Below are 224,619 nucleotides of genomic sequence, written 5' to 3'. Positions count from 1 at the left end.
CTAAGTCCGCCATGTCCCGAAAAGCCATGGCATACCTGGAGCTCCAAGTAGCCGAATCGTGATCAGATGCCGTGCTGAGCCCGGTAAACCATCGCGGCCCCCTGGGCGTCGGGGGCTGCGACGGGCGGCTAGCAGTGTGCGGGCTTCAGCCACGAGCACTCGAGGTCGCCTGCCGGGGCGTCACCCGCCGAGCGCAGCTGGGCCGTGGCGTTGACCGGGTTGGCGCGGGAGAACTGGGCGAGCCGGATCGCGATCTTGTCCTCGATGTCCTTCGGCGAGCCCGACAGGTACTGGTTCAGCATGATCGAGAAGATCAGCGGCTCGCCGTCGGCGCTCGTGACGTACCCGGACAACGACGTCACCCCGGTCAGCGAGCCGGTTTTGGCGTGGACGTTGTTCGCGGCCGGCGTGTTACGCATCCGGCTGCGCAGCGTGCCGCCCACGAAGCGGTCGGCGTTGCCGGCGATGGGGAGCGACTCGTACCAGGTGGGGAACCACGGCTTGCCGCGTACGGCGGTCAGCAGCTGCGCGATCGAGCCGGGCGAGAACCCATCGCGGCGCGACAATCCGGAGCCGTCCCGCATGTTGATCACCTGGACGCCGTTCGCCTTGGCGAAGTCGGTGCTGACCTTGAGCCCGGCCGACCACGTGCCCTGGCCGGCGACCTTGCGGCCCATGGCCTTGGTGAGGATCTCGGCGTGGATGTTGTTGCTGAGCTTCATGAACGGCACCAGCAGCTCGCCCAGCGTCATCGACTCGTGCGCGGCCAGCTCCGTCGCCCCTTGCGGGGTCGCCGCGGCCACGGTCGGGCCGAGGACCTTGACGCCGTGCTTGGCCAGCGACTTGCGGAACAGAGAGGAGACGTACGCGGTGGGGTCGTCCACGGCCACCCACTCCTGGTACGGGGTCGCCACCGTGCCGGTGATCACGACCGTCCGGGTGCCGTGCTGCCGCTCGATGAGCACGTCGGTCCGCGTGCCCACGGTGGCCTTGTTGACGATCTTCAGATAGTCGGTCTCCGGCGTCGTGGTCACCTTGACCTGGTCGCCGTCGGCGGCCACGGCCACGACCACCGAGCCCGCGTCGTAGTCCCGGTCCGGTGAGGCGGTCAGTGCGGAGATGGGCGCCGCGTAGTAGGCGGTCTCGTCGTCCCACGACCAGTCGTTGCCGAGCCGCTGGGAGTCGAACCACGTGTCGTCGGCCACCAGCTTGCCGGTGACGACCTTGATGCCCTCCGCCGCGACCTTCGCGGCCAGCGCGTCGTAGTCCTCGGCCAGCATCGTCGGGTCACCGGTGCCGCGCAGCACCAGGTCGCCGGTCAGGAGCGAGCCGGCTCTGCGGCCGGTGTTCAGCACGGAGGTGGAGAAGCGGTAATCGAGACCGAGCGTCTCCGCCGCCGCGGCCGCGGTGAAGAGCTTGGTGTTGGACGCGGGGATGAGCAGCTTGCCGGCGTCGGTGGAGTAGAGCTCCTCGCCGGTCGCGGCGCTCTTGACCACGACGCCCGCTCTGGCGATCGTGAGCCGGGAGTCGCTGAGGATCTGGTTGATGTCCTGGGCCAGGTCGGCCACTCCGGCCGAGGGGTCGACGGCGACGGCGGGTGAGGTGGGGCTGGACGCCCACGCGAGGGCGGCGACGAGCGCGCCCGCGACGAGGGATGCTGAGGTGCGCCGCATGGGGTCTCCAAAGGGCTGAGGGATCGCTCAGATCATGAACCAGCCCCGCCATCCTGCAATCCGCAAATATCCGTATTTCCGCCCCAGTCGCCGTCCCTCAGGCGGATGGCTGTCCGGAGGTCAGGAGGAATCCGCAGTCGCCGAAGGAGATCTCATCGCCGGACCTGACCCGGGCAGGCCCCACGAGCCGCCACCCGTTCAGCCGCGTGCCGTTGAGCGATCCCAGGTCGACGAGCATCCACCCGCCATCGTCATCCCGCCGCAGCTCGGCGTGGACCCGGGACACCGTCAGGTCGGACAACACGAGATCGCACGCCGACCCCCGCCCCACCACATAACGCAGCCGGTCGTCGTCGGGCAGTGCCAGCCGGGGCAGGCGCGGCCGTCGCCAGGCGGACTGCAGCTTGGTGGTGAACTCGGAAACAGAGGCCACCGCGTCGGTCAGCCGCTGCCTGATCGTCGGGCGCTTCGGTAAGTCGGCGACCAGCTCGTCGAGCTCCCACCTGTTGCGGGCCCGCAGCACTTGGTCCACGCGCCCCACGAAGGTGTCATGGGAGATCCGGCCCTCTACGGCGCGGTGCTTGAGCTCGTCGATCGCACGGTCACGTTCCCCGTCGGATGCGCGAAAGGGCGGATGGGTCGAGCTCATGTAGCGAGTATCGGCCCGAACCTCGCCCCCTGTCCAGAAAACACGGATCAGTTGCGAAGGGCATACTCGGTATGCATACTCAGTATCCATGTCGATCAGACACGGACTGCTCGCGTTGCTGAGCAGGGGACCGCGTTACGGCTACCAGTTGCGCGTGGAATTCGAGGCGTCGACGGGGGCGACCTGGCCGCTCAACATCGGCCAGGTCTATACGACGCTCTCGCGGCTGGAGCGCGACGGCCTGGTCGCGCCGGGCGGCGCGGACGAGCAGGGCCGGGCGGTCTACACGATCACCGAGGCCGGTCGTACGGAGCTGGAGCGATGGTTCAGCACCCCCGTCGCCCAGGACGACCGGCCTCGGGACGAACTAGCCATCAAGATCGCGATGGCCGTGGCCGGCGCGGACGTCGACGTGGCCGAGGTCATCCTCACCCAGCGCATGGCCACCATGCGCGCCTTGCAGGACCTCACCCAGGCCAAGCGGGCCGCCACCGGAGGCCTGGCACAGCGGCTGGTCCTCGATTCGCTGATTTTCAAGGCCGAGGCGGAGCAGCGCTGGCTGGACCACTGCGAGGCCGTTTCCAAGGAGAAGAAGCATGACCGTGGTGAGTAGTTTGCACGATGTGACCCGCGAGCACGGCTCGGTGCGCGCGCTGCGGGGCGTGAGCCTGGAGGTGTCGAGCGGCGAGCTGGTAGCGGTCATGGGCCCGTCGGGCTCGGGCAAGTCGACCCTGCTCAACCTGGCCGGCGGCCTCGACCGGCCCACCTCCGGCAGCGTGACGATCGAGGGCCGCGACCTCGCCGCCGTGAAGGACCTGGCGGCGCTCAGGCGCCGCAGCGTCGGGTACGTCTTCCAGGATCTCAACCTGATCCCGTCCCTGACGGCCGCCGAGAACGTGATGCTGCCCAGGGAATTGGACGGCGTCCGGTCGGGCCGGGCCCGCGCCGAGGCACTGGCCGCGCTGGCCGACGTGGGAGCCGAGGAGGTCGCCGACCGTTTCCCCGAGGAACTGTCCGGCGGGCAGCGCCAGCGCGTGGCCATCGCCAGGGCGCTGACGGGCCAGCGGCGGTTGCTGCTGGCCGACGAGCCGACCGGCGCGCTTGACACCGCGACCGGCGACGAGATCCTGCAACTGCTGCGTTCCCGCTGCGACGAGGGCGTGGCGGTGCTGCTCGTCACCCACGAGCCGCGCTACGCGGCCTGGGCCGACCGCGTGGTCTACCTGCGTGACGGCCTGATCGCCGAGGCGAACGCCGTGCGCCTGGAGAGCGCCCGATGAGCGCGTTCCGCGCCGCGCTGCGGATCTCGCGCAGGGACGCGCTGCGCTTCAAAGGCCGCACCGCGCTGATCATGGTGATGATCGGCCTGCCCGTGCTGGTCATCACGGCGGTGCTCACCAGCTCCGCCACCACGGACATCACGCCGCGCGACAAATTGGACTCGATGCTGGGGACGGCCGACGCGCGCGTCATCACACTCCCGTTCCGCACTCCGGTGAGGCAGGACCGCGCCGGCCAGAGCCCGAACCAGCGCAAAGCGCAGCGCTCTGACCGGGCCTGGACACCGGCGGAGATCAACACGCTGCTCCAGGGCCGCCTGCTCCGCTACCAGAGCAACGTCGTGGAAGCCCGCCTGGCGGACGGCTACGACCGTGTGGACGTGTTCGAGGTCGACCTGCGTGACCCGATGGCCGGCGGGATGCGCCGTCTCGTCGAGGGCAGGCTCCCCGCCGCGCCCGGCGAGGTCGCGGTGTCTCCCGAGATGATCGGCCGAGGCGTCCACCTCGGCGACACGATCAAGGTGTGGCGGCCGGACCGGACCGTGCGCGTGGTCGGCGTCGTCGAGCACCCGAACCGTCCCGGGCTGCGCGAGATGGTCGCCCTGCCGGAGGGGCTGCTCCCGCACCAGAACGACGGCAACAGCAGCGGCTGGCTGGCCGACACCTCCGCTCCCGTGCAGTGGGCCGATGTCCGGCGGCTGAACAAGGCGGGGCTGGGCGTCATCTCCCGTGCCGTGATCGAGAACCCGACGGCCGCCCAGCTCAGGCAAGAGAACTTCCACCCGGACGGCCCCGTACGCACTCTGGCCGCGCTCGGCATCGCGGTCGTGCTCATCGTCACGGAGACCGTGCTGCTGGCCGGGCCGTCGTTCGCGGTCGGGCTGCGGCGCAGGCGCAGGGAGCTGGCGGTGATCGCGGCTCAGGGCGCCTCCGGCTCGCAACTCCGGACGATCGTGCTGGCCGACGGGCTCGTGCTGGGCGGCGCCGCCGCGCTCCTCGGCGCCGTGCTCGGCATCGGGGCGGGCGCGCTGGCGGAATCGATCGCGGCCCGCGCGCTGGACTGGACGCACGGTCCGGTGGACGTCCCGTGGTGGCAGGTGCTCGGTGTGGCCTCGCTCGGCGTGGTGAGCGGGGTGACCGCGGCGCTGGTGCCGGCGGTGCAGGCGAGCCGGCAGAGTCCGGTGCACGTCCTGGCGGGGCGCGCCGCCGTGGACACCCACGCGCGGGCGGGCCGTCCCATGCTCGCAGCGGTGCTGGTGGCGCTGGGGATCGGCGGGAGTTTCCTCGCCGCCCGCCATGGCGTGCTGTCCGTCGCGGCTTCCGGGGCGGTCCTCGTGCTCGGCCTCGTCGCGCTGATGCCGTGGCTGGTGCGGATCACGGGACGGCTCGCGGCGCGGCTGCCGCTCCCGTTACGGCTGTCCGTACGCGACGGCTCCCGCCATCGCGTCCGCACAGCCTCCGCCGCCGCGGCGGTCATGGCGGCCACCATGGTCGCGGTCACCCTCGGCATCGGTCTCAGCAGCTCTTACGCCGAGCGCGAGGCGAACAGGAACACCGTGTTGCCCGCGGGAACCCTCACCATCGGCAGGTACGACGTGGACGATCAAGCGTGGTCCGTGATCCGGGCGGCGGCCGAGCAGGCGCTGCCCGGCGTGGATCTGGTCTCCGGGCTGAGGGCGAAGGATGGGCAAGGGGAGGACGTGAGCCTGACGGTCGCATGGGATTCCGGGGCGTGCGGGGAGAAAAGACCCTGCGTCCCGCCCGACAGCCACCGCCTGTCCCTGCCGATCGGCGACGAGCGCTTGCTCGCGCTCCTCCAAGGACGCCACGACCCGCAGGCCGCCGCGGCGTTGCGCGCGGGCAAGGCTGTGGCGTTCGACACAGGGCTGGTGCGGGGCGGCGTGATCGAGCTGATGAGCGAGTCATGGGGCCCGGACGGCAGCACGAAGCCCAAGAGGTTCACGGTGCCGGCCGTGGTGGCGAGCGCGGCCGAGCACGCGCAGACCGGTGCTCTGATCCCGGCCTCGGCCGTGACGGCCGCCGGCTTCAAGCCGGCCGAGCGCGTGGTCTACGCCGCCCAGGTGCCCGCCGACGTGGAGCGTCTGGAGCGCGATCTCGGGGTCGTGGGCGGCGGCGCCTTCGTCGACGTGGAGCAGCGCGCCGACGAGTCCGTCGCGGGCATGCTGCTGATGCTGCTCGGCGCGGCGGTCGTCCTGGTGCTCGGCGGCACGTTCGCGGCCACCGGCCTGGCGGCGGCGGACATGCGGAAGGATCTCGACACCATGTCGGCGGTCGGCGGGGCGCCGCTGGTCCGCAGGCTTGTGGTGGCGGCCCAGGCGGCGTACGTCTCGGGGCTCGGCACCCTGGCGGGGCTGGCCGGCGGCGTGGTCAGCGGCATCGCGCTCACCTGGCCGATGACCCGGATGGGTGACCGGGCGCCGGGGGCGGCCTTCTTCGACCCCGGCACCACCACGATCGACATTCCCTGGGTGTTCCTGGCCGGCCTCGTGATCGGGCTGCCGCTGCTGGCGGCGCTCGTGACCGGTGCGTTCACGCGGACGCGTCTGGCACTGGCACGACGGGTGGCGTGAGGCGGTACTTCAGCACCATCAGCACCGACGCGAAGATGATCAGCGCGGGGACCGCGGTCAGCCCTATGAGCACCGCGGTCACCGCGCTGTCCGGTTGCTGGACCGGCCTGCTCGGCTCGGACTCGATGAAGCCGCCGATCGAGAGGATCACCCCGAAGATCAGCGCGCCGGACGAGCTGACCGCGCTCTCGATGGCCGTCCAGAGCCCGGTCAGCACACCTGCCCGGCGCTTGCCCGTCCGCGCCGCGTCCGCCGCGATCACATCCGCCAGCATGGAGAACTGCAGCAGTTGCAGCCCCGCGTACCCGACGCCCACGAGCGCGACCGTCACATGCGCCCACACCGCGCCGAACAGCGGCGTCGCCATGGTGGCCGTCGTGCCGCACCCGAACAGCAGCGTGCCCATGAGCATCGCGCCGCGTTTGCCGAACCGCCTGGACAGCCGCACCCACAGCGGCATCGTCAGCAGCATCGGGCCCACCAGCGCGGCGAAGAGCGTCTGTGTGGCCTTGGAGGAGCCGATCGTGTAGGTCGCGAAGTACGGCGCCCCGGCCAGCATCATGCTCACGGCCAGCATCTGCGTGCAGGACAGCACGGTCAGCCACAGGAACGCCGAGTTGCCCTTGATCGCCGCGAACTGCTCGCGCCATCCGCCGTGATCCGCCTCGGGGGCGCCGGTCATGGGGGCGCGGGCGGTGCCGAAGAAGGAGCCCAGCATGGCGGCGAGCATGATGATCGCGATCGTGGCCGCCATCAACCGGTAGCTGCCCAGCGTGCCGTCCTCGCCCTCGCTGGTGGCGATGGCCGGCGCGAGCACGCCGCTGACCGCGGTCGCCGCTGCGATGAACACCATCCGCCACTGCAGCAGCGACGTGCGCTCGTGGTAGTCGTGCGTCATCTCGCCGGGCATCGCCTTGTACGGGACCTCGAACAACGCGTACGCCGTCGCCGTCGCCAGGAAGCACACGCCCACGTACGCGGCGGCCGGAACCCCGGTCAGCGGCGGCCCCGCGAACACCAGGAAGAACGCGGCCGGCAGCGTGCACGCCCCGGCCAGCAGCCACGGCCGCCGCGGACCCCACCGCGAGACGGTGCGGTCCGACCAGCGCCCCACCATCGGATTGACGACCAGGTCCCAGACCTTGGGCGCGGTGACCACGACGCCGGCCAGCCACGCGGGCACGGCGAGGAAATTGGTCATGTAGTAGAGCAGCAGCAGCCCGGGCACGGCGTTGACCGTGGCCGTGCAGAAGGAACCCACGCCATAGCCGAGGCGCACGCCCCTGGAAACCGCGGGCGTGCTCCCCGCCGGTGCGTTCATGAACGCGGTTCGTCAGTCGCGCACATCGGCGCACACCACGTGAGCGCCGATCTCGATCATCCGGCGCTCGCTGCGCGCGTCCGCCACCCTGGCCATGAGGATGGGCGCGCCACTGGCCGCGAACTGCGGCAGCCGCGCGCGCACCAGGCGGTGCAGGTCGCGTACGACGTCCTCGGCGGCCGACATGTGCGTCTTCACATGCAGCATGATCCCCGGCACTCCGGACGCGGTGCGGGCCTCGGAGATCCAGACGTGGTGCACCAGCGGGAAGTCCATGAGCAGCTGTCCGATCGCCTTGCGCAGGGCGGGCAGGATCGGGTGCGTGCACCGCCGGTAGCCCGGATCCACCTGCTGCATCGGCCCCGACAGGTGCGGCCGCGGCGCGGGCACCCACGGGATCGCCGGCGCCTGCGGAGCCGGAGGGGCCACCTGGGCCAGCGTGGCACCGCGCGACACGGTGGCCATCGCGCCCGTCGCGTAGGCGGCGGGCACCGCCCCCGACAGGACGGGCGTGGGCCCCGTGCGCGTCGTGGTGAGGAAGCGCTGGAGATCCTCGATGGGCACGGCCGCGGCGGCTGGTCCGGCCGCGTCGATCACGATCTCCCGCACGCCCGTGACGCGCTGGATGTCCAGGATGGTGTCGGCGTCGCAGGCCGACAGGGAATGACTGCCACGGTGCCTGGCGTAGGTAGCCGGGCTGGTGTAGCCCAGCAACACGCGGTCACCGGCTTGGGTCGTCCCAAGGACGACCGAACGATCTGGTCGCACTGCCACCAGGACACCGCCATCGGCGAGAGCGCTCAGCAGACGGTGGGGAGTGCCATGCTGAGCGAGCACGTCGGCAAGCGCAGGATTCCCGATGCTCATATGACGAACCATAGGTAGTTGGCCACGGCTTATCAGGCTAATGGGCAAGAAATCTTCCGATCAAGACAAAGATGGGCGCGATGTGGATGAGTTTCCGACCCGGTGGGTACGGGCTGGGCTGTCTCACATCGTGGGTCCCTCGTGAACACGTTCACAAGCGGCGGATAGACTCGGTGGGACAGCCGGGGGACCCATGGACGTGTTCCCCGAAGACCCGTCGCAGAGCCCCTAAGGATCCACACCCGTGAACAAGCCCGTCGTTCTGGTCGCAGAGGAACTGTCCGAGGCTGGCCTCGCCGTGCTCGGTGCTGATTTCGAGGTCCGCCACACCGACGGCGCCGACCGTTCCCAGCTGCTGCCCGCTCTCGCCGAGGTGGACGCGCTGATCGTCCGCTCCGCCACGCAGGTCGACGCCGAGGCCATCGCCGCGGCGCCCAAGCTGCGGGTGGTCGCCCGCGCCGGCGTCGGACTCGACAACGTCGACGTCGAGGCCGCCACGAAGGCGGGCGTGATGGTGGTCAACGCGCCGACCTCCAACATCACCAGCGCCGCCGAGCAGACCGTCGCCCTCATTCTGGCCAGCGCGCGCAACACGGCTCAGGCCCACGCCGCGCTGAAGAACGGGGAGTGGAAGCGTTCCAAGTACACCGGGGTCGAGCTCGACGAGAAGGTCATCGGCATCCTCGGCCTGGGCAAGATCGGGCAGCTGGTGGCGCAGCGGCTGCAGCCGTTCGGTGTCGAGCTGATCGCCTACGACCCCTACCTGCCGCCGGCCCGCGCCGCGCAGATGGGCGTCAAGCTGCTCAGCCTCGACGAGGTGCTCAAGCAGGCCGACTTCATCACCGTGCACCTGCCCAAGTCCAAGGAGACGCTCGGGCTGATCGGTGACGCGGAGCTCCACAAGGTCAAGCCGAACGTCCGCATCATCAACGTCGCCCGCGGCGGCATCGTGGACGAGGCCGCGCTCTACTCGGCCATCAAGGAGGGCCGCGTCGCGGGCGCGGGCCTCGACGTGTTCTCCAAGGAGCCGTGCGTCGACAGCCCGCTGTTCGAGCTCGACCAGGTCGTCGTCACGCCGCACCTGGGCGCCTCCACGCACGAGGCGCAGGAGAAGGCCGGCACCCAGGTCGCGCGGAGTGTGAAGCTGGCGCTGGCCGGCGAGTTCGTGCCGGACGCGGTCAACGTCCAGGGCGGCGCGGTGGCCGAGGAGGTCAAGCCGGGCCTGCCGCTGGCGGAGAAGCTGGGCCGGGTGTTCACCGCGCTGGCCGGCGAGGTCGCCACCAAGCTCGACATCGAGGTGCGCGGCGAGATCGCCTCGCAGGACGTGCGGGTGATCGAGCTGGCCGCGCTCAAGGGCGTGTTCGCCGACGTGATCGAGGAGCAGGTCACCTACGTCAACGCGCCGCTGCTGGCCAAGGACCGGGGCATCGCCGTCGAGCTGGTGACCAGCTCGGAGAGCCCTGACTGGCGCAACGTGGTGACCGTGCGCGGCGTGCTCGCCGACGGACGCCAGGTCTCGGTCTCCGGCACGCTGTCCGGCCCTCGCCAGATCACGAAGATCGTCGAGGTCAACGGCTACGAGATGGAGATCGAGCCGACGGCCCACCTGGCGTTCTTCACCTACACCGACCGGCCCGGCATCGTCGGCGTGGTCGGCCGTCTGCTCGGCGAGCACAACATCAACATCGCCTCGATGCAGGTGGCCCGTTCCACCAAGGGCGGCAAGGCGCTCATCGCGCTGACCGTCGACTCGGCCATCCCGGCTGACGTGGCCGAGCAGATCATGTCCGAGATCGGCGCGGAGAGCGGCCGCTCGGTGGACCTGGAGGACTGACCCGCCCGTCTCGCGGAAGGCCGCCGCCTTCAGGGGTGGCGGCCTTTTGTTGTCTCAGCATGTGAGATACTAGGACATCCAACGAGATGCCTCAGGTATCGTAACGACAAATGCGCCAGGTGCTCGTACTCATTACCTGCCGCGGCGAGGCCTGTTAGGGCAGGTCGACGACTCGCCGCGGTGAGCGGCGTGCGTCGGCCGATAAGTCCCTTCCTCCGGTCCGTGACCCGGACCGACGAGATCAGGCCCGGTCGGGTTCGCGACCGGAATCCGAGGTCCCTTTTGGAACGCGCCCGCGAAACGAGATGAGAGACATGTACGAGATGGATGCCTGGAACCGTGCCGAGGAATACGCCGACGAGGCCGCGGAGGCCGTGCAGACCGCCCTGGACCGCAGGGACAACGGCGGCGCGCCTCAGAATTCCAGCCGGTAGAACACCGCTGTCCGCTTCATCCCCGGCACGAGCTCGACGATCCGGGTCACGAGGCGATGCGGCGTCGACAGACGGTCGAACCCGTCGATGTCGAAGGCGCTCGTCGCGTCCAGACAGCGCAGCTTCGGGTGGATCGCTGCCAGGTCGGCCGGGCCCTCGATGCTCCAGTGGAGCGTGGCCCCGGCCTTCTGGACGGGCCTGTTGAGCTTCTGCAGGCGCAGGCCCAGGCGGTTCAAGGCGTCGAAGACGAACTGGCCGCTCGGGAAGCGCTCCACGATCGCCCGCAGCAGCGCCCGGCCCTCGCCGGGATCGAGATAGTAGAACAGGCCCTCGGCGACGACCAGCACAGGCCGGTCGGCGGGGACCTGGTCGAGCCAGGTCAGCTCGGTGACCGATGAGCCGATCATGGTGTAGCCCGGCGGCGGCTCGGGGAACAGCCGCCGGCGCAGCTCGACGACCTCCGGGTAGTCGACGTCGTACCAGCGCACGGTCGGCGCCGGGGTCAGCCGGTGGAAGCGGGTGTCGAGCCCGCAGCCCAGGTGCAGCACCGTGGCGCCGGGACGCGCGGCCAGGAACTCGGCGGCCCACCGGTCCATGAAGCGGGCCCTGAGCGCCACGGCCGGCGCAGTGCGGGCGGTGATGCCGGTCTTGCGGAAATCGTGGTCGATCCGCCCGATCACGTCGGCGGCGAGCTCGTCGCCGAGTATCGGGCTCGGCGACCTGGCGTCGAGCGCCCTGCCGTACAGCGTGGCGAGGAGAGTGGCCTTCTCCTCGGTGAGGTGCACCTTCTCGGGCATGCACCCACGGTACGCCACGAAAGCGTGTCCGAAGAGTGAGATGATGTGTTCGTCAGTCGAGACGAGCCGGTAAGGTAACCGCCATGGAGTCGCGTAATATCCGCTTGGCCGTCATCCCCGGGGATGGCATCGGCACCGAGGTCGTGGCCGAAGGACTCAAAGTCCTGGAGGCCGTCGGCACGAAGATCGAGCCCACCCACTACGACCTGGGGGCAGCACGCTACCACCGCACCGGTGAGACACTGCCGGACTCGGTGCTCGAGGAGCTGCGCGGTTACGACGCGATCCTGCTCGGCGCCGTGGGCGACCCCAGCGTGCCGCCGGGCATCCTCGAGCGCGACCTGCTGCTGCGCCTGCGGTTCGCGTTCGACCACTACGTCAACCTGCGGCCGGTCAAGCTGTTCCCCGGCGTCCGGACCCCGCTGGCCGACACGGCTGCCGAGGACATCGACATGATCGTCGTCCGGGAGGGCACCGAGGGCCTCTACGCGGGCACCGGCGGCGCCATGCGGCGCGGCACGCCCCATGAGATCGCCACCCAGGAGTCGCTCAACACCGCCTACGGCGTCGAGCGCGTGGTGCGTTACGCGTTCGAGAAGGCCAAGACGCGGCCCCGCAAGAAGCTCACGCTCGTCCACAAGACCAACGTCCTCACCTACGCGGGCGACCTGTGGCAGCGCACGGTCAACCGGCTGGCGGAGGAATACTCCGAGGTCACGACCGACTACTGCCACATCGACGCGGCCTCGATGTTCTTCGTGAGCCAGCCGGAGCGGTTCGACGTGGTCGTCACCGACAACCTGTTCGGCGACATCATCACCGACCTCGGCGCGGCCATCGCCGGCGGCATCGGCCTGGCCGCCAGCGGCAACATCAACCCCGAGCGCACCGCGCCCAGCATGTTCGAGCCGGTGCACGGCAGCGCGCCCGACATCGCCGGGCAGGGCAAGGCCGACCCGACCGCGACCATCCTGTCGGTCGCCATGCTCCTCGACCACCTCGGCCTGCACAACGAGGCGGCGAAGGTCGAGCAGGCGGTGGCCGACGACATCGTGGAGCGGCCGGCCGGCTGGGCGGGCCGCAGCACGCAGGAGATCGGCGACGCCATCACCGCGCGAGTATCCGGCTAGGGCCGCCTAGTTCGAACGCGCCTGGCGGTCCGAGAAGGGCTGCCAGGCGCTTTTTCATGTCCAAACGGTTGAAACCATCCCATCAGCCGCTTGCCATCCCATATGGCGAGACAATAGGAAGTACGAGCTGCCCTCGGGCAGTGCTGCCATCGCCCTCGCGGATCCGTAGGTCCGCAGGATTCGGTAGATTTCGCAGATTCGCAGAGAGAAGGACCGTCGTCATGACCATCGCTCAGAAGCTCAGCTTCGACGTGCAGCTATCCGACCACGCTCGCACCGCGGCAGAGCGCGAGCAGGTGCTGGCGGACCCGGGATTCGGGCAGACCTTCACCGATCACATGGTCTCGATCGACTACACCGAGGGCCAGGGCTGGCACGACGCCAGGCTCATGCCGTACGGACCGCTCTCTCTCGACCCGGCCACCTCGGTCTTCCACTACGCGCAGGAGCTGTTCGAGGGGCTGAAGGCCTATCGCCAGGTCACCGGCTCGATCGTGATGTTCCGCCCATACGCGAACGCCTCCAGGTTCAACCGCTCGGCCGCCCGCATGGCCATGCCCGCGCTGCCCGAGGAGACGTTCGTCGAGTCGCTCGAGCTGCTCGTCGAGACCGACAAGGAGTGGGTGCCCACCACCGAGGGGCACAGCCTCTACCTGCGGCCCTTCATGATCGCCACGCAGGCGGGACTCGGGGTCAACTATCCGTCGAAGACGTACAAGTACATGGCGATCGCCTCGCCGGCGGCCTCCTACTTCACGGGCGGCATCAAGCCCGTCTCGGTCTGGCTGTCCACCGAATACACCCGCGCGGCGCCCGGCGGCACCGGTTTCGCCAAGTGCGGCGGCAACTACGCGGCGGCGTTCGTCGCCCAGCGGCAGGCGGTGGCGAACGGCTGCGACCAGGTGGTGTGGCTGGACGCCGGCGCGCACCAGTACGTCGAGGAAATGGGCGGCATGAACCTGTTCTTCGTCTTCGGCAACAAGCTCGTCACCCCCGCGCTGACCGGCACCCTGCTGCCCGGCATCACCAGGGACTCCATCCTGGAACTGGCCGGTGACCTCGGCCTGGAGACCGAGGAGCGGCTCATCTCGGTCGAGGAATGGCAGTCCGGCTGCGCGTCCGGCGAGCTGACGGAGGTCTTCGCCTGCGGGACGGCGGCCGTGGTCACCCCCGTGGGCTCGGTGAAGGGCGCCGACCGCGCCTGGACCGTCGCCGACGGCACCCCCGGGCCGGTGACGATGCGGGTGCGCGAGGAGCTGGTCGGCATCCAGTACGGCGCCCGCCCCGACGCCCACAACTGGGTCCACAAGATCGGTTAGTACGTCACTTCTTTCTGATCAGCGTCATCCCGTCCGCGACCGGCAGCACGAGCACGGTGACCCGGGGGTCCTCGATCACCAGGTCGTTGAACTCCCGGATCTCCACGGTCGTGACCTCGTCGTGGGCGGGATCGGCCACGTGCCCGCCGCGCAGCGTGTTGTCCGCGATCAGCAGCCCGCCGGGCCGCATGCGCTCGATCAGCAACTCGTAGTAGCCGGGGTAGTTGCCCTTGTCGGCGTCCAGGAAGGCGAGGTCGACGGTCTGGTCGAAGGCGGCCAGCGTCTCCATGGCCGGCCCCAGTGTGAGCGTCACCCGGTCGGCCACGCCGCCCTCCGCCCAGTAGCGGCGCGCGATCGACGTCCACTTCTCGCTCACGTCGAAGCAGTGCAGCCGGCCGCCCGACAGCCCACGGGCGATGCACAGGGACGAATAGCCGGTGAACGTCCCCACCTCCACGGCCACGTCAGGAGCCATCAGCTGGGTGATCATCGTGAGGAAAAGGCCCTGGTCAGGGGAGATCTGCATGACCGCGGAGCCGCCCGTGACCTCGATGGTCTCCTTGGCCAGCTCCTCCAGCAGGGGATCGGGCTTGGTGGAGTGCTCAAGGACATACCGTGCGACGGCGGGAGTGATGAGGTCTGCCTTCATAAGGCCACGATAGGGTCTCGCAAGTGATGAAGCGGTTTGCGGCGGTCGTGCTGGCCTGCGTGGTTCTGTCCGTGTTGTGGTTCGCTCAGCCGGGCACGTCGTCCGATGGCGTACAGCTGAGCAGGCAGGCGGACGGCTCCATGGTGCTGGCGGACAGGTCGAGCGACGCCCCTGTGCTGGACGTGTACGAGGACTACGACTGCCCGGTGTGCAAGGACATGCATGCCAAGGTCGACGCCACGATCCAGCGGCTGGCGCGCGAGGGCAAAGTCAAGGTCGTCTTCCACCCGGTGACGATCTTCCAGGACGAGCCCATGCGCTCCAACTCCGTCCGCGCCGCCGCGGCCGCCCGCTGCGTTCCCGAGGCGAACTGGCTGGCCTTCCGCGACGAGCTGTACGCCATCCAGCCCGCGCCGCACGGCGAGGCGTCAGGGTTCACCGTCGAGGAGCTGGTCAAGGCGGCCAGGAAGGCAGGCGCGGCGGTCGACGAGTGCGTGACGTCGCAGTCGTACGCGAAGGCGCACCTGGAGCAGACCGCCACGATCCGGCTGGAGGGCACGCCGACCCTGGTCCTGGACGGGCAGCTGCTGGGCAACGAGGCGTTCGACGCCACCGCGCTCGAAAAGGCCATCACCGGGGGCATGGGCGTAGAGGTGTGACTCGGAGATCCCACAAGGTGAGACCGGTGTGCCAAGTGGTGAATCGCTATGGCACACTGGGTGACACCATGTTCTACGGTCTGCTCATTATTGACAGGCGCGCTGGCTGACACAGGGACAACGCCAGCGCGCAGACCTCTCACGTCCGTGAGGGGTCTTTTTGTTTTCACGAAAAGAGAGGCTCATGGCCGACGACCGCTTCCACGTATACGACACGACCCTGCGAGACGGCGCGCAGCAGGAGGGGCTCAACCTGACCGTCGCCGACAAGCTCGCCGTCGCGCGTCACCTGGACGGGCTGGGCGTCGGCTTCATTGAGGGGGGCTGGCCCGGCGCCAACCCCAAGGACACCGAGTTCTTCAGGCGCGCTCAAACAGAGCTCGACCTGAAGCATGCGCAACTCGCCGCGTTCGGCGCGACCCGCCGGGCCGGTGTGAAGGCAGCCGACGACCCTTTGGTGGCCGCTTTGCGCGAATCCGGCGCGCCGGTCGTGACCCTTGTCGCCAAGAGTCACGACCGGCACGTGGAGCTGGCCCTCCGCACGACTCTCCAGGAGAACCTCGCGATGATCCGCGACACGGTCTCTCACCTTCGTGCGGGGGGACAGCGGGTCTTCCTCGACGCCGAGCACTTCTTCGACGGCTACAAGTCCAATCCAGCCTACGCGCTGGAGGTCCTCAGGACCGCCGCCGAGGCCGGAGCCGACGTCATCGCCCTGTGTGACACCAATGGCGGCATGCTCCCCGACGAGCTGGCCGACATCGTCAACGAGGCCGTTCAGGCCGGCGCCCGCGTCGGCATCCACTGCCACGACGACACCGGCTGCGCGGTCGCCAACACGCTGGCCGCCGTCAAGGCGGGCGCCACCCACGTCCAGGGCTGCGCCAACGGCTACGGCGAGCGCTCCGGCAACGCCAACCTCTTCACCGTCGTCGCCAACCTGCAGCTCAAGAGGGGATTCGACCTGGTGCCGGCGGCCGCGCTGGCCGACATGACCCGCATCGCGCACGCCATCACCGAGGTCACCAACGTCACCCCCAACTCCCACGCGCCCTACGTCGGCATGTCCGCCTTCGCCCACAAGGCCGGCCTGCACGCCAGCGCGATCAAGGTCGACCCCAACCTCTACCAGCACATCGACCCGGCCGCCGTCGGCAACGACATGCGCATGCTGGTCTCCGACATGGCAGGCCGCGCCTCGGTCGAGCTCAAGGGCCGTGAGCTGGGCTACGAGCTGACGCCCGAGCACACCAAGACGCTGGTCGAGCGGGTCAAGGACCTGGAGTCCAAGGGCTTCACGTTCGAGGCCGCGGACGCCTCCTTCGAGCTGCTGCTGCGTGACACCGTGGCCGGGGAGCGCAAGCGCCACTTCGACGTGGAGTCCTGGCGGGTCATCGTCGAGCGGACCAAGGGCGGCGAGCTGGTCAGTGAGGCCACCGTCAAGGTGCACGCCAAGGGCGAGCGCATCGTGGCCACCGGCGAGGGCAACGGCCCCGTCAACGCCCTGGACAAGGCCGTCCGCCTGGCGCTGGAGCAGCTCTACCCCGAGCTGGCCAAGCTGGAGCTGGTCGACTTCAAGGTCCGCATACTGGAGGACACGCACGGCACCGACGCCATCACCCGCGTCCTGATCACCTCCAGCGACGACACGGGCGAATGGGCCACCGTCGGCGTCGCCGAGAACATCATCGACGCCTCCTGGCAAGCACTGGAGCAGGCGGTCACGTACGGCCTGCTGCGTGCCGGCCGCGACTGCTGAGAGCCCTGCAGGCGGCCGGCGTGCCGGCCGCCGCTAGAACAGGTCGGCAGGGAATGACACGCCGTCGACCGTGACCTTCCCGCCCGAGCACGACACCTTGGGCGACTCGGCGCCGGGCACGATCACCGTCAGCAGGGACTCGGCCGCCGGGGACACGACCACGTTGGTCGGCTTCTTCGACAGGTAGGTCGGCGACACCCAGCCGAGCCTGCCGCCGCGCTCCACCTTCTGCCCGCCGACCCGGTCGCAGGAGGCGGAGAACTGCAGCAGCGTGACCTTGAACTTGCCGTCCTCCAGCACCACCTTGCCGCCGCCGTTGGAGACCACCTTCAGCGAGGGGTCGAAGCGCCACACGTTTCTGACCTTCTTGCCGCCGGAGGCCGTGTCCAGCACGGCCATCACGTCCTCGCCGTGGTTCACCAGCACGGAGCGGGTCCGGCTCACCCCGTAAGCCTGGTCGGTCAGCCGGAAGGACTGCCGGTCCGAGCCGTACTTCGACTCCGTGAGCTTGGAGGACGTGCGCGGCCTGAAGCGGGCTCCGACCACGGTGGGGACGTTGTGCGCCTCGGGCGACATCGTCCAGTAGCGGTAGGAGCTCTTCTCGTAGGAGTGGAAGCCGCCGTCGACGAGGATGTCGCGGCCCTGCGCGTAGTACGTGACGCCCAGGTGATCCTCGTGCCCGTGGAACTTCAGGCCGGGCCCGAACCTGATCGAGTAGTACGCGGAGTCGGGCTTGCCCCAGGCGGTCCGGCCGAACACGTAACCCGCCCGGTACGCCTTGACCTCCTGCTTCGGCGTGCCGGTCTCCATCTTCGGCTCGGTCTCGGCGCTGCCGTCCCCGAGGGGCGCCATGTAGCCGTTCGGCATGGTCGCGTGGGCGATGAAGTCCTTCAGCGCCTCGGTCCGCGAGGCGATCGTGCCGGGCACCTTGCGGTCGCAGGACTTCATGACGGTCATCGCGAACTGGAGCCGGCTGTAGACGTAGACCGCGTACCGCGGCGCCTGCTCCATCAGCGCGCCCTGCGCGTCCACGTCGATCGCCACCGTGCCCGTCAGGCGCCTGGAGGCCAGGTCCGCCCAGTCCTTGCGGCCGTATCTGCAGCCGATGCCCATGAGCGCGATGTCCTGGTCGATGCCGTGGTTATGGCCCTTCTTGTACAGGCGCGAGTCCGACAGGAGCTTGGCGTGCATGGCCAGGCTGTCCTTCAGCCAGCCCTCCTTGACGTGCATGCTCAGGCACAGCAGCGGCTGGGTGCGCAGGGAGACCGGGTGGTCTTTCCACACGTACGGCTGGGTGCCGCGGGCGCCGTACTTGTTGTTGGCCACCCAGTCCTTGGCGATCTCCTCGGCGCGGTCGAGGTAACCGCGCTCGCCGGTGTTCTCGTACTCGACGACCAGCGTGCCCATCCAGCGCAGCGACTGGAAGACGAACTCCCAGGAGCGGTTCCTGTACGGGCTCGCGTCCCAGTTGATCTTCTTGCCGAGCTTGTAGGCGGGCAGGCCCACGAGCGAGAGCTCGCCCCGCATGACGTCGTCGGCCGTCGGCGTGCCGGGTAACCAGTCGCCCTGGCACTGCGCGGTACGCGTCACCTTGTCGTCGGCTTGTGCAGGGCTCACGAGCCCGCCGAGGGCGAGCATGAGGGCAAGAGGTATCGCGAGCCGGCGCACGCCAGTTCCTTTCGGGACAAAAAGATGGATAAGGGAGCGGAGCTCCCGAGTAAATAAGGACGGCGGAACATGCTGTCCGGATTACGATCAACTGGTCAAGCTACGTGCCCGATTCGTTAACCGCGCGATGCCTCACTGGCATGCTTGTTTCCGTGAGATTCGACGACCTTGTGATTCCCGACACGCCCGCCTGCCGCGGCGCGCTCGAACTGGCCGGCCGCTACCATTCGCCGTCGCTGCTCAACCACTCGATCCGCGCCTACCTGTGGGCGGCCGCGTACGCGCAGGACAACGGCATCGCGTTCGACGCCGAGTTGCTCTACGTGTCGGCCATGCTGCACGACCTCGGACTGGTCGCCGAGTTCGACAGCCACACGGTGCCCTTTGAGGAGGCGGGCGGGCACGTGGCCTGGGCCTTCGCCGCCGGAGCCGGCTGGTCGCCCGAGCGCAGATCACGCGCGGCCGAGGTGATCATCCGGCACATGTGGGACGAAGTGCCGGTGGCGGAGGATCCCGAGGGGCACCTGCTGGAGCTGTCCACCGGCATGGACATCTCCGGCCGCCGTACCGACGAGATCCCCGCCGAAGTGCGGCGGGAGGTGCTGGAGCGTTATCCGCGGCTGGAGATCGCCAAGGAGTTCGCCGTGTGCATCTCCGAGCAGGGCGCGCGCAAGCCCGAGAGCATCGCCGGCCGGTTCGTGGCAGGCGGCGTCCTCGACCGCATCGCGCGCAACCCGCTGGACGCCTAGAGCGCTAGGCCTTGGGGCTCGCGGTCTCGGCGACTTCGAAGGTCCACACCTCGGAGCCCGTGGCCGCGGGGCCCTGACCGTGGCCGTGACCCTGGGCGGCGGAGGCGGCGGCCTGGGCATGCCCGCGGGCGAACGCCTGGCTCGACTGCCACTTCTGGAAGTCCTCCTCGCTGCGCCAGCGCGTGTAGACGAGATACTGCTCAGTGCCCTCCACGGGCCTGAGCAGCTCGAACCACTCGAACCCGTCGGCCGACTCCACCATCCCGGCCCGCTTGGAGAAGCGCTTTTCGAGCTCTTCCCGCATGTCGGCGGGCACGGTCAGCACGTTGATCTTCACGACGGACAAGGGGAACCCCTCCCATACGGCGCAGCTGAGGGCTCCAGGCTAACGCGGATCATTTGCGCCTCAGGGACAGGCCCAACACGTTCACCTCGCCCGTCGCGGCGACCCGCCCGGCCACGAAGCCGATCGAGCCGAGCCCGAGCACGAGCAGGAACGCGCCGAGGCCGCCGAAGGCGCCGACCACCCCGAGAACGATGCCGATGGCCATGCCGATCAGCGGCGTCCACTGGACGTTGTTCATGCCCTGACAGCTAACCGCAGCTATCCGGGTGATGCTCTGCACGACGGACTCCAGCCGCATAAATGGACGGCTCATGACTCGTCGGGTGTCGAGTGGGCGGACCCCTGTGGCAGCGGCGATAGCCTTGTCGGGTGCGTATAGCGAGGTTCTCCACAGGCGAAGGCGTGTCGTTCGGCGTGGTCGAAGGCGGTCCGGGCGAGGAGATCGTGTCCACGGTCGCCGGCCATCCGTTCGGTCAGGTGCAGTTCACCGGCGATCGGTTCCCGCTCAGCCAGGTGAAGCTGCTGGCTCCGATGCTGCCGAGCAAGGTGATCGCCATCGGCAGAAACTACGCCGAGCACGCGCGCGAGATGGGCAACGAGGTGCCCGAGGAGCCGCTCATCTTCATGAAGCCGTCCACCTCGGTGATCGGTCACGGCGAGAACATCGCCTATCCCACGTCGATGTCCGACCGCGTCGACTACGAAGGCGAGCTGGCCGTGGTGATCGGCAGGCTCTGCCGCGAGGTCCCGGTCGAGCGGGTCAAGGACGTCATTTTCGGCTACACCTGTGCCAACGACGTCACCGCCCGCGATCTGCAGAAGAAGGACGTGCAGTTCACCCGGGCCAAGGGGTTCGACACGTTCTGCCCGCTCGGGCCGTGGATCCAGACCGACCTGGACGCGAGCGACCTGGCGCTGACGACCACGGTCAACGGCGAGGTGCGCCAGAGCGGCCGCACCAGCCAGCTCATCCACGACATCCCCGCGCTGGTGGCCTACGTCAGCGCGGTCATGACGCTGATCCCCGGCGACGTCATCCTGACCGGCACCCCGGCAGGTGTCGGCCCGCTCCAGATCGACGACGAGGTCAGCGTCGGCATCGAAGGCATCGGCACACTCACGAACAAGGTGGTCTCCCGTGACTGATCTACGGGTGCGTTTCGCCCCGTCCCCAACCGGCATGTTCCACGTCGGCGGCGCCCGCACGGCGCTGTTCAACTGGGCGCTGGCCGAGCAGTCCGGCGGCCGCTTCGTGCTGCGCATCGAGGACACCGACGCGTCCCGCAACCGTCCGGAGTGGACTGAGGGCATCATCTCCGCGCTGGACTGGATCGGCATCAACGGCTCCAATCCGGTGTTCGAGGGCCCCTACTTCCAGTCGGCCTACGAGCCGCAGCACCGCGAGGCGGTGGCGAAGCTGCTGGCCGACGGCAGGGCCTACTACTGCGACTGCACGCGCGACACGCTCGTCGCCCGCACCGGCTCCGAGCACAAGGGCTACGACGGCTACTGCCGCGACCGCGGCCTGACCGAGGGCGCGGTGCGCTTCCGCACTCCCGACGAGGGCGTGACGGTGGTGGCGGACCTCGTCCGCGGCAACGTGGAGTTCCCCAACGAGGCGCAGGAGGACTTCGTCATCGCCCGCAGCGACGGCTCGCCGCTCTACGTGCTGGCCAACGCGGTCGACGACATCACCCAGAACATCACCCACGTCGTCCGCGGCGAGGAGCACCTGGGCAACGCGGCCAAGCAGATGCTGCTGTGGCCCGCGCTGGGCGCGACGCCGCCGGTCTGGGCGCACCTGCCGGTGATCGTCAACGAGCAGCGCAAAAAGTTGTCCAAGCGCCGCGACAAGGTGGCGCTGGAGGACTACCGCGCGGAGGGCTACCTGGCCGAGGCCATGGTCAACTACCTGATGCTGCTCGGCTGGGGCCCCGGCGAGGACCGCGAGATCATGCCGTGGTCGGAGATGGTGCCGCTGTTCCGGCTGGAGGACGTCAACTCCGCCAGCGCGTTCTTCGACGAGAAGAAGCTGCGCGCGTTCAACGGCGAATACATCCGGGCGCTCCCGCTGGAGACGTTCGAGGAGCGCTGCGCGTCCTACCTCGACCCGTCCTGGGACCGCGAGCTGTTCAGCAAGGTCGCGGTCCTGGCCCAGACCCGCCTCGCGGTGTTGTCGGAGATCCGGCAGAACATCGACTTCCTCTTCCTCGAGGAGCCGGTCTTCGAGCAGGCGTCCTGGGACAAGGCGATGAAAAACTCCCCGGTGGAGATCATCACCGGCTACCTCGAGCGGCTGGAGAGCGTGAGCTGGGACCCGGAGTCGCTCAAGGAGGCCCTGGAGGAGGTCGGCGGCGCCCACGGGCTCAAGCTCGGCAAGGCCCAGGCCCCGGTGCGCGTGGCGGTCACCGGCCGCACGGTGGGTCTGCCGCTGTTCGAGTCGATCGAGGTGCTCGGCCGCGAGCGGACCGTGGACCGGCTGCGCGCCGCCCTGACGCGGCTCCATTCAGGCACGTAGTCTGCCGCGACGGTTTCTACCGTCTCCGGCATGACCTATTTGGTGACCGGAGCGACGGGCTCCGTGGGCAGGCATGTCGTCGACCATCTCGTACGCGCGGGGCAGCGGGTGAGGGCGCTCACCCGCGACCCGGGCCGAGCACGATTGCCCGAGCAGGTGGAGGTCGTCCAGGGCGACCTCAGCCGCGCCGAGACGCTCGTCCCCGCGCTCCAGGGCGTCGAGGGCGTGCACCTCATCGACGTCGGCGGGTCCGGCTACGCGCCGCTCCCCAACGGCAAGGAGATCGTCCAGCTGATCGCCGAGGCCGGCGTGCGCCGGGTGACGCTGCTCAGCGGCTGGTCGCAGGGAACGCTGGAGCCCGCCGTGACCGCGAGCGATCTGTCATGGACCTACGTCCAGCCGACCGAGTTCATGGCGAACGCCCTCGTGTGGGCGGAGTCCGTCCGGACGAGGGGCGTGATCGAGGAGCCCTTCGGCGCGACGAAGACCGCGATGGTGCACGAGGCCGACATCGGCGCCGTGATCGCCACCGTGCTGGCGGAGGACGGGCACGCGGGCCACTCCTACGGCCTCACCGGCCCTGAGCTGCTCGACATGCCGGCCAAGGTGGCGACCCTGTCGAAGGCGATCGGCAAGGAGATCGCCTTCGTCGAGCTCACGGTGGACGAGATGCGCGAGCGTTACCGGGCCGAGGGCGTCCCCGAGGAGATGATCGAGTTCCAGATCGAGGTCTTCGGCAACGTGCCCGAGGACGCCTACCAGATCACGCCCACCGTCGAGCAGGTCACGGGGCGCCCACCGCGCACGTTCGCGCAGTGGGCCGCCGAACATGCCGCGGTTTTCAGTCCAGGCCGCGGCGCTTGAGCAGCGGATCGATGCTCGGCTCCCGCCCCCGGAAGTTGCGGAAGGCGGTCAGCGGATCGAGGCTTCCGCCGCGAGAGAGCAGCTCACGGCGGAAGTGATCGCCGTTCGCCCTGGTCAGGCCGCCGTTGTCCTTGAACCACTCCACGCTCTCCGCATCCAGCACCTCGCTCCAGATGTAGGAGTAGTAGCCGGCGCTGTAGCCGCCGGAGAAGATGTGCGCGAAGTAGTTGGTCCGGTAGCGAGGCCTGACCTGTGGCACGGCGATCTGGGCCGTCTCCAGCGCCGCCGCCTCGAACGCCTCCGCGTCGGCCACCGTCTCGCCGGGGGCCAGCTTGTGCCAGGCCCAGTCGAGCAGCGTGGCGGCCAGGTATTCGACGGTCTTGAAACCCTGGTTGAACTTCTCGGCCGCCTGCAGCTTCTCCACCAGCTCGGCCGGCATCGGCTCGCCCGTCTCGTGGTGCTTGGCGTAGTTGGCCAGGACCTCCGGCCAGGTCACCCACATCTCGTTGACCTGTGAGGGGTATTCGACGAAGTCCCGCGGCACGCTGGTGCCGGACACGCGCGGGAAGCGCACGTGGGAGAACAATCCGTGCAGCGCGTGCCCGAACTCGTGGAAGGCCGTGTTCACCTCGTCGTACGTCAGCAGCGTCGGCCCCGAGGCCGGCTTGGTGACGTTGAGGTTGTTCATCACCACGGGCCGCAGCCCGAACAGGAGAGACTGGTCGACCAGGTTGTTCATCCACGCCCCGCCGCGCTTGGTCGACCTGGCGTACGGGTCGAGCACGAACAGCCCCAGCCGGCTCCCGTCCTCCTCGAACACCTCGAACACCGTCACGTCAGGGTGATATCCACCCAGGTCGGGCCGCTCGGTGAAGGTGACCCCATACAGCTTGCCGGCCGCGAAGAAGACCCCGTCCCGGTAGACGCGGTTGAGCTCGAAGTAGGGCCGCATCGTGTCGGCGTCGAAGTCGTAGCGCGCCTCGCGCACCTTCTCCGAGTAGTAGGGCCAGTCCCACGGCTCGATCTCGAACCCGGCCTGTTCGGTCAGCTCCTCGGCCTCCCGCTTGGCGTTGCGCACGGCCGGCCCGACGAGCTGGCCGAGCATCTCCTCGACCGCCTCGACGGTCTTGGCCGTCTGGTCGGCCACCGAGTACGCGGCATGGCTGGGGAACCCGAGCAGCGCCGCCCGCTCGGCCCGCAATGTCGCCATCGTGGCGGCCACCTCGAAGTTGCCCTGTGCCCTGCCGACGCTCAGCTCGTAGAGCCTGCGGCGCACGTCGCGGTTCGTCAGCTGGGCCAAACCCGGCTGGGCGGTGAAGTTGAGCAGCGGCAGGACGTAGGTGCCGTCGTCCTTGCGCAGCGACTCGATCCTGGCCTCGTCGAACCCGTCGAGCTCCTTGGGGTCCTCGACCACCAGCGCCGACTCCGTCGAGGCCTTCAGCAGGCTCTGCGCGAAGGTGGTGGAGAGCTTCGACAGCTCCTCGTTGAGCCCGCGCAGCCGGTCCTGCTCTGACTCCGACAGGTCGGCGCCGGCCCTGATGAAGTCGTCGCGGTATTTCTCCAGCAGCCAGGCCTCCTCCGGGTCCTCCGTGGCGACCTGCTTGATGCGGGCCCACAGCGCCCGGTTGAGGTGGATCGCGTCGGCGTGCCTGGTCAGCTCCGGCGAGATCTCCTTCTCGATCTCCATGATGCCGTCGCTGGTGTTGGACGCGGCGATGCTGAAGAAGACCGTGGCCGTGCGGTCGAGGATCCGCCCCGACCGCTCGAGCGCGGCGATCGTGTTGTCGAAGGTCGGTTGCTCTGTGCTGCCCGCGATCGCCTCGACCTCGGCCAGCTGCTCGGCCATGCCGCGCCGGAAGGCAGGCAGGTAGTGCTCCTCACGGATGTCGGCGAAGGGCGGCAGCTCATACGGCAGGGTGCTTGGGGCGAAGAACGGATTCTCGGCCAACGCTCGGGCTCCTCCACGTGGTGTTTTGTCCCCCTCAGCTTGGCACGTCACGGCCGCTTCCGTGCGCGGCTCAAGGTCCGTCCGCGAATCGTTTTGGTCTTACCCCCCGAGCTGGGCTATTCTTTCGGACGTCGCCCAAGCGCACCTCTAGGGGTTCGCAGCGGTGGGGTATGGTGTAATTGGCAGCACGACTGATTCTGGTTCAGTTAGTCTAGGTTCGAGTCCTGGTACCCCAGCAGTGAACGGATGTCTCCCAAGGAGACGTCCGTTTTTTCATTTCGCCCTCGCGAACGTCGCCAAGTACGCCAGAGCCTCCGGAACGGCCCTCACGCTCTCGTACACCGACGAACCCTTCCTTCTCGACATCCGCCATGACGGAGCCGCTTTCGCCCGGCAGACGCCCACTGACGGCTGCCCGCCATCACCAGCCGGATCCGCCGCCACAGACCGGATCTGATGGCCGGATAAGCGGTTTGGTTGTGGTCTGCGGGGTGCGGTAGAGTTACCTGCGTCGCCGGGGGAGTCCCCGGCACACGAGCTTGTGGACAGGGTCCCGTCGTCTAGTGGCCCAGGACGCCGCCCTCTCAAGGCGGTAGCGCCGGTTCGAATCCGGTCGGGACTACCACTTTTCACAAGCCCGCGAAGGTCCCGTCGTCTAGTGGCCCAGGACGCCGCCCTCTCAAGGCGGTAGCGCCGGTTCGAATCCGGTCGGGACTACGTCTGCTTCTCCGCTCCGGTGCCCATGGCCCCGGAGCGTTTTGCTTTTCCCGCCAGGTGACGATTCTCACGCAAAACCGAAAGCCCCCGCCGCGAACGGCGGGGGCCTCAGAATCCGGCAGCGGCGCTGAACAGCGCCGCGCTCACGCGGAGCGAGCCTTGTAGAGGGCGCGTCTGGCCGCCTTGGCGACCTGCTTGTCCGGATGCACCTGGGCGATCAGATCCAGCAGCTCCTCCACATGCGCGTGCGGAATCTTCCAGATCACCTCGAGCAGGTCGTTGAGCATGTCCGGCCCGATGTCCTGCAGGCTGCTCACGAACTCCGACCGCCCGAGCCCGGCCGAGATCGTCCACATGTCCAGGATCAGCCAGTGCGTGTCATCCTGCGTCGGCTCCGGCGCCCCCTCGATCTCCAGCTGGCTCAAATGGGTCGCCGCATAGGGCCGCAGCGAGGGCTGCTTGAGCGCCGCCTGCCAGGCCGGGATCGCATCCTGCCCCAGGGTGCCGACCACACTGGCCGCCTGCACCCTGATCAGCGCGTCGCTCTCGTCCTCTGCCGCCGCCTCCAGCAGCTCCTCGGCCGCCCTGCCCGGCTCGCGCAGCCGCATCCAGGCCGCGAACTCCGCGTCGGCCTCGTCCTCGGGCAGCTCCGCGCTGAGCGCGAGCAGCTCGTGGGCGCTCATGGACTCGATCGCGGGCCGCGCGTCCAGCTCGATGTCGGAGTCGTCCACCAGGTGGACGACGCCTTCGGTGCCGAGGGGCGTGAGGCTGAGCGTCCGGCCCTGGACCTCGACCATGCCGTAGCCCACGAGCCAGTCGATCGGGGGCGCCAGCGGGTCGTCCGCCGCCTCCCACGCATCGGCGCCCAGCTCCTCGTCGAGCTCGGCGGCGGCCTCGGACAGCTCCTGCGCCAGCTCGTCGAGGTCGCGCGAGCCGCCCGCCAGCAGCAGCCTGACCAGCACGCCGCGAGTCAGGCCCGCCAGGGCCATGGTGAGATCCTCGTCCTCGAGCTCCGGGTCGCCGTAGTCGATCGAGTGCAGCCCGAGCATCCACGCGTCGAGGACGTCCTCGTCGTCGTCGAACGGCCACTCCGAGGTGTCGTCCTGCACACCCACCGTGTTGCCGTCGCCCGGCTCCAGGAACTCCAGGTCGACGGCCAGGTTCCAGATGTTCCACAGCTGCGGGACGGCCTCGGAGATCGGGCCGTCGGTCTCCGGCCTGGGCAACCCGACGACCCTCAGAGCCTCCTCCACCTCGGCGTCGCTCAGGAGCGTGTCCTGGCCCACCCGGCGCCCCGACCCGACCCACACGGCCAGGTCGCGGGCCTTGGCGATCAGCGGCGCCTGGCGGGCGGCCGCGGCCAGCTCCGAGTCGGGACGCAGCCTGATCGTGTCGAGATCGGAGAGCTCGTCGGCGAACGGCTCGAAGTCGCCGAGGTCACCGCTCTCGTCTTCCTCGTCGTCGCCCTCGGCGTCCTCCAGCAGCTCCTCCATGAGGTCGACGAACTCGTCCTCGACGTCATCGAGCTCGGCCTGCAGATCGGCGAGGGAGTCCGAGCCCTTGGTCAGCCTGCCGGTCTGCGAGAGGAACGTCAGGTACGCGTCCACGGCCGGGAGCATCCCGTCGGCGGCGGCGTCGGGATCCTCCACGACCTTGGGTATGCGGTCGAGCAGCAGGATGCGCAGGTCGGCCCGCTTCCAGGTGCCGAGATCCTGCGAGAAGGCGAGACGGTGCCACAGTGCGGCAGGGCCCACGAGCTCGGGATCGCTGTCGGGCGCGTTGGCACGCGCCCACATGATGAACTCTTCGAGCAGGGGTCGCAGCTCAGTGGCGGCTACCTCGATGCGATCGGTCACGCACTCAGGCTAGTGCGCTCCCGAGGCACTCGGCTCCCCAAATACGTGCTTTTGCTGATCATGACGTGCGGCGCATGGCCTCCGTGATGCGTTCGGCGGCGGCCATGACGGGCACCGCGTGCAGCCGTCCAGGTGCCCGCGTCAGCCTTTCTATGGGGCCGGAGACGGAGACCGCGGCGATCACCTTCCCGCCGCTGCCCCTGATCGGGGCGGAAACACTGGCCACACCCTGCTCGCGCTCGCCGACGCTGTGGGCCCACCCGCGGCGGCGTACGGAGGCCAGCGTGGCGGCGGTGAACTTGGCGCCGCGCAGGCCGCGGTGCAGCCGGTCGGGCTCTTCCCACGCCAGCAGTATCTGGGCCGCGGAGCCGGCGGTCATGGGCAGCGCCGAGCCCACGGGAACCGTGTCACGCAGGCCGCTGGCCCGCTCGGCGGCCGCCACGCAGACCCGCTCATCGCCCTGGCGGCGGTAAAGTTGCGCACTCTCCCCGGTCAGATCCCTCAGCTGCATCAGCACGGGTGCGGCCACCGCCAGCAGCCGGTCCTCGCCGGCCGCTGTGGACAACTCCGACAGCCGCGGGCCGAGCACGAATCGGCCCTGTGTGTCACGGCTCACAATGCGGTGGTGCTCAAGTGCGACGGCCAACCGGTGGGCGGTGGGGCGGGCCAGGCCGGTGGCCTGGACGAGCTGCGCCAGTGAAGCGGGCCCCGCTTCGAGGGCATTGAGTACAAGAACCGCCTTGTCGAGTACTCCGACTCCGCTAGAGTTGTCCATACACCGATACTGCAGTCTCGACATATGAGAAAGCAAGTCGGAGGGAAGTTCTCAAGGAGGAGAGATCATGGGCCGCACACTGGCCGAGAAGGTCTGGGAGCAACACGTCGTCAGGCGTGCCGAGGGCGAACCTGACCTGCTCTACATCGACCTGCACCTCATCCACGAGGTGACCAGTCCGCAGGCGTTCGACGGGCTCCGTCTCGCCGGCCGGAAGGTGCGACGACCTGATCTCACGATCGCCACCGAGGACCACAACGTGCCGACCGTGCTCGGCCCGATCTCCGACCCGGTGTCCAAGACCCAGGTCGAGACCCTGCGCAAGAACGCCGCCGAGTTCGGCATCAGGCTCCATCCGATGGGCGACGCCGGGCAGGGCGTGGTGCACATCATCGGCCCGCAGTTCGGCCTGACCCAGCCGGGCATGACCATCGTGTGTGGCGACTCTCACACCTCGACGCACGGCGCGTTCGGCGGCATCGCGTTCGGCATCGGGACCTCCGAGGTCGAGCACGTGCTGGCCACGCAGACGCTGCCGGCCTACCGGCCCAAGACGATGGCCATCGAGGTCTCCGGCGAGCTGCCCGTCGGCGTCACCGCCAAGGACCTGATCCTGGCCATCATCGCCCAGATCGGCACCGGCGGCGGGCAGGGCTACATCGTCGAATACCGCGGTGAGGCCGTGCGCAAGCTCTCCATGGAGGGCCGCATGACGGTCTGCAACATGTCGATCGAGGCCGGCGCCCGGGCCGGCATGATCGCGCCGGACGAGACCACGTTCGCCTACCTCAAGGGTCGCCCGCACGCGCCCGAGGGCGAGGCGTGGGACCAGGCTGTCGAATACTGGAAGACGCTGCGCACCGACGCCGACGCCGTGTTCGACAAGGTTGTGGAGATCGACGCCTCGACGCTGACGCCTTTCGTCACGTGGGGCACCAACCCCGGCCAGGGCCTGCCGCTGGGCGCGTCCGTTCCGTCGCCGGAGAGCTTCTCCGACCCCGTCGAGCGCTCGGCCGCCGAGCGGGCCCTGGAGTACATGGGCCTGACCGCCGGCACGCCGCTGCGCCAGATCGAGGTCGACACGGTGTTCGTCGGCTCGTGCACCAACGGCCGCATCGAGGACCTGCGCTCGGCCGCCGAGATCCTGCGCGGCCGTCAGGTGAAGACCCGCACGCTGATCGTGCCCGGCTCGATGCTGGTCAAGCTGCAGGCCGAGCAGGAGGGCCTGCACGAGGTATTCAAGGCCGCGGGCGCCGAGTGGCGCGAGGCCGGCTGCTCCATGTGCCTGGGCATGAACCCCGACACCCTCCAGCCGGGCGAGCGCAGCGCCTCGACCTCCAACCGCAACTTCGAGGGCCGCCAGGGCAAGGGTGGCCGTACCCACCTGGTGTCGCCGCAGGTCGCCGCCGCGACCGCCGTCACCGGCCGCCTGACCGCTCCCGCCGACCTGTAAGGAACAGACAGATGGACGCTTTCACCACCCACACCGGTACGGCGGTGCCGCTGCGCCGCAGCAACGTCGACACCGACCAGATCATCCCGGCCGTCTGGCTCAAGCAGGTCAGCCGCACCGGCTTCGAGAAGGGCCTGTTCGCCGCCTGGCGCGAGGACCCGACGTTCGTCCTGAACGACCCCGCCTACGAGGGCGGCACGATCCTCGTCTCCGGCCCCGACTTCGGCACCGGCTCCTCCCGCGAGCACGCCGTCTGGGCGCTGCAGCAGTACGGTTTCCGGGTCGTCATCGCTGCCCGCTTCGGCGACATCTTCCGCAATAACTCCACCAAGATGGGCCTGCTGCCGGTCATCCTGCCCGGCGACAAGGTCGAGGCCCTGCAGTCGGCCGTCGAGGCGGACCCCAAGCTGGAGATCACGGTTGACCTGGCCGAACGCCAGGTGCGCTGGGCGGACGAGGCCGTGTCTTTCGAGATCGACGACTACACGCGCTGGCGGCTCATGGAAGGCCTCGATGACATCGGGCTGACCCTGCGTCATGCCGAGGATGTCGCGGGGTACGAGAATGGTCGGCAGCCATGGCTGCCGAGGACCGTCTAGAAGACGACGAACTGGCGCGGCGGTTGCGCGAGGCGCACCGCCGCGTCCGCATGCTGCCCGCCAGCGAGAAGGAGCGGCTGGCCCGCCGCTATCTCGCCATCTGTGACCTGGCCAAGCGTGACCCGGAAAGGGCGTCCGTCCGGCTCGAGGCCTTCTTGAGCGCACTCGACACGCCACGCAATGACGAAAACACGCTCGGTGATTGAGTTCCTTCGCGATCCCGCCTACTTTCAAGCGCGTAAGGGGTTTCTACGTTGAACTCGTGAGCTGGAACCCCGAGCCATAACTGGGGGAGCAGGACTTTCATGAACAAGCGAGAACTCGTCGAGGCCATCGCGGATCGGGTGGGGGACAGGAAGACGGCCACCGAGGCCGTGAACGCGGTCATCGACGCCGTCCAGAAGGCCGTGGCGAGCGGCGACAAGGTCTCGATCACGGGCTTCGGCGCGTTCGAGATGGTGCACAAGCCCGCCCGCACGGCGAGGAACCCGTCGACCGGCGCGGAAATCAACGTTCCGGAGAGCTGGGGGCCGAAGTTCCGGCCCGGCTCTGATTTCAAGGAGCTGGTGAACGCGGGCGGGCGGAAAGTCGGCAAGAAGAAGTAAATCCAGCGGACCAGCACGCCCGGACCCCGCGGTCCGGGCGTCCGCATTTCCGGGACCGGCTACGGCCGGGGACCTACGGGTTGGGGACCGGGAAGGTCGAGAGCGTGATGTAGGTGATCTCGTCGCCCGACATCGCCAGGTTCACCCGCTGCCCTGAGCGCAGCAGCCGCAGCGGACCCGCGTCGAAGGCCGACGTGCCGAACTCCAGCACGGTCCCGTCGTCCAGGAAGACCGTGCCCGACCGCGTGGCCTCGTCAAAGGTGCGTACCGTCGCCTGCACGCAGACCAGCCTAAAGCGTTTGCCCCGGCCCGGCGAGCACGCGAGGATCGCCGAGTATGCGGGGCGACTTCCGGCGGTTCACCTGGGCCAACGGCGTCACCCAACTGGGCACGCAGGTCACGGTCGTCGCACTGCCTCTGACCGCCCTGCTCGCGCTGGACGCCGGAGGCTTCGAGCTGGGCCTGCTGTCGGCCGCCCAGATGGTGGCGTTCCTGGTGATCGGGCTGCCGGCCGGCGTCTGGGTGGACCGGGCACGCCGCCGTCCGATCCTCGTCTGGGCCGACCTGGCCAGAGGCGTCGCGCTGCTGACCGTCCCCGCCGCCGCCTGGTTGGGCGTGCTCACGTTGCCGCACCTGTATGCCGTCGCGCTGGTGCTGGGCGTGGGCACGGTGTTCTTCGATGTGGCGCAGATGAGCTTCCTCCCGGCGATCGTTCCCAAGGAGAGGCTCGAACGCGCCAACGGCCGGTTGGAGGTCACCAGGCAGATGTCCGTGCTGGCGGGGCCTGGGCTGGGCGGCTGGCTGGTCACCGCGCTGACGGCCCCGTTCGCCCTGCTCGCCGACGCGCTCGGCTACGTCGTGTCGGGGTTCCTGCTCGCCGGGGTGCGGGCCGAGGAGAGGCGGGGACCGGCAGAGGAGCGCGGCCGGGGGTGGCGATCGGAGGTCGCCGAGGGGATCGCCTTCGTCGTCCGGGACCCCGTGCTGCGCCGGATCGCCATCGGTGGGGCGCTCACCAGGCTTGCGCTCGGCGCCGGCGCGGTCGGCTCTCCGCTGTATCTGGTTGCGGAGCTGGGCGTCGGCTCTACCGCCTACGGCCTCCTGCTGTCGGCCTCCGCCGTCGGCGCCCTGGCCGGTGCGCCGCTGGCAGCCCGGCTGGCGGCCAGGTGGGGAGTCGGCCCGACCCTCTATGGTTCCGCCCTGGCGACGATGGTGCTCTACCTGCCCGCCCTGGCCACCGGACCGGGATGGCGACTGCTGACCTTCCCCGTCTTCTCGGCCCTGGCCGGCGCCGCCGCCGTGGTGTTCAACATCGCCCAGCTCAGCCACCGCCAGCGCATCACCCCCGAACGCCTGCTCGGCCGGGTCAACGCCAGCATGCGCTTCCTCATGTGGGGCGCGATGCCCCTGGGCGGGCTCGCCGGCGGCGCGCTGGGGGAGTGGCTCGGCGGGTACGCGGCCTTCGCCGCGGGCATCGCCGGGGTCGCCCTGTCGTATCTCGCCGTCGTCCTGGCTCCGGGGATCACCCGCGCGGCCGCTCGGTGACGGCCTCAGGCTCAGGGCGACTCGGGCCACAGCCGGGCGACCACGGCGGCCGTGTGCGGCCCCAGCCCGAGCGCGACGGCCGCGCGCAGGTCGTCGGGCGTGTCCACGTCGCGCCTGACCGAGTCGATGCCCGGCACGGACAGTTCCTTCGCCCCACCGGCCAGGTGCTTGGCCCGCGACTCCCCGCCGAACCGCGGCGAGAAGACCACACCGGGACGTACCCCGTAGAAGGTCGTGCCGACGTCGAGCGCGTCCGGCACGAAGGACTGGTCGAACTCGGCCGCCGCCGCCAGCGCCACCTCCAGCTCGGCCGGCCGCAGGGCGGGCAGGTCCGCCTGGAGCGCGCCCACCGCGTCGGCGGACGCCACGCGTGCGGCGTGGGCGGCGCCCGTACGCAGCGCGGTGTTCAGGCCCCGGTCGGGGTCGGGCACCACGTCGGCGCCCAGCGCCGCCAGCGGTCCTGCGGCGGCCGGGTCGGCCGTCACCACGATCACCCGTGCCACCGGCGGGCAGGCGAGCGCCGCCGCGACGGTGTCACTGGCCACGGCCACGGCGAACTCGGTGCGATGCTGGCCCGTCGCCGCCGCCAGCCGAGTCTTCGCCACGACCAGCGTCTTCACCGGGATCACCAGCGACCATCGGATGTTCATAGGGTGGAACCGTTTCTCATAGTCGCTACGAAATCTTAGGCTCTGCCACGATCTCTTCGTGGCTCTGTTGGTTCAACAAACTGACCACGCTGTCTGCGCGGGTGTTGCGGCGATTACGCTAACGCGGGATCGGCCGAGGGGCTGATGGACACGCCTGTGGGAGGCCGCCCCGCCACGGTCCCGCCCGCCCGATTTGCCGGAAATACTTAGGTGGGCACACAGGTTCGCAGCGCTTGAGCATCGCGCCCCCCGCGGCCAACCGGGAGACTTGGGGCGCAGACCGGAGGAGGAAACCATGAGCCGCCCCACGCGACCATCGCGTTTCTGGGAAACCCTGGCAGTGATCATCGTGAAACCGCTGTCCCGGCTCCTGGTCAAGCGGGATTGGCGGCACGGCGAGCGCATCCCCCGCACCGGTGGCGTGATCATCGCGACGAACCACCTCTCCTGGACGGACCCGGTCCTGCTGTCCCACTTCCTCTACAACAACGGGCGCTGGCCGGTCATCCTCGCCAAGTCGGCCTTGTTCAAAGTGCCCTTCCTGGGCAAGGCGGTGACGGGCCTGCTGGCCATCCCGGTCGATCGCGGCAGCAGCGAGGCCGCCAGGTCACTGCGCGCCTCGGCCCAGCGGCTCGACGACGGGTGCGCGATCCTGTTCTACCCCGAGGGCACCTGCACCCGTGATCCCAACCTGTGGCCCATGGTGGGCAAGACGGGCGCGGCCCGGCTGGCGCTGGAGAGCGGCGCCCCGGTCATCCCGGTGGCCCATTGGGGGGCGCAGGAGCTGCTGCCGTACGGGGAGAAGAAGCCGAGGTTGTTCCCGCGCAAGACGTTCCGCGTGACGGTGGGCCCGCCGGTGGATCTGTCGAAGTACGCGGGCCAGTCGCTGGAGGCCGCCGTGCTGCGCGAGGCGACGGCCGACATCATGGCGGCGATCACCGAGCAGCTGGCCGAGCTGCGTGGCGAGAAGGGCCCCGAGACGCCGTATGATCCGGCTGGGCGGTGATGGCATGACAAAGGTGGCCGTGTTCGGCACGGGCTCGTGGGGGACCACTTTCGCCATGATCCTGGCGGAGGCGGGCAACGAGGTCACGCTGTGGGGCCGCAGGCGGGAGCTGACCGAGGCGATCGACCGTACCCACACGAATCCGGACTACCTGCCCGGCATCCCCCTCCCCGAGTCGCTGCGGGCCACCACCGACCCGGCGCGGGCGCTGGACGGGGCGGAGTTCGTGGTGCTGGCCGTGCCGTCACAGCAGCTCCGGCCCAACCTGGCCCGCTGGCGCGAGCACCTCCCTCCGGGCGCGGTCCTGGTCAGCCTGATGAAGGGCATCGAGCTCGGCACGACCAAGCGCATGAGCGAGGTGATCCGCGAGGTCGCCGAGGTGCCGGAGGAGCGGGTCGCGGTGATCTCGGGTCCCAACCTCGCTCTGGAGATCGCCCAGCGCCAGCCCGCCGCGACGGTCGCCGCCTGCACGGACCTGTCCGTGGCCGAACGGCTGCAGGCGATCTGCCACCTGCCGCCGTGGTTTCGCCCCTACACCAACCCCGACGTGGTCGGCGTCGAGCTCGGCGGCGCGGTGAAGAACGTCATCGCGCTGGCCGTGGGTGTCTCCGCGGGCATGGGCATGGGCGACAACGTCAGCGCCATGCTCATCACCAGAGGGCTGGCCGAGATCTCCCGCCTGGGCGCCGCGCTGGGGGCCGACCCGCACACGTTCTCGGGGCTCGCCGGGATGGGTGACCTGGTCGCCACCTGCACTTCTCCGCTGTCGCGCAACCGCACGTTCGGCGAAAACCTGGGCCGGGGCATGACGCTGGCGGAGGTGATCGCCGCCACCAAGCAGACCGCCGAGGGCGTCAAGTCGTGCGAGTCGGTGCTGGCGCTGGCCAGGAAACACGACGTGGAGATGCCGATCACCGAGGTCGTCGTCGGCGTCGTGCACGACGGCATGTCCCCTGCAGAGGCGGGGATGCTGCTCATGTCGCGATCGCCCAAGCCGGAGCGATATGGCCTCTGATCTGTGCTCGCGGCGTGCTTGGCTCGCTGTCCTGCGGACACCCCGGTAGATTCGGACACCATGAGCAAGCCACGCGTCGCCGTCGTTTTCGGAGGTCGCAATTCCGAGCATGCCGTGTCCCTGATGGGCGCGGGCAGCGTGCTGGATGTGATCGACAGGAGCAAATATGAGGTGATCCCGATCGGGATCGCCCAGGACGGCAGGTGGGTGCTGGCCGCCTCCGACCAGCGCTTCGCCATCGAGGGCGGCGAGCTGCCGGTCGTCGACAGCTCGGGCGCGGCGCTGGCGCTGCCGTCCGGCGGCCCCTCGCTGGTGGCGTACGACCCGGGCAGCATCCCCGTGGAGCTCGGCTCGGTCGACGTGGTGTTCCCCGTGATGCACGGGCCGTTCGCCGAGGACGGGACGATCCAGGGGCTGCTGGAGATGGCCGGGGTGCGATACGTCGGCTCCGGCGTGCTGGCCAGCGCGGTCGGCATGGACAAGGCCCACATGAAGACCGTGATGGCCGCGGCAGGGCTGCCGACCGGCCCTTACGTGGTCGTGCGTGACCGCGACTGGCGGACCAACCGCGAGCTCGTGCTGAAAGAGGCGGAGGAGCTCGGCTGGCCGGTGTTCGTCAAGCCCGCCAGGGCCGGCTCCTCGCAGGGCATCTCCAAGGCGCACGACCGGGAGCAGCTGGCGGAGGCCGTCGAGTTCGCCAGGCAGCACGACCCCAAGGTACTCATCGAGGCCGCGATCGAGGGGCGTGAGATCGAGTGCGCGGTGCTGGAGTCGTTCGGTGACGAGCCCGCGGCCGCGTCGCTGCCCGGCGAGGTGAAGGTCGAGGGCGGGCAGGAGTTCTTCGACTTCGAGGCGAAATATTACCCCGACCAGATGTCGCTGACCGTGCCCGCCGACCTCCCGGCGGAGACGGCCGAGGAGCTGCGGGCCATGGCCGTGCGGGCGTTCGAGGCGCTCGACTGTGAAGGGCTCGCCCGGGTGGACTTCTTCTACACGCCTGACGGCAAGCTGGTCTTCAACGAGATCAACACGATGCCGGGATTCACGTCGCTGTCGGTGGCGCCTCAGCTCTGGGCCGCGACGGGGATGCCCTACCCGGCGCTGGTGGATCGGCTCATCCAGCTCGCGCTGTCCCGGTCAGCGGGTCTGCGGTGAGATCTGGCCGACCGGCTTCGACAGGTCAGCGAGCACCTCGGCCGCGGTGTGCTCGCCGCCGACCGTGACCTCCACATACGCGGAGTCGGTCACGGCGGTGAACAACGCGGGCTTTTCCGGATCGGGGAACCAGCCGACGCCGTCGATCTCCTGCAGCTGGTCGGTGGGCGCCATCCTGGCCGGCCGGGGCACGCCGCAACGCAACGCGATGACGCCGTCGCCCCAGACGGCCACGTACGGCGACTCCGGCGTGGACGTGCTGCGCGGCGCCCCATCGAGCGTCTGGGGCAGGAGGGTCGCCAGCTTGTCGCAGGCGGCTGCCGCCTGGCCCTGCGGCGCGGGCGGCTCAACCTGTACGGTGCCGCCGCAACCGGCGAGTGCTAGGAGAACGAGCAGGACGGCGGCGGCACGCATGCGACGACTACTACCCTCAGATGTGAACGATCGGACACGTAAGAGTACGCGTGATCCCGTCCACCGCCTGAATCTGCGCCACGACGAGTTTGCCCAGTTCGTCGACGTTGCGGGCCTCCGCGCGGACGATCACGTCGTAGGGACCCGTCACGTCTTCAGCCTGAGTGACCCCGGGAATCCCGGAAATCTCATGAGCGACCGCAGCGGCCTTGCCGACCTCGGTCTGAATAAGGATGTAGGCCTGCACCATTACGTCCTCCCAGGCGATTGGATCACGCCGAAGGGCCACCGTACCCTGTGTGCGTCAGGAGGTGCGTCATCACAGTCGGAGATCTCGGCGAATTCGGAGCGATAAATCGTATTACCGGACGTCTGCCCCAGGGCGCGGCAGTGATGCTGGGCCCGGGTGATGACGCCGCGGTGATCGGTGCGCCTGACGGGCGCGTGGCGGTGTCCACGGATCTGCTGATCGAGGGTAGGCACTTTCGCCGGGACTGGTCCAGTGGTTATGACGTGGGTCGCAAGGCCGCCGCGCAGAACCTCGCGGACGTGGCCGCCATGGGGGCGACGCCCACGTGCATCGTGGTCGGGCTCGGGATGCCGGCGGACCTGCCGGTGGCGTGGCTGGACGCGCTGACCGATGGGATCCGCGATGAGTGCGCCGTGGTCGGCGCGAGCGTGGCCGGCGGCGACATCACCCGCTGTGACCTGGTGGTCCTCGGGGTGACCGCGCTGGGGGACCTGGGTGGGCGGCCGCCCATCACCCGTGCCGGTGCGGCACCGGGGCAGATTGTGGCGGTCTCGGGACGGCTAGGGTACGCCGCCGCCGGGTGGGCGCTGCTCGACGCAGGTGCGCCGGTGGACTCCGCCGCGCTCCAGGAGGTCGTGGCCGCGCATCGGCGGCCGTGTCCCCCGTACGCGGAGGGTCCGCGGGCGGCGGAGCTGGGCGCGACCGCGATGCTCGACGTCAGCGACGGGCTGCTGCAGGACCTCGGCCACGTCGCCAAGGCCAGCGGGGTGCGGGTGGAGCTGGATCCGCAGGCGTTCGCCATCGGGGAGCCGGTGGCCGCGGCGGCCAAGGAACTCGGGGTCGATCCGCTGGAGTGGGTGCTCACGGGGGGCGAGGATCACGCGCTTGCGGCCGTGTTCCCCCAAGGGGTACGGCTGCCGGCGTCGTGGCATGTCGTGGGCCGGGTGGTCGAGGGTGACGGCGTCCTGGTCAATGGGCGTGAGATAGGACACGGCGGGTGGGATCACTTTCGGTAACGATCTGTCCCGATTTGAGTGATAATTGCCCGATTTGTGGTATGACTAGTGGGATTGCTGTGACAACGGCGTATCAAAGGTGTTATGAAGATTGGCGGCCACTGTAACCGGCAGAAAGGGCAGCCATGGGCCGCCACGGCACAGGTGGATCCGACGACGGGGATGAATGGGGGAGCGGCAGCGCATTCTGGGGTCCTGACGAGCAGGACGAGCCGCCTGGTTGGCCGTCGCTGCCGGACCGGCCCGAGGTGACGGGGCAGTGGGCCCCGATGCCGCGGAGAGAAGGCGAGCCGCCGACGCGCGGGGCGCAGCCTGAGCCGTTCGAGACCACCGGCGCCTTCGCGCAGCCGCCGAGCCCGTATGACGAGCAGGCCGGGCCTTTCGAGACGACGGGCGCGTTCACCCGCCCGCCGGAGTGGGACTCGCCTCCCGACCGCCGCGGCCCAGGCGCCCCGAACGAGTCGAGCTTCCCGGGTGGTCCCAGCCCTTCAAACGTTCCAGGCCCTTTCCCCAGTCCAGGGCTGGCAGGCTCTTTCGGCACTCCAGGGCCGGCAGGGTCTTTCGGCACTCCAGGGCCGGCAGGGTCTTTCGGCACTCCAGGGCCGGCGGGCGGCGCCGGTGGCGCGGGGCCGGTCGGCGGTTTCAACGCCCCCCACGGCCCTGACGTCTTCGACGGTCCCGCTACCGGAGCCTTCGACCGCCCGGGCGCCGTCGATCGCCCCGGCGGGCCCCACGGGCCCAGGCCAGGCGATGGCCCTGGCGGCTTCGGCGCGCCGGGCCCCGGACGTCCAGGGGCCTTCGACGGCCCGGCGGATCGACCGGGCGCTTTCAACACGCCCGGGGGCGGGACCGGCCCCTTCGGCGGCCAGGGACCCTTCGGCAGCCCAGGTCCCTTCGACGGCCCGGACCGCCGCAACGATTTCTTCGACGGCCCACGTGGCCATAGTGGTCACAATGGCCCCTTTGACGGCAGGGACGGTGGCAACAACGGTCCCTTCGGCGGCAGCGATGGTGGCATCGGTCCTTTCGGCGGGCCGGATAGCGGCGACCGTCCCTTCGGCGGGCCGGATGGTGGCAACGGTCCCTTCGGCGGGCCGGATGGTGGCGACGGCGTGTTCGATGGACCTGACGGCCGCAATGGCGCCTTTGGCGGGCCCGCGGATCGTACGGCCAGGTTCGATCAGACTCCGGGCTTCGGGGCCGTGGTCGGCGATCCGCCCGAGCCGGGCGACATCAAGGTGGCCGGCGAGCCGACGGCCGTGCAGGCCCCGGCCTGGGCGGAGACCGAGACCGGGTTCCTGGGCTCCGGCTGGTCGGCTGACTCCGGCCCGTACGAGCCGGACGAGCACAAGGGCCGCCGCGGCCGCCGCAAGGGCGGTCGTGGTGGTGGCCGTGGCGACGACGAGGTGCTCGCCCCCGCCTCCGGACCCGGCAAGGGCCGGGTGGCGCTGCTGTCGGTGGCGGCCGTGGCCGTCGTGCTCGGCGGCACCGTGGCCGGCGTCAAGCTCATGAGCTCCTCCGGCGCCCCCGCCAAGTGCGAGGGCGCCACATGTGCGGCCGCACAGACCACGAGCGGCCAACCGGGCCCCGCGGTCTCCGACCCCGCCCCGGAGGAGACCGAGACCGAGCCCGAGGAGGAGCCGGTCGAGGAGGAGACCGCGCCCTCCGAGACCCCGACGCCGACGGCCTCGTACGCCCCCCGCACGCCGCGGCGCACCACCTCGGCCAAGCCGACGCCGACCAAGACCAGGGTGAAGAAAACCACCACACCCACGCCCACGCCGACACAGTCGTCGGAGGCGCCCGCTGAGGGCGGCGTGACCGTTTCGCCTAGTGAGGACCCGTCGGCGCTGGACGAGGGCGGCACGGCGACCGTCAGCGCCACGCCGCAGCCCACTGCCGATGCGGGGACGCTCAACTCCGGCGGAAGCGCAGGCGCGCTGAACGTCAAGCAGACGATCAGCCAGCGCCTGACCACCTACAGAGCCGACATGACGCTCTCGAACACCTCACAGGAGAAGCTGGACAACCCCACGGTCTCCGTGCCCGTCGAGGGCCAGGTGCTGAGCGTGAGCGGCGCCGAGTGGACGCAGGACGGCGACCTGCTGATCCTGGACCTGTCGGGGTCGCTGGCGGTGGGTGACTCGGCCAAGGTCTCGTTCACCGCCACAGGGCGCGGCCAGGAGGCCCAGGCCTGCGGCATGGTGGGCGGGGAGTGCGCGGTCAGCTGAATGGTTGGATGGGGGACATGACCCCTCCACGCGTGCTGACCGTCGCCGGCTCCGACTCAGGGGGCGGCGCGGGCATCCAGGCCGATCTGAAGACCATGCTGGCCATGGGCGTCCACGGCATGAGCGTCATCGCGGCCGTGACCGCGCAGAACTCGCTCGGTGTCCAGGGCTACTGGGAGCTGCCGCCCGAAGCCGTGCGGGCGCAGCTCGACTCGGTGCTCGGCGACATCGGCGCCCAGGCGGTCAAGACCGGCATGCTGGCCTCTCCGGCGCTGGTCGAGCTCGTGGCGGACGTGCTGGGCGGCTATGCCGCGCCGGTGGTGGTCGATCCCGTCGGGGTGTCGAAGCACGGCGACCCCCTGCTGGCGCCCGAGGCCGTCGAGACGGTGCGGACCCGGCTGCTGCCTGTGGCCACCGTGGCCACGCCGAACCTGTGGGAGGTGGAGCAGCTCACCTCGGTCAAGGTCGAGGACGAGGACGGGCTCCGGCGGGCGGCGGACGCCGTACTGGAGCTAGGGCCCACGTGGGCGCTGATCAAGGGCGGCCACCTGCCCGGCGCGCCCGTGGACCTGCTCACGGACGGCACGAGCGAATACCGCTTCGCCGCCGAGCGCCTCGACAACCGCCACACCCATGGCACGGGCTGCACGCTGGCCTCGGCCATCGCCTCCCGGCTCGCGCTGGGCGACGACGTGCCCGCGGCGGTGGGGAAGGCGAAGGAGTATGTGACCGGTGCGATCGCCCACGGATTCCCCCTGGGCGCCGGCATCGGCCCGGTGGACCACGCCTGGCACTGGCGCTGACCCGCATGGGGCGCCCCCGGGTGAGGGCGCCTCTGGGCTGAGCATGACCGGGCTGTGGGCGTCCGGGCTGAGGACGAAAACGCGCAAGCCCGCAACTCCCTCAGGAGCGACGGGCTTGCGCGAAAGTGTGGACTAGCGGGTGACCTTGCCCGCCTTGATGCACGAGGTGCACACGTTCAGCTTCTTCGGCGTGCCGCCGATGACCGCGCGAACCGTCTGGATGTTGGGGTTCCAACGACGACGGGTGCGGCGGTGCGAGTGGGACACGTTGTTGCCGAAGGTCGGGCCCTTGCGGCAGACATCGCAGACGGAAGCCACGGTATCGCTCCTTAAAACAGTCGATATAGCCCTGTCCGCTGATGCTTTCCGGGCGGAGGGCATGCCGGGACAACCGGCTAGCCAGACGAGAATATCCGATCCATACCGTTGGGCGCGAACCGGAGCGCTGGACCGAGTGCTGACGCACGCTCCACTTGGTCCCTGCGCAGAGATATTCTCCTCCAACAACAGTAGCGCATTCTGGCCGGCCGGCCAGCCGGGATGCGGTCGGCCGGGGACATAGTCGGAGGACGCAGATGAAGATCCTCGACCCGCCCGCGGTGCGCCGCTGGGCCCGCCTGGCGGCCGACGCCCTGGGCCGGGCCAGGACGGAGATCGACGCCCTCAACGTGTTCCCGGTCGCCGACGGCGACACCGGCACCAACCTGCACCTGACTCTGTTGTCCGCGGCCGAGGCCGTCGAGTCGCTGCCCGATGACGTGGACGCGGCAGTGGTGTGGCAGACGCTCTCGTACGGCGCCTTGGTCGGGGCCCGGGGCAACTCCGGCGTGATCGTCAGCCAGGCGCTGCGCGGTCTCGCCGAGGTGCTGAAGGACGGCCACGACCTGCGAGCCGGGCTGCTCAGGGCCTCCGTGCTGGCCAGGGAGGCGGTGGCCAGGCCGGTCGAGGGCACGGTGCTGAGCGTGCTGGAGTCCGCCGCGCGGGCCGTACAGGATGTGGACGGGGACCTGCACGAGGTGGCGCGGCAGGCGGCGGGCGAGGCGCGGGCGGCGCTCGGACGTACTCCGGATCAGCTCGACGTGCTGGCCCGCAGCGGTGTCGTGGACGCGGGCGGCGCAGGCGCGGCGATCGTGCTGGAGACCCTGGCCGCAGTGATCACCGACTCGTACGCCGACCACTACGACGTGCCCCCGCCCACCACGCGGGTGGCGCCGATGACCGAGGTCGGGGCGGGCTATGAGGTGATGTACCTGCTGGACGCCGACGACAGGGCGGTGGCCCGGCTGCGCGAAGAACTCGACGCCATGGGCGACTCGCTCGTCGTGATAGGCGGCGAAGGGCTGTGGAACGTGCACGTCCACGTGGCCGAGGCGGGTCCCGCCGTCGAGGCCGGGCTGCGGGCGGGACGGCCGCACCGGATCAAGATCACATACCTGGCCGAGCGCACTCATCGCGGCAGCGCCGGCAGGGGTGTGGTGGCGGTGGCCGCCGGAGACGGGATCGCGGCGTTGTTCGAGGAGTGCGGGGCCGTCGTGGTACGCCGCGCGCCCGGCGCCCGGCCCGCGCTCCCCGCCCTGCTGGCCGCCATCAGGCAGGCCGGCAGCGAGGTCGCGGTCCTGCCGAACGACGACGGCGTCGGCTCCGTCGCCGCCGCGGCGGCCGAGATCGCCCGCGAGGACGGCGTCACCGTCAGCGTGCTGCCCACCAAGGCGACCGTGCAGGGGCTGGCCGCGCTGGCCGTGCACGATCCGCTGCGCCGCTTCGACGACGACGTGGTGGCGATGACCGACGCGGCGAGCCAGACCAGGTACGGGCACGTGACGGTGGCCGACAGGGAGGCCTTCACGAGCGCCGGGGTGTGCCGTCCCGGCGACGTGCTGGGCATGATCGAGGGCGACGTGGCGCTGATCGGCGGCACGCTGGAGCGGGTGGCCACGATGATCGTGGACAGGATGGTGGCCGGCGGTGGCGAGCTGGTGACGCTGGTGACGGGTGCCGAGGTGCCCGCGGGCCTGGCCGCCGGCGTCGAGGAGCACCTGCGACGTACCCGACCGGACGTGGACTTAGTGGTCTACGACGGCGAGCAGGGCGGCTACCCGCTGTTGATCGGTGTGGAGTAAACCGCGTGAACGGGATTCCTGTCGGCCGCAGGCGGTAGAACTTAATGCCGTGAGCCGTTTCGACGAGCCTCTGACGAAGGCGCTCGACCCGAAGACCGCCAAGCTGCTGCACAGCGTGCTCGGCCTGGAGACGGTCGGTGACCTGCTGCGCCACTATCCGCGCCGCTACGCCGAGCGCGGCGAGCTGACCGCGCTGGACGCGCTCGCGGTGGACGAGCACGTGACCGTGGTCGGCGAGGTGACCAGGCTCATGCGCAAGCCCATGCGCAACCGCGGCGGCACCTGGCTGGAGGTCGAGGTCGTCGACGGCGACGGCAACAAGATCTACCTGGCGTTCTTCGGCAAGGGCTCTCATGTGGCCGAGTCACGGCTGAAGCCGGGGCGGCGCGGCATGTTCGCGGGCAAGGTGGGGCTGTTCGGGGCGCGGGGCAGGCCCCGCTGGCAGCTCGCGCACCCGGAGTTCGAGCTGTTCGAGGAGAGCGAGGAGAGCGCGGAGGAGTTCGCGGCGGCGCCGGTGCCGATCTACCCGGCCGGCAAGGACCTGACGCCGTGGGCGATCAGGCGCGCGATCGGCATCGTGCTCGACACGCTCGGCCCGCTGGACGACCCGCTGCCCGCCGAGCTGCGGGTGCGCCAAAGCCTGCAGCCGCTGGCCGACGCGCTGGTGGCCATCCACCGGCCGAAAGACTTCGCCGAGGTGGGGCGGGCACGCAAACGGCTGAAGTTCGACGAGGCGTTCGTCTTGCAGGCCGTGCTGCTGCAACGCCGCCAGGCGGCCACCGCGTGGCCCGCCAAGCCGCGGCCCAGGCGGGGCGACGGGCTGCTGGCGGCGTTCGACGAGCGGCTGCCGTTCTCGCTGACGGAGGGGCAGGCGCAGGTGGGCGAGGAGATCGCCGACGACCTCGCGCGCGACCACCCGATGCACCGGCTGCTGCAGGGCGAGGTCGGCGCGGGCAAGACGGTGGTGGCGCTGCGCGCGATGTTGCAGGTGGTCGACGCGGGCGGGCAGGCCGCGCTCCTGGCCCCCACGGAGGTGCTCGCCCAGCAGCACCACCGCTCGATCAGGACCATGCTGGGCGACCTGGCGCAGGGCGGCATGTTCGGCGGCACGGCGGTCACGCTGCTGACCGGCTCCATGGGCGCGGCCGCCCGGCGCTCCGCCCTGCTCGACGCCGCCTCGGGCACCGCCGGGATCGTCGTCGGCACGCACGCGCTGCTGCAGGAGCACGTGCAGTTCGCCGACCTTGGGCTGGTCGTGGTCGACGAGCAGCACCGCTTCGGGGTCGAGCAGCGCGACGCGTTGCGCGAGAAGGCGGGGGACGGCCGCCCGCATGTCCTGGTCATGACCGCCACCCCGATCCCCCGCACGGTCGCCATGACCGTCTTCGGCGACCTGGAGGTCTCGACGCTGTCCCAGCTCCCGTCGGGCCGCGCCCCCATCACCACGCACGTCGTGCCGGCCGCGGAGAAGCCGCACTACCTGGAGCGCACCTGGGAGCGGGTCCGTGAAGAGGTGGCGCTGGGGCGGCAGGCCTACATCGTGTGCCCGCGCATCGGCGACCTGGAGGGCGACGAGGGCGACATGGGAGTCGTCGCGTCAGGAGGCGCTTCGGGGGAGGACGAGCGCCGCCCGCCGCTGGCCGTCCTGGACGTGGCCGAGCTGCTCACCCAGGGCCCTTTCCACGACCTGCGCGTCGGCACCCTGCACGGCAAGCTGCCGCCGGAGGAGAAGGACGCGATCATGCGCTCCTTCACCCGCGGCGAGCTCGATGTCCTGGTCGCCACGACGGTCATCGAGGTGGGCGTCGACGTGCCCAACTCCTCCGTCATGATCATCATGGACGCCGACCGCTTCGGCGTCTCCCAGCTCCACCAGCTGCGCGGCCGAGTGGGCCGCGGCGGCCTGCCCGGCCTGTGCCTCCTGGTCTCCGACTTCCCCGAGGGCACCCCGGCCCGCCTCCGCCTGGACGCGGTGGCCGCCACCCTGGACGGCTTCGAGTTGTCCCGAGTGGACCTGGAACAACGACGTGAGGGCGACGTCCTGGGCGCGGCTCAGTCGGGCAAGCGCTCGTCACTGAAGCTGTTGCAGCTCCTGCGCGACGAGGACGTCATCGCCACGGCCCGCGAGGAGGCCGCCGCCCTTCTGGCCACGGACCCGGACCTGACGACCCACGAGGGGCTGAGGGCGGAGATCGACCGGCTGCTGGAGGACGAACGAGCGGAGTACCTGGAGAAGACCTGACCCTCGTGCACGGCGCAGGATTGGGCGGCGGCGAGGGCAGGACCGGGCGCGTGGGGCCCGGGGGACGGGCCCAGCGGGGGCGCGGGTCTTTGGGCGCCGTCGCGGCGAGGAAGGGTGCGGCGGGGTCCGGCGCAGCGTGTACGGCGCTGTGATGGGAACCACGGAGCCCGGTCAAGATGGGCTCGCGTAACGGCGGGCCACCGGTGAAGGGATCAGAGGCCGTTTCCTGGAGGGCCATCAGCCGAAGTAAGGCGAGTGGCGAACCACGACACCGCGTAAAAGAAGAAAGAAAAAGCGCCCCAGCCGCGGGGACGGCCTCCCCCCGAATGCCGTCCCCGGCTGGGCCCACCCTCGGGTCAGGTGCCGAGGGAACCGGCGTGCGGAAGGGCTCACGATCACGCCGGTCGACCTTCATGTGGGTCACCTTGAAGGCCGCAGACTCATCATGCGGGCCCGCCGCACCAATGTGAATCACCCTTGCGCACTTGAGGCAGACACTTGTCCACTCTTGACCTGCGTGAACATGCGAAAGAATGGGGCACATGACTCGGATCATCGCGGGGAGCGCGGGTGGGCGGCGGTTGACCGTCCCGCCGGGGCGCGGGACGAGACCGACCAGCGACAGGGCGCGAGAAGGGATCTTTTTGACGCTCGATTCACTGTACGGACTCCACGACGCCCGGGTCATGGACCTCTACGCCGGCTCGGGCGCGATCGGCCTGGAGGCGCTGTCACGCGGAGCCGCTAAGGCCGTGATGGTCGAGTCCGACCCCAGGGCCATAAGGACGATCAAGGCAAACGTCCAGTCCCTGGGCCTCGATGGCGCCCACGTGGTGGCCGACAAGGTGGTGCGGGTTCTGGCCAAGACTCCGGACGCCCCGTACGACATCGTCTTCGCCGACCCGCCCTACGCCGTCTCCGACGCCGAGGTGCTCGCGGTCCTGGAGCTGTTGCGTGACAACGGCTGGCTGGTCGAGGAGGGGTTGGTGGCGTTCGAGAGGGAAAGCAGGGGAAAGGTCCTGGTGTGGCCCGAAGGGTACGTTGAGGAGAGGGTCCGTCGCTATGGCGAAGCGTCTGTTTGGTACGGTCGCGCCGCCGGGAACCCGTAGACCTGGGAGGCGTCTTGCGCCGCGTAGTCTGCCCGGGGTCGTTCGACCCCATCACCAATGGCCACCTCGACATCATCGGCCGTTCGGCCCGCCTGTATGACGAGGTGACCGTGGCCGTGCTCATCAACGTCGAGAAGAGCAGCCTGTTCACGGTCGATGAACGCATCGAGATCCTGCAGACCGTGACCAAGGAATTCGACAACGTCAAGGTTCGGAAGTTCCACGGTCTGCTGGTGGACTTCTGCAAGCAGAACGGCATCCCCGCCATCGTCAAGGGCATCAGGGTGGTCAGCGACTTCGACTACGAGCTGCAGATGGCCCAGCTCAACTACCGTCTGTCAGGGGTGGAGACGCTGTTCATGCCCACGAACCCCGAATACTCGTTCCTGTCCTCCAGCCGGGTGAAGGAGATCGCCCGGTATGGCGGGGACGTCTCGGGCCTGGTCCCGGATCTCGTTCACAAGCTGCTCATCGAGCGGCTCAGGGGCTGACTTCGACCTGCTATCCTTTCATTTCGGCCTTGTACGACGGCGATTCTTTTCGCCACGCCTAGCGAGAGCAGGATGACTCAGCACCTCGACCCCCGCTCCCCGTGGGTGATCTCCACTCATGACCTGGGAAAGCGGCCGGGCACGATGCGGCAGATGACTCTGACCCTCCCGGCACCGGCGGATCTCGGCGTCGACATGATCGGTGTCCCCAAGGACGCCGAAGTCGAGCTGGATCTCCGGCTCGAAGCAGTGATGGAAGGCGTGCTCGTGTCCGGCACGGCGCAGGCCCCGCTCGCCGGGGAGTGCGCGCGCTGCCTGGATCCGGTCTCCTCGGACATCGAGGTGGACCTGCAGGAGCTGTTCTTCTACTCCGACGAGGACGCCTCGGAGGAGGACTCGCTGCTCGACGGTGAGCTGCTCGACCTCGAGCCGACGTTCCGCGACGCGGTGGTGCTCGCACTGCCGCTGAGCCCGGTGTGCCGCGAGGACTGCGAGGGGCTCTGCGTGGAGTGTGGGATCAAGCTGGCCGAGGCCGGCGACGATCACCGGCACGAGAAGATCGACGCCCGCTGGGCGTCGTTGCAAGGTCTGGTTACCGACAAAGATAACGATCAGGAGAAGTGACGTGGCCGTCCCGAAGCGAAAGATGTCGCGGAGCAACACCCGCGCCCGTCGCTCCCAGTGGAAGACGACTGCCGTCGCCCTGGTGAGCTGCCCGCAGTGCCGTTCGCCGAAGCAGCCGCACATCGCGTGCCCCACCTGCGGCACCTACAACCGTCGTCAGGTCATCGAGCCGTCTGCCTGATCCGCAACAGTTGACGTGATGCCGACCGGGTGCCATTGTGCCTCGGTCGGCGTTACCGTCTCAGATGCGTACGGCGGCGGCTCGCCCGCGGCCGTGGTGGACGCCGGGGCTACGCGTTACCCCGACGCCCACCACGTTTTCGGGCATCTTCCGCAGTCGTCGCGCCATGTGAAGATGTCCGAGGAGGAAGCACGTGGGCGCAGGTCCTAAGCCGGTGGCCGTGGAGGTCGCCAGAGACGAGCTGGAGCGGGTTCTGTCGGTCGCTCTCGACCACGACATTCTCGAGCGGGCGCTGACGCACCGCTCCTACGCGTACGAGAACGGCGGTCTGCCCACCAACGAGCGCCTGGAGTTCCTGGGCGACTCGGTGCTGGGCCTGGTCGTCACCGACACCCTCTACCGCAACCATCCCGACCTGCCCGAGGGCCAGCTGGCGAAGCTGCGGGCGGCGGTGGTCAACATGCGCGCTCTCGCGGATGTGGCCCGCAACCTGGGCCTGGGCAAGTTCCTCCGGCTCGGCAGGGGCGAGGAGGGCACGGGCGGCCGCGACAAGTCGTCGATCCTGGCCGACACGCTGGAGGCCCTGATCGGCGCGATCTACGTCGACAAGGGGCTGGCCGAGGCGTTCCGGGTCGTGCACGTGCTGTTCGATCCGCTGATCGTGCGCTCGGCCTCGCTCGGCGCCGGGCTCGACTGGAAGACCTCGCTGCAGGAGCTGACCGCCTCCGAGGCGCTCGGCGTGCCCGAATACCACGTCGAGGAGAGCGGCCCCGATCACGCCAAGTCGTTCACGGCCATGGTGCGGGTCGGCGGCGAGTCCTACGGCTCGGGCACCGGGCGTAGCAAGAAGGAGGCCGAGCAGCAGGCGGCCGAGGCGGCGTGGACCCGGATCAGGGCCCGGCGCGAGCAGCGGGAGAGCCAGCCGGCCGGCTGAGCCGATCAGCCGTCACACGGCCCGGCGGCGGGTGCGCGACGTCCCTCAGGACCCTCGAGGGTCCTGATCGGTTCGGGGCATCAGAGAGGCGAGGTGCGGGTTGCCGGAGTTGCCGGAGGTCGAGGTCGTCAGGCGCGGTCTCGCGCAGTGGGTCGCCGGCCGCGAGATCGCGGCGGCGGAGGTGTTCCACCCTCGCGCCATCAGGCGTCACGTGCCCGGGGCCGATGAGTTCGCCGCGCGGCTCAAGGGCCGCGCGGCGGTGTCCGCCGAGCGCCGAGGCAAATACCTGTGGTTGCCGCTGTCCGGGGAGGAGGAGGCCCTCATGGCCCACCTGGGGATGAGCGGCCAGCTGCTCGTCGTGGACCAGGACGCGCCGCCGGAGAAGCACCTGAGGGTACGCCTCCGCTTCGAGGACGGCGGCCCTGACCTGCGTTTCGTCGACCAGCGGACGTTCGGCCACGTCATGATCACCTCCCTGGTGGGCGGCGTGCCCGAGCCGATCTCGCACATCGCCCCCGACCCGTTCGAGCCGGCGTTCGACGAGGCCGAGTTCACCCGCAGGCTCAGGGCCAAGCACACCGAGATCAAACGGGCGCTGCTCGACCAGTCGCTGATCAGCGGCGTCGGCAACATCTACGCCGACGAGGCACTGTGGATCGCCAAGCTGCACTGGGCCCGCCCCACGCACACGCTCACCCGCCCCAAGATCCACGAGCTGCTCGCCGCCGTCCGCACGGTCATGGCCGCCGCCCTGCACCAGGGCGGCACGTCGTTCGACAGCCTGTACGTCAACGTCAACGGCGAGAGCGGCTACTTCGACCGCTCCTTGGAGGTCTACGGCCGCCGCGACCTGCCGTGCTCCCGCTGCGGCACCCCGATCAGGCGGGAGGCGTTCATGAACCGGTCGTCCTACTCCTGCCCCACCTGCCAGCGACGGCCGCGGCCAGCACGCTGAGCGCGGCTGCCACTCCCATCACCGCGGAGATCGACACACCGTCCACGATCCGGCCGCCGGCGAACGAGCCGAGCGCGATGGAGGCGTTGAAAGCGGCGACGAACAGCGCCGTGCCCAGCTCGCCGCCGCCCTCCCGCATGATCCACAGCTGCAGGGTGACGCCCACGCCGCCGTAGCCGAGCCCCCACACCACGAGCGCGGGCAGCGGCAGGCCGATCAGCGGCAGCGCCGCCGTGGCCAGGGCCATGAGGGCGGCCAGCGTGATCAGGACCGGCTGGGGGTTCCTGGCCGCCCGGGCACCGGCGGCGAAGTTGCCGAGCACGCCCGCGGCCCCGTACACCAGCAACGCCGTGCTCACGAGCGCGGGACCGGCGTACGCCACCTCCTCCAGGAACGGACGGACATAGGTGTAGGCCGCGAAGTGGCCGGACACGATCAGGACCGTCAGGACCAGGGCGACCTTCAGCGGCCCGGAGACCCGCCCGGCCCGGGCGCCGCGTGCCTCGCCCGGCAACGGCGGCACCGTCGCGGCCAGCAGCGCGAGCAGGGCCAGGGCGAGCACGCCCATCGCCGCGAACGCCGTGCGCCAGCCCGCGAACGACGAGACGAACGTCGCCGCAGGCACTCCCAGCACCGACGCCACAGACACCCCGGACAGGATGATCGACGTGGCCCGCCCGACGTGCCGCTCCGGCGCCAGCCGCGTCCCGAGCCCGGCCGCGAACGCCCAGAAGCCGCCGATGCTCACCCCGGTGATCACCCGGGCCGCCAGCATGAGCGGATAGCTCGGCGCCAGCGCGCCCGCCAGGTTGGCCACCGCCAGCAGCGCCATCAGTCCGAGCAGCACGGTACGGCGGTCCAACCGGCGGGTGGCGACCGCCAGCACGGGGGCGGAGACCGCGGCGACCAGCCCGGGCGCCGACATCGTGAGCCCGGCCGTGCCGGCGGACACGCCGAGGTCGGCGGCGATCGAGGTCAACAGGCCGACAGGCAGCATCTCGCTGGTCACGAGCGTGAAGGTGCCCAGCGCCAGCGAGGACACGGCGAGCCAGCGCGCCCGCACAGGGGCGGAGACAAGGGTTGTCGTCATGCGCCCCAGCCTTCTGCCGTGCCCCGACGGGAACAATGACGAAGGCCGAAGGCTTGGTTTAGGCAGGCTAAGTGATCGTCCGGAGGTGAAGATGGACTTCAGGGAGCTGGAGTGCTTCGTGGTGCTCAGCGAGGAGCTGCACTTCGCGCGTACGGCTGAACGCCTCTACCTGTCGCCGGGCCGGGTGAGCCAGCTCGTGCGCTCCTTGGAGACCAGGATCGGCGGCAGGCTCTTCGACCGGACCAGCCGGCGTGTCCACCTGACACCCCTCGGTGAGCGTTTCCTGGCCGATCTGAGGCCCTCCTACGACGGTCTGGCGAACGCCCTGAGCCGTGCCAAGGCGGCCGCCCGCGAGGTGACGGGCGTGCTGCGGGTCGGCTTCCTGGCCACGCCCACGGACGCCGTCACGGGCAGCGTACGGGCCTTCGAGGGCCGCCACCCGGAGTGCGAGGCGGAGCTGGTCGAGATCCCGCTCTCCGACCCCTTCAGTAAGTTGCGCGCCGGGCAGGTCGACGTCGCGTTCACGCTACTGCCGGTGGACGAGCCCGACCTGGCCACGGGCGCGGTGCTGAACCGGGTCTCCTACCGGCTCGGCCTCTCCACCCGCCATCCGCTGGCAGCCCGCGCGCGCATCGACGCCGAGGACCTGGCTTGCGTGCCGTTGATCGGTGTGGAGGGACCGGCCCCGCGCTGGTGGCGCGAGCGGGTCGCGCCCTCCGTGACCCCTTCCGGACGTCCGATTCCCCGCGCCGGCGCGGTCGCCACCACCCAGGAGGGCCTCACCCAGGTGGCGCTGGACCGGGGCGGCATGCTCTTCTGCACGCCCACCGCGGCCCACCACGAGCGTCCCGACATAAGCTTCGTCCCCGTCACCGGACTGCCCCCGTCGATCTTGGGGCTGGCTTGGGTGAAGGCGGCGGAGACGGCCGCGGTCAGGGCGTTCGACGAGGCGGCGGCGGGGCACGCGCTCGGGGTGGAGGCTCTGGTGGCCTGAGACCTCAGGGGAGGAAAAATGCAGGAAAATTCGGAAAACATCAGGCTGACGGCGTGGGTACGGGGGAGAGTCCAGGGTGTGGGGTTCCGCTGGTGGACCCGGGCCAAGGCCTTGGAGCTAGGTCTGGCGGGCTGGGCGCGTAACACCGAGGACGGCCGGGTGGAGGTCGTCGCGGAGGGGCCGCGTGAGAGCTGCGTCAAGCTGCTGGAGCTGCTCAGAGGTTGCGACACGCCGGGCAGGGTCGATGGAGTAGTAGAACGCTGGAGCGAACCCCGAGGTAGTTTGGGCGGTTTTGTGGAGCGGTAGCGGCTTCCGATAAACCGGCCAAATAGGGTATAGTTGTATGTCGGGAGTGCCCATCAGTAGGGCGCAGCGGTTTGTTCGACTTGACCGCCCACACTGCCGGTGCGACTCTTGTTAGGTACCACGCGCACCCCTCCCGCGGAATAAGAAGTGCGCGAACCAGTCTGGTCACTCAGCGTGGAGGACCCTTTACCATGGCGAAGGCTCTACTCGGCCACGTCGGCGGTCCTGACCCTCGGATGGTCTCGGAGATGCGCCGCCTACAGCAGCGTATCCGTGACCTGGAGGCAGAACTCATCCGACTTCAGGCCACGAATGACGCTCTTGCAGCGCAAACTCGCGACGAGGCGCTAAGCCGCATGCAAGAGCGCGAGCCGGCACTCACCTGAGAGTGATCGGAGCGCAAGACCCAGGGACGTCTCGGAGAGGCGTCCCTTGTTATTTGCCCTGAATTGAAAAGCCCTGGTCAAGGCCGTCCCGGACTGTACATGCCCACGTGGGGCAGTCAGGACCAGTAGTCTTTTCCGAAGTCCGTTCAGGGAGAAGGGGGTCGCGCTTGTATTTGAAGACCCTCACCCTGCGCGGCTTCAAGTCCTTCGCCTCCGCGACCGCCCTGCGGTTCGAGCCGGGCATCACCTGCGTGGTCGGCCCCAACGGCTCCGGCAAGTCCAACGTCGTCGACGCCCTGGCCTGGGTCATGGGGGAGCACAGCGCCAAGTCGCTGCGTGGCGGGAAGATGGAGGACGTGATCTTCGCCGGCACCTCCTCCCGGCCCCCGCTGGGACGTGCCGAGGTGACGCTGACCATCGACAACTCCGACGGCGCGCTGCCGATCGACTACACCGAGGTCACGATCAGCCGGCTGATGTTCCGGTCGGGGCAGAGCGAATACGCGATCAACGGCGACACGTGCCGCCTGCTGGACATCCAGGAGCTGCTGTCCGACTCGGGCATCGGCCGCGAGATGCACGTGATCGTCGGGCAGGGCCAGCTCGACGCCGTCCTGCACGCGGGACCTGAGGACCGGCGGGCGTTCATCGAAGAGGCCGCCGGCGTGCTCAAGCACCGCAAGCGCAAGGAAAAGGCGCTGCGCAAGCTGGACGCCATGCAGGCCAACATGACCCGCGTCCAGGACCTCGCCACCGAGCTGCGCCGCCAGCTCAAGCCGCTGGGCCGGCAGGCGGAGATCGCCCGCAAGGCCGCCGTCATCCAGGCCGACCTGCGGGACGCCAGGCTGCGGCTGCTGGCCGACGACCTGGGCATCCTGCGGGCGACGCTGGAGCGCGAGGCCGCCGACGAGGCCGCGATCATGGCCAGGCGCAACCAGGTGGAGGCCGAGCTGGCCGAGACCCAGCAGCGCGAGGCGGCGCTGGAGAGCGCCGAGGCCGAGGCCCAGCCCCGGCTGGCGGCGGCTCAGGAGACGTACTTCAGGCTCTCGTCGCTGCGCGAGCGCATCACCGGCCTGGAGCAGCTCGCCGCCGAGCGCCACCGGCACGCGCTGGACGCCGCCGCCATTGAGCGCCGCGGCAGGGACCCGGAGGATCTCGAACGGGAGGCGGCCGAGGTGCGCGAGCAGGAGCTCGTGCTCAAGGCCGAATTGGAGCACGCCCAGGAGCTGCTGGAGGAGGCCGTCCAGCGGCGGTCCGACTCCGAGGCCGAGCTGAGCGCCGAGGAGCAGCGGCTGGCGCTGGCCGCCAGGGCCGCCGCCGACCGCCGCGAGGGGCTGGCCAAGCTGCGCGGCCAGGTCGATTCCGTACGGAGCCGGGCCAGGGCCGCCGAGGAGGAGATCGGCCGGCTCCAGCAGGCCGTGGCCGACGCGGCCGATCGCGAGCGGCAGGCCAGGGAGGACCTCGAAACGCAGCGGCAGGAGGAGCCCGCGGTCGACCCCGCCCTCGCCGAGGAGCTGGCCACGGCGCAGGCCGTGGTCGAGGAGGCCAAGGCCGTGGCCGACGAGGCCAGACTCGCGGCGGAGGAGGCCAAGTCCGCGCTGGACGTGCCGCGTGCCGCGCTCCAGGCCGCCAAGTCGGGGGTCGGGACCGCCCGCTCCGCCGACCAGGAGGCCCAGCGGTCGGTGGCCGCCCTGGTCGCTCGCCGGGACGCGCTGGAGCTGGGGCTGGCCAAGGGCGACGGCGGCGCGGCCCTGCTGGATGCGGACCTGGCCGGGGTGCTCGGCCCGCTGGCCGCCTCGATGCAGGTCACGCCGGGGGCCGAGCTGGCGGTGGCGGCCATCCTGGGACAGGTCACCGAGGCCATCGTCGTCAAGAGCTTGGACACGGCCGTCGAGGCGCTGGAGTTGCTGCGCACGGGAGGCGCCGGCCAGGCGACTCTCCTGGTGGCGTTGGACGGTGGCGCACAGGACGAGCACACGGCGGCTCTCGGCACCGGCCCGGATGGCGACGACGCCCTCACCGCTGCGGCCGGCGGCCCGTCGGGGCGGCGCGCCGGCGAGGCGTACGGCGCGGTCCGACGGTCGCGTGCGGCGGCGCCAGAGGGCGGCGAGTGGGTGGCCGACCTGGTCACTGTGCCCGGCCACCTGCGCCCCGCCCTAGACCACGTGCTTGAGGGCGTCGTGGTCGTGGCGGGCCTGGACGCCGCCCGCGATCTGGTCGACCGGCACCCCCACCTGAAGGCCGTCACCAGGGCGGGTGACGTGGTCGGGGCACATCTGGCCAGCGGCGGGTCCGAGGGCGGCACCTCCGTGCTGCAGGTGCGGGCCGCGCTCGATGAGGCCGTCAGGGACCTGGAGCGGGCCGAGGCCAGGGCCGAGGAGACCGCCGCGGGCCTGGACGAGGCGATCGGCCTGGAGCAGCGCGCCCAGGCGGCGCTGGAGGCCGCCCAGGCGCAGGTGAGCGAGGCCCAGACCGCTGTCACCACCGCCCAGGCCGGCGTCAGCGCCGCCCAGGGCACGCTGGACCAGGTCAGGGCCCGCCAGCGGGAGGCCGACCAGCGCACCGCCGCCGCCGCCAAGCGCCTGGCCCAGCTCGAGGCGGCCGCCAACGCCGCCCGCGCCGAGGCCGAGCGGCTGGCAGGCAGCGTCACGAAGGCGGAGGAGGCCCGCGCCGAGGGCCAGGAGGAGCTGACCGAGCTGGAGATCCGCCTGGCCGAGGCCGAATACGCCCGAGAGCTGGAGTCCGAGCCCACCACGGACCTGCGCGACGAGCTGGCCGGCGCCTGCGAGGTGGCAAGGCAGCGGGAGATGGACACGCGGCTCCAGGTGCGCACCGCGGAAGAACGCGTCAAGGGCATCGAGGGCCGCGCCGACGGCCTGGTGAGGGCCGCGCAGCGCGAACGCCACGAACGCGCCCAGGCGGCCGCCCAGCGCGCCAGGCGCAGGCGGCAGGCGGCGGTGGCCGAGTCGGTCAGCAAGGGCGCCAAGCAGGTGCTCAGGGCCCTGGCCGAGTCCGTCCGGCTCGCCGCCAGGGAGCGCGACGAGGCCGACCTGGCCAGGGTTGCCGTGGACGCGGAGCTCAAGCAGGTGCGCCTGCGGGTCCGCGAGCTCGGCCAGGAGCTGGACAAGCTGGTCAACCGCGTGCACGGCAGCGAGGTGGCCCGCACCGAGCAGCGCCTGCGGCTGGAGCAGCTGGAGCAGCGGGCGATGGACGAGTTCGGGGTCGAGGTCGAGTCGCTGATCTCCGAGTACGGCCCCGAGGTCCCGATCCCCGGCGACCCGCCCATCCCCTACGTGCGCGAGGAGCAGGAAAAGCGGGCCAGGGCCGCCGAACGGCAGATGAACCAGCTGGGCAAGGTCAACCCGCTCGCGCTGGAGGAGTTCGCGGCGCTGGAGGAGCGGCACGCCTTCCTCACCTCGCAGCTGGAGGACCTCAAGAAGACCAGGCGTGACCTGCTGACCGTGGTCAAGGAGGTCGACGACCGCGTCGAGCAGATGTTCGCCGCCGCGTACGAGGACGTGGCCCGCGAGTTCGAGCAGATCTTCACCAGGGTGTTCCCCGGAGGCGACGGCCGCCTGGTGCTGACCGATCCCAACGACATGCTGACCACCGGCATCGAGGTCGAGGCCAGGCCGCCGGGCAAGAAGGTCAAGCGGCTGTCGCTGCTGTCGGGCGGGGAGCGGTCGCTCACGGCGGTCGCGTTCCTGATCTCCATCTTCAAGGCGCGGCCGTCGCCGTTCTACGTGATGGACGAGGTCGAGGCCGCGCTCGACGACACGAACACGCAACGGCTGCTGACCCTGTTCGAGGAGTTGCGGCAGAGCTCGCAGCTGATCGTCATCACCCACAACAAGCGCACGATGGAGATCGCCGACGCGCTCTACGGCGTGTCGATGCGCGGCGACGGCGTGACGCAGGTCGTCAGCCAGCGGCTTCGGGAGCGCGAGTCCGCCTGATCGGTGTGGTCGTGTGCGTGACCCTGCTGGTCCAACTGGGCCGGACGATCTGGAAAACTGACATCTTGTGGATGGTTACCTCGGCGTCATCGTGATCGTGGCCGTCGTCGCCCTGCTGGCGGCGGGCGGCCTGTTCCTGCTCTTCAGGCCGGGCCGCAAGGCGGCCCCGCCCGTCAAGCCGCCTGAGACCCTCCCGATACCGGAGGAGAAGGAGCAGCGGCCCGCCGGCGTGGGCGAGGAGGGTGAGGGCGCGACCACCACGCTGCCGCCTCCGGCGAAACCGGCCGAGCCGGCCGTCGTCAAGCCCGAGATCGAGGTGCCGCCGCCGTCCGCGGGCCGGATGGTGCGGCTGCGCTCGCGCCTGGCGCGTTCGCAGAGCACGCTCGGGCGCGGCCTGCTGGAGCTGCTGTCCCGCGACCGGCTCGACGACGAGGTCTGGGACGAGATCGAGGAGCGCCTGATCACGGCCGACGTGGGCGTCGCGCCGACCCGCGCCATCGTGGAGGAGCTGCGCACCAAGGTCAAGGTGCTGGGCAGCCGCACGCCCGAGGAGGTGCGCGGCCTGCTGCGCGAGCAGCTGCTCATCCAGATCAACCCCGACCTGGACCGCACGCTGCACATTCAGAAGCACGGCGAGCGGCCCGCCGTGGCGCTCATCGTGGGCGTCAACGGCACCGGCAAGACCACCACCACCGGCAAGCTCGCCCGGTTCCTCGTCGGCGACGGCAAGAAGGTCGTGCTCGGCGCGGCGGACACCTTCCGCGCCGCGGCCGCCGACCAGCTGCAGACCTGGGGCGAGCGGGTCGGCGCTGACACGGTGCGCGGCCCCGAGGCTGGCGACCCGGCCTCCGTGGCCTTCGACGCCGTGGCCAAGGGCATCGAGGAGAAGGTCGACGTGGTCATCGTCGACACCGCCGGCCGCCTGCACACCAAGACCGGGCTCATGGACGAGCTGGGCAAGGTCAAGCGGGTCATCGAGAAGAAGGCCACGGTGGACGAGGTGCTGCTCGTCCTCGACGCCACCACGGGCCAGAACGGCATGCGCCAGGCCCAGGTGTTCGCCGAGGTGGTCAACATCACCGGCATCGCGCTGACCAAGCTCGACGGCACCGCCAAGGGCGGCATCGTGATCTCGGTGCAGCGAGAGCTGGGCGTTCCCGTCAAGGTCGTGGGGCTCGGCGAGGGGCCGGACGATTTGGCGCCGTTCGATCCCGAGGTGTTCGTGGACGCGATCCTCGGCGAATGATCGATTTCCGGTCATACGGTAATTAGTCCGGTAATGGCCCTTACCGGATAAATGGTGATCGGTCACATATGTCTGTGTTGAGATGTACCGGTCATCAATGATCGCATTCAGGTGAAAGGGCGCCCATGAAGAAGATCGTCGTCCACAGGCCCGGGACCGTGAAGCCGACGGCTGCGGCCGCGCCAAGACACTGCTCCTGACAACCGCCGGCCCGGCGTCTCGTCCGGGGCGCCGGCGCCAAGGAGGTTCGTGTGGACACGATCCTGCTAGACGCCGACCGCCGTGTCGGCGGCCCGTACACGCTGGCCGCGGCGCTCCTCGACCGCCTCGTCCCGCAGGCGCTGGAGCGCCGGCCCGGCCTGGTCGCCGACCACGACATCGAGATCCGCGCGGCGGCGCCCCACCTGCGCGGCGCCGTGCCCGCGCGGCGGCGGTCGCTGGCCGATGATCTGCCCAGGGCGCAGCGTGTTCTGGTGCCTGGCGCCCGGCGCAGCCTCAGGATCGCCAATGGGCTGGCCGAGTTCGTCCGCGACCACTTGCGCCGGACCGGGGCGCTGGCCCTGACCGTGACGAACCTGGGCGAGGCCGACTACACCGACGCCGAGCTCGTCGCCGTGCTACGGCGCAGGCTGGACCCCGGCCTCCTCAGGATCGACGAGGGTCCCTCCGCGCCGGGCACCGGGCCCCTGCCCGCCGACTTCGACCGCTACCGCGACGAGGGTTTCCACCACGCCATGGCGGAGTCGGGCCTGGAGGCGTTGCACGGTGTGGAGGACGTGCCGCTCCTGCTGCGCGTCGCCGCCGCCCTGGAGGCCATCGAACGCGAGGACGAGGCCCGCGAGCTCTACGACCGGGCCCGGCGCGAGAGCACGGACCCTAAGCAGCGCGCCACCGCCGCCTATGCCACCGCCATGATCCTCGTACGCCACCACGACCACGACCGGCGCGACCCCGAGCACGCCCTGGCCTGGATCAACGAGGCGATCACGATCACGTCCCTCCTTCCCGACCCGCGCGAGCGGGCCTTCCACCTCGGCTTCGACCTCAACGGCAAGGCCCTGGTCGAGGTACGCAGGGGACGCCGCGAGGCCGCCATGGAGCTCGTGCAGCGGGCCCTGGACCTGGCCGATGCGGACCTGCCGGGCGAGCACCCGATCCACCGGCTCGTCCTGCACGCCAACCGGGCCCAGCTCCTGGCCATGGCCGGCCGCGAGGAGGAGGCGCTGGCCGGCTACACGCGGGCCGTCGAGGCCGACCCCGGCTACCCCGACTACTACCTCGACCGGGGCAACCTGCTGCACAGGCTCGGCAGGACCGAGGAAGCGCTGGCCGACTACGAGGCCGTCATGCGGCTGAGCCCGCCGTTCCCCGAGGCCTACTACAACCGGTCCGAGCTGCGCTTCGCCGCCGGTGATCTGGCCGGCGCCCTGGCCGACCTGGACCACACGCTGGAGCTGGACCCGGCCTTCGCGCCCGCCTACGTCAACCGTGCCGGACTTCGGGTGGCGGCCGGGGATCACGCCCAGGCCAGGGACGACGTCGAGCACGGACTGGAGATCGCGCCGCGCGACCCCCACCTGCTGTGCGTGCTCGGGCAGGTGGAGCTGGCCGAGGGCCACCTGCCGGAAGCGCGCATCGCGTTCGACCAGGCGCTGGAGCTCGATCCGGGCCTGGTGGCGGGCTGGGCCAACCGGGCCGAGCTGGCCTTCGAGCGTGGCGACCACGAAGCGGCGCTGGCCGATCTGGCGCGGGCGCTGGAGCTGGAGGAGACCGCCGAGTTGCTGTTCAACAGGTCGGTGGTGCATCGGGCCGCGGGCCGGCCGGACCAGGCCAGGAAGGACCTGCTCAGGGCCGCCGAGCTGGCCCCTGGCGACGAGGACGTGAAGCGGGCGCTGGCCGAGGTCTGACGATTCGACGGCGAGACGCAGCCCGCGGGCGGCAAGCCGGGAGCGTCGCCTGAGCGGCACCAGGGTCAGGAACGCGGCCTGATCGGCACCACCAGCGGCGTCCCGGCCACGGGGTCCTCGATGACCTTCGCGTCCAGCTCGAACACCTCGCCCAGCAGCTCCTCCGTGAGCACCTCGTGCGGGGAGCCCGCCGCGATCACCCGGCCGGCCCGCATGGCCACCAGCCGGTCGGCGTAGCGGGCGGCCAGGTTGAGGTCGTGCAGGACCATGACGACCGTGCGGCCGGCCTCTCGGTGCAGGTGCCGGACGAGCTCCAGCACCTCCACCTGATGCGCCAGGTCCAGGAACGTCGTGGGCTCGTCGAGCAGCAGCAGATCCGTGCCCTGGGCCAGCGCCATGGAGATCCACGCCCGCTGCCGCTGCCCGCCCGACAGCTCGTCCAGCGGCCGCTCGGCGAGGTCCGCCAGGCCCGTCATGTCCAGCGCCGCCGCGACCGCGTCCTCGTCGTCGGAGGACCACTGCCGGTACCAGGTCTGGTGCGGATGCCGGCCCCTGGCCACCAGGTCGGCCACGGTCAGCCCTTCGGGAGCGGTGGGCGCCTGCGGGAGCACGCCGAGGACCTTGGCCACCTCGCGGGTGGGGATCCTGTCGATGCGCTTGCCGTCCAGCAGCACCTCGCCGCCCTGCGGCTTGAGCAGGCGGCCGAGCGCGCGCAGCAGCGTGGACTTGCCGCAGCCGTTCGGGCCGATGATCGTGGTCACCGTGCCCGCCTCGATGCCCAGGTCGAGCCCGTCGACGACGATGCGGTCGCCGTATCCGAGCGTGACGCCGGCGGCCTGCAGTCTCACTTGCGAGCCCTCCAGATCAGATGGATCAAGTATGGGGCGCCCAGCACGGCGGTGACGATGCCGACGGGCAGCTCGATCGGCGAGAACGCGGTCCTGGCGATCAGGTCGGCGGCCGTGGTGAGCACGCCGCCGATGACCGCCGAGCACAACAGCGGCGGCTGCCCCGAGCGGGCCAGCCGGAGCGCGATCTGCGGCGAGGCGAGCGCCACGAACGCGATCGGCCCGGCCGAGGCCGTGGCCACGGCGGCCAGTAGTACGGCGGCCAGGATCATCAGGGCGCGGGCCAGGTTCATGCGCACGCCCAGGGAGGCGACCGTGTCGTCGCTGAAGCGCAGCGCGTCGAGCGAGCGCGTGCCGAGCAGGGTCAGCGGCACCAGCACGGCCAGGGCGAGGGCCGTGGGCGCCACGTGCTCCCAGCCGCGGCCGTTGAGCGAGCCGCTGATCCAGACCATGGCGCGGGCGGTGTCGTTGACGTCGCCCACGGTCAGGAGCCAGAACTTGACGTTGGTGAAGACGGCGGCCACGCCGATGCCGACCAGGACCAGGCGGTAGCCGTCCAGGCCGCGCCGCCACGCCAGCCCGTACACGACGGCCGCGCCGATCAGGCCGCCGAGCAGGGCGAGCGCGGGGATGCCGAGGGTGGCGAGCAAGCCGCTGGTGCCGCCGTACACGCTGCCGCTGGCCACCACGCCGGCCACGACCGTGACGGAGGCGCCGGTGGTGACGCCGAGGATCTCGGGGCTGGCCAGCGGGTTGCGGGCGATGGACTGAATGATGGCGCCGGACAGCGCGAGCGCCGCGCCGACCAGAGCGCCGGTGAGCGCGCGCGGCAGGCGCAGCTCCATGATGACGAAGTGGGCCGCGCTGCTCGAGTCAAAGGTGCCGGCGATCACCTCGGAAACGGTCATCTCGATGTCGCCGATGCGCATGTTCAAGGCCATGAGCAGGGCGAGGAGGACCAGGCCGAACAGGGTGATCGCGACGCCGCGCAGGCGTACCCGCCAGGACAGGGCGCCGACGCGCAGGGAGAGAGCGGTCACAGTCGCACCGGCTTCCTGCGGCGGACCAGGGCCACGAAAAAGGGGGCGCCGATCAGCGCGAGCACCACGCCGACCTCCAGCTCGCCCGGCGGGGCGACTACGCGGCCGATCACGTCCGCGAGCAGCAGCAGCGCCGCGCCGATCAGCCCCGAGTACGGCAGCAGCCACCGGTGGTCGGTGCCCGACAGAGGGCGGGCCAGGTGGGGCACGATCAGGCCGACGAACGACAGCGAGCCGCAGGCGGCGACCGCCGCGCCCGACAACAAGGTGACGGCGGCGACGCCGATGGTGCGGGTCATGGCGATGTTCTGGCCGAGGCTCCTGGCCACGTCCTCGCCGAGCGAGAGCGCGTTCAAGCCGGGCGCGTTGACCGTCGCCAGGAGCAGGCCCACCAGGATGAACGGCAGCACCTGCCAGACCACGTCGGCGCCCCTGGCCGCGATCGAGCCGGCCTGCCAGAAGCGGAACACGTCCATGGCCTGCTCGTCCAGCAGCACGATGGCCGAGGTGAGCGCGTACAACATGGCGCTGACGGCGGTGCCGGCCAGCGCCAGCGTGACGGGCGTGGGCCCGCCCCTGCCGCCTGCCATGCCGAGCGCGAACACCGCCACACTGGCGATCAACGCCCCCGCCAGCCCGAACCAGATGTAGACGAGCAGGCTGGAGGCGCCCAGCAGGATGATCGAGGCCACCATCGCGAACGCCGCCCCCTGCGTGACCCCGAGCAGGCCGGGGTCCGCGAGCGGGTTGCGGGTGTGGCCCTGCATCAGCGCGCCGGCCACGCCGAGCGCGAGGCCGGCGAGCACCCCTAAGACGGTCCGCGGAACGCGAAGCGAGCGGATGATGATGTCGTTCTCGCTGCCGGTGGGCGCGGTGAGCGCGGCCCAGGCGTCGGCGAGCGGCACGGACTTGGAGCCGATCGTGACGCTGAGCACCACGGCCACCGCCACGGCGGCGAGAAGCGCGAGCAGGACGGTGAGCCGGCGGTGACGGATGCCGTGGAGGCGCGGCGCGGCCACGGTTGCGCTCACCCTGTTCCTCCTCGGCATTTGCTCGATCCTGGTGAAGTATGCCAGCTTAGGCAGGGCTAACCTAATTTAGGTTTGCCTTACTTTTCAGGGAAGGAACTTTGACCATGAGACCGTTGCGTGCGCTGGTCGGCGCTCTTCTTGTGGCGGGACTCGCCGCCTGCGGTTCGACGGAGCCCGCCGCCACCACCACTGCCGGCGCCACGGCGGCCGCGCCGTTCAAGACCGTCAAGCACGCGATGGGTGAGACGAAGATCCCCGTTCAGCCGAAGCGGGTCGTGGCGCTCGACCAGAGCTTCGTCGACGCCGTCCTCACGCTGGAGACGCCCGTGGTGGGCTACACGACGTATCGCTCGCTTGACGACAAGCTGCCCGACTATCTGGGGACCGTCGCCGAGCAGTATGGCAAGGAGGCGACCCCGGTCGGCACGCTGGAAGAGCCCAGCCTGGAGAAGATCATCGCGCTCAAGCCCGATCTGATCGTCTCCGCCAAGGTCCGGCACGAGGCCCTGTACGACAAGCTCTCCAAGATCGCGCCGACCGTCTTCAGTGAGACCACCGGGGCCATCTGGAAGGAGAACATCCGGCTCATGGGGCAGGCCCTGGGCAAGGAGCAGCTCGCCGACACCAAGATCAAGGAGTACGAGGACCGGGCCGCCAAGATCGGCACGTCGATCAAGGAGAAGGAAGGCGGCGAGCTGCCCACGATCTCCATCGTGCGGTTCGCCGGTGAGCCCACGGTCCGCCTGTATGTGGAGAAGTCCTACTCCGGCATCGTGATGAAGGACGTCGGCTTCCCGCGCCCCGACGGCCAGCCGACCGTGGAGGACACGATCGTGGTGGACGTGAGCCAGGAGAAGATCGCGGACCTGGACGCCGACCACATCTTCGTCTCCACTTACGAGGACCCGACGGTGGCCGAGACCAAGGACAAGTTCCTGAACAACCCGCTGTGGGGCAAGCTCAAGGGCGAGAAGCACGACGTCGCCGACCTGACCTGGATGACCGCGGTGGGCATCCAGGGTGCGCACTCGATCCTGGACGACGTTGCCAAGTTCTTCAGCGTGGACCCGGCCAGGGCCGCCTAACGAGGCAGCCAGGCGCGTAGCTCCGTCAGGTGTGGCTCGACGTCCAGACGCTGGCCGGCGAGCCACTCCGGATTGCCGTACGTGCCCTTGTAGCGATCGCCGCTGTCGCAGATCAGCGTGACGACGCTGCCCCGCTCGCCCTTTCGCCGCATCTCGTCGATCAGCTCCACGCAGGCCGCCATGTTGGTGCCCGTGGAGCCGCCGACGTTCAGGCCGGTGACCTCGCGGGTCCAGTGCATGGCGGCGATCGAGCGGGCGTCGGGCACCGCGATCATGCGGTCGATGACGGACGGCTGGAACGAAGGCTCGACGCGGGGGCGGCCGATCCCCTCGATGCGCGAGCCCCGGGCAGTGACGGAGGCGTCGCCGGAAATCCAGGCGGGGTAGAAGGCCGAGCCCTCGGGGTCGACGACGGCCAGCCGGGTGGGGTGGCGGCGGTAGCGGATGTAGCGGCCGATGGTCGACGACGTGCCGCCGGTGCCGGCGCCGACCACGATCCAGGAGGGCTCGGGGTGGGGCTCCATGGACATCTGCGAATAGATCGATTCGGCGATGTTGTTGTTGCCGCGCCAGTCGGTGGCCCGCTCCGCGTAGGTGAACTGGTCCATGAAGTGCCCGCCGGCCTCGGCGGCGAGACGGTGAGATTCGTCATAGATCGCGCCGGCGTCCGCCACGAGGTGACATTTCCCACCGTAGAACTCGATGAGGTGGCACTTCTCCGGTGACGTGGAGGCGGGCATGACGGCGATGAAGGGCAGGCCGAGCAGCCGGGCGAAGTAGGCTTCGCTCACGGCCGTGGAGCCGCTGGACGCCTCGACGATCGTGGTCGTGGGTCCGATCCAGCCGTTCGCCAGGCCGTATAGGAATAGGGATCGGGCAAGTCGATGTTTCAGTGAACCGGTCGGGTGCACCGACTCGTCTTTCAAGTAGAGGTTTACACCCCAGTCCGAGGGCAGCGGAAAGACGTGCAGGTGTGTGTCACAACTGCGGTTGGCGTCGGCTTCGACCGTGCGGATGGCCTCCGCCACCCAGCGGCGCGTTCCCGTGTTGTGGCGGTCCACGAAATCCATGTCCTTACGCTATCCCATGTGACGTTGGCCACTAGAACTGCGAATTTGGGTGGTTAGTGTTATGCTATTGAGACTTGTCCGGCCGTGGACGTGACCACGCACGCCGCGAGCAGATGGACGGAAGCCCCCTCTGACCCAGGCGGATCCTCGTTAACGCGTCCCTTACCCGGGACTTGCCATGATGGGACCGCCGTCAGGCGGCCTGTGCCGAAACGGGGGATAGCGCAAGGGGGAATGAATTGATCACTATGACCGATGAGCAGCGTCAGGACTGGTTCGAGCGCGATGTCGTGCCGGTGACGTCGCAGCTGTTCGCCTCTGCCATGCGCCTCACCCGTAACGCCGCTGACGCGGAGGATCTGGTGCAGGAGACGGTGGCGAAGGCATATACGTCGTATCACCAGTTCCGGGAGGGCACCAACCTCAAGGCGTGGCTGCACCGGATCCTGACCAACAACTTCATCAACGACTACCGGAAGAAGCAGCGCTCGCCCAAGCTGTCCGCCGCCGAGGAGATCGAGGACTGGCAGCTGCACGCCGCCGAGTCGCACAGCTCCACGGGCCTGCGGTCGGCCGAGAGCGAGGCGCTCGACCGGCTTCCCGACAACGTCGTGATGAACGCCCTGCGGTCCCTGCCCGAGGACTTCCGCGTGGCCGTCTACCTGGCCGACGTCGAAGGGTTCGCGTACAAGGAGATCGCTGACCGCATGGGCACGCCCATCGGCACTGTCATGTCCCGTTTGCACCGGGGCCGCCGGCAGCTGCGTGGCATGCTGGAGGAGTACGCCCGCGAGGAGGGCGCTGTCCGCGTCCCGACCCAGCGTGCTGCCTAGGACTGCATAGACAGATGAAGGCGGACGCGTAACAGTCCGCCTTCCGTGCGCAGCTCCACGAGATCGCAGAGCTGACGACTGATCCAGAGCCCGTATCCCCTGGGGGACTCGGGCTCAGGTGGTATATAGCCGGGTAAGGGGTCGTCCAGCGAGCCGCCGGGGTCGGCGATCTCGCAGATGAGCTCCCCGTTGTTCTCCCACATCGTGATCGTGCCGTATCCGGCGCCGTGTTCGATGCTGTTCGCGGCGATCTCCGAGACGCTGATGACCAGCGACGTGATGAGGTTGCGGTCCATGCCCGCCGCGCGGGCGTACTCGCCGACGCTCTGGCGCAGCCGCCGCAGCTCACGTCCGGTGAACCGGATGGTCACCGCGCCGGGTCCCGGCTCGGGGAGCGGCGCGTGGTCGTCGTTGAGCACCAGTTGGTGGGGCGGGATGAAGCGGGTGCTGGTCGCCTCGCCGTCCACGCCGAGCAGGAGCGGGTGGTTCACCTCGTGGTAGTCGAGCGCGGCAGGCGGCACCTCGCGGAGGTCGTACATGCACAACATGACGGCCGAGGCCGCGCTGAGCGCGGCGTTGACGACGGACTCGTAGCGGATCAGCTCCGTGATCTCGCGCCGGCTCAGGCCCTCCCAGCTGGGCTCGGCGATCACGAGGGTACGGCGCCCGCGTGTGTAGTCGTGATAGGCGGCCAGCGTGCGGTACGGATGGCCGTACCAAGCGGAGGAGACCCGGGTGTCGACGTGTCCCGCGTCATCGCCCAGGGCGTCGGCCAGCAGGGCGAGCCTGGCCGCGCCGGTGATCACCAGCACTCGCCTGCTCTCGTCGAGTGCGGCCCGCACGCGCGGCACGGCGAGATCCAGAAAGGACTCATCGGAGTCGTAGGGCACGCCGACGTGCCGCAGACCCTCGCCATCGAAACGTGCCCGCTCAGGGCGCACGGGCGAAACGTAACAAGCGCCGCGTGGCTATGCAACGGCTATCAGGGCCACCGCGCCGAGCGCGCATGCCACACCGGTCACCTGGATCGTGTTCAGCCGCTCTCCGAGCACCTGCCTCGCCAGCAGCAGCGTGCTGGCGGGGTAGAGCGACACCAGCACGGCGACCAGGCTGAGCAGGCCCTGGCGCTGCGCTAGCAGAAAGAGGACGTTCGCCACCATGTCGAGCACGCCCGCGGCCACGATGATGCGCAGCGAGCCCGCCCGCGGCCGGAGCGAGCGCCGGGCGGCCAGGGCCACCAGCGCCACCACGCTCACCGATGACAGTCTGGCCCCGACCAGCGGCCACAGGCCTGCCTCGGCCGGTGCCATGGCGAGCAGGATGAAGAACCCGCCGAACCCGGCGCCCGCGGCCAGCGAGGTCACCAGCGCGCCGAGCGAGGCGCGCCCGCCCGGGGACCCGTCCTGGCTGACCAGCAGCACCGAGCCCAGGGCCAGCGCAACGCCGGTCAGCGCCCAGAAACCCGGCCGCTCGCCCGTGGCGAGCCCGAACACCACAGGCAGCGCCGCCGAGGTCACCGCGGTCGTCGGCGCGACCACCGACATGACGCCCGTGGCCAGCGCCCGGTAGAACAGCGCCAGCCCGGCGGCGCCCGACAGTCCTGCGGCCAGCCCCCACAGGATCGCCCGGTCGCTGAACGTGCCTGGGAGCACCGGCAGCAGGGCGAGGATCAGCGTCAGCCCCGCGAGTTGGGAGAGGATGACGACCGCCAGCACCTGGGTCCGTCGGGTGGCCAGGCCGCCGAAGAAGTCGGCCGTGCCGTAGACCACCGCGCAGGCGGTCGCCAAGATCACTGCGGTCACCCTTGTCCTCCTCGGGTCAGTTCAATGGGTTGCACTCCTAGTACAACACAATAGGTGCAACACAGTGCAAATCAAGTTCACTAGACTGCACTCCATGGAGGATCCCGAGCTGATCAATCAGGCCATCGCCAACAATGTGCGCTTTCAGCGCTCGCACCGAGGGCTGACCCTGGACCAGCTGGCCGCCAGGTCCGGTGTGAGCCGGGGCATGCTCGTCCAGGTCGAGCAGGGGCGGACGAACCCCAGCGTCTCCACCCTCACCAGGATCGCCTCCGCCCTGGGCGTCACCGTGGCCCGGCTGGTCGAGGTCGGGGACGTCCCCATGGTGCGGATCGTGGACAAGGCCGACGTGGTCACGTTCCGCCAGGGCGACGTGCAGGCGCGGCTGCTCGTCGGCGCGGACACGCCGATGATCCTGGAGCTGTGGGACTGGCGCCTGGCCCCGGGGGAGCACCACGACGGCGACCCTCACCCGCCCGGCACCCGCGAGATGCTCACTGTGCTGGAGGGTGAGCTGACGCTCAGCGTCTACGGCAGGAGCCACGTGATCGGCAAGGACGACGCCGTGCTCTTCACCGCCGACCGCCCCCATCGCTATGCCAACCAGGGCGAGGAGGAGCTCAGGCTCATCATGGTGGTCGCCGAACCACGCGAGGCACATGAGCAGTGACGGCGAGTATGTTCCTGATCGCCCTGCGGAGTTGACGACTACGGCATATCTTGGACCACTCGTGACCGTTGCTGGGTACATCCCTGGTAAACGGCGGTACCTCGGCAGGGGGTGGCGGGTGAGTGAGGCCCGAGCGGCGACGGAGAAGCTCCACACGGAGCTTCATGGTCTGGGCGTCACCAGCGCGTACGAGGTGGGCGACGACGCCACCATCGCGGTGTGGATAGGCCTTGTCGTGCGATATAGGGATGGTTTTTACCGCTGGCAGGAAGGACCTGCGAAACGTCGGCATTTGGGTACGGATCCGGTTGGATGTGCCATACGCGTGGCGCGCCGCTATAAGGAACTGCAGGCCGATATCCCACTCTGGTGGGACGACCTGGCCAGGGAACTGCGGGGAAAACCGGTCCAGGACTACCCATAGGCCCCCGCATGCGCGGTTTCGGGGGGAAGCATGCGCGTCTGGGCTCTGCCGCTGGCCTTGCTCGCCCTGGTGGCCTGTGTCACCTACTCGGTGGCGCACCGCCGATCTGCCGAAGAACCGCCGGTGATCGTGCCGCTGCGGCAGGTGAGCGTCGATCCCGCCCAGCTGGCCAAGCGGCTGGCGTCGATGCAGGCCGGCTGGCCGCGTAGCCGCAAGTTCGACTGCGCGCGGCTCAAGTGCGTGGCCCTGACCTTCGACGATGGTCCCGGCGAGCACACCGGCCGGCTCCTGGATCTGCTCAGCGCGCGTGATGTCCGGGCCACGTTCTTCGTCATCGGGCAGATGGTGGCCGCCGACAGGGGCGGGCTCCTCACGCGGCGCATCGTGGACGAGGGCCACGAGATCGGCAACCACTCCTGGAGCCATCCGCCGCTGGCCGCGCTGTCGCACGAGGCGGTCCATCGCGAGCTCAAGTACACCGACGACATCGTGGAGCACCTGACCGGGGTGCGGATGCGGGTCATGCGGCCGCCGTACGGGGCCACGGACGACGGCGTCGCCGCGGAGACCCGCCGTGAAGGGCTGGCGCAGATCCTGTGGAACGTGGACACCCTCGACTGGCGCGACCGGGCGGCCCCGACCGTGGCCAAGCGGGCTTGCGAGGCCAAACCCGGGTCGATCGTCCTGCTGCACGACATTCACCGCAGCACCGTGGACGCCATGCCGGCGGTGCTCGACACGCTGAGCAGGAAGGGGTTCACGTTCGTCACGGTCTCGGAGCTGTACGGCAAGACGCCGCTGCCGGGCAGGACGTACACCTCGCGGTGACCCGGGATGTCGGTGGGACGTGGCACCCTGACGGCATGGGTTTCACCGGCTTCCCCGACGAGGCGTTCATCTTCTATGAGGGCCTCGAGGCGGACAACAGCAAGACCTACTTCACCCGGCACAAGCAGCTCTACGAGGAGGCGGTGCGGGCGCCCATGGTCGCGCTCACCGACGAGCTTGCCGCCGAGTTCGGGCCCGCGCAGCTCTTCCGGCCCTATCGTGACGTGCGTTTCTCCAAGGACAAGTCGCCATATAAGACGCATCAGGGTGCATTTGTGGATCTGATGCCGGGGATCGGGCTTTATGTCGAGATCAGCGCGTCAGGGCTGTTCACGGCCGGGGGCTTCTACACGCAGGCGGCCGACCAGGTGGCTCGCTACCGCGCGGCAGTGGATGAGGATCTTTCGGGCAAGCCGTTGAGGGCGATCACCGACGCGCTGGCGGCGGCCGGTTACGAGGTGCAGGGCGAGCGGCTGAAGACCAAGCCGCGCGGCTTCACCGAGGATCACCCGCGCATCGACCTGCTGCGTCACAAGTCGTTGTACGCGGGGATGCGCTTCGAGCCGGAGCCCTGGGTGCACACGGCGGAGGCCCGCGCCCGTGTGGAGCAGACCTGGCGCGCCTTCGGGCCGCTGGTCGAATGGCTCTGCACCCACGTCAGGGGCAGCGAGCTCCCCCGCCGCTGACCACCCGATCCCGCCACCGACGGCCGACGCCCAGGCACCGCCACCGCGCCTGCGCGTCGGGGGCGGTGCCTGGGCGTCGGGATCACGCGCGCTTGGCGCGGGCGGCGGCGCGGCCCCGGGTGGCGCCGTCGAGCACGACCTTGCGGATGCGCACGGCGTCCGGGGTGACCTCCACGCACTCGTCCTCACGGATGAATTCGAGCGCCTGCTCCAGCGACAACACGCGCGGTGGGATCACCTTCTCCGTCTCCTCGGAGGTGGAGGAGCGCATGTTGGTTAGCTTCTTCTCCTTGGTGATGTTCACGTCCATGTCATCGGACCGCGAGTTCTCACCGATGATCATGCCCTCGTAGACCTCGGTGCCCGGAGAGATGAACAGGGTGCCGCGCTCCTGCAGGTTGAGCATGGCGAACGCGGTCACCGGACCGGAGCGGTCGGCCACCAGCGATCCGCTCGCGCGGGTGCGCAGCTCGCCGAACCACGGCTCGTACGAGTCGAACACGTGGTGCACGAGGCCGGTGCCGCGCGTCTCGGTCAGGAACTCGGTACGGAAGCCGATCAGGCCACGCGCCGGCACCACGAACTCCATCCGGATCCAGCCGGTGCCGTGGTTCGTCATATGCTCCATGCGGCCCTTGCGCACGGCCAGCAACTGCGTCACCGCGCCGAGGTATTCCTCGGGGCAGTCGACCGTGAGCCGCTCGACGGGCTCGTGCACCTTGCCGTCGATGTCCTTGGTGACCACCTGCGGCTTGCCGACGGTCAGCTCGTAGCCCTCGCGGCGCATCTGCTCGACGAGGATGGCCAGCGCCAGCTCGCCGCGGCCCTGCACCTCCCAGGCGTCGGGCCGCTCGGTCGGCAGCACGCGCAGCGACACGTTGCCGACCAGCTCCTTCTCCAGGCGGTCCTTGACCATGCGCGCGGTCACCTTGCCGCCCTTGACCTTGCCGACCAGCGGCGAGGTGTTGGTGCCGATGGTCATCGAGATGGCCGGCTCGTCCACGGTGATCAGCGGCAGCGGGCGCGGGTCCTCGGGGTCGGCCAGCGTCTCGCCGATCATGATGTCGGGGATGCCGGCGATGGCGATGATGTCGCCGGGGCCCGCCTCCTCGGCCGGCTTGCGCTCCAGCGCGTCGGTCATGAGGAGCTCGGTGATCTTGACGCGCTGGACCGTGCCGTCGGTGCGACACCAGGCCACCTGCTGGCCCTTGCGCATGACGCCCTGGTGGATGCGGCACAGCGCGATGCGGCCGAGGTAGGAAGAGGCGTCGAGGTTGGTCACGTGGGCCTGCAGCGGCGCGCTCGGGTCGTACGTCGGCGCCGGGATGGTCGACTTGATGATGTCGAACAGCGGCTCCAGGTCCTCCGAGTCGGGCATGCCGCCGTCGTCGGGGCGGTTCATCGAGGCCCGGCCGGCCTTCGCGGAGGCGTAGACGATCGGGAAGTCGATCTGCTCCTCGGTGGCGTCGAGGTCCATGAACAGCTCGTAGACCTCGTCGACGACCTCCTTGATGCGGGCGTCGGGACGGTCGACCTTGTTGATGCACAGGATGACGGGCATCTTGGCGGCGAAGGCCTTACGCAGCACGAAACGGGTCTGCGGCAGCGGCCCCTCCGAGGCGTCCACCAGCAGCACCACGCCGTCGACCATGGACAGCCCGCGCTCGACCTCGCCGCCGAAGTCGGCGTGGCCGGGTGTGTCGATGATGTTCAGGGTCATGCCGCCGTGCTTGACCGCGGTGTTCTTCGCGAGAATGGTGATGCCCTTCTCGCGCTCGAGGTCGTTGGAGTCCATGACGCGGTCGTCGACATCCTGGTTGGCGCGGAATGCCCCGGACTGCCAGAGCATGGCGTCGACCAGCGTGGTCTTGCCATGGTCGACGTGCGCGATGATCGCGATATTCCGCAGGTCGTCGCGGCTGTTCAAAGGCATGATGACGTCTCGCTCTGTGTCGTGGGGTCGGCCGCGCGAAGTCGCGACCACTTAAGTCTAGTTGATCCCCTCTCATGGCAAGAGCGGCACGAGATGACGGCGAGCGTAAGCGCGGGCGTCCTCGTCGTTGCCGGGCGGGGCCGAACCTCGGCTGCACCTGGGGCGCACCTCGGCTGCAGCTACATAGAGGGTTGCACATTTGTGCGCATGGCAATGGTCGGGCCGGTCCCTAGATTGTCGGCATGACGTGGACAGAGCTGGTTATGACGTCGGCGCCGACGAAAGGTGACCAGCGGGCGGTGAGCGACGTCAGGACCGGTGAGGTGTTGTCGTACGCCGCGTTCGTGCGCCGCGTCACGCGTGCCGCGGCGGGCCTGCGCCGCCACGGCCTCCAGCAAGGCGAGCACGTGATCGTCGACGTTCCGCTCGGTGTGGCGCTGCCCGTCGCGGTCCACTCCGTCGCCTGGGCCGGTGGGATCGCGGCACTCAGGTCCACCGGCAAGGCCCGCATGATGATCACCTTGCGCGACTACGATCCGGCGGCCGTAAAAGCCGATCGGGTCTTCGCCTTCCGGCCGGGGCCGGGTGTCAGGCCGTTCGGTGAGTTGCTGGTCAGCGGTGCCGTGGACTTCGGTCCGCTGGCGGGTCCCGCGCTCACGCTCGACGGCGTGCGCGTGTTCGACCACATCGAGCTGGCCGGCGACCTGCGCAGGGTGGCCGCGCGCCTGGTGATCGGCAAGGACGACGTGGTGATCAGCGCGGTCAGCGAGCCGTTCACGGGTCTGCGGGTGCTGGATCTGGCGATGATGGCCGGCGCCCACGTCGTGCTGGCGCACGACCCCAGCGTGGTCGGGTGCCGCGTGCTGGCCGAGGAACGCCGAGCCACCATGATCATCGCCCCTTACGACCTGGCCAGGCGGCTGCTCGGCGACCCCATCCTCGCGTTCGTGCGCGTCGTGGACGAAAGGGCGGTCGTCAGCTCACTCCGCCGGTGACCGCCCAGGGGCCCGCGGTGCGCGGCCCCTGAGGTCGTGGGCTGTGAAACACTGTGCGAAAAGGGTGATCCTTCAGCGACGCAGGGTGACCAGATGCCAGAGCCCCCCAGGCACAACCTTCCCGCAGAGCCCAACCGGTTCGTCGGCCGCGAACGCGATGTCGACGATCTCCGCAGGTTGTTCGCCGAGACGCGGGTCGTGACCTTGTGCGGGGTCGGCGGCATCGGCAAGACCCGGCTGGCCCTGCGGGTCGCCGCGGGGCTGCTGTCCCGCTATCCCGACGGGGTCTGGCTGGTCGAGCTGGCCAGGCTGCGCCGGGCCGAGCTGGTCGTGCCGGAGATCGCCCGTGTGCTGCGGGTGCACCAGGAGGTCGACCGGCCGCTGCTCGACACCGTGACGGCCAGGCTGCGCGACCTGTGCTGCCTGCTGCTGCTCGACAACTGCGAGCACCTGGTCGACACGTGCGCGGAGGTGACGGCCGGGCTGGTGGCCGCCTGTCCGCGGCTGAGCGTCCTGGCCACCAGCAGGGAGCCGCTGCACATCGCCAGCGAGCTGATCTGGCGGGTGCCGCCGCTCGACCTGCCCGACGCGGAGAGCGCCGACGCCGAGTCCGTGCAGTTGTTCCTGGACCGGGCGGCGGCCGCGGGCACCAGGCCGGCCCCCGGCGGCCTGACCGACGTCATACGCCTGTGCCGGGCACTGGACGGGCTGCCGCTGGCCCTGGAGCTCGCCGCGGCCCGTACGAGCCTGCTCAGCCCCGGGCAGATCGCCGACCGCATCGACGACCGCTTCTCGCTGCTCACCACGGGTGGCCGCACCGCCCCCGCCCGGCAGCGCACACTGGCGGCGGCCGTCGAGTGGAGCCACGACCTGCTGTCGGCCAAGGAGCAGGTGCTGCTGCGCCGGCTGTCGGTGTTCGCCGGGGCCTTCGACCTGGATCTGGCCGAGCAGGTCTGCGCGGAGCAACCCATCGCGCCCGCGGATTTCGTGGACCTGCTGGGCAGCCTGGTCGACAAGTCGCTCGTGTTGTGCGACGAGAGCCGCACGCGCTATTGGCTGCTGGAGACCATCAAGCGTTACGCGCTCGAACGACTCCAGCAGGCCGGCGAGCGCGATGCGCTGCGCGAGCGGCACCTCCACGTGCTCTGTGAGCTGCAGGCGCGCCACTTCGCGACGGAGATGGTCGGGCCCGGCGTGCCGTGGCGCGAACGCCTGCGGGCCCTCACCGCGAGCCGGAGCCTGCTCGACGATCAGCGGGTGGCGCTCGACTGGGCCGCCGAATCCGGGGACGTGTCACGGGGGCTGCACCTCTGCGCGACCAGCACCGGGCTGCTGCCGATCGGCGGCCTCACAGAGGTCGTCGCCTGGATCGAGCGCCTGCTCTCGCTCGACCTGTCCCGCGTGCCGGCCGAGCGGATCGCGCACGCCAAGGCGTATCTGGCCTATGGCCTGGAGGCGCGCGACGAGCTGAGCCGCTCGCTGGAGGTGGCCGAGGAGAGCCTGGCCGGGATGTCGCCGGTGGACGCGTTCTCCCGCAGCGCCATACTCAACACCATCGCGACGGTGCTGCTCCGCATGGGCCGGGCCGACGAGGCGCTGCGCTACGCGGAGGAGGGCCTGGCCGTCGCCGCCCGCTCCGGCGACCTATGGAACCAGGCGGCGGGGCTGGCCGGGCTGTCAGCGGTGGCCCTGACCCGCGGCCGGGTGCGCGAGGCCCAGCGGCATGCCGAGGAGGCGCTCGCCCGAGCCCGCGAGCACGGCCACCGCTGGATCATGGCCGGGGCCGCGGCCCAGCTCGGCGCGGTCGCCGAGGCGCGCGGCGACCTGGCGACGGCCGAGGCCCACTACGCGATGGCCGTCCCCTGGTTGCGGGAGCTGGGCAGCCACGCCGACCTGGCCCGCTGCCTGGCCAGGATCGGCCGGGTCGCGGCGATGTCGCACGAGTTCGGCCTCGCCAGGGAGCGGCTTGCCGCGAGCCTCGCGCTGAGCAGGGAGACCGGGCAACGCCGGGGGGTGGCCCGCTGTCTGGCGGGTTTGTCGGTGCTGGCGGAGCACGAAGGCGACCTGGAGGGCGCCGTGCTGGCCGCCGCGGCGGCGGCCGCGCTACGCGAGTCGATCGGGCAACATTCGCCCACGATCAGGATCGAGGAGCTGCTCGGCAGGGCCCGTACCAAACTGGGGGCGGGCCGCACCCTGTCGCTGTGGTCGCGTGGCCGGGCTATGAGCGCGGACGACGCCGCCCGCCACGTGCTGGAGGGCGAGCGCCCGGCGAGCGAGATTCCGGTGGCCGCCGAGCCCGTCAGGCACTCGCTCCTGACCGCCCGCGAGCACGAGATCGCCGGCCTGCTCACCCGCGGCCTGTCCAACCGGGCCATCGCGGAGGAGCTGGTGATCAGCCCGGCCACGGTCGCCCGGCATATCGCCAACATCATGGAAAAGCTCGGCTATACCTCCCGCGCGCAGATCGCGGTCTGGGCGGCCGAGCACTCTTCGAACCCGTCTGCATAGGCATCTGCATATTCCGCCCCATGTACGCATGAGACGCCCTCCCTACCGTGGGCGGCATGGATGAGCGCATCGTCATCGTGGACTCGGACACAGGACTGAGGCTCACCGAGGAGCAGCTGGACGAGAGGTCAGCTGCCGCGATCATCCAGTTGCGGCGCAGGGGCGTGCGGGTGGGCGACACCGTGCTCATCTGCCTGCCGGTCGGGCCCGACCTGCTGGTGGCGGCCGACGCGGTGATCGCCGTGGGCGGCGTGGCCTGGCCGGTGCCGGCCGACCTCGAGACGTGGGCGCTCCATGAACGCATTGAGGCCAGCGGGGCCCGCGTGCTGATCTCCGACCTCCCGCAGGCGCTGGAGGCGGCCGAGGAGTCCCGTGTGCGGATCGTCATGAGCGTCGCAGACCTCAGCGCCCTCCAGGCCGCCCGAGAGGCGGACGCCGAGCGAGCATAAGCTCGTATTCATGCCTTTCGCGCCCAACTTCCCCGTCATGCTCAGGACTGAGGACGGGGTTCGCATCGATGCCGCCCACACCCCGTCCGCGCGGACGGACCTCGGGATCGTGGTGGCGCACGGTTTCACCGGGTCGTGGCGGGAGCGTCCGGCGCGCCGCATCGTGCACGTGCTCAGCGGGTACGCCGGCGTGATCGCCTTCGACTTCCGCGGCCACGGGCGCTCCGGCGGCGAGACGACCGTGGGCGACCTGGAGGTGCTGGACGTGGAGGCGGCCGTCAGGCACGCGCGCGTGGTGGGCTACGAGAAGATCGCGGTGGTGGGGTTCTCCATGGGCGCGGCGGTGGCCGTACGGCACGCGGCGCTGCGTGGCGGGGTCGACGCGGTGGCGGCGGTGAGCGGCCCGGCCCGCTGGCACTACCGGGGCACCAAGCCGATGCGCCAGGTGCACTGGGCCATCGAGCAGCCGTTCGGGCGGTGGGCGGCCAGGGTGGCCAAGCGCACCAGGATCGCCCGCGGCCCGTGGGACCCGATCCCGATGCCGCCTTACGAGGCCGCCGCGCTCATCTCGCCGACCCCTCTGCTGATCGTCCACGGCGACGCCGACACGTTCTTCCCGCTGGAGCACGCGCACCAGTTGTACGCCGGCGCACGCGAGCCCAAAGAGCTCTGGATCGAGCCCGGGTACGGCCACGCCGAGGCCGCCGCAACCCCCGCACTCATCACCAGAATCGGCAAATGGATCTCCTCGAACTTTTTGTGAGTAAAACACGTCTACCTAGAGCGGATGGAAGGAAACCGCCGGGAGAAAGTCCCTGGGGAAGGAAACCGTCGATGCGGTGGACGTGGGACATACTTCAGTAGTCAGGCGGTCGCCCAGCGTCGCGGGGGCGCGCTGGGTGACATCCTGCCCATGCCCGCCGTGGGCCCCGCGAGAGACCGCGCGGGGCCCCGAGCAGGCCGCCTCACGGAGTGAGGCCAAATAAGCAGGCCTCAGCCGAGCCGGGCGATCGACTTGTACTCCAGGTAGCTCTGCAGGCCCTCGGGCCCCAGCTCGCGGCCGACGCCGCTGGCCTTGTAGCCGCCGAAGGGCGCGTTGGTCTCCAGCATGAAGCAGTTGACGCCGTAGGTGCCGGTGCGCACCTGACGGGCCACCTCCATGCCGCGCTCGGTGTCGCCCGTCCACACCGTGCCGGCCAGGCCGTAGTCGCTGTCGTTGGCGATCCTGACGGCGTCGGCCTCGTCCTCGTACGGGATCACGGCCAGGACCGGGCCGAAGATCTCCTCGCGGGCGATGCGCATGTCGTTGGTGACGCCGGCGAAGACGGTGGGGGAGACGTACCAGCCGCGGTCGTGGGGCCGGTCGAGGCCGCCGACGACGACCTTGGCGCCCTCGTCCATGCCGATCTTGATGTAGCCCTCCACCCGGTCCTGCTGCCGCTTGGCCACGAGCGGGCCGATGCCGGTCGCCGGGTCGGCGGGGTCGCCGACGGGCTGGGAGTTGACCATGTTCGCGATGGCCTCGACGACCTCGTCGTAGCGGTTGCGCGAGGCCAGGATGCGGGTCTGCGCCACGCACGCCTGCCCGTTGTTCATGAGGGAGGCCATCGACAAGAAGCCCATGCTGGCGGCCAGGTCGGCGTCGTCCAGGATGATCGCGGCCGACTTGCCGCCCAGCTCCAGGCTGACCCGCTTGAGCTGCTCGCCGCAGATGGCCGCGATGCGGCGGCCCGCCGCGGTGGAGCCGGTGAAGGCCACCTTGTCCACGCCCGGGTGGGAGATCAGGTGCTCGCCGACCTCGCGGCCGGCGGCGACGATGTTGAGAACCCCGGCGGGCACGCCTGCCTCGACCACCCACTCGGCCAGTAGGTACGCATCCAGCGGCGTCTCCGGCGCGGGCTTGAGCACGACCGTGCAGCCGGCCAGTAGCGCGGGCGCCAGCTTGGTCATCGTGACGAACTGCGGGACGTTCCACGGCACCACGGCCGCCACCACGCCCACGGGCTCACGCCGCACCGTGACCGGGCCGAACAGCCCGGGCCGCTGCTCCTCCTGCTCGTACGTCTTGCCCAGCTCCGCGTAGTACTGCAGCATACCGAGCGGCTGCGGCGCCTGCGCGAGGTTGGAGAAGGTGATCGGCGAGCCCATCTCCTCCGTGATGAGCTGGGCCATCTCGCCCTGCCGCTCGTTGTAGATCGCGGCCAGCCTGCCGATGACCTCGGCCCGCTCGGCGAACGTCATCCGCGGCCACGGCCCGTGGTCGAACGCCTCACGGGCGGCCGCCACCGCGCGTTCCATGTCCGCGGCCGTGCCCTCCGGCACCCGGCCGACGACCTCCTCGGTGTGGGGTGAGACGACGTCGATCGTTCCCGTGCCCGCCGGGGCCACCCATTCGCCCCCGATGAACAGCGTGTCGTGCTGGCGCATGTCGTGAGCCCTCCTGATGACCTAATGCTTGCTTGCTCGCGGGATGTCCCAAGCCGACCGAACCATGTTCTGTCCGCGCACGCAAGAGGGGCGCGGCACCAGCGTGCCGCGCCCCTCAAGACTGGCTTAGCGAGGATCGCCGAGCAGGTGCAGCATGGAGCGCTTGATCAGGTCCGTACGCGCCGCCTGGTCGGTGATGCTCTCAGCGCCGAATCCGAGGTAGACGGTGTCCTTGGTGACGATGCCGCCGCCTTCCTCGAACACCTGGTCGGTGCGGAACCAGTTGTTGACCGCTGAGGAGGAGCCCTCGGGGGCCGCCCCGATGGTCCAGCCGCCGAGGTCGGACTCGAACGAGGTCTCCTCCGCCGTCGCGCCGTCCAGCGTGACCTTGAAGTCGTCGAGGAAGACGCCCGCGCCCTGGGTGCCCCAGTCGCTGATGTAGGAGATGGACAGCTCGACCTGCTTGCCCGCATACGGGGTCAGGTCGATCTTCCACTGCTGCCAGCCGGCCGAATTGCCCGAGGCGGCGTGCCACGCGCCGGAGGTGCCGGTCGGCTCACAGTTCGGTCCCTGGTAGCGCTGCGTGAACGGATGGATGGTCCGCCAGCCGTCGCCGCCGCTCGGCGGGTCGCAGCTGCTGCCGGTGACCTGCGAGGTGTGGCCGTTGGCGTCGGGCAGAGTCGTCCAGTCGTCGCCGCCGGCCGTGCGGGCCTCCACGGTCAGGAAGTCCCACTCGCTCTCGGTGTCGTACGACGTCCAGAACGACAGGTCGCCGCTCGACTTGCCGGTCAGGTCGATGGTCTTGGTCAGCCGCTTCCACGAGACGTCGGCGATGCCGCTGTAGACGTCCCAGGCGCCGGTGTGCGGGTCGAAGGGGCCGCCCGGGCGTACCCACTTGACCTGCGCGGAGCTCTCGAACAGCGGGAACTGCTGCGCGGGCAGGATGGCCGAGGTGGCCACGAACGAGTTGGTGTGGCTCGGCTCCAGCGTGGCGTTGAAGCCGTCGAACCTCCCGCCGTTGCCGGTCAGCGGGTACGGCTGGCCGGTATCGTGATCGGTGCCCGCGTCGTCGAAGAAGACGTAGGCGCCCAGGTAGTACTGCTGGAAGTCGTTGAACACCGGGATGCACGGCGGGTCGTCGGCCACGGCGCACTCGGACTGCGCGGGCTGGTCCGGCTCGTAGTAGTAGGAGCCGTTGCTGTTGGCCGCGTACGACGCGTACTTGCCGGCGTGCAGCAGCTTGCCGCCCTCGTTGAGGTAGTCGCGCACGGCGAGTTCGGTGTCCACGCCGCCCTTGGACGTGGTGCCGGGCACCTGGCCGGTCGAGCGCGGGATGATGTCGTCGCCGGTCTCCCACACCACGGCCTTGTAATGGCTGAGCACGCCCAGCGGGTGCGGGGCCTTGCGGCCCATCTTGTCCATGTCGTACACGTCGGAGGTGTAGCCGGCCGCCGTCAGCGCTGCGGTGTACTCGTCAGCGTATTTGGCCTCGGCCACGCCCTGGACGGGGCTGATGCCGGTGACGTCCTCGGTGGCCAGCACCAGCACCTGTCCGCCGATGTCGGACGCGACGGTGTAGGTGAAGTCGGCGCTCTTCTTCCCGATCGAGGTGAACCAGACCTTCACCTGGTCACCGGGCTTGGCGCCGGTGATCTTGCCACGCATCCAGTGGTAGTAGCGGTTGTAGCCCTTGCCGTAGCGCTCGCCGCCCTTCCACTCGCCGGTCGGAACGACCTTCGTACGGCCGCCGTTGACCTGGTAGTTCAGGAAGACCGGGCCGAGCTTGCGCTTGGCGTTGACCTGGACGACCTGGTCCTTGCCGTGGCTGACCTCGAACGGGTCGAGCACGAAGTCGGGGGTCTTGTTGCCCAGGTGGCTCACCGGCTCGACGGGGTTGACCGCCGACTTGGCGACGTCGAGCGCGAACGGCACGTTCTTCTCGAACTCCGCCTGCACCAGGGTCTCGTCATCGGGGAAGACGAAGCCGCAGCCGTCGCAGCCCTCGTTCAGCTCCGGGGTCCACGACAGCGTGCCGTACTGGAAGTGGGCCTGGTCGTTGGTGTCGCCGTTCGTGGTGTAGAGCTCGGCGCCGAGGTCGGGGTCGAACCCTGGGACGGCGGGCTTGTCGTCGGTTCCGGTGAGCGCCTCGTAGATAGGGTTGTCAGCCGTCTCCGTGGCGATCTGCACACCCATCGGGTAGAGCAGCAGCGGGCCGTAGGAGTGGTAGTTGAGCTGCATCTCGAACCCGACGCGCTTGAGCAGGCCGTCCATGGCCTTGGTCTCCGGCTCGCTGGCCGGAGCCGGGCCGCGGTAGGTGTCGCTGCTCGTGACGCTGGAGGAGCCTTCTTCGTCGTAGTGGAAGTTCGTGGGGAAGTTGCGGTTCGGGTCGACGCCGTCGCCGACCGTGATCTTGCCGTCGCCGTTGTTGTCACGCAGGTTCTTGCGCCACAGGCGGTTGCCCTCGGTGAAGGTGAAGTCGTAACCGTCGGGGTTGGCCACCGGCACGAACCACAGCTCGGTCTTGTTGAGCAGGTCCTTGAGCGTGCTCTTGTTCGCGACCACGTACTTCAGCAGCCGCATGTCGATCTCGGTCGAGATCCACTCGCGGGCGTGCTGTGTGGCCGAGAAGAGGGTGGACGGCTTGAGTCCGTCGGGCAGCAGCCGCGCGCCGGTGCTCACCTTGGCGGCCAGGATGTCCTTGCCCTGCACGGACTTGCCGATGGACTGGAGCTTGACGATGTCCTTGTTGGCGTTCGCGATGGCTTTGAGCTGGTCGGCGATGCCGCCCGGCTCGGAGTAGGACTTCCAGACGGTGTAGCCGCCGGCCGCCTGTGCCTTGGCGGCCTGCAGTTGGGTCTGGCCCTGGGGGTTGCGTACGGGCTCCGGCTTGTAGCCGAGTTTCCTCAGCCCGGCCACGTCCGCCTGGGCGGCGGTCAGCTCCACGTGCTCCTTGTCGCCCTTGGTCTCGTGCTGGACGACGTCGAAGCCCTTCTCTCTGAGAGTCTGGGCGGTGCCTGGTGCGCTTTCGAGCTGGTAGAGCTCTATCTGGTCGCCGGGCGGCAGCGGGTCGGCGGACACGGAGGTGGGGGCGGCCACGAGTAAGGTGCCTAAGCCGAGGATCACGGCGGCGGCGAGGTTCGTTGATCGAGACAACAGTCTGCCCCTTCGCAGAGTCGATTCGATCGCCATCTCAAACCGTTGGAGCGATCTAGGCAAGACCTAATGTTTTAGATCCGCGTTAACTACGGCAAAGGGTGCCAAACCTCGCCAAAGGTGCGGCAGTTCGGTCGTTCGGATGACAGGAATCAAGATCATCTTCTATAGTTTCGGTCCGTCTATGAGGGGAGGGACGGGTGTGAGAATCTGGCGGTTCGCCGTTCTTGTCGCCGTCCTCTCCGGGCTGCTCGGGCTCCACTCGCCGCAGCCGGCGTCGGCCGATCCCAGCCCTGCTGAGCTGCGCAAACTCACCAAACAGGCGGCCCGGCTCAACGAGCTCTACCGTGGCCAGATCCAGAGCCTGGAGGAGATCAGGATCCAGGCCAAGCGGGCCACCGACACCTCGAGCGGTCTGCAGGCCAAGCTCGCGGCCGCGCAGGCGGACGTGGGGCGCATCGCCCAGACCGCCTACATGATCGGCCCCATCGACGGCATCCAGCTCTTCGGCATGACGGCCGAGCCGCATCAGGTCCTCGGCCAGGCGGCCAACATGACCTACATGGCCACCGAGCGGACCGAGCGCGTCAAGAGCATCCAGAAGCTGATCGAGGATTCCAAAGAGGCGAAGCTCAACGCCAATGACAAGATCGAGAAGCTGAAGAAGGAGATCAAGACCCTCCTGGGCAAGCGCGACGACATTCAGCGCCTGCTCAACAAATACGGCTTCCAGCAGCCCGGCGGTGCGGACGGCCTGACGCCGCGCATGGTCCAGGTGCGTGCCGAGATCATGCAGAACTTCCCGATGAAATACGGTGTGGGCTGCCTGCGCCCCGGCGACCCCGGCGAGCACGGCAAGGGCCGGGCCTGCGACTTCATGATGTCCCGAGGCGGCACCATGGCCGCCGGGGCCGACGGCGCCAACGGCGACGCCCTGGCCGACTGGCTCATCAAGAACGGCTCCAGGCTCGGCGTGATGTACATCATCTGGAAGCAGCGCTACTACGACATCCGCTCAGGGGGCGGCTGGGATCCGATGTCGGACCGCGGCGGGATCACGGCCAACCACTACGACCACGTTCACGTGTCGGTGTTCTGACCCCGCAGGAAGTCCCTCAGCCACGCGTAGGACGCCTTCGGGGTTCGGCGCTGGGTGGCGAAGTCCACGTGCACCAGGCCGAAGCGCTGGTGGTAGCCCTCGGCCCACTCGAAGTTGTCCAGGAGCGACCAGACGAAGTAGCCGCGGACGTCCACGCCCTCGGCCATGGCCTGCCGCATCGCGGCGATGTGGCCCTCCAGGAACGCGATGCGGGCCGCGTCGTCGAGCGTGCTCGTGTCGTCGTTGGAGCAGCCGTTCTCGGTGATGAGGATGGGCGGGAGCGCGGCGCCGTACCTGGTCTTGAGTCCGGTGAGGAGCTCGCGCAAGCCGTCGGGGACGATCGGCCAGCCGAACGCCGTCGTGGGGTAGCCGGTGATGCCGGCGTCGGTGAACGGCAGGCCTTCCGACGTCGGGGCGGCGATGCGGGTGGGGTTGTAGTAGTTGATGCCCAGCGCGTCCAAGGGTGTGGCGATGACGTCGAGGTCTCCGTCGCGGACGACGTCGAGGGCCGGGACGTAGGCCGACAGGTCGGGATATTTGCCGAGAAGGATGGGGTCGTTGAACAGGCGGTTGTGCAGAATGTCGTAGGCCTCGGCCGCCCTCAGGTCGGGCTCCTGCTGAGAGGCGGGCCAGACCGGGGTGCAGTTGTTCGTGACGGCCACCTGGCGCGCCCCCGCGGCTCGCAGCGCGCGCACCGCCAGCCCGTGGGCCAGGAACTGGTGGTGCGCGGCCGGCAGGGCGCCGGTCAGCAGGGCCTGGCCGGGGGCGTGCACGCCCATGGCGTAGCCGAAGGCCATGTGCACGAACGGCTCGTTCAGGGTGATCCACAGGGGGACGCGGTCGGCGAGGCGGGTGGCGACGGCGGCGGCGTACTCGGCGAACATTTCCGAAATTTCGCGATTCAGCCACCCGCCGCGGTCCTCCAGGGCCTGGGGCAGGTCCCAGTGGAACAACGTGGGCACCGGTTGGATGCCCGCCTCCAGCAGGGCGTCCACGAGCCGTTCGTAGAAATCGAGACCCTTGGCGTTGGCCGGGCCCGAGCCGAGGGGCTGGACGCGCGGCCACGCGATCGAGAACCGGTAGGCGTTCACGCCGAGACCGGACATCAGGGCGACGTCCTCGCGCCAGCGGTGGTAGTGGTCGCACGCCACGTCGCCGGTGTGGCCGTCCCTGGTGCGGCCGGGCTCGTGGCTGAAGGTGTCCCAGATGGAAGCGCCTCTGCCGTCCTCGGCGACGGCACCCTCGATCTGGTAGGCGGCGGTGGCCGTACCCCAAAGGAACATGACAGCCCTCCCGGTAGATGCGAGTATGGCTCATGTTATCTGAAGCCCAAGTGACTCCCTTTACCTCCTGGTAATACGCCAGGATGGGGGCATGACGAGTATCTTGCGCCGCCGTCCCGCCCAGCGCCGCAGCGTGGAGCGGGTGGAGCGGATGCTCGACGAGTGCGCGTTGCTGCTCGACGAGGTCGGATATGAGGGACTGACCACGAAGGAGGTCGCCCGCCGGGCCGAAGTGCCGATCGGCACGTTCTACCAGTTCTTCCACGACAAACAGGGGTTGGTGCGGGCGCTGGCGCTACGCAACCTCGACGCGTTCCTCGAGCGGATCACCGAGCGCATCGCCACGGCCGAGCTCGGCCACTGGACCGACCTGGTCGACCTCGCCATCGACGAGTTCGTCGACATGAAGCGCACCACGCCGGGGTTCGCGGTCATGGACTTCGGCGAGGTGCTGGTCGCGCCAGGGGGGCCCGCGGTCCCGGGGACCGATCGCACGCTCGACGGGGCGAGGGACAACAACGCGATCGTGGCCGACCGGCTGCGTGCCCTCACGATGGAGGTGCTGGACATGCCCGCGGGGCCGGGGCTCGACCGGGCGCTGGTGGTGGCGGTCGAGGCGACGGACGCGGTGCTCAAGCTCGCCTTCCGTGTCGACCCCCGAGGCGACGCGGCGCTGATCGCCGAGTGCAAACAACTGGTCCGCCGCTACCTCTCCGACCACCTCCCGTAACCACCACCGGCACCCGCCCGCCCGCCGCCCCCGCCACGGAGACCGGTCGCATGCGGGCTCCGCCACGGCGAGACCGGCCGCACGCGGGCCCCGCCACGGCGAGCGGACGCATGCGGCGGGCCGCCGCCCCGTAGCCTGGGGGCGGCGGCCCGGGGCCACACGGCTCAGGCCGGGGCGTCCAGGCGGGCGCGGAGATCCGGGTCCAGCTTCAGGTCTGCGGCGCCGATGGCCTCCTCCAACTGCGCCATCGTCGACACACCGACGATCGGGACGATGCCGTCGGCCATCAGCCAGGCCAGGACCACCTGGTTCGGGGTGGCGCCCAGCTCGTTCGCCACCTCCTGGAGGACGGCGAGGCGGGCGGTGGTGCCCGAGTGGTCGTAGATCTCGGAGATCGGCCGGTCGGGACGCGTGTACGCGCCGAACATCAGCGTGTTGTACGCCCACAACGTCATGTCCGGCTCGGCGGCCAGGTAGTCGAGCAACTCGTCCGTCACCAGCGTGTGCCCCGCCTCCGCGGGCTTGGTGAGCGGCCGGGGCCGCAGGTACGTGTGCCGCAGCTGCACGTACGTGTACGGCATCCACCCGCGCGCCGCCGAGACGTTCCTGGCCCGCTCCAGCCGCCAGGTCGCCACGTTGCTCGCGCCCAGGGCGCGCACCTTGCCCTGCACGGCGAGCTCGTTGAACGCCCCCAGGGTCTCCTCCAGCGGCACGGAGCGGTCCTCGATGTGCGCCCAGTACAGGTCGATGTAGTCCGTCCCCAGCCTCCGGAGGCTGCCTTCCGCGGCCCTGGCGATGACGGGCGCCGACAGGCCCTCGGCGGAGTCGAGGGTTTTGTCGCCGGGGACGGTGGGCCGCCCTCCGGCCTTCGTGCTGATGAAGATCTCGTCCCGGTTGCCGCGGGCGGCCAGCCAGGCACCGATGGCCTGCTCGCTCTCGTCGCCGGTGCAGCCCTCCACCCAGAACGGGTAGTTGTTGGCGGTGTCGAGCATGGTGCCGCCCGCCTCGTGGAACCGGTCCAGGATGGCGAAGGTGTCCCGCAGATCGACGCCGGTGCCGAAGTGAATCGTGCCGAGTGCGATGTTCATGGCCACGACTGTGGGAGCTGGAGTGCACTCCATGTCAATGCGGTTGACCTGGAGTGGACTCCAGGTGGGAAACTGGCAGCGTGAGCGAGCGTAGCGAGCGAACCAATGGACACAGCACGGTCACCGTCATGGGGCCACCCCCGGCGGGCGCCTGACGGTGTATACGCCTGCGGAGGCGGTCGAGGAGACCGGCTTCAGTCTCGACACCCTGCGTTACTACGAGAAGATCGGCTTGCTGGAGCGAGTCACCAGGAACGCCTCCGGCCAGCGCAGGTTCACTCAGGACGACATCGGTTGGCTCGGCATGCTGCGCTGCCTGCGTGACACGGGCATGCCCATCGCCACGATGTTGCGCTTCGCCGAGCTCGTCCGCGCGGGAGACCACACGATCCCGGATCGGATCAAGCTGCTGGAGGAGCACGACGGGCACGTCCAGGCGCAGATCGCGAACCTGGCCGAGCGCCAGCGCTACATCCACAACAAGATCTCCTACTACCGCAGCGTCATGTAGACCCGCCTTTGCCATCCGGCCGATAGACCAAGATCCATGGCCGGAGCGAGGGCCGGACGGATCAACGTGTCGCTGCGCCGCGTTGCCATGGTGGGCGCGGCGATGTTGTTCGTGCTGCTGGGCCACATCACGATCGTGCAGGCGTTCGGGTCCCAGGCGCTCAACGCCGACCGCAGGAACGAGCGGCCGCTGCTCGCCAGGTTCGGCCACCCGCGTGGCGACATCCTGACCTACGACGGCACGGCCATCGCCACGAGCCGCCCGGCCGGCGGCGGCCCGTACCTCTATCAGCGGGTCTACCGGCACGGCGAGGTCTACGCGCCGGTCACCGGGCACCTGTCGCTCTACCGCTCCTCCGGCATCGAGCAGGCGCAGGGCGCGGTGTTGTCGGGTGACGACGCCAAGGTCAAGGTCCGGTCGCTGGTGAAGGACGGCGGCGTCGAAGGGGCCGACGTGCGGCTGACGATCAGCGACCGGGCGCAGTGGGCTGCGTACCAGAGCCTCAAGGCGGTGGGCGTGCCCGGGGCGGTGGTGGCGATCAACCCGGCGACGGGCGCCATCCTGGCGCTGGCCTCGTACCCGTCGTACGACCCGAACGTCCTCACCACGTTCGACCGCTCCCGGCTGGCCGAGACGGCGCGGGGGTTGCGGCGAGCGCCCGGGCGGCCGCTGCTGAACCGGGCGCTGCGCCAGACGTATCCGCCGGGCTCGACGTTCAAGCTGGTGACCACGGCCGCGGCATTGGGCTCCGGCGAGTACAACCCGGCCGGCCTGGTCGACGCCCCGGCGCGGCTGCCGCTGCCGGGAACTTCCGCGTACGTCCGAAACGATCCCGGCTGCCGCGACACCCGCCCGACACTCCTGTACGCCTTCCAGGTCTCCTGCGATACGGCGTTCGCCACCATAGGGATGCAGCTCGGCCAGGACATCCTGCGGGACCAGGCGGAGGCGTTCGGGTTCAACGAGGAGAGTCTGGCGATTCCGGTGGCCACGACGCCGAGCAGGTTTCCTACCGCTCCGGCCATGACGCGGGCCCAGACGGCGCTGGCGGCCATCGGGCACCACGAGGACAGAGCCACGCCGCTGATGATCGCCATGTTGTCGGCGGCCGTGGCCAACGACGGGGTGCTGATGCGGCCGTACCTGGTGGAGGAGGTGCGCCTGGCGGACGGATCGGTCATCAACAGGGCCGGCCCCACGCCGTACCGCACGGCGGTGCCGGCCCCGCTGGCCAGACATCTGGCGGCGATGATGACCACGGTGACGCACGCGGGCGGCACAGGAACGGGCGCGGCCATCCCCGGCGTGGAGGTGGCCGCCGAGACCGCCATGTCACGGGCCGTCCCCGGCGCGGAGGACCACGCGCTGGTCACCGCCTTCGCACCTGCCGACAAACCGGAGGTGGCGGTGGGGGTGGTGCTGGAGCACCCGGGCGCCCGGGCCGCCAACGTGGCGCCGATCGCGCGGGCCGTGATCGAGGCCGTCTTGGCGTGAGCGCCCGCCGGCGGTAGACCTTGGCGTGAGCGTCGGTCAGCGGTAGGCCCTGGCCTGGAGGGAGTAGAGGTCGGCGTAGAGGCCGTCGAGGGCCATGAGCGTGTCGTGGTCGCCTTGCTCGGTGACCTTGCCGTGGTCGAGGACGTAGATGCGGTCGGCGTAGCGGACGCTGGCCAGGCGGTGGGTGATGAGCAGGACGGTGCGGCCGCCGGAGTGGGTGCGGATGCGCTCGAAGAGGGCGTGTTCGGCGCGGGCGTCGAGCGCGGCTGTGGGCTCGTCGCAGATTAGCAGGTCGGCGTCGCGGTGGAAGCCGCGGGCCACGGCGATGCGCTGCCATTGGCCGCCGGACAGCTCGTGGCCGTCTTTGAAGCGGCGGTCGAGGAGGGTGCGGTAGCCGTGGGGCAGATCGGCGATGACCTCATCGGCGCCCGCCACCGCCGCGGCCGCGTGTAAGGACTCGTCCCCTTTGTCGGTGCCCATCGTGATGTTGTAGCGGGCGGTGAGCGGCCAGCGGGTGTGGTCCTGGGCGATCACGGCCGTGCGGAGGCGCAGGTCTTCCGGGTTGACCTGTTTCAGGTCGGTGTCGTCCCACAGGACCACCCCGGAGTCCGGCTCGTAGAGGCCCGAGAGGATCTTGGCGAGGGTGGTCTTGCCTGAGCCGTTCTCGCCGACGAAGGCGATCACTTCACCCTGCTTGATCTCGATGGTCACCTCGCGCAGGGCCGGCGCTTGCGCGCCGGGGTAGGTGAACGTCACGCCGCTGGCGGTGATGCGCTGGAAGCCCGGCGGCATCGCGGCCGGTCGTCTCGCGGACACGCGGCGCTCGGCGTCGGCGCAGAACTCCAAGAAGTCGGTGAAGTAGAGGCCCTCCTCGTAGAGGCGGTTGGTGGCGTAGATCAGATTGCCGAGCGACTGCTGGGCGGACCTGATGGCCAGGACCGCCGTGCCGGCCACGGCCAGCGGGATCGCCCCGATCGCCAGGAGCACGCCCAGCGCGAGGTAGACCAGGCCGGTGCCGAGGCCGCCGAGCGCCTGGCCGGCGAGCCCGGCGAAGGTCTGCCGCCTGGCCAGCTTGAGCATCACGTCCTGCTCGGCCCGCGCCACAGCGTCGTACATGCGCAGCAGGAAGCCGCGCATCGTGAACGAGCGGACCTCCGCCGCCGGCTCGCGGTTGGCCAGCAATTCACCGATGATCCATTTGCGGCGGTTGGCGGGGATGAGGGCGTAGAGGGTGGCGTAGCGCATCCTGGCGCTGCGGACCATGGCCCAGGCGTCCGGCAGCACCGCCAGCAGGAGCAGCGGGAGCAGCACCGGGTGCAGGACGCCCAGCACGCCGGCCACGGCGGCGATGCCGACGGCGGCGCTCAGCACGTCGACGGCCGCGGACACGACCTGGTCCGCCATGGCCACGCCGCGCAGCCTGGCCCGCTGTAACGCGTCGTGGAACTCGGGGTCGTCGTAGGCGACCAGGTCGACGCGGCTGGTCAGGCCGTAGAGCCGCTCCTCGGTCAGACGGCTGACCTGCGGGTCCAAGCGCGCCTGCGCCCAGCCCGCGCCGGCCTGCACCGCCGTGCGCAGCGCCGCCGCGGCGGCCACCAGGGCCAGACTGGGCAGCGCGGCCACGACGCGGTCCGGGGTCGGGCCCTCGCTGAAGAGCGCGGTCAGCACGCCTGTCGTGGCCAGCAGCCCGAACGCGGTGAGCACGCCACCGAGCAGGTTGAGCGTGACCGTGGCCACGGTGTCGCGCGGGCTGGCCCGCCACGCCATGCGCATCGCCTGGGCCACCAGCGACGGCAGTCGCCTGGCGATGGTCAGGAAGCGCACGTCCGCCAACTTGTCCGTGTGGGCATGCCAGTCGGAGAAGGAGATCTCACCGAGCTCTAACGGCTCATCGGCCATGACTCGAGTGTGCCTACGGGCACCGACAGTTCACCACCGATTATCTAGAGTAGTTGCTCGAATACGGATAGTAATATCTGCCTCGTCTACATATTGCCTTCTGCATCGTCGTATGGCCATGTCAATGCATGTGCGGCCCCCTTGCGTAGCTCTACGGTTGGGGACGCCGCGCAGCCGAGGGGCCGGACATCTTCGGAGGGGTGGGTGTCCGGCTCCGGGCGCGCGGCAGCGGGCTCGAGCCGCGCAGGGCTCGGGCCCGCCCAAGGCACAGAGGGCTCCATAGATCGGTGGACGCTGCGCCGTCCGGGGCGGTCGTACGTTGGCGGATATGCAGCCCGACGCCTCGGCCACCGTGATCAGCGAGGTGTTCCACCGGGCCTACGAGCGCGGTGACCGGCCGGCGCTGGTCGACCTGCGCGGCGGCCACGTCTACGGCTATCGGCGGCTGGTGACCGACGTGACCAGGGCGGCGTCCGGGCTCGTGCGCGGGGGCGCCAGACGCGACCAGGTCGTGGCCGTGCACGTGTCGACGGCGGGGGCGCAGACGCTGGCCGTGCACACGGTGCTGGCTGCCGGAGGGGTGGCTGCGCCCATCGACCCCGCGCTCGGCGCCGAGGACATGGCCGCCTGGCTGCTGGCCTGCGACGCACGCACTTTGATCACCACACCCGACCTGGCCGAGACGGCGAGGCAGGCGGCGCGCGGATCCCGGGTGCGGCAGGTCGTCTCGCTCGGTGCGGCGCTCGAGGCGATCGACTTCCGCACCCTGCTCACGCTGGAGCCCATCGCGCTGCCCGCGCTCGACGCCGCGCACCAGGACGCGTTGCTGCTGGCCGACGGCCGCCGCATGTCGCACGCGGCGCTGCTGGCCAGGATGGCCGAGCTCGACCGGCCCGTACGCCTGGCCGAGTCCGACGTGGTGCTGACCACGTGGCGGCCCGACGGCGGCTGCGACCTGCTCGCCCTCGTCGGTCTCGGCATGTCGAAGGGCGCTCTGGTGGTGGCCGCAGGTGATGATCTACCCGGCGGTATCCACGATTTCGCCGTCACCGTGGTGGCGGGCACCGACGGCAGCCTGCAGCGCGTCCGCGGGAGCGCTCAAGGGGTCGCCCTTTAAGGAGTGGCAGGGTGGAGGAGCGGCTCGCCGCGCACGTAGCGGGCCACGTCCGCGGCCACGATCGCGGCCGCCTTCATCGCCGTCTCCTTGCTGGCCCCGGCCAGGTGCGGGCTCATGATCAGGTTCGGCGTCGTGAGTAGGCGTGAGCCCGGCGGGATCGGCTCCTCGGGGAAGACGTCCATCGCGGCGCCGAACAGGTGACCGGAATCCAGCGCGTCGCACATCGCGTCGTAGTCCAGCAGTGCGCCGCGGGCGCAGTTGACCAGGACCGAACCGCGCGGCATGGTGGCGAGCTCGGCCGCGCCGATCATGCCGGCGGTCTCCGGGGTGGCGCGGGCGTGCAGGGAGACGAAGCGGGAGCGGCGCAGCAGCTCGTCGAGCTCCACCCGGCCGGGCACGTCGACGTACGGGTCGTGGACGAGGACGCTCGCGCCGAAGCCCTCCAGCATGCGGGCCACGCGGCGGCCGATCGCGCCGTAGCCGACCAGGCCGACCGTGCTGCCGTCCAGCTCGGGGCCGACGTTGTCGTACATGTAGTAGTCGCCCCGCCACACGCCTGTGGCGAGATCGGCGTGGGTCTGGGGGATCCTGCGGGTGGCGGCCAGCAACATGGCGAGCGTGTGCTCGGCGGTGGCGACCGCGTTGCGGCCGGGCGCGTACGTCACCGCAACGCCGGCCTGCGCCGCAGCCTCCAGATTCGCGTTCACCGGGCCGCCCCGGCTGACGCAGAACAGTCGCAGGTCGGGAGAGGCGTCCAGGACCCGCTTGGTCAGGGGAGCCATCTGGGTCACGCAGACCTCGACGCCGCGGAGCGCCTCGATCAGCTCGTCCTCCACGTCCGAGGCCTCGTCCACCTCGCCGACCCGGCCGAACGGCTGCACAGGCCAGGGCAGCGTCAGCTCGCGGATGTCCACCTCGCCAGGGACCTCGCGCCTGAGCGCGTCGATGAGCAGGCGGTTCTGGACGAAGTGGTCGCCTGCGACAAGGACTCGGGTGGTCAACGAACGGCTCCAATCGGGGAGTTGTACTGCAGCAACGCGGCCCGCCCGCCCTCATCACGCAGACGCAGCTCGGTCAGCGCGCAGTTGTCCAGACGCGGGAACAACCGCCGGTACTCGCCGAGCGGCACGCCGATCAGCCGGCACAGGGTCAGCCTGATCGCGGTCGTGTGCGCGACCACCAGCACTCGGCCGCCCGGGTGGGCGGCGGCGATGTCGTGCAGGGCCGCGACGAAGCGGGCGGCGGCCCCGTGCGGGTCCTCGCCGCCGGGCAGCGGGTGCCCGGCGGGGTCGGCCTCGAAGGCGGCGCGTGCCCCGGGGAACCGTTCAGCCATCTCGGCCGAGGTCAGGCCCTCTCCCTCCCCGAAGTCCAGCTCGTGCAGCCGGGGGTCGGTCCGGAGTGCCACGCCGGCTTTGGCCGCGCTCGCCTCGGCGGTGATCCTGGCGCGGCTGAGCGTGGAGGACCATACCGCCGACAGGCCCGCTCGTGCCGCCCATTCGGCTAGCTGGGCGGCCTGGGCGTGGCCGCGCGGGGTGAGCTCGATGTCGCTGACGCCGGCGTAGCGGTTCTCGGCGTGCCAGACGGTCTCGCCGTGGCGGACGAGCACGAGGTCGGTCATCGGGCGGTCCTCTCGCGGGCGTGTCGCGCGGCCTGTTCCTGAAGCCAGCCGCGTCGTTCCAGCTCGGCGACGAAGCGCAGGTACGGCTCACGCAGGTCGGTGCGTGACGGTTCCACTGTCGCGCGGGTCCTGATCATCCGGCTGGGGTCGCCGCCGGCCAGGACGGCCATGCCCAGCGCGGGCTCGGCGTTCTCGCGCAGCGTCACGGGACGTCCCAGGACGTCCGCCCTCAGCTGGTTCCAGAAGGCGCTGCGCGTGGCGCCGCCGGTCAGGATCACCTCGCCGTCCACAGGAGCGCCGAGGAGGTCGAGATGGTCGAAGCAGAGGCGCTCGACGAAGGCCGCCCCGAGGAGGATGGCCGCATAACGTTCGACGTCGTCGGCCGGTTCACCGAGCGTGAAGGACTCGGCGTCGGGCGCGTCGAACGGGAAGCGCTCACCGCGCGACACGAGCGGGTAGGTCACGGGCACGAAGAGGGGCCCTTCGGACGTGACGCCAAAGCGCGCCGCGGCCTGCGTGCTCAGCGCGTCCAGATCGCGGCCGGGCAGGTCGCGGGTCAGGGCGCCCGCGCCTGTGCTCGAAGCGCCGCCGGGCAGCCAGGAGCCGTCGGGGGCGCGGTGCGAATACACCACGCCGAGCGGGTCGTGGAGCAGCTCCTTCGTCACGCCCTTGAGCACCAGCGTCGTGCCCAGCACCGAGTTCCAGCTGCCGGTCCGGGTGGCGCCCGCGCCGAGCTGGGCCGCGCAGCCGTCCGTCATCCCGGCGATCACCGGTGTGCCCGCCGGGAGGCCGGTCTCCTCGGCGGCCGCCGCGCAGACCACCCCCAACTGGGTGCCCGGACGTACGACCTCGGGGAGGATCTCCGGAGGCACCAGGTCCAGCACTTCGGCGGGCCAGCGCTCCTCGATCAGGTCCACACCGGTCTTGAGCGCGTTGCTCAGGTCCGTAGGCACCTCGTGCCCGACCAGCCGCCGGTTCACGAAGTCGTTCTGGTGCGCCGGCCGGGCCCCGGCCGGAGCGTCCCTGAGCAGCCACAGCAGCTTCGGCAGCGCCCAGTTGGGCTGCATCCGGCGGTACCCGAGCCGCTCCCACACGGGCGCGCCCACCTCGTTGACCCGTTCGGCGTCGGCTCGTCGGTCGTCGTACATGAGCGCCGGGGTCAGCGGCCGGCCGGCCGCGTCCGTGAGCAGGATCGTTCCAGAGGTGGCGGCCACGGCCACGCCCGCCACCAGAGAAGAGGGCACGTCGCGCAGCGCCTCGCGGGTGGCGGCGGCCAGCGCGCGCCACCACTCCTCGGGGTCCTGCTCGTGGCGGGGCCCGTCGCGGCGGCTGGTCAGCGGGCGACCGGCCGCGCCGAGCACCTCGCCGCCCTCGCCGACGGCCATCGCCCGCACGCTCTGCGTGCCGAGGTCGATGCCGATCCAGACGCTCATGAACGGTCCCTCAGCTCGCCCAGCAGCGGCCACGAACCGGCGTTGGCCTCGCGCAGGGTCAGGAAGTCGGCGAACATCCGCGCGTAGAAGTCCTGCCGCCCGGGGTCGGGCTCGACCGCGTCGCGCAGGCGTACGTGATCGGCCGCCGCCGCGGCCACCGACGGCGCGGCGCCCGTGGCGGCCAGGCCCACCAGGTACGCGCCCCGCGCCCCCACCTCGGCGTCGGCCGAGCGCCGCACCGGCAGCCCGGTGACGTCGGCGATCATCCCGAGCCAGGCGGCGTTGGCGGATCCGCCTCCGCACACGCGCAGCTCCGTGGGCGCGGCGCCGGTGGCCGCCAGGCAGTCCTTGATCACCATGGTGAGCCCTTCGAGTGCCGCCCGCGCGACGTGCTCACGGCCGTGTTCGAACGACATGCCGAGCATCGCGCCCCGGGCAAGGGGGTCGGTGAAGGGCGCCCGCTCGCCGGCCGGCGACAGGTAAGGCAGGAACGTCAGCCCGCCCGCTCCCGGCGCGCTCAGCCCGGCCAGCTCGCCCAGCTCCGCAGGCTCGCGCAACCCCAGCAGGCGGCACGTCCACTGCACCACCTCCGTGCCCGCGAACGTGGGGAACGCCCGCAGGTAGCCGCCGGGCAACGCGATCGTGATGCCGATCGGCTCGCCGTCCAGCTCGGGAGAGCCGACGACGACCTCTGTGCACAGCGTGGTCCCGAGGATGCCGCACGCCTGCCCGGGCGCGACCGCGCCCGCGCCCAGCGCCGTCGCGGCGATGTCGTACGGGGCCATGACGACCGGCGTCCCCGGGGTCAGCGCCAGCGCCCGCGCCGCATCCGGGGTGAGCTCGGCGACGGGGCAGGAGCGGACCGGTGGAAGGAGCCGCTCGGCCTGCTCCAGGCCGAACAGGGTGAGCAGGTCGGGGGAGTACGCCCGTGCCCGCAGGTCCATGAACGGAGCCGAGGCGTCCGACTCATCCGCCACCAGCTCCCCGGTCAGCTTCGCGAAGATCCAGCCGCCGCAGGTGAGCATGGCGGCCGACCGGTCCAGTCGCTGGGGGTCGTGGGCGCGCAGCCAGGTCAGGATCGCGTGCGGCAGCCCGGAGGCGGCCGAGGAGCCGTTGATCCGGAAGGCCGCCGCGGCCCGTCCCTCCCGCGTCCAGGAGTCCACGGTCGCCGCCGCGCGGGCGTCGTTCCACAGGATGGCCGGACCGGTGGGCTCGAGATCCGCGCCGACCAGCCAGCAGCCGTCGCCCTGGGCCGTCACGGCCAGGAAGTCGACGTTCCCGGTCGCGACCTCGCGGACCGTGGCCGCGACCGCGTCCCAGACCGCGCGCATGTCCTGCTCGGCGTGGCCGGGCGCGGGCCTGGACACCACGGTTTCGCGCCGGGCGACGGCCGACTCCGCGCCCGCGGCGTCGTACGCGACCGCCTTGATGACGGTGGTCCCCGCGTCCACGCAGATGATCGCCATCAGGCCCTGCCGTGCGAGGTCCTCGACCGGCGCGACACCGAGTCGACGATCACCGCGAGCAGCAGCACCGCGCCGGTGACCACGAACCGGATCGAGGAGTCGAGGTTGAGCAGCGTGAGGCCGCTGGAGATCGACTGGATCACGATGATCCCGAGCAGCGCGCCGAAGGCCGTGCCGCGCCCGCCGAACAGGCTCGTCCCGCCGATCACGGCCGCCGCGATCGCGTTGAGGTTGACGTCGCCCGCGCCGCTACTCTGGTTGGCCGCCGCCAGCCTGGCCGCGGCCAGGATGCCGCCGACCGCCGCGAACGTCGAGCACAACACGAACACCGAGGTGTAGATCGCCTTGACGTTGATGCCCGCCCGGCGCGCGGCCTCCACGTTGCCGCCCACGGCGTAGACCGCCCGGCCCCATTTCGTCCGCGACAGCAGGTAGTGCATGATCAGCACGAGCGCGACGAAGAAGACGAACATCCAGCCGACGCCGCGCGTCTGGCCGAGATACCAGACCACGAAGGCCAGCACCGCCAGCAGCGCCGCGCTCCTGAGCGCCAGCGTGGACACACTCTTGGCCGACAGCCCCGCCCGGCGCCGCTCCCGCGCGTGCAGGTAGCCGCTGGCGAACAGCCAGACCGCGGCGATCAGCGCGAACGTGTACGACAACCAGGCCGGCACGAAGTCCAGCTGCGCGAAGTTCACCAGTCCCGAGTCGAACGGCAGGTTGATCGACCCCTTCGTGCCCAGCACGTACAGCTGGAGCCCGAGGAAGGCCAGCAGCCCGGCCAGCGTGATCACGAAGCTGGGCACCCCGAACCTGTTGAACAGCTGCCCGTACAGCCATCCGATCACGGCGCCCATGATGACCGAGGCCGCGACGGCCAGCCAGACCGGCAGCCCCTCGCCCACGAACAGCACCGCGAGCACCGCGCCCGACAGCCCGCTCACCGAGCCGACCGACAGGTCGATCTGGCCCACGAGCAGCACACACACGATGCCGAGCGCGATGACGCCGACGGCGGCCGATTCGAGGGTGAGGTTCACCAGGTTCGCGCTGGACAGGAAGACCGGGTTGAGCACCTGCAGAACCGTCCAGATGACCACGAGCCCGACCACGACCGGGATGACGCCCAGGTCGCCGCCGCGGGCCCGCTCGACCACGTCGGCGAGCGCGCCGCGCAGCCCGTCGCGGTCTTGGAGCCGCTCGTCCTGCCGGTCGGTCGCCGTGCTCATGGGCTCACCCGGTGAGGCGGGCTCGGTCGCCGCATGCCGTCGCGTGCTCATGAGGGCTTCCTTTCCTGCGCCCGAGCCGCCCGCTGGGAGACCGCGTTGTCGCTGGCGCCGGTGATGGCGGCGATGATGTCCTCGGTGGAGACCTCGCCCACGTCGAACACGCCGTTGTTGCGGCCGAGCCGCAGCACCGCCACGGTGTCGGCGACGGCCTTCACGTCCGCCATGTTGTGGCTGATCATGATGACGCCCAGGCCGCTCTCCCGCAGCCGCTCGACCAGGTTAAGCACCTCGGCCGTCTGCGCGACGCCGAGCGCGGCGGTGGGCTCGTCGAGGATGATGACCTTCGGATCGCCGAGCAGCGACCTGGCGATGGCGACCGTCTGCCGCTGGCCGCCGGACAGCGCCGCGACCGGCACCCGCACGCTCGGGATCTTGGCTGAGAGCTGGCGGAGCAGCTCCCACGAGCGGGTCTCCATGGCCACGTCGTTCAGCCGCAGCGGGCGGACCTCCTGGCCGAGGAACAGGTTCTGGATGACGTTGAGGTTCTCGCACAGCGCCAGGTCCTGGAAGACCGTGGCGATGCCGAGCTTGTGCGCGGCGGCCGGCGTGGGGATGTCGACCTCGCGGCCCTCGAAGGTGATCGTGCCGGAGTCCTGCGGGTGCACCCCCGACAGGATCTTGACCAGCGTCGACTTGCCTGCGCCGTTGTCGCCGACGACCGCCACGACCTGACCGGCGGCCACGTCGAGGTCGACGCCGGTGAGCGCGGCCACCGCGCCGAAGGTCTTGCTGATTCCGCGGAGCGAAAGAACGTTCATCACTTGATTCCGAGCTCGGCACAGCCCTTGGCATACGCGCCGGTGCAGATCTCGGTGGCCTTCATGATGCCGCCGTCGAACAACACTTCCTTGATGTTCTCCTTGGTCACGACCGTGGGGGTGAACAGCTCGGACGGCGTGTTGTAAAGCGTGGTCTTGCCGGCGGGCTTCTTGCCCTGCATGAACTCCCAGGCCACGTTCGCCGACGCCTCAGCCACGATCTTGATGGGCTTGGAGATCGTGTTGTACTGGTCGCCGGCGATGATGCGCTGCGCGGCGGCCGGCTCGGCGTCGTTGCCGGTGATCGGCGGCACCTGCACACCCGCGGCCTTGAACGCGGCGATCGAGCCGCCGCCGGTGCCGTCGTTGGCCGCGACCACGCCGGCGATCTGGTCCTTGAACTGCGTGATCTGGCCGCTCACCCAGGTCTGCGCCTTCTCCGGCTGCCAGTCGGGGGTGTCGTACTCGGCCAGCAGCTTGAAGCCGCTCGGGTCGACCGCGCTGTGGATACCCTTCTTGATCAGCCCGGCCGCGGCGTCCGTCGGGGAGCCGTTGACCTGGAGGATCCCGCCCTCGGCGTTCTCCTTCTTCAGGTGGTCCACCAGGGACTGGGCGATCATCGCACCGATCTTCTCGTTGTCGAACGAGATGTAGTAGTCGGCCGGTGTGGCCGGGATCGGCCGGTCGTAAGCGATGACCGGCACCTGCTGCGACTGCGCCGACTTGACGATGGTGGCCGCGGCGGCGGAGTCGACGGGGTCGAGCACGATGGCCTTGACACCCTGAGCGAGCGCGGAGTTGGCCTGTTGCTGCTGCTTGGCGGCGTCGGAGTCGGCGTTCTGGTAGATGACCTCACAGGTCGGGCACAGCTGCTTCATCTTCGCTTCGAACAGCGGCTTGTCCTGCAGCTCGTACCTGGTCGACGCGAGGTCGGGCATGAGGAATGCGACCTTGGCGTTCTGCAGGTCGCCGCCGCCGGTGTTCCCGCCGCCAGTGTTACCGCCGGCTGAGCCGGAGCCTGAGCCGCACGCCGCCAGCGTCGAGGCCAGCACTGCCACTGCGGCGAACGCGGAGGTCCGCATCTGAGCTCTGTTCACGGATTCGTTCCTCACTCGCTATGTCCTCGCGGACGGATCCAAACGCTCGCTGCCCCCGAGCCACGGGCATGCCCTCACGTGGGGGAAATCCCGTGGTGCGGCACACGTTAGCGCGCGTTCAGAAACTTTGTCCAGCACAGATGTTCAGAGCTGGCGAGCGGCTGCCACCAGGCCTTCCGCGGTGGGCGTATCCGTGACGAGCTGCTTGAAGTAGCCGCCCCTGGCGCCGGCGACGATCGACAGGACCTTCTCCGCGCCCACGGCCACCGCGATCACGGCGGGGATGCGGCGCAGCTCCTCCAGGTTCGTGGCCACCAGCCGCTCGCCGCCCGGATAGGTGATCGGGGCGCCGTTGCGGTCGTAGACCCGCATGCACACGTCGCCCACGGCCTCGCGCAGGCTGTCGGCGTCGCGCGGCATGAGTGAGGGCACCATCTGCCGCATCAACGGCGGCGAGCCGACGCCGACGATCGCGCACTTGGCATGCGCCCACAGGTCCATGACGCGGCGTACAGACGGCTCGTGCTGCAGGGAGTAGAACAGCTCAGGGCCGGGCAGGGCGGGGGCGTAGAGGTAGGCGGGCACGCCGCCGACGCGTTCGGCCAGGATGCGGGTGGTCTCGTTGGTCTGGAACCAGGGCTGCGGCTCCTCCTGTCCGCCGACCGCGGGCGCGATCGTGACGCCGGGGAAGCGGCCGAGCCCCTCGCGGGCGCACTCGTAAACGGTGCTGCCGGAGGAGACGAGCACGACGTCGCCGGATGCCAGGCCCACGGCGGCCAGCGCGCGGGCCACGCCGGGCGCCAGCCAGGGGCCCAGCGCCGGGCCGCTGACCTTGGGTACCAGGAAGACGCGCTCCAGGCCGAGCGCCTGCGCGACCTCGTCGGCCAGCGGGCCCTCCGCCAGCGCGGCGGAACGGTGCACCTTGATCTCGACGATGCCCTGCTTGCGCGCCTCGGTGAGCAGCCTGCTCACCGTCGCCCTGGAGACGCCGAGCCGCTGGGCGATGTCACCCTGCGTGGCGTCCTCCATGTAATACTGCTGCGCCGCCGCGTACATCAGCTCATGCGGGAACCTGGCCTGCTGCGCGTCCGGGGCGACGTCGGCGGCATTCATGCACGCGCTCCTCGTGAACAAGCTTGCTGAACTGATGTGCAACGACTATACCCGTGTGCTCTCCGGAGAGAAGGCTAGTCGTTGATCATGATCAGCGGGCCGGGTGCGGCGCGGGTGACGGGCGCAGCACGCCGGCCAGGGCCAGCGCCACCAGGATGCCCCCGCCGCCCGCGACCGCGATCGCGGGGCCAGGCCCGATCGCCTCGCCCAGCACCCCGACCAGGGTCGCGCCGACCGCCTGGCCGGTCATCAGCCCGGCGGACTGCAGCCCGAACGCCTGCCCGCGCACCTCCTCGGGCACCGCGTCCACGAACCGCCGCTGCAACCCCAGCTGGTACGCCAGCCCGGCCGTCGCCACCCCCGCCAGCACGGAGGCCCACACGACCTCCGGCCCGAACGCGTAGCCGATCCAGGGGATCCCCAGGAGCAGTGCCAGGGGCAACGACAACCGCTCGCGCAATGTCGGCGCCGCGAAGCGGCCGACCGCGAACTCGCCGACCGCCATACCGGCCGCGGCCGCCGCCAGCACCACCCCGGCCTGTCCCTCCCCGCCCATGTACGGCACCACCATGGCCTCGGCCCCGGCCAGGCACACACACGGCACCCAGCCGGCCAGCAACAGCCCGCGAACCCGCCCGTCGGCCAGCAGTCGCCGGTTGACCCGCAGTGTCTCCCGTACCGCACCGCCCTTGGCCGCACCCCGCGCCGGCCCGTACGGCAGCCCTACCCGCAGCACCACGGCGGCCACGACCGACAGGCCCGCAGTGACCGCCAGCGCCCCGGAAGGCCCGGCGAAACCCAGGAACGCGCCCCCGACGGCCAGCCCAGCGATCTGCGCGCTCGCCGAGGCGACGTTGAGCACCGAACGCCCCAGCACGAACGCGTCACCCGGCAGCACCTCGGGCAGCATCGCCGCCCGCGCCGCGAAGAACACCGGCGAGAACAGCCCGGTAACCAGCACGAGCGCCAGCAGCCCCCACACCGGCAGCCCCGCGTACGCCAGCAGCAGGCACGTGACCGCCCTGACCAGCTCGCCGGCGATCATCAGCGCCCGTGGCGGCATCCGGTCGGCCAGCGACAACAGGAACAGCCCGCCCAGGATGAACGGCAACCATCCGGCCATGTACGCCGCGGCCGACAGCCCGGGCGAGCCGGTCCGCTCGTAGACCAGCACGGCCAGGGCCAGCATCTTGATCATGTCGCCGGCGATGAGCAGCACGAAGCTGCCGAACAGCACCCGGAACTCCCTGACGGCGAACACCTCGCCGAACGTCGCACCCTTCATGGGACCGATGCTGCGAGCGCCACAGCCATCGGGCGACTTTTTCGGATATAACCGAAAGGTGGTCGTGAGCATCGAGGTCACTCCGCAGGACCTGGTGGCCAGCAGGTTCGCCATCTCGCCGCTGATCGAGACCATGCACGCCCAGTGGGTGCTCGCCGGCAGGGCTGAGGCAGGTGTACACGGCCAGTGGGCCAGGCGGTGGCGGGAGAAGTACCGGGAGCTCGCGCGTGATCATCCCGCCCTCCGGGCGGCCGGGGCGATCAGCGGCAACACAGGCGCCGCCAACGTCGACTTCGTCGCCCCTCCGCCCACGGCCGTGGACGTGCCGTTCGAGGCTGAGCTGGCCTCCATGCGGGCCACGCCGCTGGAGCAGGCGCACGGCGAGATCACCAGGGTGCTGGCCGGGCGGCCGGTTCCCGGCTGGGTCCTTGACCTGCTGCTGGGGCCGCATGTGGTCGAGCGGCTCGCGGATGCGTACGAGGCGCTGTGGACGGAGATCGTCTCCCACGAGTGGCCTCGATTCCGGGCGATCCTCCAGCGCGACGTGGCCCAGCGGGCGGGACGGCTCGCCGCCTACGGCTGGCAGTCGGCGTTGGAGGACCTCAGCCCGCGCGTCCACTGGCGGCGCGGCGGGCGCATCGAGCTCGAGATGAGGTCGATCAGCGGGCCGCGCAGGCTCGGCGGCAAGGGGCTGCTGTTCCTTCCGTCGGCGTTCATGCGCACCATCGCCGTCTACCTGGAGGACGCCTGGCCATACGCGATGATCTACCCCGCCAGAGGAATCGCGGCCGCTCCCGCGGCGCCTGACGCGGACCTGTCGTCGCTGATCGGCCGCAGCCGCGCGCTCATCCTGGCCGAGCTCGCCGAGCCGGCCACGACCACGCAGCTCGCGGCCCTGCTCCGGCAGAGCGTGGGCACCACGGGCGAGCACGTCGCGGCGTTGCGCAGGACGGGCCTGATCACCGGCACCCGTACGGGCCGCAGCGTCCTCTACGCACGCACGCCGCTCGGCGACGCCTTGATCAAGGGAGCTCGCCCGAGCCGCGCGGAATGAGGCGCACGGGGAGCTGGATGTGCTCGGGCGGCCCCACGTCGCCGCGCAGCCGCCGGAACAGCAGCTCGGCCGCCACCCTCCCCATCCAGGACGGATCCTGCGCCACGACCGTCACCCCAGGTTGGAGCAGGTCGGACAGCTCGAAGTCGTCGAAGCCCACCACCGCGATCGGCCGGCCGGCCAGCGCCCGCAGCGTGGTCACGGTGTAGCGGCTGTTGCCGGTGAACAGCGCCGTCGGCGGCCTGTCCAGGGCGAACATCCTGTCCAGGTCCGCCCGCACCCCCTCCAACGTGGGCGGCCGCATGGAGACCAGCCGCGGGTCGTACAGGCCACCGAGGGCCTCCCGGTAGCCGCGGTGCCGCTCGGCGGCGGTGTAGATCGCCAGGTCGTCGCCGAGGAAGGCGATGCGATGATGCCCGTGCCCGAGCAGGTGGCGGATCGCCTGCTCGGCCCCGCCCGCGTTGTCGGCGAGCACGGTGTCCACGTCGAGCCCCGCCCCCGGCGGCCGGTCCGCGAACACCACCTTCGTCCCCGCCTCCAGCTCCGGTCGCAGGTATGTGTGGTCGTCCCCGGCCGGCACCACGATGAGGCCGTCCACCCGGCGGGTGAAGAACGTCTCGACCAGCTCCCGCTCCCTGACCGGCTCCTCCCCGGACGAGCCGGTCAGCAGCAGGCAGTCGTGACCGATCACCACGTCCTCCACGGCCCTGCTCAACCCCGAGTAGAACGGGTCGGCGACGTCCTCGATGACCAGCCCGACCGTGGCCGTCCTGCCTCGGCGCAGCACCCGCGCGCTCTCGTTGCGGCTGTAGCCCAGCCGGTCGATGGCCGCGCGCACCCGTTCGGCGGTGGCCGGGTGCACGCCCGGCTCGCCGTTCACGACGCGCGAGACGGTCTTGAGCGCCACGCCCGCCGCCGTGGCGACGTCCTTCATCGTCGGTCTCACGCCAGGATCATGTCTTACCAGGTAGGGGACAGACAACGTTGTCAAGGCGGCTGTGCGAGAGTGGTCCCCTATGTCGTTGAGATCCGCTGTGCTCGTGGCCGGATTCGTCCTGGCCGCGCTCAACCTGCGGCCCGCCATCGCGGGCGTCTCCCCGCTTCTCGACGAGATCATGAACGATGTCGGCCTCTCGCCCGCGGGCGGTGGCGCGATCACCACGGTCATGGTGATCTGTCTGGGCGTGTTCGGCCCGGTCGCGCCGCTGCTCGCGCGACGCGTCGGGCTCGACCGCATGCTGCTCGCCGGGCTGCTCGTCATCGCCGCCGGAGTCGTGCTCCGCGCTCTTGGCGGCGCGCCGATGCTCTACCTCGGCTCGGCCCTGGCCGCCACCGCGATCGCCGCCATGAACGTGGCCATGCCCGCCGTGGTCAAGCAGCACTTCCCGCTCCGGATCAACCTGATGACGGGCGTCTACGTCTCGGCAGTGGTGGCCGGCGCCGCCACCGCCTCCGCCGTGATGATCCCCCTCGAGCACGCCACCGGGTACGGCTGGCGCGGCGTCTCGGCGCTCCTGGCCGTGCCCGCCCTGCTCGCGGCGCTGCTCTGGCTGCCCCAGGCCCTCGCCAAGCAGGCCGGAGCGCAGAACGGGCCCAGGCCGATCGGCATGGTCCTGCGCAACCGCGTGACCTGGTACGTCACCGCCCTCATGGGCCTGCAGTCGCTCACCTTCTACGTCGTCCTGGCCTGGCTACCGACGATCTTCCTGGACCACGGCCTCCCCGCCGACCAGGCGGGCTACCTGCTCAGCCTCACGAACCTGGTCCAGGTCGCCACCGCGCTCGCGGTCCCGGTGCTGGCCGGTCGGCGGGCCTCGCAGGCGCCGTACGTGGTCGGGGCGGGCCTGCTGACCGTGGCCGGTTACCTCGGCGTGCTGCTGGCCCCGTTGTCCGCGCCGTGGCTGTGGATGATCGTGCTCGGTGTCGGTCAGGGCGCGTCCTTCGCGCTCGCGCTGCTCATCATCGCCCTGCGACCGGCCGACCCCGCCACGGTGACCGCGTTGTCGGCCGTGGCCCAGTCCGTCGGGTATGTGATCGCGGCGCTGGGGCCGATGGTGTTCGGGCTCCTGCGGGAGGTCTCCGGCGGCTGGTCGGTGCCCCTGATCGCGGTGCTGGGGGTGCTGGCGGTGCAGATCTTGGCTGGCTGGTTCGCCGGCCGCCCTGCTACTTTAGGTAAGGCTAACCTTTAGGGGAGGGTGTTCCAGCGTGCTGACCGAGGCGCTTCAGCGTTTGGCCGACGGGCGCGGCGGGGTGATCGGGGTCGAGCCAGGCCTCGTCGTCGAGCCGGACACGAGCTGGACGCCGGTCGCGGAGTTGCTGCGGGAGCCGTACACGCTGCTGGACGGGCTGATCGACGAGACGGCCGGGCGCTGGAACGCGCCACGCCACGTCGGCGCGGCGTTGTTCTGGAAGACCTTCGCCTACTGGCACACCTTGCCGATGGCGCTCGGCTGGGCGCTGGACCGGCGGGTGCCGATCATGCCGCTGCCGGAGACCTATTTCAAGCCGTCCGGCGCCGGGGTGACGATCGCCGCCACCCGCGTGACCTGGGACTCGGGCGCGGGAGCCATCCGTGAGGCGCTGGCGGAGTCGCAAGAACCCCTGGTCCAGGCCATCAGCGCGCGGGCCAAGGTCGGGGAGCGCACGTTGTGGGGCTCCACGGCGGAGGCGTTGGCCCACCCGCTGACGGCCGTCGTGCCCGGCGACTACATGACGTTGCTCAGGGAGATCGGCCGGCCGGTCGACGGGCTGGTGGAGCCCACGGACGACGGATACTTCCGCAGGACCTGCTGTCTGTGGATCACGCTTCCCGACGTCGAGCCCTGCGGAAGCTGCTGCGTCCTCAGGCCACGGCGTCGTCCAGCGGCCTGAGCTCGTCGGCGTAGCTGACGGAAACGCGGCGCATGACACCGGTGCCGTCGATCGAGTATTGCCCGAGCCGCCACAGCGGTGGCGAGTAGGCGTGGATGGACACGCTCTGGTCCACCGCGCCGGTCAGCCGGTGAATGTGGTCGGGCCCGAACGAGAACGACTGTCCCTCCGGCATCACCGTCTCCAGATGCTCGCCGCCGATCCGCGGGTTGCACTCCAGGAGCGCGCCCTTGACCACGTGCACGGCCCCGGAGGAGATGTCGTGGTCGTGCCAGCCTGTGTCGTCCTCGGGGCGCCAGCACAGCACCCAGACGTCCACGTACGCGTCGCGGTGCAGCGAGGCGAAGTGCCGGCCGCCGTCCTCGGGGAACGCCACCAGGTCGCGCCACTCCTCCGGGCGGGCAGCCAGCTGGTCCACCAGGTCGCGCAGCTCGCGCCGGTCGAGCGTGCGCTCCGGGAGCGCGGCACAGGTGCCCCCGTCCTGGATCTGTTTGGTGCTCACTTGCGAGGCTCCTTTCCGTTAAGAAGGCGACGGGGGTTGGTCACGCGGATGGCATGGGCGGCCGCGGCGCCCAGGCCGGGGTCGGGTGCGGTGGCGTAAGGGGCGTCCGAGCCGTTGACCACGACGTCGATGCCCAGCTCGCGGACGATCGCGTCGATCGCGCGCGGGCCGTAGGAGGACGTCTCCACGAAGACGTTTCTGTCGACCAGGCCGCGGACGGTCCCGCCCCTGTTGATCAGGCGTTCGGCGTGCAGCGGCGCCAGGCCGGCCAGCAGCGCGAAGCACACCCGCAGCCGCGGGTGCCTGGGCCTGACGACGGCGCGGAAGTAGTGCCACGCCTGGTGCATCTGCTGGACGTACGGCACGAGCGCCGGCCACCACGGCGGCAGGCCCTCGGCGACCTTCGCCGGACCCGGGTGCACGAGCAACGGCAGGTCGCGGTCGGTGAGCACCTCCAGCAGCCGGTCGTCGGGCACGGCGGTCGCGGGGATCTGCAACCCCGCGCAGCCCCGGTCGAGGTCTTTGGCCAGCCGGTCGGGGTCGGGCTCGCTGTGGCAGGTGGCCGCCCAGGCGCCGAACGGCTCGCCCAGTGCCAGCGCGCCGTCGTGATAGGCGTCCAGCACCGGCCAGCACTCCTCCGGCGGCAGGAACTCGATGCCCAGCGGGCTCGACAGCGACACCAGCGCCAGCTCCAGGCCGGTGGTGTCGCGATGCTCATGGTCGGCCGGATCCACCTCGTACGGAGGCTCGCCGTCGAGGATCAACGTCCACTCGTCGAGGTAGGGCGGGGAGGTGCGGGCCCGCAGCGCGTCGACGAACGACCCTGTCCACAGATGCTGATGCACATCGATGCTCACGCCCACACCTCCCTGTATTTCCTACAAGTATTGCAGGTAAACCTGGTCACCTGCGAATCGAGGCTTGTGAACCGCTTCAGTGATTCGTTTCAGTGAACCGCTTCACGTAGGATCTGTCAATGGGTCTCCCGGTGTGCGCGGCCTGTCCGAGCTGCCCGATTTCCTCGGGAAGCTACGGAGAATTCACGACCCTGGCCGGGTATGCCTACGGCGGGAAACCCGAATCTGTCGGTGCCACACAATAGGCTGGCTGAATGCCTCGCAAGAGAGCCACGATCCGTGAGGTGGCTCAGGCCACTGGCCTGTCACCGGCGGCTGTCTCCTACGCACTACGCGGCCTGCAAGTGTCCGAGGAGACGATGGAGCGGGTGCGCGCCGCGGCCGCCGAGCTCGGCTACGAGGCCGACCCCATCGCCAGGGCCCTGGCCAGCGGACGCACGGGCATGATCGGGCTGCTGTGCGGCTCGCTCGAGGACCTGTGGCAGCAGTCGCTGGCGGTCGGCATCAGCAGGGGGCTGCGCGAGAAGGACCGCTACGCCCTGATCCTCGACGCGGTCGGCGACCCCGCCAGAGAGCGAGCCCTGGCCCAGCAGCTCCGCGACCAGCGGGTGGACGGCATGATCGTCCAGCCGCTCGATCCTTCCGCCGCGTTCTGGAAGGAGTTGTGCGAGTCGCTGCCGGTCGTGGCGATCGGCGACTCGCTCGCCGGCACGGCCGGAGAGGTGATCTTCGACAACCGCAAGGGGGTGACGCTGGCGCTGGAGCACCTGCGCGCCCTGGGGCACCGCAACATCGCCGTGCTCACCCCGACCAGGGCCAGCACGCCCGACCGTCCCGCCGACGTGCACGTCACGGCCGAGGCCGAGCGCCTGGGGCTGGACATCGAGCTCACCACCGCCCCGCACGGCCTGGCCGGGGCCACCGCAGTGGCCCGCGACATCCTCGCCGACGACAAGCCGAGCGCCGTGTTCTGCTTCGCCGACTCCATCGCGTACGGGGTTTACGCGGCGGCGCAGGAGCTGGGGCTGTCGGTTCCCGGCGACGTGTCGGTCATGGGCTACGACGCCCACCCGATGTCGGGGCTGCTCACACCGGGGCTGACGACGGTGGACTGGGACATCGACGGGATCGTGCGGGCGGCCGTGCGGCTCATCTCGGCGGCGGCCGACGGCGCCACCCGCCGGCGCCGCATCGTCCAGGCCCCCACACTGAGGGAACGCGGCTCGGTCGCCCAACTCTCCTGACCCCCGCCAGCCCCCCACGCTGCCGCATGTATGGCCGGCACGTTCCGACGGTAGGCACGGTCTGACGGTGGGCGGTGGCGTTCGCCGGGTGGAGCGTGGGCGTGGATGGCGCCGGGCGTGTGGCGCTCGCGGCGGTCAATGCGTGTGGTGGGCGGTGGAGGTGGTCAGGGCGCGGCGTGCTTCCTCCAGGTCGTCGGTGAGCGGCCGGTCCGGAGGTGGGGTGTTGAGCGCCCGGGCGGCGGCGGCGCGCTCACAGGCCAGCACGAGCTCCAACGGCTCCAGGCAGCGCAGGGCGTGCCGTGCGGCCTGGGTGGCGAAGCCGGCATGGTCCTCGACCCCCAGGGAGATCACCGCGGTGCCGGTCGTCACCGGGTTCGCGAGGTGACGTAGCTCGGTCAGGGCGTCCTGGGCCACGTACTCGAGGATCAGGACGCCCGAGGCGCCGGGACGGTCGGCGAGGAAGGGGTGGCGGCCGGTGTAGGCCGGATCCATGAGGGCGGCCAGGCGGGCCGTGCTGAGCTGGGCCGTCTGCACCAGCGCGACGCGCAGCGCGTCCAGCGCCAGGGCGACGGGAGAGGAGTGGAAGTTGCCGTTGTGCCAGGCCAGGGAGCCGGCCATGAGCGGGTTCTCGGCCGCGGCGTTGAGGTCGATCTCGACGGTGGCGGCGGCCCGGTCGAGGGCGTCCACGGCGGCGCCGTGCACCTGGGCGAAGGCGCGGAAGCCGTACGGGTCCTGGATGCGGGTGGCCTGCTCCCTGGCGAGCAGCCCGCGCAGGCGCGCGGCGACGGCGGCCTGGCCGCGATGCGGTCGGGCCTCCTGTACGGCGGCGGCCAGCGGCTCGGCCGAGGCCCCGACCGCGGTGAACGACAGGGCGGCGACGTCAACGGCGGCCCCGAGCAGGAGACGCAGGCGATGGCAGGCGATGGCGGCGTCGGCCAGGGTGGCGGCCCCTGAGCTGATGAACGGCAGCGCGTCGCCCGAGGTGAGGGGATAGCGGGGAGGTGGTGGTGTGCCTTCGTGGCGTTCCTGCGCGGGCTCGTGGTGCCAGGGGAGTTCGCCGAGCAGGCACAACGCCGTGGTGGCCAGGGCCGTGAGGTCGCCGGTGCCGATGGCGCCGTACGTGCGGATCGGCGGCGTGAATCCGTGGTTGACCGCGTCGGCCAGCACCGGGAGCACCGCCGGGTCGATGCCGGAGCCGCCGGCGAGCAACTGGTTGAGCCGGACGACGAGCATCGCCCGGGCGCGGGCGGGCTCGACCGGCGCCCCGGCGCCGCACGCATGGCTGCGCAGCACGTGCAGGCCGGGGGCCTCGATGGGGACGTCCTTGCCGGCGCCCACGCCGGTGCTGCGGCCGTAGACCGGGCCGGTCAGCTCCTGAGCGGTGACCCACGCGGCGCGGGCCCGATCGAGGGAGGCGATCGCGACCCGGGCCCGGCCGTACGCGGCCTCGTGGACCTGCGCGCAGGTCAGTCCGGCGCCGTCGAGCAGCACCATCGGAAGGTCAGTCGTTGTCGGGGATGAACAGCCCCAGCAGCCAGCTCACCACGCTGACGATGATCGCGCCCCAGAACGCGGCCGGGTAGAAGTTGTCGACTTGGAAGGGGATGTCGAACTGGCCCGCGATCCAGCTGGTCAGCAGCAGCATGGCCGCGTTGATCACCAGCAGGAACAGGCCCAGCGTCAAGACGATGATCGCGCAGCCCAGCGCCTTGACGATGGGTTTGACGATCGCGTTCACGATGCCGAAGATCAGTGCCACGAGGAGCAGGACGCCCCAGTATGTGGCGGAGTTGGTGGGAGCGTTGACGTCGATGCCGTCGATGAACTGCACGGCCACCCACAGCGCCACTGCCGCCGCGAGGGTTCTGATGATGAATCTCACGCTGGTTGATCCTCCCACTTGCGATCGGCGCCGCGGTAGAGGCGCAGTCAGAACGATGCCCGGTCGTCACTGTTGGTAGTCACCGGTTATCGCTGCCCGAACTCGGGGAAGAGGCGTGCAGGGGGAGGGAGCGAGATGGACGTGAACGGGCTCGAGTCGTTGCCGGCGAACGAATTGCACGATCGTGCGGTGCGGTATGCCGTACGCCACGGTGACCTGGGGTTCCTGTGGGACCTGCTGAAGGTGATCCCCGCCGCTGAGGCCGCCACCGGTCACGAGACCGACGCCGACCTCACCAAGGTGTCCGCGTTGCTCAGCGACGCCATCGCGGCGGGGGAGGGCGAGCTGGGGGAGGCACTGCGCCCGGTTTATATCGAATACCTGCGTAAACATCCCGACGCCTAGCCCGCCATGCGGGCCTCCGCGCCGCTGTACGCCGCGAAGCCCGGCGTGCTGAACTCTTGTCCGTCGCGGCCTGCGATCAGGGTCTGGTACGGGCCGGACTCGGCGAGGCGGGCCGCGTAGCGGCGGGCCAGAAGGGGGCCCATGGCGTAGATCGCGGTGGCGTACGCGTCGGCCACACCCAGGTCGGGGCCGATCACGGTGACGAAGCCGAACCCCTCCTGGACCTCGCCGGTGCGCGGGTTGACGATGGGCGCGCCGCCCGAGGTGGCGATGCCCAGGTCGTGAGCGAAGACGACCTTGCGCACCATGTCCCTGCGCGGATCCCGGACGCCGATGCGCCAGCGCTTGCCGGGGGCGGCCGAGCCGCGCACCCGGATGTCGTTGCCCGCCGTGAGACGGTGGTCGCCCGCGCCCGCGTTGCAGAGGGCGCGGGAAAGGCGCTCCAGCGCCCACCCCTTGATGTAGCCCGACGGGTCGGTCACGCCGTTGATGCGGGGCTCGAACCAGCCGTCGGTGGCCTCGCTGAGCTCGTCGCATCGGTGCAGGACCTCGATGAACTCCGGGATCTGCTTGATCGTCTGGCCTCTGTTGAGCCGGCCGATCTGGCTGTCCTCCCTGACCGGGCTGAAGGTGTCGTCCACCCACCTCAACCAGGCGAAGGCGTCATCCAGCAGGGGCGTCAGCTCGCGTGCCGGGAGGGCGGTGCGGATGTCCACGCTGACGGGCATGCCCATGACCATTTCGACACGTGCGCTTCCTGGGAAAGTCGTCACCTTGCCTCCTTGTCCGCAGACCACCGTTGCAGACGACGCGTAATGTGGGGCTAAACCCTTTGCCGGGATTTGAGATGAATTTGTGACTTGGGGATTGCAAGGCGTGACAGCGCGCCGCCGACGTACCGCTTGAACTGCCGCGGACCGGCCACCACCACGTCCCGCTCGGCGATGTCGGGAATCTCACGACTCAGTCCGGAAGCGCTCAGTCGCTCCTTGGCCCGCGGATCGTGCTCCTCGCCGACGACGAGGATGAGCCCGTACCTGGCCTCCAGGTCCCGGAGCTCATCGGTGGGGTGCTCGGTGCGGTAGATCGCGACCGTGTCCGTGGTGCCGGCCAGGCGCGCCCGCAGCGCGGCCGGGTCCAGGTCGGTGGCGATCAGCAGGGAGCCCCTGGTCGTGTGGGGGACCTGGTGGCTCCAGACCGCCATCCCGGCCGCCGCCGTGTACAGGATGAGGGAGCCGGCACGGCTGAGGCTCGTCACGTACGCGGTCGAGCTGAACTGGTGTGCCACCAGCAGCGCGCCCGCCAGGTAGCCGCCGAGTCGCAGACGCTGCTTGGCTTCCTCGGTCCGCAGGTAGTCGGCGGCCTTGACGCTGAGGAAGCCGAGCGCCACGAGCAACCCCGCGGCGGCGTAGGCGGTGGGAGTCCACGGGTATCCGAAACCCGGCTGGATCGCACCGAACTCGGCTACGGCGACCCCGCTCCAGAACAGGACCGGGCCGTGTTGCGCATTCGCCTGGCTTGCCATGGTGACCACCATGCTGAAGGAACATGAAAGGTTGCTGAGTAAGGTCTGAAACATGGCTAATGTGCGTGTTGAGCGGACCGAAGATGGCGGGTTCCGGGCAGTGAACGGCCGCGGCGCCGAGGTGCGGATCGGCGGTGGGAAGGACGACGGGGTGTTCTCGCCGGTGGAGCTGTTGCTGGCGGCGGTGGGGGGCTGCAACATCGTGACCGTCGAGCCGCTCACCGCCCAGCGGGGGCACCGGCTGCTGCGGCTGGCCATGACCGTCGAGGCAGAAAAGGTGGAATCGAACAAGCTGGGTCCGGTGACGGTCACGTACGACGTGGAAGTGCCGTCGGAGAAGGCCGATGAGGTGTTCCGGGCCGTGGCGGGGCGGGTGCACGACAAGTACTGCACGGTGAGCAGGTCCCTGGGGGAGGGCACGGAAGTTCGACTGGAGCTGTCCCCACCAGACGAAACAGAGTCGGATTAAACAGATATTCGACCCCGTTATGACGCGACCGTTGCATTCGTCTCGGTAGCGTTGTAGCAGGTCAGGAGCTCTGCGACTGACTGAGGACTTTCACCGAAGCGGACGCGGAGGGGGACCGCGGGCCGCTAGTGCGGGACCGCCGACGTTTTTGGGGGAAAGCGTCGGCCTGGACCGCCGCCGATCGGGCCGGGCAGCTTTGGGGGAACTGCCCGGCCCGATCTATGCGTATCCTCCGGTTCCGTGAAGAAAGTTCTCATCGACTGCGACCCCGGCATCGACGACGCCCTCGCCCTGGCCCTGGCCGCCGGATCCCGTGACGACTTGGACGTGGTGGGCATCACCACGGTGGGCGGCAACGTCGACCTCCCACTGACCACGGCGAACGCGCTGGCGCTCAGGGAGTTCCTCGACCTCGGCGACGTGCCGGTCACGCCGGGCAGCGCGGGCGCGCTGCTGCGGCACACGGTGCGCGCCACCGCCGTCCACGGCGTCACCGGACTCGGCGACGCGGTGTTGCCGGCGCCGCTGCGCGGCCCGGCCGATGGGCACGCGGTCGACTTCATCGTGGACACGCTGCGGGCCGCGCCCGGCGAGATCACGCTGGTGGCGGTGGGCCCCCTGTCGAACGTCGCCCTCGCCGTACGGCGTGAGCCGCGGATTGTCGAGTGGGCCCGCGACCTGGTCATCATGGGCGGCTCCTACACGCGCGGCAATCACAACCCCGCCGCCGAGTTCAACATCCTGGCCGACCCGGAGGCGGCCGCGATCGTCTTCGACGCCGGGTGGACCGTCAAGCAGCTGGGCCTCGACGTGACGCTGTCCGCCGTGGTGACCATGGATGTGCTGGACCGCATGCGGCCGCTCGGGCGGCTGGCCGAGCTGCTGGTGCCGGCCGCGCAGTCGTACATGCCCGTGACGGCCGAGAGCGGGCCGGCCATCCATGACGCGTGCGCGGTGGCGTACGTGCTCGATCCTTCCCTCTTCACCTGCGTCCCGGCCGTGGTGAACGTGGAGACGAACGGGTCCTTCACGCGGGGGATGACGGTGACGGACTTCAAGGTCGGGGACCGGCGGGCGAACGCGCTGGTGGCGACCTCGCTGGACGTGAAGAGGTTCTGGGACCTGGTGTTGGGGGCGTACGAGCGGCTGGCCGCCCGGCTCGGCTGACGTACTGGGCACTGACCGGCGGCTGATACAGTTACACCTGTTGCGCCGCTAGCTCAGTTGGTCAGAGCAGCTGACTCTTAATCAGCGGGTCCGGGGTTCGAGTCCCTGGCGGCGCACCTCTCAAACCCCAGCTCGTTACGTCGAGCTGGGGTTTTCTTTGTTGAGTCGCCGCGTGGGTCGGCAAGATCACCACCTACGTGACGCTGTTGTCTGCAATCCGCCAGAGTCGGTGACCTGCGTCAGGGTGGCGTCGGTCGACGGCGTCCAAAGACGATCGACCGAACTGCAACCGGAACGACCACTGCCCGTAACCGTCTTTACGCCCAAAGAGCGCCGCGCGTAACCCGGAATGTCATAACCTGCCGAAATGCTCGATCAACTTCTCGACGACCTGGCCCAGGCCGCGGAGGACCGGGACTCCGCATGCTTCTTCGACGTCATGCCGCGGCTCTTCGCCGCGGCCGAAGGCGCCGACCGGCAGACGCTGTCCGCCGCGCTGGCGCGGCTCAGTGGACTCTTCGAGCGGGTCCCGTCCGGGATCGGCGCCCGCCTGGGCGTGTTGTGCGGCGCCCTGGCCGAGCGTGGCGCCGACCCGGCGCCGGTGGCCGAGCCGCTGGTCAACGGGCTGAGCGACTGCCTGGAGCTGGCCGGCACGTTCGCCGCCGCATGGCGTACGGCGACAGGCGAGGAGCTGCCGGAGCCCGTCGACGACGACTACGGCTGGATCCCGGCGACGGCGGAACGGCTGACGGGGGCGGCGCTCACCCGCGAGCAGGCGATCGTGCTGACCGACGCGTGGACGCTCGCGCACCTGTGGGCCATGCCCGTCATGTCGATCCTTCAGCTGTCTCCGCAGGTCAGGGCCGCACTACCGGGCCGTGAGCGGCTGATCGCGGCCCTGGGGTCCGTGCTCGATGAGCGCGCCGACCTGGAGTTCCTCGCCGGGCTGCTGCGGGTGCTCGACGGCGAGCGGCTGATCGTGCTGCACCGGGAGAGCGGGCGCGGCTACGAGGTGCTGATCAGCGGGATCGGCGACAACTTCCAGCTGCACACGCTGCTGGCCGGCGCGCTGAGCGGCCCGGCCGCCGACGGGCTCCTCGAAGGGGTACGGCCGGACCCGGCGTGGGTGCGGGCCGCCGCGGACGGGCCGGTGGAGCCGGGCGCCGAGCCGGTACGCGGCCAGTTCAATCTGGTGGACGCGAACGGCAAGTGGATCTGGAACGAGGGCCGCCCGGCTGACATCCCCCGCCTGGACGGCGTACGCGTCGTGGTCCTCGACCCGCCGCCGTACGCGCGGACGTGGAGCCCCGGCCGGATCTACCCGATGATGAGGGGCGACGTGCGCCTGCGGCGCATCCTGCCGCAGGAGGAGGCGGCGGCATGGCTGGCGAAGGTCGCGCGAGGTGGGATAGACCGGAGCGCCTAGCGCGGAGCCGGAGCCTTTGCTATCTTGAACACGCACGATAATCAATCCTGTACACAATGAAGTCGCAAGGCGGCCGGGCCGGTCGTCTCAGGGCGCGGAGACCTCCAGACGGTAGTCGGGTCTGTGAAACGCCAAGCACCCCATTCCACGATCTGCGGCGTCTTCGCCGCGGGTTCCTGTCGAAGGCGGGATGGGAATCCTCGTCGTCCACGGCGAGGTGCAGGTCAATGCGGCGCCTCTGGGTAGGGTCGGAATAGGAGGTGGTCGTCGTGGATTACAAACAGTGGAACGTACAGATCTGGATCAGCGAGGATGACGCCGACGCTCTGACCACGGCCACGGCGGTGTTGTTCACGCCGGACGGCAAGCGGCACGAGAGCGTGGCGCACGCCCGCCGCAACCCGGTCGACCGGCCAGTGCCCGGGATCGGGGACGAGCTGGCCGCCGGGCGAGCGCTGTCGGAGCTCGCCTCGAAGCTGATCGAGGACGGCGCGAAGGACGTCGCCCAGATGGCCGGCACGGCTGGACGGGCCGGCGCGACCTGATCTGTAGGCCTGGCCGGGCCGCCTGCGTTAGAGCAGCCCGGCCCCGGCCAGGAGCTTGCCGATCTGACCGATCTCGTCGTCGTTGAGCGGGATCTGCGGGAGCGCGGTGATCGGGCAGTCGATGACACCGCGCAGGTGCAACGCGGCCTTGAACGCCCCGAGCCCCGACGAGCTGCCGCCCATGCGCGTGCCGCCGACCCGGACGATCTCGAACAGCCTGACCAGGCGCTCCTGCTCCGCCCTGGCCGCCTGCCAGTCGCCGCCCGAGGCGTGCCGGTAGAGCTCGACGTAGCCGTGCGGGTCCACGTTCCCGAGCCCGGGCACGACGCCGTCGGCTCCCATCCACAGTGCCGAGTCGACGGTCACTTCCGACCCGGTCAGCACGCTGAACGGCGCTTCCCGCCCCATGATGACCTGCCGCAGGCCGCCGTCGTCGCCGCTGGAGTCCTTGACCCCGGCCAGCACCCCCTCGGCGGCCAGCTCCAGCAGCAGCTCGGCGCTGAGCTTGGTGTGCACGGAGACCGGCAGGTCGTAGGCGTAGACGGGCAGGCCGCTGCGGGCGGCGATCGTACGGAAGTGGGTGCGGATCTCCTGCGGGTGGGTGCGCGTGTAGAACGGCGCGGTGGCCACCAGCCCGGACGCCCCGGCCTCGATCGCGACCCGCGCGTGGTCGAGCACCCGCGGCGTCGTCATGTCGATCACCCCGGCCAGCACCGGCACCTGCCCCGCCACGTGCCCGACCACGGTGTCCAGCACCACCCGCCGCTGCGCGTCCGTCAGGTAGGCCACCTCCGACGACGAGCCGAGCACGAACAGCGCGTCCACCCCGCCCGTCAGAAGGTGGTCGACCAGCCGCGTGAGTGACGCGGCGTCCACCGAGTAGTCAGGGGTCATGGGGGTGCATACCGGAGGGATGACACCGGACAACGTCGCGGACTCGGCGACAATAGGGCTCGTCATACGCGCTCCTGGATCAGCTCTACATCGGTCGCTCCCGCCGCCACCGGATGGTGACAGTGGAAGAGGTGGTCGTCGTCGGTCACCGCGGCGGGCATCTCCACCGCGCACAGGTCGTCCGCCCGCCAGCACCGCGTGCGGAACGGGCACCCGCTCGGCGGCCGCGTCGCCGACGGCACGGTGCCCACCAGCGGGATCGGGTTGATGGGCGAGATCAGCCCGGGCGTCGCGGAAAACAGCGCCCGTGTGTACGGATGCCGCGCCCCCAGCGGCACGGCCTGCGCCGGTGCCTGCTCGACGATCCTGCCCAGATACATGGTGACCACGCGGTCGCTCATCCTGCGCACGGTCTGGATGTCGTGCGAGACGAACACCAGCGCCAGCCCGAGCCGCTCCTTCAGATCCAACAGCAGGTTGAGGATCTGCGCACGGACCGACACGTCGAGCGCGCTGGTGGGCTCGTCGGCGATGAGCAGGTCGGGTTCGAGCGCGAGCGCCCTGGCCACGGCCACCCGCTGGCGCTGCCCGCCGGACAGCTGCCCCGGCAGCGCGTCGGCGGCGCTCCTGGGCAGGCCGACGAGTTCGAGCAGCTCGCGGACGCGGGCGTCGCGCTCGGCCGGGGTGCCGCGTCCGTGCACGTTGAGCGGGTCGCGCAGCACCTGCCTGACCGGCAGGCGCCGGTTGAGCGCGGTGGACGGGTCCTGGAAGACCATCCCGACGCTGGACCCGATCAGCGCCCGCCGCTCGGGCTCCTTCAAAGCCCACAGATCCTGGCCGCGGAAGACGACGGTGCCCGCGGTCGGCCGCTGCAGCCCCACCAGCACCTTGGCCAGCGTGGACTTGCCGCACCCCGACTCACCGACGACGCCGACGGTCTCGCCCCGGTTGACCGTGAGGTTCGCTGCGGTCAGCGCGTAGACGCGGTCGCGTGAGAACACCCCGCCCGAGCGGGCCTTGTGCACAACGTGCACGTCCGTCAGCTCAAGCACTCTGCTCACTCCTCACGAGGGCCACGGCCGGATGGTGGCAGGCCACCACGTGCGTGGTGTCTCCTTCCAGCACCGGAGTGTCGGTACGGCACACGTCCGTGGCCATCGGGCACCGGTCGGCGAAGCGGCAGCCGGCCGGGAAGTCGGCCGGGGACGGCACCACGCCGCGGATCTGCGTGAGCCGCTCGGCCCCCGACTCCAGCGACAGCACCGAGCCGAGCAGGCCACGGGCGTAGTGGTGGGCGGGCGCGCCGACCAGCGTGGCGGTGGCGCCGGCCTCGACGATCTGGCCGCCGTACATGACGACCACGCGGTCGGTGACGTCGGCGACCAGTGCGAGGTCGTGCGAGACGAGGATCAGGGCGAACCCGAGCTCCTCCCGCAGCCGCAGCAGCAGCTCGATGACCTGGGCCTGGACGGTCACGTCGAGTGCGGTGGTGGGCTCGTCGGCGACGATCAGCTTGGGGTCGCGCGACAGCGCCATGGCGATGAGCACCCGCTGGCGCTGCCCGCCCGACAACTCGTGCGGGTAGGACGACAGCGTGCGGCGGGCGTCGAGGCCGACGAGCTCCAGCAGCTCGGTGGGGCTGCGCCGGCCGCCGCGCCGGGTCACCTGCTTGAGCTGGGCCTTGATGGTCATGGCCGGGTTCAGCGAGGACAGCGCGTCCTGGTAGATCATCGCCATCTCGTGGCCGAGCAGGCGGCGGCGGGCCCGGCGCGGCAGCGCGAGCAGCTCCTTCTGGTCGAAGCGCACGTGGCCGCTGACGCGGGCGTCGCGCGGCTGCAGGCCCATGATGGTGAGCGCGGTCAGCGACTTGCCGCAGCCGGACTCGCCGACCAGGCCCAGCACCTCGCCGGGCCGCACTTCGAAGCCGATGCCGTCCACGATGTCCACCCCGTCGCCGAACCCGATGCGCAACCGCTCGACCGCAAGGATCGGCGGGCCCTGCGGGAGCGGACGGGCGCGTTCGGCCAGCCGCTGGGCGGCCTCGGCCAGGCCGGGCAGCTCGACGATCTCGCCGGAACCGGGGCGGGCCTGCTCGAAGGCGTCATCCTTGCGGACGACGGCCTTGGTGGCGGCGGGCGCCGCCCAGGCGTCGGAGATGCCCTCGGACAGGATGTTCAGCGCCAGCACGGTGATGAGGATCAGGAGGCCGGGGAAGACGGTGGCCCACCAGCCGCCGAGCAGGACGAGGTTCTTGCCGTCGGCGATGACGCTGCCCCAGGACGGGTTCGGCGGGCGTACGCCGGCGCCGATGAACGACAGCGATGCCTCGAACACGATCGCGTCGGCCACCATCACCGTGCAGAACACCAGCACCGGCGCCGCGCAGTTGATCGCGACGTGCCTGATGATGATGTGCGGGGTGCGGGCGCCGATGATGCGCTCAGCCGCCACGTAGTCCTCGCCGTACTGGGCCAGCACGTTGGCCCGCACCACCCGGGCCACGGACGGCATGTAGAGGAAGGCCATGGCCATGACCAGCACCGGGATGCTGCCGCCGAACACGGCCACGAGCACCGCGGCCAGCGCGATGCCGGGGAAGGCCATGATCACGTCGAGCAGGCGCATGATGGTCTCGTCGATCGCGCGGCGGGAGGTGGCCGCGACCGAGCCGACGATCGCCCCGGCCGCCAGGGCGAGCCCGGTCGCGCCGAGGCCGATGAGCAGTGACCAGCGGGCCCCGTACAGGAGCCTGGACAGGATGTCGCGGTTGGCGCTGTCGAGGCCCATCCAGTGCTCGGCGGAGGGGCCGCCGCCGGCGGCCTCCTGGAAGTACGGCGAGTGCGGCGCGATCCAGGGGGCGAGCAGTGCGGCCAGCACGACGACGGCCATGATGCCGACCGCGACCCAGGACAAGGGCTTCAGCCGGCGGAACCGCATCCCGGGCCGGGCGAGGCGCTCCGTCAATCCACGTCTCATGCGGCGCTCCTGAGTCGAGGGTTGACCAGCAGATACAGAACGTCGACGACCAGGTTGACGACCATGAAGCCGACCGCGATGGTCAGCACCACGCCCTGGACAACGGCAGGGTCGCCGTCGCGCACCGCGTTGATCATGAGCTGGCCCATGCCGGGCAGGCCGTAGATCGTCTCGATGACCACGGTGCCGCCGATCAGGTAGCCGATGCGCAGGCCGAGCACGGTCAGCGGGGTGATGAGGGCGTTGCGCAGCACGTTGCGGCCGATCACCACGATCGGCGGCAGGCCGCTGCCGACGGCGGTGCGGACGTAGTCCCGGTCCAGCTCCTCCACCATCGACGTGCGGATGATGCGGGTGAGCTGGGCGGCGATCGGCAGCGACAACGACAGCGCGGGCAGCGTCATGGACTGCAGCCAGCCGATGGTCGAGTCGGCCGGGTTGATGTAGCCGCCGGTCGGGAACAGGCCCTCGCCGACGGCCAGGTACTGGATCATCAGCAGCGCCAGCCAGAACGGCGGCGCCGCCACCCCGACCAGGGAGACCACCCGGATCACCTGGTCGGGCCAGCGGTCACGGAACAACGCCGCGGTCACGCCGAACACCAGCGACAGCACCACCGCCACGGCCAGTCCGAGGAAGGTGAGCTGCAACGTCAGCGGCAGCGCTGTCGTCACGGACTCCAGCACCGGCTTCTTGGTGAGCACGCTGGTGCCCATGTCGCCCGTCACCAGGTCGGCCACGAAGCGCACGTAGCGGATCGGCAGCGGGTCGAGCAGGCCGTTCTCCAGCTGGAACTGGTGGATCTGCTCGGGGGTCGGGTTCGCGCCCTGGAAGTAGGCGTACTCCGGCTTGCTGTTGGAGAAACGCATCACGATGAACACGAACGCGATCACCCCGAGCAGCACGGGGATCAGGATGAGGAGCCGCCGCAGCAGCATCCGGGCGACGAGCGTCATGTCCTCTTGGCCTGCAGGAGGTTGATGCCGGGGTAGGGCTGGGCGCGGATGCCGGACAACTTCTTCGGGTCCCAGGCGGTCATCAGCTCGTTGTGCACGACCGGGTAGAGGATGGCCTGCTCAGCCACGAAGTCCAGATATTTGTGGATGAGCTCGGTCCTCTTGGCCTTGTCCGTTTCCTTGCTGGCCTCGTCCATCATCGCGAAGAGCTTCTTGGCGTCGTCGCTGCCGTCCCACTTGGCGTACTTCATCCACAGGCCGCCGGGCACGTAGTTGTAGTGCAGGATCAGGTCGGCGTCCATGCCGAACTGGTTGGGGTTCGAGGCCGCCGCGACCACCTGGTAGTCCTGGAACTGGTCCATCTTGGTGAACAACGCGGCCGTGTCCTGCGGCTCCAGCGTGGTCTTGATGCCGATGGCCTCCCAGGAGGCGGCGATGGTCGGCAGGCAGTCGGCGATCCAGCTCACGTTGACGGCCATGAGGTTGATCGTCAGGTTGCTGACGCCTGCCTCCTTGAGCAGCGCCTTGGCCTTCTCCGGGTCGTAGTCGTAGACGACCGAGGCCCGCTTGTGGTCCGGGTGCCCCTCGTTGAGGAACGAGCTGGAGGCCGTGCCGTGGCCCTTGAGCGCCACGTCGATCATCTTCTGCTTGTCGATCGCGTAGTGCAGCGCCTGGCGGACGCGTACGTCGTCGAACGGCTTGGTGCCCGTGTTGAACATCAGGAAGATGTGGTTCATGCCCTTGCCGCCCTCGACCGTCAGGCCCTGCTGCTTGAGCTGCTCGACGTTGGCGTACGGGATGTTGTCGGCGATCTGGGCCTCGGCCGAGCCGCCGGAGATCTTGGCGACGCGGGCCGCGGCGTCCACGATCGTCAGCCAGTTCATCTTCTTGACCGTGGCCGGGCGCGGGCCGTTGTAACCGTCGAACGCCTCGAACGAGGTGTTGGACTTGGGGTTGTGGGAGGTCTGCTTGTACGGTCCCGAGCCCATCGTCATGCCGCTCTTCGCCTTGTCCCACGCGCCCGCCTGACTGAAGACGTGCTTGGGCATGATCTTGGCGATGGTCAGCCTGGGCGCGGCGTCGGGGAAGGGGAACTTGAAGACGAGCTCGACGTTCTTGTCGTCGACCTTCTTCACCTCCTGGAGCCAGGACTTGAAGAAGTTGCCGGTCAGGACATTGTCGGGGCCCAGGATCCGCTCGAAGGTGAAGACCACGTCGTCGGCGGTGACCGGCTGGCCGTCGTGCCACTTGGCGCCGTCCCGCAGGGTGAACGTCCAGGTGGTGGCGTTGAGGTCGGACGGCACCGCGGTGGCCAGCGCCGGGTAGGGCTCGCGGGTGATCGGGTCGGTGTCGAGTAATCCCTCGTAAACATGGCTGATCCCGGCCATCGCGAACGCCGACGCCGTCTGCGTGGGGTCCCAGCTCTGGTCGTTGCCGTACCCGATGACGGCGGTGATCAGGTCTTTGTTGGATCCAGCGCCTACCGAGCCGGTCGAGGCCGGACCTCCGGAACAGGCGGAGAGGGTTGCCGCGATGAACGCCGCCGCACCCGTCGCCCCGCTGTAACGCAGGAAGTCACGGCGGCTGAACTCAGAGCTCACGGATGCCTCCTGGTGCCTAACGTAGAACGTGGGACATCCCATGTCCTATCTTGTGCGTAACGTGGACGCTAAATGCTGCACGCGCTTGAGGTCAACAGAAGATTTCAGGATTGTTACCTACGACGAAAGGATCCTTCATGGCCGCAGTTCCGCGTCCGACACGGCCCAGCCGTGCCGTCGAGGCCCAGGAGGGCGTCAAGGACCTGATCGTCCGGCGCGGTCTGGTGGCAGGGGATCCCTTGCCGACCGAGTCCGAGCTCATGGAGCAACTCCAGGTGAGCCGCAACTCGATCAGGGAGGCGCTCAAGGCGCTGCAGGCGGTCGGCATCGTCGAGATCCGCCACGGCTTCGGCATGTTCGTGGGCCGCATGTCGCTGGCCGGGCTGGTGGACGAGCTGGCCTTCCACAGCCGCATCACGCTGCAGAACGGCAAGAACCACCTCGCGCACCTCGTCGAGATCCGCGAGCTCCTGGAGCGCGGTCTCGTCCAGCGCCTCATCGACCTGGGCGCCGAGGCCGACCTGACACCCGTGGCCGACGTCATCGCCCGGATGGACGCCGAGGCCGAGCAGGGCCTGGTCTCACCGGAGACCGACCGTCTCTTCCACGACCTGCTCTACCGGCCGCTCGGCAACCCGCTCGTGAGCCAGCTCCTGGGCGCGTTCTGGGATGTCTACTACCAGCTGCGCGACCACCTCGGCACGCCCGACGAGCCGCCGGGGGACGTGGCCAAGCGGCATCGCGACATCTACACGGCCGTGCTGGCGGGCGACGGGCCGGCCGCGGCCGCCGCCGTGACCGCCCACTTCGACGGCGTACGCAACCGGCTGGCCCGGCTCAGGGGCTGAAGGTCTTTAGGCGGGCCAGCGCTCCACCCGGCGCCAGTGCCGCCGCCACTCCCCATACCACTGCGCGAACCACGGGTGGGCCCCGGCCAGCGGCATGATGTACGCGACGGTCTCCAGGTAGTAGCGCCGCTGGAACCGCCACGACATGCGCTGCAGCTCCTGCACGTTGCTCGCCCGGTCGGCCAGCTTCACGAGCACGGCCTGCGGAGGCGCCTTGACGAGCGAGCCCAGGTAGTCGCCCTTGGCCGCGCCGCGCGGCTTGGTCACCCAGCGCACGAGCTCCGCCACCCGATCCCCGAACCGCCGCGCGATCTCCCGCTCGGTGCACGGCGTGTCCTCCAGCACGTCGTGCAGCACGATCGCCACCAGCACGTCCCGGTCGTCGATCCCGGCGCCGGCCACGGCCACCTCCAGCGCCTCCAGCAAATGCTCCATGTACGGCCGCCCGGTCGGCCGCTGCTGCGCCCCGTGCCACCGCCCGGCGAACGCGTCCGCCTCCCGCAACGCGTCCACCGTGGTCGCCGGGAGCGCCCGCGCGAGCGGGACCTCCGCGTGCTTCCAGGACGGCCAGCTCGTGAAGATCTCCATCCCGCTCCTCCCTGTTTTAGGGTGAGAATATGGTCGAGATCGCCGTCCCCGACGGTTCCTGGACGTTCAACGGCGAGATCCTGCGGGTCGTGCCGGGCAGCGACAAGGACGTCCATGATCTGCGCAAGACGCTGGGCGAGGTGGTGGTCCCGCGCGACGCGATCGCGGGGGTGGCGTTCGAGCCGGCACGCAAGGGCGGGCACCTGCGTTTACGGTTGCGTAAAGGCGCCGATCCGCTGTCGGACGTGGTGGCGGGCGCACTGACGGCGCCCGCGGACCCGTACCGGCTGTCGATCCCGAAGACCCGCACGGGCGCGGCCGAATACTTCGCCGACGAGGTCCGCGACACGCTGGTCATCTACCAGACCCCGGCCGCCCCCTGCGAGGACTACCTGCTGCCCGGGCCCGACGTGCCCATCTCCGCCACCGCCGGCGACGGCACGGCCATCTTCGACGGCGAGCGCGTGCGGCTGGAGTGGACCGGGTTCGCCAGCACGGAGAAGGAGAAGGCGGGGCCACAGGAGTACCCACTGTCGGATGTGTCCGGCGTGGAGTGGAAGCCCCAGTCCGGCATGGGCTACGGCACGCTGCGCTTCCGGATCAAGGGCGAGGGCCCGGCCCAGCAGCCGCAGAAGGACCTGCGGTGCGTGTCGTGGGGGATCCAGCGCTTCGGCGGCGCGACCGCCCTGGTGGCCGCGGCCGTGCTCGCCCGCATCCCGCGCGACGTACCCGAGCTTCCGCCGCTTCCGCCGGGCGCCGACGACGTGCACGACGCGGTCCTGCGCCGCCTGGCCGAGCTGGGCGAGCTGCACCGCTCGGGCGTGCTGACGGACGAGGAGTTCGCCCTCGCCAAACAGGCCGTGATCCGCCGCCTGCAACAACCCTGATCGGCGAAGCCCGTCGAGGGCTACTATCGCCGAGCCATGCACTATCCATGCCATTGACTCTTTGTAAAGAGCGACCCTCGGCGAAGCCCGCCGAAAAATTGAGCACAATCTGCTTCTGCGTTTCCGCGATTTTCGCTTCATTGTGAGGACGTCAGGCGAACCTTGCCATGACACGCACCGGCTCCCCAGCAGCGAAGCAGGTTACTCATGGTCAGAATGGTCAGACGTTCCCTCGCCATGCTCGCCCTCTCCCTGGGCACCGTACTCGGGCTCGCTTTACCCGCCCACGCGGTGACCCTGGAGCAGAAGCTCGCCGCCCTCTCCCAGTTCTCCCAGCCCACCTCCACCAGCGCCGCCGCCTGGCGGTCCGCCTGGCAGAACCAGGCGGCCTGGGCGGACTACGCCTTCGACTGGTCGACCGACCTGTGCTCAAGCAGCCCCGACCAACCGCTCGGCTACGATTTCCGCATGCCGTGCCGGCGGCACGATTTCGGATACCGCAATTACAAGGTGGTCAACCAATTCCCGGCGAACAAGGCACGAATTGACGACGCGTTCTACTTCGATATGAAGCAAGTGTGCGCCCGCTACTCGGGACTGTCCAAGTCAACCTGTGACGGGATCGCCTGGACGTACTACCAGGCGGTCAAGCAGTTCGGCAATCTCACCGTGACCGACGCGCAGATCCAAGAGGTCAAGCGGCAGACCGAGTTGCAGGCCGCTCAGAACGCCTGAACCAGGTGCTGACCTTGCTCGACGGCTTCCGCCGGCAAGGCTCGCGCGTGATCAGCGATCGCGCGCAGACCTTGCCGGCGGTGCTCGCACTGCACGGACGGGCAGGGGCTGCCGGCAACCAGCGTCTGGTCGAGGAGCTGCCCATGACCAGGTCGTTGGCGTCGCCGAAGCTGCGTGAGACCTTCGCCCAGCGGGAACGCAGGCGGTGGGCCGCCGACCCGGAACGATGGGCGCAGTTCCCCGGCGACGCCGAGCGAATGGCCATGGTGCGCCCCTTGTCGGCCGCCGCAATTGCCGAGAACAAGCACAGAGCCGGCTACCAGCTGATCGGCCGCGAACTCACCTGGCACGCGTCCCAGGTCCGATCGCGCCGCATCCGCGCCGCTCATGACGCTCGGGCGCAGGCCGTCGGCTATCCCGATATCGTCGGGCTGCTCACCGCCACCACCCATCTGACGTGCACGAAGATCGGCGAGATGATCGGGCTGACGCGCGGCCAGGTGCAGGAGCTTCGCCGCCGCTACGGCATCCGCTCCACCTCGCGCAGCCAGGGCCGCCTCATGCCAGACTGATCCCGGATTGTCAGCCATGCGCCGGCCCGCCGCGCCCAGGCGTCAGGACTTGGAGGGGCTGTCGCGGACCGCGACCTCATGCTTGTCGCCCGGGGCGAGGAACTCCAGGAGCCGCAGCCCCTCCTGCTCCACCTCGTCCAGCACGGACATCGGCGCCCACTGGTGGATGGTGAGCGTCGAGACGCCCTTGGCCCGGGCGACCGTCCAGTCCCCGGCCGTGAAGCCGTCCACCAGGATCGTCCGGGGCATCACGTTGGTGCCCATGAAGCCCTGCAGCGCCGCCATCCCCGCCTCCGTGATGACCCTGGACCGGTCGGCGTAGGACAGAAACAGGTTGTCGAAGTCGTACATCAGCCGCACCGGGGCCGGCACGTCCTCGTCGGGTCGCGGGGCGTCCGGCAGGTCGTACAGGGTGCGGCCCGCCTCGTCCCTGAACCGCACCAGGTCCATGGACTCCACCACCTCGCTCAGCCGGGTCAGCCCGGACCATGTCTGCACGTCCATCACCGACGCGGGCCCGAACGCCGCGAGGTAACGCCGCACCAGCTCGGCCGGCGTCATCGGCGGCGCCTCGAAGCCCAGCCAGGACTCCGCGCTCGTGTGCGCGACCGGCCCGCTCCTGCCCCACACGCCGCGCGGCGGCACCTGCACCAGCGGCACCAGCCACCGCACCCCCTGGCCCAGCGCGTGCGGGTCGTTCGCCGGCCACCGCTCCGCCAGCGCCCGCCCGAGCTCGGCGAACGTCATGGGCCGTGCCTCCAGCAGCGCCCGCCCGGTGGCCGCCAGCTCGTCGAGGTCCACCCCCGCCAGGCGTTTGCCGTACGTCGTCCGGGTCCCGCGCTCGGTGACCACCTGCAGCAGCGGGCGCATGGCCAGGCAGTCGCGGGCGCTGACGAGGTGGATGGTGGAGCGCTGCAGCGCGATGCGTACGAGGTCGCGCGACAGCAGCAGGTCGGCGGCGTCGGCCGGTTTGAAGCCGGCGATGCGGTTCCACAGGCCCGTGTACCAGGTGTGCGGGGTCTGCGCCTGCAACCCGCCGAGATGCTCGACGACGTCCACGACGCCCCTGGTGGTGCGGCGCAGCAGGAACTGGCGGTCGAGGGTGGCCCGGTTGAGCGCCCATCGGGTGATGAGGGGATCCATGGGTCAACGGTAGGGGCTATTGCGGCCGATCCCGGGCCGCAATAGCCGACTTGGGTTACCAGGGCACTGGACGGTCGCCGGACCAAGGCCCACGATGTATTGGTCTCCAGGGGGGTGAGTCCATGGCAGTACGCGCCCTTCGCACCGGACCCGAGCGTTCCGGCGACGAGCAGTTCGTCGGCCGCTGTCGGGAACTGGCGGTGCTCCATGCCCAGCTCGGCCGGGTCTGCGAGGGGCGGTCGAGCCTGGTGGTGGTGGAGGGGCCGGCGGGCATCGGCAAGACCGCGCTGGCCGGGGAGTTCCTGTCGGTGATCGAGAACGCGATCGTGCTGGACGTGAGCGGGGAAGAAGGGGAGGCCGAGCTGCCGTACGGCGTGCTGGGCCAGCTCGGGGCACAGACCCGGCCGCTGCCCGAGGTGCTGGGCCGCCTGTCGGGTCCCGGTGCCCAGCCCCTGTCCTCAGTGCCGGGTCCCAGCGGGCGGCCGTCGCCCGAGGCGCCCGATCCCGGGGCGCTCGCGCCGCCCGACCCGCTGGTGGTCGGGGCCGCGCTGCTGGAACTGCTCGGCCGGCTGCAGCGCACCTCCCCGGTCGTCCTCGCGATCGACGGCGCCGGGTGGGCGGACCTGCCGTCGCTGCAGGCGTTGACGTTCACACTGCGGCGGCTGCGTACCGACCGAGTGCTCGCCCTGCTGATCGTCAGGGAGAGCGACGATCCCCGCCTGCCCGACGGGCTGCGGCGGCTGCTGCGCAGCAGCGCCGCACTCCGGCTGCCGCTCAGCGGGCTGAGCGCGCGCGAGCTGCAGGCACTCAGCGCGAGGCTCGGCCCGGTACGGCTGACGCCCCAGGCGGCCGAGCGGCTGCACGAGCACACCAAGGGCGTCCCCCTGCACGCCCGCGCGCTGCTCCAGCAGGTACGCCCCGAGACCCTGGCCGACGTGGACGCCCCGCTGCCCGCTCCGCGCGCCTACACCGCCCTGGTGCTCGATCGGCTCGGGCAGTGCGGGAACGCGGCGCAGCGGCTGCTGACCGCGGCCGCCGTGCTCGGCACGTCCGCACCGCTGCACCTCGCGGCCCGCATGGCGGAGCTGGCCGAGCCGCTGCCCGCACTGGAGCAGGCCACGGGCGCGGAGCTGCTCGTCGAGTGGCGCACCGGGGCCGGGGTCTCGCTCGGCTTCCCCAATCCCCTGGTCAGAGCCGCCATCTACCACGACCTCGGCCCGGCCACGCGGCGCCGACTGCACCTGCTGGCCGCCGATCTCGCCGACGACGTCGTGCAGCGGCTGCACCACCGGCTCGCGGCCGCCGATCAGGTGGACGACGAGCTGGTGCGGGAGGTCGCGAGGATCGGCCGGCGGCAGGCGGCGGCCGGGCGGTGGTCCAGCGCGTGCGGGTGCCTGACGCGGGCGGTGCAGCTCACGGGGGAGGGTGCGGCGCGGGACCGGCTCATCGCGGAGGCCGTCGAGGCGCTGCTCGCCGCCGGGCGGCCCGGGGACGCGGGCGCGTTGGCCGCCCAGGTGGCGCCCGCAGCCGATCCCGCGGCACGGGACTACGCGCTGGGATCGGTGGCGCTGGTGGCCGGGCGGCTGGAGGAGGCGGGACGGCAACTGGACAACGCCTGGTCCCACGCTACCCATGACCCTCGGCTGGCCTCCGGCATCGCCGGCCGCCTGGCCATGGCGTCCCTGATCCGCGGCGACGGCCCGGCCGCCGTCTTATGGGCCCTCCACGCCTCGCCCGCCGCCCCACCTCCGCCGGCCCGGCCCCCACGACCCGCCGGCCCGTCCCACGCGCCCCCTGCACGGTTCCCGGATGGTGATGAGTCGCGGCCGTCGCCTGGCGCGCGGCTGTCGCGTGTCGCGCGGACTTCGGCCGATGTGCCCCTGGTGGGTGGCGGGCAGTTGGTGTGGTTCGCGCGGCTGGCGGGGCTCGGGCTGGCGGGGCGCATAGAGGAAGGGCTGACGTTGAGCGGGGACGTGCCCGGGGCCGGGCAAGCGCCGGGCGGCGAGCCGGCGAGCTCCGACGTGCTGCTCGGCAGGGGCATGTTGCGGATGTGGGCCGACGACCTGGCCGGCGCGCACGACGACCTGCTGGGCGTGCTCACCGTCGGCGCCGACGGTTCGGCGCCGTTCCAGCTGCTGGTGGCGACCGCGCTGGCCCAGGCCGAGTACCGGCTCGGCCGCTGGGACGAGGCGGCGGCGCACGCCGAGATCGGCGCGTCCGCCGCCGACGACTTCGGCCAGGTGTGGCTGGCGAGCTACGCCCACGCGGTGGCCGCCCTGGTGCCTGCCGCCCGCGGCGAGTGGGAGCGGGCGCTCGGCCACGTCCGCGCCGCCCGCGCCGCATGCTGCCCGGACAACATCCTGGCCCAGGTCAGCACGGCCGGCGCCGACGCGCTGACAGCCACCGCCAGGGGCGACCACGAGGCGACCGTGACCGCGCTCATGCCGCTGACCAGGATCGACCTGCCGGACGAGCCCACAGTGGTCCTCTGGCGCACGCTCCTCGCCGACGCCCTGGTCAACGCCGGGCGGCTGGAGGAGGCCGAGGCCGTCCTGGTGCCGTGCGAGCTGTCGGCCCTGGTCAGGGAGCGCCGCAGCGTCCTGGCCGCGGCCGCCCGCGCCAGGGCCGGGCTGCTGGCGGCCAGGCACGAGCCGGCCGAGGCGGAGGCCGTATACCAGGGCGCGCTCGAGCACTCCGCCAAGATCGACATGCCGTTCGAGGAGGCCAGGATCCAGCTCGCGTACGGCACGTTCCTGCGCCGCCGAGGGCGCCGGGCGGCCGCCGCCGAGCAGCTGGAAGCGGCCCAGCTCACGTTGTCCAGGCTGGGGGCGCTGCCGTACCTGGAGCAGTGTGACCTGGAGCTGGCGGCGAGCGGGCGGGCGGTGCTGCGCCCGCAGGACACCGCCAGGCTGGGACTGACACCGCAGGAGCACACGGTGGCGGTGCTGATCAGCAAGGGGCTGACCAACCGGCAGGCGGCGCGCAAGCTGGTGCTGAGCGTCAAGACGGTCGAATACCACCTGAGCCACATCTACACCAAGCTCGGCATCACGTCGAGGACGGCGCTCAGCGGGAGGTTGAGCGATCTAAGGGAGTGAGCCGCCGCCTGATAGCCGCTCGCACAAACACAAAGACGTACATATCTGGGCGCATGACGCGGGTGGCGGCTCGGCCCTACGCTGCTCTGCATGCACAAACGGGTGATCGACGGCCGCTTCGAGTTGATGGAGCGGCTCGGCGGCGGTGGCATGGGCCTGGTGTGGCGCGCCTGGGACGTGGCCCTGCATCGCGAGGTGGCACTCAAGGAGGTACGCCCGCCGGACTCCTCCATGGACGAGCAGGACCCGACCCGCGCCCGCGAGCTGCGGGCCAGAGTGTTGCGCGAGGCCCGCGCCCTCGCCCGCCTCAACCACCCGCACGTGGCCACCATCCACCACATCGTCGACCCCGGCGAGCAGGGTTACCCGTGGATCGTCATGGAGCTGGTCACCGGCGGTTCGCTCCAGGACCGCCTGCAGCGCGGCCCCCTGACCCCGGCCGAGGCGGCCAGGCTCGGCTGCGAGGTCTTATCGGCCCTGCGTGCCGCGCACGCCGTCGGCATCCAGCACCGCGACGTCAAGCCCGCCAACGTGCTGCTGCGCGAGGACGGCCGGTCGGTGCTCACCGACTTCGGCATCGCGGCGGTACGCGAGTCCACGAGCCTGACGGCCACCGGGTCGTTCATCGGCTCGCCCGAGTACATGGCGCCCGAGCGCATCAACGGCCACGAAGGCGACCCCGCCTCCGATCTGTGGTCGCTCGGCATGTTGCTGTACGTGGCCGTGGAGGGACGCCATCCGCTGCGCCGGAGCACCACGCTGGCGACGCTGGCCGCCGTGCTCAACCAGGACGTGCCGCCCCCGGAGCGCGCCGGGCCCCTGGGACCCGTGCTGTCGGCACTGCTCCGGCGCGAACCCGCCGCCCGCCCCGACGCCGCGACCCTGGACCGCATGCTGGCCTCGGCCACTGAGCCCGGCCCTGGCACGTTCCCACCGGTGCCCCCATCCGGCTACGGCGGTCATGCGGCGCCCCAGCCGCCCCCGTGGGGTGTGGCGCCGCAGTCGCCTCCGTGGGGTCCGGCGCCGATCTCGCAGGTGAAAACCGTGCGCTCGCAGCGCCCCCGCCGCGCCGCCGTCAACGTGGGGATCGCGCTCTCCATCGCGGCGCTCGCTGTGGCCGGCGTGCTGGTGTGGCGGTTCCTCCCGGCCACCACGACCACGGTCACCGGCGGCGACCCGACGGCACTGAACGTCACCCCGGCCGCCAGCAGCGACCCCGAGACCCCGGCCGAGACCAAGACCGAGAGCGACGAGCCGGAGAACCTGCTGACCACCGCGGGCATGAAGGCCATGATCGCCAAAGTCAAGAAGACCATCGGCGGCAGCAAGGTGGTCAGCATGACGGTCTACCCGACCTATGCCTTCATCGAGGCGCCGCTCGCGACGGACAAGGAGCTCTACGACAGGTACAACTACCGCAACGGCGCCGTCACCCGCGTCGGCAACGGCGGCACAGTCGATGGCCCTCTGGTGGACCTGGACAAGTACAACTGGAACGCTCTTGCAACGCTCGTCAACAAGGCGAACAAGAACTTGGGCGTTCCCAAGCCCACCTCGCGCTACGTGATCGTGGACCCTGACACCACGTCCGAGGCCCCGATTCTGCGCGTCTACGTGTCCGACGACTACAGCCGCGGGGGTTACCTGGTCGCCAACCCTGAGGGGAAGGTCCTCCGAACGTACCCGCACGAGTGACCGGAGACGGTCAGCACACGTTCTGGTAGCCGCTCTCCGGGATCAGGCGCGACCACTCCGCCCTGCTCAGCGGCCCGCCGGCCCGGGCGCACACCTCCTGCGCCGTCAGCGCGGGATCGACCGGGCTCTCGCGTACGGTGCCGTCCAGCGCCACGCCGCGCAGCCGCTTGCCGTCCTGGCTGAAGGCCAGCCCGGCGGCCCACGACGCGACCTGGCCGACCTCGCGCAACGTGTGCACGTCCCACAACGACGTACGGGCGGCGTCGACGGCCAGCAGGTCGCCCTCCGGGGAGAAACGCAGCTCGTCCACCGCCGACGTGCCCGTCTCGATCGTGCCCAACCGGGTGCGCCCGCGGACGTCCCAGAGCAGCACCCGGCCGCCGTCCAGCCCGAACGCCAGCGTGCGCCCGTCGGGGGAGTAGGCCAGCGCGGTGGGCACCGGCGCGTCGGCCGTGGCGGCGGTGCGCAGGTCGAGCGGGGTGACCCTGCCCGTAGGCAGATCCAGCAGATTGGCGCCGGCGGCCAGCGTCGAGCCGTCCGGGCTGAAGGCCAGCGCCAGGTCGCCCGCGCCCTCGTACACCCTGACCCGTCGCCCCGCACTCACGTCCCACGTCTCCAGGGTCCGGCCGCGTGCGGTGGCCAGCAGGTCGCCCTTGGGGGAGAGTGCCACGGCCAGCACGTCGCCGCCCGCGTCGATGGACGTCACCAGGTTGCTGCCGGCCACGTTCCACACGGTCACCGGGTCGCCGGCCACGGCCAGCAGGCGGCCGCTCGCGTCGAAGGCGAGGTCGCCGGCGGCGGTGATCCTGCCGAGCTTCCTGTGCTCCACGGTGTCGGTGAGCTCGATCGTGTTGCCGACCTCCTTGGCCGCGTACCTGCCGTTGCCGGAGAACGCGGCGGCCGCGTGGTCGTCGGCGGGCGCGGGCAGCCCGGACACGGCGAGCGAGACGACCGAGCCGGTGCCGCTCAGGTAGCGCAGCGTCTGCCCGTCGGTGGAGAAGGCCACGCCGGGCTGGGGGTCCTTCAGCGGGTAGGAGCCGGCGAGCCGGCGCTCGGCCACGTTCCACACGCGGACCTCGCCGGCGCCGGGCAGGGCGAGCAGGCGGCCGTCCGGGCTGAAGACGGGGACGTCCGCCGAGGTGCCGTGGGGCGCCGCCGCAGGCCCGGTTACCGCGGCATCCTCCTGGCGCGCCGTGGGCGTGCCGCCGGTCCGCGCGTCCCGGCCGAGGGCGTCGGCCGCCGAGTCCACCAGCGTGACCCCGTCCCGCCCCGCCACGGCCAGCACGCTCCCGTCCGGGCTGAACGCCATGGACGGCGCCGCGGCGTCCGCACCGCGCATCGGGCGCACCTCGACGGTCGCCGTCCTGGTCCGGCCCGCGAGCTCCCACAACTCCACCCGCCCGTTCACGCGGGAGACGGCCGCCCTGGTCCCGTCCGCCGACAGCGCCACCTTCCGGTCGGCGACCTCGAACAACACCCGGCCGCCCCGGTAGACCCTGGTCCGATTGCCCCTGCTGATGGCGTAGACGCCCGCGGTCGGCGGGCGCCCGGTCGCCACGTCGAACGGCCGGCCGTCCACCCCCTCCGCGAACCGCCCGTCGTCGCTCAGCGCCGCGTTGCCCGGCGGCAGCCCGTACGAGGCCACGCGCTGCCCGGTCCCCACGTCCCAGATCGTGACCCCGTCGACGTCCCACTTGACCAGCTCGTCACCGCGCAGCAGGTATCGGGCCCGCGAGTCCGGTGCCGGATCGGTGAACACGCCGACCTCCGGCTGCACGAGCGAGGCCTGCAACGCCGCCCGTGCCTCGAACACCGGCGACATCCGCCAGGCGGCCACGCTCAGCCGCATCGCCGTGCGCGGATCCGAGGTCCGCAGCGCCTCGGCCCGCGCCGCCACGGCCCGCGCGTTGGCCTCGATGAGCCGTCCGCGGAGCTCGTTCTGGCCCTGCACGGAGATCACCGACATCGACACCGCGACCGCCAGCACCGCGACCAGCGTCGTCAGCACGGGGATCAGCAGCCTCCTGCGCTGCTTGGACAGGGTCACACTGTCGTTGATGAAGTCGCGTTCGAGCTGGTTGAGCCGCAGATGGCGGCGCTTGGTCGCGGCCCAGCCGAGCGCCGAGTCCAGCTCTTCGCCGCGGAAGAGGTGACTCCTGCCGCGGCGGCGCCGCGACCAGTGACCGGCCGCCTCCCTGATGCGCCGGTGCACCAGCATGCTCTCGCGCTCGTCCGTCACCCAGCCGCGCAACCTGGGCCACGCCCGGTACAGCGCGGCACTGGCGGGCGCCACCCGGCCGTCGCCGACGGCCACCAGCTTGCCGACGGGGGTCTCGGTCGGCGGGACACGCACGCTGCGCCGCACCAGGAGCCCGGCGTCCAGGAGCGGCCGGAGCACGTCGCCCTCGTCGTGCGGGCTGTCGCCGTCCAGCAGGCGCAGCAGCAGGCCGGGCACTTCCTCCTGCTGTCCGGGGGTGAGGGCCAGGTAGGCCTCCTCCGCCACCTCGCCGAGCGAGCGTGGCCCCGCGTGACCCTCGGGGGGACGCAGCTCGGCGGTGCTCTCGATCCGCAGCTCCGCCGCTACGGGACGGCCGGCCGGGTCCTTGGCCAGCGCGCGCCCGACCAGCTCGCGCAGGGGGTCGGGCAGCGTGCTCAGGTCGGGGTCCACCGTCAGAAGCCGGTGCATGACCCCGCCCAGGCTCTCCCCGCGGAACGGGTCGTGGCCGGTCGCCGCGAACAGCACCACCGCTCCCCAGGCGAACACGTCGGCCGCCGTCCCCGCCTCCGTGCCGGTCAGCACCTCGGGAGCGAGGTACGTGAACGTGCCGTCCCTTCCATCCATAGCCCCTGCGCCCGGCAGGCCCAGCTCGATCACCTTGGGGCCGTCGTCCGCCAGCAGCACGCTCTCGGGATTGAGCCCGCGATGCGTCAGCCCCGCCTGGTGCAGTGCGCCCACGGCAGCGGCCAGCGCGGCGGCCAGCGCGACCAGGTCGTCCTCCTTGTACGGGCCGTGCAGCTCGACCGCCCGCCGCAGATCCGGACCGTCGACGTATTCGCTCACCACATAGGGCACGCCCTCGTCGACCCCGACGGCGACCACGTCGGCCAGATGGGGGCAGCTCACCCGCTCGAACCGGGGCCCGCCGGTCTCGCCGCGCGGCACCGTGACCGCGTATCTGCGGCCCTCGTCGTCGTAGGCGTCGTAGACCACGCCGCGCCCGCCCGCGCCGAGCCGGGCCGCCAGCCAGTAGCCGCCAAGCCTCTCAGGATCGCCGGGCACCATCATCACTGATGCTTAGATGCGTGGCAGGGTTCATTGGTTGTCCGAAATGACGCCACAGGCCCTCCGCGCCTCGAAGGACCCAGGCGTCATGATCATTATGCCACCTCCGGGCGTCCCCTCGGTACGGTCACCGGTGCACCGGCTTGCCCAGTGCCTGCAGCACCGCGTCCCGTACCTGCTCAGGACGCAAGACGCCGACGTCGCACACCACGTCGGCGATCGCACGGAAGAAGGGCGTGCGGCGGGCCCGCATGGCCGCCGGGTCGAAGTCGGGACGATGGTCGCCGGATTGCATCCGCTGGGCCAGCACGTCGTCGGAGGCGTCCACCCACACCACGAAAGGATCACGCAACGCCGCCCGCACCCGCGGGTCCTCGACCGTGCTGGCCGCCGCCGCGATCACCTTGGGCTCGGCGGCCAGCTCATGGAGCACATGATCGGCCTCGTACCGGTGCAGCGTGTCGGCGCCCTCGCGGCGGGCGATCTGCGCGGCCGTGCCGCCGTACCGGGACTCCAGGAACGGATCGCTGTCGCTCAACTCCAGCCCGAGCGCCTGCGCGATCTGCCGGCCGGTAGTGGTCTTGCCGGATCCCATCAGCCCGATCACCACGACGTGTTTGTTTTTCGACATGTGGATAGGGGTTCCTTCGTGTCAAGGAGGTAAATCTGATGACCATCGCCGGAAGCATCATCCTCATCATGCTCGGCGCGATCCTCACCTGGGCCGTCGAATTCGACCTCGCCGGCCTCGACATCAACGTCGTGGGGGTCATCCTCATGCTCGGCGGACTCGTCGGTCTCCTGTTCGGCATATACAGGATCAGCGTCACCCGTAGGGCGGTCGGCCCGATCGACGAGCCGGTGCACCGCCACGACGTCTACGAGGAGCCTGAGCCCCGCAGGACCACCGTGTACGAGGAACGCCGCCACTACGACGAACCACCGCTGTAGGAGGTGAATCGGCATGCCTGCTGTTGAAGAACTGCCAACGACCATCAGGCGTTCGCCGAAGAAGGCGCAGAACACGTGGATCAAGGCGCACGACAATGCCGTGGAGCAGTACGGCGAAGGCCGCCGCGCCCACATGACCGCGTTCGCCGCGCTGAAGCACTCCTTCGAGAAGGTCGGCGACCATTGGGAGCCCAAGTCGAAGAAGGGACCTTCCGACAAGGGAGCGACGGACCGATCCGGTCGTACGGCCGAAGGCGTGGACGCCAACGCCAGCAAGGAGCACCTGCAAGACGTGGCCGCCAGGCTCGGCGTGCGCGTCCGGTCCAAGATGACCAAGCAGGAGCTGGTCGGCGCCATCAAGAAGGCCAACCGGCAGGCCACCGCCAAGGCGCGGTGACCTTCGCCCGGGGAAGGACAACCGGTCACAACAACCGCTTGACCGCCGCGGCTATGGCGTGGCGGTCAATGCGTGCGTCGGCCAGTTGCTCCTCCGGCGTCGCGGACCCGGGCAGCTCCGTCACCCCCAGCTTGATCACCCGCGGCCCGAGCTCGCTCACGGCGTCCATGACGGCGTCGCCGAGCCCGCCTTCCAGCCGATGATCCTCGACCGTGATCAGGTTGCCCGTGGTGGTGGCCGCCTCGGTCAGCGCCGCCGCGTCGACCGGCTTGACCGAGTACAGATCGATCACCCCCACCGGGACCCCGGCCCCGGCCAGCTCGTCGGCCGCCGCCAGCGCCTCGTGCACGGTCACCCCGGCCGCCACGATCGTGGCCCGGTCGCCGGGGGAGTGCCGCAGCACCCGCGACCCGCCGATGGGGAAACGCTCGCCCGGTTCGTAGATCACGGGTGTGGCGCCGCGCGTGGTCCGCAGGTAGGACACGCCCTCGACGTCCGCCATCTCGGCCACCAGCGCCGCCGCCTGGTTGGCGTCGCACGGATACAGCACGGTGCTGCCGTACAGGGCACGTAGCATGGCCAGGTCCTCCAGCCCCATCTGCGAAGGACCGTCCTCCCCGATCGCCACGCCCGCGTGCGAGCCGACCAGCCGGATCGACGCACGGCTCACCGCGGCCATCCTGATGAAGTCGTGCGCCCGGGTGAAGAACGCCGCGAACGTGGCCGCGTACGGCCTCCACCCCCGCACCTGCAGCCCGACCGCCGCGGCCACCATCTGCTGCTCGGCGATGTACATCTCGAAGAACCGCTCGGGGAAGGCCGCGCCGAACGTCTCGGTCTTGGTCGAGTCCGCCACCTCGCCGTCCAGCGCCACCACCTCGCCCCTGGCCGCGCCGACCGCCTTGAGCGCCTCCCCGTACGCCGTGCGCGTGGCGACCGCGTCGCCCACCTTGTACGCGGGCAGCTCCAGCCGCCCGCCCTCGAACCGGTGCGCCGCGGGCGCGGGGTCGGGCACGCGTACGTCGACCCGCACGTTCCGCGGCCCGCCCAGCTCCTCGACGGCCTTGCCGGGATCCTTCAGCGCCTTGCCGTGCGCGCCCTCGCGGTTCTCGACCTCCAGCACGCCTTCGCCCTTGCGGGTCTTGGCCAGGATCACGGTGGGCCGCCGGCGCGTGTTGCAGGCGTCGTTCAGCGCGAAGTCGATCTGCCCGGGATCGTGCCCGTCGATCTCGATCGTGTGCCACCCGAACGCCCCGAACCTGCGCGCGTACGCCCCGGTGTCCCACCCGTGCCTGGTGGGTCCGCGCTGCCCGAGCCTGTTGACGTCGACGATGGCGGTCAGGTTCGCCAGCCCTTCCTCCCCGGCGTGCTCCGCGGCCTCCCAGATCGACCCCTCGGCCAGCTCGCTGTCGCCACAGAGCACCCAGATCCGGTACGGCAGCCGTTCCAGCCGACCGGCCATGGCCACCCCGACCCCGACCGGCAGCCCCTGACCGAGTGACCCGGTCGCCACGTCCACCCAGGGCAGGCGGGGGGTCGGATGGCCTTCCAGCCGGCTCCCGCGCTTCCTGAACGACAGCAACTCCTCGTCATCGATGATCCCCGCCGCCTTATAAAGGGAGTAGAGCAGGGGAGAGGCGTGCCCCTTGGAGAAGATCAGGTGGTCGTTGGCCGGGTTGCCGGGGTTTTCGAAGTCATACCGGAGATGGCAGGAGAACAACACGGCCATCAGGTCGGCCGCGGACATGGACGAGGTCGGATGGCCGGAGCCGGCCGCGGCGGCGGCCCGTACGGAGTCGACGCGTAGTTGCGCGGCCAGCTCGGCCAGGTATCGAAGATCGCGCTCAGGCATCATGACCTCCTCGAGACGGTTCCTGGCCGCCTACCCCCTCCGGCCCGCTTAACTCGACCCATCCCGCTCCCCGGAACACGCGCCGGACCCGTGGCCCGCACCTGCCCCGTCGTCGCACGCCGGCCGCCCGCTGGTCCGCGTGAAACCGGGCTAGCGGACCCGTGGCAGGATCTCGCGCGCGTAGAAGTCGAAGAACGCGTCCTGCTCGTCGCCGATCTGGCTGACGTACACCTCGCTGAACCCCGCGTCCACGTACTGCCTGATCGCCTGGACGTGGACCTCGGGGTCCGGGCCGACCGGGCTGCCGTTGACAGCCTCGTCCTCGGTGACCGACTGCGCGATCTGCTCGAAGTGGCGCGGCAGCGGAAGGAGCTGTGAGGCCTCGCCCTTGATGCCCTGCGTGGGCCACAGGCGGTGCACAGTCTTCCGCGCGGACCCCTCATCGGCGGCGTAGCAGGCCTTGAGCCCGCCGAGCGTCGGCTTGCCCGCGCCGCCGGCCTGGCGGAACGCCTGGACGGACTCGGCGTTCGGGCCGGTGGAGATGTAGCCGTCGGCGATGCGCCCGGCCAGCGCCGTGGACTTCTCGCCGAACCCCGACATGAGGATGGGCGCCGGCTCGTCCGGCAGGGTGTAGAGCCGGGCGGTGTCCACCCGGTAATGCTCGCCCCGGTGGGTGACCAGCTTGCCGGTGAACAGCTCCCGCATCAGCGCGACGGCCTCCTCCAGCATCTCCAGGCGCTCGGCGAGCGGCGGCCAGCGGGACTCGATCACGTGCTCGTTGAGCGCCTCGCCGGTGCCCACGCCGAGCCGGAAGCGGCCGCCGGTCAGTGCCGCCGTGGTGGCCGTGGCCTGCGCGATGACGACCGGATGGGTGCGGATGAGCGGGCACGTCACTGCGGTGGTGATGGGCAGCGACGTGGCCTCGGCCAGGGCGCCGATCACGGACCAGACGAACGGCGACTCGCCTTGCTCGTCCAGCCACGGGTGGAAGTGATCGGAGATCCACAGGGCCTCGAAGCCGGCGCGTTCGGCAGCCTTGGCCTGCCGTACCAGCTCTTTGGGGCCGTGTTCCTCGCAAGACAGGAAATAGCCGAATGTCGTCATACGTTTTTCCCTGCCCCTTGCGGCGGGGGAAAACATGTTAAGTAGCGGGCCCCGAGGGCAGTTGCAGCCCATGGCTACTTTGCTCTGGATCATCGCGGTCATTCTCGTCATCGCCGGGATCTACGTGATTCTGGCGCGGCGCGACCTTCTCTGGGGGATCGTCCTGATCGTCCTCGGTTTCCTGGTCGGGCCCGGCGGGATCAGCATCTTCAATGTCTAGGGGCGCCGGCAATCCGGTCCCCCTTATCTCCGCCGCTGGACCGATCCTCGAGAACGGTCCAGCGGTTCTCCCAGTTTTGCCGGACTCCGCCGGACAGGTCCTCTAGAAATGCTCTGATTCGCCCATGGAGTAGATGCCGTAGGCCCGGCGCAGCACCGGCAACGCCACGTTGCGCACCCTGATGCCGCCCGGGGTCATGCCCTTCTCACTGCCCTTGTGCGCGTGCCCGTGCACGATCAGGTCGGCGCCGGCCGTGTCGACCGCCTCGGCCAGCAGGTAGCTGCCGAGGAAGGGGTAGATCTCCGGCGGCTCGCCCTCCAGCGTCTCCTTGATCGGTGAGTAGTGGGACACCACGACGCGGTGGTCGGCGACGATCTCCTTCAGCGCGACCTTCCACGCCTCGGCGATGTAGCGGGTGTGGGCCACGAAGTTCTTGATCTCGCGCTCGCCGAACTCGCTCGCGCACTTTCCGGCGTACCCGCCGCCGAAGCCCTTGCCGCCGACCACGCCCAGCTTGTGCTCACCGCACTCGACCACCGCGCCGTCGTCGTCGAGCACGACGACCCCGGCGTCGCGGAGCTCGCCGGCGATCTCGTACTGCAGGTCCGAGTGGTAGTCGTGGTTGCCGAGCACCGCGACGACCGGGATGGGCAGGTCGCGCAGTTCGTCGGCCACCACCTTGCCCTCCTCCAGCGTGCCGTGCCTGGTCAGGTCCCCGGCCAGCAGGAACACGTCGGCCCGGTCCTCGATACCCGCAAGTTTCTTGCGGTATTGGCCGCGTTGGTCCTCTCCCAGGTGGATGTCTCCCACGGCCGCTATGCGCAGGTCAATCAAGGTGCTCATCCTCTCCTGGCTCGCTGAAGTCCACGACCTTGATCTCGTTGTGCACGCGGAGCTCGGGTGCCGCCTCGTGTGCCACCTGGCCGAGCCGTTCGCGCTGCTCGGCTCCGCTCACCTGCCCCCGCAGGAACAGCTGGTCGCCTCTTATATCCACGCGAATGCCGAGCTCGTGTGTGCGTCCGTCCTCGGCCAGCGCCTGCTGGACGCGGGCCGCGACGTACTGCGGAGCTTCCATCGCTCGCCTCCTTCTTCTGTCGCCGCATGCCCGGGCATGAACCGCTCAAACGGTACGAATCAGCTCTATGACCGCCCGTTCCACCGGGCCCGCCGTCGCCAGTTGCCCGAAGTCGGCGTCCGCGCCCAGCTCGGTCAGCGCCGCGGCGATGGTCTTGTCCTGGTCGTAGGCCTCCACGACCCGCGGGTCCACGTACGACGCGCGGGCCACGGTGGGGGTGTTGCCCAGGTACTCGGCGACCTCCCGCATGACGCGGGTGACCGCTCTCTGCCTCTTGGCCGGCCCCTCCAACGCGGCCGGTCTGGACACCGCCAGCCCCACGGCCGCCAGGACCGTGGCGTGCCAGGTGCGAAAGTCCTTGGCCGTGACCTCGTAACCGATGGTTTCGTGGAGGTAGTCGTTGATGTCCTCGCTCCTGATGTCGGACCAGCCGCCCGCGTGCCGGTAACGCAGCAGCTCGCCGTCCACGCCGAGGGCCTTGAGCGAGCGCAGCACCGCGCACGCTCCCGGGTCGGCCACCTCCACCTCCCGCAGGACGTCGCCCTTGGCCTGGTAGGAGCAGGTGACCATGCCGTTGGCGCAGGTGACGTGCTCCATCCTGAGCGTGGCCAGGCCATAGGTGTCGTAGCTCTCGCCGCCGATGCGGAAGAAACCGATCTCCAGCAGGCGTGCGGCCGCCGCCAGCACCCGCTGCCTGGTCAGGCCACGCCCGTCGAGCTGGTCGTCCACGACCTTCCTGAACGCCGGCAGCTGTTCGGCCACGTCCAGCACCCGGTCGAACTTGGCCCGGTCCTGCTGCTCGCGCCATACGTCGTGGTAGCGGTACTGCCTGCGGCCGGCCGCGTCCGTGCCGACGGCCTGCAGGTGCCCGTACAGCGACGTGCAGATCCACACGTCGCTCCAGGCCGGAGGGATGGCCAGCGCCTTGATCCGCGCCAGCGTCGCGCGGTCGTATACCGGGCGCCCGTCCGGCCCTTCGTAGCTGAATCCGCGCCCACGGCGCCGCCGCACGATCCCCGGCTCACTCTGGTCACTGAGATGCAGCTCCGGCACGAGGGGCCGCTACCCCGGACGTTAGGCGGCAAACAGGAAGGGCAGGTGAGCGCCATGGCTGATAAGGGAGAGTGGCACGAGGAGCGGGACCGTAAAGGCCACGCCATGGTGCCGGCCACACCGCGCGACGTGGTCCACATCAGGGTGGGCTCGTTCATGCTGGTGTGCGCGTTCGCGTTCGCGGTGCTGGGCGTCATCACCGGGGCGCCCGTGATGACGGGGATCGCCATCGCGCTGGCCGTGGCCACGGTGGTCGACATCATCCTGGCCGTACGGCGTCAGAGCCGGCGGAGCAACGGAGAGGCGGGCTGATCTCGACATGGCACCACTTCGCGGGCGAGTTGTGGTGGTGACGGGCGCGAGTGGCGGAGTCGGCCGGGCGGTCGCGCGCGAATTGGGGCAGCAGGGCGCGGAGGTGGCATTGATCGCACGTGGGACGACGGGGCTGGGAGCCGCCGCCGTGGACGTGGGCGTCGCGGGCGGCAGCGGCCAGGTGTACGAGGCGGACGTGGCGGACTACGACCAGGTGAGACAGGCGGCCGAGCGCATTGAGACGGAGCAGGGGCCCATCGTGGTCTGGATCAACGCCGCCTTCTCCAGCGTTTTCGCCAAATTCACTGACATCACCCCGGAGGAGTACGAGCGCACCACAGCGGTCACGTACCTGGGGTACGTCTGGGGCACCAAGGTCGCCCTGGACCTCATGCGCCCGCGTAACGCGGGCGCCATCGTGCAGGCGGGCTCGGCGTTGGCGCAGCGCGGCATCCCGCTGCAGTCGGCGTACTGCGGTGCCAAGCACGCGATCAAGGGATTCACGGAGTCGGTCCGCACGGAGCTGATGGCCGACCGCAGCGACATCCACATCACGCTGGTGCAGCTGCCCGCGCTCAACACCCCGCAGTTCGACTGGGTGCTGTCCAAGCTCCGCCGCCACCCGCAGCCGGTGCCGCCGATCTACCAGCCGGAGGTCGCGGCCAAGGCCATCGTGTACGCGGCCGAGCATCCCGAGCGCAAGGAATACTGGGTCGGCGCCCCCACCGTCGCCACCCTGCTGGCACAGCGGGTGGCGCCGGCATTGGTGGACCGGTATGTGGCCCGCACCGGGATCCGCTCCCAGCAGACGGACGAGAAGCCTCCGAGCGGGGTGTCCAACTTGTGGGAGCCGGCGGATGAAAGCACGGACTACGGCGCGCACGGCGCGTTCGACCAGCGCTCCCATGGGCGCAGCCCGCAGCTGTGGCTGTCCCGGCACCGCGGCCCGGTCCTGCTCGCGCTGGCCGGCGCCGCGGCCGCCGGCGCCGCCGCGACCGCCCTCCGCCGCGCCACGTCGGCGCCGCCGTGACCGCCTTCCGCCGCAACCACCGCCCGGCCTTGATCCGCCGTCGTCGTCGCCTGGCCTCAGGCGCGCGCGTGCAAACGTCTACTCGGTGACCGTTTGGGTAGCCCGACCACATGAGTAGCCATGGCCACGCGGTCACCGACGCCATCCTTGACACGCTCAAGCGTGCCAGCTCCGGGCTGAAGGATGCCGGAGTGAAGTTCGCGCTGGCCGGGGGCTGCGCCGCGTACGCGAGGGGCGCCGCGCCCTCGCTGCACGATGTGGACTTCGTACTCACCGAGCACGACGTGCCCGCCGCCCTTGAGGCACTGCGGGCGATCGGGTTCCAGACCGCCAAGCCGCCCGAGGACTGGCTGGTCAAGGCGTACGACGAGGGCCGGCTGGTGGACCTGATCTACCGGGTGTCCGACCTGCCGATCACCGACGAGCTGCTCGACCGGGCCGAGCCGCTGAAGGCGTCGGCGGTGATCGTGCCCGTGCTGGAGGCCACCGACCTGGTGATCTCGTGGCTGCTGCCGCTGTCGGAGCACGCCTGCGACTACGGGGCGCTGCTGGCCCAGGTGCGCGCGATGCGCGAGCAGGTCGACTGGCCGCGCGTGGCGGCCGTGACCGCGGACTCGCCGTACGCGGCCACGTTCATCACCCTGCTGGAGCGGCTCGGCGTGCTCAACGGGCCGGTCGAGCCGTCCGGCGACCCCAAGTGGCCCTAGCCGCGCCGCGTGGCCGCGGTGACCCTCCGGAGGATGCGGTCCCATTCCGTGCCGAACGGGTTGTCCTGCACCAGATAGGTCCACGTCGCCTGCGGCCGCCTCAGCTCCCGCTCCGGCGACTCGAACGACTCCAGCGACCGCCGCTCCACCTCGGCGAGCAGCGATTTGTACTCAGCCACGGCCTCCCGTTGGAACTCGTCGATAGGGCTCATCCGGCCCAGCGCCCGCAGGTGGATGCCCTCGCGCAGGTCCGTCAGGAACGCCAGGTGCTCGGTCCAGCAGGTGTCGATGGCGTGCAGCACGATCTGGCGGGCCGTCTCGTCCCTGGTGTCCTCGGGCAGCTCCGCCCAGCGCTCGGGATCGGCCACGGCCAGGGCCTTGGCGGCGGCGTCGCCGTGCAGGACCTTGTCACGCCACTCGAGGATCAGCTCGCGCTGGTGCTCCAGCAGCCGGGTGTAGCGCCACGTGTTGCGGTGGATCTCCAGGTTGACGCCCTCGGCGACGCGCTGGGCGTGGCCCACGAGGTAGGCGCCGCGCCGGTGACGCACGACCCCGTCGGCGTCCGCGGCAGGCGGGCGCTCGTCGGGGACGAACTGGGTGATCAGATCGTCCTGCGTGCTGACGAAGAACACCGAGCCGCCGGGGTCGCCCTGGCGGCCGGCGCGGCCCCGGAGCTGGTCGTCGAGCCGGCTGCTGGCGTGGCGTCCTGAGCCGATCACGTAGAGCCCGCCGAGCTCGGCCACGCCCTCGCCGAGCCGGATGTCGGTGCCGCGGCCGGCCATCTGGGTGGAGACGGTGATCGCGTCGCGCTCGCCGGCCTTGGCGATGATCGCGGCCTCTTCGGCGTCGTTCTTGGCGTTGAGCACGACCGGCTCCAGGCCACGCCGCTGCAGCAGCTTGGCGAGGTTTTCCGACTCGGCCACGTCGAGCGTGCCGATGAGGATCGGCCGGCCCGTTGCGTGCGCCTCCTGGATCTCCTCGACCAGCGCGGCGTCCTTGTCGGGCACGGTCGGATAGATGCGGTCCGGCTCGTCCTTCCTGACACACGGCCGGTTGGACGGGATCACGGCGACCTTGAGCCCGTAGAACTCGCCCAGCTGCTCGCTGACGGCCACGGCGGTGCCGGTCATGCCGCAGATCTGCGGGTAGCGGCGGATCAGGCCCTGCACGGTGATCGAGTCGAGGATCTCGCCCTTCTCGCTGGGCGGCAGCGCCTCCTTGGCCTCCACGGCCGCCTGCAGGCCGTTGGGCCAGCGCTGCAGCAGCGCCACCCGGCCGCGCGAGGGGTTGATCAGCTGCACCTTGCCGTCGCGCACGATGTAGTCGACATCGCGGGCCAGCAGCGCGTGGGCGTGCAGGGCCAGGTTGAGCTCGATCAGCGTGCCCGGCTCGTGCTCGTCGTAGAGCTCGACGCCGAGGAGGTTTTCCACGCTGTCGGCGCCCTTGGGGGTGAGGTAGACGTTGCGGGCCTGCTCGTCGATCTCGTAGTGGTAGCCCCGGACGAGCTGCCTGACCAGGGCCGCCATCTCCGGCACCGCGTTGCCGGGGTCGGTGGAGCCGGCCATCACCAGCGGCACCCTGGCCTCGTCGACCAGCACGGAGTCGGCCTCGTCGATCAGCGCGACCTCGGGCGCGGGCACGATGATCTCGCTCGCGTCCGTACGGATCCGGTCGCGCAGCACGTCGAACCCGATCTCGCTGACCGGCCCGTAGGTGACGTCCTTCGCGTACGCCGCGCGCCGCTCGTCCGGCGTGGAGTTTTGACCGATCCAGCCCACGCTCACCCCGAGCGCCTCGTAGAACGGCCCCATCCATTCGGCGTCGCGCCTGGCCAGGTAGTCGTTGACGGAGATCACGTGCACGCGCTTGCCCTGCAGCGCGTAGCCCGCCGCGGCCATGGCGCCGGCCAGCGTCTTGCCTTCGCCGGTCGCCATCTCGGCGACCTTCCCGTCGAGCAGCGCGAGCGTGCCGAGCAACTGCACGTCATATGGCCGCAGCCCGAGGGTCCGGTCGGCGGCCTCCCGCGCGACGGCGCAGAACTCGGCCGGGTCGCCCATGTCCGGTTTGGGCAGCTCGTCAAGCTTCGCCACCCGCTCGGCGCGAGCGTCAGCCGCCTTGACGGTCTTCTGGTAGCCCGTCAAGGGCACGCCTCCTGGACGGTCCAGGAGGTTTTTGAATATTCCCTTTATCGAGGCCACAGTTCCTCCAACGCGCGCCGCGCCGACACCGTTCCCCGCACTCGCGAGGCGGGCCGCCGTACCGGACCTTAACCCATCCGGAGCCACACTCAGCCTGCTTCCGCCCGCGCCACGAGCACGGCGACGGCGGCGAGCAGCAGCACGCACCCCGACCAGGCGAGAAGTGTGAGATGTTCGCCGAACACCGCCACGCCGAGCAGGGCCGCGCCCACGGCCTCACCCAAGGAGATGATCGAGACCGTGGTGGCGCTCAGCGCGGTCAGCGCACGAAAATACAGGCCGTACGCCAGCGCCGTCGGCACCACGCCCAGATAGACCAGCAGGGCGGCCGTGGCCAGGCTCATCTCCGGCACCACTCCCTCCGCCAGCGCGAACGGCGCCAGGCACGCCGCGCCCACGACGAACCCGCCGATCGCCGTGCCCCGCGGGTCGTCGCTGTGGCGGCGGGAGAACAGTGTGACGCCGGCGTACCCGGCGGCCGAGGCCAGGGCGAAGCCGATGCCGGCGACGGAGGACGTACGGGCCTGCAGTGCGGTTTCGGCGGTGAGCAGGGCGAGCCCGGCCAGGGCGGCGGCCAGCGAGGCGAACGCGACCTTGCCGAGGCGCTCGCGCAGCAGGAAACGGCTGCCCAGGGCGGCGAAGACGGGAGTGGCGCCCATCGTGACCACGGTGGCGACGGCCACGCCGGAATGGGTGATCGCGGCGAAGTAGGCAGCCTGGTAGACGGCCATCCCGAAGCCGATAGGCAACACGCGCCAGGTCAGCCGGTTTTGATCATGGTCGCGCCGGCCTGCGTCGCTCTCTCCGGCCGGGTTCCTGCGCTTGGTGGAGGACAGAAGGGGAGTGAGGGCGAGCAGGCAGACGGCGCCGATCAGGTAGCGCCAGAGTGACACGCCGACGGGGCCGAGGCCGCCGGTCTCGAAGAGGAGCGAACCGGCCGCGCCGCCGGTGCCCCAGGCGGTCGCGGCCACGGACACGTACACGGCGCCCCGCCGGGCGGAGACATGGGTCATGACAGGAGCTCTCCGATGGGAGTGGTGGAAATGGGCCCGGTACGCGGGCAGCAGCCACTCCCGGATCAGTCAGACCCGGAGATTTCAGGAAAGGCCGCCCGCTACTGGGCGGGCGGCGGAGAGCAGATCAAACGTCGCGGCACAGACCTCACCCTAGCGCCTCACGCCGGCGGCTCACGGGCGGCGCCGGCCCCTCAGAGGTGCGGCTTGCGGGCCACCCCGCCCAGCAGCAACTCCTCCCAGGGCGCCAGCGGCCCCGGGATCCGCTCGTCGGGATGCCATTCCGGCAGGTGCACCACACCAGGCTCCACGGGCGCCAGGCCGTCGAAGAAACCGGAGATGGCCGCCCGCTCACGGAAGTACCCGGTGCCCATGGTCGCCTGGAGCAGCACCTCCAGAGCCTTGGCCTTGGGGCTGGGGGAGGCCATGAGGCTCGAGGCGGCGAGGTAGCTGCCCGGCGCCAGCGCGGCCATGTACCGCTTGACCAGCCCGTGCGGATCCTCCTGGTCGGACAGGAGGTGCAGCAGCCCGACGGCCAGAAGCCCCGTGGGCTGCGTCAGGTCGATGAGCTTGGTCAGCGCCGGGTGCCCGAGCACGGATTCCACGTCGCGGACGTCGGCGGTGATCGCGTCGGCGTTCGGGTTGCCGCTGAGTAGCGCGCGGGCGTGCGGCTCCACCATGGGGTCGATGTCCACGTAGATCACCCGGCACCGGGGATCGGCGAACTGGGCGACCTCGTGCGTGTTCTCCACCGTGGGGAGCCCGGCGCCCAGGTCGATGATCTGCCTGATGCCCGCCTCGCGGACGAGGAAGTCCACGACCCGGCCGAGGAAGGCGCGGTTGCACCAGACCAGGTTCACCACCTCGGGCACCGCGTCCTTCAGTTTGCGGGCCACGGAGCGGTCGGAGGCGAAGTTCTCCATGCCGCCGAGCAGGGCGTCGTGGACGCGCGCCACGCTCGGCTGGTCCGGATCGACGCCGGTGGGAGCCCACTCGTGACTGTTCAGACTCACGCGGGCCTCCTTCCGTCCGATGACGCGGATGCTATCCGCACCTGGGGCTCCGACGCCCGGCCTCGCAGGCGGTTGTCAGGAGAGTCAGGTCACCGTGTCGGCTGTCCCGCCACGAGCACCCCGAGCGCCGGGGCGACCGGCCGGCGCGAGAGCAGGCGCTTGAGCGCGGGCGCGAGCGGCCGCTCCACGAACCTGTGCACCAGGTACGCCGCCCCCAGCATGACGAGGATGAGCCCGCACAGCAGCACGTGCGCGTCGACCGCGTCCCCGAGCCTGGCGAACACGATGAAGCCGATGTGGGCGTGCAGCAGGTAGAGCGGGTACGTCAGCGCCCCGGCCGGCACCAGCCACGGCCTGCCCAGCCGCTGGGTGACGCGCAGCGCCACGAGCGTCATGACCAGGAAGATGACCACGACGACGGTCGTGATGATCGCGGTCGAGTACGTGACGGAGTAACGGTCGCCGACCGCGTCGGCGTACCCGATGGCCCGGTAGACGGCGTTGCCCAGGCAGATCGGCACCAGCAGGGCGATCTGCAGGTTCAGCCCGAACTTGTAGAGCATGAACAGCGCCATCCCCGCGATGAAGTAATGCGCGAACTCCGACTGCACGACCAGGTCCGCGACGCCCGGCACCAGCCCCAGCTGGACCCCGAACGTCAGCCCCAGCCAGATCCACAACCCCGCCATGACGCGGGCGCGGGTCATCCCGATCCAGGCGAACACCAGGATGAGCAGGTAGAAGCGCATCTCGGCCCAGAGCGTCCAGTAGACGACGTCCACGTTCGCGATGTCGGGCACCGCCTGGAACATCGTCAGGTTCGCCAGCACCTGCGGCAACGTCACCTGGAACATCCCCTGCCCCAGCGTCACGGCGACCGTGGCGGTGACGGCGATGCCGACCCAGTAAGCGGGGTAGAGCCGTACGGCCCGCGACACCAGGAACGCCCGCGGGCTCCTGCCCCACGCGCTCATCAGCACCACGAACCCGCTGATCAGGAAGAACAGGTCCACGCCGAGGTAGCCGTACTTGGACCAGGAGCTCTCCTCGGGGAAGGCGACCGGGCTGGCGCCGCCGACCCAGCCGGAGAACGTGTAGTGGAACACCACGACGCACAGCGCCGCCAGAAGCCGGAGCCCGTCGATCTCGTACAGCCTGTCTGACCTGGTTCGCATGGGTCCACCCCTTCCTGTCATGGAGAGGGTGCGCTCGGGCTCTTGCGCCGGGGTTGACATCGTCTGCCTGCAAGCACTTTGCAAGGGGTTTACCGAGACGCGTCCGGGTAGCGGGAGCGTGCCCGACGAAGACGGAAGAAGAGAGGAAGAGAGCCCCTATGGAGCTCTGGGACTATCGACCTGACGTCTATGACCGCGGACGGAGCCTCGACCTCGTGAATTACCACGTGCAGGCGACGGACGGGAAGATCGGGACCGTCGACGAGGCGACGTACGAGGTCGGCGAGAGCTACATCATCGTCGACACCGGACCTTGGATCTTCGGCAAGAAGGTCATGCTCCCGGCGCAGGTCGTCACGAGCATCGACCCTCGGCGGGCGCGGCCCTTCGCCAGCCGTACCTGACAGCAGATGGCAGGTACGGCTGGAACGCTGGATCCATGACGACGAAGGCGAAACTCCTGGCGTTCACCATCGACTGCGCCGAGCCCAAGAAACTGGCCGAGTTCTACCACGAGATCACCGGCTGGGACATCCAGTACGCGGAGGACGAGTACGCGGCCGTGGGCGACGGCACCACGAACATCTACTTCGGCCGGGTCGCCGACCGCCGGCCGGTGACGTGGCCCAGCCCGGACAAGCAGTTCCACCTCGACTTCCGGGTGCCGGACGTGGAGAAGGCGGCAGAGGAGTACACCGCGCTGGGGGCGACCAGGCCCGCGTTCCAGCCGGGGGTCACGGAGGAGGGGACACGCTGGATCGTCCTCCAGGACCCGGAGGGCCACCTGTTCTGCGTCTGCCCGGAGGCATCCTGACGTGGGGCCGCGGTAGCCGGAAGGGGGCTGTGCTGACCTGCGGATGGGCTAGATGTTCGTGCGGGCGGCGAGCGAGATTCACTCAATGATCCGCCTAAAGTATGATTCCACCGCTCCGCTCGCCTCCTAAGCTGGAGCAATGCTCTTGGAAGGATCCATGCCCCCGCGTGGGCGCTCATGACCTGGGTCGGCCTGATCATCGCCCTGGCCGGAGCGCTCGGATACGCGCTCGGCGCAGCCCTGCAACAGTACGAGGCGGTGGCCGAGGGGGCCTCGCTCAGGCTGGTCCGACGCCCTCGCTGGTGGATCGGCGGCGTCATCGGGTTCACCGGCGCCTGCCTGCATGCCGTTGCCCTGAGCTTCGCGCCGCTGGTCGCCGTCCAGCCCATCAGCGTCGCCACGCTGGTGTTCGCCGTGCCGCTGGCGGCGTTCATGTACGGGCGCAAGCCGTACAAGGCGGAGATCTTCGGCTCGATCGCGGTAGCCGTGGGGCTGCTCTGGCTGATGCTGCTGGTGCCGCACCACGACGTGCCGCCTCGGCTCGGTGCCGGAGCCGCACTCGGGTTCCTCGCTGTGATCGGGGCGATCGTCCTGGTCACGCAGGTGATGGCGGGCCGCGTCCACGGTCCCGGGCGGGCGCTGCTGCTCAGCGTGGGGGCGGGGGCGGTCACCGCCAGCGTGTCGACGTTCGTGCGGGTGGTCGGCGGCGGCATGGAGGGCGATTGGGGGCGGCTGATCCACTGGTTCACCCTCGCCGTGCCCGTGTTGCTGATCTGTGCGGTGGTGCTGCTGCAGCGCTCGTACGCCGTGGGGTATTTCGGGATCGCGTACGCCGGCGTGCAGGTCGTCGACCCGATCACCTCGGTGCTGGCCGGCGCGCTCCTCCTCGGCGAGCCCCTGCCGACCAGCCCGTCCACCGCGATTCCCGCCCTGCTGGCCAGCGCCCTCACCATCGGCGGCACGATCACCCTCGGCCGCCTTGCCCCCGATCACACCCGCCCCGCCCCCGTCGAGGTCACGCCGGCGCCGGCGCCGCGGCCGGTGACGGCGACCTCGGACGCGAGCTGACCCGCCCCTCCACCGCGTCCTGAGCCCTGTCACGCCGGCGGGCGCCAGCTCAGCACCTCATCCATGGACCGCAACATCATGTCCGGCATGGTCCGGGCGGCCAGAGACATCCCGAGATCGCGCAGCCGGACGGCCACGGGGTTACGGATCTTGGTCATCCCGCAGATGCGCCTCGACTGCCGCACGACCTTCGACGTCCGCCCCAGCCGGGCGGCGGTGTAGGCACTGAGGCCGCCGCCACCCACCATGTGGGCGAGGACGACCGCGTCCTCGATCGCCTGGCAGGCCCCCTGCCCCAGGTTCGGTGTCATCGCGTGCGCCGCGTCCCCGACCAGCGCCACCTTCCCGCGATGGAAGGCAGGCAGCGGCGTGTCGAAGGAGTAGACGTCGTTACGCTTGATCATCCCGGGATCGGCCGCCCGCAGCAGCGCGGGAATCGGCTCATGCCAGTCCCCGAACCTCCGCAGCAGCTCCTCCCGCTCGTCCCCGAACGTGGTCCCCGCGGGCAGCACATCGGTCGCGTACACGTACACCAGGTCATCGGCCAGCGGTGCGACCCCGAACACGAGCCCCCTACCCCAGCTCTCGGTGCTCTGGACATCCAGATCACCCCGAGGGATGAGACCCCGCCAGGCCGAAACCCCTGAGTACACCGGCCCGGGATGCTCGGGAAAGAGCGCCTGCCGGACCTTCGAGTGAATGCCGTCGGCGGCCACGATCAGATCCGCCCGGAGATCACCTTCATGGGTACGCACGATGCCCTCGCCGGCGTCCACACCGGACACGCCGACCCCCAACCGCAGCCGATCGGCCCCCAGCGCGTCCGCGAGCACCTCCATCAGCGTGGCCCGCAGCGTGACGACCACCGAATCCCCGTAGCGGGCCTGCGCCGCATCGGGCGTGGTCCGCACCAGCCACCGCCCGTTGCCCCGGCGAATCCCCACCTGTCCCTGGATCCTGGACAGCTTGCGTAGGTGATCCCCCAGGTCGAGCGTGTCGAGCGCCTTGAGGGCGTTGGCCGCGATCGCCAGCCCCGACCCGACCGGATCGATCTTGGGGGCTCGCTCCAACACGGTCACGTCCCACCCGTTGCGCCGCAGCGCGATCCCGCTGCTCAGCCCGCCGATCCCGCCGCCGATCACTACAGCTCTGGGCATCTCACGACCCTCTCACTACTACGCCTGTAGTCTCACCATACTACGCCTGTAGTTCGGGTGCACTACCGCTGTAGTATCGGGATCCGTGAAGCGTTCGGAGACCGTTGCGGACACGGCCATCACGTTGCTGGCCGAGCGCGGCATGCGCGGCCTCACCCACCGAGCCGTCGACGAGGCCGCGGGCCTGCCGCCCGGTTCCACCTCCAACCTGGCCCGCACCCGCGCCGCCCTGCTGGAGCTGACCTTGTCGCGGCTCACGGAGCTGGAGCTGCGGGCGCTCGCGCCGGCGTACCGGAGCGAGGCGCTGGAGCTGTCCGACCTGTCCACGGTGATGGGCGAGGCGCTGCACATCCAGCTCCAGGACCGCAGGCGCACGCTGGCCCGTTACGAGCTGGCGCTGGAGGCGACGCGGCGGCCCGAGCTGCGCGAGATCTACGACGCGGCGGGCCGCCGTTTCCGCGATCCCGCCGTCGCCCTGCTGGCCGCGGTGGGCTCACGCGATCCGGTACGGCACGCGCGCCAGCTGGTGGCCTTCGGCGAAGGCCTCATGTTCGACGCCATCGCGGGCGCCGGTGCCATGCCCACCTTGGACGAGCTCATCGAGGCCATGCGAGACCTCTTGGCCGGCATGCTCGGCACCTGACGGTCACCCGCGATGCAGGCGAGCCCGGTGTTCCGGCCACTCCTCGTCGAGGATGCCGAAACAGACCGTGTCACGCCAGGTGCCGTCGGGCCTCTTGCGGTGCCGTCGCAGGGTGCCCTCATGGAACCCGCCGATGCGCCTGATGGCGTTCTGGGAGCGGAGGTTGAGGTTGTCCGTCTTGAGCAGGACGCGGTTGTAGCCGAGCTCGAAGGCGTGGTCGATGAGCAGCAGCTTGCAAGCGGTGTTGACGGCGGTGCGCCAGACCGCGCGGCCGTACCAGGTCCAGCCGATCTCGACGCTCGCCTCGAAGCCCGGCACGTCGGCGTAGGTGGTCCAGCCGACGGCCCGCCCGCTCTCCTTGAGCACCACGGCGAAGGGGATGTGCTTGTCGTCGTGGATCAGCCCCAGCGCGACCTTCCCCAGTTCCTCCTCCGACCGCGGGGTGGCGACGGGCAGCCAGCGCCACACCTCCTCGTCCCCGCCTCCGGCGGCGAACAGGTCGGGCACGTGGTGGAGGGCGAGTGGCTCGAGCCGGACGACGTCGTTCTCGAGCACCACAGGGACAGGCAACTTCGTGGTCATGGCGGCAACCCTAAGGGGAGCCGAATGTCAGGATTATGGCCACATGGCGGTTTTTGCGGGAGACCACCTGTCGACACGCATACCGGCCGGTCGGTAGGCTCACGTCATGGACTTCGCCTTTGACAAAGTCACCGAGGACCTGCGCGAGCGTCTGCTGCGCTTCATGGACGAGTGCGTCTACCCCGCCGAGCCTGCCTTCGGGGAGCAGGCGGCGACCAGCGGCTGGAGCACGCCGCCGCTGATGTCCGACCTGAAGGACGAGGCCAGGAAGCGCGGCCTGTGGAACCTGTTCCTGCCGGGCGAGCATGGCGCCGGGCTGACGAACCTCCAATACGCGCCCCTCGCCGAGATCATGGGCCGGAGTCCCGCCATCGCGCCCACCGCCACCAACTGCGCCGCGCCCGACACCGGCAACATGGAAGTGCTGTCGATGTTCGGCAGCGAGTGGCAGCGCAAGGAATGGCTGCAGCCGCTGCTCGACGGCGAGATCCGCTCCGCGTTCGCGATGACCGAGCCCGACGTGGCCTCCTCCGACGCCACCAACATCGCCACCTCGATCGTGCGCGACGGCGACGAGTACGTCATCAACGGCCGTAAGTGGTTCATCTCGGGCGCGATGAACCCCAACTGCAAGATCTTCATCGTCATGGGCAAGACCAATCCCGACGCGCCCACGCACCGCCAGCAGAGCATGATCCTGGTGCCTCGCGACACGCCCGGCCTGCACATCAAGCGCGGCATGCACGTGTTCGGCTATACCGACGCCGACCACGGCGGCCACGCCGAGATCGAGTTCCAGGACGTCCGTGTCCCGGCCGAAAACCTGATCGGCGAGGAAGGCGGCGGCTTCGCCATCGCCCAGGCCAGGCTCGGCCCCGGCCGCATTCACCACTGCATGCGCCTGATCGGCATGGCCGAGCGGGCGGTCGAGCTCATGTGCAAGCGGGCGCTGGCCAGGACCACGTTCGGCAAGCCCGTCGCGCAGCAGGGCGTCGTCCAGGACTGGATCGCCGAGTCCCGCATCAAGATCGAGCAGCTGCGCCTGCTCGTGCTCAAGACCGCCTGGCTCATGGACACGGTGGGCAACCAGGGCGCCCACACCGAGATCCAGGCCATCAAGATCTCCACCCCGATCACCGTGGAGTGGATCCTCGACAAAGCCGTGCAGGTGCACGGCGCGGGCGGCGTCTCGCAGGACTTTCCGCTGGCCGCGCTGTGGGCGGGCGCCCGCTCGCTGCGCCTGGCGGACGGCCCCGACGAGGTGCACAAGCGGTCGCTGGCCTATCGCGAGCTTAAGAGGTGGATGTGAACGAGGCGGAGATCAAGGAGCGGGTCGCGGCGTTCCTCGGCGAGCACGACCCCGGCGGGGACCGGCCGGCGTTCCTGCGGGCGAGGTTCGACGCCGGGCTCGCCTGGGTGTGGTTCCCCGAAGGGCTCGGCGGGCTGGGGGTGGCCAGGGAGCTGCAGCAGGTCGTGGAGCGGGAGTTGGCCGGCACGCCGCAGATCAACACCGGTGTCCAGGGCATCGGGCTCGGCATGGCGGCGCCGACGATCCTGGCGTTCGGCACGGAGGAGCAGAAGCGCCGCTTCCTGCGCCCGCTGTGGACGGGGGAGGAGATCTGGTGCCAGCTCTTCAGCGAGCCGGGCGCCGGGTCGGACCTGGCCACGCTCGCGACCAGGGCGGTCAGGGACGGGGACGAATGGGTCGTGGACGGCCAGAAGGTGTGGACGTCCGGCGCCCATCATGCGCGGTGGGGCATCCTCGTCACCCGTACCGACCCTGACGTGCCGAAACACCGCGGGATGACGTACTTCGTCTGCGACATGCACGCGCCCGGCGTCGAGGTGCGGCCGCTGCGGCAGATCACCGGCGAGGCCGAGTTCAACGAGGTGTTTCTCACCGGCGTGCGGCTGCCCGACGACCTGCGGCTCGGCGAGGTCGGCGACGGCTGGCGGGTGGCGCAGACCACGCTCATGAACGAGCGGGTGGCCATCGGCGGCGCGCCCGTGCGGCGCGGCGGCGGCATGGTCGGGCCCGTGCTCGACGCCTGGCACGCGCACTCCGAGCTGCGTACGCACGACCTGCACCAGCGGTTGCTGGCGCTCTGGGTGGAGGCCGAGGTCACCCGCCTGTCGGGGACGCGGCTGCGCGAGCAGCTCGCCGCCGGCCACCCCGGGCCCGAGGGGTCGGGCATGAAGTTGTCGTTCGCCAAGCTCAACCAGGCGCTGTCCGGGTTCGAGGTCGAGTTCCAGCGCGACCTGGGCTACGACGACTGGGCGTTCCGCCGCTCGGAGGACGTCGACTTCTACGGCCGCGGCCCCGGATACCGCTACCTGCGGGCCAAGGGCAACTCGATCGAGGGCGGCACGTCCGAGATCCTGCGCAACATCATCGCCGAGCGGGTGCTCGGCCTGCCCTCGGAACCCCGCGTCGACAAGGACGTGCCCTGGAAGGACCTGCCGCGATGACACTCCTTTACTCCGAGGTCGAGGAGGAGCTGCGGGCGGCCGTGCGCGGACTGCTCGCCGACCGGTGCCCGCCCGCCGCGGTGCTGAAGCGGATCGAGTCCGACCCGTATGACCTGGACCTGTGGAAGACGCTGGCCGGCGAGATCGGCGTGGCCGGGCTGCTGATCCCCGAAGAGCTCGGCGGCGCCGGCGCGTCGGCCAGCGAGGTGGCCGTCGTGCTGGAGGAGCTGGGCCGGGCGGTGGCGCCGGTGCCGTTCTTCACCAGCTCGGTGCTGGCCACCCAGGCGCTGCTGCCGACCGGGGACGCCCTGCTCGGGGAGCTGGCCGAGGGCCGGACGACGGCCGCGCTGGCGGTGCCGTTCGCGGCCTCGCCGTACCGGCCGCTGCGTGGCTCGTCGGTGCGGATCGAGGACGGGCGGTTGTCGGGCACAGTCACCGGCGTGGTCGGGGCGGACGTGGCCGACGTGCTGCTCGTGCCGGTGGACGGCGACCTGTACACCGTCGAAGGGGCGGTCGTGGAGCTCGTGCCGTCGCTCGACCTGACCAGGCCGGTGGCCACCGTCACGTTCGAGCGGGCGCGGGCCCGCCGCGTCGGGGCCTGCGACCTGGCCGCGGTGCTGCGCTCCGGCGCGGCGCTGCTGGCCTCCGAACAGCTCGGGGTGGCCGAGTGGTGCCTCGAGTCGACGCTCGCCTACGTCAAGGAGCGCCACCAGTTCGCCCGTCCCGTCGGCTCCTTCCAGGCGATCAAGCATCGGCTGGCCGACCTGTGGCTGGACGTGGTCAGGGCCAGGGCCGCCGCCAGGAACGCGGTCGCCGACCCCTCGCCGCTCTCCGTGGCCGTGGCCCAGTCATGGAACGCCGCCGTGGCCGTACACGCCGCCGAGGAGGCCCTGCAGTTGTACGGCGGGATCGGGATGACGTGGGAGCACCCCGTCCATCTCTATCTCAAGCGCGCCAAGGCCACCGAGATTGCACTGGGCACGCCCGGCGACCACCGTGAGGCGCTGGCCTCACTCGCCGGCGTCCCCGGCCCCGAGTGAGGCGAGCAGCAGGTCGGCGAAGTGCCTGCCCACCTGGGCGCCGGTCAGCGGCCCGTCCGCGTGGAACCACGTGCCCAGGTGGTGCACCGAGCCGAAGAAGTAGTCCACGACCAGCTCGGCGGGCACCTTGTCACTGAAGACGCCCGTGCGCTGCCCTTCGGCCACCAGCTCGCGGAACCGCTCGTGGTAGCGGCGGCGCTCGGCCCGCACGGTCTTCTGCGTCTCGGGCGCGAGCAGGTGCATCGACCTGAAGAAGATCTTGGAGTCGTCGAGGTTCGCGGTCGTGGTCTCCACGACGTCGGCCGCGGCCTTGTGCAGGCGCTCCTTCAGCGTGCCTGCGCCGTCGGCGATCTGCGTCAACCGGTCCATCTGCATGCGCAGCACCCGGGCGTAGATCTCGTGCAGTAGATCGTCTTTGGAGTCGAAATAGTGGTACATGGCGCCCTTGGTGACGCCGGCGGCTGACACGACCTCCTGCACAGAGGTGCCCTCGAACCCGCGCTCGGCGAACAAGCGGGTCGCCTCGGCCAGGAGCCGCTGCCTGACCGGTTCCTCTTTCACATGAGTCACGGACCTAGCATACCGACTGGTCGGTTACTGGCCTTGCTGGTTCGAATGGCGTCACCTTAGGCTTGCCTTGGTTCGCGGAGGGGTATCCCTTGACCGGCGAGGGATCTTCGGCGTGGCAGATCCTGTTTCACCTACTCATTCGGGGAGTTTGCCGTGCCCGGTGGCTCTATCTACGTGCAGCCAAGCGAGAAATACACAGGGAATTCCCCCCAGTGGTGGTACGAGAAGTTCTGGCGTGAGGATGCCCAGAACCGCCGCCGGGCGAGATACGTCAAGACGGCTGTGGGGTTCGTCCTGGGCGTGGCGCTGGCGATCAGGTTCGACCTTACGGGCGCCGCGCCGTTCATCGGCCTCCTTCTCGGCGGCCTGGTGGCCGGGGGCGACTGGTTCCTCGACTGGCGTTCGTTCCACGCGACCGCGGTCTGGCGTGGGGCGAAGCGCGGTGAGGTGATCACAGGAAGGCTCCTGCGCAGGTCGCTCGGCAAGCAGGGCTACAACGTGCTCGACGGCCGCGCCATCCGCGACCAGGCCTCCATCGACCACCTGGTCATCGGCCCGGCCGGCGTGTGGATCGTCGACAACGAGTCCTGGAGCCCCGACACTGAGATCGCCTGCTACGCCGGGCGGTTGTTCTTCGGCGAGAAGTACGGCTCCAAAGAGGCCAAGGCGCTGGTGGGAACCGCCGAGGCGTTCGCCGAGCTGCTGACCCGCGAGACGGGCGTCCCGGTGACGATCTCCCCCATGCTCGCGGTCCACTGTGGGGACATGCCCAAGGGCGGCATCCTGGTGGCAGAGGGGCTCACGCTGCTCAAGCCCCGGCTGGCGGCCAAGGTGATCAAGGCGGCCGAGGGGCGGGTCTACACCGAGGAGCAGATCGAGCTGCTCACCCGCACGGCGGCCAGGGCGCTGCAGAAGGTCTAAGCCAGCGTTTCGATGAACGCGGTGAGCTGGGCGACGTTGCGGCACTCGTGCATCGGGACGACCGTGCCGTAGTCGCCCGCCACCGAGTCGCCCGTGTCCCACTGCCGCCTCGGCTCGGGATTGAGCCAGTAGGCGTGCCGGGACCTGGAGACCAGATCCTTCAGCACGTCCAGGGCGGGCGGCTGGTAGTTCGAGCGGGCGTCGCCGAGGATCAGCAGTGACGTCTTGGGGCCGATCGCGTCGCCGTACCGCTCGTCGAAGCGCTGCAGCGAGTGGCCGTAGTTGGTGCGGCCGAAGCGCACCATGTCGGCCTCGTTCGCCAGCCTGGTCATCGCCTCGACCACATCGGCGCCCGGCACGAAGAACCTGGTGATCTCGTCCACCGTGTCCACGAAGCCGAACGCCCGCACCTTCGTGAACTGCTCCCGCAACGCGTACGTGAGCAGCAGCGTGAAGTGCGCGAACGACGAGACCGAGTCGCTGGTGTCGCAGAGGATGACCAGCTCCGGCTTGTGCGGCCGGGGCGGCCTGAAGTGGGTGGTCAGCGGCACGCCGCCGCTCTGCAGCGAGGCCCGCATCGTCCTGCGGAAGTCCAGCCGCCCGCGCCGGCCCTTCCTGTGCTTGATCGTCAGCCGCGCCGCCAGGCGCCTGGCCAGCGGATAGACCTCTCTGCGCAGCCGGGCCAGGTCGGCCTTCGTGACGCGCAGGAAGTCGATCTGGTCGAGCGGGGGACGGACGGTGGAGCGGGCGATGCGCTCGATCCCGGAGTCCTCGGCGATGCGACGGCGCACGTCGGTGGCGACGGCCTCCTCGAAGCGCCGGACGCCGGCGTTGACCTGCTGGCGCACGGTCTTCTCCGCCAGGCCGCCGCGGTCCTGGCCGGCCAGGACGTTGCGGAGGATGCGGGCCATCAGGGTCTCGGGGGAGAGGGCACGCATGACGCTGTAGGAGAACCAGCCCTGGCGGCCGGGGCCGGCGGGCTGGCGTCCGAAGCGCTCGACCATGGCCTGGGCGAACTCGCGCATCTCCTGGTCGGTGCCGCCGGTCAGGAGGCTTGCGAGGTGCTCACGAAGTTCCTCAACCGACGCCTTTTCCGGATTTACCGTCTTATCCAGGCGCTCGGCGTACATGCCGCTTGTCGCCGCCGGGAACCACAGGTCGAACAGCACGTCGAATCCCGGCCGGTACGCGGGCTTCTTCACCAGCGTCGCCGCATAAGCGGCGCGCAACGACTCCCGGTCGGCCAGCTCGATCACCCGCAGCGCGTGCGCCGCGTCCAGCCCTTCGGCCACCGACACCGGCACCCCGGCGGCGCGCAACGCGTGCACGAACCCCACATGCCGATCCACGAGAGAGTCAGGCATCCGGCAACCCCAGCTCCTTGACCGCCCGCACCTGATCGGAGGCGTGCTTGAGCACCACGCCAAGGGTTCCCGCGACGGTCGCCTCGTCCAGCTCCTCCCGGCCGAGCGCCAGCAGCGTGTTGGCCCAGTCCACGGTCTCGGCCACCGACGGCGCCTTCTTCAGCTCCAGCGCCCGCAGCGTCGCGACCGTCCTGGCCAGCTGCTCGGCCAGATCGGCCCGGATCGTGGGCACCTGGCTGAGCACGATGTCCCGCTCCCGCTCGGGGGTCGGGTACTCGAGGTGCAGGTAGAGGCAGCGCCGCTTGAGCGCCTCGGACAGCTCGCGGGTGGCGTTGGAGGTCAGCACCACGTACGGCCGGCGCGTCGCGGCGATGGTCCCCAGCTCGGGGATCGTCACCTGGAAGTCGGACAGCAGCTCCAGCAGCAGCCCCTCGACCTCCACGTCGGCCTTGTCGGTCTCGTCGATGAGCAGCACGGTGGGGTTCGCCGACCTGATCGCCTTGAGCAACGGCCGCTCCAGCAGGAACTCCTCGCTGAAGATGTCGTCGTCGGCGCTGGTGGCCTGGATCCTGAGCAGCTGCTTCTTGTAGTTCCACTCGTACAGCGCCCGGGCCTCGTCGAGCCCCTCGTAACACTGCAACCTGACCAGCTGGGCGCCCGTGGCCAGGGCCACCGCCTTGGCCAGCTGCGTCTTCCCGACGCCCGCGGGCCCTTCGACCAGCAGCGGCTTGCCCAGCGCCGCGGCGAGGAACACCGAGGTGGAGATGGCGTCGTCGGAGAGGTAGTCCACGGCGGCGAGCCGTTCCGTCACGTCGGCGGGCGAGTCGAACATCGATGATCCTGTCTGCCGGGGCTCGGTGCCGAACTTTATTCTAGCCAGGCAAGAGCCTTTGCAGCCCGGCCCGGCGTCAGGAGCCCGCCTGATACCGATTCGACCAGGATGAGGATCACCGGTATATTCCTCTCCAGGCGCCGCTAGCTCAGTTGGTTAGAGCAGCTGACTCTTAATCAGCGGGTCCGGGGTTCGAGTCCCTGGCGGCGCACCGAGAAGAAACCCAGGTCATGAACGTGACCTGGGTTTCTTTGTTGAGTGGCAGCAACCTGCGGACGCTGCGCCGAGCCGTCTGCCACTGGTCTGCCAATGCTCGCCAAGTCCGCGCCGTCTACTGGCGGCCGCCGGTTTGGTCATCTACTCCGCTGGTTGTAGAGGACCACTCTTCCTCAGGCGGATTTCAGCGCCGACGCCGCCCGCCATTCTGAACCGGTACCTGGACCTGGGAGAGGCGATCCTGATGATCCATATCTTGACGTCGAGCCGCCCGCCAGTCGAGGTCCAGCAAAGCCTCGTCGGTTTGGCCGCGCTGCACATCGTGGCTCTCGTGGTGGCCGCCTGGCTCTCGCTCCACAAGCCATTCGGCAAGATCAAGCCCTACGTGCCCGATACAGCACCGCCTCGCGTTGCGAGAAACCGCATATCAAGGAGCCAATCCATGGCCGCCGCCCCTGCCCAGCGGGAACCTCGCCCCGACGGCGTAGCCCGGCACCCGAGCCTGATCGTGGCCGCCACCGGCTATGTCGCACTGACCATCGGCTACGTCATCGCCAACCGATCCACCCCGCAACCGGGTGCCACCGACACCCAGGTGCTCCACTACGCGCAAAGCCACGGCGGCACGATGACGCTGGGCGCGCTTCTGCTCATCGCCTCCGCGGTGGCATTGGTGCTGCTGGCGGCGGCCATGCACCAGCGATTGCGGGCACTCGGCGCCACCACGTACAGCCGCGCGCTCACCCTGACGGGTGGGATGATGGCCGCCGGCGCCTTGACCGGCAGCGCACTCTACATCTGGCGTGGCGCCGGCGCCACCACCACCGACGAGGCAGTCACCTTCGCCGAATGGTCGTTCATCTTCGGCGGCCCGGCATTCGCCGCCACACTCGCCGTGCTGATCCTGGGCACCTCGACGGCAAGCGTTCGCCTCCCGCGCGCGATCAACGTGACCGGCCTGCTCCTTGCCGCCGCAGGGCTGGTGTCCATCCTCAGCCCGGCCATCGCGCCCCTTTCCTACCTGCTGCCAATCGTCCGATTCGGCGGGCTGATCTGGCTGGGATTCGCTGCCGCCCAGTTGGCGCGCAGTCGTCTTGCCTATGCCGCGCCTCTGCTCGTGGCCGGATTTCCGATGCGATGACTGATTCCTGCGGCAACCAACCTACGTACCGTTCCACCAGTAACGATTCCCAAGGCCGCGCGACGGCCCGATCTCGGAAGTGAGACGACGATGGATCGTTCTTTCACCGCGTCAGTTTTCATCGGCACGAGCGTGGACGGCTTCATCGCCCGCGCCGACGGCGACCTCGGCTGGCTGATCAGTAGAGGTGAGGCCGCCGGCGGCGGGGATGGTTACGGCTACCCAGAGTTCATGTCCAGCGTGGACACCGTCGTACTGGGCCGCGCCACCTACGAAGCTGTCACGGCATCCGGTTGGTGGCAGTACGACGGCAAGCACGTGGCCGTCATCAGCAGCCGCCTACCCGCCGACACCGACCCCCGCATCACGGTTTACCGAGACCTGGACCAGCTCATCGCCGGCCTGGCCGACCGCGGAACCAAGAGCGTCTACGTCGACGGAGGACAGACCATCCAAACCTTCCTCCGGGCGGGCCTGGTCCAGCAGATCACCATCACCCAGGTTCCCGTCCTGATCGGGTCCGGCCTCCCGCTCTTCGGCCCGCTGGACGCCGACATCTCACTCACGCACGTGTCCACGAAAGTGCTCAAGGCGGGTCTCGTCCAGACGACGTACTCCGTCGAGTGAAGGGCGGCGAGCTCGCGTCGGGACGCGACGCCGGCGCCACGTGCCCACCCGTGCGATCCGTCGCTTCAAGGCCTGTTCGTAGGTGTCTGACCGGTTGACGGAAGGGTGGCGAGCTCGCGTCGGGACGCGACGTCGAGCTTGGGGAACGCGTTGTAGAGGTGATGGCTGACGGTTCGCGGGCTGATGAGGAGCTGGGCGGCGATGTCCCGGTTGGACAGCCCGCGGGCGGCCAGCTGCACGATCTGCAGTTCCTGCGGGGTGAGGCGGGAGAGCAGCCCGGGCTGCGAACGCCGGTTAAGGGTGAGTCCGGTCGCGTTGAGCTCGGAACGCGCCCGCTCTCCCCACGGGCGGGCGTTGATGCGGTCGAACATCTCCGCGGCCGCGCGCAGGTGGCCGCGTGCCTCGGCCTTGCGGCGCGCGCGGCGCAGCCACTCTCCGTAGAGCAGCTCGGTGCGGGCGTGTTCGAACGCCCGGCTGTCCTGTTGATGGAGGCGGAGGGCGGCACGGTAGTGGTCGTCCGCGTGTTCGTCGGGTGCGAGCAGTGCCCGGCAGCGCTCGACGAGAGCACCGACCGAGGGTTTGCCCACCTGTTGATTGAGCGCCTCCAGGCGCCGGTGCGCCGCAGAGGCCCGCTCAGGAAGCCCGAGCCGTACGGCGACTTCGACCAGATCGGGGACGCTGTGCCGGCCGGGCAGCTGGTAGCGGGCGGGGCTCTCCGCGACGGTCTCCAGGTGCTGCAGTGCGGGCTCAGGACGGCCGTGGGCCAGGTCGAGCAGGCCGAGGGCCCAGCCGGCCCGGTGGATCCCCGGCGAGTAGATTCTCGCCCCGGCGTCGGTACGCGCATCAGCGGCGGCGGCGCGGCAGCGTTCCTCGTCTCCTTCCACGGCGGCAAGGTAGGCGAGCACGCTGCTGGCGAGGCTGAGCCACGGCCGTTGGCCGATGTCACGGGCGATGCGCACCGCCTCACCCGCGCTGGTCGCCGCGTCTCGATAACGGCCGAGCTGAACCTGGGAGATGGCCAGGTGATACAGGGCTTGGGGAAGGAGGCCCACCCGACCCATGGCCCGGCTGTCGGCGACGACCTCCGCCGCTAGGTCGTGGGCTTGCGTATCCACCCCGGCGATCAGCCCCAGCCCGCAGAAGTGCAGCAGGTCGTGCGGGCGGCCAACATGATTCCTCCGGGCGGCCGTTATCACCTCCGCCATCGGCGGCAGGTGTTCTGTGGGGCGCCCGACCGAGAGCGAGATGATCCAGTCTTGGATCTGATGGAGCGGGACCAGCGGATCATCCCCGCGCAGCCGTACCGCATCCAGGCGCTCGGCGGCCTGGGAGATCAGCCCGCCGTCTCCCGCGAACCAGGCATTGGCCACCATCTCCATCAAGATCTCCATCGTGCGCTGCGGACTCTGCGAGATCTCCTCGGCCAGTAGCGCATTCGCGGCACGGAACGACCCCTGGCCGGCGTGTGCCGACGCGAGCACGCGGACGAGCCGGCTGCCGAGGAGTGGGTCGCTCGCGCCCGGTCGTGCCCGCTCGGCCAGGTCACTCGACCAGGCCAGTTCGCCCGCTTCCGCGGCGGCCTCCGCCGCACAGGTGAGTAGCCGCGCCCGCTCGGCAGGCACCTTGGTCAACTGGGCCGCCCGTTCGTAGGCGGCCGCCGCAGCCGCGTGCCCGTTTCGTTCGCCGGCCTGTACGGCTGCGCGTTCCAGCTCGACGGCGGCATCCTCATCCTGCCCGGTCACGGCGGCAGCGAGATGCCATGCCCGCCGGTCGGCACGGTCGCTGCCGACCAGCGCGTCGGCCAGTGCCCGGTGTGCGGCCAGGCGTTGATCCAGCGACGCCTCCTGGTACACGGCCGCGCGAACCAGCGGGTGACGGAACCGTAGAGTCCTGGCGTGCTGGTCCAGCCGGATCAGCTCGGCCTCCATCGCGGGCTGCAGCGCCCCGACGGTCTCGCGGGCAGCCTCCAGCAATACCGTCAGGTCGCCCGTGTCGTCCGCGGCGGCGACCAGCAGGAGTCGTTGCGTCACCTCCGGCAGCCGTGCGACCTGGCCGTGGAAAGCGGCCCGCAGGCGGCTGGTCAGTGGGAGCAGGCCGTTCGAGGTGTTCCCGTCCAGGGCGATCGGCAGTTCGATGAGCGCGAGCGGGTTGCCACCGGCTTCGCCGAGCGCGCGGGCCCGCACGTCGGGGGCCAGCGCCGGGGCGTTCTCGTCGAGAAGCGCGGCCGCATCCTCAGCCGCGAGCCCGGTCAGGCGAATCGCGGCAATCCCGGGTGCGGGGAACGGACGCTCACCGTCCCGCGCGGCGAAGATCACGGCGACCGACTCGGCGTCCAGACGTCGCGTCGCGAACAGCAGCGCCTCGGCCGAGGGCCGGTCCAGCCATTGCGCGTCGTCGATCAAGCAGAGCAACGGCCGGTCCTCGGCGAGCTCCGACAGGAGCGACAGGACGGCGAGCCCGACGAGCATGCGGTCTGCCGGTACGGCAGGGCGGAGGCCGAAGGCGCTCTCCAGCGCCTGCCGCTGCGGCTCGGGTAGGTTCGGCAGCTTGTCGAGTGCTCCCCGCAGGAGCAGGTGGAGGCCCGCGAATGGCAGCTCCACCTCCGATTCGATTCCGGAGCCCCGCACCACCTGCATGCCTTGGGCGGTGCCTGCCGCGTGTTCCAGCAGTGCGGTCTTCCCGATCCCGGGTTCACCGCGAAGGATGAGGCTGCCACTGAGCCCGGCACGCGCGTCCAGGAGCAACCGGTCGATCGCCGCAACCTCGGCGGATCTCCCGTGCAGCTCCATGACCGACCACATTTCCGATGCGATGTCCGATGCCTCGAAACATGCATCCTACGTACCGTCTCGAGCATGTCGTTCAGGCAAGGAGACATCCTGGTCATCGGCGGTACCTCGAAAGGATGGGAACTCATGAAGTTCGGGCTCTCTCTCCCCACCGGGGGACGTTACGCGTCACCCGAGGCGATCGCTCAGATCGCCGAAGGAGCGGAACGCATCGGCCTGAGCTCGCTATGGACGTTCGAGCGACTGCTCTCTCCGACCGGACTGGTTTCGATGGGCGGCCAGGAGTTCCTCATGGTGGAGCCCTACAACACGGTCTACTCTCCATTGGAGGTGCTCGGCTTCGCGGCCGCCAAGACCAGCAGGATCCGGCTGGGCACCAGCATCATCAGCGCCCTCCTGCACAACCCGGCCGCCCTCGGGCGCAGCTTCGCAACCCTGGATCGGCTCAGCGGCGGCCGGATCGTGGCCGGTCTCGGCCAGGGCTGGATGCGCGAAGAGTTCGAGGCGGCCGGGCCGCGAGGCTGGGGCTTGGGTTCAACCCGGTGCTGATGTCCTGGGAGGCGTTGGAGGAGGCGGTCACCACCTTCCGGGAGGCGGAGAGCGACCCCGGCTCGTTGCCCGTCGTCGTCCGGGTCAACAACTCGCTCAAGGACCGGCCCGTCGACGATCGCCCGCCGCTTGGTGGCTCGGCCGACCAGGTCGCCGAGGACCTTCACCGGCTCCGGGCCCTCGAGGTCGACGAGGTCTTCTGGTCGATGGATTACGACCCCGTTCCGCCTGACGCCCAGCTTGAACGCATGACGGAGCTCCTGAAGATCATCTGAGTCGAGGCCGGCGAGGACACGCAGGCCGTTCAGCCGGCGCGGGAGCACGCCCTCCGGCCGGTCGGTCACCGTGCTGCAGGCCTGAGAGACTGTCAGCGTGACGGACGTGGTCGACATCTTCACTGACGGCGCATGCCGCGGCAATCCCGGGCCAGGCGGCTGGGGTGCCGTGCTGCAGTACGGCGAACATGAGCGGGAACTGCACGGTGGCGAGGGCCCGACCACCAACAACCGCATGGAGCTGTTGGCTGCGATCATGGCGCTGGAGACGCTGAAACGGCCCTGCGAGGTCCGGCTGCACACCGACAGCACGTATGTCAGGAACGGAATCACTTCCTGGATCGCCAGGTGGAAGCGCAACGGGTGGCACACTGCGGCCAAGGAGCCGGTCAAGAACGCCGACCTGTGGCAGCGGCTCGATCAGGCTGCCGGCAGGCACCAGGTCGAGTGGCTGTGGGTGAAGGGGCACAACGGCCACCCCGGCAACGAACGGGCGGACGAACTGGCCCGACGAGGTTGCGACGAGGTCGCGAGCGGGGGGCGGTAGGTCAAGGTGTAATGCCGTACTCCACGGCGTGGCGCAGGCGGCATTACGACGCGCCATCGCTGTCTGTTGGCGTGGGATGCGGCTTCTTCCACAGAATGTGGTTCGGACCATATACGGCTGGACAGGCCTCACTACGGTCCCCGCATGGGAAAGAAGCGAAGGCGAAAAGCCCCGCCATGGCGCTGCCATCGGTATCGCGTTGCTCCTCGACGAGTTTGACCTCGCCACCATGGCGTCCTATCCGTCATTCGAGTTCGACGCATACGACGAATATCTGGCCGCATGCGAGCAGACCATGCGGTCAATGCTCCAAGCCGGCCACAGGGTCAGAGTCGGGAGCTTCATTCCGGCCGAATACGCCGAATACTGTCAGGCGGAGCAACTGCCGCCCGACTCCGCTGCGAGCCGCGCCCACTACGCCGCGGCAGTGTGCCAAGAGGACGAGCCGTTCCCCTACAGCGGCGAGCCCATCGCTGAACTGGTGGCCTCGCTCGCACATCGGGAACGGCTCAGGACGCTCAGCATCCGGACGATGGACCTGTTGGACCCACTGCCGTACGGGGCGGTGCTGGAAGCGCAGGAGTATGCCGTTGACCTGCTCGCATGGCTCTCGACCCACGTGGGTTCTGGGCCGCACGTATTCACCTGCCATGTAAGCGACGGAGCGCACGATCCTCTGGAGCTTGTCGCCTGGTTGGAGCTCCGGAAGAACGCGTTGACAGCCATAGACACGGAGATCATGGCCTTGTCCTTGATGCTGAGCTTCGCCCGGGTTGTCGAAGCCGAAGGCAGCATCGTCATGCGTTCCTTCACTTCGAGAACCGATCCTGACAACGGCTTGGCGGTAAAGATCGTCCGAGGCTGGGCCATCGTGAAAGGGGCCCTCCGTCCCCTGACGGCCACCGAGATCATGAAGGCCTCCCGTACCGACCCCCACACCGGAGACCCTCTGCCTCTCGAGCCCGCAGTGGAGTACGCCGACTCCCACGAGCCGTTCGAACTGTGAGTCCGAGAAGGAATGCCCGTTGTCGTGTCAGCGCTGCCGCTGTTCCTGCTCGGGCGGGGCGGGCAGCTCCCGCTTTGGAGCGAGGTAGACCGAGGGCGGGTCGGTGGCGATGACGGCGCGCTCGAAGTTGACGGCGGCGCCCTCGGTCGGCTTGATGTTGAACAGCTGGCCCAGCGACTGCGAACTCGTCGCCAGTGTGCCGCCGGCCACCGCCAGGAAGCCGTACAGGACCTTGGTCTTCTGGGCGATCATGGCGTTGGTCAGCATGGTGAGCCTGGCCAGCATGATGTCACCCGCGATACGCAGGTGAGGCGTCAGTCGCATGGCCTGGCAGGCGAGGATATAGCCAAGGACGGCGGCGGCCAGGACGCCGATCTCCATCCAATAGAGCGCGTAGGCATCGCGGACCTGGTCGACCTGCCCTTCCATGGTGTAGCAGAGGCCGCTCAGCTTCTGCATGTCGCCGGAGAACAGGCTGGTGGCGTTGAGGAACGCCTCGCGGTCGTCGGCGATCCAGCCGGCCCTGGACAGGAAGACGGCGTTGCCGATGAGGTTGGGATACTCCACTTCCAGGGCCTTGGCCAGTGAGTTCCAGTTGGCCTTGGCGTCGCCCATGCCGGGGACGTTCGCCAGCGCGGTGGTGGCGATCGTCACGCCGACCATGATGCCCGGGGCCGATCTCGCGGCCAGCTTGAGCTCGTCGAGTGCGGCCTTGGCGTGCAGCAGGGGGTAGGGCATGGGTGGGATCCTCCTGTCACTGGTAGACCACGGTGCTGGCGTCCTCGGCGTCCCGCCAGTTCTTCTTGATCGTCTCGAGGGCGTCGATCCACTTGACGACGGTGTCGATGGCGTCATCGACGTAGTTCTTGACGTCGTCGCGCACGCCGTCGTACTTGCCGATCAGGACGAAGCCCAGGGTGCCGAAGCCGGGGAAGGGCACGTCGGTGCTGTCGACGGAGCTCTTGAGGCGCTCGAGACCCGGGATGACGTACTCGCGGAGGTTTCGCTGGATGTCGGCGATGGTCTTGGAGGTGACGTGGATGTCCTGGGCCATGATCTCTCCCCCGCCGCGGTCGCACTTTGCGGATTACGAAACATCTACTTAACGCGGGATGAGCGTATCGAGTATTTTGATCAAAGTCAGGAGTGATCGTTGATGCGGTAGTCGCGGAGGGGGCCGCTGGTGCTCGATCCTGGTGGTATCGGACCTGATGATCTGGAAAGGGTGGCCAGGGAGGCGGAGCAGGCCATGCGGCGGCTGGCCGACCTGCAGGAACGGCTCGGCGCGATCCGCGGCACCGGCACGGCCGCGGGCGGGCAGATCGTTGTGGGGGCCGACAGCTCCGGCCGTATCGACTCGATCGAGCTGAACCCGCGCGTGATGCGGATGGCCAGCCAGGACCTCGCCGAGGAGCTGCTACGCGCGGTCAACGCGGCGCAGGACGACTGTGTGCGGCAGACCCGCGACCTGGTCTCCGACACCGGTGTCGACCCGTCTGTGGACGAGGCCGCGTTCGAGGCCATGGAGCGCCGGCTGACGGACGCCCACGCCGCCTTCATGAGGGAGATGGAGGGTTATGGACGCTCTCGGTGAGCGCGGCGGCGCAAGCTCGAGCGGATCTTGCCGAGGGCTCTACAGGAGGTTCCTGCGCGGGCGGCGGCGCAGCAGGAGGCCGGTGGCGGACGCGAGGATCACCAGGGATCCGGCCAGCATCAATGCCCGCCCGTCCGGCCCGGCCTCGCCCCCAGCCCCCGTATCGACACCTCCCTCCGGGGTCGCGGTGGTCGTGACGGTGGTCGTCACCTCCGGGGTCGTGGTGTCGCTCTCGTCCTCGTCGTCCGTGGTCTCGTCGTCGGCCGTGTCGGTGGGGGAGGAGGTAGGGGTTGTCGCGCCATCGGATTCCCCGACGGCGAGCGGGTACTGCGTGAGAGCGGACTTGTTCTTGACCTCGCACTCGATCAAGGGCTCCTGAGGGCTGGGGCCGATGTTGATGGCGGCGGCGTGTACCTCGCCCTCGCCCTTGCCCGGCGGTGTCGTCGTCAGGTTGACCACGGTCGTGGGGAGCGGGATGGGCTGGCCAGGGGTGATCGTGCCGAGTTGGCCCACGCCGGTGGCCGAGGTCAGCCGCGGGATTTTGCTGATGCCGGCGTAGGCGTACAGCTTGAGACTGCCGTCCAGGCCGGTCGAGGGTGCGCGGAGCTCGGCTCCCGCCACATAGGTGCCGCGCCAGCCGATCGTCAGGTTCTCCCCCACCGCGGCACGCGCGGGGACGGTCAGTTCGACGTCGACCTTGACCTGCTGCTTCTGGCCTGTGGCCGTCGTGGTGCACTCGTAGTCCACGACGCTCGCCGCGGGGGCGGGTAAGAACTGCAGGGCGATGATCGGGACGACCAGGTGGACGCGCACGGCGGGCCCTCCTTTGTGGCAGATGAGGCACCAGAGGAAATGATGGTGGAGAGACGAGGTTGACACGAATGTCCACATATGGACAACCCGGTCAGCGGCGTCGGGGCGTGTAGGGCGGGACGGCATCGAGGTCCAGATCCGCGTCGGGCCAGCGGCGGCGGAGCAGGCCGGCCGCCTGACGGGCCCAGCCGGCCAGATGCGGCAGGGTGCGGTGGGCGTCGGCGGTGCGGGCGGCGGCCTCCAGGATCGCGACGAGCTGCGGGCGGCTGTCGTCGCTCGCCGGGCGGGCGTCCACCCTGGGGAAGCGTTCCAGCCGGTTCAGGGCGTAGGAGAGGCAGGCCGCGGCCAGGCCGAAACCATAACGCCGGTCGTCCTCGGCCTCGGGCACGCCGCGGGCCAGGGCGCGGCGATACTCGGCGGCGAGGCCGTCGTCGCGGACCGACAACCAGCCGGGACCAGGGACGTGCAGGCAGACGGCGTCGTGGAGAGCGTGGGCGTAGGCGGCGAACTCGAAGTCGATGAGCCGGGCGTCCGGGTCGCCCGAGGGATGCACGAGGACGTTGTTGGTCTCCGGGTCGCCGCTGCTCAACGCCAGGAACGATCCGGGCTCGGCCAGCTCCTCCCGGACGGTGGCCAGCTCCCGCTCGGCCCGCCCCACGATCGGCGCGCCGAGGGCCGCGGCCTGCCTGTGCCCCTCCTCGCGGTTCCCGGCGAAGTGCACGATACGGTCCTCGTCCGGCGTGATCGGGCCGAGCGCGGCCCTGCGCGCGTGGTAGGTCGCGGCCTGCCCGGCGGTGGCGGCGTTCAGCTCGCCGCGGGCGCGGGCGAAGGCGGCCAGGCGTACGGCGTGGGCGGCTGCGCCGTCCGCACGCAGCAGCCCGTCCAGCGGCGTGCGTGGCGCCAGGTCCTCCAGCACGACGAGCCCGGCATCCAGGTCGGCCGCCAGAGCGCGCGGAGCCAGGCCGAGGCCGAGGTCGTCGGAGAGGAAGCGCAGCACGGCCAGTTCGGTGCGGGTCCGCCACGAGGCGGTACGCATACCGTCGGCGCCTCGGTGCGGGCGCGTCCATTTGGCGATCACCCGTTCGGCGCTGTCCAGCCGTGCTCGTGCGACGGCCCAGGGCGGCACGGGTTGCCAGCCGACAACGGTGACGGGGGCGGGACGATGGCGGGATAAGAGGGATTCCACTTCGGTGGGCCGGCCGATCACCCGAGCAGCTTATGCGCCCCTGCTGCGCCGGATTGATGCAAGTAGCACATTTGTCGCCTTGCGTGAGCGCGGTTGGAGTCCGGCGATGGCGCTGCGACGGGGGAGCCTGTCTGGGACTTCTCTGAGATGGTTTTACGCAGCTCTTAACAGGCAGTAATGAAGCCATTACAATACGTATATGAAAACGCTGCAGTCGGCCAATGGCCTGCCTGACCATGGGCATGGAGGGCTGGGACGGGTGGCGCACGGAGCGCTGACGTCCCTGTCTGGCATCGAGGACGGACCGAAACTCTTCCTCGGCTACAACACCCTTCCCAATCCACCGTTTCCGCTGGTCGGATACCTGCAGAACGACTTGGGCCCGGAGGCGGCGGCTCTCGACCCGGCCTCCCTGCTGCGCGCCGCCGCCGGTTCGATGCGGGCACACCCGGTGCCGCCGAAGGAGGCGTTCGCCGAGGGGCACCGGCGAGTGGCGGCGGTGATGCGGGTGGACGCGATGGTCTTCGTGGTTTCGGCGCGGGCGTTCGCTCCGCAGCAGAGCCCGTCCGCCCGCGCACTGTGGGCGAACCTGGTCGAGGGCTATTACCGCGATGGCGACGCCGAGGCGTGCGTGGACGCACGGGAGACGGCCCTGGCCCTGGGCGTGGACCGGCAGGACGGTCGTGTGCTGCTGGTGGCCGAGCGGGGCCCGTCCGGCGGCTATGCCGCACCTGTCCGCGTCGAGGGGAAGCCGAAAGGGGAGCTGTTCGACCTGCTGGGGGAGGTGTTGGACGCCCAATACGTGTGGACCAAGGCGGCGTTCGCGCTCTGAGTCCATGCTCTCTCGGTGTTCTCCCAGTCCAGCCATCCCTTCGTGACGCTGGGGCGCCGGCCCCCGATCGGACCCCGCCCCCTCCCTCGCCTTGAGAAGGGCGAGGGAGGAGACGGCCAGGAAGGGATCGCTGCCGTCATTCCGTACGCAGCGCCTCCGCGATGGTCAGCCGGGCCGCCGAGCGGGCAGGAAGATACGCGCCCAGCATCGCGATCGCCACCCCCGCCGGCATGATCGCGGCCAGCAGCGGGATTCGCCAGACGTCCAGCATGAGTGCCGGAGCCGTGAGGCCCACCGCGGCGAACATGGTCTCAACGACCAGCCGGTGCGCAGCCACTCCGAGGGGGAGGCCCAGCAGGCCGCCGGCCGCGCCCAGGGCCGCCATGGACGTCACCATCATCACGGTCACCTGACGTGGGGTCATTCCGATCGACTTGAGCACGCCGAGGTCGCGGCGGCGTTCCCGGGTGTTGAGCACCACGGTGTTGAAGACGCCCAGCGTTGCCACCGCGCCGAGCAGCAGGGTGAAGAGCGACGTGGCACTGATGATGGCCACGCTGTTGTCGTCCACCTGCTTCTTCGGAATCGGGTACAGGCCCGGATCAGCCGCCTTGACCGCGGCGTTGTACGCCTCCACGTCGGCGCCCTGGGCCAGCTGGACCTCGTACTGGGTCGCGCGCTGGCCCGGGTCGAGCGCGGCCAGCGTCGGCCAGCTCACCATGATCAGGTCGGGGTCGGCGTCCATGGCCTCGCCCACGATCGTGGTGGTGGTGCGGGCGCCGCCGAGTTCGATGGTGAGCCGGTCGCCGGTCCGGAGCGCGCGCTTGTTCATGAACGCCGAGGGTGCGATGACCTCTCCGGGGCCGGACAGGTGGCGGCCGCGCACGATCGTGTCGCCCCGGGCAGCGAGATCGCCGCGCAGGAACTGGGCCATGATCCGGTCGGACCGCCCCGCCAGATGCACGTCGATCCAGGCGTCCGCGATCACGTGTCGCGTGCCGGGCAGGGAGCGCAGCAGCGCCTCGATTCCGGCGTCGTCGCGGCTGGGCCGGGTCTGGTCCGGACGGCCGACGTGGACCACCGTGTGGATGTGGCCGGCCCGCTGGGCCGTGTCGCTGTAGGCGACCATCGTGTGGAACAGTCCGGAGGCCAGGGTGACCGTGGTCACGCCGAGCACGATGGTGGCAAGGGTTAGCGCCGAGCGGCCCGGGCGCGCGAACGGCAGGCCCAATCCCAGGCCGACCGCGCGTGGCAGCCGTGCCCCGGCGAGCAGACGCTGCACCCGCCGCCCCCGGGCGGAGCCGGGCGCGCTGCCGGCACTGATCGTCTCGACGGCGGACAACCGGTGGACGCGCGCGGCGGGGACGAGCGCGGCCAGCACCACCACGGCGGGCACGCCCAGCAGCGCGGCCACGTACACCCACACCGCGACACCCAGGCCGATGGCCGCTCCGAGACCTTGGAAGACCAGGTCCAGCAGAGGTCGCGCGGCCAGGGCGCCGAGTCCGGTGCCGATCAGGCACCCCGCGAACCCGGGCAGCAGCACCATCGCCAGGTACACCGCCACGACCTGATGGGGCGTGAACCCCAGGGACTTGAGCACGCCGATGTGCCGCCGGCCCGCTACGACCGCGCCGCCGACGACGTTCGCCACGATGAGCACCGCCACCGTGAGGCCCAGGACGCCGAAACCGGTGAGGAAGGGCAGGTAGGCGGAGGCCGTTCTGGCGACGTCCTCCTTGACCGTCAGGTACGGCTGCCAGTCGAGCAGCGCGCCCGCGGGCAGGCCGGACGTGCTCGCCGCCACCGCCGCCCGCAGGTCGCCGTCCGGGTCGGTGAAGCGGTAGAGCATCTGGGTGACGGTCGGGCGCAGCGCCGGCATCTGGCCGGGCGCGACCCACGCTTCGGCCGTCCTGCTGACGCTCGAGGCCAGGCCGACGACGGTCAGCTCGGGCCCGTCTTGGACCTGGACCGTGCGGCCCAGCAGGTCGCGGAATATCGGGTCGGGTGAGCGGTCGAGCACGATCTGGCCCGGGGCGGTGGCCCATCGGCCGGCCCAGAGGTTCACCCGATCCACCGGGCCGCCGGGGTCGGCGCGGCCGACGACCATGAGCGGGCCGGGCGGCAGGTCACCGGTGTCGGCGACGGTGATGACGGCCTGGGCGAACGGTCCCGCGACGGCCTCGACCGCGGGATGCCCGACCGCCCGTACCAGCTGGTCGCCGGAGACCGCGGCCCGGTCGAACGCGGCCACCGCGTGCGGGCCGCGCTGGGCGGCGAAGGTGCGGTCGAAGGGGGCCGAGGAGGCTTCGAGCAGGCCGAGCGCCACCACGATCGCCACGGTCGAGCACATGACGACCACGCCGAGAACCGTGCTCTGGAACCGGCGCCTCCGGACGGCCGCCACCGCGACCCGCCACACCGCCCCGGCCCCTTCCAGCCGTCTGCCGCGCCGCTCGGTCGAGGGGACGCTCCTGTCCGTCATGGCATCCACTCCAGATCACGCACGCCCGTCACCCGGCCGTCGGCGAGCTCGACCACTCGGGTCGCGCACCGCTCGGCCAGCTGCCGGTCGTGGGTCACCAGCACCAGCGTCTGGCCGATCTGGTGAAGGTCGAGCAGCAGGTCCATCACCTGCTCGCCGGTCTGGCTGTCCAGCGCGCCCGTCGGCTCGTCGGCCAGCAGCACGGCCGGCCGATTCATGAGGGCCCGGGCGACGGCGACGCGCTGGCGTTCGCCGCCGCTCAGCACGGCGGGATAGAGGTGGGCGCGGCCGGCGATGCCGAGCTCGTCCAGCAGGTCGAGCGCCCTCCTGCGGGCGTGCGCGGCCGGCGTGCCGGTCAGCTGCGCGGCCAGCGCGACGTTGTCGAGCGCGGGCAGGTCGTCCAGCAGGTTGAAGAACTGGAACACCATGCCGATCCCGCGCCGCCTGAACAGCGCCAGCCCCGTCTCGTCCAGCTGCCCCAGATCCTCGCCCCGGACCGCGACGGTCCCGGAGGTGGGCCGGTCCAGCCCGGCGATCATGTTGAGCAGCGTCGACTTGCCGCAGCCGGACGGCCCCATCACGGCGACCGCCTCACCCGCCTGGATCTCCAGCGAGACGCCGTCCAGCGCCACCGTCTCGCCGTAGTGCTTGCGTACCGCGTCGAGTCGCACGACGACGTGATCTGATGTCGCCGAGTCCGCGTCCTGATCCGACGTCGCCGAGTCCGCGCCCTGATCCGACGTCGCCGAGTCCGCGACGATGCTCTCGTCTGCCATGAGGGGAGGCTATGAGCGGCACCCGGCGGCGGGCATCCTTCCATGGAAGCAATCCGCTGCCTCGTCATCCCACGGAAGTACAACCGCGAGTTGATGCGGATGGCCGTCTGGTCTGCGATCGTGAGGGCGTGGCAGCTGCGGGGACGTACGCCCTGATCATCGTGTTGGCGGTGGTCGCGGGCTGGCTGGGCGTGTTGCTCCTGCGGTCGCGGCGGCGGCACCGCGCGGCCGTCACAGAACGCGGCAGGCTGCTGGAACGCGAGCGCCAGAGCGCGGCCAAGGCGGCGGTGGAGGCCGAGCGGGCCAGGATCGCCAGGGAGCTGCACGACATCGTCAGCCACAACGTGAGCCTCATGGTGGTCCAGGCGAGCGCCGCCCGCGAGGTGCTGGCCACCATGCCGGGCGAGGCCGAGACGGCGCTCCAGGCGGTCGAGGGCGCGGGCCGGGCCGCGATGACCGAGCTGCGGCATCTCCTGGGTCTGCTCGCGCCGTCGCCCGACGGCGACGACGAGGTGGATCTTTCCCCGTCGTCCGGGTTGAGCGGGCTCGGCACGCTGATCGACCGGTTCGCGTTCGCCGGGTTGCCGGCCGAGGTGCGGATCTCGGGCGAGCCGCGGCCGCTGCCGCCGGGCGTCGATGCGACCGCCTACCGGATCGTGCAGGAGGCGCTGACCAACGCGCTCAAGCACGCGGCCCCGGGGGCGAAGGCGGAGGTCGCGATCCGCTACGCCGAGCGCCACCTGCGGGTCGAGGTGCTGAACACCGGCCCCAGCGTGCTGCGGGAGGGAGACGGAGCCGTGACGAACGCCGAGGGCGGGGCCGGGCGCGGGCTGCTGGGGCTCAGGCAACGGGTCGCGGTCTACGGCGGGGACCTGGACGCCCGGCGTCGTCTCGGCGGCGGGTTCCGCGTCCGAGCCCGCATCCCCGTGGAGCGGCCATGACCCCGGCTCCCCGGGTGCTGATCGCCGACGACCAGGCGCTGATCCGCAGCGGCTTCCGGCTGATCCTCACCACCCGCGGCATCGACGTGGTCGGCGAGGCGGCCGACGGGGCCCAGGCAGTGGCGGCGGCACGCGAGCTGCGCCCGGACGTGGTGCTCATGGACATCCGCATGCCGCACATGGACGGCCTGGAGGCGGCCAGGCGGGTCCTGGCGCACAGCCCGCGCTGCCGGGTGATCATGCTGACCACCTTCGACCTCGACCGCTACGTTTACGCCGCGCTGGCGCTCGGTGCGAGCGGGTTCCTGCTGAAGGATGTCACGCCCGAGCACCTGGCCGCCGCCGTACGACTGGTCGACACCGGTGACGCGCTGCTGGCACCGTCGATCACCCGGCGGCTGGTGGAGCGCTTCGCCGCCCCGGGCCGCACCGGGGAGCAGCCGCGGATCGTCCACGCCGATCTCGCGAGCCTGACGCCTCGTGAGGTCGAGGTGCTGACCCTGATGGGCCGCGGCCTGTCGAACGCCGAGCTGGCCGGCGCGCTGAGCCTCAGCGAGACCACGGTGAAGACCCACGTGGCGCGCATCTTCGCCAAGCTCGGCCTGCGCGACCGCGCCCAGGCCGTGGTCGTCGCCTACGAGACCGGCCTCGTCCGCGCAGGCGACAGGCCTCCGTAATGAGGCCCTGCGACGGGCATCCGTAAGGGGTCGCGACGGGCCTCGTCCGCGCACGGTGAGCGCCCGTAGGCTGGGCGGTATGACCTTCATCGTGACCACGGGCGCCACCGGCAGGCTCGGTGGCCGGATCGCCGCCCGGCTCGCGGCCGCCGGGGCCGAGCAGCGGCTCGTCTCCCGGGACGCGGGCCGCGTGCCGCAGCTCGACCGCGCGAGCGCGGTCAGCGCGGACTACGGCGATCCCGAGGCGATGAGGCGGGCCCTCGACAAAGCGACGACCGTATTGTTCGTGTCCGCGTCGGAAAGCGCCGACCGGCTCGACCGGCACCACACGTTCGTCGACGCCGCCCGCGACGCCGGCGTCACGCACCTGGTCTACATCTCCTTCTACGGCGCCTCGCCGTCGGCCACGTTCACGCTGGCGCGTGACCACTGGGCGACCGAGCAGCACATCCGTGACAGCGGCCTGCCCTTCACCTTCCTGCGCGACAGCCTGTACGCCGACTTCCTGCCCAGCATGGCCGGTGAGGACGGCGTGATCCGCGGCCCGGCCGGGCAAGGCCGGGTGGCGGTCGTGGCCCAGGACGACATCGCCGACGCGGCGGCCGCGGTGCTGCTGGACCCGGGCGCGCACGAAGGCGCGACCTACGACCTCACCGGGCCGCGCGCGATGACGCTGGCCGAGGTCGCCGCCACACTGAGCCGGGCCACCGGGCGGACCGTCACCTATCACCCCGAGACCCTCGAGGAGGCGTACGAGTCACGCCGGGTTTACGGCGCGCCCGACTGGCAGGTCGACGCGTGGGTGTCCACCTACCTCGCGATCGCCGCCGGCGAGCTCGAAGGAGTCAGCGACGCCATCCCGGCCCTCACCGGGCACCCGGCGACGACCTTCGAGGAGCTCCTGGCAAAGATCTAGGGGTTTTAGGGGGTTTGACCGGTCCGCCCTGTACGGATTAGTTTCTCACCAGTAGTTAATTAAGGGGCGGCTCATGGACCAGAGGTATTCGCCGGTTCAGGACTTACGGCGGCACCACCGCCGGCTCGTGCTGCGGAGCCTGCGCGACGACGGTCCTCAGCCGCGTGCCGATCTGGCGCGGCGGCTGGCTCTGTCGGCCACCACGATGACCAAGGTGGTGGGCCAACTGCTCGAGGAGGGCCTGGTCACGGAGGACGCCGTGGAAGGCGCCGGCCAGCGGGTCGGCCGCCCGTCGACCGGCATCAGGATCCGCGCGGACGCCCGATACGTCATCGGTGTCCAGGTCGGCGCGGGCGCGGTGCAGCTGGGGTTGTGCGACCTCAGGGCCAGGGTCGTCCGGAGCGCATCGTTCGCCTTTGACGCCGAGGCCCCGGAGCGGGTCGTCGCGCGCATCGCCGAGGCCGCGTCCGAGCTCGCGGCCGACGTGCCCGCCGACCGGCTGCTGGGCATCGGGGTCGCCGCCCCCGGACCGGTGGATCCTGAGCACCGCCGCAACGTGCTGTCGGTCAACCTCGGCTGGCGCGACGTGGCCTTCGCCGACCTGCTGGAGGCCGCGCTGGACGTCCCCACGGTCGTCGACCACAACGTACGTTCCATGGCGCTGGCCGAGTGCCGCTACGGGGAGACGGCCGGCGCCGACCCCCTCTTGTACGTGTACGTCCGCACCGGTGTCGGCGCCGGCCTGGTGATCGGCGGCCACCCGTTCCGGCCAGGCGCCTACGGGGTCACCGAACTGGGCCACCTACGGGTGCTGGAGAAGGGCCGCCCGTGCCCGTGCGGTGCGACCGGCTGCCTGGAGACCGTGGTGTCGGAGCCATACCTGATCGAGCAGCTTGGCCGCCGCTCCGCCAACCCGCTCGCGGAGATCCCCGACGGACTCCTCGACGACCTGGTGGATCACCTGACCACCGGGCTGGCCAGCGCCGTCAACCTGCTCAACCCCGAGCTGATCCTGCTCGGCGGCATCTTCGCGCCGGCCCCTGAGTCGGTGTTCGACCGGGTACGTGCCGCCCTGCGGGCCAAGGCGTTCCCTGTGCTCCGCGACGCGGTGCGGGTGGAGCGGCCGACCCTCGGCGGCGAGGCCGCCGGCGTGGTGGGCGGGGCCGCCGTCGCCTTGGACTGTTACTTGTACGAAAGGTAGGAACTGTGGTTAATCGTGTTTACGCCCCGCTGGCCGCGTTCGACCCGCTGGCGGGTGAGCTGGTGCTCGCGCCAGAGAAGGACGAGGAGGGTTACTGGTCGGGCGCCGCCGGTGTGCTGCACGATGGCGAGCGGTTCTGGCTGACCTACCGGCGACGCAGGCCCAGGGGCGCCGCGTCGGAGCGCGGCTGGCAGTGCGCGGTCGCGGTCAGCGACGACGGCCTCGACTTCACCGACGTGTGGTCGGTGCACAAGGACGAGCTGGGCACGCCGTCGATGGAGCGTTTCTGCCTGGCGCCGGCCGACGGCGGCGGGTTCCGGCTCTACCTGTCGTACGTGGATCCGGCCGACAACCGGTGGCGCATCGACGCGGTGACCGCGGCGCGCCCTTCCGCGTTCGACGTCACGCGGGCCCGGCCCGTGCTGACCGCGGCCTCCACCGGCACCGAAGGCGTCAAGGATCCGTACGTGCTGCGTGCCGGTCCCGTCACCTACCTGTTCGCCAGCTACGCCGAGCCGCTGGAGAGCCCCGACCCCGATGCGCACGCGACCGCCGACATCTACAACGTCGGCGCGACCACGCACCCCACCGGCCTGGCCACCAGCCTCGACGGCGAGTCGTTCACCTGGCGGGGGAGCGTTCTGCCGGTCGGCACCGGCTGGGACCGCTACCAGGCTAGGCTGAACAGCGTGGTGCCGATCCCCGGCGGCGGATACGTGGGCTTCTACGACGGCTCGGCCTCGCACGCGGAGAACTACGAGGAGCGCTGCGGCATCGCCGTCTCCACCGATCTGTTCGACTGGCGGCGGCTGTCGGAATATGGGCCGTGGGTCACCTCGCCGCACCGCAGCGGATCCGTACGCTATCTCGACGCGCTGATCCTCGACGGGCAGTGGTGGCTTTACTACGAGATGACGCGCCAGGATGGGGCACACGAGCTGCGCGTCCTTCGCGTTCGGGCTGAATGAGCCGGACGCACGCCTCGGGCCCCATTACTCTCCCATAGAAGGGCATTCTTGGGGGCGGAGGGATTAGTGACGGTCAACGGGGCGTCGGCGACGACGCCTGTGGCAGAGGTGACGGGCACGGCGGTCGGGCGGGTTCTCGGCACGCAGGCGGCCTCGCCGCTGTCGTTCTGGGTGGGGCTGGAGCCAGGCAAGGTCCTGCAGCTCGACGACGTGGTGGTGACCAGGCGGGAGGTGCCCGGGTACGGGCCGGTGCTGATGGCGGGCGTGGTGACGACCGTGGAGGCCAGGCACGAGGGCGCGGCGTACGACTCGGACGTGTTCCTGATCGCCGAGGGCGCGCTGCCTGCCGCCGTGGTCGAGGTGGCCGAGATACGGGTGACCAGGGTCGAGCCGGAGGTGTTCGTGCCGCCGCTGCCCGGCGCCCAGGTCTACCTGGCCAGTGCCGGCGACCGCGACCAGGCGCTCTACTTCGACGTCATGGACCGGCGCATCCCGATGGGCATGGGCCGCGACGGGCAGCCGCTCTACGTCAACTTCGATTTCCTCGACGGCACTCGCGGCGCCCACGTGTCGATTTCCGGCGTGTCCGGCGTGGCCACCAAGACCTCCTTCGCCACCTTCCTCCTCTACTCGATCTTCAACTCGGGGGTGCTGGACGCGGAGTCGGCCAACACCAAGGCGTTGATCTTCTCCGTCAAGGGCGAGGACCTGCTCTTCCTCGATCACGACAACCTCCGCCTCGACGAGAAGGCCAGGAGCGCCTACGCCAGGCTCGGGCTGCCCGCGCGGCCGTTCGGCAGCGTGCACGTCTTCGCCCCGCCCCGGCCGAACGACCCGAACGGCGTGCCCCACGTCGCCACCCGCACCCAGGGGGTGAGCGCCTTCTACTGGACGCTGGTCGAGTTCTGTGAGGACGAGCTGCTGCGGTTCGTCTTCGCCGACGCCGACGACGAGCGGGCCGGCTATTCGCTGCTCGTCGGCCAGGTCGCCGCCCGGCTGAAGGCGTGGGCCGAGCCCGTGGGTGACGGCGGTGCGGTCAGGGTGCAGGGCACGACGTGCCGGACGTTCGCCGACCTCGTCGAGATGCTGTCCGACCAGCTGCAGGACGAGGGCAGCCGGCTGCAGTGGACCGGCGCGCAGACGCCCCTCGGCACCGTCAACGCCTTCCTGCGCCGGCTCCGCAGCGCGGTCCGCCCGCTGTCCCCGATCGTCCGCGGCGACCTGCCGTTCTACCGCGCCCACTCGGTCAGCACCTCCGACGCCCAGGTCTCGATCGTGGACCTGCACAACCTGCCGGAGCGGGCGCAGCGGTTCGTGGTCGGCGTGGTGCTGCGCGGCGAGTTCCACCGCAAGGAGTCCTCCGGCACGGCCAAACCCCTGCTGTTCGTGGTGCTGGACGAGCTCAACAAGTACGCGCCGCGCGAGGGCGACTCGCCGATCAAGGAGATCCTGCTGGACGTGGCCGAGCGGGGCCGCTCACTCGGCGTCATCCTCATCGGCGCCCAGCAGACCGCCTCGGAGGTGGAGCGGCGCATCGTCTCCAACAGCGCCGTACGCGTCGCAGGCCGCCTCGACCCGGCCGAGGCCGCCAGATCCGAGTACGGCTGGCTGCCCCCGGCCGTCCGGGAGCGCGCCACGATCGCCAAGCCGGGCACCATGTTCGTGGCCCAGCCGGAGATCCCGGTCCCGCTGGCCGTGGCCTTCCCCTTCCCCGCGTGGGCGACCCGGCCGTCCGAGGCGGCGGCGCAGGTGACGGCGTCGAGCGGTGATCCGTTCAAGGGCCTGCCCGGCGTCGAAGACGACATCCCGCCCTTCTGATCACAGGTGGTTTCGTGAAGATCCTCCACACCGCGGACTGGCACGTGGGCAAGGTGCTCAAAGGCCGCCCCCGACTCGACGAGCACCGGGCCGTGCTGCGCGAGCTGGTCGGCGCCGCCCGTACGCACGACGTGGACGCCGTCATCGTGGCCGGCGACCTGTTCGACACCTCCGCCCCCACCCCCGAGGCCCAGTCGCTGGTGCTCAACGCGCTCATGGCGCTGCGGGCCGACAACCGCGACGTGATCGTGCTGGCCGGCAATCACGACAACCCGCAGCTGCTGGAGGTCTACCGTCCGGTGCTGGGCAAGCTGGGCCTGCACGTGCTCGGCGCCTTCCGCCGTCCCGACGCGGGCGGCACGCTGGCCTTCACCGCGCGCTCCGGCGAGCCGGTGCGGCTGGCCGTGCTGCCTTTCCTGTCGCACCGCTACGTCGTACGCGCCGCCGAGGTCCTCACCGGCACCGCCGCCGACCACAACCGCGACTACGCCGCCCGCATCGGCGAGCTGATCGGCGCGCTCACCGCCGGCTTCCACGGCGACACCGTCAACCTCGTCACCACCCACGGCACCCTGCCCGGCGGGGCGTTCGGCGGCGGCGAGCGGGAGGCGCAGTCGATCTTCTCCTACTACTTCGAGCCGACCGCCTTCCCGACGGCCACCCAGTACGCCGCGCTCGGCCACCTCCACCGCCGCCAGCAGATCCCCGGGCCCTGCCCGATCTGGTACAGCGGCTCGCCGCTCGCCGTCGACTTCGGCGAAGAAGGCAACACCCCGGGCGCGCTGCTGGTCGAGGTCTCGCCTGGGCGTCCGGCCGTGGTGCGCGAGCTGACGTTCAGCTCGGCCCGCCGGCTGCGCACCGTACGCGGCACGCTGGAGCAGCTGGAGGCCATCGAGCCCGGCGATGACTGGCTCAAGGTGATCGTCGAGGAGAAACCCCGCGTGGGCCTCGCCGACGACGTGCGCGAGCTGCTGTCCGGCGCCGTGGACGTCATGCTGGATGAGAAGTTCCGTCCGGTGCCCGCCACGCGGCGGGCGAGCTCCGCCGACCGCAGCCCGCGCGAGTTGTTCCGCGACTACCTTGCCGCCACCGGACGCCACGACGACCAAGTGGCCACCCTGTTCGACCGGCTCTACGACGAGGTGACCGGCTGATGCGCCCCCTGCTGCTGCACCTGGACCACTTCGGCAGCTTCCGCGAGCCGGTGACGGTGGACTTCACCGACACCGAATACTTCGCGCTGGTCGGCCCCACCGGGGCGGGCAAGAGCACGATCATCGATGCGATCTGCTTCGCCCTGTACGGCACGGTGCCGCGCTGGGGGAGGGAGGGCGCCGTCGCCCACGCACTGGCGCCGTCCGTCAGCGCCGGCAAGGTGGCGATGGTGTTCGAGAGCAACGGAAGCCGGTACGGCGTGGTCCGGGCGATGGTACGCGACGCCAAGGGCGCGGTGCGTACCAAGGAGGCCAGGCTCGACGAGCTCGACCCCGCGGCTCCTCCGGCGTTCGACGCGGTGGTCAAACCCCTCGCCGAGGGCGAGAACGTCACCATCGAGGCCCAGCAGGTGACCGGTCTGGAATACCGGTTCTTCACCCAGTGCGTGGTGCTGCCGCAGGGCCGCTTCGCCGAGTTCCTGCACGCGGCGCCGCGCGAGCGGCAGGACCTGCTGGTGCAGCTGCTCGACGCCGACGTGTACGAGCGGATCAGGCAGCGCGCCGCCCGCGAGGAGGAGACCGCCAAGCAGGCCGCCTCCTTCGCCCGCGACCAGCTCGCCAAGTTGTCCGGCGCGAGCGAGGAGGCCGAGCGGGAGCTGGCCGAGCGGCTGGCGGCGCTGCGGCGGCTGGCCGAGACCATCAGCGCCGACCTGGACCTGCTGCGGGCCCGCGAGTCCGACATCCGCCGCGCCGAGCAGGAGCGGGCGGCCGTCGCCGAACGGCAGTCGGTGTTGTCGGCGCTGCGCATGCCCGACGCGGTCCCGACCCTGGCTTCGGCCCGCCGCGCCGCCGCCGAGGCGGTCGAGACGCTGACCGCCGAGGTCGCCACGCTGGAAGCCGACGATCATGAGGCGTATGAGGCGCTGGCCGCCCTGGGCGATCGGGGTGCGCCGCGGGCGGCGCTGGCCGCGCTGGACGCCCGCGAGCGGTTGCACGTCGAGGCCAGGCGCGCCCGCGGCGCCGCCGCTTCAGCCGCCGCGCCGCTGGAGGGCCTGGCCGCCGAGGCGGCCGATGCCGAACGCGCGCTCGCCAATGTGGAGGCGCGCCGCGAACGGCTGCGTGACGCCCACGCCGCCGCCCACCTCGTCCAGCGGCTCGTCGTCGGCGAAGCGTGCCCGGTCTGCCGGCAGCCGATCATCGAGCTGCCGCGCCACGAGCAGCCCACCGACATGCGCACCGCCGATCGCGCCCTCGCCACCGCCCGCGAACGGGTCCAGCAGGCCAGAGCCGCGCATGCCAAGGCCGAGACGTCGGCGTCGATGCTGGCCACGCAGGCCGCCCGGCTGGAGGCTGAGCTGGCCGCGTTGCCCGCCTCCGGCGACCGGGCCGAGCTCGAAGCGCGGCTGGCCGCCATCGCCAAGGCCGATGAGCTCGCCACCGAGGCCCGCAACGCCGTACGCGCCGCCCGCGGCCGGCTGGACCGCGCGCGGAGCGCCGCCGAGCAGGTCGAGCGGCAGGCAGACAGCGCCTGGCGCACGCTGGAGTCCGCCCGCGACCGGCTGCTCGTCTCGGGTGTCCAGGACGACCCGCCGCCGCCCCTGGTCCGCGAGGACCTGCACCGGGCCTGGAGCGAGCTGCTCGGCTGGCGGGACCGGGCCGCACAGGTCGCCCGCGCCGCGCTGGCCGCGCACGACGAGGAGCTCGCCCGGGTCGGCGAGCGGCTCGCCGCCGACCGCCGCAGGCTCGGCGAGCGCCTGGCCGAGCACGGCGTCGTCGCCCCGCGCGACGCCTCCCCCGACCAGCTGGGCGCCGTCGTCGCCGGGACCGCGGCCCGAGCGGAGAGCGCGCTCGACCGGCTCAAGGAGGACCGCAAGCGGGCCGCCGACCTGGAGAACCAGGTCGCGATGAAGGAGCACGAAGCCAAGGTCGCCCACGAGCTCGCGCTACGCCTGCGCGCCAACGCCTTCGAGCGCTGGTTGTGCGCCGAAGCCCTCGCCGTGCTGGTCGCCTCGGCCTCCGAGACGCTGCGCGAGCTGTCCGACGGCCAGTACGAGCTGGCGCTCAGCGACAAGACCGGCGACATCGAGGTCATCGACTACGGCGAGGCCGGGATGCGGCGCAGCGCCCGCACGCTGTCGGGCGGTGAGACCTTCCAAGCCGCGCTGGCACTCGCCCTGGCCCTGTCCGGCGCCGTCGCCAGGGGACTGGACTCCATCTTCCTCGACGAGGGCTTCGGCACCCTGGACCCGGCCACGCTCGACACCGTCGCCACCACGCTCGAACGCCTCGCCGCCGGCCAAGATCGCATGATCGGCGTCGTCACCCACGTTCCCGCGCTGGCCGATCGGGTGCCGGTACGCTTCGAGGTCAGGCGCGACGCCAAGGGGTCCCATGTGCGGAAGGCGGAGGTTCAGTGACGGGCTTCACCGTTGACCCGTGGGACCCCGGCTACGCCGCCGCCCTCGCCGTCGAGGCCCTCTCCGAGCTGGGCACGACCAGCGCCGAGCTGGTGCTGGACATCGAGCGGCCGGCCGCCGACTGGAAGCCCGTCACGCCCGGCCCTGACGCCGCCGCCCCGGAGACGTTGCTGGTCGCCGACGGCGTCCGCAGGATCGACGCCCGCGTCTGGGTCCATGATCCCGACGCGCCCATGCCCGTTCCCGGGATCGCGGCCTCCTACGCGGCCGGGATCGTGCGGTGCGGCCCGGACGGCGCCGACCTCGCCGAGATCGAGGTCCACCGGGCGTTGATCTCCGCGTTCCCGCAGGCGCCCGAGGTCAAGACCCCGCACGCCACCTACCACCCCGGCAAGGCCGCCGACGGCAGCTTCGAGGAGCTGTCGCTGGCGTTGCAGCGGCAGGTCACGCAGCTGGAGGTGGACCTGGCGGTGCGGCACCGGTCGCAGAGTGACGACCTGCTGCTGGTCGACGGGCCGTTGCGGGGGCGTACGCATCTGCCGCGCACGGTCGGTTACATCAAGACGCACCACACCGCCTACCTGCCGCCGCCGCAGTCCGCGGTGGTCGGCGCGCTCATGCCCGGGCAGCGTACGCCGGTCTTCCTCATGGGCACCAGCTGGCGGCGGCACGCCTGGTACGTACGCCTCCCCGTCCAGTCATCGGCCCCCTGGGCGGGTGTGGCCCGCTGCGAGGCCGGCGCCGAGCTGGAGCCGGCCCAGGTCGTCCGGCTGGCCGACGCCGTCACGCTGGCCCTGCCGCCGCTGGCCGGAGTGGACTACAAGGACCCGCGCGCGCCACAGAACCTCGTCCCGATCGGCGGCCTGGAAAAGCTCCTGCGCCACCACTTGGGGGACGCCCGCCTGCTCTACCGCGCGCTGCGTACCGCCGCGGGCGGCTAGACCGCGAACACTTGGGAGTCGTCGGCGAACGCCTTGAACTCCAGCGCGTTGCCGGCGGGGTCGAGCAGGAACATCGTCCACTGCTCGCCGGGCAGCCCCGCGAAGCGCAGGTACGGTTCAATGACGAACGACGTGCCGGCCTCACGGAACCTGTCCGCCAGTTTGTGGAATTCGGGAATTGTCAGGATTAGTCCGAAATGCGGCACCGGCACATGGTGGCCGTCGACCGGGTTGTGTGCTTGCTGCGTGCGTGCGGGCGCCAGGTGGCGGGCCGCGCCCAGGTCGTCCACGGGCATGGCCAGATGGAATCGGGGCCCAGCGGTGCGTCACCTGAACGTTCTGTGCATGCTGGGACCTATGAGGTGTGTCATCACGGTGGGATCTTCTATGTTGGGCATGACCAAAAGCCCCTCAAGGAGACATTCACGGTGAAGAGACTTCTGGAAGGAACACCGCTGCATACCGGTGTCGTCGCGGCCGTCGCCTTAACCGGCGCCCTGCTGACCTCCACCCCCGCCGTCGCGGCCGCCGACCGTGCCGCTGCCGCGGTGACCGAGACCACTGCGGCAGCGCGTCCGAGCAACGGCAAGATCCTCTATGACCGCATCAGCGGTGGCCACGGCACTCTCAAGATCAGGAACGGCACCTCCAAGGACGGGGTCGTCACCCTCGTCAGGGGCAGGACCAAGGCGATCAGCATCTACGTTCGCGCGAGGTCCACCGCGAGCATCAAGGACGTCAGGGACGGCACGTACCGGATCTACTTCACCACCGGGTACCGGTTCAGCACGTCGAAGGGCAGGTTCACCAGGGGTGCCCTCTATCAGCGCTTCAACGATCGGCTGAAGTTCACCACGACCTCGACGCAGACGACCATCTGGACCCTGACCCTCCACCAGATCAGGGGCGGCAACGCGCAGACCAGCTCGGTCAACCCCAAGGACTTCCCCGCGTGATCCCTGGGATGGCCGAGGTTCAGCCCTACCAGCCCTCCCAGGAGTCGCAGATGGTCACCGTGGCGCTTTTGCGCATGGCGCTGGGCGTGACCACCTCGAAGACGACGTGGTAGGTGCCGGGGCCCTTCCACACGATGGACGGGAGCAGCGGCTTGGACGACGGCGTGCCCTGCTGCCTGCCCTGGTTCTGGCCGTTGACGAGCCACCGGTAGCTGTAGGTGCCGGTGGCCGAGACCTTGGCCCAGATGTTGGTGTCGCTGCGCCAGCAGTCGCCCAGCTTGAAGCCCTCGTAGGTGAAGGCCACGGACGTCACGCCTCCTGAGCCGCCGTCGCTGGTCGCGGTCGGCTTGGAGGTGGTGAGCGTGGGCCGGGAGGTGGAAGCTGGGGCGCTCGGCTTGGGGGTGGCAGGCTTGACGGATTCGGTGGGGCTCGGGCGCAGGGGCCTGGCGGATTCCGTTGCCCCGGCACGGCCGGGATCGGCGGTGGTGGCGGGGGCGCCGGCGGAGGTTGTGGCGATGGCGGCGGTGCTGGTGCCCTCGCGCGAGCCGGGCAGCCAGAACCAGGCCGTGACCACTGCACCGGTGACGATCAGCGCGGCCCCCGCGGCGAGGAACACGACTCCGACCGGCCGGCGGGCGGTCGGGTGCGTCGGCCCGTTCGCGACGCCCGCCTGCGCTGGGCCGCGGGCCTGTGCTGGGCGGTCAGGCACGCCGGCCGGTGCTGGGCCGCCGATAAGGCGGAAGAGCACGTCGTGCATGGCCGGGCGGGCGTGCGGGTCCTTGACCAGGCAGGCGTACACGATCGAGCGCAGCGGCTCGGGCACGCCGTCCAGGCGCGGCTCCTCGTACTGGATCCGCCTGAGCACCGCCGGCAGGGAGTCGTTGCCGAACGGCGGGGTGCCGGTGGCTGCGTACACCATGACGGATCCCCAGGCGAACACGTCCGCGGCCGGTCCGACGACCGCGCCCGCGAACTGCTCGGGCGCCATGTACGCGGGCGTCCCCACGATGCTGCTGGTACGGGTCACCCCGTCGTCCATGGCGCGCGCGATGCCGAAGTCGATGACGCGCGGCCCGTCCCGCCCGAGCAGGACGTTCGCGGGCTTGAAGTCGCGGTGCACCACGCCGGCACGGTGGATGGCGACGAGCGCGGTGGCGGTGGCCACGGCCAGCCGCTGCAGGTCGGCCCCAGTGTGAAGGCCGGCCTCGCGTAGGGACGGGCCCTCGACGTACTCGGTGACGATGTACGGCCGCCCGCCCAGCGACGCGTCCAGCACCTGCGCGATGCAGAACGGCTCCACCCGCCGGGCGGCGGCGATCTCCTTGGCGAAGCGCCCGTCCCCGCGTACGCCCTCGCGCAGCACCTTGACCGCGACCTGGGTGCCGTCGGAAGCCTCGGCAAGGTAGACCATGCCCTGCCCGCCCTCGCCGAGCTGCCTGATGACCTTGTACGGGCCGATGGAGTCCGGCATCAATAGGTCTCCAGGGCGCACACGTCGATGGAGATGCTCTTGCTCGTCACGGCGGGCGAGGTGGTCCGCAGGCTGATCCGGTGGCTTCCGGCCTTCAGCATGTACTGTCCGGAGGTCGCGAAGGCCGTGTACCCACCCTCAGACACCCAGGATCGGTTGCGCAAGACGGCGTTGCCGTCCACCTCCCAGACGTAGGAGATCCATATCTCGGACCTGGACGCCTCGATTTCGGTCTGGAAGTGCACCGGCGGCATGTAACAGCCGTCGGCGCCGGACTGGCCGGGGCCGCCGGACAGCTGGATCTCGAGGATGCTGATCTTGGCGCTCGCCGCCGGCTTCTTGGTGGATCGCGTGGGGGAGGGTGCCGGCCGTGCCGTCGTGCGTTTCTGGGTAGGGGTGGACGAGGGCGCCGGCGCGGACGTGGTTTTGGGGCTGCTGGTACGCGTGGGTTTCGGTGCAGCCGTGCGCGTGGCCTTGCGCGGAGGCGACGTCGTCACGGTCGGCCGCTTAGTGACCTCGGCGGGCGGTGTGGGGGAGCCGATAGCACGCTGCGCAGGCGCCTGGCCGGCCCACCACGGGCCGAGCCACACGACACCACCGACCAGCGCCGCCACGACCACCCCCGATACGCCGATGGCAACCGGCACGCCCATTCGCCCGCGCCCGCCATGAGAAGCACCTGGTAAGGCTCCCGCCCCAGGCCCAGGCCCAGGCATCTGCTGCCCTGGGCGTGGCGCCACCCCCGGCGGCCTCGACATCGGCATTGCCATGAAAGAGCCGAACCCGCGATCGCGACCAGGGCCAGACCCCTGAACCGAGGAGTTCCGGCCTCCCAGCAGCCGCAGGAGCACATCCCCCATCGCCGGCCGGGCACGCGGGTCCTTGGCCAGGCAGCCGTACACGATCGAACGCAACGGATGCGGAAGATCTCCCAGCTGCGGCTCGTTGTGCAGGATCCGGTTGATGATCGCCGGCAGCGTGTCCTGGCCGAACGGCGGCGTGCCGGTGGCCGCGTACACCATGACGGACGCCCACGCGAAGACGTCCGCGGCCGGCCCCACCGCCTCCCCTGCCAGCTGCTCAGGCGCCATGTACGCCGGCGTTCCCACGATGCCGCTCGTGACCGTGGCGGCGGCGTCTGCGGCCCGCGCGATGCCGAAGTCGATAACCCTGGGCCCGCCGGGCCCAAGGAGCACGTTGGCGGGCTTGAAGTCCCGGTGCACGATGCCCGCCCCGTGGATGGCGGCCAGCGCGGTGGCTGTGGCGACGGCCAGTCGCTGCAGGTCGGCCCCGGTGTGCCGGCCGGCCTGCTGCAGCGACGGTCCTTCGACGTACTCGGTCACGATGTACGGCTGCCGCCCCAGCGACGCGTCCAGCACCTGCGCGATGCAGAACGGCTCCACCCGCCGCGCCGCCTCGATCTCCTTGGCGAGCCGGTCGTCGAACCCCGCGCCGTCCCGCAGCACCTTGACCGCCACCGCCCTGCCGTCGGGCGCCTGCCCCAGGTAGACGGTCCCCTGCCCGCCGGCGCCAAGCCGGCCGAGCAGACGATAGACCCCTACCGCCGCTGGATCGTCCTCCCGCAGCGGTTCGACATGCGCCATGAGAGAAGTGACTCCTGGGACGGGTGCGGTGGATCTTTACGTACGATAGCGACTCATTTCCAGATTTGTGGTGAAGACGCGGAGCCGATGAAAAACCTCCGCCTTAGCCCGGAAAGCCGTAAAGTGCCGCCATCATGCCTATCACCACGGACGACGAGCTGGAGAACTCCCCGGTGGTGGCCAACTCCCTCATGAACCGGGAGCGCCGCCTCCGAAGCTATGACCGCGAGCTGGGCATCGACATCGTCAATGTCCTCGGCGCCGCACCGACCAGGCCGGCCCGCTGGCTGGACCTGTGTTGCGGAACGGCCAACGCCCTCAGCGAGGCCGCCGCCCTGCTCGGAGACGACGTCGAGATCGTGGGTGTGGACCTGGTCGGCTTCTTCGCCTGCCCGCCCAACCCGCCACGCCTGCACCTGGTCACCGCCTCCGTCGCGGCCTGGCGCCCCGGCACCCGCTTCGACCTCATCACGTGCGTGCACGGTCTGCATTACGTGGGCGACAAGCTCGGCCTCCTCGCCAGGATCGGCGACTGGCTCACCGACGACGGACTCTTCGTCGCCAACTTCGATACGCGTGGCATTCGCCTGCGGGACGGCGCCCCCGCGGGCCGCCGCCTGACGGCCGACCTTCGCGCGGCGGGCCTGGCCTACGACGGGCGTACGCGCAGGATCCGCCGCACCGGCCGGGCCTCCATCACGTTGCCCTACCGCTACCTGGGCGCCGACGACCAGGCGGGACCCAACTACACCGGTCAGCCCGCCGTCCACTCCCACTACGCGCGCGCATAGCCGGCCAGGGCGGCGGTGAGCCCGGGCATCGAACCGCCAGGCGCACGCCTATCAGTGCCGGGCGCGGGGGAGCGCGGCGGTGACGATCAGGCCGCCTCCCTCGCGCGGCCGTGCCCTGACGTCGCCGCCGTGCGCGAGCGCCACCGACTGCACGATCGACAGGCCAAGACCCGCGCTCCGCGCGGTGACCACCCGCTCGGCGCCGTGCCGGTGGAAGGGCTTGAACAGCAGCGGGATGTCGTAGGGCGGCACCTCCGGCCCGGTGTTGCTGACCTCCACCTCGACCTTTCCCTCCGACACCGTACGGCTGACCACCCGCACCCACCCGGCGCCGTCGTCGACGTTGTAGCGGATGCCGTTCTCGACCAGGTTGTGCACCAGCCGTTCGAGCAGCAACGCGTCCCCGGTGGTCGGCGCCTGCGCGGTCACCTCGTACACGGTGATCTTGGCCTCGGCGGCTTCCCCTTCGGTCTGCCTGACCACGTGCGTCACCACGTCGGCCAGGTCCACCGGCGACCGATCCGCGATCTCCTGCTCGGACCTGGCCAGCAGCAGCAACCCGGAGATGAGCCGCTCGTGGCGGGTGTTGATCTCCAGCAGGCTCTCGCCCAGCTCCTTGACGTCAGCGGAGGCCGTACGGCGATGCATGGCCAGCTCGACCAACGCCCGGTTCAGCGTCAGCGGCGTACGCAGCTCATGAGAGGCGTTCGCCACGAACCTGCGCTGCCCATCGAAGGAGTCGTCCAGCCGCTCCACCATGGTGTCGAACGTGTCGGCCAGCGTCTTGACCTCGTCCTCCGGCCCTTCGAGACCGATCCGCTGATGCAGGCCGCGCTCGGCCATGGGCTCGGCGGCGATCTTGCGGGCCGTGTCGGTGACCCGGTGCAGCGGCGCCAGCACCCGCCCCGCCACCACCCAGCCGAGCCCGACGGCCAGACCGCCCACCACGACCAGCGCGATCGCGCCCTGGGTGAGCAACGAGGTGATGGCGGCGCTGCGCAGCTCCAGCTCCTGCTGGCGCAGCCACTCGATCGCGGCCGGGCCCTCCAGTAGGACACCGTCCTTCATGAAGAACAGGTTCTTGACCTTGCCGGGCTCCGAGGCGTACCGGCTCTCGAACGTCTGCGTCAGCTGTTGGTTGAACAGCAAATAGGTGACGCCGAGCAAGGTCAGCCCGGCGAGAAAGAAGACGGCGCCGTACACGAGCGTGAGTCGCAGTCGCAACGTGGGCTGCAGGCGCGGGATTCTCATGCGATCCGGTACCCCACCCCCGGCACGGTCTCCACGACCGGCGGGTCGGCGAGCTTGCGGCGCAGCTTGAGAATGGTGAGCCGGACGGCCCCCGTGAACGGGTCGGCGTGCTCGTCCCACGCCTTCTCCAGCAGCTGCTCGGCCGAGACCACGTTGCCGTTGGCCCGCATCAGCTCGGCCAGCACCGCGAACTCCTTCTTCGACAGCGGCACGAACCGCCCGTTCCTGAACACCTCCCTGCGCGCCGGGTCCAGCGTGATCCCGGCCCGGCGCAGCACCGGCGGCACGGCCGGCCGCGAGCGCCGCCCCAGGGCCAGGACGCGGGCGGCCAGCTCGGGGAACGCGAACGGCTTCGACAGGTAGTCGTCGGCCCCGATGGACAGCCCCGTCACCCGGTCGTCGAGCTGCGCGGCCGCCGTCAGCATCAGCACCCGCGCGTCGGACTCCGAGGCGACCAGTTCCCTGCACACCTCGTCGCCGTGGACCCGCGGCAGATCGCGGTCCAGCACGACCACGTCGTAGTCGTTGACCGCGATCCGTTCCAGCGCCGCCTCGCCGTCATGGGCCAGATCGACCGCGTGGGTCTCCTCGCGCAGCCACTCGGCAATCGCGTCGGCGAGCATCCGCTCGTCCTCTACCACCAGAACCCGCATGGCGTAGCTCAGGCCCCTCTCTCTGCTTTCAGAGCCGAGTGTGACCTACGGGGCGTTTGCTCCAAATAAGTCAGCCGCGGAAACGCGGAGGAAACGGCGGGCCGTATTGCATCTCCCCTCGACGACGTTGATTCGACGGAGGAGATCATCCATGCGAGCACGAGCTCTCATAACCCTGGCCGCCGCCACCATGCTGCTGGCGGGCTGCGGAGGCGCCGCCGCCGGCGGCTCCGACGTGGCCTCGGTCACCGGCACCGGCAATCAGGCCGGGGCCAGCGCCAAGCCGAGCGAGGACCCGCACGAGAGGGCGCTCAAGTACGCCCAGTGCATGCGCGAGAACGGCATCGACATGCCGGACCCCGAGCCGGGCAAGGGCGTCATGCTGCGGCTCGACAAGAACACCCCCAGGGAGACGATGCAGAAGGCCCAGGAGGCCTGCAAGCAGTACGCCCCGAGCGGTCAGACGGCGGGCGGGGGCGACCCCAAGCGGGCCGAGGCCCTGCGCAAGGTCGCGCAGTGCATGCGGGACAACGGCGTCGAGAAGTACCCGGACCCCGAGGGCGGCATGATGCGCATCACCGGCGACGTCGGCCAGGACCCCGACTTCAAGTCCGCCCAGGAGAAGTGCCAGGAGCAGATGGCTGAGGCCGGTATGGGAGGAATGTGATGGGAATGGCCACCCTTGACGGGAAGGCGGAGCCCGATGCGACGCCCTCCCGCCCGCGCCGCCGTCGCGGGCGGGGCAAGGTGGTCGCCGGACTGCTCATCGTGCTGGCCGCAGCGGGCGGCGGGTTCGTGGCGATCAACAGCGGGGGCCTGCTGGAGGGCGCCTCGGGCCCGACCCAGTCGGCCAAGGCCCTGCCCCCGGCCACCGCCACGGTGGCCAGGCAGACGCTGAACGACACCATGGACGCCGATGGCGAGCTCGGCTACGGACCGGTCACCACGGCGGTGACCAGGAAGCCTGGCACGATCACCTGGCTGCCCGAGAGCGGTCAGCAGATCACCCGCGGCAAGTCGATGTACCGGCTGGACAACGACCCCGTCACGCTCATGTACGGCGACACGCCCGCCTACCGCGACCTCAAGATCGGCGCGGAGGGCAACGACGTGGAGAACCTGGAGCGCAACCTCAGCAAGCTGGGCTACGACGGCTTCACGGTCGACGACGAGTACACCTACGACACCGCCGAGGCCGTCATGGACTGGCAGGAAGACCGTGGCCTGGACGAGACCGGCGTGGTCGAGCTGGGCCGCGTCGTCTTCGCGCCGGGCAAGGTACGCGTGGAGAGCATCGAGTCCGAGGAGGGCCAGCCGGCCCAGCCCGGCCAGAAGGTCCTGACGTACACGGGCACGTCCAAGGTCGTCACCGTCGAGCTGGAGGCAGAGGACCAGCGGATGGCCAAGAAGGGGGCCAAGGTCGAGGTCACGCTGCCCGACGGCAAGGACGTGAACGGCAAGGTCACCGAGGTCGCCACGGTCATCGTGCCGGGCGAGAGCCAGAACGCCGACCCCGAGACCCGGGTCGAGGCGCTGGTCTCGATCGGCAATGCCAAGGCCGCCAAGGGGCTCGACAAGGCGTCGGTGGACGTGACGTTCACCGCCTCCCAGCGCAAGAACGTGCTGACCGTGCCGGTCGCGGCGCTCGTGGCGCTGCGGGAGGGCGGCTTCGGCCTGGAGGTGATCGAGGGCGGCACGTCGAGGTACATCGCCGTCGAGACGGGGCTGTTCGCCGGCGGTCGCGTCGAGGTCGAGGGCGACGGGCTCACCGAGGGCATGACCGTGGGGATGCCGAAGTGACGTACCCCATGATCTCCCTGACGGATGTGTCCAAGTCCTACCCCGGCGGGGTGACGGCGCTGAACTCGGTGTCGCTGCGCATCGAGCACGGCGAGCTCGTCGCCATCGCCGGCCCGTCGGGGTCGGGGAAGTCGACCATGCTCAACGTCGTCGGCACCCTCGACCGGCCGTCCTCGGGAACCATCCACATCGACGGCTACGACGTGTCGAAACTGTCCGACGGCCAGCTCTCGGCGCTGCGCGCCACCACGATCGGTTTCATCTTCCAGCACTTCCACCTCGCCGCGAAGGTCCCCGCGCTGGACAACGTGGCCGACGGCCTCATCTACACCGGCATGAGCAGGTCCGAGCGGCGCCGCCGGGCGGCCGCCGCGCTCGAACGGGTCGGTCTCGGGCACCGGATGGACCACGAGCCGCACGAGCTGTCCGGTGGAGAGCGGCAGCGCGTGGCCATCGCCAGGGCCGTGGCGGGCGAGCCGCCGCTGGTGCTGGCCGACGAGCCGACCGGGGCTCTGGACTCGGTGTCCGGCACCGGGGTGATGGAGTTGCTGCACGAGTTGAACGCCTCCGGCACCACCATCGTGATCATCACGCACGATCGGGAGATCGCCGCCAGCCTGCCCCGGCAGGTGCGGATGCGGGACGGCGAGATCATCTCGGACAGCGCGATGCCGGACATGGTGCCGGACTCGGGCACATCGGAAACGGTGCCGGACTCGGGCACATCGGATATGGCCGAATCAGGGGTGGCGTGATGGCCGTCGTCGAAGTGAAACGGCCCAAACTGGCCCCGGCCGGCATGCGGCTGGGCGACGTCATGCGGGTCGGCGCGGTGGGCCTGCGAACGCGCCCCCTGCGGGCGTTCCTGTCCGCGCTCGGCATCGCCATCGGCATCGCGGCCATGGTGGGCGTGGTCGGGCTCTCGTCCTCCTCGGGCGCCGAGCTCGACCGCACGCTCTCCGCCCTCGGCACCAACCTGCTCACCGTCGCCTCGGGCACCACGCTCACGGGCGAGGCGGCGCAGATGCCGAAGGACGCCGAGGCGATGATCGAGCGCATCGGGCCCGTGGAGGCCGCCTCCGCGGTGGCGAAGATCTCCGCGGCCAAGGTCTACCGGTCCGAGCAGATTCCCGAGGCCCAGACCGGTGGCATCGCCACGTACGCCGCCCGCCTCGACCTGCCCGCCACCGTCGGCGCGACGCTGCGCAGCGGGACCTGGCTCAACCAGGCCACCGAACGCTATCCGGCGGCCGTGCTCGGCTCGGCCGCCGCCCAGCGGCTCGGCATCGGCGCGGTCAGCCAGGACACGCAGGTCGTCGTCGGCGGCCAGCGCTTCTCCGTCGTCGGCGTGCTGAACCCGGTCGCGCTCGCCACGGACCTGGACAGCGGCGTCATGGTGGGCTGGCCGGTGGCCGAGGAACGGCTGGACTTCGACGGGCACCCGACCACGCTCTACACCCGCTCGGAGGAGGCCCAACTGGAGGCGGTGCGCCAGGTCCTGGCCGGCACCGCCAACCCGGAGGCGCCGAACGAGGTGGACGTCTCCCGCCCGTCCGACGCGCTGGCCGCCAAGCAGGCGACCAGCCAGGCGTTCGCCAACCTCCTGCTGGGCGTGGGCGCGGTGGCCCTGCTCGTGGGCGGTGTCGGTGTGGCCAACACCATGGTCATCTCGGTGCTGGAACGCCGCTCGGAGATCGGGCTGCGCCGCTCGCTCGGGGCGACCCGCGGTCAGATCCGCACTCAGTTCCTGGCCGAGTCGCTGCTACTGTCGGCGATGGGCGGAGCGGGTGGTGTGCTCCTGGGCACCGCTGTCACCATGGGGTACGCGCTCTACAGCGGCTGGCCCTCCGTGGTCCCGGCCTGGGCCACGGGCGGCGGGCTCGCCGCGACGCTGGCCATCGGCGCCATGGCCGGCCTCTACCCCGCCATCCGCGCCTCCCGCCTGTCCCCGACGGAGGCACTCTCCACGCCGTGACCCCCGCCCGCCCGGGTACGCTCGGCCCTCGCCCGCCTGCCGGGCGCGGGCCGTCGCCGTACGCCGGTCCGGCCGCGCGGGCCGTCGCCCACGCCGGCTGCCCGGGCGCGGGCCGGCGTCCTATTCCGGCTGGAGGAGCTGGGCGGCCAGGGTCCCGTGGATCCACTCCTCCCACTGCTCGGGCCTCCAGCCGCGCTCCTCGACGAACTGCAGGTAGACCTCGGGACTGAGCAGCGTGTAGAGCACGTCGGCCGCGAACTCGGCCGAGACACCGGCCCGCGCTCCCGGCTTGGCCATGAGCGCGTCGGCCGCCGCCCGCTGCACCGTGTAGCGGGGATCGATGTCGTACGGCCAGAGTGCCCCCACCTCGGGATCCATCGCCGCGGCCGTGCTCAGCACCTTCATGATCGGCGCCACTCGTTCGAGCACGCCCCGCGCGCCGCGCACATGCGCCCGCAGGTGCTCTTCGGCACGCTCGGCGGCCATCGCCGCGTGGAACCACGGCCGGTCCATGGTCGCCACCGGCTCGTCGTCCCCGGCGATCGTGACGTCCACCAGCTCTTTCAGCAACGAGCGTTTGTTGCCGAAGACGAAATAGATCGTCTGCACGGCCACACCCGCTTTGTTCGCGATGTCCTGCAGGTTCGTGGTGCCGTACCCGTCGCGCACGAACAACTCCCCGGCCGCCTGCAGGATCCGCCTGCGCGTCTCCCTGGCCTTCTGCGTGCGTTTGCCGACCCTCTTGACATCCTCCATGGCTAGACCCCGCCGCCACCGAAAAGGTGCTCGCCGCACGGGCGGCCCTCATCGCCGTGCTCCGCGCCAAGATCTCCGGACCCTCGGAGGCCAAGCTGATCCGGATCGACGAACGGACCTGGGTCGACATCTGGCGCTGGGAATCCCCGGCCGACCTGGAGGCCGCGGCCGAGCTCGCGCCCACGTTGCCGGAGGCGCGGGCCGCGTTCGCCGTGGCCAATGACTCGACGGCCGAATCGGGCGAGCTGGTCGACGAACGCTAGGTTCGCCGGGCCTGGCCCGGTGTCACCTGGCGCCGCCCCTGAGCTTGGCGATCAGTCCCAGGTCGTCCACGCAGTGTCCGAGGCCGAGCGCCACGGACTCCAGGGGCCGCTCCGCCCGGCGCACCGGCATGCACAAGGCGGTACGCATCCGCCGGCACAGCCCGCGCAGCAGCGCGCCACCCCCCACCAGCACCGCACCCCGTTCCCCGAGGTCGGCCACCAGTTCCGCCGGGCAGTCCTCCACGATCCCGACCGCCGCCCGCTCGATGGTCTCGACCGGCTGCCTGGTCGCCTCATAGATCAGTTGCACCGGCAGCGCCGCCGTGCGCTCCCTGCCGGTCTCCGCGTCCCTGCCGTGGACCAGCACCTGCCGGTCCAGAGGCTTCCACTCGGAGCCCGCGCGCCGCTTGGCCGCCTCCGCCTCGCCCTCGTCGATCAGCAGTCCGTGCTCGCGCTCGACCAGGCGGGCGATCGACCTGCTCATGGCATGGCCGCCGCCCGGCACCGTGCCAGAGGCGACCACGGCCCCGTAAGACAGCACCGCGATCCTGGCCGCGTCGCGCCCGATGTCGATGACCATCCACCCGGCGCAGTCCTTGACCGGCACGCCCGCGCCGAGCGCGGCCGCCAGCGCGTGCGGGATCAGCAGGATGTCCCGCGCCTCCGCCTCGAACGCCACGTCCCGCAGCGCCGCCCGGTCGATCCGCGTGCACCCGTCGGGCAGCGCCAGGACCACCCGCGGCCGGGCGAATGGATGCCCGTGCACTTTGCGGACGAAATACCGGATCAGACGCCGGGTGAGCTCACCGTCGGCCGGCAGCCCGTCGCTGATCGGCCAGCACGTCTCGCCGGGCACGTCGACGGCCGCCGCGCCGTACCCGAGGACCTTGCCCGTCTCGGCGTGGCGTGCGACGGCCGAGGGCTCGTCCAGCACGATGCCCTTGCCCTTGACGTAGATCCGGGTGCACGCGGCCCCGAGATCCATCGCCAGGTCATGGCCGAGGACGCTCATCGCCGCTCCGGGGGGTTGGCTATCATGTCGCTTCTGCTTCCCCGGTGCGTACCAACGCAATACCAGGAACGGTTCGTCTTTGCCCAAGGCACGGCCTCAGCCCCGGTTTCGCGCCATAACCGCCGCCGTGCGAAGCTGTGATTGTCCCCAACACCATGGAGGTCCTCATGGCGGATACACCGGAGCCGGAAAACAGCGAAACTCCCGAGGACGAGATGAAGCGCAAGTTCCGCGAGGCGCTGGAGCGCAAGCGCAACCAGCACGCGGGCTCGGGCGAGGGTGGCAGGGGCGGTGACCCATCGAAGATCCACGGGGCGCACGGTCCGGCTGCGAGTAAAAGATCGTTCAGGCGCAAGAGCGGCGGCTGAGGCTGGGATTGCGAGGGGGTACGGCATGCCGTACCCCCTCTTTCTATGCCCGCGAACGCCGATCTCTGCCCGATTCGTCCCTTTACAGCCCTAGGTAGATCTTTCTGCAGATTCATGATGATTTGTTTGCGTGTGTCCGGAATACGTGGTTAAAGTGTGGGCCATTACCTAGCCGAATCCCGATAGATCGGGAACCGGGGACCCATCCCCTGGGGTGAATCCGGCCACGTGCCGGTAGGGCATCTCCACCGCCCGAACCCGTCAGCTAACCCGGTAGGCGTGATGGAGAGGACACAGCACTTGATGTACGTACCCCCAGACAGCGTCGTGCCGGCCTCCGGTTGATCGGCCCTTTTCCCAGGCTCTTTTCGCGCTCCGCGTAGTAACCCCCGTTCGGCGTTCTGCCTTGCTACGCCCTTTTTTGGGGAGCGCGTGTCCCTGACCCCTCGCAAAGGACCTCACTGCCCCATGTCTGCACGTTTTGGCCTGCGTTCCTGCGCCCTGTTCGCCACCTCCGCCACCACCGTTGTGGCCATCGCCTGCACGGCGGCCCACGCCGATTCCGACACCGAAGAGAAGATCCTGCTCAAGGGCTCTACCACGGCGTCCTATTACTGGGACGACGGATCCGGCCGCAACGGTGACACGGGCATGCCCGCCAGCGGCAAGCCCATGCAGAAAGGCCTGGCCGCCAGTCCGAGCTGGCCGCTGCTGACCGAGGGATATGTGGTCTACAAGGGCAAGAAGCTCCCCTTCTTCGTCGGTGACCGCGGCCCGGGCGTGCCTTCCAACCGTGGCATCATGCTCGACTTGGACGCCAAGACCTTCGCGGAGCTGACCGGCGGCAGGTTCAACCCCAATACGCTCAGCGTGGACGGCGTCGGCGGCCAGGGTCACATCAAGATCGACTACGTCATCACCAAGTGGGGAGACGGCGTCGGCAAGAAGAACTACCCGGTCCCCTTCTCCACCGGCGCCTGGGGCAGGAAGGACACCAACCCGGCCAAGCCTCCGAAGGTCGTGACAGAGGAGGAGCCTGCCGAGGTCAAGACCCCCGAGACCAAGTCCGCCGAGGTCGAGCCCGCTGAGGAACCCGCCGGCGGCAAGGCGGTCGCGGCTCCGGTTGGGCACCCCGTCACGCCCAAGACCGAGGCGGAGGAGTCGAGCACCGTGAGCGGCGTCCTCCTCACGGGCGCCCTGGCCATGGCCGGGGGCGGCGTGGTGCTCGGCCACAAGCGCCTGCGCAGGCTTATCAAGCGCTGACTTTACGACACGGAGACCAGAATGTCATTCTGGTCTCCGTGACCATGCGCGCAGCCGTCAACGGCATCGACATCGCCTACGAGACCTTCGGCTCACCGGCAGGACGACCCCTGCTCCTCATCATGGGGCTCGGCGCCCAGCTCATCCACTGGGACGAGGGGCTCTGCAGGCTCCTGGCGGAGCAGGGACACCACGTCGTACGGTTCGACAACCGCGACGCGGGCCTGTCCACGCACTTCCACGACCAGGGTGTCCCCCCGGCGGGGACGCCTGCGCCGTACCTGCTCGATGACCTGGCCGACGACGCCGCCGGCCTCATGGAGGCACTCGGCTGGCCCGCCGCCCATGTGGTCGGCGCGTCGATGGGCGGGATGATCGCCCAGGCCCTGGCCATCCGGCATCCCGGACGGGTGCTGACCCTGACCTCGATCATGTCGACGCCGGGCCCCGAGGTCGCCCCGCCGACCGCGGCGGCGGCCGAGGTGCTGATGGCCACGCCGCCGGCCGACCGCGACGGCGTGCTGGAGCAGGCGCTGCGCACCTGGTCCGTCATCGGCTCGCCCGGCTACGACCTGGACCGCGAGCGGATCACCGCGATGGCAGGGATGGCCTACGACCGCTGCTTCGATCCTGCAGGCACGGCCAGGCAGTTGGCCGCCATCATGGCCTCGGGCGGCCGGACGGAGCTGCTCGCCCAGGTGAAGGTGCCCACGCTGGTCCTGCACGGCGAGGAGGACCAGCTCATCCCCGTGGCGGGCGGCCAGGCCACGGCGGCGGCCATCCCCGGCGCCAGGCTGGTGACCTATCCCGGTATGGGCCACGACCTGCCACGCCCCCTCTGGCCCGACATCGTCACCGAGATCACCAAGCTCACCAGCGCCTGAACGCCCGGCGGCGGCCCGCACCGGCCTGCGGGCCGCTCAGGCCGACTTCTCGCGGCGCTGGAGTATCTCGACGATGTTCCGCTCGGCCCACTCGGCCACCGCTGCGATCGGTTCGTGTAGCGAGCGCCCGAGCTCCGTCAGCGTGTACTCGACCCGCGGCGGCACCTCGGCGAACACCTCCCGCGTGACCAGCCCGTCCTGCTCCATGGCCCGCAACGTCTGCGTCAGCACCTTGGGTGTGACCCCGCCGATCCGTGCCCGCAGCTGGGTGAACCGCATCGGCCCGCCGATGAGGCTGAGCACGACCAGCACCGACCATTTGTCGCCGATCCGATCCAGAACCACCCGAGTCGGGCAATTCATATCGAAGACATCGCCGGTATCCATAAGGTACTTATAGCACGATGAAGTAACCAGTATCCAATGGATACTCTTGCTGCCATGAAGATCCTTCTCTTTGGCGCGACCGGCATGATCGGCCAGCGCATCGCCGCAGAGCTCACCAACCGCGGGCACGAGGTCACCGGCGTCAGCCGCTCGGGTCCCGTCAAGGGCGACGTTCACGACTCCGCCACCCTGGCCAAGGGCTATGACGCCGTCGTCTCGGCCATCAGCCCGCCGCGCGACGGCACCGAGCCGGAACTGCCCTTCGTCGCCGCCTATCGCGCGCTGATCGACGGCGTGCGCGTGGCCGGCGTGCGCCGCCTGATCGCCGTCGGCGGCGCCGGCAGCCTCCAGGTCGCCCCCGGGGTCGACCTGGTCGACACGCCCGAGTTCCCGGAGATCTACAAGAAAGAGGCACTGGCCGCGCGTGCCGTGCTGCGCCTCTTCCGCGAGGTGGAGGACCTGGACTGGACGTACATCTCGCCGGCCGCCGAGATCGCGCCCGGCGAGCGCACCGGGGTCTACCGCATCGGCGGCGACCAGCTGCTGGCGGACGAGGAGGGCCGCAGCTTCATCAGCGCCGAGGACTACGCGGTCGCCGTCGCGGACGAGCTGGAGAACGGCGCACATCCGCGCCGGCGCATCACGGTGGCCTACTGAACGGAGGCGTAGTGAGCGGAGGCTTACTGAACGGTGGCCTACTGAGCGGCGTCCTCCGGCAGCAGCGCCTTCTCGTCGGGCTTGTGGACGAGCACGTTGTCCACATACGACTTCACGGCCGCCTCCAGCCCGACGTCGGCGCCCGCCTGCTCCGACAGATACCAGCGGTGGTCCAGAATCTCGTGGAACAGCTGCGCGGGCTCCAGCTTCCCGCGCAGCCCCGCGGGAATGGCCTCGACCGTCGGCTGGAACACCTCCGCCAGCCACTTGTGCGCCACGATGGCCTCGTCCTCGTGCCGGAGCCCCTTGGCCACCCGGAACCCGTCGAGGTCGTTGAGCAGCCGCCGCGCCTGGTTCTCCTCCACGTCGAGCCCGGTCAGCCGGAGCAACCGCCGCTGGTGGTGTCCGGCGTCGACGACCTTGGGCCGCACGATGAGCCGCCCGGTGCCGACCTTGCGCCGCACCATCATCTCGGCCACGTCGAAGCCCAGCAGGTTGAGCCGCCTGATCCGCTGCTCCACGCGGTGCCAGTCCACCTCCTCGATGATCTCGCTCTCGTTGATCTCGTCCCACAGGCGGTGGTAGCGGGTGACGACGTCCTCGGCGGTCTCCATGGGGTCGATGGACGGGTGCAGCAGCCCGCCCGCCTCCAGGTCGAGCATCTCGCCGAAGATGTTGGTGTGCGCCGAGTCGATGTCGGCCAGCCGCTGGCCGTTGCTGATCATCGGGTGCATCTCGCCGGTCTCGGCGTCCACCAGGTACGCCGCGAACGCCCCCGCGTCTCTGCGGAACAACGTGTTGGACAGCGAGCAGTCGCCCCAGTAGAAGCCGTTCAGGTGCAGCCGCACCAGGAGCACGGCCAGGGCGTCGAGCAGCCGGGTGAGCGTGTCGGGGCGTAGCGTGCCCGACATGACGGCGCGGTAGGGCAGCGAGAACTGCAGGTGCCTGGTGATCAGCGCCGCGTCCAGGTCGTGCTCGCGGCCGGTGACGTACGCGACCGGCTCCACGGCCGGTGCGTCGAGCCGGGCCAGGTCCCACAACAACTGGTATTCGCGCTTGGCGTAGCGCTCACTGATCTCCTTGATCGCGTACACCTTGCCCGAGAGCCGGGCGAAGCGCACCACGTGCCGCGAGATGCCGCGCGGGAGATCGACGAGATGGTGCTGTGGCCAGTCAGCGAGTGGAACGTCCCAGGGGAGGCGAATGAGGTCGGGGTCACCGAGCGCGCCAGTCATCTGCAGGGGCATTTGCTCAGGATAAGGTGCACCGGTGGACGAGTTTCTCAAGTGGTACTTTTCCGACCGTCCCGTCGTCGCCAGCTTCCTGGGAGCCGACGGCTACGATCACACCCTCGGCGATTTCACCGCCTCCGCATGGACCGCCCGCGAGAAGGAAGAGGTCCGCTGGCTCGAGCGCCTGTCGGCGACCGAGGCCGCCTCGCCCGACGACGCGATCGACAGAGATCTTGTCCTCTCGCAGCTGAGAGGCTCCATCGCGCTGGCGTCCTGGCCCGAGTGGCGCCGCGACCCCGCCGCCTACCTCTCGTCGATCTTCGGCTCCATGTACACGCCATTCCAGCGGCGCCTCAAGCCCGAGCCCGAGCTGGTGTCGTCCGCGATCTCCCGGTTAGCGGAGGTTCCCGGCGTGCTGGCGGCCTGCCGGGCGAACCTCGACCCTGATCTGGCGGCGCCGCTGCTGATCCAGCGGGGTCTCGGCCAGGCCCGCACCGGTCGCAACTTCCTCACCAAGACGATCCCCGGCATGGTCGAGGACGCCGAGCTGCGGGCCAAGCTGGCGGCCGCGGCCGAGCCGGCCGCCGAGGCGTTCGACCGGCTTGTCGCGTTCCTCGAGTCCTTCCAGTGCGGCGGTACCTGGCGGATGGGGGAGCGGCTCTACTCCACGCTGCTGCGCGAGCGCGAGCTCCTCGGGTACGGCGCCGCGGAGCTGCACGAGAAGGGCAAGAGCGCGTGGGCCGAGCTGGACGCCAGGATGCGGGAGGTGGCGGTCCGGGTCAACGGGAGCGAGGACTGGCGGGCCGCGATGGAGACCCTCATGGACGACCACCCGCCGACCTTGGCGGACATGCGGGCCGAGTACGAGGCGGAGACCCGGCGGGCACGGGAGTTCGTCAGGGAGCGGGACCTGGTCACATTCGCCGACGGCGAGGAGTGCCACGTGCTGCCGTCCGCCGAGTACACCCGGCCGATCCTGGCCGTCGCCCACTACCTCGCGCCGCCGCCGCTGGCCAGTTCGCGGACCGGCGTGTTCTTCGTGCCGTACACGCCTGACGACTTCACCCCCGAGCAGGTGCGCCAGCGCCTGCGCACCAACTCGCGGGCCCAGATGCCGTCGATCGCCGTCCACGAGGCGTACCCGGGACACCACTGGCACCTGTCGTACATGGCGGGCAACCCGCGCACGGTCAGGAAGGTCTTCCGCACGGCGTACTTCACCGAGGGCTGGGCCCTCTACGTCGAGAAGCTCCTGCACGAGCAGGGCTACTTCGACACCCCGGCCACCGAGCTGGCGCACCTGGACTGCCGGATCTTCCGCGCCGCCAGGATCGTCGTGGACACGGCGCTGCACTGTGAGGACATGTCGATCGAAGAGGCCGAGACGTTCATGGCCACGAAGGCGTCGCTCTCGCCCGGCACCGCCCAGGGCGAGGTGAACCGCTACTGCGCGTGGCCCACGCAGGCGCCCTCCTACCTCACTGGCGCCATCGAGATCGACCGCATCCGCGCGTCGTTCCAGGGCACGCTGAAGGAGTTCCACGACAAGATCGCCGGATCCGGCGGCCTGCCGCTGGGCCTGGCCGAGCAGGCGGCCCTGGCCTAGCGCCGGGGGAAGTGCGGGGGGTTGAGCGCGCGTTCGACCACCGCTGCCAGCTGCTCCTCCGTCAGGATGGTGGGCTTGCCCACGCCGAGGCCGCGGACGTAGACCTCGCAGAGCCACTCGAGCAGCCGGGTGGCCTCGAACGCCTGCTCCAGCGTCGCCCCGATGGTCACCCCGCCGTGGTTGGCCATCAGGGCGGCCTGCTTGCCCTCCATCGCCGCCCGCACGTTGGCGGCCAGCTCCGGCGTGCCGTACGTGGCGTACTCGGCGACCTTGACCACGCCGCCCAGCAGCAGCGCGTTGTAGTGCACCGGCGGCAGCTCGGTCATGGTGGTCGCCACGACGGTCCCGAAGACCGAGTGCGTGTGCACGACGGCCTGCGCGTCGGTGGTCTCATAGACGGCCAGATGCATGGGCGTCTCACTCGACGGCTGCAGCTCGCCCTCCACCAGATAACCCTCGACGTCCACGATGGGGCACATCTCCGGGGCGAGCCGGTCCAGCGCTGCCCCTGACGGGGTCACCGCGACCAGGTCGCCCTGGCGGACGCTCAGGTTGCCCGAGGTGCCGATGACCAGGCCGAGCTCGACGGCGCGCCGGCCGTACTCGCACAGCTGCTCGCGGAGGCTCATACGCTGGCAATGTAGTCGGTCGTCCGAAATACAGCAATCAAAGGCGGATCACAGGCGGTCGAGTGCCTGCAGCATGAGCCGCTCGAGGTCGATGCGGGTCAGCCGGCCCGGGTAGAGCAGCAGGTGCAGGCTGAGGCCGTCGACCAGGGCGAGCAGGTGCTCGGTCAGGTCGTCGAGGTTGTCGTCCGCTCGCAGCTCGCCTGCCGCGCGGGCCTGGCCCAGCAGCTCGCGTACGGCGGCCCGCAGCTCGGCCGCCTCCGCCCGCTGCACCTCGGCCAGCCGCTCCGAGGCCAGGCTCCGGCTCCAGAAGCTGACCTCCAGCCGGGACTCCTGGGTACGGTCGGCGTCCAGCGGCAGGTTGTCCAGCAGCAGCTCACGCAGGGCCGCCAGCCCCGTCACGCCCGCCACCTTGCGCGTCAGCCGCGCCCTTATACGCTCGTGCGACTCGCGCAGCGCCGACAGCAGGATCTCGTCCTTGTCGGCGAAGTAGTGGGCGAGCACCCCGTTGGAGTAGCCGGCCTCCTTGGCGATGGCCCTGGTGGTGGCGGCGTCGATGCCGTCCCTGACGATCACCCGGCGCGCCGCCGACAACAGCTCGCGCCTGCGCTCGTCATGATCGACGATCTTCGGCATCGGTCGCCTCCATTGACTTTTTATTCGGACGTCTGTCTATTTAGACTATGACCGTCGCCACCGTCGGCGTCCACATCGCCGACATCCTTGCCAGGCCCATCGATCACATTCCCGAGGGCCAGGACACCGTGCTGGTCGACCAGATCCGCCTCACCGCCGCGGGCACCGCCGCCGGCACGGCGGTCGATCTGGTCAAGCTGGGCAACGACGTGGTCACGATGGGCGCCATCGGCGACGACGAGCTCGGCGACTTCCTGCTGATGGTGCTGGCCAAACGGGGGGTGGACACCTCGTGCCTGGCCCGCAGGGAAGGCGAGCAGACGGCCGCCTCGATCCTGCCCATCAGGCCCGACGGCGGACGGCCCAGCTTCCACGTGCCCGGCGCGAACCTCTCCGTGACGTATGCCGACCTGGACGTCAGCGTGCTGCGTGGCGCGCGGGCGATCCACCTGGGCGGCATGGACGTCACGTTCGGCCTGGGAGACCCGGCCTTCTTCGCACTCCTGGACGAGGTACGGGCCGCCGGGACCATCGTCACCATGGACGTCCTGTCGGAGATGGCCGACTTACTGGGCATGGCCCGCGCCTTCCTCCCGCACGTGGACTACGTCCTGCCGAACGAGTCCCAGGCCCTCCTCATGACCGGGGCCACGGACCTCGAGACCGCGGCCGCGACGCTGCTGGCCGACGGACCGCGCGGCGTCCTCATCACCCTCGGCGAGGAAGGCAGCCTCGTGGTCACCTCCGCGGGATCCGAACGGGTGCCCGCCCTCAAGACGGACGTGGTGGACACGACCGGCTGCGGCGACGCGTACTGTGCGGGTTTCCTCACCGGCCTCCTCCACGACCAGGACGTCCTGACGGCCGCACGATGGGGCACGGCCGCCGCCGCCCGCGTCGCCACCGGCCTCGGCTCGGACGCCGGCCTCACCGACCTCGACTCGACTCTAGGGATGCTCACGTGAACGACGCCGAACTCCGCCGGCGCGCCGCGAAGGTCGTGCCCGGCGGCATGTACGGGCACCTCAACGCCGCCCTCTTCGCCCCCGGCTTCCCGCAGTTCTTCGAGCGCGGCGAAGGATGCCGCCAGTGGGACGTGAACGGCCGCGAGTACATCGACTTCATGTGCAGCTGGGGACCCATCGTGCTCGGGCACCGGCATCCGCGCGTGGAGGAGGCGGCCGCCCGCCAGGCCGCGCTCGGCGACTGCCTCAACGGCCCCGGTCCGATCATGGTGGAGCTGGCCGAGCTGCTCGTGGACACCGTCCCCAGTGCCGACTGGGCGATGTTCTCCAAGAACGGCACCGACGCCACCACGCAGGCGTTGATGGTCGCCAGGGCCGCGACCGGGCGCACCAAGGTCCTGATGGCCCACGGCGCTTACCACGGCGCCGACCCCTGGTGCACGCCCTCGCTGGCGGGCACGACGCCGAACGAGCGGGCCGACCTGGTCGAGTTCACCTACAACTCGCTTGAGTCGCTGGAGGCCGCGGCGGCCACCGTGGAGGGCGACGTGGCGGCGATCATCGTGACGCCGTTCAAGCACGACGCGTTCGAGGACCAGGAGCTGGTCGAGCCGGCCTTCGCCCGCGGTGCGCGCGCCCTGGCCGACCAGCTGGGGGCGGCGCTGGTGATCGACGACGTGCGCGCCGGCTTCCGCATCGACCTGCGAGGCTCGTGGGAGCCCTATGGGGTGCGGCCCGACCTGACGGCCTGGTCCAAGGCCATGGCGAACGGCTACCCGATCGCCGCCGTCACCGGCACCGACGCGCTGCGCGGGCCCGCGCAGACCTTGTACTCGACCGGCTCGTTCTGGTTCTCGGCGGTCTCGATGGCGGCGGCCAAGGCCACCATCGAGACCCTGCGCGACACGGACGGCATCGCCGCCATGGAGCGCGCGGGCACGCTCCTGCGTGAGGGCCTGAACGAGCAGGCCAAGTCCCACGGCTTCGTGGTGAACCAGACGGGACCGGTCACGATCCCGTGGCTCAGCTTCGACGGCGACGCGGATCTGTCGGTCGCCATGTACTGGAGCGACGCCTGCCTGCGGCACGGCGTCTACCTGCACCCGTGGCACAACTGGTTCATGTCGGCCGCGCACACGGCCGACGACGTCGCCAGGGCATTGGAGGGCACCGACCAGGCCTTCGCCGAGACTCGGGCACACTTCGGCTGAGGCCGGTCCTGACGTGCCGTCGGCTCTTGCCCTCTTCGCCCAGGTAGACGATGCTGTCGTCTACCTCCAGGTCACGGCCGTGCCGCCCGCGGTCACGGCGAGGTCACGGCTCCATCTCGGACCTTGACGCAGGCCAGCGGCCGTTCGTACCTTTCGGGCAAACGTTTAGGAAACTTTCCTAATTCGGGAGCCTTCATGACCCACCCGGGCGAAATCACGCGACGCCAACTGCTCCGCCGCATCGGCATGACCGCGTTCGTGGCCGGTCCCGGCGCGGGCCTGCTGAGCGCCTGCGCCACCGCCGGCACGGGCAGCGACCCCACGGCCGCCCCGGCGACCTCGATCGCCGCCTCCGCCGACCCCAAGAACCCCTTCGGCGTCGACGCCAAGAAACCGCTCGAAGTGGTCATCTTCAGCGGCGGGTACGGCGACGCCTACGCGAAGGACCTGCACGAGGAGCTCTACAAGAAGGCGTTCGCCGGGGTGTCGATCAAGCACACCGCCACCCAGCAGATCGGCACCCAGCTCCGCCCCCGTTTCGTCGGCGGCGACGCTCCCGACGTGCTCAACAACTCAGGCCCCGAGGCGATGGACCTGGTGGCGCTGGCCGCCGAGGGCCACCTGGCGGATCTGGCTCCGCTGTTCGACGCGCCGTCGGTGGACGAGCCGGGCAAGAAGGTGCGCGACACCATCACGCCGGCCGTGCTCGACAACGCCAAGATCGACGGCAAGGACCTGGTGCTGAACTACACCGTGTCCCACCGCGCGCTCTGGTACAACGCCAAGCTGTTCGAGTCGAGGGGATGGGCGGTCCCGAAGACGTGGGCCGAGTTCACGGCGCTGGGGGAGACCGCGAAGAAGGACGGCATCCTGCTGTTCGCCTACCCCGGCCAGAAGGGCCCGTACTACCAGCTGTGGAACGTGCTCTACACCGCCGCCAAGATCGGCGGCAACAAGGTGATCATCGACCTGGACAACTTGGTGGACAACGCCTGGAACGCCGAGCCGGTGAAGCAGGCGGTCACGGCGTGGGCCGACGTCCAGGCGAAATATGGCGACAAGGCATACTTCGGTCTCGACCATACGCAGACCCAGATCAAGCACCTGCAGAACGAGGTGTTGTTCTACCCGGTCGGGTCCTGGATCGAGAACGAGATGACCAAGGACATCCCGCTGGACTTCCAATACGCCATCGCCCCCATTCCCGACGTCACCGCCGCCGACAAGATGCCGTACGGCGCCATCCAGGTCGGCGTCGGCGAGAACTTCGTCGTCGCCGCCAAGGGCAAGAACCCGCGGGGAGGCCTCGAATACCTGCGCATCATGCTCTCCAAGGAAGGCGCGAAGGGCTTCACTGAGAAGACCAAGAACCTCACCGTGGTGAACGGCGCCGCCGAGGGCGTGGACCTGCCCGCCGGCCTGAAGAGCGCGGCCAAGGCCCAGGACGCGGCCGGTGAGAACATCATCACCGACGCCCGTTTCGAAGGCTGGTACAAAGAGCTCTTCGACTACGGGACCGAGCAGATCAACGTGGTCATGGCCGGGCGGATCACGCCGGAGAAGTTCTGCGCCAACATGCAGAAGAAAGCCGACGCCATCAAGAAGGACGACGCCGTCGCCAAGCAGACGCGGAGCCAATAGCACGATGGAGCGGTTGCGCAGGTACGGGTTCGTCGCCGGATTCCTCGTCGTCCCCGTCGCCCTCTATTCGGTCTTCGTCATCAGCCCCTATATCCAGGCGTTCCAGCTCTCGCTGACGAGCTGGAACGGATATTCCTCGGTCGTGCGATACGTGGGGCTGGACAACTTCGGCCGGTTGTTCGAGGACGAGGTATTCTGGCGGGCCCTGCGCAATCACGGACTTCTCCTGCTCGTCCTGCCGATCGTCACCATCGTCATCGCGCTCTTCCTGTCGTTCCTGCTGAACCTGGGCGGCGGCACGCGCGGCGCCGGCATGAAGGGCGTGTGGGGGTCGACGTTCTACCGGGTGGTCTACTTCTTCCCCCAAGTGCTCGCCGTGGCCGTGGTCGGGGTGCTGTTCCAGGCCGTCTACCGGCCGGACGAGGACGGCGTGCTCAACGGCGTGCTCGGCAGGTTCGGCGTCGAGCCCGTCGGCTGGCTCACCGAGCCGGGACTCGCCCTCTGGTCGATCATGGTGGTGATGGTCTGGCAGGCGGTCGGGTTCTACGTCGTGCTCTTCTCCGCGGGGATGGCCGCCATTCCTCGCGACTATTTCGAGGCCGCGGCGCTCGACGGCGCCGGGCGCGTGCGGCTGTTCTTCTCGATCACGCTGCCGCTGCTCCGCGACACCGTCCAGGTCGGCTGGATCTATCTCGGCATCGCCGCCTTCGACGGGTTCGCGCTGATCCTGGTGCTGGCGGGGGACAAGGGCGAGCCCGACGGGGCCACGACCATTCTCCCGGTCACCATCTACAAGACGGCCTTCGCCTTCAACAAGGTCGGGTACGCCTCCGCGATGGGCGTGGCGTTGTTCTTCCTGACCGTGACGTTCGCCGTGCTGACGTTGCGTACCACCAGGCGCGAGAGGATTGAGCTCTAGACATGGCCGCGCGTGACATCGGCCGGCCACGGCCCAGCGTGCTCAGTGGGCTGTCGCACATGGCGCTGGCTGTCTGGGCATTGCTGATCATCGCGCCGCTGGCGTGGACGTTGCTGGCGTCGTTCAAGACCAACACCGAGATCTTCGGCGACCCGCTGCAGTTGCCCGGCGCGCTGCGGCTCGACGCGTGGGGCCGGGCCTGGGGCAAAGCGCACATCGGGCAGTACATGCTCAACACGGTCATCGTCGTGTTCTTCGGTACGGCTGGGACGATGGTGTTCGGGTCGATGGCGGCGTATGTGTTGGCGCGATACCGCTTCATCGGCAACAAGCTGATTTATTACTACTTTGTGGCCGGTTTGGCATTCCCGGTCTTCCTGGCGTTGGGACCGCTCTTCTTCGTCGTCAAGCAGGTCGGCCTGCTGAACTCGCACCTCGGCCTGGTCCTGGTCTACATCGCCTATTCGCTGCCGTTCACGGTGTTCTTCTTGGCGGCATTTTTCCGGACATTGCCGGATGCTGTCGCCGAGGCGGCCCTCATCGACGGCGCCTCGCACACCCGCACGTTCTTCCAGATCATGGTCCCCATGGCCAAGCCCGGCCTGATCAGCATCACCATCTTCAACGTGCTCGGCCAGTGGAACCAGTATCTGCTGCCCCTCGTCCTCCTCGCCGGCGACCCGGACAAATGGGTCCTCACCCAGGGCATCGCCAGGATTTCCACCTTGGCCGGGTATGAGGCCGACTGGCCGGGCCTGTTCGCCGCCCTCAGCATGACGATCCTGCCGGTAATGATCGTCTACATCATTTTCCAGCGTCAGATCCAGTCTGGGCTCGGCACGGGGGCACTGAAATAAGGTGCAGTCATGGACGTCGAGAGCAAGCTCAAAGCCCTGCCGGAGTGGCGGCGCGAGGGCGAGGAGATCCGGCGCACGGTCACCGCGCCCGACTTCCCCGCCGCCATCCGCATCGTCGACGAGATCGCGGTCAAGGCCGAGGAGCTCAACCACCATCCCGACATCGACATCCGGTGGCGCACGCTGCATTTGGCGCTCACCACCCATGACCAGGGCGGCCTCACCGACCTCGACTTCACCCTGGCCGCGATGATCGACGACATCGCGGCGAGACACGGTGCTTGAAAGACTTGGCGGCGAATACCCAGGGTAGTGGGTCGATTACTCGTTAGAGTGGGTGCTTTCTCCGAGCCTGACAGCGGCTCGGCCGATGAGGAGCTCTCATGCGCGTGCCCACCGTCCTGTTCATCCCGCTCGTCGCGATCGGCGCCGCCGCCTGCGCGGGCCCGTCGGCCCCGCTGCAGAACGCCCCCGCGCGGGGCGCGTCCGCGAACAGCCAGCTCTCGCTGTCCGCCGCCGGCGACTTCACCCTGTCCGACACCGACGCCATCGTCTACGACCGCAAGCTGGCCCCCAAGGGCGCTCAGGCCAGCGTCACCGCCGAGTCCTCCGGCGGCCAGACCCGCACCTCGCTCGTCGTCGAGGGATTCCTGCCGAGCCACACCTACGGCGTCCACCTGCACGCCAAGCCATGTGGCAAGAAACCCGACGACGCGGGATCGCACTACCAGCACCGCCAGGGACAGATCGACCCGGTCAGCGAGGTCTGGCTGGGCGTCGCCACCGACGCCCAGGGCGCGGGTCGCTCGACCGCCCGCAACCCCTGGGCGCTGGACCCCAACCGGCTGCCCCACTCGCTCGTGATCCACGCCAAGCCCACCGTCACCAGCGGTCCGAAGGCCGGCCAGGCGGGGGACCGCGTCGCCTGCCTCACGCTACGCTAAGCCCGGCAGACAGGGCATAATTACACAATTACATAGCGGAGGTATGAGTGACCAACAGCCGACAATGGCAGCCACCCCGATTAAGACTCTTCGAGGACGCCCACCGCCGTGCCACCTGGCTCGAGTTACTCTACGACCTCGTCTTCGTCGTGGCGGTAGCGGAGCTGGCCGCGGTGCTCGCCGAAGATGACAACGTCGGCGCGTTCGTGGGGCTGTTCGTCCCCATCTGGTGGGCCTGGGCGGGATACGTCTTCTACGCCAACAGGTTCGACACCGACGACGTCAGCCACCGGCTGCTCGCGCTGCCCCAGATCCTGGCGGTGGCGACCATGGCCGCCAGCGTGGGCGACATCGAGCACCGCTCCGGGCTCTTCGCGATCGCCTACGCGGCGGCCCGGGTGCTGCTCATCGTGGCCTACGCCCGCGCCGGCCGCCACGTGCCCGAGGCCCGGCCGCTGACGATGCGCTACGCCGCCGGGTTCGCCGGGGCCGCGGTCATCTGGCTGGCCTCGCTCGCCGTCGAGCCGCCCACGCGTTACTGGTTCTGGGCCGTCGCCATCGTCGTCGACCTGGCCACGCCCCTGCTGGCCCGCCGCTACCAGGGCAAGCTGCCTCCGCAGACCGAGCACCTGCCCGAACGTTTCGGTCTGTTCGTGGTGATCGTGCTCGGTGAGGTCGTCGCCGCGGTCGTCGTCGGCCTCAAGGGCCACGACGTCACACCGGGCACGCTGCTGATCGCCCTGGCCGGCGTGGCCGTCGCGATGGGCTTCTGGTGGCTCTATTTCGGCCACCTCGACGAGTCCGTCGTCCTGCGCACCCGGCTGGCCGGGCAGGTGTGGGTCTACTCGCACCTGCCGTTGTCGCTGGGCCTGGTTGCCTTCGGGATCGGCATCGAGCACGCCATCGCCCACCCGTCCAGCACGAGCTGGGCCATCGGGCTGCCTGCCGCGCTGGTGTTCGCCGTGCTCGGGGTGCAGCACCTGTGCTCGCTCGACCGCCGCGCCGCCGTCATCCGCCTGGCCACCGCCGCGCTCACCCTCGCAACGTCCGCGCTGCCCACCGCGGCTGCGCTGCCGCTCATTCTCCTGTACGCGGCCGCGCAGGTGGCGTACGACCTGCTCCGACCACGACCGGAAGGCGCCGCATGACCACCAAGGACCTGTTCGACCGCCAGCTGGCCGCGATCGCGGGCCAGGACCTCGAGGCCCTCCTCGCCCAATACCACGACGATGCCACGGTGATCCGCTTTGACCGTGTCGCCAGGGGCCCCGCCGAGATCAGGGAGTTGTTCACGGCGTATCTGTCGGCGAAGCCCCAGGTCGACGAGATCGTCTCGCTGCAGGTGACCGATGACGTGATCTTCTACAACGCGGTGATGACGATCGGCGGCAACCGCGTCACCACCTACGGCACCCTCTTGATCAGGGACGGCAGGATCTGGCGCCAGACGGCCGCCGCGCTCCCAGTGACCTGATCATTCCTTCACCAGTGCGAACGCACCCCGGACCAGGGTCAGCATGTCCAGTCCCACCTGCTCGCCGAACGGAGCGTCAGAGTTGACCGCCATCGCCAGGGCCCTGCACCTGTCGATCTCATCGGTGGAGAAGAACGTCAATCCTGATTCAGAAGTACGTGCGGATCAGGTCCACCACTGTGTGGTCGTCATCGATCATCGGGATCACCTTCCACTTGTCGAACGCCGTGCAGGGATGGGAGATCCCGAAGCGGATCAGCTCACCCGGCGCGAGTGTGGCGTCCGCGCCCACCTCGACATAGGCGTGGTGGTCGTTGACCGACCTCACCCGCAGCCCGCCGGCCGGGCGGAGCGTGCCGTCGAGGGCGCGGACCTGCAGCGGCGAAGGCAGGCCCTCGTCGTAGGCCACCTCGCGCTTGCCCATGCCCACGATGGCCAGGCCGTCCTCCGGCGTCGAGAGCACCTGGGCCCACATGTGGAGGGCAGGCTCCAGCGAACCTTCTTCGGGGATGCGCCGGAACGGCGTCCAGTCCTGATAAATCCCGTCATCGTGGGAGATGTAGGCGCCGCTGCGGAGCACCACCCGCAGCCGGTGCCCCGGCAGCCACGTGCCGGCCAGCCGATCGGCGACCACGTCGAAATACTTGCTGCCACCCGCGGTGACGACGACCTCCTCTCCCAGCAGGCGCTCGACCGACAGCCGGTGCACGGCCGCCCGCACCCCAGCCAGGTAACGCCCGGCCGCCTCCGCGTCGGGCAGCCCGCCCTCGTAGGCGGCCAGCCCGGCCAGCTCCAGCCCGGGGGCCTCCACGATGGCCCGCGCCACGTCGCACAGCTCGGCGACCGTACGGCATCCCGTGCGCCCGCCTCGATGACCCAGCTCGGCGAGCACCCGGAGCGGCCGCCCGCCCGGCACGGAGGCGACGGCGGCCGCCATCGTGCGCACGCCGGTCACGGAGTCGGCGCAGCACAGGAAGTCGAAGCCCTGCTGGACCTGCTCGGCCGCCCAGCGCAGCGGGCCCGGGTCGAGGAGCTCATTGGCGAGCAGCACGCTCGGCACGCCGAACGCCCGGCAGGCCAGCGCCTGGCCCACCGTGGCCACCGTGATCGCCGTCGCTCCGGCGGCGAGCTGGGCCGCGAAGAGCGAGGGCGCCATGGTGGTCTTACCGTGCGGGGCGAACTCCAGGCCGTGCCGGGCGCAGAAGCGGGCCAGGGTGTCGATGTTGTGCACGAGGGCGGCGCGGTCGGCCACCATGACGGGCCAGGTGAACGCCCCGCCGAAGAGGTGGTGCCGCTGGGCCGCGAACTCGTCGAGCGACACCGCGGGCCCCGGCCACCACAGGCCCTTGGTCCGCCAGTCGATCCGCTCCGCGGGGAGGGACAGCTTGATCGTCACGTGGTGCTCTCCGGTAGGAGCCCGCGGGCGAGGACGTCGCGGGCGGTGGTCAGGTGCCGATGGGCCCGGCGCAGCGAGATCTCGTGATGCCCGGGAAAGAGCGCGTCCACCTCCAACTCGGCCAGGCGGGCCAGGCTGGCGGCGTACTCGGGGATCCGGCAGTCGTGCAGGTTCTGCAGCGACACCCGGCCGCCGGTGAAGACGCAGTCGCCGGAGAACAGGGCACGGTGCCCGGGCGCCTCCAGCAGGTAACAGGTGTGGCCGTCGGCGTGGCCTGGCGTCGCCACCGCGCGGAGCGTCACGCCTCCCAGGTCGATCAGCGCTCCGTCGGCGATGGGCTCGATGCCGGGACACGGCGCGAACGTGTAGTCCCGCGGATACGTGCCGCCCGCCCGCGCCCGGTCGAGGCTGATCATCTGCTCGTCGCCGCTTGCGATCCACCGGTCCGCCGGCGGACCGGCGAGCATGCGCAGGCCCGGTATCCGCCGTGCCAGCGCGGCGGCGCCGCCCGCGTGGTCGGCGTGGCCATGGGTGAGCAGCAGGTATGCGGGCACGGCACCGGCCAGGTTGCCCACGATGGCCTCCACGTCCCGCCCCGCTCCGGCGTCGACCAGCGCGCACGCCCGCTCACCCCGGACCAGGTAGACGTGGCAGTCCAGGGAATCGGTGAGATCGAATCCCGCGGCGCCGCTGCCGACAAGGTCCACGTGATCGCTCAGCCGCACGTGCGCACCCCGCCGTCCACGTGGTCGTTCAGCCGCACGCGTCCCCCCGGACCAGATCGACGATGAGGTCGGCGGCGAGGCGCACGTCGGCGAGGGCGATCGACTCGTCCACCGAGTGGGCGTCGAGGATCGAGCCAGGCCCGAAGACCACCGCCGGGATGCCCGCCCGCGCGATCTTGCTGGCGTCCGTGCAGAACGGCATGCCGTGCACCCTCGTGTCCAGGCCGCGGGCGGCGAGCACGTGGCACAGTCCGGTGACGACCGGGCTGTCCGCCGGGGTGCCGAGCGCGTAGTCCACGGTGAACGGCGGGTCGAGCTCGATCCGGCCGGGCAGCAGGCGCGCCAGCTCCTCGCGGTCTCGCTCCCACACTTCCAGCGGATCCTCGCCGGGCAACGTGCGCCGATCCATGTCGATCTCGCACCGCCCGGGGACGATGTTCGGGCCGGTGCCGCCGCGGATCCGGGTGACGCACCGGGTGGCCGCCCCGAGCAGCGGATGGTGGGGTACGTCGGGCGTGGTGGCGTCCAGGTGGGCCAGGACGCGGGTCATCAACGTCACGGCGTTGACCGCATCGTCCGGGCGAGAGGCGTGGCCGGCCTCGCCCAGCGTACGCACCGTGTAGCGGACCACCCCCTTGTGCGCGATGCCTGCCGCGAGCCCGGTCGGCTCGCCGACCACCGCCGCGGCGACCTCGGGCACGGGCAGGTCCTCAAGGAGCCCGAGCACGCCCCGGTAGCGGTGCTCCTCGTCGATCACCCCGGCGAGCACCACGGTGCACGGCGGCTCAGGACCGCCGGCCAGCTCGGCCGCGGCCAGCATGAACGCCGCCAGGGAGCCCTTGGCGTCGCAGGCGCCCCGCCCGTACAACCGCCCGTCGCGGACCTCACCCGCGTACGGGTCCACGGTCATGCCCTCGACCTCGACCGTGTCCAGGTGCGACACCAGCAGGAGGGCCCGCGGGTCGCGGCCGGGCACCACGGCCACGACGTTGGGCCGCCCAGGCAGCACCTCGCGGGTCGAGGCGGCGACGCCATGCCCGGCGAGCCAGTCGCGGACGGCCATGGCCAGCGCGGCCTCGCCCGGCCCCGTCCCGTCGCGCGGGTTGACGCTGGGGACGCGTACCAGCTCGCGCAGCAGCGCCTCGGCGGGGCTCATGCCGTGCGCCGTTCGCGGGCGTACAGGAGCAGGAGCACGATGATGAGCAGTCCCAGCGTCACCTGGCGCAGCCCTTCGCTGAGGTTCCACGCCACCAGCAGCGCGGTCAGCAGGGTCAGCAGCAACGCGCCAGCGACCGTGCCGAGCAGGTGCCCACGTCCGCCCAGGATCGACGTCCCGCCGAGGACGACGGCCGCGATCGACAGTAGCTGGTACGGGTTGCCCATGGTGAGCGAGCTGGTCCCGGTGAACCCGAGCAACACCAGCCCGGCGACCCCGGCGAGTAGCGCGCAGGCGGCGTACATCACGAGGGTGGTGACCGGCACGGGCACGCCGGACGCCCGCGAGGCGGGCTCGCTGGTGCCGAGCGCGAAGGCGTAAGCCCCGAGCCGCGACAGGTGTAGCAGCCAGACGGCGACGGCCGCGATGCCGAGCCACAGGACGGTGGCCAGCGGGATCCCCGCCGCGCTGCCGTTGGCGAGCGCGTCGAGCAGCGGGATGCTCGCCGACTTGGGCGAGCCGTTGGTGTAGATGAGCAGCGCGCCCGAGATGACCGTGGTGCTCGCCAGCGTCATGACCATGGGCGGCAGGCGCAGCCAGACGATGCCGGCGGCGTTCACTACCCCGACCAGCGCGCTGACCGCCAGCGCGACGAGGATGGCCACCGCGGCGCCCGATCCGGCGGCCACCTGAGCGCACACGACCGCCGACAGCGCCACCACCGCGGAGACCGACAGATCGATGCCGCTCATCATCACCACGAGCGTCTGCCCGACGGCGACGATGCCGAGGAACGAGGCGGTCTGCACCAGGTAACGCACGCTGGCCAGGCTGTCGAACCCTCTCGCGAACAGGACCGCCGCCACCCACGTCAGCGCCAGCACCCCGAACGCCCACAGAGCCCGGTTGCCGCGCAGCCCGTCGAAGGAGCGCCGCGGCCCCGCATCGCTGCCCCGCACGCCCGAGCCCTGGACGGTCTGCGTCATCAGGCCACCGCCTTCCTGGTCGCCAGCGTCTTCACCGCGACCGCCACGATCAGCGCGACACCCTGCAGGATCATCTGGTAGAAGCTCGAGATCCCGGTGAACAGCAGCAGGTTGGTCAGCAGCCCGAGCAGCAGCGCGCCGAGCAGCGTGCCGCGCATCTGCCCCACCCCGCCGAAGAAGCTGATCCCGCCGAGCACTGCCACCGCGATGGAGTTCAGCGTGTACGGCACACCGATCGTCGGATCGCCCGACCCGGTCTGGATCGCCAGGCCGATCCCGGCCAGCCCGGTGAAGAGACCGGCGAGTCCGTACGCGTAGATCTTGACGCGGCGCGTGTCGACGCCGTTGGCGTAGGCGCCGTGCTCGTTGCCGCCGACCGCGTACAGCGCCAGGCCGAAATGGGTCGTCTTGACCAGCTTCCACAGGCCCAGGGCCACGCCGATGGCGATGGCGGGCAGCGCCAGGCCGTGCCAGCCGAGGTTGTAGGCCCGCACCAGCCCTTCGGGCACCTGCCCGCCGGGCTGGGGGAGCACAATCAGCGTGACCCCGCCCCACAGGAACGACGCCGCCAGCGTGACGATGATCGGCGGCAGGCCGGCGTACGCGACCAGCACCCCGTTGGCCGCGCCAGCCAGAACGGTGACCGCGAGCGCGAGTGCCATGGCGGCCACCACGCCTCCGGGGGCATCGGGAGGATAGATGACGAACATCGCCATGCCGAGCGACAACACGGCGCCGAGCGACAGGTCGATGCCGCCGGTCAGCATGACGATGGTCTGCCCGGCGGCGGCCAGGATCAGCGGCAGGAACTGCGCGGACAGGATCGTGATCGTCGACGGGTGCAGCAGCGTCGGGTCGAGCCGCTGGTAGACGACGAGCACCACGGCCAGCAACGCGCACAGTCCCAGCAGGTCGAGGCGGTTACGCACCGGCCACCTCCGTCGCCGTGCTCTCGCCCGCCACCTCCGCGGCCGTGCTCCTGCCTGCCACCGACGCCTGGACCAGGCGTTCCTCGGTCAGCTCGGCTCCGGCCAGCCGGTCCACGACCGCGCCCTCGTACATGACCAGGACCTCGTCGCACAGGCCCACCAACTCCATGGTGTCGCCGGAGGTCACCAGCACGGCCAGGCCCTCACCGGCCAGTTCGCGTAGCAGGTGGTAGATCTCACGCTTGGTGCCGACATCGATGCCGCGGGTCGGCTCGGCGAGCAGGAGAACGCGGGGCCGGTTCGGCAACCACTTGGCCAGCGCGACCTTCTGCTGGTTGCCGCCGGACAGGCGGCGGGCCTCCTGGGCGGGGGAGGTGGTCTTGATCCGCATGCGGGCGATCAGGTCGTTCACGAGCCGGTCCTCGCGCCGTCGGGAGACGGTGGTCAGCGTGCGGGCGGGGGCGAGGGTGCGCAGGCTGGTCAGCGCGAGGTTGGCGCGGACGCTCCTGACCACATGCAGCCCTTCGGTCTTGCGGTCCTCCGGCACGTAGCCGATGCCGCGGCGGATCGCCTCGCGAGGGGAGGCGAGGCGGCAGGGCCGCCCGTCCACCGTGATCCGGCCGCTGTGGGGACGCAGGCCGAACAGGGCACGCAACACCTCCCGCTGGCCCTGGCCCTGCAGCCCGCCCAGGCCGACGATCCGTCCCGGCGCCAGCTCCAGGTCCGCGTCCTGAGCTCCGGCGAACAGACCGGAGGCGGTCAGAACCGGCCCTTCGGCAGACGGCGCGACGTCCGCCTTGGGAGGGAACATGGCCGAGAGTTCGCGGCCCACCATCAGCCGGATGAGGTCGTCGTGGCCGGTCTGCGCGCGCTCCCGGGTGGCCATGACCTCGCCGTCCTTGAGTACAGTCAGCCGGTCGGCGACGGCGAGCAGCTCCCCCATGCGGTGGCTGACGATCATGACGGAGCGGCCACGCTCGCGCAGGTCGGCGATCACCCGGAAGACTGCGCTCACCTGGTCGTCGTCGAGTGCCGATGTGGCCTCGTCGAGTATCAGCAGACGCGGGTCCGCGGTGAGCGCCTTGGCGAGCTCCACGAGCTGCTGCGCGCCGAGCGGCAGCCGCCCGGCGGGCGTGCGCGGGTCGACGTCCAGGCCGACCCGCTCCAGCAGCGGGCGGGCACGGGCCGCCAGATCTCGGTGACGGACCAAACCGCGGCGGCTGGGCCAGGCCCCGAGGAACACGTTCTCGGCCACGCTCTGATGCGGGTTCAGGCTCAGCTCCTGATGCACTGAGGCGATGCCGGCGGCCCGCGCGCGGTGCGGTGACCACGCGCGGACGGCTTCGCCGTCGTACCGGATGGTGCCGGAGTCCGGGGTGAGCAGGCCAGTGATCAGCGAGAGCACGGTGCTCTTGCCGGCGCCGTTCTCGCCCACCAGGGCGAGCACCTCTCCGGCGTGGATGTCGAAGCCGACCTCGCGCAGGACGGTGACGCCGGCGAAGGACTTCGACACCCGCTCGACGTTCAGCAGCGTCATCCGGGTCCCTCCGCTACGCGCCGAGCAGCTTGTCGATCTCGCTCTGCGGGATCGGCTGGATGGGGTAGGAGTCGTCGGGCTGGTCCGGCTTGACGAACTGGTCGAGGTTCTCATCGGTGATCTTGGGGAGGGGGACGGTGATGGTGGACGGGACGGCGGTGCCGGCGCTCTTGGCCACCGCGGCTCGCAACGCGATCACCGCCAGGTAGTTGGGCTGCGCCGTGGCGATGGAGGAGAAGCCCTCCTTGCGCTTGTCGGCCCACAGCTTGAGGAAGCCGTTGTAGTTCTCACCGGTGATCGGGACGAGCTTCTTGTCCTGCTTGACCAGGGTCTGCAGGGCCGCGGCGGACAGGGCGCCGCCCTGGGAGAAGACGCCGGTGATGGTCGGATGCGCCGAATAGGCCGAGGCGAACGCCTGCGCGGCCGGGGCCAGGTTGTACTCGCTGTGGACGTTCGCCGCGATCTTGATGTCCGGGTACTTCTTGAAGACCTCTTCCGCGCCCTTCCAGCGCTCCTCGCTGACGGACACGCCGGCCGGGCCGTTCATCGCGATGATCTCGCCCTTGCCGCCGAGCTTGTCGGCCAGCCACTGGGCCGTCATCCGGCCCCACTCGACCTGGTCGGTGCCGACCCTGATGACCTTCTCGCTGGTGACGAGGCTGTCGAAGTTCACGACCACGATGCCTGCGGCCACGGCCTTCTCCATCACCGGGTTGAGCGCGGTGGAGGAGCCGGCGTCGACGAGGATGACGTCGTACTTCTGGGTGATCATGGCCTGGATCTGGGCGATCTGCTGGGAGGTGTCGCCGTTGGCGTTGAAGGTCTCATAGCTCGCCACCTTGCCCTCGGCCTTGAGCTTGGCCACGTCCTCCTCGAGCATCTGCAGGGTCTGCTGCATCCACGAGGGGGCGAGATAGATGGTGGACCAGCCGACCTTGAGCGCCTTGGGCGCGGCGCTCGACGCGCCGCCGGTCGCTCCGGCGGGGGAGGCCGTGGTGTTTCCCTGGTCGACGTTGCACGCCGCGGTCGCCAGAAGTGCGCCGAGTGCCGCCGAGGCGATCAGGGCGCGTCGCGTCATCCTCGTCATGGAGCCCTCCTCTAACGGACCACGTTCGTAAGTGGTTCGTAGTATGGTGGGATCAGGATGCTCCTAAGGAGATGTTTCGGTCAACAGTGGGTGCGTTAAAACGGCGTGTCCGGTGCTGAGGCGCGATTTATTGTGAACTACTTGTGAACATCGGTCGTATAGGGAGATCATGACGATCGTGATCGGGCTCGTCATCCACGCGAGCCACCGAGCCGTCTTCGAGGAGGCGGCCCGCACGCTGTCGGGCGTGCGGCTGGAGTGGGTGAGCTACGAGCAGGAGGAGGAGATCCGGCCGCGGGTCCAGGCGCTCCTCGAGCGCGAGCAGGTGCATGGCCTGCTGCTCGGTCAGGTGCCCTATGCCAAGTCGCGCGACCTGCTCCCGGCCGGGCTGTCCGTCGCGGTCACCAAGTCCCGCGCCCTCGACCTGTCCTTCGCCTTCTTCCGCGCGCAGGCGGACGGCCGGCCCGCGGTGCCGGTCAGCGTCGACACGTTCGATCCCGAGACGGTCAGCGAGGTTGTCCAGGCGCTCGGGCTCGACCACGACCAGGTGGCCTGCCTGCCGTACGATCCGGAGCAGACCGTCGACGAGATCGTCGCCTTCCACCGCCGCTTCGCCCAGCGGACCGGCGCCGCCTATGCCATCAGCCTGCGCACCGCCGTCACCGCCCGGCTGACCGCGGGCTCGGTCCCCGTGGTGAACGCCTTGCAGGGGCCTGCCACCATCCGGGCCGACCTTCACGAGCTCGCCCTGCGTATCCAGTCGCGGCAGGCCAGCGCGTCGCGGTTCGCCGCGGGGGTCTTCCTCGTAGGGGCCCAGGACGCCCAGGCCGACCTCGACCGGGCCCGCATCGGGCTGATGAATCTGCTGGTCAACACGCCGGAGTTCGGCGAGGCGTGGATCGAGAACCGCGACCGCCGCGGCGTCGTCGTCTTCGCGCACAAGGCGCTGTTCGAGGAGGTCACCCACAACTGGGTGTCCCTGCCCATCCTCGGCGTGGCCCAGGAGACCCTGGGCGTCCGGCTCGCCGCCGGGTTCGGCATCGGCGGGTCCGCCCGCACCTGCGTCCAGCTCGCCGAATGGGCGGCCTCGCGCGCCGAGCAGGAGGCCGCGCCCTCGGCCTACCTCGTGGAGGACAGCGGCGTCATCATCGGTCCGATGAGCGGGTCCGGCTCACCGCTGGCCTTCACCTACCGTGACCACGGGGGTGACCTGGAGGAGTTGGCGCGGCGCGCCGGTCTCAGCGCGGCGACCCTGTCCCGGCTCGCCGCGGTCGAACGCAGCCTCGCCGGGCGCCTGATCTCGCCGAGCGAACTCGCGGGTCAGCTTGGCATCACCAACCCGAGCGGCCGCCGACTGATCCGCAAGCTCAGCGAGTCCGGGCTGGTCACCGAGGAGGGCAGCGAGCAGATGCACCGCAAGGGCCGCCCAACCCGCCTCTACCGCCTCGGCATCGCCACTGCCCTCACCCTCACCCCCGGAGACGGCACCCCCCGCGCGACCGACTCCGGCTCATGGCAGGGTGCGGCGACGGATCTCGATCCCGGCCCTGGGCTCGGTGGTGGCCGTGGACGAGACCGCGGCCCGTGGCAGGGCGACGCGACCGGCCCCGAGGCCGGTGCCGGGCGGGGCGGTGGTCCGGTGGGCGAGACCGCTTCGCGACAGGGAGAGGAGCAGGATGTCCTACGATCTGCTGCTGGCCGGTGGTGAGGTCATCGACGTCGGTGGCGGGCACGTCGGCCGGTACGACGTCGGTGTGCGCGGCGGCCGGATCGCCGCCGTCGCCCCCGCCCTGCCCCGGGACCTGGCCCGCGAGGTCGTCGACGCCCGGGGCAAGGTGATCACGCCCGGCCTGGTCGACCTGCACACGCACGTCCACCCCGGTGCCACGTACTGGGGGATCGACCCCGACCCCGTCGCCTGGTACACCGGCGTGACCACCTGGGTCGACGCCGGCTCGGCCGGCGCGTACGCCATCGAGTCCCTGCGCGCCGCCGTCACCGACTACCAGGTGCGGGTCGCGGCGCTGCTCAACGTCTCCGCCGTCGGCCTGACCGCGCCCGACGGGGAGAGCCGCGAGCTGGCCAACTGCGACGTCGACCTCGCCGCGGCGACCTTGGCGGGCAATCGCGACCTGCTCTTCGGTGTGAAGGTGCGCATGGACGGCAAGACCGTGGGCACGAACGGGCTGGAGCCGTTGCGCCGCGCGATCAAGGTGGCCGAGGCAGGCGAGGTCCCGGTCATGGTGCACATCGGCGTCGCGCCACCGGCCGTGGACGAGGTGCTGCGCCTGCTGCGACCCGGCGACATCGTCACCCACTGCGCCAGCGGGCTGGCCACCGGCATGGTGGAAGGAGGCGGCATCGCGGCCGCCGTGGTCGAGGCGTACGCCGCCGGCGTGCTGTTCGACATCGGGCACGGATCCGGAGGGTTCGCGTTCGACGTGCTCGAAGCACAGCTCAAGGCCGGGATGATCCCTCACGTGATCTCCTCCGATCTGCACGCGCGGTGCCTGTACGGGCCCGTGTTCGACTTGCCGACGACGATGACGAAGCTGCTCGCCGTCGGGCTGCCGCTGGAGGAGGTGGTCGCCGCGGCCACCGTGCGTCCTGCTCAGGCGCTCGGCCTGCCCGGCGGCGCAGGGACGCTCGCCGTGGGCGCCCGGGCCGACCTCGCGGTGTTCGCATTGGAGGAAGGCGCGTTCGAGCTGGTCGACTCACACCGGCAGCTCCGGACCTCGGATCGGCGGCTGGTCAACGAGCTCACCTATGTCGCCGGCCGCCCGCTGCCGCCCCGGCTGCCGCCCCGCCCCAAGCCCTGGATCCCGCTCACCGAGGCCCAGCACGAGGCGCTGCGCCAGCGGGCCGGACGGGTCCGCGCGCTGCTCTCCGCCCCGCTGGTCGGCGCGGACGGGCTGGCCGAGCAGTTCCCCCGGTCGCCCTGAGGCGCTCACCAGCAGGCGGCGATCCTGTCCAGCACCGGCGCCGGATACATCCCGTAGTTGTAGAAGTCGACGGCCGCCGCGCCGGCGGAGGTGCAGGCGGCCACTTTCGCGGCCAGATGCGCGGCATCGAGGGTGTCCGGGTGACCCGGCCGCAACACCATCCGTACCGGACACCTGCCTCCGGCGGCCGCCACGACGGAGGCCACGTCGGCACGCAGCCGCGCCACGTCCCGCACGTAGCCCAGGTACGCATAGCCGTCGG

At 70.3% G+C, this 224,619-nt stretch carries 215 protein-coding genes, 5 tRNA genes and 1 riboswitch (1 of these 221 running past the window's edge); of the genes, 125 read left to right on the top strand and 95 right to left on the bottom strand.

The genetic code is table 11. The features are described 5' to 3' along the window. Window positions 1-128: 128 nt before the first annotated feature. Entirely contained in the window at window positions 129-1,673 is a 1,545-nt protein-coding gene (gene dacB, locus Q9G87_RS13505) for a D-alanyl-D-alanine carboxypeptidase/D-alanyl-D-alanine endopeptidase (RefSeq protein WP_305916649.1), read from the bottom strand. A gap of 97 nt (window positions 1,674-1,770) precedes the next feature. Further along, window positions 1,771-2,322, bottom strand: coding sequence for a DUF1707 and FHA domain-containing protein (locus Q9G87_RS13500; RefSeq protein WP_305916648.1), 552 nt, complete (start codon window positions 2,320-2,322; stop codon window positions 1,771-1,773). A gap of 88 nt (window positions 2,323-2,410) precedes the next feature. Between Q9G87_RS13500 and Q9G87_RS13495 the strand changes: the two genes are divergently transcribed. From Q9G87_RS13495 to Q9G87_RS13485, 3 genes are read left to right on the top strand one after another with little or no spacing between them, the layout of a single operon-like run. Further along, window positions 2,411-2,935, top strand: a complete 525-nt coding sequence (locus tag Q9G87_RS13495) for a PadR family transcriptional regulator (RefSeq protein ID WP_305916647.1) — start codon at window positions 2,411-2,413, stop codon at window positions 2,933-2,935. Then, complete coding sequence (locus Q9G87_RS13490; RefSeq protein WP_305916646.1) at window positions 2,919-3,602, top strand: ABC transporter ATP-binding protein; 684 nt, start codon at window positions 2,919-2,921, stop codon at window positions 3,600-3,602. Before Q9G87_RS13495 ends, Q9G87_RS13490 begins: the two co-directional genes overlap by 17 nt. After that, window positions 3,599-6,193, top strand: coding sequence for an FtsX-like permease family protein (locus Q9G87_RS13485; RefSeq protein ID WP_305916645.1), 2,595 nt, complete (start codon window positions 3,599-3,601; stop codon window positions 6,191-6,193). Before Q9G87_RS13490 ends, Q9G87_RS13485 begins: the two co-directional genes overlap by 4 nt. Here the strand turns inward: Q9G87_RS13485 and Q9G87_RS13480 are convergent. Together Q9G87_RS13480 and Q9G87_RS13475 are read right to left on the bottom strand one after the other, a co-directional pair. After that, a complete protein-coding gene (locus Q9G87_RS13480; protein ID WP_305916644.1) occupies window positions 6,153-7,514 on the bottom strand; it encodes an MFS transporter in 1,362 nt (453 codons plus the stop codon). The two genes, Q9G87_RS13485 and Q9G87_RS13480, sit on opposite strands and share 41 nt — an antisense overlap. A 12-nt stretch (window positions 7,515-7,526) precedes the next feature. Further along, window positions 7,527-8,381, bottom strand: a complete 855-nt coding sequence (locus Q9G87_RS13475) for a hypothetical protein (protein ID WP_305916643.1) — start codon at window positions 8,379-8,381, stop codon at window positions 7,527-7,529. 244 nt (window positions 8,382-8,625) lie between these two features. On the opposite strand from Q9G87_RS13475, the gene serA reads away from it, so the two are divergent. Then, entirely contained in the window at window positions 8,626-10,215 is a 1,590-nt protein-coding gene (serA, locus tag Q9G87_RS13470; protein WP_305916642.1) for a phosphoglycerate dehydrogenase, read from the top strand. 415 nt (window positions 10,216-10,630) lie between these two features. Here serA and Q9G87_RS13465 read toward each other — a convergent pair whose 3' ends face one another. Beyond that, the gene (locus Q9G87_RS13465) at window positions 10,631-11,446 is read right to left on the bottom strand and encodes a class I SAM-dependent methyltransferase (RefSeq protein ID WP_305916641.1); all 816 of its coding nucleotides are present in this window, start codon (window positions 11,444-11,446) and stop codon (window positions 10,631-10,633) included. Between the two features lie 83 nt (window positions 11,447-11,529). On the opposite strand from Q9G87_RS13465, the gene Q9G87_RS13460 reads away from it, so the two are divergent. After that, entirely contained in the window at window positions 11,530-12,576 is a 1,047-nt protein-coding gene (locus Q9G87_RS13460; RefSeq protein WP_305916640.1) for a 3-isopropylmalate dehydrogenase, read from the top strand. 221 nt (window positions 12,577-12,797) lie between these two features. Further along, window positions 12,798-13,895: a branched-chain amino acid aminotransferase gene (locus tag Q9G87_RS13455; protein ID WP_305916639.1), complete on the top strand. Its 1,098-nt coding sequence runs from the start codon at window positions 12,798-12,800 to the stop codon at window positions 13,893-13,895. Window positions 13,896-13,899: 4 nt separating this feature from the next. Here the strand turns inward: Q9G87_RS13455 and Q9G87_RS13450 are convergent, their stop codons facing one another. Further along, window positions 13,900-14,544 carry an O-methyltransferase gene (locus Q9G87_RS13450; RefSeq protein WP_305916638.1) on the bottom strand — a complete coding sequence of 215 codons (645 nt, stop codon included), beginning with the start codon at window positions 14,542-14,544 and terminating at the stop codon, window positions 13,900-13,902. Between the two features lie 26 nt (window positions 14,545-14,570). Between Q9G87_RS13450 and Q9G87_RS13445 the strand changes: the two genes are divergently transcribed. Continuing rightward, window positions 14,571-15,203 carry a DsbA family protein gene (locus Q9G87_RS13445; RefSeq protein WP_305916813.1) on the top strand — a complete coding sequence of 211 codons (633 nt, stop codon included), beginning with the start codon at window positions 14,571-14,573 and terminating at the stop codon, window positions 15,201-15,203. A gap of 184 nt (window positions 15,204-15,387) precedes the next feature. Beyond that, complete coding sequence (gene cimA / locus Q9G87_RS13440; RefSeq protein WP_305916637.1) at window positions 15,388-16,962, top strand: citramalate synthase; 1,575 nt, start codon at window positions 15,388-15,390, stop codon at window positions 16,960-16,962. Window positions 16,963-16,995: 33 nt separating this feature from the next. Here the strand turns inward: cimA and Q9G87_RS13435 are convergent, their stop codons facing one another. Next, window positions 16,996-18,630, bottom strand: coding sequence for a heparinase II/III domain-containing protein (locus tag Q9G87_RS13435; RefSeq protein WP_305916636.1), 1,635 nt, complete (start codon window positions 18,628-18,630; stop codon window positions 16,996-16,998). Between the two features lie 152 nt (window positions 18,631-18,782). On the opposite strand from Q9G87_RS13435, the gene Q9G87_RS13430 reads away from it, so the two are divergent. Further along, a complete protein-coding gene (locus Q9G87_RS13430) occupies window positions 18,783-19,379 on the top strand; it encodes an HD domain-containing protein (RefSeq protein ID WP_305916635.1) in 597 nt (198 codons plus the stop codon). Window positions 19,380-19,383: 4 nt separating this feature from the next. Here Q9G87_RS13430 and Q9G87_RS13425 read toward each other — a convergent pair whose 3' ends face one another. Beyond that, the gene (locus tag Q9G87_RS13425; RefSeq protein ID WP_305916634.1) at window positions 19,384-19,725 is read right to left on the bottom strand and encodes an antibiotic biosynthesis monooxygenase family protein; all 342 of its coding nucleotides are present in this window, start codon (window positions 19,723-19,725) and stop codon (window positions 19,384-19,386) included. A 49-nt stretch (window positions 19,726-19,774) separates the two neighbouring features. After that, window positions 19,775-20,038 (bottom strand): hypothetical protein, encoded by a 264-nt coding sequence (locus Q9G87_RS13420; protein WP_371825765.1) that lies wholly within the window; start codon window positions 20,036-20,038, stop codon window positions 19,775-19,777. Between the two features lie 56 nt (window positions 20,039-20,094). Here Q9G87_RS13420 and Q9G87_RS13415 point away from each other — a divergent pair, with 56 nt between their 5' ends. Genes Q9G87_RS13415 through Q9G87_RS13405 form a run of 3 tightly spaced genes read left to right on the top strand, consistent with a single transcriptional unit; the run spans window position 20,095 to window position 23,107 of the window. Next, window positions 20,095-20,871 carry a fumarylacetoacetate hydrolase family protein gene (locus Q9G87_RS13415; RefSeq protein ID WP_305916633.1) on the top strand — a complete coding sequence of 259 codons (777 nt, stop codon included), beginning with the start codon at window positions 20,095-20,097 and terminating at the stop codon, window positions 20,869-20,871. A gap of 34 nt (window positions 20,872-20,905) precedes the next feature. Continuing rightward, window positions 20,906-22,243, top strand: coding sequence for a glutamate--tRNA ligase (gene gltX / locus Q9G87_RS13410; protein ID WP_371825770.1), 1,338 nt, complete (start codon window positions 20,906-20,908; stop codon window positions 22,241-22,243). A 30-nt stretch (window positions 22,244-22,273) separates the two neighbouring features. Beyond that, entirely contained in the window at window positions 22,274-23,107 is an 834-nt protein-coding gene (locus Q9G87_RS13405) for an NmrA family NAD(P)-binding protein (RefSeq protein WP_305916631.1), read from the top strand. Here the strand turns inward: Q9G87_RS13405 and Q9G87_RS13400 are convergent. After that, window positions 23,085-25,055 (bottom strand): M3 family metallopeptidase, encoded by a 1,971-nt coding sequence (locus Q9G87_RS13400; protein ID WP_305916630.1) that lies wholly within the window; start codon window positions 25,053-25,055, stop codon window positions 23,085-23,087. The genes Q9G87_RS13405 and Q9G87_RS13400 overlap by 23 nt on opposite strands. Window positions 25,056-25,219: 164 nt before the next feature. On the opposite strand from Q9G87_RS13400, the gene Q9G87_RS13395 reads away from it, so the two are divergent. The 3 genes from Q9G87_RS13395 to Q9G87_RS13385 all read left to right on the top strand — a co-directional run bounded on the left by Q9G87_RS13395 (window position 25,220) and on the right by Q9G87_RS13385 (window position 25,772). Beyond that, window positions 25,220-25,291 (top strand) — tRNA-Gln (locus tag Q9G87_RS13395). Between the two features lie 313 nt (window positions 25,292-25,604). Next, window positions 25,605-25,680: transfer RNA gene (locus Q9G87_RS13390), tRNA-Glu, on the top strand. Between the two features lie 19 nt (window positions 25,681-25,699). Then, window positions 25,700-25,772: transfer RNA gene (locus Q9G87_RS13385), tRNA-Glu, on the top strand. A 143-nt stretch (window positions 25,773-25,915) separates the two neighbouring features. Here the strand turns inward: Q9G87_RS13385 and Q9G87_RS13380 are convergent. Together Q9G87_RS13380 and Q9G87_RS13375 are read right to left on the bottom strand one after the other, a co-directional pair. Further along, window positions 25,916-27,628, bottom strand: a complete 1,713-nt coding sequence (locus Q9G87_RS13380) for a hypothetical protein (RefSeq protein WP_305916629.1) — start codon at window positions 27,626-27,628, stop codon at window positions 25,916-25,918. A gap of 58 nt (window positions 27,629-27,686) precedes the next feature. Then, window positions 27,687-28,403, bottom strand: a complete 717-nt coding sequence (locus tag Q9G87_RS13375; RefSeq protein ID WP_043618626.1) for an IclR family transcriptional regulator — start codon at window positions 28,401-28,403, stop codon at window positions 27,687-27,689. Between the two features lie 67 nt (window positions 28,404-28,470). Here Q9G87_RS13375 and leuC point away from each other — a divergent pair, with 67 nt between their 5' ends. The 4 genes from leuC (at window position 28,471) to Q9G87_RS13355 (ending at window position 31,060) form a co-directional block, all read left to right on the top strand. After that, window positions 28,471-29,856, top strand: a complete 1,386-nt coding sequence (gene leuC / locus Q9G87_RS13370) for a 3-isopropylmalate dehydratase large subunit (RefSeq protein WP_305916628.1) — start codon at window positions 28,471-28,473, stop codon at window positions 29,854-29,856. A gap of 11 nt (window positions 29,857-29,867) precedes the next feature. After that, the gene (gene leuD / locus Q9G87_RS13365) at window positions 29,868-30,455 is read left to right on the top strand and encodes a 3-isopropylmalate dehydratase small subunit (RefSeq protein ID WP_305916627.1); all 588 of its coding nucleotides are present in this window, start codon (window positions 29,868-29,870) and stop codon (window positions 30,453-30,455) included. Continuing rightward, on the top strand, window positions 30,434-30,661 hold the full coding sequence (locus tag Q9G87_RS13360; RefSeq protein WP_305916626.1) for an SCO5555 family protein: 228 nt from the start codon (window positions 30,434-30,436) through the stop codon (window positions 30,659-30,661). The genes leuD and Q9G87_RS13360 overlap by 22 nt, the downstream gene beginning before the upstream one ends. Window positions 30,662-30,760: 99 nt before the next feature. After that, window positions 30,761-31,060: an HU family DNA-binding protein gene (locus Q9G87_RS13355; protein ID WP_305916625.1), complete on the top strand. Its 300-nt coding sequence runs from the start codon at window positions 30,761-30,763 to the stop codon at window positions 31,058-31,060. A gap of 73 nt (window positions 31,061-31,133) precedes the next feature. Here the strand turns inward: Q9G87_RS13355 and Q9G87_RS13350 are convergent, their stop codons facing one another. Beyond that, complete coding sequence (locus Q9G87_RS13350) at window positions 31,134-31,340, bottom strand: hypothetical protein (protein WP_305916624.1); 207 nt, start codon at window positions 31,338-31,340, stop codon at window positions 31,134-31,136. A 56-nt stretch (window positions 31,341-31,396) separates the two neighbouring features. Here Q9G87_RS13350 and Q9G87_RS13345 point away from each other — a divergent pair, with 56 nt between their 5' ends. Beyond that, a complete protein-coding gene (locus Q9G87_RS13345; protein ID WP_305916623.1) occupies window positions 31,397-32,602 on the top strand; it encodes an MFS transporter in 1,206 nt (401 codons plus the stop codon). A gap of 11 nt (window positions 32,603-32,613) precedes the next feature. On the opposite strand, the gene cofC is transcribed toward Q9G87_RS13345, so the two are convergent. Beyond that, the gene (gene cofC, locus Q9G87_RS13340) at window positions 32,614-33,252 is read right to left on the bottom strand and encodes a 2-phospho-L-lactate guanylyltransferase (RefSeq protein WP_305916622.1); all 639 of its coding nucleotides are present in this window, start codon (window positions 33,250-33,252) and stop codon (window positions 32,614-32,616) included. Window positions 33,253-33,547: 295 nt separating this feature from the next. Here cofC and Q9G87_RS13335 point away from each other — a divergent pair, with 295 nt between their 5' ends. The 3 genes from Q9G87_RS13335 to Q9G87_RS13325 are packed head-to-tail and all read left to right on the top strand — an operon-like array spanning window position 33,548 to window position 36,428. Further along, window positions 33,548-34,258, top strand: coding sequence for a lysophospholipid acyltransferase family protein (locus tag Q9G87_RS13335; RefSeq protein WP_305916621.1), 711 nt, complete (start codon window positions 33,548-33,550; stop codon window positions 34,256-34,258). A 4-nt stretch (window positions 34,259-34,262) separates the two neighbouring features. Next, window positions 34,263-35,273 carry an NAD(P)H-dependent glycerol-3-phosphate dehydrogenase gene (locus Q9G87_RS13330; RefSeq protein ID WP_305916620.1) on the top strand — a complete coding sequence of 337 codons (1,011 nt, stop codon included), beginning with the start codon at window positions 34,263-34,265 and terminating at the stop codon, window positions 35,271-35,273. A gap of 60 nt (window positions 35,274-35,333) precedes the next feature. After that, window positions 35,334-36,428 (top strand): D-alanine--D-alanine ligase family protein, encoded by a 1,095-nt coding sequence (locus Q9G87_RS13325; protein WP_305916619.1) that lies wholly within the window; start codon window positions 35,334-35,336, stop codon window positions 36,426-36,428. Here the strand turns inward: Q9G87_RS13325 and Q9G87_RS13320 are convergent. Further along, the gene (locus Q9G87_RS13320) at window positions 36,411-36,842 is read right to left on the bottom strand and encodes a DUF3515 domain-containing protein (protein ID WP_305916618.1); all 432 of its coding nucleotides are present in this window, start codon (window positions 36,840-36,842) and stop codon (window positions 36,411-36,413) included. The genes Q9G87_RS13325 and Q9G87_RS13320 overlap by 18 nt on opposite strands. A gap of 16 nt (window positions 36,843-36,858) precedes the next feature. After that, window positions 36,859-37,092, bottom strand: coding sequence for an Lrp/AsnC family transcriptional regulator (locus Q9G87_RS13315; RefSeq protein WP_138666743.1), 234 nt, complete (start codon window positions 37,090-37,092; stop codon window positions 36,859-36,861). A gap of 47 nt (window positions 37,093-37,139) precedes the next feature. Here Q9G87_RS13315 and Q9G87_RS13310 point away from each other — a divergent pair, with 47 nt between their 5' ends. From Q9G87_RS13310 to thiD, 3 genes are all read left to right on the top strand, one after another. Then, on the top strand, window positions 37,140-38,108 hold the full coding sequence (locus Q9G87_RS13310) for a thiamine-phosphate kinase (RefSeq protein ID WP_305916617.1): 969 nt from the start codon (window positions 37,140-37,142) through the stop codon (window positions 38,106-38,108). Window positions 38,109-39,220: 1,112 nt separating this feature from the next. After that, complete coding sequence (locus Q9G87_RS13305; protein WP_305916616.1) at window positions 39,221-40,339, top strand: hypothetical protein; 1,119 nt, start codon at window positions 39,221-39,223, stop codon at window positions 40,337-40,339. Between the two features lie 17 nt (window positions 40,340-40,356). Then, the gene (gene thiD, locus Q9G87_RS13300) at window positions 40,357-41,142 is read left to right on the top strand and encodes a bifunctional hydroxymethylpyrimidine kinase/phosphomethylpyrimidine kinase (protein WP_305916615.1); all 786 of its coding nucleotides are present in this window, start codon (window positions 40,357-40,359) and stop codon (window positions 41,140-41,142) included. Between the two features lie 132 nt (window positions 41,143-41,274). Here thiD and rpmB read toward each other — a convergent pair whose 3' ends face one another. Beyond that, the gene (gene rpmB / locus Q9G87_RS13295; RefSeq protein WP_049556934.1) at window positions 41,275-41,460 is read right to left on the bottom strand and encodes a 50S ribosomal protein L28; all 186 of its coding nucleotides are present in this window, start codon (window positions 41,458-41,460) and stop codon (window positions 41,275-41,277) included. A gap of 257 nt (window positions 41,461-41,717) precedes the next feature. Between rpmB and Q9G87_RS13290 the strand changes: the two genes are divergently transcribed. The 8 genes from Q9G87_RS13290 (at window position 41,718) to mutM (ending at window position 49,798) form a co-directional block, all read left to right on the top strand. Then, window positions 41,718-43,262 carry a DAK2 domain-containing protein gene (locus Q9G87_RS13290; RefSeq protein WP_305916614.1) on the top strand — a complete coding sequence of 515 codons (1,545 nt, stop codon included), beginning with the start codon at window positions 41,718-41,720 and terminating at the stop codon, window positions 43,260-43,262. A 49-nt stretch (window positions 43,263-43,311) separates the two neighbouring features. After that, window positions 43,312-45,504 carry an ATP-dependent DNA helicase RecG gene (gene recG / locus Q9G87_RS13285; RefSeq protein ID WP_305916613.1) on the top strand — a complete coding sequence of 731 codons (2,193 nt, stop codon included), beginning with the start codon at window positions 43,312-43,314 and terminating at the stop codon, window positions 45,502-45,504. A gap of 542 nt (window positions 45,505-46,046) precedes the next feature. Continuing rightward, a complete protein-coding gene (gene rsmD, locus Q9G87_RS13280) occupies window positions 46,047-46,613 on the top strand; it encodes a 16S rRNA (guanine(966)-N(2))-methyltransferase RsmD (RefSeq protein WP_305916612.1) in 567 nt (188 codons plus the stop codon). A 14-nt stretch (window positions 46,614-46,627) separates the two neighbouring features. Then, window positions 46,628-47,104, top strand: a complete 477-nt coding sequence (gene coaD / locus Q9G87_RS13275; protein WP_305916611.1) for a pantetheine-phosphate adenylyltransferase — start codon at window positions 46,628-46,630, stop codon at window positions 47,102-47,104. Between the two features lie 72 nt (window positions 47,105-47,176). After that, window positions 47,177-47,728 carry a YceD family protein gene (locus Q9G87_RS13270; RefSeq protein ID WP_305916610.1) on the top strand — a complete coding sequence of 184 codons (552 nt, stop codon included), beginning with the start codon at window positions 47,177-47,179 and terminating at the stop codon, window positions 47,726-47,728. 1 nt (window position 47,729) lies between these two features. Further along, window positions 47,730-47,909 carry a 50S ribosomal protein L32 gene (rpmF, locus tag Q9G87_RS13265; RefSeq protein WP_033409409.1) on the top strand — a complete coding sequence of 60 codons (180 nt, stop codon included), beginning with the start codon at window positions 47,730-47,732 and terminating at the stop codon, window positions 47,907-47,909. Between the two features lie 214 nt (window positions 47,910-48,123). Next, window positions 48,124-48,843, top strand: coding sequence for a ribonuclease III (gene rnc / locus Q9G87_RS13260; protein WP_305916811.1), 720 nt, complete (start codon window positions 48,124-48,126; stop codon window positions 48,841-48,843). A gap of 100 nt (window positions 48,844-48,943) precedes the next feature. Further along, on the top strand, window positions 48,944-49,798 hold the full coding sequence (gene mutM / locus Q9G87_RS13255) for a bifunctional DNA-formamidopyrimidine glycosylase/DNA-(apurinic or apyrimidinic site) lyase (protein ID WP_305916609.1): 855 nt from the start codon (window positions 48,944-48,946) through the stop codon (window positions 49,796-49,798). Here the strand turns inward: mutM and Q9G87_RS13250 are convergent. Continuing rightward, the gene (locus tag Q9G87_RS13250) at window positions 49,737-50,888 is read right to left on the bottom strand and encodes an MFS transporter (RefSeq protein ID WP_305916608.1); all 1,152 of its coding nucleotides are present in this window, start codon (window positions 50,886-50,888) and stop codon (window positions 49,737-49,739) included. The genes mutM and Q9G87_RS13250 overlap by 62 nt on opposite strands. Before the next feature lie 91 nt (window positions 50,889-50,979). On the opposite strand from Q9G87_RS13250, the gene Q9G87_RS13245 reads away from it, so the two are divergent. The 6 genes from Q9G87_RS13245 to Q9G87_RS13220 all read left to right on the top strand — a co-directional run bounded on the left by Q9G87_RS13245 (window position 50,980) and on the right by Q9G87_RS13220 (window position 59,683). Continuing rightward, on the top strand, window positions 50,980-51,882 hold the full coding sequence (locus Q9G87_RS13245) for a LysR family transcriptional regulator (RefSeq protein WP_305916810.1): 903 nt from the start codon (window positions 50,980-50,982) through the stop codon (window positions 51,880-51,882). A gap of 18 nt (window positions 51,883-51,900) precedes the next feature. Next, the gene (locus Q9G87_RS13240) at window positions 51,901-52,188 is read left to right on the top strand and encodes an acylphosphatase (protein ID WP_305916607.1); all 288 of its coding nucleotides are present in this window, start codon (window positions 51,901-51,903) and stop codon (window positions 52,186-52,188) included. Window positions 52,189-52,379: 191 nt separating this feature from the next. Continuing rightward, window positions 52,380-52,574 (top strand): hypothetical protein, encoded by a 195-nt coding sequence (locus Q9G87_RS13235; protein WP_090938435.1) that lies wholly within the window; start codon window positions 52,380-52,382, stop codon window positions 52,572-52,574. A 167-nt stretch (window positions 52,575-52,741) separates the two neighbouring features. Further along, the gene (locus tag Q9G87_RS13230) at window positions 52,742-56,530 is read left to right on the top strand and encodes an AAA family ATPase (protein WP_305916606.1); all 3,789 of its coding nucleotides are present in this window, start codon (window positions 52,742-52,744) and stop codon (window positions 56,528-56,530) included. Window positions 56,531-56,597: 67 nt separating this feature from the next. After that, window positions 56,598-57,776, top strand: coding sequence for a signal recognition particle-docking protein FtsY (gene ftsY, locus Q9G87_RS13225; RefSeq protein ID WP_305916605.1), 1,179 nt, complete (start codon window positions 56,598-56,600; stop codon window positions 57,774-57,776). Between the two features lie 251 nt (window positions 57,777-58,027). Further along, on the top strand, window positions 58,028-59,683 hold the full coding sequence (locus Q9G87_RS13220) for a tetratricopeptide repeat protein (RefSeq protein WP_305916604.1): 1,656 nt from the start codon (window positions 58,028-58,030) through the stop codon (window positions 59,681-59,683). Between the two features lie 65 nt (window positions 59,684-59,748). Here the strand turns inward: Q9G87_RS13220 and Q9G87_RS13215 are convergent, their stop codons facing one another. Genes Q9G87_RS13215 through Q9G87_RS13205 form a run of 3 tightly spaced genes read right to left on the bottom strand, consistent with a single transcriptional unit; the run spans window position 59,749 to window position 62,602 of the window. Further along, complete coding sequence (locus Q9G87_RS13215; protein ID WP_305916603.1) at window positions 59,749-60,531, bottom strand: ABC transporter ATP-binding protein; 783 nt, start codon at window positions 60,529-60,531, stop codon at window positions 59,749-59,751. Beyond that, entirely contained in the window at window positions 60,528-61,571 is a 1,044-nt protein-coding gene (locus Q9G87_RS13210; RefSeq protein WP_305916602.1) for a FecCD family ABC transporter permease, read from the bottom strand. The genes Q9G87_RS13215 and Q9G87_RS13210 overlap by 4 nt, the downstream gene beginning before the upstream one ends. Continuing rightward, on the bottom strand, window positions 61,568-62,602 hold the full coding sequence (locus tag Q9G87_RS13205; RefSeq protein ID WP_305916601.1) for a FecCD family ABC transporter permease: 1,035 nt from the start codon (window positions 62,600-62,602) through the stop codon (window positions 61,568-61,570). Before Q9G87_RS13205 ends, Q9G87_RS13210 begins: the two co-directional genes overlap by 4 nt. Window positions 62,603-62,706: 104 nt before the next feature. On the opposite strand from Q9G87_RS13205, the gene Q9G87_RS13200 reads away from it, so the two are divergent. After that, window positions 62,707-63,687: an ABC transporter substrate-binding protein gene (locus Q9G87_RS13200; protein WP_305916600.1), complete on the top strand. Its 981-nt coding sequence runs from the start codon at window positions 62,707-62,709 to the stop codon at window positions 63,685-63,687. Here Q9G87_RS13200 and Q9G87_RS13195 read toward each other — a convergent pair. Next, window positions 63,684-64,757, bottom strand: coding sequence for a PLP-dependent cysteine synthase family protein (locus Q9G87_RS13195; RefSeq protein ID WP_305916599.1), 1,074 nt, complete (start codon window positions 64,755-64,757; stop codon window positions 63,684-63,686). The two genes, Q9G87_RS13200 and Q9G87_RS13195, sit on opposite strands and share 4 nt — an antisense overlap. A gap of 248 nt (window positions 64,758-65,005) precedes the next feature. On the opposite strand from Q9G87_RS13195, the gene Q9G87_RS13190 reads away from it, so the two are divergent. Continuing rightward, window positions 65,006-65,590, top strand: a complete 585-nt coding sequence (locus Q9G87_RS13190; protein WP_305916598.1) for a sigma-70 family RNA polymerase sigma factor — start codon at window positions 65,006-65,008, stop codon at window positions 65,588-65,590. On the opposite strand, the gene Q9G87_RS13185 is transcribed toward Q9G87_RS13190, so the two are convergent. Both Q9G87_RS13185 and Q9G87_RS13180 read right to left on the bottom strand, forming a co-directional pair. After that, window positions 65,587-66,531 carry a sensor histidine kinase gene (locus tag Q9G87_RS13185; protein WP_305916597.1) on the bottom strand — a complete coding sequence of 315 codons (945 nt, stop codon included), beginning with the start codon at window positions 66,529-66,531 and terminating at the stop codon, window positions 65,587-65,589. The two genes, Q9G87_RS13190 and Q9G87_RS13185, sit on opposite strands and share 4 nt — an antisense overlap. A 27-nt stretch (window positions 66,532-66,558) precedes the next feature. Next, complete coding sequence (locus tag Q9G87_RS13180) at window positions 66,559-67,392, bottom strand: DMT family transporter (RefSeq protein ID WP_305916596.1); 834 nt, start codon at window positions 67,390-67,392, stop codon at window positions 66,559-66,561. 94 nt (window positions 67,393-67,486) lie between these two features. On the opposite strand from Q9G87_RS13180, the gene Q9G87_RS13175 reads away from it, so the two are divergent. The 3 genes from Q9G87_RS13175 to Q9G87_RS13165 all read left to right on the top strand — a co-directional run bounded on the left by Q9G87_RS13175 (window position 67,487) and on the right by Q9G87_RS13165 (window position 70,000). Continuing rightward, window positions 67,487-68,062: a helix-turn-helix domain-containing protein gene (locus Q9G87_RS13175; protein ID WP_305916595.1), complete on the top strand. Its 576-nt coding sequence runs from the start codon at window positions 67,487-67,489 to the stop codon at window positions 68,060-68,062. A 454-nt stretch (window positions 68,063-68,516) separates the two neighbouring features. Next, window positions 68,517-69,314, top strand: a complete 798-nt coding sequence (locus Q9G87_RS13170) for a polysaccharide deacetylase family protein (RefSeq protein WP_305916594.1) — start codon at window positions 68,517-68,519, stop codon at window positions 69,312-69,314. Window positions 69,315-69,349: 35 nt separating this feature from the next. Then, window positions 69,350-70,000: a DUF2461 domain-containing protein gene (locus Q9G87_RS13165; protein WP_305916593.1), complete on the top strand. Its 651-nt coding sequence runs from the start codon at window positions 69,350-69,352 to the stop codon at window positions 69,998-70,000. 82 nt (window positions 70,001-70,082) lie between these two features. Here Q9G87_RS13165 and typA read toward each other — a convergent pair whose 3' ends face one another. Then, complete coding sequence (gene typA, locus Q9G87_RS13160) at window positions 70,083-71,933, bottom strand: translational GTPase TypA (RefSeq protein WP_305916592.1); 1,851 nt, start codon at window positions 71,931-71,933, stop codon at window positions 70,083-70,085. Window positions 71,934-72,175: 242 nt separating this feature from the next. Between typA and Q9G87_RS13155 the strand changes: the two genes are divergently transcribed. From Q9G87_RS13155 to Q9G87_RS13140, 4 genes are all read left to right on the top strand, one after another. After that, window positions 72,176-72,928: an AMP-binding protein gene (locus Q9G87_RS13155; protein WP_305916591.1), complete on the top strand. Its 753-nt coding sequence runs from the start codon at window positions 72,176-72,178 to the stop codon at window positions 72,926-72,928. 93 nt (window positions 72,929-73,021) lie between these two features. Next, window positions 73,022-75,436: a LuxR C-terminal-related transcriptional regulator gene (locus Q9G87_RS13150; protein WP_305916590.1), complete on the top strand. Its 2,415-nt coding sequence runs from the start codon at window positions 73,022-73,024 to the stop codon at window positions 75,434-75,436. Window positions 75,437-75,492: 56 nt separating this feature from the next. Further along, window positions 75,493-75,885, top strand: coding sequence for an AMP-binding protein (locus Q9G87_RS13145; RefSeq protein WP_305916589.1), 393 nt, complete (start codon window positions 75,493-75,495; stop codon window positions 75,883-75,885). A gap of 10 nt (window positions 75,886-75,895) precedes the next feature. Continuing rightward, the gene (locus Q9G87_RS13140) at window positions 75,896-76,648 is read left to right on the top strand and encodes an alpha/beta hydrolase (protein ID WP_305916588.1); all 753 of its coding nucleotides are present in this window, start codon (window positions 75,896-75,898) and stop codon (window positions 76,646-76,648) included. A gap of 230 nt (window positions 76,649-76,878) precedes the next feature. Here Q9G87_RS13140 and Q9G87_RS13135 read toward each other — a convergent pair whose 3' ends face one another. Together Q9G87_RS13135 and Q9G87_RS13130 are read right to left on the bottom strand one after the other, a co-directional pair. Continuing rightward, window positions 76,879-78,312 (bottom strand): aldehyde dehydrogenase, encoded by a 1,434-nt coding sequence (locus tag Q9G87_RS13135; protein ID WP_305916587.1) that lies wholly within the window; start codon window positions 78,310-78,312, stop codon window positions 76,879-76,881. A 126-nt stretch (window positions 78,313-78,438) separates the two neighbouring features. Continuing rightward, window positions 78,439-81,465 carry a M14 family metallopeptidase gene (locus Q9G87_RS13130; RefSeq protein WP_305916586.1) on the bottom strand — a complete coding sequence of 1,009 codons (3,027 nt, stop codon included), beginning with the start codon at window positions 81,463-81,465 and terminating at the stop codon, window positions 78,439-78,441. 202 nt (window positions 81,466-81,667) lie between these two features. On the opposite strand from Q9G87_RS13130, the gene Q9G87_RS13125 reads away from it, so the two are divergent. After that, the gene (locus tag Q9G87_RS13125; protein ID WP_305916585.1) at window positions 81,668-82,564 is read left to right on the top strand and encodes a hypothetical protein; all 897 of its coding nucleotides are present in this window, start codon (window positions 81,668-81,670) and stop codon (window positions 82,562-82,564) included. Here Q9G87_RS13125 and Q9G87_RS13120 read toward each other — a convergent pair. Next, window positions 82,546-83,847, bottom strand: a complete 1,302-nt coding sequence (locus Q9G87_RS13120; protein ID WP_305916584.1) for a GH1 family beta-glucosidase — start codon at window positions 83,845-83,847, stop codon at window positions 82,546-82,548. The two genes, Q9G87_RS13125 and Q9G87_RS13120, sit on opposite strands and share 19 nt — an antisense overlap. 91 nt (window positions 83,848-83,938) lie before the next feature. On the opposite strand from Q9G87_RS13120, the gene Q9G87_RS13115 reads away from it, so the two are divergent. Beyond that, window positions 83,939-84,577, top strand: a complete 639-nt coding sequence (locus tag Q9G87_RS13115; RefSeq protein ID WP_305916583.1) for a TetR family transcriptional regulator — start codon at window positions 83,939-83,941, stop codon at window positions 84,575-84,577. 164 nt (window positions 84,578-84,741) lie between these two features. Here Q9G87_RS13115 and Q9G87_RS13110 read toward each other — a convergent pair whose 3' ends face one another. Continuing rightward, the gene (locus Q9G87_RS13110; RefSeq protein WP_305916582.1) at window positions 84,742-85,665 is read right to left on the bottom strand and encodes an aldo/keto reductase; all 924 of its coding nucleotides are present in this window, start codon (window positions 85,663-85,665) and stop codon (window positions 84,742-84,744) included. 157 nt (window positions 85,666-85,822) lie between these two features. On the opposite strand from Q9G87_RS13110, the gene Q9G87_RS13105 reads away from it, so the two are divergent. Together Q9G87_RS13105 and Q9G87_RS13100 are read left to right on the top strand one after the other, a co-directional pair. After that, a complete protein-coding gene (locus tag Q9G87_RS13105; RefSeq protein WP_371825764.1) occupies window positions 85,823-86,176 on the top strand; it encodes a MerR family transcriptional regulator in 354 nt (117 codons plus the stop codon). Window positions 86,177-86,212: 36 nt separating this feature from the next. Beyond that, the gene (locus Q9G87_RS13100) at window positions 86,213-87,670 is read left to right on the top strand and encodes a peptidoglycan D,D-transpeptidase FtsI family protein (RefSeq protein WP_305916581.1); all 1,458 of its coding nucleotides are present in this window, start codon (window positions 86,213-86,215) and stop codon (window positions 87,668-87,670) included. A 36-nt stretch (window positions 87,671-87,706) separates the two neighbouring features. On the opposite strand, the gene Q9G87_RS13095 is transcribed toward Q9G87_RS13100, so the two are convergent. Further along, a complete protein-coding gene (locus Q9G87_RS13095; RefSeq protein WP_305916580.1) occupies window positions 87,707-89,569 on the bottom strand; it encodes an ABC transporter ATP-binding protein in 1,863 nt (620 codons plus the stop codon). A 328-nt stretch (window positions 89,570-89,897) separates the two neighbouring features. On the opposite strand from Q9G87_RS13095, the gene Q9G87_RS13090 reads away from it, so the two are divergent. Then, complete coding sequence (locus tag Q9G87_RS13090; protein WP_305916579.1) at window positions 89,898-90,686, top strand: AMP-binding protein; 789 nt, start codon at window positions 89,898-89,900, stop codon at window positions 90,684-90,686. On the opposite strand, the gene Q9G87_RS13085 is transcribed toward Q9G87_RS13090, so the two are convergent. The 9 genes from Q9G87_RS13085 to Q9G87_RS13045 all read right to left on the bottom strand — a co-directional run bounded on the left by Q9G87_RS13085 (window position 90,683) and on the right by Q9G87_RS13045 (window position 100,745). Next, a complete protein-coding gene (locus Q9G87_RS13085) occupies window positions 90,683-91,687 on the bottom strand; it encodes a 2-hydroxyacid dehydrogenase (RefSeq protein ID WP_305916578.1) in 1,005 nt (334 codons plus the stop codon). The genes Q9G87_RS13090 and Q9G87_RS13085 overlap by 4 nt on opposite strands. Next, entirely contained in the window at window positions 91,684-92,304 is a 621-nt protein-coding gene (locus tag Q9G87_RS13080) for a histidine phosphatase family protein (protein WP_305916577.1), read from the bottom strand. Before Q9G87_RS13080 ends, Q9G87_RS13085 begins: the two co-directional genes overlap by 4 nt. Beyond that, the gene (locus tag Q9G87_RS13075) at window positions 92,301-93,737 is read right to left on the bottom strand and encodes an FGGY-family carbohydrate kinase (protein ID WP_305916576.1); all 1,437 of its coding nucleotides are present in this window, start codon (window positions 93,735-93,737) and stop codon (window positions 92,301-92,303) included. Before Q9G87_RS13075 ends, Q9G87_RS13080 begins: the two co-directional genes overlap by 4 nt. Next, complete coding sequence (locus tag Q9G87_RS13070) at window positions 93,734-95,203, bottom strand: FGGY-family carbohydrate kinase (RefSeq protein ID WP_305916575.1); 1,470 nt, start codon at window positions 95,201-95,203, stop codon at window positions 93,734-93,736. Before Q9G87_RS13070 ends, Q9G87_RS13075 begins: the two co-directional genes overlap by 4 nt. Then, a complete protein-coding gene (locus tag Q9G87_RS13065) occupies window positions 95,203-96,483 on the bottom strand; it encodes a sugar ABC transporter permease (RefSeq protein WP_305916574.1) in 1,281 nt (426 codons plus the stop codon). The genes Q9G87_RS13070 and Q9G87_RS13065 overlap by 1 nt, the downstream gene beginning before the upstream one ends. Next, complete coding sequence (locus tag Q9G87_RS13060; RefSeq protein WP_305916573.1) at window positions 96,480-97,250, bottom strand: ATP-binding cassette domain-containing protein; 771 nt, start codon at window positions 97,248-97,250, stop codon at window positions 96,480-96,482. Before Q9G87_RS13060 ends, Q9G87_RS13065 begins: the two co-directional genes overlap by 4 nt. Then, entirely contained in the window at window positions 97,250-98,347 is a 1,098-nt protein-coding gene (locus Q9G87_RS13055) for an ABC transporter substrate-binding protein (protein ID WP_305916572.1), read from the bottom strand. Before Q9G87_RS13055 ends, Q9G87_RS13060 begins: the two co-directional genes overlap by 1 nt. A 144-nt stretch (window positions 98,348-98,491) precedes the next feature. Next, window positions 98,492-99,460 carry a sugar-binding transcriptional regulator gene (locus tag Q9G87_RS13050; protein WP_305916571.1) on the bottom strand — a complete coding sequence of 323 codons (969 nt, stop codon included), beginning with the start codon at window positions 99,458-99,460 and terminating at the stop codon, window positions 98,492-98,494. Between the two features lie 91 nt (window positions 99,461-99,551). Beyond that, window positions 99,552-100,745 (bottom strand): MFS transporter, encoded by a 1,194-nt coding sequence (locus Q9G87_RS13045; RefSeq protein ID WP_305916570.1) that lies wholly within the window; start codon window positions 100,743-100,745, stop codon window positions 99,552-99,554. A gap of 64 nt (window positions 100,746-100,809) precedes the next feature. Between Q9G87_RS13045 and Q9G87_RS13040 the strand changes: the two genes are divergently transcribed. After that, the gene (locus tag Q9G87_RS13040) at window positions 100,810-101,799 is read left to right on the top strand and encodes a winged helix-turn-helix domain-containing protein (protein ID WP_305916569.1); all 990 of its coding nucleotides are present in this window, start codon (window positions 100,810-100,812) and stop codon (window positions 101,797-101,799) included. Here Q9G87_RS13040 and Q9G87_RS13035 read toward each other — a convergent pair. Next, window positions 101,768-102,745: a LacI family DNA-binding transcriptional regulator gene (locus Q9G87_RS13035; protein ID WP_371825763.1), complete on the bottom strand. Its 978-nt coding sequence runs from the start codon at window positions 102,743-102,745 to the stop codon at window positions 101,768-101,770. The genes Q9G87_RS13040 and Q9G87_RS13035 overlap by 32 nt on opposite strands. Before the next feature lie 70 nt (window positions 102,746-102,815). On the opposite strand from Q9G87_RS13035, the gene Q9G87_RS13030 reads away from it, so the two are divergent. Beyond that, on the top strand, window positions 102,816-103,988 hold the full coding sequence (locus Q9G87_RS13030) for a CynX/NimT family MFS transporter (RefSeq protein ID WP_305916568.1): 1,173 nt from the start codon (window positions 102,816-102,818) through the stop codon (window positions 103,986-103,988). 16 nt (window positions 103,989-104,004) lie between these two features. After that, window positions 104,005-104,670, top strand: a complete 666-nt coding sequence (locus tag Q9G87_RS13025; RefSeq protein WP_305916567.1) for a hypothetical protein — start codon at window positions 104,005-104,007, stop codon at window positions 104,668-104,670. On the opposite strand, the gene Q9G87_RS13020 is transcribed toward Q9G87_RS13025, so the two are convergent. Together Q9G87_RS13020 and Q9G87_RS13015 are read right to left on the bottom strand one after the other, a co-directional pair. After that, window positions 104,642-105,172, bottom strand: coding sequence for a cysteine dioxygenase (locus tag Q9G87_RS13020; RefSeq protein ID WP_305916566.1), 531 nt, complete (start codon window positions 105,170-105,172; stop codon window positions 104,642-104,644). The two genes, Q9G87_RS13025 and Q9G87_RS13020, sit on opposite strands and share 29 nt — an antisense overlap. After that, entirely contained in the window at window positions 105,169-106,029 is an 861-nt protein-coding gene (locus Q9G87_RS13015; protein ID WP_305916565.1) for an amidohydrolase family protein, read from the bottom strand. Before Q9G87_RS13015 ends, Q9G87_RS13020 begins: the two co-directional genes overlap by 4 nt. 254 nt (window positions 106,030-106,283) lie before the next feature. Here Q9G87_RS13015 and Q9G87_RS13010 point away from each other — a divergent pair, with 254 nt between their 5' ends. Next, on the top strand, window positions 106,284-107,273 hold the full coding sequence (locus tag Q9G87_RS13010; protein ID WP_305916564.1) for a LacI family DNA-binding transcriptional regulator: 990 nt from the start codon (window positions 106,284-106,286) through the stop codon (window positions 107,271-107,273). 135 nt (window positions 107,274-107,408) lie between these two features. Here the strand turns inward: Q9G87_RS13010 and Q9G87_RS13005 are convergent, their stop codons facing one another. Together Q9G87_RS13005 and Q9G87_RS13000 are read right to left on the bottom strand one after the other, a co-directional pair. Beyond that, entirely contained in the window at window positions 107,409-108,767 is a 1,359-nt protein-coding gene (locus Q9G87_RS13005) for an aromatic amino acid ammonia-lyase (RefSeq protein WP_305916563.1), read from the bottom strand. Window positions 108,768-108,774: 7 nt separating this feature from the next. Then, entirely contained in the window at window positions 108,775-109,155 is a 381-nt protein-coding gene (locus tag Q9G87_RS13000) for a phage holin family protein (RefSeq protein ID WP_305916562.1), read from the bottom strand. 135 nt (window positions 109,156-109,290) lie between these two features. Here Q9G87_RS13000 and Q9G87_RS12995 point away from each other — a divergent pair, with 135 nt between their 5' ends. Continuing rightward, a complete protein-coding gene (locus Q9G87_RS12995) occupies window positions 109,291-109,560 on the top strand; it encodes a hypothetical protein (protein ID WP_305916561.1) in 270 nt (89 codons plus the stop codon). Here Q9G87_RS12995 and Q9G87_RS12990 read toward each other — a convergent pair. Beyond that, on the bottom strand, window positions 109,557-110,333 hold the full coding sequence (locus tag Q9G87_RS12990) for an FAD:protein FMN transferase (protein ID WP_305916560.1): 777 nt from the start codon (window positions 110,331-110,333) through the stop codon (window positions 109,557-109,559). The genes Q9G87_RS12995 and Q9G87_RS12990 overlap by 4 nt on opposite strands. A 50-nt stretch (window positions 110,334-110,383) precedes the next feature. Beyond that, window positions 110,384-111,085: a ferredoxin reductase domain-containing protein gene (locus tag Q9G87_RS12985; protein WP_305916559.1), complete on the bottom strand. Its 702-nt coding sequence runs from the start codon at window positions 111,083-111,085 to the stop codon at window positions 110,384-110,386. 52 nt (window positions 111,086-111,137) lie between these two features. Here Q9G87_RS12985 and Q9G87_RS12980 point away from each other — a divergent pair, with 52 nt between their 5' ends. From Q9G87_RS12980 to Q9G87_RS12960, 5 genes are all read left to right on the top strand, one after another. Beyond that, the gene (locus tag Q9G87_RS12980; RefSeq protein WP_305916558.1) at window positions 111,138-111,554 is read left to right on the top strand and encodes an OsmC family protein; all 417 of its coding nucleotides are present in this window, start codon (window positions 111,138-111,140) and stop codon (window positions 111,552-111,554) included. Window positions 111,555-111,794: 240 nt separating this feature from the next. After that, entirely contained in the window at window positions 111,795-112,721 is a 927-nt protein-coding gene (locus Q9G87_RS12975) for a nucleoside hydrolase (RefSeq protein ID WP_305916557.1), read from the top strand. A gap of 42 nt (window positions 112,722-112,763) precedes the next feature. Beyond that, a tRNA-Lys gene (locus tag Q9G87_RS12970) sits at window positions 112,764-112,837 on the top strand. A 251-nt stretch (window positions 112,838-113,088) separates the two neighbouring features. Beyond that, entirely contained in the window at window positions 113,089-114,147 is a 1,059-nt protein-coding gene (locus Q9G87_RS12965) for a hypothetical protein (RefSeq protein WP_305916556.1), read from the top strand. A 269-nt stretch (window positions 114,148-114,416) separates the two neighbouring features. Beyond that, window positions 114,417-114,692: a DUF1876 domain-containing protein gene (locus Q9G87_RS12960; protein WP_305916555.1), complete on the top strand. Its 276-nt coding sequence runs from the start codon at window positions 114,417-114,419 to the stop codon at window positions 114,690-114,692. Window positions 114,693-114,719: 27 nt separating this feature from the next. On the opposite strand, the gene Q9G87_RS12955 is transcribed toward Q9G87_RS12960, so the two are convergent. The 5 genes from Q9G87_RS12955 to Q9G87_RS12935 are packed head-to-tail and all read right to left on the bottom strand — an operon-like array spanning window position 114,720 to window position 121,119. Further along, window positions 114,720-115,652: a dihydrodipicolinate synthase family protein gene (locus tag Q9G87_RS12955; protein ID WP_305916554.1), complete on the bottom strand. Its 933-nt coding sequence runs from the start codon at window positions 115,650-115,652 to the stop codon at window positions 114,720-114,722. Further along, entirely contained in the window at window positions 115,649-116,638 is a 990-nt protein-coding gene (locus tag Q9G87_RS12950; RefSeq protein ID WP_305916553.1) for an ABC transporter ATP-binding protein, read from the bottom strand. The genes Q9G87_RS12955 and Q9G87_RS12950 overlap by 4 nt, the downstream gene beginning before the upstream one ends. Next, window positions 116,631-118,562, bottom strand: a complete 1,932-nt coding sequence (locus tag Q9G87_RS12945) for a dipeptide/oligopeptide/nickel ABC transporter permease/ATP-binding protein (RefSeq protein WP_305916552.1) — start codon at window positions 118,560-118,562, stop codon at window positions 116,631-116,633. Before Q9G87_RS12945 ends, Q9G87_RS12950 begins: the two co-directional genes overlap by 8 nt. Then, window positions 118,559-119,518: an ABC transporter permease gene (locus Q9G87_RS12940; RefSeq protein WP_305916551.1), complete on the bottom strand. Its 960-nt coding sequence runs from the start codon at window positions 119,516-119,518 to the stop codon at window positions 118,559-118,561. Before Q9G87_RS12940 ends, Q9G87_RS12945 begins: the two co-directional genes overlap by 4 nt. After that, the gene (locus tag Q9G87_RS12935) at window positions 119,515-121,119 is read right to left on the bottom strand and encodes an ABC transporter substrate-binding protein (protein WP_305916550.1); all 1,605 of its coding nucleotides are present in this window, start codon (window positions 121,117-121,119) and stop codon (window positions 119,515-119,517) included. The genes Q9G87_RS12940 and Q9G87_RS12935 overlap by 4 nt, the downstream gene beginning before the upstream one ends. A gap of 137 nt (window positions 121,120-121,256) precedes the next feature. Between Q9G87_RS12935 and Q9G87_RS12930 the strand changes: the two genes are divergently transcribed. After that, window positions 121,257-121,967, top strand: coding sequence for a FadR/GntR family transcriptional regulator (locus Q9G87_RS12930; protein ID WP_305916549.1), 711 nt, complete (start codon window positions 121,257-121,259; stop codon window positions 121,965-121,967). 6 nt (window positions 121,968-121,973) lie between these two features. Here Q9G87_RS12930 and Q9G87_RS12925 read toward each other — a convergent pair whose 3' ends face one another. Beyond that, window positions 121,974-122,555, bottom strand: coding sequence for an HD domain-containing protein (locus Q9G87_RS12925; protein ID WP_305916548.1), 582 nt, complete (start codon window positions 122,553-122,555; stop codon window positions 121,974-121,976). A gap of 29 nt (window positions 122,556-122,584) precedes the next feature. Between Q9G87_RS12925 and Q9G87_RS12920 the strand changes: the two genes are divergently transcribed. The 3 genes from Q9G87_RS12920 (at window position 122,585) to Q9G87_RS12910 (ending at window position 124,749) form a co-directional block, all read left to right on the top strand. Next, on the top strand, window positions 122,585-123,442 hold the full coding sequence (locus tag Q9G87_RS12920; RefSeq protein WP_305916547.1) for a DUF4429 domain-containing protein: 858 nt from the start codon (window positions 122,585-122,587) through the stop codon (window positions 123,440-123,442). A 216-nt stretch (window positions 123,443-123,658) separates the two neighbouring features. Beyond that, entirely contained in the window at window positions 123,659-124,177 is a 519-nt protein-coding gene (locus Q9G87_RS12915) for a phospholipase (protein ID WP_305916546.1), read from the top strand. A gap of 47 nt (window positions 124,178-124,224) precedes the next feature. After that, window positions 124,225-124,749 (top strand): hypothetical protein, encoded by a 525-nt coding sequence (locus Q9G87_RS12910; protein WP_305916545.1) that lies wholly within the window; start codon window positions 124,225-124,227, stop codon window positions 124,747-124,749. A gap of 42 nt (window positions 124,750-124,791) precedes the next feature. On the opposite strand, the gene Q9G87_RS12905 is transcribed toward Q9G87_RS12910, so the two are convergent. Then, the gene (locus Q9G87_RS12905; protein ID WP_305916544.1) at window positions 124,792-125,892 is read right to left on the bottom strand and encodes a winged helix DNA-binding domain-containing protein; all 1,101 of its coding nucleotides are present in this window, start codon (window positions 125,890-125,892) and stop codon (window positions 124,792-124,794) included. A gap of 122 nt (window positions 125,893-126,014) precedes the next feature. Here Q9G87_RS12905 and Q9G87_RS12900 point away from each other — a divergent pair, with 122 nt between their 5' ends. After that, on the top strand, window positions 126,015-128,990 hold the full coding sequence (locus Q9G87_RS12900) for a helix-turn-helix transcriptional regulator (protein ID WP_305916543.1): 2,976 nt from the start codon (window positions 126,015-126,017) through the stop codon (window positions 128,988-128,990). A 90-nt stretch (window positions 128,991-129,080) separates the two neighbouring features. Then, window positions 129,081-130,685: a serine/threonine-protein kinase gene (locus tag Q9G87_RS12895; RefSeq protein WP_305916542.1), complete on the top strand. Its 1,605-nt coding sequence runs from the start codon at window positions 129,081-129,083 to the stop codon at window positions 130,683-130,685. 10 nt (window positions 130,686-130,695) lie between these two features. On the opposite strand, the gene Q9G87_RS12890 is transcribed toward Q9G87_RS12895, so the two are convergent. Next, window positions 130,696-133,971, bottom strand: a complete 3,276-nt coding sequence (locus Q9G87_RS12890; protein ID WP_305916541.1) for a serine/threonine-protein kinase — start codon at window positions 133,969-133,971, stop codon at window positions 130,696-130,698. A 124-nt stretch (window positions 133,972-134,095) separates the two neighbouring features. Next, the gene (locus Q9G87_RS12885) at window positions 134,096-134,599 is read right to left on the bottom strand and encodes a shikimate kinase (RefSeq protein WP_305916540.1); all 504 of its coding nucleotides are present in this window, start codon (window positions 134,597-134,599) and stop codon (window positions 134,096-134,098) included. 38 nt (window positions 134,600-134,637) lie between these two features. Here Q9G87_RS12885 and Q9G87_RS12880 point away from each other — a divergent pair, with 38 nt between their 5' ends. Both Q9G87_RS12880 and Q9G87_RS12875 read left to right on the top strand, forming a co-directional pair. Then, window positions 134,638-134,919 carry a hypothetical protein gene (locus tag Q9G87_RS12880; protein ID WP_305916539.1) on the top strand — a complete coding sequence of 94 codons (282 nt, stop codon included), beginning with the start codon at window positions 134,638-134,640 and terminating at the stop codon, window positions 134,917-134,919. A 13-nt stretch (window positions 134,920-134,932) separates the two neighbouring features. Continuing rightward, window positions 134,933-135,316, top strand: a complete 384-nt coding sequence (locus tag Q9G87_RS12875; protein WP_305916538.1) for a ChaB family protein — start codon at window positions 134,933-134,935, stop codon at window positions 135,314-135,316. A 25-nt stretch (window positions 135,317-135,341) separates the two neighbouring features. On the opposite strand, the gene Q9G87_RS12870 is transcribed toward Q9G87_RS12875, so the two are convergent. Together Q9G87_RS12870 and Q9G87_RS12865 are read right to left on the bottom strand one after the other, a co-directional pair. Continuing rightward, the gene (locus tag Q9G87_RS12870) at window positions 135,342-137,171 is read right to left on the bottom strand and encodes a transketolase (protein WP_305916537.1); all 1,830 of its coding nucleotides are present in this window, start codon (window positions 137,169-137,171) and stop codon (window positions 135,342-135,344) included. 147 nt (window positions 137,172-137,318) lie between these two features. After that, the gene (locus Q9G87_RS12865) at window positions 137,319-138,272 is read right to left on the bottom strand and encodes a TIGR03557 family F420-dependent LLM class oxidoreductase (RefSeq protein ID WP_305916536.1); all 954 of its coding nucleotides are present in this window, start codon (window positions 138,270-138,272) and stop codon (window positions 137,319-137,321) included. Between the two features lie 70 nt (window positions 138,273-138,342). Between Q9G87_RS12865 and Q9G87_RS12860 the strand changes: the two genes are divergently transcribed. Then, a complete protein-coding gene (locus Q9G87_RS12860) occupies window positions 138,343-138,492 on the top strand; it encodes a GPGG-motif small membrane protein (protein WP_305916535.1) in 150 nt (49 codons plus the stop codon). Window positions 138,493-138,594: 102 nt separating this feature from the next. Here the strand turns inward: Q9G87_RS12860 and Q9G87_RS12855 are convergent, their stop codons facing one another. From Q9G87_RS12855 to Q9G87_RS12845, 3 genes are read right to left on the bottom strand one after another with little or no spacing between them, the layout of a single operon-like run. Beyond that, window positions 138,595-139,335, bottom strand: a complete 741-nt coding sequence (locus tag Q9G87_RS12855) for a metallophosphoesterase family protein (RefSeq protein ID WP_305916534.1) — start codon at window positions 139,333-139,335, stop codon at window positions 138,595-138,597. Beyond that, the gene (locus Q9G87_RS12850) at window positions 139,319-139,567 is read right to left on the bottom strand and encodes a BON domain-containing protein (RefSeq protein WP_138664103.1); all 249 of its coding nucleotides are present in this window, start codon (window positions 139,565-139,567) and stop codon (window positions 139,319-139,321) included. The genes Q9G87_RS12855 and Q9G87_RS12850 overlap by 17 nt, the downstream gene beginning before the upstream one ends. Before the next feature lie 45 nt (window positions 139,568-139,612). Beyond that, window positions 139,613-140,620, bottom strand: coding sequence for a DNA topoisomerase IB (locus Q9G87_RS12845; RefSeq protein WP_305916533.1), 1,008 nt, complete (start codon window positions 140,618-140,620; stop codon window positions 139,613-139,615). A 54-nt stretch (window positions 140,621-140,674) separates the two neighbouring features. On the opposite strand from Q9G87_RS12845, the gene Q9G87_RS12840 reads away from it, so the two are divergent. The 3 genes from Q9G87_RS12840 to Q9G87_RS12830 all read left to right on the top strand — a co-directional run bounded on the left by Q9G87_RS12840 (window position 140,675) and on the right by Q9G87_RS12830 (window position 142,669). Continuing rightward, on the top strand, window positions 140,675-140,932 hold the full coding sequence (locus Q9G87_RS12840) for a hypothetical protein (RefSeq protein WP_305916532.1): 258 nt from the start codon (window positions 140,675-140,677) through the stop codon (window positions 140,930-140,932). A gap of 7 nt (window positions 140,933-140,939) precedes the next feature. Continuing rightward, complete coding sequence (locus tag Q9G87_RS12835) at window positions 140,940-141,962, top strand: SDR family oxidoreductase (RefSeq protein ID WP_305916531.1); 1,023 nt, start codon at window positions 140,940-140,942, stop codon at window positions 141,960-141,962. Window positions 141,963-142,072: 110 nt separating this feature from the next. Continuing rightward, entirely contained in the window at window positions 142,073-142,669 is a 597-nt protein-coding gene (locus tag Q9G87_RS12830; protein WP_305916530.1) for a nucleotidyltransferase, read from the top strand. On the opposite strand, the gene secA2 is transcribed toward Q9G87_RS12830, so the two are convergent. The 4 genes from secA2 to Q9G87_RS12810 all read right to left on the bottom strand — a co-directional run bounded on the left by secA2 (window position 142,666) and on the right by Q9G87_RS12810 (window position 148,068). Further along, window positions 142,666-144,816: an accessory Sec system translocase SecA2 gene (gene secA2 / locus Q9G87_RS12825; RefSeq protein WP_305916529.1), complete on the bottom strand. Its 2,151-nt coding sequence runs from the start codon at window positions 144,814-144,816 to the stop codon at window positions 142,666-142,668. The genes Q9G87_RS12830 and secA2 overlap by 4 nt on opposite strands. 140 nt (window positions 144,817-144,956) lie before the next feature. Then, window positions 144,957-145,880 (bottom strand): DMT family transporter, encoded by a 924-nt coding sequence (locus Q9G87_RS12820; RefSeq protein WP_305916528.1) that lies wholly within the window; start codon window positions 145,878-145,880, stop codon window positions 144,957-144,959. A gap of 194 nt (window positions 145,881-146,074) precedes the next feature. After that, window positions 146,075-146,893, bottom strand: coding sequence for an SAM-dependent methyltransferase (locus Q9G87_RS12815; protein WP_305916527.1), 819 nt, complete (start codon window positions 146,891-146,893; stop codon window positions 146,075-146,077). 89 nt (window positions 146,894-146,982) lie between these two features. Further along, window positions 146,983-148,068 (bottom strand): acyltransferase family protein, encoded by a 1,086-nt coding sequence (locus Q9G87_RS12810; RefSeq protein ID WP_305916526.1) that lies wholly within the window; start codon window positions 148,066-148,068, stop codon window positions 146,983-146,985. Window positions 148,069-148,226: 158 nt separating this feature from the next. Here Q9G87_RS12810 and Q9G87_RS12805 point away from each other — a divergent pair, with 158 nt between their 5' ends. The 3 genes from Q9G87_RS12805 (at window position 148,227) to Q9G87_RS12795 (ending at window position 149,950) form a co-directional block, all read left to right on the top strand. Continuing rightward, window positions 148,227-148,472: a hypothetical protein gene (locus Q9G87_RS12805; RefSeq protein ID WP_305916525.1), complete on the top strand. Its 246-nt coding sequence runs from the start codon at window positions 148,227-148,229 to the stop codon at window positions 148,470-148,472. 35 nt (window positions 148,473-148,507) lie between these two features. Next, window positions 148,508-148,882: a VOC family protein gene (locus Q9G87_RS12800; RefSeq protein WP_305916524.1), complete on the top strand. Its 375-nt coding sequence runs from the start codon at window positions 148,508-148,510 to the stop codon at window positions 148,880-148,882. 177 nt (window positions 148,883-149,059) lie between these two features. Continuing rightward, on the top strand, window positions 149,060-149,950 hold the full coding sequence (locus tag Q9G87_RS12795) for a DMT family protein (protein ID WP_305916523.1): 891 nt from the start codon (window positions 149,060-149,062) through the stop codon (window positions 149,948-149,950). 29 nt (window positions 149,951-149,979) lie between these two features. On the opposite strand, the gene Q9G87_RS12790 is transcribed toward Q9G87_RS12795, so the two are convergent. Continuing rightward, window positions 149,980-151,107, bottom strand: a complete 1,128-nt coding sequence (locus Q9G87_RS12790) for an FAD-dependent monooxygenase (protein ID WP_305916522.1) — start codon at window positions 151,105-151,107, stop codon at window positions 149,980-149,982. Window positions 151,108-151,192: 85 nt separating this feature from the next. On the opposite strand from Q9G87_RS12790, the gene Q9G87_RS12785 reads away from it, so the two are divergent. Continuing rightward, complete coding sequence (locus Q9G87_RS12785) at window positions 151,193-151,750, top strand: TetR/AcrR family transcriptional regulator (RefSeq protein WP_305916521.1); 558 nt, start codon at window positions 151,193-151,195, stop codon at window positions 151,748-151,750. A 3-nt stretch (window positions 151,751-151,753) separates the two neighbouring features. Here the strand turns inward: Q9G87_RS12785 and Q9G87_RS12780 are convergent, their stop codons facing one another. Further along, window positions 151,754-152,332: a GNAT family N-acetyltransferase gene (locus tag Q9G87_RS12780; RefSeq protein ID WP_305916520.1), complete on the bottom strand. Its 579-nt coding sequence runs from the start codon at window positions 152,330-152,332 to the stop codon at window positions 151,754-151,756. A gap of 106 nt (window positions 152,333-152,438) precedes the next feature. Between Q9G87_RS12780 and Q9G87_RS12775 the strand changes: the two genes are divergently transcribed. From Q9G87_RS12775 to Q9G87_RS12765, 3 genes are read left to right on the top strand one after another with little or no spacing between them, the layout of a single operon-like run. Next, a complete protein-coding gene (locus Q9G87_RS12775) occupies window positions 152,439-153,641 on the top strand; it encodes an acyl-CoA dehydrogenase family protein (RefSeq protein ID WP_305916519.1) in 1,203 nt (400 codons plus the stop codon). Further along, window positions 153,638-154,801 (top strand): acyl-CoA dehydrogenase family protein, encoded by a 1,164-nt coding sequence (locus Q9G87_RS12770; protein WP_305916518.1) that lies wholly within the window; start codon window positions 153,638-153,640, stop codon window positions 154,799-154,801. Before Q9G87_RS12775 ends, Q9G87_RS12770 begins: the two co-directional genes overlap by 4 nt. Continuing rightward, window positions 154,798-155,841 (top strand): acyl-CoA dehydrogenase family protein, encoded by a 1,044-nt coding sequence (locus Q9G87_RS12765; protein WP_305916517.1) that lies wholly within the window; start codon window positions 154,798-154,800, stop codon window positions 155,839-155,841. The genes Q9G87_RS12770 and Q9G87_RS12765 overlap by 4 nt, the downstream gene beginning before the upstream one ends. Here the strand turns inward: Q9G87_RS12765 and Q9G87_RS12760 are convergent. Continuing rightward, window positions 155,812-156,411, bottom strand: coding sequence for a TetR/AcrR family transcriptional regulator (locus Q9G87_RS12760; RefSeq protein WP_305916516.1), 600 nt, complete (start codon window positions 156,409-156,411; stop codon window positions 155,812-155,814). The genes Q9G87_RS12765 and Q9G87_RS12760 overlap by 30 nt on opposite strands. A gap of 153 nt (window positions 156,412-156,564) precedes the next feature. On the opposite strand from Q9G87_RS12760, the gene Q9G87_RS12755 reads away from it, so the two are divergent. Beyond that, window positions 156,565-157,332 carry a nuclease-related domain-containing protein gene (locus Q9G87_RS12755; RefSeq protein ID WP_305916515.1) on the top strand — a complete coding sequence of 256 codons (768 nt, stop codon included), beginning with the start codon at window positions 156,565-156,567 and terminating at the stop codon, window positions 157,330-157,332. Here Q9G87_RS12755 and Q9G87_RS12750 read toward each other — a convergent pair. Further along, window positions 157,329-158,696, bottom strand: coding sequence for a vWA domain-containing protein (locus Q9G87_RS12750; protein ID WP_305916514.1), 1,368 nt, complete (start codon window positions 158,694-158,696; stop codon window positions 157,329-157,331). The genes Q9G87_RS12755 and Q9G87_RS12750 overlap by 4 nt on opposite strands. Next, entirely contained in the window at window positions 158,689-159,528 is an 840-nt protein-coding gene (locus Q9G87_RS12745) for an AAA family ATPase (RefSeq protein ID WP_305916513.1), read from the bottom strand. Before Q9G87_RS12745 ends, Q9G87_RS12750 begins: the two co-directional genes overlap by 8 nt. Window positions 159,529-159,665: 137 nt before the next feature. Between Q9G87_RS12745 and Q9G87_RS12740 the strand changes: the two genes are divergently transcribed. From Q9G87_RS12740 to Q9G87_RS12730, 3 genes are all read left to right on the top strand, one after another. Then, a tRNA-Lys gene (locus Q9G87_RS12740) sits at window positions 159,666-159,739 on the top strand. A gap of 249 nt (window positions 159,740-159,988) precedes the next feature. Continuing rightward, complete coding sequence (locus Q9G87_RS12735; RefSeq protein ID WP_305916512.1) at window positions 159,989-160,885, top strand: hypothetical protein; 897 nt, start codon at window positions 159,989-159,991, stop codon at window positions 160,883-160,885. Window positions 160,886-160,975: 90 nt separating this feature from the next. Beyond that, entirely contained in the window at window positions 160,976-161,512 is a 537-nt protein-coding gene (locus tag Q9G87_RS12730; protein ID WP_305916511.1) for a dihydrofolate reductase family protein, read from the top strand. 65 nt (window positions 161,513-161,577) lie between these two features. Here the strand turns inward: Q9G87_RS12730 and Q9G87_RS12725 are convergent, their stop codons facing one another. Further along, window positions 161,578-164,301, bottom strand: a complete 2,724-nt coding sequence (locus Q9G87_RS12725) for an ATP-binding protein (protein WP_305916510.1) — start codon at window positions 164,299-164,301, stop codon at window positions 161,578-161,580. Between the two features lie 126 nt (window positions 164,302-164,427). On the opposite strand from Q9G87_RS12725, the gene Q9G87_RS12720 reads away from it, so the two are divergent. From Q9G87_RS12720 to Q9G87_RS12705, 4 genes are all read left to right on the top strand, one after another. Beyond that, window positions 164,428-164,850: an LLM class flavin-dependent oxidoreductase gene (locus tag Q9G87_RS12720; protein ID WP_305916509.1), complete on the top strand. Its 423-nt coding sequence runs from the start codon at window positions 164,428-164,430 to the stop codon at window positions 164,848-164,850. Beyond that, complete coding sequence (locus tag Q9G87_RS12715) at window positions 164,844-165,125, top strand: hypothetical protein (protein ID WP_305916508.1); 282 nt, start codon at window positions 164,844-164,846, stop codon at window positions 165,123-165,125. Before Q9G87_RS12720 ends, Q9G87_RS12715 begins: the two co-directional genes overlap by 7 nt. Window positions 165,126-165,222: 97 nt before the next feature. After that, complete coding sequence (rnhA, locus tag Q9G87_RS12710; RefSeq protein WP_305916507.1) at window positions 165,223-165,672, top strand: ribonuclease HI; 450 nt, start codon at window positions 165,223-165,225, stop codon at window positions 165,670-165,672. Window positions 165,673-165,748: 76 nt separating this feature from the next. Continuing rightward, window positions 165,749-166,678 (top strand): hypothetical protein, encoded by a 930-nt coding sequence (locus Q9G87_RS12705; protein ID WP_305916506.1) that lies wholly within the window; start codon window positions 165,749-165,751, stop codon window positions 166,676-166,678. 27 nt (window positions 166,679-166,705) lie between these two features. Here Q9G87_RS12705 and Q9G87_RS12700 read toward each other — a convergent pair whose 3' ends face one another. After that, the gene (locus Q9G87_RS12700; protein ID WP_305916505.1) at window positions 166,706-167,416 is read right to left on the bottom strand and encodes a hypothetical protein; all 711 of its coding nucleotides are present in this window, start codon (window positions 167,414-167,416) and stop codon (window positions 166,706-166,708) included. A gap of 16 nt (window positions 167,417-167,432) precedes the next feature. After that, window positions 167,433-167,732 carry a hypothetical protein gene (locus Q9G87_RS12695; RefSeq protein WP_305916504.1) on the bottom strand — a complete coding sequence of 100 codons (300 nt, stop codon included), beginning with the start codon at window positions 167,730-167,732 and terminating at the stop codon, window positions 167,433-167,435. A gap of 129 nt (window positions 167,733-167,861) precedes the next feature. On the opposite strand from Q9G87_RS12695, the gene Q9G87_RS12690 reads away from it, so the two are divergent. Further along, window positions 167,862-168,272 carry a YbaB/EbfC family nucleoid-associated protein gene (locus tag Q9G87_RS12690; RefSeq protein WP_305916503.1) on the top strand — a complete coding sequence of 137 codons (411 nt, stop codon included), beginning with the start codon at window positions 167,862-167,864 and terminating at the stop codon, window positions 168,270-168,272. A gap of 39 nt (window positions 168,273-168,311) precedes the next feature. Here Q9G87_RS12690 and Q9G87_RS12685 read toward each other — a convergent pair whose 3' ends face one another. Both Q9G87_RS12685 and Q9G87_RS12680 read right to left on the bottom strand, forming a co-directional pair. Beyond that, window positions 168,312-169,085 (bottom strand): hypothetical protein, encoded by a 774-nt coding sequence (locus Q9G87_RS12685; protein ID WP_305916502.1) that lies wholly within the window; start codon window positions 169,083-169,085, stop codon window positions 168,312-168,314. A gap of 91 nt (window positions 169,086-169,176) precedes the next feature. Next, window positions 169,177-170,292, bottom strand: coding sequence for an aminoglycoside phosphotransferase family protein (locus Q9G87_RS12680; RefSeq protein WP_305916501.1), 1,116 nt, complete (start codon window positions 170,290-170,292; stop codon window positions 169,177-169,179). A gap of 178 nt (window positions 170,293-170,470) precedes the next feature. On the opposite strand from Q9G87_RS12680, the gene Q9G87_RS12675 reads away from it, so the two are divergent. Next, the gene (locus Q9G87_RS12675; RefSeq protein ID WP_305916500.1) at window positions 170,471-171,103 is read left to right on the top strand and encodes a hypothetical protein; all 633 of its coding nucleotides are present in this window, start codon (window positions 170,471-170,473) and stop codon (window positions 171,101-171,103) included. A 136-nt stretch (window positions 171,104-171,239) separates the two neighbouring features. Here Q9G87_RS12675 and Q9G87_RS12670 read toward each other — a convergent pair whose 3' ends face one another. Together Q9G87_RS12670 and Q9G87_RS12665 are read right to left on the bottom strand one after the other, a co-directional pair. Beyond that, on the bottom strand, window positions 171,240-173,588 hold the full coding sequence (locus tag Q9G87_RS12670; RefSeq protein WP_305916499.1) for an ABC transporter permease: 2,349 nt from the start codon (window positions 173,586-173,588) through the stop codon (window positions 171,240-171,242). Further along, entirely contained in the window at window positions 173,585-174,364 is a 780-nt protein-coding gene (locus tag Q9G87_RS12665) for an ABC transporter ATP-binding protein (protein ID WP_305916498.1), read from the bottom strand. Before Q9G87_RS12665 ends, Q9G87_RS12670 begins: the two co-directional genes overlap by 4 nt. Window positions 174,365-174,492: 128 nt before the next feature. Here Q9G87_RS12665 and Q9G87_RS12660 point away from each other — a divergent pair, with 128 nt between their 5' ends. The 9 genes from Q9G87_RS12660 to Q9G87_RS12620 all read left to right on the top strand — a co-directional run bounded on the left by Q9G87_RS12660 (window position 174,493) and on the right by Q9G87_RS12620 (window position 185,397). Further along, entirely contained in the window at window positions 174,493-175,305 is an 813-nt protein-coding gene (locus Q9G87_RS12660; protein ID WP_305916497.1) for a sensor histidine kinase, read from the top strand. Beyond that, window positions 175,302-175,982 (top strand): response regulator, encoded by a 681-nt coding sequence (locus tag Q9G87_RS12655; RefSeq protein ID WP_305916496.1) that lies wholly within the window; start codon window positions 175,302-175,304, stop codon window positions 175,980-175,982. The genes Q9G87_RS12660 and Q9G87_RS12655 overlap by 4 nt, the downstream gene beginning before the upstream one ends. A 79-nt stretch (window positions 175,983-176,061) precedes the next feature. Then, entirely contained in the window at window positions 176,062-176,898 is an 837-nt protein-coding gene (locus tag Q9G87_RS12650; RefSeq protein WP_305916495.1) for an SDR family oxidoreductase, read from the top strand. Between the two features lie 73 nt (window positions 176,899-176,971). Continuing rightward, entirely contained in the window at window positions 176,972-178,099 is a 1,128-nt protein-coding gene (locus Q9G87_RS12645) for an ROK family transcriptional regulator (protein ID WP_305916494.1), read from the top strand. Window positions 178,100-178,104: 5 nt separating this feature from the next. Further along, on the top strand, window positions 178,105-179,067 hold the full coding sequence (locus Q9G87_RS12640; RefSeq protein ID WP_305916493.1) for a glycoside hydrolase family protein: 963 nt from the start codon (window positions 178,105-178,107) through the stop codon (window positions 179,065-179,067). 66 nt (window positions 179,068-179,133) lie between these two features. Next, window positions 179,134-180,885 (top strand): ATP-binding protein, encoded by a 1,752-nt coding sequence (locus Q9G87_RS12635; RefSeq protein WP_305916492.1) that lies wholly within the window; start codon window positions 179,134-179,136, stop codon window positions 180,883-180,885. A gap of 14 nt (window positions 180,886-180,899) precedes the next feature. Beyond that, the gene (locus Q9G87_RS12630; RefSeq protein WP_305916491.1) at window positions 180,900-182,039 is read left to right on the top strand and encodes an exonuclease SbcCD subunit D; all 1,140 of its coding nucleotides are present in this window, start codon (window positions 180,900-180,902) and stop codon (window positions 182,037-182,039) included. Beyond that, the gene (locus Q9G87_RS12625) at window positions 182,039-184,456 is read left to right on the top strand and encodes an AAA family ATPase (RefSeq protein WP_305916490.1); all 2,418 of its coding nucleotides are present in this window, start codon (window positions 182,039-182,041) and stop codon (window positions 184,454-184,456) included. Before Q9G87_RS12630 ends, Q9G87_RS12625 begins: the two co-directional genes overlap by 1 nt. Then, window positions 184,453-185,397, top strand: a complete 945-nt coding sequence (locus Q9G87_RS12620) for a hypothetical protein (RefSeq protein WP_305916489.1) — start codon at window positions 184,453-184,455, stop codon at window positions 185,395-185,397. Before Q9G87_RS12625 ends, Q9G87_RS12620 begins: the two co-directional genes overlap by 4 nt. On the opposite strand, the gene Q9G87_RS12615 is transcribed toward Q9G87_RS12620, so the two are convergent. Then, on the bottom strand, window positions 185,394-185,693 hold the full coding sequence (locus tag Q9G87_RS12615; RefSeq protein ID WP_305916488.1) for a VOC family protein: 300 nt from the start codon (window positions 185,691-185,693) through the stop codon (window positions 185,394-185,396). The two genes, Q9G87_RS12620 and Q9G87_RS12615, sit on opposite strands and share 4 nt — an antisense overlap. A 132-nt stretch (window positions 185,694-185,825) precedes the next feature. On the opposite strand from Q9G87_RS12615, the gene Q9G87_RS12610 reads away from it, so the two are divergent. Then, entirely contained in the window at window positions 185,826-186,353 is a 528-nt protein-coding gene (locus Q9G87_RS12610; RefSeq protein WP_305916487.1) for a hypothetical protein, read from the top strand. Window positions 186,354-186,378: 25 nt separating this feature from the next. On the opposite strand, the gene Q9G87_RS12605 is transcribed toward Q9G87_RS12610, so the two are convergent. After that, complete coding sequence (locus Q9G87_RS12605) at window positions 186,379-187,824, bottom strand: serine/threonine protein kinase (RefSeq protein ID WP_305916486.1); 1,446 nt, start codon at window positions 187,822-187,824, stop codon at window positions 186,379-186,381. Beyond that, window positions 187,824-189,428 carry a serine/threonine protein kinase gene (locus Q9G87_RS12600; RefSeq protein WP_305916485.1) on the bottom strand — a complete coding sequence of 535 codons (1,605 nt, stop codon included), beginning with the start codon at window positions 189,426-189,428 and terminating at the stop codon, window positions 187,824-187,826. The genes Q9G87_RS12605 and Q9G87_RS12600 overlap by 1 nt, the downstream gene beginning before the upstream one ends. A gap of 134 nt (window positions 189,429-189,562) precedes the next feature. Between Q9G87_RS12600 and Q9G87_RS12595 the strand changes: the two genes are divergently transcribed. Beyond that, entirely contained in the window at window positions 189,563-190,219 is a 657-nt protein-coding gene (locus Q9G87_RS12595; RefSeq protein WP_305916484.1) for a class I SAM-dependent methyltransferase, read from the top strand. Window positions 190,220-190,270: 51 nt separating this feature from the next. Here Q9G87_RS12595 and Q9G87_RS12590 read toward each other — a convergent pair whose 3' ends face one another. Together Q9G87_RS12590 and Q9G87_RS12585 are read right to left on the bottom strand one after the other, a co-directional pair. Beyond that, window positions 190,271-191,470 carry a sensor histidine kinase gene (locus Q9G87_RS12590; protein WP_305916483.1) on the bottom strand — a complete coding sequence of 400 codons (1,200 nt, stop codon included), beginning with the start codon at window positions 191,468-191,470 and terminating at the stop codon, window positions 190,271-190,273. Beyond that, entirely contained in the window at window positions 191,467-192,123 is a 657-nt protein-coding gene (locus tag Q9G87_RS12585; RefSeq protein ID WP_305916482.1) for a response regulator transcription factor, read from the bottom strand. Before Q9G87_RS12585 ends, Q9G87_RS12590 begins: the two co-directional genes overlap by 4 nt. 151 nt (window positions 192,124-192,274) lie before the next feature. Between Q9G87_RS12585 and Q9G87_RS12580 the strand changes: the two genes are divergently transcribed. Genes Q9G87_RS12580 through Q9G87_RS12565 form a run of 4 tightly spaced genes read left to right on the top strand, consistent with a single transcriptional unit; the run spans window position 192,275 to window position 195,898 of the window. Beyond that, entirely contained in the window at window positions 192,275-192,790 is a 516-nt protein-coding gene (locus Q9G87_RS12580; RefSeq protein WP_305916481.1) for a hypothetical protein, read from the top strand. Between the two features lie 5 nt (window positions 192,791-192,795). Further along, complete coding sequence (locus Q9G87_RS12575; RefSeq protein WP_305916480.1) at window positions 192,796-193,923, top strand: efflux RND transporter periplasmic adaptor subunit; 1,128 nt, start codon at window positions 192,796-192,798, stop codon at window positions 193,921-193,923. 8 nt (window positions 193,924-193,931) lie between these two features. Next, complete coding sequence (locus Q9G87_RS12570; protein ID WP_305916807.1) at window positions 193,932-194,678, top strand: ABC transporter ATP-binding protein; 747 nt, start codon at window positions 193,932-193,934, stop codon at window positions 194,676-194,678. Then, entirely contained in the window at window positions 194,678-195,898 is a 1,221-nt protein-coding gene (locus tag Q9G87_RS12565) for an ABC transporter permease (RefSeq protein ID WP_305916479.1), read from the top strand. The genes Q9G87_RS12570 and Q9G87_RS12565 overlap by 1 nt, the downstream gene beginning before the upstream one ends. A 120-nt stretch (window positions 195,899-196,018) precedes the next feature. On the opposite strand, the gene Q9G87_RS12560 is transcribed toward Q9G87_RS12565, so the two are convergent. Then, window positions 196,019-196,654: a TetR/AcrR family transcriptional regulator gene (locus tag Q9G87_RS12560; protein WP_305916478.1), complete on the bottom strand. Its 636-nt coding sequence runs from the start codon at window positions 196,652-196,654 to the stop codon at window positions 196,019-196,021. Between the two features lie 26 nt (window positions 196,655-196,680). On the opposite strand from Q9G87_RS12560, the gene Q9G87_RS12555 reads away from it, so the two are divergent. Then, the gene (locus Q9G87_RS12555) at window positions 196,681-196,917 is read left to right on the top strand and encodes a hypothetical protein (RefSeq protein ID WP_305916477.1); all 237 of its coding nucleotides are present in this window, start codon (window positions 196,681-196,683) and stop codon (window positions 196,915-196,917) included. Between the two features lie 22 nt (window positions 196,918-196,939). On the opposite strand, the gene Q9G87_RS12550 is transcribed toward Q9G87_RS12555, so the two are convergent. Then, window positions 196,940-197,929, bottom strand: a complete 990-nt coding sequence (locus tag Q9G87_RS12550; protein ID WP_305916476.1) for a rod shape-determining protein — start codon at window positions 197,927-197,929, stop codon at window positions 196,940-196,942. A gap of 167 nt (window positions 197,930-198,096) precedes the next feature. Here Q9G87_RS12550 and Q9G87_RS12545 point away from each other — a divergent pair, with 167 nt between their 5' ends. The 3 genes from Q9G87_RS12545 (at window position 198,097) to Q9G87_RS12535 (ending at window position 200,444) form a co-directional block, all read left to right on the top strand. Further along, the gene (locus tag Q9G87_RS12545; RefSeq protein ID WP_305916475.1) at window positions 198,097-198,297 is read left to right on the top strand and encodes a DUF5302 domain-containing protein; all 201 of its coding nucleotides are present in this window, start codon (window positions 198,097-198,099) and stop codon (window positions 198,295-198,297) included. Between the two features lie 160 nt (window positions 198,298-198,457). Next, window positions 198,458-198,592: riboswitch (cyclic di-AMP (ydaO/yuaA leader) on the top strand. Window positions 198,593-198,765: 173 nt separating this feature from the next. Beyond that, complete coding sequence (locus Q9G87_RS12540) at window positions 198,766-199,560, top strand: hypothetical protein (protein ID WP_305916474.1); 795 nt, start codon at window positions 198,766-198,768, stop codon at window positions 199,558-199,560. A 44-nt stretch (window positions 199,561-199,604) separates the two neighbouring features. Continuing rightward, entirely contained in the window at window positions 199,605-200,444 is an 840-nt protein-coding gene (locus Q9G87_RS12535; RefSeq protein WP_305916806.1) for an alpha/beta fold hydrolase, read from the top strand. Between the two features lie 36 nt (window positions 200,445-200,480). On the opposite strand, the gene Q9G87_RS12530 is transcribed toward Q9G87_RS12535, so the two are convergent. Next, window positions 200,481-200,789, bottom strand: a complete 309-nt coding sequence (locus Q9G87_RS12530) for a winged helix-turn-helix transcriptional regulator (protein WP_305916473.1) — start codon at window positions 200,787-200,789, stop codon at window positions 200,481-200,483. A 96-nt stretch (window positions 200,790-200,885) separates the two neighbouring features. On the opposite strand from Q9G87_RS12530, the gene Q9G87_RS12525 reads away from it, so the two are divergent. Then, the gene (locus tag Q9G87_RS12525) at window positions 200,886-201,488 is read left to right on the top strand and encodes an NAD(P)-dependent oxidoreductase (RefSeq protein ID WP_305916472.1); all 603 of its coding nucleotides are present in this window, start codon (window positions 200,886-200,888) and stop codon (window positions 201,486-201,488) included. Window positions 201,489-201,526: 38 nt separating this feature from the next. On the opposite strand, the gene Q9G87_RS12520 is transcribed toward Q9G87_RS12525, so the two are convergent. Further along, on the bottom strand, window positions 201,527-202,735 hold the full coding sequence (locus tag Q9G87_RS12520; RefSeq protein ID WP_305916471.1) for a DUF4032 domain-containing protein: 1,209 nt from the start codon (window positions 202,733-202,735) through the stop codon (window positions 201,527-201,529). A gap of 22 nt (window positions 202,736-202,757) precedes the next feature. Here Q9G87_RS12520 and Q9G87_RS12515 point away from each other — a divergent pair, with 22 nt between their 5' ends. Beyond that, window positions 202,758-204,326 carry a DUF885 domain-containing protein gene (locus tag Q9G87_RS12515; protein ID WP_305916470.1) on the top strand — a complete coding sequence of 523 codons (1,569 nt, stop codon included), beginning with the start codon at window positions 202,758-202,760 and terminating at the stop codon, window positions 204,324-204,326. Here Q9G87_RS12515 and Q9G87_RS12510 read toward each other — a convergent pair. Next, window positions 204,323-204,955, bottom strand: a complete 633-nt coding sequence (locus Q9G87_RS12510; protein ID WP_305916469.1) for a class II aldolase/adducin family protein — start codon at window positions 204,953-204,955, stop codon at window positions 204,323-204,325. The genes Q9G87_RS12515 and Q9G87_RS12510 overlap by 4 nt on opposite strands. Window positions 204,956-205,003: 48 nt before the next feature. Next, entirely contained in the window at window positions 205,004-205,588 is a 585-nt protein-coding gene (locus Q9G87_RS12505) for a TetR/AcrR family transcriptional regulator (protein ID WP_305916468.1), read from the bottom strand. Between the two features lie 47 nt (window positions 205,589-205,635). On the opposite strand from Q9G87_RS12505, the gene Q9G87_RS12500 reads away from it, so the two are divergent. The 9 genes from Q9G87_RS12500 (at window position 205,636) to Q9G87_RS12460 (ending at window position 213,599) form a co-directional block, all read left to right on the top strand. After that, a complete protein-coding gene (locus Q9G87_RS12500; RefSeq protein ID WP_305916467.1) occupies window positions 205,636-206,553 on the top strand; it encodes a carbohydrate kinase family protein in 918 nt (305 codons plus the stop codon). Then, window positions 206,550-207,764 carry an aminotransferase class III-fold pyridoxal phosphate-dependent enzyme gene (locus Q9G87_RS12495; RefSeq protein WP_305916466.1) on the top strand — a complete coding sequence of 405 codons (1,215 nt, stop codon included), beginning with the start codon at window positions 206,550-206,552 and terminating at the stop codon, window positions 207,762-207,764. The genes Q9G87_RS12500 and Q9G87_RS12495 overlap by 4 nt, the downstream gene beginning before the upstream one ends. Window positions 207,765-207,959: 195 nt before the next feature. Further along, window positions 207,960-209,405 (top strand): N-acetylglucosamine/diacetylchitobiose ABC transporter substrate-binding protein, encoded by a 1,446-nt coding sequence (gene ngcE / locus Q9G87_RS12490; protein WP_305916465.1) that lies wholly within the window; start codon window positions 207,960-207,962, stop codon window positions 209,403-209,405. A gap of 4 nt (window positions 209,406-209,409) precedes the next feature. Then, window positions 209,410-210,324, top strand: coding sequence for a carbohydrate ABC transporter permease (locus tag Q9G87_RS12485; RefSeq protein ID WP_305916464.1), 915 nt, complete (start codon window positions 209,410-209,412; stop codon window positions 210,322-210,324). 2 nt (window positions 210,325-210,326) lie between these two features. Beyond that, window positions 210,327-211,181: a carbohydrate ABC transporter permease gene (locus Q9G87_RS12480; protein WP_305916463.1), complete on the top strand. Its 855-nt coding sequence runs from the start codon at window positions 210,327-210,329 to the stop codon at window positions 211,179-211,181. Between the two features lie 9 nt (window positions 211,182-211,190). Beyond that, window positions 211,191-211,466 (top strand): 4a-hydroxytetrahydrobiopterin dehydratase, encoded by a 276-nt coding sequence (locus Q9G87_RS12475; protein WP_305916462.1) that lies wholly within the window; start codon window positions 211,191-211,193, stop codon window positions 211,464-211,466. Between the two features lie 98 nt (window positions 211,467-211,564). Beyond that, entirely contained in the window at window positions 211,565-212,125 is a 561-nt protein-coding gene (locus Q9G87_RS12470; protein ID WP_305916461.1) for a superoxide dismutase family protein, read from the top strand. Window positions 212,126-212,172: 47 nt separating this feature from the next. Further along, on the top strand, window positions 212,173-213,273 hold the full coding sequence (locus tag Q9G87_RS12465; protein ID WP_305916460.1) for a low temperature requirement protein A: 1,101 nt from the start codon (window positions 212,173-212,175) through the stop codon (window positions 213,271-213,273). Beyond that, window positions 213,270-213,599: a nuclear transport factor 2 family protein gene (locus tag Q9G87_RS12460; RefSeq protein WP_305916459.1), complete on the top strand. Its 330-nt coding sequence runs from the start codon at window positions 213,270-213,272 to the stop codon at window positions 213,597-213,599. The genes Q9G87_RS12465 and Q9G87_RS12460 overlap by 4 nt, the downstream gene beginning before the upstream one ends. Before the next feature lie 148 nt (window positions 213,600-213,747). On the opposite strand, the gene Q9G87_RS12455 is transcribed toward Q9G87_RS12460, so the two are convergent. Genes Q9G87_RS12455 through Q9G87_RS12425 form a run of 7 tightly spaced genes read right to left on the bottom strand, consistent with a single transcriptional unit; the run spans window position 213,748 to window position 221,415 of the window. Further along, entirely contained in the window at window positions 213,748-214,995 is a 1,248-nt protein-coding gene (locus tag Q9G87_RS12455) for an alanine racemase (protein ID WP_305916458.1), read from the bottom strand. Then, window positions 214,992-215,720 carry an MBL fold metallo-hydrolase gene (locus Q9G87_RS12450; RefSeq protein ID WP_305916457.1) on the bottom strand — a complete coding sequence of 243 codons (729 nt, stop codon included), beginning with the start codon at window positions 215,718-215,720 and terminating at the stop codon, window positions 214,992-214,994. The genes Q9G87_RS12455 and Q9G87_RS12450 overlap by 4 nt, the downstream gene beginning before the upstream one ends. 28 nt (window positions 215,721-215,748) lie before the next feature. Further along, window positions 215,749-216,876 carry a M20 family metallopeptidase gene (locus tag Q9G87_RS12445; RefSeq protein ID WP_305916456.1) on the bottom strand — a complete coding sequence of 376 codons (1,128 nt, stop codon included), beginning with the start codon at window positions 216,874-216,876 and terminating at the stop codon, window positions 215,749-215,751. Next, window positions 216,873-217,862, bottom strand: a complete 990-nt coding sequence (locus tag Q9G87_RS12440) for an ABC transporter permease (protein ID WP_305916455.1) — start codon at window positions 217,860-217,862, stop codon at window positions 216,873-216,875. The genes Q9G87_RS12445 and Q9G87_RS12440 overlap by 4 nt, the downstream gene beginning before the upstream one ends. Then, window positions 217,862-218,791 (bottom strand): ABC transporter permease, encoded by a 930-nt coding sequence (locus Q9G87_RS12435; RefSeq protein WP_305916454.1) that lies wholly within the window; start codon window positions 218,789-218,791, stop codon window positions 217,862-217,864. The genes Q9G87_RS12440 and Q9G87_RS12435 overlap by 1 nt, the downstream gene beginning before the upstream one ends. Beyond that, entirely contained in the window at window positions 218,784-220,328 is a 1,545-nt protein-coding gene (locus Q9G87_RS12430; protein WP_305916453.1) for a sugar ABC transporter ATP-binding protein, read from the bottom strand. The genes Q9G87_RS12435 and Q9G87_RS12430 overlap by 8 nt, the downstream gene beginning before the upstream one ends. A 13-nt stretch (window positions 220,329-220,341) precedes the next feature. After that, a complete protein-coding gene (locus tag Q9G87_RS12425; RefSeq protein WP_305916452.1) occupies window positions 220,342-221,415 on the bottom strand; it encodes an ABC transporter substrate-binding protein in 1,074 nt (357 codons plus the stop codon). A 169-nt stretch (window positions 221,416-221,584) separates the two neighbouring features. Here Q9G87_RS12425 and Q9G87_RS12420 point away from each other — a divergent pair, with 169 nt between their 5' ends. Together Q9G87_RS12420 and Q9G87_RS12415 are read left to right on the top strand one after the other, a co-directional pair. Then, a complete protein-coding gene (locus tag Q9G87_RS12420; protein WP_305916451.1) occupies window positions 221,585-223,123 on the top strand; it encodes a helix-turn-helix domain-containing protein in 1,539 nt (512 codons plus the stop codon). Beyond that, window positions 223,092-224,357, top strand: a complete 1,266-nt coding sequence (locus Q9G87_RS12415; protein ID WP_305916450.1) for an amidohydrolase/deacetylase family metallohydrolase — start codon at window positions 223,092-223,094, stop codon at window positions 224,355-224,357. Before Q9G87_RS12420 ends, Q9G87_RS12415 begins: the two co-directional genes overlap by 32 nt. Window positions 224,358-224,362: 5 nt before the next feature. Here Q9G87_RS12415 and Q9G87_RS12410 read toward each other — a convergent pair whose 3' ends face one another. Beyond that, window positions 224,363-224,619, bottom strand: the 3' end of a protein-coding gene (locus Q9G87_RS12410; RefSeq protein ID WP_305916449.1) for a hypothetical protein. The gene runs 937 nt beyond the window's last position; the window shows 257 of its 1,194 coding nt (coding positions 938-1,194); its start codon lies off the right edge, out of view; its stop codon occupies window positions 224,363-224,365.

Source organism: Nonomuraea turcica, assembly GCF_030718205.1.
In the GTDB taxonomy this organism is placed as follows: Bacteria; Actinomycetota; Actinomycetes; order Streptosporangiales; family Streptosporangiaceae; genus Nonomuraea.
The sequence above is the reverse complement of the archived record's forward strand: the minus strand, read 5'-3'. Positions and strand labels throughout refer to the sequence as shown.

Coding starts and splice junctions, on each gene's coding strand:
- Q9G87_RS12765 (WP_305916517.1), top strand. CDS start 154,798: ATGACACTCCTTTACTCCGAGGTCGAGGAGGAGCTGCGGGCGGCCGTG.
- Q9G87_RS12595 (WP_305916484.1), top strand. CDS start 189,563: ATGCCTATCACCACGGACGACGAGCTGGAGAACTCCCCGGTGGTGGCC.
- Q9G87_RS13140 (WP_305916588.1), top strand. CDS start 75,896: ATGCCTTTCGCGCCCAACTTCCCCGTCATGCTCAGGACTGAGGACGGG.
- Q9G87_RS12510 (WP_305916469.1), bottom strand. CDS start 204,955: ATGAGCCTCCGCGAGCAGCTGTGCGAGTACGGCCGGCGCGCCGTCGAG.
- Q9G87_RS13155 (WP_305916591.1), top strand. CDS start 72,176: ATGACGTGGACAGAGCTGGTTATGACGTCGGCGCCGACGAAAGGTGAC.
- Q9G87_RS12860 (WP_305916535.1), top strand. CDS start 138,343: ATGGCTACTTTGCTCTGGATCATCGCGGTCATTCTCGTCATCGCCGGG.
- Q9G87_RS12830 (WP_305916530.1), top strand. CDS start 142,073: ATGAGTAGCCATGGCCACGCGGTCACCGACGCCATCCTTGACACGCTC.
- Q9G87_RS12475 (WP_305916462.1), top strand. CDS start 211,191: ATGGACGTCGAGAGCAAGCTCAAAGCCCTGCCGGAGTGGCGGCGCGAG.
- Q9G87_RS12425 (WP_305916452.1), bottom strand. CDS start 221,415: ATGACGAGGATGACGCGACGCGCCCTGATCGCCTCGGCGGCACTCGGC.
- Q9G87_RS12615 (WP_305916488.1), bottom strand. CDS start 185,693: ATGCCCGTGGACGACCTGGGCGCGGCCCGCCACCTGGCGCCCGCACGC.
- rsmD (WP_305916612.1), top strand. CDS start 46,047: ATGACTCGGATCATCGCGGGGAGCGCGGGTGGGCGGCGGTTGACCGTC.
- Q9G87_RS13480 (WP_305916644.1), bottom strand. CDS start 7,514: ATGAACGCACCGGCGGGGAGCACGCCCGCGGTTTCCAGGGGCGTGCGC.
- thiD (WP_305916615.1), top strand. CDS start 40,357: ATGACCCCTCCACGCGTGCTGACCGTCGCCGGCTCCGACTCAGGGGGC.
- Q9G87_RS12920 (WP_305916547.1), top strand. CDS start 122,585: ATGGTCGAGATCGCCGTCCCCGACGGTTCCTGGACGTTCAACGGCGAG.
- Q9G87_RS12605 (WP_305916486.1), bottom strand. CDS start 187,824: ATGCCGGACTCCATCGGCCCGTACAAGGTCATCAGGCAGCTCGGCGAG.
- Q9G87_RS13325 (WP_305916619.1), top strand. CDS start 35,334: ATGAGCAAGCCACGCGTCGCCGTCGTTTTCGGAGGTCGCAATTCCGAG.
- Q9G87_RS12565 (WP_305916479.1), top strand. CDS start 194,678: ATGGCCGTCGTCGAAGTGAAACGGCCCAAACTGGCCCCGGCCGGCATG.
- Q9G87_RS12695 (WP_305916504.1), bottom strand. CDS start 167,732: ATGGCCCAGGACATCCACGTCACCTCCAAGACCATCGCCGACATCCAG.
- Q9G87_RS13250 (WP_305916608.1), bottom strand. CDS start 50,888: ATGACGACAACCCTTGTCTCCGCCCCTGTGCGGGCGCGCTGGCTCGCC.
- Q9G87_RS12775 (WP_305916519.1), top strand. CDS start 152,439: ATGGACTTCGCCTTTGACAAAGTCACCGAGGACCTGCGCGAGCGTCTG.
- Q9G87_RS12810 (WP_305916526.1), bottom strand. CDS start 148,068: ATGCGAACCAGGTCAGACAGGCTGTACGAGATCGACGGGCTCCGGCTT.
- Q9G87_RS12415 (WP_305916450.1), top strand. CDS start 223,092: ATGTCCTACGATCTGCTGCTGGCCGGTGGTGAGGTCATCGACGTCGGT.
- Q9G87_RS13190 (WP_305916598.1), top strand. CDS start 65,006: ATGACCGATGAGCAGCGTCAGGACTGGTTCGAGCGCGATGTCGTGCCG.
- Q9G87_RS12835 (WP_305916531.1), top strand. CDS start 140,940: ATGGCACCACTTCGCGGGCGAGTTGTGGTGGTGACGGGCGCGAGTGGC.
- Q9G87_RS12855 (WP_305916534.1), bottom strand. CDS start 139,335: ATGAGCACCTTGATTGACCTGCGCATAGCGGCCGTGGGAGACATCCAC.
- Q9G87_RS12600 (WP_305916485.1), bottom strand. CDS start 189,428: ATGGCGCATGTCGAACCGCTGCGGGAGGACGATCCAGCGGCGGTAGGG.
- Q9G87_RS12940 (WP_305916551.1), bottom strand. CDS start 119,518: ATGACGCTCGTCGCCCGGATGCTGCTGCGGCGGCTCCTCATCCTGATC.
- Q9G87_RS13005 (WP_305916563.1), bottom strand. CDS start 108,767: ATGGTGCTGCTCGACGGCGCCGGACTGACCTGCGCGCAGGTCCACGAG.
- Q9G87_RS13290 (WP_305916614.1), top strand. CDS start 41,718: ATGAAGATCCTCGACCCGCCCGCGGTGCGCCGCTGGGCCCGCCTGGCG.
- Q9G87_RS12665 (WP_305916498.1), bottom strand. CDS start 174,364: ATGGCAGACGAGAGCATCGTCGCGGACTCGGCGACGTCGGATCAGGGC.
- Q9G87_RS13065 (WP_305916574.1), bottom strand. CDS start 96,483: ATGAGCACGCGACGGCATGCGGCGACCGAGCCCGCCTCACCGGGTGAG.
- Q9G87_RS13145 (WP_305916589.1), top strand. CDS start 75,493: ATGGATGAGCGCATCGTCATCGTGGACTCGGACACAGGACTGAGGCTC.
- Q9G87_RS13195 (WP_305916599.1), bottom strand. CDS start 64,757: ATGGATTTCGTGGACCGCCACAACACGGGAACGCGCCGCTGGGTGGCG.
- Q9G87_RS12965 (WP_305916556.1), top strand. CDS start 113,089: ATGCTCGATCAACTTCTCGACGACCTGGCCCAGGCCGCGGAGGACCGG.
- Q9G87_RS12700 (WP_305916505.1), bottom strand. CDS start 167,416: ATGCCCTACCCCCTGCTGCACGCCAAGGCCGCACTCGACGAGCTCAAG.
- leuD (WP_305916627.1), top strand. CDS start 29,868: ATGGACGCTTTCACCACCCACACCGGTACGGCGGTGCCGCTGCGCCGC.
- Q9G87_RS13330 (WP_305916620.1), top strand. CDS start 34,263: ATGACAAAGGTGGCCGTGTTCGGCACGGGCTCGTGGGGGACCACTTTC.
- Q9G87_RS12725 (WP_305916510.1), bottom strand. CDS start 164,301: ATGGAGCTGCACGGGAGATCCGCCGAGGTTGCGGCGATCGACCGGTTG.
- Q9G87_RS13450 (WP_305916638.1), bottom strand. CDS start 14,544: ATGAAGGCAGACCTCATCACTCCCGCCGTCGCACGGTATGTCCTTGAG.
- Q9G87_RS12580 (WP_305916481.1), top strand. CDS start 192,275: ATGCGAGCACGAGCTCTCATAACCCTGGCCGCCGCCACCATGCTGCTG.
- Q9G87_RS13460 (WP_305916640.1), top strand. CDS start 11,530: ATGGAGTCGCGTAATATCCGCTTGGCCGTCATCCCCGGGGATGGCATC.
- Q9G87_RS13485 (WP_305916645.1), top strand. CDS start 3,599: ATGAGCGCGTTCCGCGCCGCGCTGCGGATCTCGCGCAGGGACGCGCTG.
- Q9G87_RS13315 (WP_138666743.1), bottom strand. CDS start 37,092: ATGGTGCAGGCCTACATCCTTATTCAGACCGAGGTCGGCAAGGCCGCT.
- Q9G87_RS12675 (WP_305916500.1), top strand. CDS start 170,471: ATGAAAACGCTGCAGTCGGCCAATGGCCTGCCTGACCATGGGCATGGA.
- gltX (WP_371825770.1), top strand. CDS start 20,906: ATGTTCCACGTCGGCGGCGCCCGCACGGCGCTGTTCAACTGGGCGCTG.
- Q9G87_RS12805 (WP_305916525.1), top strand. CDS start 148,227: ATGGAGCTCTGGGACTATCGACCTGACGTCTATGACCGCGGACGGAGC.
- Q9G87_RS12875 (WP_305916538.1), top strand. CDS start 134,933: ATGCCTGCTGTTGAAGAACTGCCAACGACCATCAGGCGTTCGCCGAAG.
- Q9G87_RS13075 (WP_305916576.1), bottom strand. CDS start 93,737: ATGAGCGTCTGGATCGGCATCGACCTCGGCACGCAGAGCGTGCGGGCG.
- Q9G87_RS13320 (WP_305916618.1), bottom strand. CDS start 36,842: ATGCGTGCCGCCGCCGTCCTGCTCGTTCTCCTAGCACTCGCCGGTTGC.
- Q9G87_RS13465 (WP_305916641.1), bottom strand. CDS start 11,446: ATGCCCGAGAAGGTGCACCTCACCGAGGAGAAGGCCACTCTCCTCGCC.
- Q9G87_RS12870 (WP_305916537.1), bottom strand. CDS start 137,171: ATGATGCCTGAGCGCGATCTTCGATACCTGGCCGAGCTGGCCGCGCAA.
- Q9G87_RS13010 (WP_305916564.1), top strand. CDS start 106,284: ATGCCTCGCAAGAGAGCCACGATCCGTGAGGTGGCTCAGGCCACTGGC.
- Q9G87_RS12800 (WP_305916524.1), top strand. CDS start 148,508: ATGACGACGAAGGCGAAACTCCTGGCGTTCACCATCGACTGCGCCGAG.
- Q9G87_RS12885 (WP_305916540.1), bottom strand. CDS start 134,599: ATGTCGAAAAACAAACACGTCGTGGTGATCGGGCTGATGGGATCCGGC.
- Q9G87_RS12570 (WP_305916807.1), top strand. CDS start 193,932: ATGATCTCCCTGACGGATGTGTCCAAGTCCTACCCCGGCGGGGTGACG.
- Q9G87_RS12780 (WP_305916520.1), bottom strand. CDS start 152,332: ATGACCACGAAGTTGCCTGTCCCTGTGGTGCTCGAGAACGACGTCGTC.
- Q9G87_RS12795 (WP_305916523.1), top strand. CDS start 149,060: ATGACCTGGGTCGGCCTGATCATCGCCCTGGCCGGAGCGCTCGGATAC.
- Q9G87_RS13405 (WP_305916631.1), top strand. CDS start 22,274: ATGACCTATTTGGTGACCGGAGCGACGGGCTCCGTGGGCAGGCATGTC.
- Q9G87_RS13110 (WP_305916582.1), bottom strand. CDS start 85,665: ATGAACATCGCACTCGGCACGATTCACTTCGGCACCGGCGTCGATCTG.
- Q9G87_RS13455 (WP_305916639.1), top strand. CDS start 12,798: ATGACCATCGCTCAGAAGCTCAGCTTCGACGTGCAGCTATCCGACCAC.
- Q9G87_RS12585 (WP_305916482.1), bottom strand. CDS start 192,123: ATGCGGGTTCTGGTGGTAGAGGACGAGCGGATGCTCGCCGACGCGATT.
- cimA (WP_305916637.1), top strand. CDS start 15,388: ATGGCCGACGACCGCTTCCACGTATACGACACGACCCTGCGAGACGGC.
- Q9G87_RS12730 (WP_305916511.1), top strand. CDS start 160,976: ATGGATCGTTCTTTCACCGCGTCAGTTTTCATCGGCACGAGCGTGGAC.
- Q9G87_RS12525 (WP_305916472.1), top strand. CDS start 200,886: ATGAAGATCCTTCTCTTTGGCGCGACCGGCATGATCGGCCAGCGCATC.
- Q9G87_RS12480 (WP_305916463.1), top strand. CDS start 210,327: ATGGCCGCGCGTGACATCGGCCGGCCACGGCCCAGCGTGCTCAGTGGG.
- Q9G87_RS12985 (WP_305916559.1), bottom strand. CDS start 111,085: ATGGCAAGCCAGGCGAATGCGCAACACGGCCCGGTCCTGTTCTGGAGC.
- Q9G87_RS12420 (WP_305916451.1), top strand. CDS start 221,585: ATGACGATCGTGATCGGGCTCGTCATCCACGCGAGCCACCGAGCCGTC.
- Q9G87_RS12485 (WP_305916464.1), top strand. CDS start 209,410: ATGGAGCGGTTGCGCAGGTACGGGTTCGTCGCCGGATTCCTCGTCGTC.
- Q9G87_RS13375 (WP_043618626.1), bottom strand. CDS start 28,403: ATGGACAACTCTAGCGGAGTCGGAGTACTCGACAAGGCGGTTCTTGTA.
- typA (WP_305916592.1), bottom strand. CDS start 71,933: ATGCCTTTGAACAGCCGCGACGACCTGCGGAATATCGCGATCATCGCG.
- Q9G87_RS12925 (WP_305916548.1), bottom strand. CDS start 122,555: ATGGAGATCTTCACGAGCTGGCCGTCCTGGAAGCACGCGGAGGTCCCG.
- Q9G87_RS12445 (WP_305916456.1), bottom strand. CDS start 216,876: ATGAGCCCCGCCGAGGCGCTGCTGCGCGAGCTGGTACGCGTCCCCAGC.
- Q9G87_RS12840 (WP_305916532.1), top strand. CDS start 140,675: ATGGCTGATAAGGGAGAGTGGCACGAGGAGCGGGACCGTAAAGGCCAC.
- Q9G87_RS13080 (WP_305916577.1), bottom strand. CDS start 92,304: ATGACCGACCTCGTGCTCGTCCGCCACGGCGAGACCGTCTGGCACGCC.
- Q9G87_RS12820 (WP_305916528.1), bottom strand. CDS start 145,880: ATGACCCATGTCTCCGCCCGGCGGGGCGCCGTGTACGTGTCCGTGGCC.
- Q9G87_RS13240 (WP_305916607.1), top strand. CDS start 51,901: ATGCAGGAAAATTCGGAAAACATCAGGCTGACGGCGTGGGTACGGGGG.
- Q9G87_RS13090 (WP_305916579.1), top strand. CDS start 89,898: ATGCAGCCCGACGCCTCGGCCACCGTGATCAGCGAGGTGTTCCACCGG.
- Q9G87_RS12705 (WP_305916506.1), top strand. CDS start 165,749: ATGCGGCTTCTTCCACAGAATGTGGTTCGGACCATATACGGCTGGACA.
- Q9G87_RS12900 (WP_305916543.1), top strand. CDS start 126,015: ATGGCAGTACGCGCCCTTCGCACCGGACCCGAGCGTTCCGGCGACGAG.
- Q9G87_RS13445 (WP_305916813.1), top strand. CDS start 14,571: ATGAAGCGGTTTGCGGCGGTCGTGCTGGCCTGCGTGGTTCTGTCCGTG.
- Q9G87_RS12460 (WP_305916459.1), top strand. CDS start 213,270: ATGACCACCAAGGACCTGTTCGACCGCCAGCTGGCCGCGATCGCGGGC.
- Q9G87_RS13500 (WP_305916648.1), bottom strand. CDS start 2,322: ATGAGCTCGACCCATCCGCCCTTTCGCGCATCCGACGGGGAACGTGAC.
- Q9G87_RS12930 (WP_305916549.1), top strand. CDS start 121,257: ATGGCCGCAGTTCCGCGTCCGACACGGCCCAGCCGTGCCGTCGAGGCC.
- Q9G87_RS12500 (WP_305916467.1), top strand. CDS start 205,636: ATGACCGTCGCCACCGTCGGCGTCCACATCGCCGACATCCTTGCCAGG.
- Q9G87_RS13420 (WP_371825765.1), bottom strand. CDS start 20,038: ATGAGCCGTCCATTTATGCGGCTGGAGTCCGTCGTGCAGAGCATCACC.
- Q9G87_RS13045 (WP_305916570.1), bottom strand. CDS start 100,745: ATGAAGGGTGCGACGTTCGGCGAGGTGTTCGCCGTCAGGGAGTTCCGG.
- Q9G87_RS13070 (WP_305916575.1), bottom strand. CDS start 95,203: ATGGCGATCATCTGCGTGGACGCGGGGACCACCGTCATCAAGGCGGTC.
- Q9G87_RS12535 (WP_305916806.1), top strand. CDS start 199,605: ATGCGCGCAGCCGTCAACGGCATCGACATCGCCTACGAGACCTTCGGC.
- Q9G87_RS13095 (WP_305916580.1), bottom strand. CDS start 89,569: ATGGCCGATGAGCCGTTAGAGCTCGGTGAGATCTCCTTCTCCGACTGG.
- Q9G87_RS13355 (WP_305916625.1), top strand. CDS start 30,761: ATGAACAAGCGAGAACTCGTCGAGGCCATCGCGGATCGGGTGGGGGAC.
- cofC (WP_305916622.1), bottom strand. CDS start 33,252: ATGAACATCCGATGGTCGCTGGTGATCCCGGTGAAGACGCTGGTCGTG.
- Q9G87_RS13175 (WP_305916595.1), top strand. CDS start 67,487: ATGGAGGATCCCGAGCTGATCAATCAGGCCATCGCCAACAATGTGCGC.
- Q9G87_RS12905 (WP_305916544.1), bottom strand. CDS start 125,892: ATGGATCCCCTCATCACCCGATGGGCGCTCAACCGGGCCACCCTCGAC.
- Q9G87_RS13170 (WP_305916594.1), top strand. CDS start 68,517: ATGCGCGTCTGGGCTCTGCCGCTGGCCTTGCTCGCCCTGGTGGCCTGT.
- Q9G87_RS12995 (WP_305916561.1), top strand. CDS start 109,291: ATGGACGTGAACGGGCTCGAGTCGTTGCCGGCGAACGAATTGCACGAT.
- Q9G87_RS12655 (WP_305916496.1), top strand. CDS start 175,302: ATGACCCCGGCTCCCCGGGTGCTGATCGCCGACGACCAGGCGCTGATC.
- Q9G87_RS13060 (WP_305916573.1), bottom strand. CDS start 97,250: ATGAACGTTCTTTCGCTCCGCGGAATCAGCAAGACCTTCGGCGCGGTG.
- Q9G87_RS12625 (WP_305916490.1), top strand. CDS start 182,039: ATGCGCCCCCTGCTGCTGCACCTGGACCACTTCGGCAGCTTCCGCGAG.
- Q9G87_RS12650 (WP_305916495.1), top strand. CDS start 176,062: ATGACCTTCATCGTGACCACGGGCGCCACCGGCAGGCTCGGTGGCCGG.
- Q9G87_RS13345 (WP_305916623.1), top strand. CDS start 31,397: ATGCGGGGCGACTTCCGGCGGTTCACCTGGGCCAACGGCGTCACCCAA.
- Q9G87_RS13120 (WP_305916584.1), bottom strand. CDS start 83,847: ATGTTCCTTTGGGGTACGGCCACCGCCGCCTACCAGATCGAGGGTGCC.
- Q9G87_RS12545 (WP_305916475.1), top strand. CDS start 198,097: ATGGCGGATACACCGGAGCCGGAAAACAGCGAAACTCCCGAGGACGAG.
- Q9G87_RS13115 (WP_305916583.1), top strand. CDS start 83,939: ATGACGAGTATCTTGCGCCGCCGTCCCGCCCAGCGCCGCAGCGTGGAG.
- Q9G87_RS12540 (WP_305916474.1), top strand. CDS start 198,766: ATGTCTGCACGTTTTGGCCTGCGTTCCTGCGCCCTGTTCGCCACCTCC.
- Q9G87_RS13135 (WP_305916587.1), bottom strand. CDS start 78,312: ATGCGCCAGCACGACACGCTGTTCATCGGGGGCGAATGGGTGGCCCCG.
- Q9G87_RS13495 (WP_305916647.1), top strand. CDS start 2,411: ATGTCGATCAGACACGGACTGCTCGCGTTGCTGAGCAGGGGACCGCGT.
- Q9G87_RS13050 (WP_305916571.1), bottom strand. CDS start 99,460: ATGAATGCCGCCGACGTCGCCCCGGACGCGCAGCAGGCCAGGTTCCCG.
- ngcE (WP_305916465.1), top strand. CDS start 207,960: ATGACCCACCCGGGCGAAATCACGCGACGCCAACTGCTCCGCCGCATC.
- Q9G87_RS12590 (WP_305916483.1), bottom strand. CDS start 191,470: ATGAGAATCCCGCGCCTGCAGCCCACGTTGCGACTGCGACTCACGCTC.
- Q9G87_RS12745 (WP_305916513.1), bottom strand. CDS start 159,528: ATGTTCGACTCGCCCGCCGACGTGACGGAACGGCTCGCCGCCGTGGAC.
- Q9G87_RS12550 (WP_305916476.1), bottom strand. CDS start 197,929: ATGAGCGTCCTCGGCCATGACCTGGCGATGGATCTCGGGGCCGCGTGC.
- Q9G87_RS13150 (WP_305916590.1), top strand. CDS start 73,022: ATGCCAGAGCCCCCCAGGCACAACCTTCCCGCAGAGCCCAACCGGTTC.
- Q9G87_RS13270 (WP_305916610.1), top strand. CDS start 47,177: ATGACTCAGCACCTCGACCCCCGCTCCCCGTGGGTGATCTCCACTCAT.
- Q9G87_RS13360 (WP_305916626.1), top strand. CDS start 30,434: ATGGCTGCCGAGGACCGTCTAGAAGACGACGAACTGGCGCGGCGGTTG.
- Q9G87_RS13235 (WP_090938435.1), top strand. CDS start 52,380: ATGGCGAAGGCTCTACTCGGCCACGTCGGCGGTCCTGACCCTCGGATG.
- Q9G87_RS12750 (WP_305916514.1), bottom strand. CDS start 158,696: ATGCCTGACTCTCTCGTGGATCGGCATGTGGGGTTCGTGCACGCGTTG.
- Q9G87_RS12865 (WP_305916536.1), bottom strand. CDS start 138,272: ATGACGACATTCGGCTATTTCCTGTCTTGCGAGGAACACGGCCCCAAA.
- Q9G87_RS12575 (WP_305916480.1), top strand. CDS start 192,796: ATGGCCACCCTTGACGGGAAGGCGGAGCCCGATGCGACGCCCTCCCGC.
- leuC (WP_305916628.1), top strand. CDS start 28,471: ATGGGCCGCACACTGGCCGAGAAGGTCTGGGAGCAACACGTCGTCAGG.
- Q9G87_RS12645 (WP_305916494.1), top strand. CDS start 176,972: ATGGACCAGAGGTATTCGCCGGTTCAGGACTTACGGCGGCACCACCGC.
- Q9G87_RS12850 (WP_138664103.1), bottom strand. CDS start 139,567: ATGGAAGCTCCGCAGTACGTCGCGGCCCGCGTCCAGCAGGCGCTGGCC.
- Q9G87_RS12945 (WP_305916552.1), bottom strand. CDS start 118,562: ATGAGACGTGGATTGACGGAGCGCCTCGCCCGGCCCGGGATGCGGTTC.
- Q9G87_RS12430 (WP_305916453.1), bottom strand. CDS start 220,328: ATGACGCTGCTGAACGTCGAGCGGGTGTCGAAGTCCTTCGCCGGCGTC.
- Q9G87_RS12915 (WP_305916546.1), top strand. CDS start 123,659: ATGGTCAGACGTTCCCTCGCCATGCTCGCCCTCTCCCTGGGCACCGTA.
- Q9G87_RS12980 (WP_305916558.1), top strand. CDS start 111,138: ATGGCTAATGTGCGTGTTGAGCGGACCGAAGATGGCGGGTTCCGGGCA.
- Q9G87_RS13165 (WP_305916593.1), top strand. CDS start 69,350: ATGGGTTTCACCGGCTTCCCCGACGAGGCGTTCATCTTCTATGAGGGC.
- Q9G87_RS13030 (WP_305916568.1), top strand. CDS start 102,816: ATGTCGTTGAGATCCGCTGTGCTCGTGGCCGGATTCGTCCTGGCCGCG.
- Q9G87_RS12720 (WP_305916509.1), top strand. CDS start 164,428: ATGAAGTTCGGGCTCTCTCTCCCCACCGGGGGACGTTACGCGTCACCC.
- Q9G87_RS12470 (WP_305916461.1), top strand. CDS start 211,565: ATGCGCGTGCCCACCGTCCTGTTCATCCCGCTCGTCGCGATCGGCGCC.
- Q9G87_RS12955 (WP_305916554.1), bottom strand. CDS start 115,652: ATGACGAGCCCTATTGTCGCCGAGTCCGCGACGTTGTCCGGTGTCATC.
- Q9G87_RS12670 (WP_305916499.1), bottom strand. CDS start 173,588: ATGACGGACAGGAGCGTCCCCTCGACCGAGCGGCGCGGCAGACGGCTG.
- Q9G87_RS13475 (WP_305916643.1), bottom strand. CDS start 8,381: ATGAGCATCGGGAATCCTGCGCTTGCCGACGTGCTCGCTCAGCATGGC.
- Q9G87_RS13200 (WP_305916600.1), top strand. CDS start 62,707: ATGAGACCGTTGCGTGCGCTGGTCGGCGCTCTTCTTGTGGCGGGACTC.
- Q9G87_RS13335 (WP_305916621.1), top strand. CDS start 33,548: ATGAGCCGCCCCACGCGACCATCGCGTTTCTGGGAAACCCTGGCAGTG.
- Q9G87_RS13490 (WP_305916646.1), top strand. CDS start 2,919: ATGACCGTGGTGAGTAGTTTGCACGATGTGACCCGCGAGCACGGCTCG.
- Q9G87_RS12880 (WP_305916539.1), top strand. CDS start 134,638: ATGACCATCGCCGGAAGCATCATCCTCATCATGCTCGGCGCGATCCTC.
- Q9G87_RS12520 (WP_305916471.1), bottom strand. CDS start 202,735: ATGCCCCTGCAGATGACTGGCGCGCTCGGTGACCCCGACCTCATTCGC.
- Q9G87_RS12505 (WP_305916468.1), bottom strand. CDS start 205,588: ATGCCGAAGATCGTCGATCATGACGAGCGCAGGCGCGAGCTGTTGTCG.
- Q9G87_RS12440 (WP_305916455.1), bottom strand. CDS start 217,862: ATGACGCAGACCGTCCAGGGCTCGGGCGTGCGGGGCAGCGATGCGGGG.
- Q9G87_RS12560 (WP_305916478.1), bottom strand. CDS start 196,654: ATGGAGGATGTCAAGAGGGTCGGCAAACGCACGCAGAAGGCCAGGGAG.
- Q9G87_RS12790 (WP_305916522.1), bottom strand. CDS start 151,107: ATGCCCAGAGCTGTAGTGATCGGCGGCGGGATCGGCGGGCTGAGCAGC.
- dacB (WP_305916649.1), bottom strand. CDS start 1,673: ATGCGGCGCACCTCAGCATCCCTCGTCGCGGGCGCGCTCGTCGCCGCC.
- Q9G87_RS12895 (WP_305916542.1), top strand. CDS start 129,081: ATGCACAAACGGGTGATCGACGGCCGCTTCGAGTTGATGGAGCGGCTC.
- Q9G87_RS12735 (WP_305916512.1), top strand. CDS start 159,989: ATGATCCATATCTTGACGTCGAGCCGCCCGCCAGTCGAGGTCCAGCAA.
- Q9G87_RS13100 (WP_305916581.1), top strand. CDS start 86,213: ATGGCCGGAGCGAGGGCCGGACGGATCAACGTGTCGCTGCGCCGCGTT.
- Q9G87_RS12890 (WP_305916541.1), bottom strand. CDS start 133,971: ATGATGGTGCCCGGCGATCCTGAGAGGCTTGGCGGCTACTGGCTGGCG.
- Q9G87_RS13245 (WP_305916810.1), top strand. CDS start 50,980: ATGGACTTCAGGGAGCTGGAGTGCTTCGTGGTGCTCAGCGAGGAGCTG.